The following is a 230,686-nucleotide window of genomic DNA, read 5'->3' as shown; positions in this document are numbered from 1 at the left end:
ATTTGGTGTATAGTGGCCGTTATGCCCTTGCAGATGCGGTGATCGCGCATTGACGGACGGCGTAAATCTGGTCGCGCAGCCGCCTCGAGCGTTGGGCATGTATTATCAATTGCGTGCAATTCGAGCCTCGGCGGCAGGGGATCCGTGCGGATTTCGTGACAATCTGGAAGGGCACTCGTCTGTTTTCGAGCAAGCGGGCGATCGTCGGAATAGTTGCGTGACGCGCCAAAATTTGGGATTCGGTTTGTCCGAGCTTGGCGATTACGAAGGAGCCGAGCAGAGGTTGCGGAGTGCTTTGGCGATTGGCGAGCGGATGGGATTGCAGAAGTCGTGGCGTACACGCTTCAGAATTTAGGGCATGTACTTGGGTATCGAGGAGTTTTCGAGGAGGGGCGAAGCATTCAGAAACGGGCCATCGACGCTTTTCGAAAGCAGGAGCAGCCTCGGGGAATGGGTTTGTCGCAGGTGTATCTGGCAGAGCTGGAACTGTCGGCTGGTGACTTGACGGCTGCTGAGCTGGAAGCGCGAGCGGCGATTGAATCGCTCGCGGGAGTGCCGCCATTGCGTGCGGGTGCGTTGGCGGTGCACGCGCGTGTTGTTGCTGCGCGAGGAAAATGCGGCGGAGGCGCTCGGGGTGGCGCGCGAGGCGTATGCGTTGCTCGAATCGCTGGGCACGATTGAAGAGGGCGAGGCGCTGGTGCGGCTCGTGTATGCGGAAGCGTTTCGAGGCGAATGGAGACGCAGAGGGTTTCGCGCGGGTCGTTGCGACGGCGCGTGATCAAGTGCTTGCAAAGGCGGAGCGGATTGGGAGGGCGGAGGGAACGGGAGCGGTTTTTGCAGGATATTGCGCGGACAATGCGCGGACGTTGGAGCTTGCGCGGGCGGTGGCGTGATTACGAAGCTCGTTTGCGGCGTCGGGCGAATGCGACGAAGCCGAGGGCGAGCCATGCAGGAAGTTGGACGGTTTGCTCGTGGTGCGGCAGGAGCAGCCGCCGGTCGGATAAGCTGGGCCGTTTGCCGATGCGCCGGAGCTGGAACTGCTACTGGTCGTCAATTCACTGCCGCCGACGCCATTGCTACTCGACGAACTGCTCGAGGTAGCGCCTGCCTGACCTCCTACGCCGCCGCTGCCCAGGCCTCCTACGCCGCCGCTGCCCGAGCCTCCAGCGCCGCCGCTGCCCGAGCCTCCTACGCCGCCGCTGCCCGAGCCTCCCTACGCCGCCGCTGCCCGAGCCTCCTACGCCGCCGCTACCCGAGGCCTCCTACGCCGCCGCTACCCGAGCCTCCAGCGCCTCCGCTGCCCGAGCCTCCTACGCCGCCGCTACCCGAGCCTCCAGCGCCTCCGCTGCCCGAGCCTCCAGCGCCTCCGCTGCCCGAGCCTCCAGCGCCACTGCTCGTAGCAGATGAACCACTCGAAGCACCAGCTGGTGTACGAATCCCATTTCACACGAGCCACCTGGGCAATCGGTGCCGTCGGGTTTGGCGGGATTCGAGCATTGTCCTGTCGATGGATTGCATACCCCAACGTCATGACAAGCGTCCGTAGCTGTGCACTTCACTGGGTTCGTCCCGACGCATATGCCATTTTGAAGAGTGTCACTTTGTGTGCAAGGGTTTCCATCGTCGCACTTTGCAGTCCGTGTCGCATTCCCACGCGGGAATGTCTGCGGATAGGACACAATTGAGGAATGGATCGCAAATCCATCGCCAATCTTGGGTGTGCAATCCGCGCAGTGTAAATTGATACTGTTGCGCTCATTGAGCGTGCAAACACCATCACCGCACCAGGGTACCTCGACCGGGTAGTAATAGTTGGTCAAGCCATTCCAGCCATTGTGATCCATTTCAGGTTGCCTCGCCCCAGCACCAGGTGCCGTCAACCTTGAGTGCACATGCATGGCCGTCACCGAAGCCACCTGCGCCACGCCGTTTCCGGAGTGTATTCTCGCCAATTTGCACAGGTGTTGTCTGACAACAACCACTAAACTGATCGTTTCCGTTGCCAAGTGCGCCGTGGTCCTGCGCTCCCCAACACCAGAGCGTGCCGTCGGTTTGATCCTTCAGCTGAAGTCGTTGCCCAGCGCGACGTGGGCGACATTGTTGCCAAGCGTGGTTGGTCAGCCTGTAGGGGTTATCCCACCCGTCGTATACCGGCTGACCATGGGAGTTGCTTCCCCAGCACCAGAGTGCCATCGCTTTACGTGCGCAGGCGTGGTCCCGGTACCAACGGCGATCTCGACCATGATGCGCCGAAGCCCCTGTCACTTGTTGTGGAATTGTAACCTTTCAGCCTCCCCAGCACCAGACCGTGCCATCCGTTTTTCGGGCGCAGGTCTGCTCGCCCTGCCTCGACCTGCGCGACGTCGCTTATCTGAGCAAACATGGGAGAGGTCCGATTGGTCGTCGTTGCGTCGCCGAGTTGGCCCGAAGTTGCGGCCCCAACAAAATAGGTATCCATCGATGTTGCTGGCGCAGGTGTGAAACCAGCCAAGCGCGAAATCGGCTAATGGATTGCTGGTGTTAAAGAAGTTAATCCAATCCGGATTACTCTTGCTCACGGTTGTTCCGTTGCCGAGCTGGCCGTAATCGTTGTTGCCCCAGCACCAGAGGCCCCAGCCCGTCTTGTTTGCGCACGAATGCTCTCGCTTTGGATCAAGGCCGATAAAAATCTGCTTCCCGCCGAGTGCAACGTCGACCACACCGGTATCAAAAATCAATTTCCCAGCCTGCACCGGTTGCGGTTGTATCCACCAGTTCGTGTTGATGCCCAGCTGACCGCTGTCGTTGCCACCCCAGCACCAGAGAGTACCATCGCTTTTACGTGCGCAAGTGTGACTACCGCCGACGGCAATCCGGACCGCCATCTTGCAATCGCTCGGGCAATTCTGCAGTTTCATTCCGCGCGCATTGCCATCGCCGCATGTCGATGTGCGACAATCGGCCGGACTGAGTACTTGCGACTCATTGGCACCGCAAATAGCGTCGTTCGTCTCGCACCGAACGGCGCCGGCGATACTTGGGACTGTTGTACCAGGGGTCCCGGCCCCTGAATCCCCAGCGCCAAAAGTGCCGTCCTTGCGCGCATAAGTGAGGTCATACGAAAGTTCGACTTCCATGACATCATTGCTTGGAATGCTGGGCCCAGCCTGTGGGTGTCGGCGAGATTCGTCGTGGTGCCATTGCCAGGCGACCCTGATTGTTTTGCCCCCAGCACCAGAGCGTGCCATCGTTTTTTGTGCACTAACATGCCGCCACCAAGCGCGACCTGTACCACGTCGGTGCCGGTGAACTCGCCCCGCTTGCACGGGCGCACTGCTCGAGGGAAATGGATCCGTTACCCCCTTGGCCGTACGCATTGTCTCCCAGCACCAGAGCGTACGATCGGTTTTGCGGGCACAGCTGTTATCGCCGCCCAGCACGATATCGATCACGTCGGTTCCAGGAAAGGTGATATCGCCGCTGACGGGATTGGGCACGAGTGGATTCTGGATTGGGGCACCGAGCTGCAAATTGAGTTGCTTCCCCAGCACCAGAGGGTGTTGTTACCGCTCAATCTAGCTGATGGCATTCCGCTCGAGCTGCTCGATGGCCATCGCGCCCATGCACGAGGTGCGTCGCGTGCGTGATGGCCATTGTGGTCGTGAGCGCATGGGGACATCGCGATGCCCATCGAGCGCGTGATCGTGCATCGTCACGCATTGTGATGGTCATCAGGCGGAATGACGTCGACGCGTCAGCTGCCCGATGGCAAGCTGGCGCATCAATGGGTCAAGGCACGTCAATGCTCGGCTTGATTCTCACCGACCACATTGGCCATGATGTCGCGCTCGACGCGCTTTTTCTTGTGACGAGCAGCCATTCGAAGGGCAGCCGTCGCAAGCCGATCGACATTGCGAAGGCTCGACCCTGAGGCCTCGTGCAATAACTGGAGCGCTTCGTCGGCAAAGATTTCTCGATCGCAGCCAGCACGCCGCAAGCGCATTCGCACATATTCATGCGTATCGTTTGCAGTCAGCGGCTTTATCGATATGCGTCGCTCGATGCGCGAATACAGCGAGCGGTTCTTGCGCAGTTCGAGCCTGTCGCGCAGTTCGGGCAGTCCGACGAGGATGAGCGACAAGAGCGCTCGGCTGTCCCATTCGTAATTCAAGAGAATGTGCAAATGGTCGAGCGTGTCCTGGTGCAGCATGTGCGCTTCGTCGAGGAGAAAAACCGGGTGAATCCGGTCGCGGCTCAAGCTTTCGATGTGCGTGCTCAGCGCATGGAAAAATGGCCGCGGCGGTCGCGCAAGGCGACAAACCCAATGCGATGCATAGCTGGCGATAGAAATCGCGCCTTCCAAGTGTCGCATTGGGCAGTACGTTAATCGGTAGCCTTCCTGCGGTAAACACGTCCGAATCGCGCGCAGAATGCAGGTCTTTCCTGCACCGGATTCCCCGTCCAAGAGCACTTGCATGGTCGTGGACGGCTTCGCGTATTTCGTCGACCACGATTTGCCTCGACGGCGGCATCCACAAATCGGGGCCAGAATCTCCTTCGTAAAGGCAGGACCGTGAGGCTGAAGAATCGGACCATCGGCTCGTTTTGCTCGTTCATGGGTTCACCTCCTCAAAATATCGCATCTCGTCTTCGGCTTCCAAAGCGCCATGACCGGGTCGAATTCAACGAATCGCGTCGGTTTGTCCTCGTGCGCGTCTGGACGTTGAGCACGCTTTCGGGCGCTGTTTTTGACCGCATCGAGCGGCCGAAGTGGATACCGCTTTCCTTCGTGCTCGACCCACGGCGGCTCGCCCGGCGTCGCGAAGCAATGCGCTACCGTGACGGTTTGGCCGGCCAAATAGCTTTGGTCGAGCTCCCACGAGGTGCCATCGAAAGAAAGCACGCTGTCGTTCGAGACGCGACGCCGATTGCGTATGGTCAAGGCATTGCGCAACGTCGATTCGTCAATCACCTTGGCGTCTCGCGACGCATACACCTTCGCCGGCGTTTTCCGAGTAAACCGCCGTGAGGCGATACACGGTACCGCTTGTCGACGAATGCTTTTAGTCGGGCATTGAGGTCTTCGAGTGACTCCACATTCGTGATGAAGTTCAGGCATCCTTCACGCAACGTCCGCCAGAATCGCTCCATTTGCCGCGCGCTTGCGGATCGTAAGGTTTGGCATGGAGCAACGTAATTTTGAGACGGGCGCACACCGTCTGCAAAATGTCACCGCGGTACGTCGACCCATTGTCGAAATACATCGCATCCGGTAGTCCATGGCGGCGAAATGCATCCACGAGGATGACGAGCATGTCCTCTTCTTTTTCCGTCTTGCGTGCTTCGAGCGCAATGCTATCGCGAGATGCGTCATCCAGCATTCCGTGGATACGGACCGGAGTCGTTTTGCGGCGATTTTGCATGCCATCCAATGGCATACATCGCCATGCCACAATGCACCCGGTTTTTCGGCCTGCCAACGCAATCGCGTCGTGGGCCCACCGTTTTCTTCGCTGCGCGCCGAGGCAAACCTGCAGCTTCATAAAGGCGTCGCAATGTGGGCTCCGAGATCTTTCCCGCTTCGAGGTCGACCTTCGTTGACGAGTGTGTCAATGATGAGCGACACCGAGGCGCCCGGATGTTCGCGTCGAATATCGAGCAACAGCTCGCGCTCTTCATTCGATAATTCTTGTGCGTAGCCAGAGTCGCTGCGCCGTGCAGGGCGCAATCCATCAATCCTTTGGCGCGATACGCGTAAAGCCAGCGTTCGAGCGTCGGCACGGAAAACGTGCGTGTACTCTTGCATCCGGTGGGCGAAACCGTTGTTCGCTCAATTCCGCAACTCGTGGACGAGCTGCCCGCGAGCGAGTTCTCGATGCATGACCGGGCCGATCACCGAGGCGCGGAAAATCGCCACGGCTTCGTTATGGTCCGTAGGTGCAATGCTCATTTGATCAGGTGCCTTTCTCCGCTGCGTAAGCGGTGGCACCCTCATAAGCGATCGTTTGACCTTGCGATATGGATCCTCTGAGGTGGGCCGCTGTTTTTCTCGGTTCGGTGGTTTGTCCCCATCATGCAACGTGCGCGGCACCGATGAATGCGCGGTGTTCGAGCGGTAAAACGCGCGTTTGCGCATCGGCGTTTGCGGCAAGGGCTGCGGCGGCCGTTGCTGCGACGTCTCGCAAACTCGAGCCTACTGGTGGGTGTGGTACATCGACAAACAGTTTGCCATGGGCGACATCCTTGGCCCAGCGGCGCAGCGTTGCCCAGCCGATGACGGAATCTCCCATGATTTTGGCTGGGTTGACACGTTCGCGTACGGCCTTTGCGGACAGTTTCACATGGCCCCACAGGGCCAGCGCCAAGGCCATTGCGGAGGCGATGTAAAGGCGTTTGGCGCGGACTTCGCGTGGCACGACGATGGGCACGGCCTTGCAGGCCGTACAGAGGTACCGTCGTACGGAGATGACGATCGTGGCGGGTGGCGCATGAGGCGTGCGCGGGCCGCGCACCTGCCGCTCGCGGAGGCCATGGCCGTGAATCACGATTGGCGCGCCAACCGGACAGCTTGGCGCGCCACACTTCGGGCAGCGTGCAGGCCGCGCTTCGTCGACGGTCGGTGTGCGTTCAATCCAGCTCTTGATATCGATGTGGCTTTGGATTATGGTTACGCCGCTTCGAGTCTTGTCGTTTGGACTCACGGGTTCGGAGCACGACGAGGAGGGCGTGTTTGGCTTGACAAGGCCTCCTCGTCGCCTTTTTGGCTAGCCCTACGCTGATGCCCCGTCCTCCATGTTCCAGGACGTACTCGAACCGTGATGTCAAGAAAACTTTTGATGTCCTTTGGGTTTCCCCAGCTCTCCACAGGCCCCACAAGTTTTCAGTCTCCCCCTGGACCCCCTCGATCCACCGGAAGCGTAGTGAGTTGCCGATCTTACTGGAGTCGCCGTTACGACGACGACATTTGAAGAGCTTCCACGGAGAGAAAAGAAGTCACGCTGCGCAATGGCCTCTTGCCAAGACTGATGGCGTCTCCATCAAGCTGCTTGATTGAAAATGAGGCGGGAGGCATTGCTGAAAGGGAGCGGTAACAGGTGTTATTGGTTTTTCGGGCACACGTATGATAAGAACCAAGGGCGACTTGAGCGACTTCGTTATCGAGTGTCCCGGCACCAATTTGCACTGGCAATAACACATTCCCGGTACCTCCGTTGCCAATCTGGCCGCTCTCGTTAGCTCCCCAGCACCAGAGTGTGCCATCTGTTTCACGAGCACAAGTGTGCCTGAAGCCAGCTTCCACTTCCTGCACATTTTGTAATCCGAGCAATACGGCATCCGAGCTGTGAATCGTGGTGCCGTCGCCAAGCTCTCCAAACTGATTGACTCCCCAGCAATAAACCGTTTGCGACGAGGTTCGTGCACACGCGTGAAACGCACCGGTGGCGATTTCCTAGCACCCCCGAAGTGGGTTTCCATCACTTGTCTTAATTTGTTTGGCATGGCCATACAGTGGATCGTAGTTGTTATCGTTCCAGCACCAGACGGTACCGTCAGTCTTCACCGTACACGTGGATTCAAATCCGGTGTCAAATCGTCCCACACAACAATTCTGTCCCGGTTGACGCGTAATGTACGTCGGGCAGCGTCGCGCCACCAGTGTCCCCCCAAATTCACGCCTACCTTCGCCGTCGTCCCCACATCGAACGTACTGCATTGATTCGGCGCCGATACCGGCGAAAGCTGCGGCAAACCCCAATCCGTTGCCCAATCGCAATTCGCCTCATACCACGGCGCCACCTGCATATCGATCAGTACGTCGTTCTGGAACGTGCCCGTCGAAGCCAAATCCGGCACGTTGTACCCGGGTTCGCATTGGTTCAGCTCATTCGCATCGAAGGATTTTCCGCCAGTTTGGTCCGCGTTGTTGTACACGCTGATGGCCACGCCCGATCGATCCGTCGACGTCTTGAGACCCACCGCGGCGATGTAATCCAGCTCCCTCAACGTCCCATCGGCATGGTAATCGGGCGGGTTCAGGTTCCACGCATTGTTCGACGTAAATCCCGTAGGCACGCCACCCGGTTCGGCCTTCTCGAGTAGCGCTCCGATGTGGTTGTGAACAAACTCCCAATGCGTCGACCACGAATTCGGCCCCCATACCAGTTGCCTGGCGAAGAACGATCGCCGCGACAAACTCGCAATGGTATCGCCCGTCGGATGCGCCGGATCCGGAATGCGCTTGACCGCGTATCCTACGACACCACCGGCCAAGCGACCCTTGCCGCAAAGCCACTTCGGGCCCACGGGGAGCGACGTCTCGTCATACGCCTTGATGCAAAATATCGGAAATACGTACTGAACAACGGCGGCGATCCATCCGGGTTTTCCGTGCGTACCTCGGGCCCCGTCACCGGATGGAGCAAAATCGGACGAATCACCTTGTCGCCGCAAGCGATCGAATAGCTCGCAAACAATTCATAATCGACATTTGTCTCGGCATTGCCATCACCATCGAAATCCTCCGGAATGACGACACTCGCCACCGGACATGTCGTCACATCCGCATTGCCACAATCTTGGTACAGCCGCTCGTGCACGCCGTTCATCGTGATCGAATTTCGGCGGCACCAAGTTTACATCGATCCCGCCCGTCAACGTATCTCGGATCGTCGTCGCGGGGCAAAGCACGTCCATCTGGTCGAGCGTGTATTGCGAAAAAATCCGTAATCGTCGTGCTCCGGGATCAGCTTGTTCTCTTCTTCGACGATCAGCGTGCCGCCCGAAGGACCGGTCCACAAGTTGTTGAATTGATTGTTGTAGCAGCCATTGAATGTGCCATTGAACGTGCCATTCATACTGCCGTTCATCGAGCTATTCATCGACCCGTTCATCGACCCATTCATGCTCCCGTTGAACGTGCCGTTCATCGACCCGTTGAACGTGCCATTCATGCTGCCGTTGAACGTCCCATTCACGGTGCCGTTGTAGGCGGGATCATTGACGATCACTCCATTGAGTACGCCATTCATGCTCCCATTGAACGTGCCGTTCATGCTCCCATTCATCGACCCGTTCATCGATCCGTTGAACGTGCCATTCATGCTACCGTTCATCGAGCCGTTCATCGACCCGTTCATGCTGCCATTCATCGAGGCCATTCATGCTGCCGTTCATCGAGGCCATTCATCGACCCGTTGAATGTGCCATTCATGCTACCGTTGTAGGCCGAGTTGTTGATGGGCACGCCGTTCATCGACCCGTTGAGGCTACCATTGAACGTGCCATTGACGGCACCATTGAGCCCGTTCATGCTCCCGTTCATCGAGCCATTGAACGTACCGTTCATGTTTGCCATTCATCGACCCATTCATCGACCCGTTCATCGACCCATTGAACGTGCCATTTACGCTGCCGTTGAACGTGCCATTCATGCTGCCATTGAACGTACCATTGACGGTCCCGTTGTACGCAGGGTCGTTGATGGGCACACCATTGAGCGTCCCGTTCATGCTGCCATTAAACGTGCCATTGAATGTGCCATTCATGGAGCCATTCATGCTGCCATTAAACGTGCCGTTCATGCTCCCGTTCATGGAGCCATTCATCGACCCATTCATGCTGCCGTTGAACGCCCCGTTCATGCTCCCGTTCATCGAGCCATTCATGCTCCCGTTGTAGCTGCCATTCATGCTGCCATTGTAGGCGGGATTGTTGATCGGCGCTCCATTGAATGTCCCGTTCATGCTCCCATTGAATGTCCCATTCATGCTCCCATTGAGCGCGCTGTTCATCGAGCCATTCAGCCCATTGAGCGCCCCATTGAACGTCCCGTTCATGGCATTCATCGAACCGTTCATGCTGCCATTGAGCGTCCCGTTCAACCCGTTGAGCGCCGCATTCAGGCTGCCATTCATCGAACCATTGAACGTGCCGTTGCAGGAACCGTTGTACGTCCCGTTGATGTTCGCGTTCGTGGTTTGCCGCCTGCCGAGTCTCGGCGGTTGCCGGCTCGGTTGGCGTTGGTCTCGGATTCGAGCTGGCGGGTTGCCAAAAGCAGTGCCAACGGTGCAAATGGCAGCAAGAGCGATATCGAAAGGCTGCATGATTTATCTCCAAAAATCGCCCTAGAATCGTTTTGTCTGCGTCGTACCACTGCCAGAAGTCCGAGCGCGAGCCATGCCGCAGCCCCGGACGACGATCCTCCCGTGGTTTTACAGGAGCAACCATTGCTATCATCGGGAGGTCCGCCGTTCGAGCTACTGCTCGTGATCGCGCCATTGCCACCGACGTCGTTTCCAGCAGTTCCGCCGGCTCCTCCTGCGCCACTGCTGCCCGAGCCGCGCGAGCTGCTGCTGGTGACCGTTGGACCACCCGACCCACCATTAGGCGTGCAGATTCCGACTTGACACGCGCCACCCGGGCATGGGGTTCCGTCAGGTTTAGGAGGATTTGAGCATTGTCCCGTTGCCGGATCACATCCCGCCGCATCGTGGCAAGCGTCTACTGGGCATTTCACTGGATTCAGTCCATGCAAATGCCATTGAACAATGTATCGGTTTGCGTGCACGTCGCCATCGTCACATGGGTTGCAATCCGTATCGCATTCCCAAGCGGGCAGTTCTGGGATTAAAATACAATTGAGGAATGGGTCGCATACCCCATCGCCGACCGTAGGCGTGCAGTCCGGGCAGTTTCCGCTGTCGCGCTCATAAAGGTGCAAACGCCATCGCCGCACCATGGTACCTCGACCGGGTATTTGTAGTTGAACATTCCATACTTGAACATGCCAGGTGCCTCGCCCCAGCACCAGATGGTTCCGTCAACCTTGAGTGCACACCCATGGCCGTCACCCAGAGCAACCTCCGCGACATCGTTTCCCAGTGTACTCTCCCCAATTTGCACGGGTGTCGTCTGACAGCAACCATCGGTCTCATCGCTTCCGTCGCCAATTGCGCCGTGGAGCCGCAGTCCCCAACACCAGAGCGTGCCGTCGGTTTTGACTGCACAGCCGTGGTCCGTGCCAAGCGCGACTTGGGCAACATTGTTATCGAGCGTGGTGGCCCCGTCTGCACGGCAGGGCTTATCGTACCTGTGCTTCCGGTGCCAAGCTGACCCGAGAAGTTGTGTCCCCAGCACCAGAGGTCCCATCGGTCTTGCGCGCACAGGCATGGTTGCCCCCAACCGCGATATCAACTGCCGTGTTGCCAAGCCCAGCCACTTGCTGGGGATCTCCCGTACTGATGACGCCACTTCTTCCCCAACACCATACTGTGCCATCGGTTTTCCGAGCGCAGGTCTGCTCGCCGCCCGCCTCAACCTGCGCGACGTCGCTGCCCAAGGTGCTCAGCCCTGCTTGCACTGGGAAGGCCACGTTGCTCGTCGTTCCAATGCCGAGTTGGCCCCAATCGTTGGCGCCCCAACACCATACTGTGCCGTCGGTTTTGCGTGCACACGTGTGAAGCCAACCAAGCGCGACCTCAGCAACGTCATTGCCAAGGATGGGGGCGTCGGCACTGGAGTGCTCTTGCTAATGGTGGTTCCGTTGCCGAGCTGGCCGTAGTCGTTGTTGCCCCAGCACCAGAGGGTCCCATCGGTCTTCCGTGCACACGAATGCTCTTGGTTTGGCTCTTGGAAGACAACAAACTGCTTGCCGCCGAGCGCAACTTCGGCCACGTCAGAACCAAGCGTGAATGCCCCAGCTTGCATCGGAAGGGGTTTCGCTGCGTATAGACCGCTGAACTGGTTGATGCCCAACTGACCGCAGTAGTTGCCACCCCAGCACCAAAGAGTACCATCGCTTTTGCGCGCACAACTGTGACCACCGCCGACGGCAACTTGACCGCCATCTTGCAATCGCTCGGACAATTCTGCGGAGTTTCATCCCGCGTGCACTTGCCATCGCCGCAGCTCGACGTGCGACAATCGGCCGCGCTGATTGCTTGCGTCTCGCTGACGCCGCAGATTGCGTCGTTGGTGTCGCATCGCACTGCGCTGGCGATGCTTGGGACTGTTACATAGAGTCCCCAGCTCCAGAACGTTCCGTCTCGCTTACGCGCATAGGAGATCGAATTCGCGAGTTCGACTTCCGTGACATCATTGCCCAGAATGCTGGGCCCAACCTGTATGGGTGTCGATGAATGCATCGTGGTGCCATTGCCGAGCTGGCCCATATCATTTCTCCCCCAGCACCAGAGCGTGCCATCTTTTCTCCGTGCACAGAGGTGATCGTCCCCAATCGCAACCTGTACCACGGCATTGCCGAGTGTGCTTGCCCCCGCTTGCACGGGTGAACTGGAAGAGGAAGTGGATCCGTTACCAACTTGGCCACGATCGTTTTCCCCCAGCACCAGAGAGTACCATCAGTCTTGCGAGCGCAGGTGTTATCACCACCAAGCGCGATATCGATCACGTCGGGGCCAGGAAGGTTGATACCGACATTGACGGGATTGGGCACTTGTTGGTTTTGGGGGAGGGACACCGAGTTGCAAAGATGAGTTATTTCCCCAGCACCAGAGGGTGTTATTGGTTTTACGTGCACACGTATGTTGAGAACCAAGGGCGACTTGAGCTACGTCATTATCGAGTGTCCCTACACCACTTTGCACTGGCCATTTCACATCCACCGTATTGCCGTTGCCAATCTGTCCGCTCTGGTTCTCTCCCCAGCACCAGAGCGTGCCATCGGTTTTGCGTGCGCAACTGTGGACATCGCCAGTCACCACGTCCTGCACATTCTGTATTCCGAGCAATACGGCGTGAGATCTGTGGATCGTGGTGCCGTCGCCAATCTGTCCAAAACGATTGTCTCCCCAGCAGTAAACCCTTTGCGACGAAGTTCGTGCACACGCGTGGAATTCGCCGGTGGAAACCGCTAGCACCCCGTAAGCGGACTTCCGTCACTTATTTTAATTTGCCTGGCGTTGCCGTACAGCAAATCGATAGGGCTGTCGTTCCAGCACCACACGGTACCGTCAGTTTCACCGCACCGTGAACCCCCGCATCAAATCGCCCAATACAACAATTCTGCCCCGGTTGACACGTAATGTACGTCGGACACCGACGAGCAACGTCATCCCCCAAATTCACGCCGACCTTTACCGTCGTCCCCACGTCAAACGTATTGCACGTCGGACCCGATACCGGCGACAGCGTCGGCAGATCCCAATCCGATGCCCAATCGCAATTCGCCCCATACCACGGCGCGGCCTGCACATCGATGAGCACGTCATTTTGAATGGTCCCCGCCGAAGCCAAATCCGGCACGTCATAGCCAGGTTCGCATTGGTTCAGCTCATTCGGGTCGAACGGTTTTCCCCCGGTATGATCCGCGTTGTTGTACACGCTGATCGCCACGCCCGAGCGATCCGTCGATGTTTTCAGACCCACCGCCGCGACGTAGTCCTGCTCCTTCAGTGTCCCATCTGCGTGAAAATCGAGCGGATTCAAGTTCCACGCATTGTTCGACGTAAACCCCGTCGGCACACCACCAGGCTCCGCCTTCTCGAGCAACGCGCCAATATGGTTGTGCGTGAATTCCCAATGCGTCGTCCACGAATTCGGTCCCCACACGAGTTGCCGCGCAAAAAACGATCGCCTTGACAAGCTCGCAATGGTATCCCCCGTCGGATGTGCCGGATCCGGAATACGCTTCACCGCATATCCCACGACGCCTCCTGCCAGACGCCCTTTGCCGCACAGCCATTTCGATCCCACCGGCAGCGACGTCTCATCATACGCCTTGATGCAAAAATAAGCGAAAATACGTGCTGAACAGTGGAGGCGTACCATCGGGGTTGGCCGTTCGTGCTTCGGGGCCATTCGTCGGATGCAGCAGGAATCGGCCGGATCACCTTGTCGCCACACGCGATCGAGTAACTCGCAAACAATTCATAATCGACATTTGTCTCGGTATTGCCATCACCATCGAAGTCCTCTGGAATGACGACACTCGCGACCGGACACGTCGTCGGATCCGCATTACCGCAACTTTGGTACAGCCGTTCGTGCACGCCGTTCATCGTGATCAGCTTCGGCAACACCAAGTTCACGTCGATGCCGCCTGTCAACGTATCGCGAATGGTCGTCGCCGGGCAGAGCACGTCCATCTGGTCAAGCGTATACTGCGAAAAATCCGTAATCGACGTGCTGGGAATGAGCTTGTTTTCCTCCTCGATGATGAGCGTTCCCCCCGCGGGACCCGTCCACAAGCTGTCGAGCATGTTGTTGTAGGAGCCATTGAATGTGCCATTGAACGTGCCATTCATACTGCCGTTCATCGAGCTATTCATCGACCCGTTCATCGACCCATTCATGCTCCCGTTGAACGTGCCGTTCATCGACCCGTTGAACGTGCCATTCATGCTGCCGTTGAACGTCCCATTCACGGTGCCGTTGTATGCGGAATCATTGACGATCACTCCATTGAGTACGCCATTCATGCTCCCGTTGAATGTCCCGTTCATCGAGCCATTCATCGACCCGTTCATCGATCCGTTGAACGTGCCATTCATACTCCCGTTCATCGAGCCGTTCATCGAGCCATTCATGCTGCCATTCATCGAGCCATTCATGCTCCCGTTCATCGAGCCATTCATCGACCCGTTGAATGTGCCATTCATGCTACCGTTGTAGGCCGAGTTGTTGATGGGCACGCCGTTCATCGACCCGTTGAGGCTACCATTGAACGTGCCATTGACGGCACCATTGAGCCCGTTCATGCTCCCGTTCATCGAGCCATTGAACGTACCGTTCATGTTGCCATTCATCGACCCATTCATCGACCCGTTCATCGACCCATTGAACGTGCCATTTACGCTGCCGTTGAACGTGCCATTCATGCTGCCATTGAACGTACCATTGACGGTCCCGTTGTACGCAGGGTCGTTGATGGGCACACCATTGAGCGTCCCGTTCATGCTGCCATTAAACGTACCGTTCATCGAGCCGTTCATGGAGCCATTCATGCTGCCATTGAACGTGCCGTTCATGCTCCCGTTCATCGAGCCATTCATCGAGCCATTCATGCTCCGTTGAATGCACCGTTCATGCTCCCGTTCATCGAGCCATTCATGCTGCCGTTGTAGCTGCCATTCATGCTGCCATTGTAGGCGGGATTGTTGATCGGCGCTCCATTGAATGTCCCGTTCATGCTCCCATTGAATGTCCCATTCATGCTCCCATTGAGCGCGCTGTTCATCGAGCCATTCAGCCCATTGAGCGCCCCATTGAACGTCCCGTTCATGGCATTCATCGAACCGTTCATGCTGCCATTGAGCGTCCCGTTCAACCCATTGAGCGCCGCATTCAGACTGCCATTCATCGAACCATTGAACGTGCCGTTGTAGGAACCGTTGTACGTCCCGTTGATGTTCGCGTTCGTGGTTGCCGCCTGCCGAGTCTCGGCGGTTGGCGGCTCGGTTGGATCCGTTGGCTCGGTTTCAGAGTCGAACTGGCAGGTTGCAAGTACCAGAGCAAGCGGCGCAAGCGGAGCAGTCGCAGAAGCACGGGTACGTGAGCAACGTTGCGCACCCATCGACGACCAATACGAATGTCTTGCAAACTTCGCATGTTAGATGCCTCAACAAACGACCCATCAAAAAAGGACTTCGGCTCTCGATGGTTCCATGGAACGCCAATCGTGAACGGATCACAAGCCCAAAGTCGATTTTCGTAGACGGCGCCATGCGAACCTGAATACTCCGCTCATGCGTGCTGGTCAGGTCATTGGAGGGCGCTTCGAGCTCGAGCAGCGTGTTGCGGCAGGAGGCATGGGGCAGATCTTTCGCGCAGAAGGATCTCACGACAGGTCAACTCGTCGCGCTGAAAGTCATGCTCGGCGATGAATTCTCGCATACGCAACGATTCATTCGCGAAGCCATGTTGCTCTCGCAACTTCATCATCCCAGCATCGTCAAGTATGTTGGGGATGGTAAGACCGAAGCCGGCGAGCCGTACTTGGCGATGGAATGGCTCGAGGGGGAAGATCTGGCCAAACGCCTCAAACGTGGCCCGCTGGAGCTCCGTGAAACGCTGGTCCTCGTTGAACACGCGGCGAATGCCGTGGCAGTCGCGCACGCGAGGAATTGTTCATCGCGACTTGAAACCGAGCAACCTGTTTCTCGTGGGTGGGGACCTTGCATTGGTCAAAGTGCTCGATTTTGGCATTGCTGCCATGGCAGGAGCAACGTCGCTAACTCGTTCCGGCGCCATGGTTGGAACGCCATCATATATGGCACCCGAGCAGATTCGCAGCCGCAAGGGCGAAAGCGTCGATTCGCGGACGGATGTGTTTGCCCTTGGTTGCGTGTTGATGGAATGCCTGACTGGCGAGCCGGTATTCAAAGGTGATCATCCCTTTGCAATCATGGCCAAAATCATCATGCAACAGCCGCCCCGCTTGCGTGAGGTTCGTCCAGGCATTCCACGCGAGCTCGATTCTTTCGTCCTGCAAATGCTGTCCAAGGATCCGAATGGTCGTCCGCGGGATGGAGCGGCGGTCGCGGCTGCATTGAGAAACATTCGCAACCAACATCTGCCTACTGGAGTGACCTGACCATTCCACCTCCAGCTCGCCTAACGGAAGAGGAGCAGCGAATCATTACGATTCTGCTGATCGCCCGAACAAGACCGACGGGTGACACTCCGACGCATCGGTCAGCCGATTGGACGAAAGAGGAGGAGGCGCTGCAATCGACGGTGAAGCGATTTAGCGGCACCTTGAATCTGTTCCCCGATGGTTCGGCCCTGGTGACCATTGCCGACAAACCAGGTCATTCCCGATCAAACATCACAGTTGGCCTATTGTGCACTGGCAATCAAAGCCCTTGCGCCGGATCGACCGATGGCCCTGACGACAGGACGCGGAGAGATCAAAGGAAAACTGCTGGTCGGTGCGGTCATCGATCGAGCAGCCAACCTGGTCATCGAATGTGACGTGGACGAATTCCGCGGTCGTCTCGTCATCGACGAAACCTCAGCCCATTTGCTCGATGGCCGTTTCGACATTGGTCGTGTCGGCACTGTATACACGCTGAAAGGCGCTCGTGATGCCGGTCTACGCACGCTCTTGGGCAAACCAACCGCATTCGTTGGTCGTGATGCGGAGCTTCGGGGCTTGGAAAACACTTGCGCAAATGCCTCGATGAACATGTGGCAACCGCGATTTTGGTGACGGCTGCACCTGGAATGGGGAAATCGCGACTGCTCCACGAATTCTTGCATTCAGTTCGTCGCAGTTCGATCGATGTCGACGTATGGCTGGGTCGTGGCGATTTGTTGGCCGCCGGATCAGCACTTGCACTGTTGGCCAATACGCTTCGCGGTATCTTCGGTATGCAAGAAGGTGCCGCGCTCGAGGTGCGACAGCAAAAATTCGTGAACGTGTCGCCCAACATGCTCCTGCTGCCGAGAGTGGATCGAATGGCCGCGTTCCTCGGTGAATTGATGGGCGTGCCATTTCCGGATGTGGCCAGTCCGCCGCTTCCAAGCTGCGCGCCAGGACGCCCGGCTGATGAGCGAACAACTTCGCCAGGCATTCGAGGATTTTTCTCGACGCGGAAACGGCGTCCCATCCGGTGCTGCTCGTGCTGGAGGATTTGCAATGGGGAGATCGCCCCACAGTTCGCTTCGTCGACGCTGTTTTGCGTAATTGGGCGGATCGTCCACTGCTTGTTCTGGCGCTTGCGCGTCCGGAAGTCGAAGACGTTTTTCCGACGCTTTGGAGTGATCGATCCGTGAACGTGATTCGTCTACGGCCTCTGTCGAGAAAAGCAAGTGAACGGCTGGTCGAGCAGGCATTCAACGAGCGCCTCGATCCAAATTTGCTTGCTCGTATCATCGCGCGTGCCGAGGGAAATGCGTTTTACTTGGAGGAACTCGTTCGGGCGCTGGCGGATGGCCCCAAAGCGACGATGAACGATGGTGCGGACTTGCCAGAAACGGTGCTGGCCATGGTGCAATCGCGGGTCGAGGCGTTGTCGGTGGAGAACCGGCGGTATTTGCGTGCGGCGAGCGTGTTTGGCGAAGTATTTCACCTTAGCGGGCTCGCAACGCTTTTGGGGATGAAAAGCCAAACTCCAGCATTCCAGAGCGCCGTTGACGACCTCGTGGAACGCGAATTGATTCAACGTCAAGAGCAGAGCCGTTTTGCAGGGGAGGTACAATTCGCTTTTCGACACGCGCTCATTCGGGAGAGCGCATATACGATGCTCACGGAGAACGATCGCAAGCTGGGGCATCGCCTCGGAGGCCGGTGGCTCGAGGAGCACGGTGAGCCAGACGCAATGGTGCTGGCACATCATTTCGAGCGCAGCGACGAACCGATGCGGGCGGTGGGAGCGTATCGACGTGCAGCGGAGCACGCGCTCGAGGCGGACGATCTCGAGGCGGCGATTGCAAGAGCGGAGCGAGGTATCATCCGTGGAGCAACGGGCGACGAGCTTGGGGCGCTGCGTTTGGCTCAAGCCGAGGCACACAACTGGCGAGGTGAGTTGGCGGTGTCGGAAGAGCGCGCGATGGAAGCCGCGAGGTTATTTGTCCCTGGCACAGTGTTGTGGTTTCGCGCCTTTCAACAGGCGTTTGATGTTGCGGGTAAGCAAGGCGAGATGGCCCCGAATTGAATCATGGGTCGAACAGGTGATGCCGACGAAGCCTGAGCCAGAGGCTCTCACTACGCGTACGACGTGCCTCAGCGTTTGCGCCAATCACTTGATTTACGGCGGACGCTATCGAGTGGCAGACAATGTGATTGCCGAGTTGCAAGTTTGTTCAGGAGCGGAGGTGTCCAATGCACATGTGGCCGGAATGTTGCACCAACTTCGGGCAATTCGAGCGTCGTCGTCGGGAGATCCATGCGCATGTCGCGACCATCTTCAGGCGTCACTCTTGGCGTTCGAGCAAGCGGGTGATCGTCGAAATGCGTGTTTGACCCGTCAAAACCTTGGATTCGTGCTGGCGGAGCTTGGGGATTATCGAGCAGCGGAGCAGGTCTTGCAGGCGTCTCTGGCTGTAGGCGAGCGAATGGGCCTCCACGAGGTCGTCGCATACACGCTCGTGAACCTAGGATTGGTCCTTGGCCATTTGGGTGCGTTCGAGGAAGGACGAAAAGTGCTTATGCGAGCACTAGAAGCTGGTCAGAAACACCACCACCCGCGCTTGGAGGGTTTTGCACACGTGTATCGTGCGAACCTCGAACGTTTGTCCGGGAATGCGATGGCCGCAGAGCATCACGCCAAGGCAGCTATCGCTGCGCTTTCCAGCGTGCCGCCATTATTGTCGCTTGCGTATGCAGTGCTGGCCCGCGTGTTGCTTACTCAGGGCCGTGCAGCCGAGGCGCTGGTTGCGGCACGTGAAGCCCATGCACTTCTCGAATCACTCGGGACCATCGAAGAGGGAGAAGTGACGGTGCGGCTCGTGTATGCGGAAGCGCACAAGGCGAATGGCAATGCTCTGGAGTCGGTGCATGTGCTCGAGCGCGCACGTCAGCATGTCAAGGCGAAAGCGAGCAAGATTTCCGATGCAAGTGAGCGCGAAAGGTTTCTGACGGGGATTGCTGATAATGCGCGCGCATTGGATTTGGCGATTTTGCGCATAGGGTGAACAAACCGGCATTTTCGACACCGCGTCCTCTGGCCAGCCTTGTGGCGAACGCGACGATTGGTATTCCATCGCACGGCATGATGCGAGCACGCCATCGCGACAGGCAAGACGCGCGGGTTATCGCCGAATTTCCTCGACTTGCAAGCAAACGCGTACATTGGCGCCGGCTAACGCGAGCGCAGCATCACGCAAGACGCAAGCGCATGCTTCACACGCGACGCATCTTCGGAAAGGGCAGCACGAGTTGCCCAATGGGCACGATCAAAGCCCGGTCGCTCCGCTCGTCGAAGCAGACAAACTCGACCGCGCCGCAGCGCGGACGAACCCACTGCGCCTGCGATCCACGGAATCACTAGGGCCGCGCGACTGGAGTTTGTCATCATCAACCCCGTGGTTGGTGACCGAATTCTCTTCTGTCCTTCGCGTGTATGGGATCCGATCGACGATGGTCCGTTGGCGACGATCCTGCGCAACGCAGGTTCTGCACAAGCGGCGTGTGTTGCTGTCTTTCGTGCGTCGGCGCATGCATCGGTCGATGGAGGTGCTGCCATCGCCGTCATGGACTTTCCCAAGGAGCTCGAGACGGTGAGCTCCGGACCGACAAACGGAGCGGGCCCTGACGCGTCACCTGCAAAACCCGAAGAAACGCTACTCGAACAGGTCGGACGCGACCTCACGGCGCTTACTCGCGAAGACAAACTCGACCCGATCATTGGTCGCGACGATGAGACTCGACGACTCGGACAAGTGCTCATCCAGCGGCGCAAGGGCGAATGCGTTGCTCGTCGGGGACGCGGGAGTCGGCAAGACGTGCCTCGTTGAAGGGCTTGCGCGCTGGATCGCAAGCGCAACGGCTCCGCGGGCACTGCGCGACAAACGCATCGTCGAGCTGTCGCTCGGGGCGCTCGTGGCAGGAACGAAGTTTCGCGGTGAATTCGAGGACCGTGTCCAGGCTGTCATTCGTGCAGCTTCGAGCGATCCGAATTTGATCCTCTTCATCGATGAGTTTCACACAATCATCGGCGCCGGAGGCTCGGGCAATGCACTCGATGAAGTCCAATAATTGGGGTGCCCACTTGCCTACCGGCAGCGGCAGTCGAAAAAGGGCCCTTTCGTTTGGCCATTTCTCCCACTGCTTGGTCAGTTTTCCACGCGCGGTTTCACCTTGAGCATGATTTTCCGCACGCAATCAGGCTGCTTGCGCATCAACTCGACGAGGTGTCCGATATCGTCGTTTTCGGTGTCGTGATTCAATAGGTCGACCGGAGCGACGCCGAGCGCCTTTGCGATGGCGCGAAGCGTTTTGGTGGTTGTTGCCAATTGCCCAAGCTCGATGGCCATGACGTGGAACGGGTGCACACCCGCATGCTTTCCGAAATCGCGAAGCGACATTCCTTGCTCCATGCGCAATTTGCGGATCCTCATGCCCACTCGAACGACCAGCGAATCTTCTGCATATTGTTGACGCAACATACTCCTCCGGTTCAGCGGACACACCGCTCCCAACGCGAAATGCTCGGCTTCCACGACAAACGTGCCTATCGTGTCAATTGACGCCGTTTTGACGCGCGTTCGCGAGAAGGACGCGGCGGTGCTTGCCCACGAGCGGAGATCCCGTTATGCCCAGACTTATCCCGATCGATTTCCGCCGCGCCCTTCCCGGAACGCATGAGCCCGCAAGAATGACCTACGCGTCGAGACGGCATCTGGACGCTGGGGCCATCTTTGGGGGTCACTTGGATGTTGTTGGGGGTCGGAACTTCCGGACAGCCTGGTGGACGATTTTTAGCGCCTAAGGCAAACAAAGGCAGAAATTCGCCATTAACGCGCGTACGTCGCCACGCGTCATCCGTGAGGAGTTGTGCACTCGCACGCATTTAGACACAGTCCTGGTTCGCTCGGGGAGCGTCGAGAGTGACTCGTGTCGAATTTTCTTGACCGGCAGACACACGTGTGCATTGGCGCCGGCAAAAGCGAGCGCAACGTCACGCAAGATGCGTCGCCATTCACGCCCGACGCATCTTCGCAAACGGGAGCGAGATCTGCCCGAGCGGCGCACTCTTCCGCTTCGGCGGCCCACGTGCGAAACCCGCCCTTGCCAAACCTTCGCGTATGGCGTCGGCCGTCAATGCAACCTCACGCCATTTCATTCGCCCACTGCATTTCGGACATACATTCACGTCGATAGCGAACACATGCCGAAGCAACCACGCCCAAGGTTTTCGACGCATGTGACTGACTTCGGCATCCGGCTGCTCGAAGAGCTTTCCAAACAACGGCAATTGCAATGGCGTTGGTCGCTCGACATTCGGTGGCACGTACGGCCGCGCCGATGCCACGACTCGTTCACGCAATCTCGAATTCGGTGCCAATACGCCATGGAATCGGACCATGTGAAATCGTGGAGGAGGCACCATCGCGCATATTCGCGCAATCAACTCATACGGACCCAGCGTCACGAAGCGCGTGCCATCTCGCCACGCTTTCTTCAACTCATAACGCAATTCCCCGTCATCCATTTCCGTCAATCGATCCATCGCTATCGGCGGCCTCGCCAAATACCGACACATCCGCTCGATTCGCCGACGATCCCGACCGTCGATGCTGTCGCCTGCATAGACGTTGAATCCGTCGACGACGACCGCACATTCTCCTTTGCCCAAGCGCGGACCATCCACGATCCTCGTCTTCGGTGCTCGGCCCGCAATGTCGTAACACGACAAGGGCCGGATCGAAGCCGGGCCCGAGCTTGTACGCTCGCGAAGCGCGCGTGAGACGCGCGCTTCGCGAGGCTGGTCTACGATGGGGGGCTACGCCGGCGGCGCCACAATTCTTTTTTGGCCTTCAGCCAAAAAAGAACTGCGCCGACGGCTCCGCCCCCCATACCCCCCGAGATCGAAATGCTGACCTCTACATGGTGCTTGACCGCAACGCCGAGTCGAATCGCTGAATCACCGTCACCATCCCCGTAAAGGCATCATCCACACTCGGTAAACCAAATTCACGTTTCGCTCGCCATCGATAACTTCGCTGCAATTCTCGAATGAATGTATCCAACACCAAAGCGCACAATTGACGGTCATACCCCGCTCGAACGTATCCCTCGCACGCGCAAACCAAAGACCACCCCGACGAGTGTGGGGCCCAAGTCCGAGAAAACCAAGACCCCGCACCGCATGCAACCAAGGGAGCAGAAAAACGCCGCTGGCTCTCGAAAAAACGACGTGCCAAGGTTGACACGCTCATAGGTAATCGATATCGTCGACGCGCAAGTCGCCCACGCCGAATCCCGTTTCCCAGTCGACTGTCTGGCCTTCGAGTCGATACGTGGTGACCGATGCGCTCGAATGATTGAATTGATCGTGCATGACGCCCTCCGCAGCCCTTCATGAATTGGCACCTCAATTGCAATGTCCGCAATTGCCCAAAGCGCATTGCATGCACACGACGGCCCATTCGCCGCGTATCGGCGCCAAGAATAGCAAGCCACCACCTTATGGAGTGTAACCCCCCCCCACGTCCAGGGCGAAATGGATGAGGCCATAACTTTTATCGAATAGGGGGATTTTGATACCCGCCGCTAATGCCTTTGGCGCGGCTGCCAAATATGCGCTTTTGCATTTGTCAAATTTGGTGACCTCGATCCCATTCGGTGCGCGTAAGTATCGCAATGGCAAACGATATGCGCCCATTGCAGGCAGAATTCCCAGCAACGCGAATGTCAATGCGATTATGCTGATACCGCTATGGCGGTACGGTTCCATTTTGAAACGCGTCAATGGGACCGAGAATGTGCGAGGGGAAAATGGTGCGCATACGCGTCACCGGTTGCGGCGACGCCGAGCAATTGCACCTACCGACGTTACCGGCAGAAGTTCATCTGGACGACTTGACAGCGTTCGCCTTGTATGCTGAGCGGCATGGTTCGTTCAAGCACACACGCCGGGACCTTGGACGCGACCGCATGTGACTGGAAAGTTGACGTACGTGGTTGGGAAAGCAGCGCGTGGACCTGACGCGGGAGCGCACGTGGTTGATGCAGATGACGTACGCGGTTGAGAAAGCAGCGCGTGGACCTGACGCGGGAGCGCACGTGGTTGATGAAGATGACGTACGCGGTCGAGAAAGCAGCGCGTGGACCTGACGCGGGAGCGCACGTGGTTGATGAAGATGACGTACGCGGTCGAGAAAGCAGCGCGTGGACCTGACGCGGGAGCGCACGTGGTTGATGAAGATGACGTACGCGGTTGAGAAAGCAGCGCGTGGACCTGACGCGGGAGCGCATGTGGTTGATGCAGATGACGTGCGCGGTTGAGAAAGCAGCGCGTGGACCTGACGCGGGAGCGCACGTGGTTGATGCAGATGACGTGCGCGGTTGAGAAAGCGGCGCGTGGACCTGACGCCGAAGCGCGTGGACACGTTGTCGCAAGATCTGGAGACGCGATCTGCTCGTCCTGGCCAACACTTTGACCACCAACGAATGCGCGTGATCGTTACAGCATGAGCACACGACGAACTCGTGCAACGCGGATCGCGAAGTTGCGGGCGCGCTGAGAAAAATCGCTACCCAACGCGCCCTCGCCGCGCTACCCCGTCGCCGTGGCGATCGCACTCAATCCTTCGCAAAAGCAGGTTGTCGAGCACGACGTGGGTCCGATGCTCGTGCTCGCGGGGGCAGGTTCCGGCAAAACGCGCGTCGTGACCGAACGCATCGCGCGACTGCTCGAACGGGGAGTGTCTCCGCAAAACATCCTCGCGATGACGTTCACGAACAAGGCCGCCGCCGAAATGCACGAACGTGTCGTGCGCATCGTGGGCGCCAAAGCAGGCAAGGACCTGCGCGTGTGTACGTTCCATCGTTTCGGCCTCGAAACGCTCGGAGCGGAAGTCCGTGCGCTCGGCTTGCGAGGTTCCTCGTTTGCCATCTTCGATCAAGCCGACGCGACGAGCGCCATTCGCGAAATTTTGCGTGAAATCCGCGCAGGGAAAAACTTCGACATCGGCGCCATTTTGGCGCGTATATCGGCCGCAAAAAACGATTTTCTGGAGCCCGAAGAGTGGCTCGAAAAACAGCGCAAAAGCCGCGGCGTCGATGATTACGACGAAATCAGCATGCTCGTCTACCCCAAGTACTTGGCGGCACTCCGCGCATTCCAAGCCTACGACTTCGACGACCTCATTTGTGAACTCGTAAAATTGTGGAAAAGGCGCACGGACGTCCTGGAAAAATATCGCATGAGATACCGGTATCTCATGATCGACGAATACCAGGACACGAACCACGCGCAGCTCGAGCTCGTTTTGCAGCTCGGCGGAAGCCATCGGAATGTCGTGGTCGTCGGCGACGACGATCAATCCATTTATTCGTGGCGTGGGGCCGATGTTCGCAACATCCTCGAATTCGAAGAACACTTTCCCGGCGCGAAAGTCGTCAAGCTCGAACACAATTACCGTTCACGCGCACCCATTTTGACATTGGCCAATGCGGTGCTCGCGCGTACGACGGGCAAACGTCATAAAAAGACGTTGCTGGCCACGCGTGGCGAAGGTCCGGGCGTGCTCGTCGTGGCCGCGGCAGATCCGGACGTCGAAGCGAGTTACGTCGCAGCGCAGGCGCAAGAGCTCATTGAAAAGCATGGCGTTCGTCCGAAAGACATCGCCGTTCTGTATCGATCGAACTTGCAGGCGCAACCCATCGAAAGCGCGCTCAAGGAACGCTCGATTCCCATGCGGATGATCGGTGGACAGCAATTCTTCGAACGCAAAGAAGTCAAAGACCTCATCGCGTATCTCAAATGCGTGCTCGTACCGAGTGATGAAATGTCGCTCCGGCGCATCATCAATTATCCGGCTCGGGGTATTGGCGAAGCGGCATTGACAAAATTGCTCAATCACGCAACGGCCCATGATTTGTCGCTGTGGACCGTGGTTCAACGAGCGCACGCCGTGCGCGATTTGCCCCCCGTGGCGCTCGATGGTTGTCGCAAGCTCGTACGAATCATCGAAGGCGGGCGTTTGGCATTCGAGCAGCGCGAACCGAGCGCGACGGTGGCGCAAAAGATATGCGATGCCGTGGGCCTGAAAGAAGACATCATGGTGGGTTCGGCCAATCCGCAGGTCGCTGCGCGGCGCTGGGGCAATGTCGAAGGGCTGTTCAAGCTATTTGCGCGTCGTGACGAACAAGGAAAAGGCGATCGCGAAAAATTCGCCGAATTTCTGCGGCTTCTCGCATTACGCACGGACGAAGACGAAGCGGAAGCCACGGACAAAGTCACGCTCACGACGATGCACGGTGCCAAGGGGTTGGAGTTTCCGTACGTATTCCTCATCGGCGTCGAAGAAGGGTTTTGTCCGCATGCGCGCACGACGAACGAACGCGCGACCGATTTTATCGCGGGCGATGGTGACGCGGCGGTGAGCCTCGAAGAGGAGCGGCGGCTCTTTTACGTCGGCGTGACGCGGGCGAAGGAAAAATTGGTCATTTCGCGGTGCAAAACGCGAGGTCAGCGGGGCAAAGTCGTTCCGCGAACGCCGAGCCGTTTTTTGCTCGAGCTGCCGAAGGAGCTTTACGAAGAACGGGAAGAAAATGCGCCCGTCGCCCCGGCGCTCGAAAAGACACGAGCAGGCGCGGCTGGAATTCTGGCGATGTTGCAGCAGCTTCCGCCGGCCGAGTTGCCGATGATTCCGCGCCGTCCTCGATACTGAGAGGGGCGGGTCAATCGTAGGAAAATCGTTTCGGGAACCGGACGCGCAGATCGAAAATCGTTTTTTCGAGGTCCGCGCTTCGCGGGAAGCAATCGCGTCCCAGGGTTTCGAGCACCTGGCGCGTGCGAGAATCGCCTTCTTTGGCGGCGCGCGGGAGCAATTTCAACTTTTCGTCGCACGCGCCGATACGCAGGGCAAACGCAATCTGCATGGCCGGCGTCCCTTTGGAACGAATTTTTTCGTCTTGCAAAAGCTTCATTGCAGCAACCGCAACGGGCGCGCGCCCCTGGCCTTCGACGAGCGCATACAAGATGTCGATCCCTTTGCTGCCGAGGTCATTGGCGAGCATCTCGAGCAGCTCGGTCTCCGCATTTTCTTTCGACAGAATGATGGCCAATCGCTCGGTGCGTTGCGCGAGGTCGACCTCGTCGAATGCTTGCGGAGCGCCCTTGGCGAGCGTAATGGCTTCGCGCGCGGCGCCGCGCCAATCTCGGCCGCGCCATGCAATCTGGTATTTCGATTTTAGCGTCGCAATTTCCGCATCGGACAACGTCGCGGTTGGAGGCGCGGCCGACGGCGCTGGTTCCGGAGGAGCGGCTGCACTTTGTGCAACCGAGGCGCTCGGCGGCAAAATCGGCAGCGCAGCCGTCGTGACCTCGGGGGGCGGAGTCGGCGCTGGGGCCGGCTTGTTCGCCTGTGGCGCAGCCTGCGTCGTCGTGGGCATTGGTTTGCCACTCGCGGCTGCAAAGTTTTTCTGGTAAAACTTTACACCCAGCACCACGGCGCAACCGAGCAGCACGCCAGCGACGACGGTGATGACGTTCTTTTCGAGCGAGCTGCGCTTCTTTTGGGGCACGGCCGGCTCGGCATCCGTTTGCTCGTGAACGGCCGCAGGCGTCGTAATCGTCGACGGCGCTTCTTTCGCGGGGGCCGCGGGTGCTCGGTGCGACGGAAGCGTTTTTTGCGAAAGGGGAGGCGCTTTTTGCGAAAGGGGAGGCGTTTTTTGCGAGGGTAGGGGCGTTTTTTGCGACGGTGTCGTCGCGCCCGACAACGTCGTCGATTTTTGCATCACCGTGGGCGGTGTCGGCGTGCTGTCGCGTTGATCCACGCCGCTCGGGCGTTCGCTGTTGACGACTTCATCGCCCTCGTCCACGCCGAGCGTTGCCAATGCCTCGTCGATGGCATCGCACACTTCTTGCCCATTCTGAAATCGGTTTTCGGGGCGTTTTTCGAGCAATTTTCGGGGAATCGCCTCGAATACGGGCGGAATCACGAGCCCTGGGGACCGCGTCGACATGGGCGGCACCGGAGCAATGCGGTGCTGCATGAACAGCTCGACGGGATTGATGGCCACGAAGGGGCGTTTGCCGCAGAGCATTTCGTACATGATGAGGCCGAGCGCGTACAAATCGCTGCGGCCGTCCACGGCGTCCATTCCCTCGGCCGCCTCGGGCGCAAGATACGCGAGCGTGCCGAAAATCGTCCCGGCCACTGTCAACGCCGTCGCATCGTCCTCGTCGGACATCGATCCACGGTCGTCTTTGGCAGGCGCCTCGTCGTTGAAATCTCCCACCTTGAGTTTGGCGAGGCCGAGGTCGATGATCTTGACGGTCTCGGGCCGTCCTTCGCTGACCATGATGTTCCGCGGCTTGATGTCGCGGTGGTAGATGCCTTTGGTGTGGATGGCGTGCAGCGCCGACGCGATTTGCTTGGCGAAGTTCGCGGCGCGTCGAGGCGAAAGCGGGCCTTTCTCGAGCACTTCGTGCAGCGTGATTCCCTTGACGTACTCGAGGATGAGGAAGTAGCTGCCGTCCGGAAGTTTGCCGAAGTCGGTGGCGGTTGCGACGTTCGGGTGCTGAATGTGCGCGCCGGCGATCGCTTCACGTTCGAAGCGTTTGACGAGCTCGGGGAGGTTCTCGGTCTCCGGGTGAAGGAGCTTGATGGCGATGCGCTTTTTCAGCAGGAGGTGATCGCCGCGGTAAACGGCGCCCATACCACCCATGGCGATGAGCTCGCGAATGCGATACCGGTCGGAGATCACTTGACCGATCATCGCTTTTGCACGCTCTTGTGCCGCGTTATCCCCTTGCGAACTCTTGTCTGCGGGCTTCGGTTGCATGTCGGGAACTGGGCTCGATCGTGCCGGAACGGCAGTGCGCGTCAAGGTTTATGATCCACGTTAGCTGTTCATGAAGCCGTCGCCTAGAGGGAACGAGTGCGCAGGTGTCGGATCGATGCTCTGGGCCACCGCGTGCTTGGAAACGTCGTCGACGGTTGCGCGTGGAGTGGCGTGAGCCGCGCAGCAAGCACGCAGAAAAGTTGGCGTTTGTTTTTTGAAACCCGGGCGCACCAGTGCGTGGCAGATCGTTTGAGGACATAATATTTGACGAGCCCTTTGGTACTGGCTGTGCGCTCGTGATCCGTCGCCGCCATTTGCCCTCGAGGCGATTGCACGAATTCGACGTCGCGTGCCCATTTCCACTGTCGCCCCTCCCGTTTGCCATGTACACTCCGCCGCCATGAAGCTCCACCGGTTCGCGTCTTTGCTCGGCGTCGGCTTGTTTGTCCTCGGCGGGTGTGGTGCATCGCCTGCGCCCGCGAAGAGCGAACCCGCATCGCCGGACAAACCAGCAACCATTGCCGAAGGCATGCAAGGCGGGCTTTCGGAAGAAGCGTTCAAGGCTTTGCACGACCTCAAGACGGATGCGCCCCCAAAGCTCCATGGCGAGCATATCACCATTGATGGAACGCGCGCCTACTTGAGCTTGCCCGAGGGCAAAAAGCCGGCGGCGACAGGCATTGTCGTCATTCATGAATGGTGGGGCCTCAACGACAACATTCGGCACTTCAGCGATAGGCTCGCCCAGGACGGTTACGCCGCGCTCGCCGTCGACCTCTATGGCGGCGTGGAAGCGAAAACGCGTGACGAAGCAATGGCCGCCATGAAAGCCGTGGACGAAAAGAAAGCCCTCGCCACGCTGCTTTCCGCACATGATTTCCTCGAAAAAGACCCGCGCGTCATGGCAACCAAGACCGGTTCGATTGGCTGGTGCTTCGGCGGCGCCTGGTCTTTGCGCCTCGCCATGAACGAACCCGACCTCGATGCCGCGGTCATTTATTACGGCCACTTGGTGACCGACCCCGAACAATTAAAACCCATCAAGGCAGAATTGCTCGGAATTTTTGGCAATCGCGACAAAGCCATCACTCCGGAAGACGTGAATGCCTTCGAAGCTGCTTTGGGGAAAGCCGGCGTCAAAAATACGATTTTTCGATATGACGCCGAGCATGCATTCGCCAATCCATCGAATCCAAACTACGACCAAAAGAGCGCTGCCGATGCGTGGACCCACGTGCAAGAATTCTTTGGACGAACGCTCGCCGGCAAGTAACCCCTCGCGACGAACCTCATGACGCCCGATGTCGTTCGTCGCATGCTCGTCCCTCACGCCATCGTCGCGTGGCTCGGCGCGCTGCTCTTGCTCGCGATTGCCGCGCTGCTCGTTCGAGGCCGCTCGCAGGACAAACCCTGGTTTCGCGCCCTTTCGATATCGGCTTCGTCGTGCGCCGCTGTTTCGTTCGTCTCGGGGCTGCTCCTCGAAACGCACTACCGCATTCACCTGAAGCAACGGCTCTTCTTGGCCTCGCGTTCGCTCGGATGGCTCTTCGAACGCAAGATGCATTTGTCGTTCGGCGTATTCTTGTTCGCCTCGATCGGCCTCTTGACGCTCCTTTTGACCCGCAATGACCCGCGGTTCTTTCGGTCGGCTCGAGCTGCGTACGTATTTGCCGCTTTTTTCGCGCTATCGGCGTGCGTGATTTCCTCGATCGTCGGCGTGTACGAGCCATTCGTCGAGTGATTACAATTTGATGAAGCTGAGAATGATTTCGAACACGATGAGCGCGACGATGGACGCTTCGAGAAATAGCATCCGGCGCGTTTGGCTGAATTCAATGAGCGTTTGAAGCGAATCCCGAATCGTCGAAAGCTTGATTTCGAGCGCTTTGTAACGTTCGGTAATTTCCAAATTGGATCGAAGTTTGTCGTGGAGCTTGTCCGCGACCTCGTTTTCCCACGTGAGATCGGGTTTGTCGAGCAGCGAAATGGCAGCAATCATTTCGACCTGCGACGCGATGGCCGCTCCGACGAACTTGACGAAGTCACGCGTTTTTCCGGGAGTCTGTCCCTTGCGCGCAACCTCGCGTGCAACATCACCAATGCGATCGAGGATGTCTTGCACGTCTTCGTCGTAGTAGTCGATGGCGGCTGATTGCGCGAGGACGGTGGCGATGACATCGAGCGTGCTCGCGGTGATTTCGGGCACGACGACGCGATCGAAACCGACCTCGACCGGTGCACCAGGACGAACCTCCACGAGGAAACTTTCACGCAGCGGCGGGTGCGGCTCGTGCGTGAGCTTCTCGTCGAACACGCGGGCGATGGGCTCGCGTTGCGCATCGGGCATGTTGATGAACACGAGCGCGCCGAAATCGAACGCGTAGAGGAGTTTGTCGTGGTTGAGCTCGACGGCGAACTGCGTCTTGGACCAGCGTATGGGGCGGTCTTGCGGGAGCCACGTCGCGACCTCGCGCAAATTGAAGCGCGACGCGTAGGAATATGCTTCGACGGAATATACGGTACCCATTGCACGACCCAAGAGCGCGACGAAGAGTGAGTAGCGAGTGTCCCCGCCTCGAGCGAATCGCGCAAAGACTTCCGCAGCAATGATCAGAAGGAGGCGTGAAAGAGCGGCACGTGCACTTCGCGCGTTTGAGCTACGCCGAATTTTGCCATTTCTTCCGTCGTGAATGCCGGACGAATTTGTACGGGAGGAAGCCCTACGGCGAGCGATCCTTCGTGAATGTCCACGAGCGATCGAGGCACGAATCCCGTGCGAAACGATTCTTGGACGCGCGCGCCTGCTCGAGGTGGCTCTTTCGCGGGCGTCCGCTTGGATGGATCGTTCGGGTACTCGTCAGGAACTTTGTACACGGTGGCGTTGAGCGAGACGATGATCGTCGGGATGATGAGCGCCATGCCCGCTCCAAGGATGTAGGTCGATACTTCTGGAGGCGCTGCGCTTTCCATGAAGTAGCCGCCAATGCCCGCACCAACGGCCACGAGCGGCGGAAACACCAAGTAGGCCCATCGCTGCTCGACGCCGACCAGGCCCATCGTCGTGGCCGTCACGGAACCGCCGATGATCGCAAGTCCCGCGATGCCTTTTCCCGTCCCCGTCACGGGTCCTTCGGCACGGGCCGGGCGTTCCGCCACGACAAACGACGCCATGCCGAGCGCGATCGCTGCTGCCGTTATCCGTGTTCGCTTTGCCTTGTTCCGACTCGACTCCATGCTCTCACCGCCTGCGTGCCCGACAAACCCGGACGAGCCAGGTCAGCGGGCAACGAGCGTAGCATGTTCGTCGAGCAGCGAGCGGTCGTCTAGTTCAGGAGCTTGCGCGACAAGTGCTTGACCGCTTCGATCGCAGCCTCTTGCATGGCTCTTTCGACGGGCTTGGACGACACGTCGCCGCGCACGAGAATCGCAAATGCGTTTCCCTCCGTTTCGAACTTGGCGAGCGGTTCGTTTGGGTTTCCCTGGCTTGCCGCTCGGATAGGAACTTCCACTTTCAGCGAGCCCACTTGGAGCTCGACATACCCCACGAGTTCTTTGTGCGAGAGCGTCTGCATGACGCGCGGAAGGTGTGTCCGCGGAAGACGTTTCGCAAGTGCAGGATCAACATCGTTGAAACGAACGGCAAGCAAGCAGCCAGCACGGAACTTGACGAACCAAGGGAACGCCTTCAAGGTCGCGACCAATGAAAGCCATCACGTTTTCCGGGACGTTCACTGCGCTCGTGACACCGTTTGTCGCGGGCGGCGATGCGGTCGATTTTGCGGCGCTCGAAGCGCTCGTGGAGGCGCAAATTGCGGGCGGCGTATCGGGGCTCGTTCCGTGCGGCACGACGGGCGAATCTCCGACGTTGACGGACGAAGAACAGACGCTCGTCATCAAGCGAGTGGTCGAAGTGACCAAGGGGCGCATACCGGTCATTGCGGGGACGGGGTCGTTTTCGACGAAAAAAACGATTGCAGCGTCGAAATCGGCGCTTGCCGCAGGAGCGGATGGCGTGATGGTCGTCATGCCCTACTACAACAAGCCCTCGCAGGACGGCATGCGCGAACATGTGCTCGCAATCGCGCGGGAAGTGTCGTGCCCGATCGTCCTGTACAACATTCCGGGGCGTTCGGTGGTGGATCTGTCGGCGGACACGACCGTGCAAATTTGCGAAAAAGCTCCGCACGTCGTGGCGCTCAAGGATGCGACGGGGAACGTGCTGCGATGCCAAGAATTGAAGCGGCGCCTGGGCGATCGATTGGCGATCCTGAGCGGCGATGATGCGTTGACGCTCGCGTTCGGATCGGTCGGAGCAAGCGGCGTCATCAGCGTGACGTCGAACGTGCGACCGCGGGAAACGTCGGCGGTGACGACGGCGCTACTCGCAAACGATTACGTGCGAGCACGGGCGTACCACTTTGCGCTGGTCGAGCTTCACGGCGTGATGTTTGCCGAGCCAAACCCGGCACCTGCGAAAGCGGCGCTTGCTTCGATGGGCCGCATGACGGACGCCGTGCGATTGCCGCTCGTTTCTGCAAGTGCGGCGACGAAGCAGCGCGTGGTGGAAGCGCTTGCGCGGGTCGATGAGGAATTTCCGCGCTTGATGGCGAGCGCATCATGAGAATTGCGATATCCGGGGCAACCGGGCGCATGGGGCAAAGCATCACCCGCATTGCAATGCAGGAAGGTGTGACGATTGTCGGAGCGATTGCCTCGTCGAGCTCGAAGCATATTGGCAAGGACGTCGGAGACGTGGCTGGGGCGGGTCACGTTGGTGTGGCGATTGGTGACGACGTTGGAGCGGCGCTGCTTGGTGCCGATGTCGTGATCGACTTTTCGCGGCCGGAAGGTTTGTCGCGGGTGCTTTCTGCGGCGCGACGCGCAGGCATTGCCGTGGTCAGTGGCACGACGCGTCTCGATGCGGCCGTGGACAAACAGCTTGGTGAGGCGGCAGCGGCGATTGCGGTGCTTTGGGCGCCGAATACGAGTTTGGGCGTGCAGGTGCTCGCCGAGCTGGTTGCGGAAGCGGTGAGGCGGCTTGGACCTGGGTTCGACATAGAGATTGTCGAGACGCACCATAAAGGGAAAGTGGATTCACCGAGCGGCACGGCGGTGCGGCTTGCGGATGCGGCGCGCGAGGCGCGGAAGGAATTGCGCGCGGTGCATGGGCGCGAGGGCAACGTGGGACCGCGGGCCGAAGACGAGATTGGCGTGTTCGCGGTGCGCGGCGGCGACGTGATTGGGGATCACTCGGTGCATTTATTGGGGCTGGGCGAGCGGATCGAATTGACGCATCGAGCGACGAATCGGGACTTGTTTGCTCGCGGGGCATTACGCGCGGCGCGATTTTTGGTGGGCAAACCGGCTGGGCGCTACACGATGGCGGACGTTCTGGGGTGAACGCTCCAGATCGGTATGAAACCCCGGCCGAAGCCCGATTTTTCCGGCGCCCGTGGTCCCCCCGAATTCGCCCGCTTCGCGGGCTCAAACAAGGCCCCACCACGAGCGCCGGAAAAATCGGGCTTCGGCCTCTGTCAGTTATTTGACTTTTCGTACTCGCAGCAGAATGGGTTTTTCCGGACGAAGCGCCGTACGAAGGTCGGGGCCGATGGGAGCCGTGTCCACAGGGTCGAATTCGAATCGCTGCGCGATTTGACCAAGCAGCAGCAATGCCTCGAGCTCGGCGAACGTGGCACCAATGCAGACGCGCGGACCAATGCCGAAAGGCATATAGGCTGCACGCGGGCGCTTCGCTTCGAGCTCGGGCGTGAAACGACTGGGATCGAAACGCTCCGGATCGGGCCAGAGCGATTCGTTGCGATGAATGGCGTGAATTGGAACGACGAAGGGCGTTCGCGCCGGCAACGAATATCCGCCGACTTGCATTTCCTCCATGGTGATACGATCGATGGCAAATGCGGGTGGGTACAAGCGAAGTGCTTCCCGAAAAACGCCGCGCGTCCACGGGAGCTTCGTCGTGTTGTCGGGGGATAGCGGCTCTCCTGAAAGCCCTGCGACCTCTTCTTTCCAGCGACGATAAACGTCGGGATGGCGCGAAAGAAAATACAACGACCAAGTGGTCGACGTGGCTGTGGTTTCGTGTCCGGCGACGAAAAGCGTCATGGCTTCGTCGCGCACTTGGCGATCGGACATGAACGTGCCGTCGTCTTCGTCGCGCGCCGCGAGCAATCGCGAAAGCAGGTCGTCGCGCGTTATCCCTGAATTGCGTCGTTCGTCCGTCATGCGCTGGATCCGATCGTCCAAGAGTCGAATGGCTCGGAAAAGTCGCAGGCGTTCTCGGGTGGGCACGGGAATCGGCTGATGCAATGCTTCGACCGCTTGATCACGCGCTCTTGCAACACCCGGCGGGAGATTGTTCAAATCGAGCAGCATGCCGGACAAAACGGCCCGCGAGGTGACCGATACGCTGCCCGTCTGGTCCGTGATGTAATTGAACATCGCCTCGATGGCGTCGCTGATGTCATCGGATTCATCGAGCGTATTGGCATCGAAAAGCGTCTTTGCTGCCACGCCCATCGTGATGCGCGTCATTTCGCGCCCCGCATCGATGACGTCCCCGTCTTTCCATTGGTCGAGGCACCGCGTGATGACGTCGTTCATCATGGCGGCATAACTGCGAATGGCGTTTGGATGAAAAAGCGGCGCGATGAGTCTGCGGTGCCTTCGCCACGGATCCCCGTCGCTCGTGAATAGCCCCCGGCCAGCCATGGGGTAAAACATGATTTTGAGTGCCAGGCTTTTGTTGAGGTGCTTTTGTTTTTCCACGAGCGCCTCGTGAATCAATTCTGGGCTGAAAATCATGACGCAAGTAAAATTGAACAGTTGAAATGTGCCCATGTCGCCAACTTCGCGCTGAGCACGAACGAAGATGTCCGTTGGCGCGCGCCGAAATTCGGCGGCATGACCCAAAAAGGTGCGTCCGGACAAAAGCGGAAGGTCGTCAATCGTTTTCATTGTGTTCTCACGGGCAAACCACGGGGTTGATGTAATGGACGTCGTAACAACAATCGTTCACGCCTGGAGGTTGGTCGCACACGACCTGGCGATAAGCGGGTTTGTCGCAGCACGCTCCGGGGGATGTCTCCGCACAAACCTTGTTTGTCTTGGCCAGTTCCACCAGAAGTCCCGGTGAGGTCTCCGCGGGCAAACAGTAATCGCCATCCATGGGCATGCATGCGGTGACGATCTGCCCAACTGTGGGCATGCCGCCGCACTCGAGCGGTCCGGAAGAACCGCCGCCGCTACCGCCTCCTCCACCGCCCGCCGTGCTGCTCGTGTGGTCGACGACGCTTCCTCTGCAAGCAACGTGAACCAGTGCGAAGAGCATGAAGCCGAACGGACGCAGCATTGCCGCGTTATGAGGGCGCTCGCCAAGCGCGACAAGAGATGGCCGCAAAATGGCGTTCCCCGCCCCCTCGGCTACGATGCACCCGCACATGCCGCTCGACCTCGGTGTCCTCATCTCTGGCCGTGGATCCAACCTCCAAGCCATCCTCGACGCCATCGCCACGGGGAAGCTCGACGCCCGCGTGCGTCTCGTCATTTCGAACCGACCCGGGGTCCAGGGGATCGCTCGTGCTGAAGCCGCAGGCGTGCCGACGCGCGTGGTGAACCACAAGGATTACGAGTCGCGTCAAGCTTTCGATGCCGCGATGGTCGATGCGCTGCGCACGCACGGCGCTTCATGGATCGTGCTCGCCGGATTCATGCGCATCGTCACCCCCGTGCTGCTCGACGCATTCCCGCACCGCGTCATCAACATTCATCCATCGCTTTTGCCAGCGTTTCCCGGCGTATCCGCACAAGCCGCAGCGCTCGCGCATGGCGTGCGGATTGCCGGCTGCACCGTGCACCTCGTCGATTCGGGCACCGATACCGGTCCCATTCTCGGGCAAGCCGCCGTGCCCGTGTTCGAAGACGATACCGAAGCAAGTTTGTCCGAACGGATTCTCCATCGTGAACACGAACTGCTCGTGCACGTGTTGTCGGCCATTGCGCAGGACAAACTCGTCGTCGAGACAAACCCTCGTGACGGAAATAGAATTCGCGCACGCCTTGGTGGTTTGCCCGCGGCGCTCGGGGTCGAACACGCTTTTCTTGGCCATCGCACCGAGGACTCGACGTGACGGCGAAATACTTTGACGTCATCGTGCTCGGTCGATCGATCGGTGCGCTCATGACCGCTGCTTTGCTTGCGCGGCGTGACTTTACGGTCCTGGTGCTCGGCCAAGGCGCGCGGCCTGCGAGTTACAAGATTGGCGAGCGCACGCTGCAGCGCCGCGCCTTCACGATGCTCGCCGCAAGCTCGCCCGCGTGGACGCGCATGCTCGCGGAGCTGGCGCAGACGCAGACGTGGAATCGTCTCGTGCAGCTCGCGTCACCCATGATGCAAGTGCTCGCGCCTCGAAGACGGCTCGACATTCCGCCCGACATGGCGCTGTTCGGACGCGAGATCGATCGCGAAATGCCCGAGGTGCGCCGGGTGATCGACGACCTCTATGCGGAGCTTGCCCGCGTCAATGGATCGGCGGACGACGCGTTCGATCGCGACGCCGTATGGCCGCCGGGGACGTTTTGGGAGAGGCGCGAAACCGGTCGTTATGCCGCGATGCTGCCGTACGTTCGCGCCGAACCCGATGCCGACTTGCTCGTCGAATTTCCTCGCGGACATTTCTTTCGCAATGTCGTCACGACATCGGTGCTCTTCGCGACAAACCTTGCCTCGCTCCCGCCTCCGTTTGCCGTGGCACGTTTGCATGGTGCCTTCACGCGCGGCCTTTACGCGTTGAACGGCGGCGAGGACGAGCTCGAAAGGTTCCTCGAAGGGCGCATCGCAGCCCATGGTGGGCGCTGCATGCTCGACCGCCGCGCTCGCGCTTTGCACATGCGTCGAGGGTCTTTGGCGGGCGTTGTCATCGATGGCGACGACGCACCGACGGGCGCGAATTTCATCATTACGGACCTCGATGGTGAGGGCGTCGCCGCGCTCTCGCAGGGCGAGGGGATACACAAGCGAGCGCAACGGGAATGGCCGCGGATCACGTCGTCCGTAGGGCGGTTCGTCATGTCCTTGTGCGTCCGGGACGCGGGTTTGCCCGCGCCGCTCGGCGTCGAATGTTTCGTCTTGCCTGCCGATCGTCAGCCTTCGCGTCCGGCGCGTGTGGGTATGCCCGTGTCGCGATCCAGCGCGTCGACGCTCGCCATGCGCCCCGTGATTCACCTTCAACGTCACGCCGGTGCGCCTGGAGAATCGCTGCTCGTGGCCGAAGTGCTCGTGCCCGATCGAAGTCCGGTGCCCATGGGTCAGATGCGTGAGGTCGTGCTTTCGACGCTTTGTTCGGAGCTGCCGTTTCTCGAGCGGCACCTGCGCGTGGTCGATTCTGTGCACGATGGTTTGCCGCCGTGGGTATGCGAAGACGGACGTCTGCACATGGCGGACAAATGGAGCCGCTCTGGAGCAGGAGCCGCATCCGAGCCGATGGTTCGGCAGCTCGACGTCGACCCGCCCGGGTATTTGGGCCTGGGAGGCGAACCGATTCGAGGTCCCATCGAGCGCACGCTTTTGGTGGGACGCAGTGTTTTGCCTGGCCTCGGGCAAGAGGGGCAACTGCTCGCCGCGTGGGGCGCCGCGCGCCTCGTGACGAGAACCGACCGGCGCAAAGAGCGCATGCGGCGTGACATGTGGAGCAAGGTCGAGTTCGGGTGAGGGCGTTTTGCGGCTGCTGCAAAACGCCCTCACGTATCCCTCGAATGAGCGTCAAAGCACTGACGCGGCGTTAGTTTTCGCGATCCTTTCACCGCGTAATTGCGAAACGAGTCCAATGGAGGCTAACGTTGTCTCGCCCATGAGTTTGAGCGAGAGAATGATCATGCGCGTACCCCAATACGGTTTTGCAACGGCCCTCGTGCTGTCTGCGTCGATGTTCACCGCGCCTGTGGAGGCGGCCGAGCCGGGTCCGGATACGCTGCCGATCCACGTCATCTCGGTCCAAACCATGGACGCGGACGACCAAGCCGAGGCGCTCACGAAAGCCCTCCGCCAAGCCGTTCGTGCGATGCCCGGCTGGTCTCAAGCCGAAGGCGACTACTCGCTCGAAGTGCTCACGCTATCGCTGAAGTGCCCCGAGCCTCCCGATGCAGGATGCCAATCTCGAATCGCCGATCAGATCCGTGCCGACAGGTACGTCTGGGGCGTGATCTCGAAGGGTAAGAGCAACAATGTCGTCGGAGAGCTGAGCTTTTGGGTGCGTGGAAAGGGCACGACTTCGTTCAAAGTCGACTACAGCGCGAACCTCACCGAAGCACAGGACGATGCGCTGAAAAAGGTGGCGATGGACGCCATCATGAAGCTCACGGATGGCCCGCCCAAGGGCGAGGTGAAAGTGAGCGCTGGCGGCATTGCTGGTCAGGTGTTCGTCGATGGACAACCCCTCGGCGCGCTCACCGGTGGCCAAGGAACGTTTTTCGTTCCCTCGGGCAAACATGAGCTCATCGTGAAAGCGCCCGGATATGCGGACATGATTTCGGAAATCACGGTAAAACCCAACGCACCAACGGACGTGACGGTCGTTCCCGTTGCCGTGGGCGATAAGACTCCGACAAACTGGAAGCGGATTGGCGGTTTCATTGCGATTGGTGCGGGCGTCGGTTTCGGCGCGCTCGGCGTCGTGGGGACGGCCAAGGTCGACGGGCTCAACAAGGACGCTGACTATTCGGCATTTCGCCAACGTTATGCAACGACGTCAAACGTCTGTGACATCGCGAATGGCACGGATACGGCGAGCAAGCCGGTCGGTGGAGCACCGGAATTCACGCCCGAGGAAAAAGAAACGATTTTGACCAACTACTGCGAACCGGGCAGCACAGCCGAGCTTTTGCAACTCGTCTTCTACCCGCTCGCCGCCGTTGCTGCGGGCGCCGGCATCTTCCTCGTCGCCACGAGCGGCACGCGTTCGAAGGAAAAACCCGCGATGGGGCTCATGGTTCTTCCGCGGGTGAGTCAAACTGCCGTCAAGGTGGATGTCGGTTTCCAGTTCTGATCATCCGGACAAGCCATGCGCGTGATCGCGGGCGCCTTACGCGGGCGCTCACTCGTTGCGCCCAAAGGCCACGGCACGCGCCCCACGAGCGATCGCGTACGCGAAGCGCTCTTCAATGTGCTCGGTGACGTGAGCGGCGCCGTGGTGCTCGACCTTTACGCCGGCACCGGTGCTCTCGGTATCGAAGCATTGTCTCGAGGAGCTGCCCGCGCCGTGTTTGTCGAAAATGCACGGCCTGCTCTCGCGCCGCTTCGTCGCAACCTGGAAACGCTCGGATTGAACGCATCGAGCACCGTCGTGGCGAGCCCCGTGCTTCGCGCCGTTCGAGGTTTGTCGTCGCAAGGTCCTTTCGATCTCGTGCTGGTCGATCCGCCGTACGCAGACCTTGCCGAAGCCGCCATTGCGCTCGAGCTTGCTGCCGCAGGAGGGCTCTGTGCAGACGACGCTCGCGTCGTGCTCGAACATGCGAGTCGGGATCCAGCGCCTGCTGTGAAGGCATTCGTCTGGCAAGCAACGCGTCGCTACGGCGATACGTCGCTTTCGTTCTATTTGGTCGGGGCGGCACGGCCCGATGACGCATCAGCGGCAGACGACTTGCACGAAGGCGTGCGCGAGGACGTTTCCTCCGGCGGTGCGGATGGGTAAGGTAGGGAAGCGCGACGAGCGGTAACCTCGACGCGCTCTTTTCCTCCCGCCCATGGACGAGACCTCGATGAAACCCGCTGCCCTTTCGTTCGGCTTTGGTAAGGCTTTGCTGCTGGTCTCCGCGTTCGCTCTGCTGCTTTGCGGCGCCGAAGCGTGTGCGGATCCCGAGGGCACGACGCCCGACTGCGTCCAGGATGTCGACGGGAAAAAGCACGACGCCGTCGACAACGGCTGCAACCCATTCGCGCTTTGCATCAAAGGCGGCCAGGTCGTCAATCCGACGCAGTGTTGCGAAGGCCTTACGAGCTTCGAGCTCGAAGCGTGCCTCTATGGCTACGGTGCAGGCCCCGCGCCGACCGGTGGAACGAGCAGCAGCGGCGGCGGCGGTGGTGGCGGCGGAAGCAACTAGTTGAGCTCGCTCGAAACGACCGCCGGCATACTTCTCACGGTCGCCTACGACGGTCGGCCCTTTGCAGGGTTTGTCCCTCAGCCTGGACAACGCACGGTTGCCGGCGAGCTGCTCGCAGCGCTCCGTGATGTCGACCCATCCATTCGTGAAGTGCGCGGCGCAAGCCGCACCGATTCGGGCGTCCATGCGTACGGCCAGCGTGTCGCTTTCGATCCCGAGCGCGACATTCCTCCTCGAGGCTGGGTGCTCGCCACGGCGCGCCGTTTGCCCCCGGAGATTGCCATCCGGCGTGCGGCGCTCGTTCCGCGAGGATTCGTCCCGCGCTTCGAGAGCAAGAAGAAGTGTTACCGCTACATTGTTTTGCGCGACAAACTGCGCGATCCATTCCTCGAAGGTCGCGCTTGGCGCGTCGAAGGGCTGGACGACGCCGCGGTGCAAAGAGCGGCCAGTGAAGCGAGTTTGGCGGTCGGGACGCATGACTTTGCCGCGTTTCGCTCGAGCGCCGATCAGCGGGTGAACACGGTTCGTACGATCGATCGGTTGTCCGTCGAGATCGATGCGGCCGATCCGCGCATCGTGCGAATCGACGTCGAGGGCAACGCGTTCATGCACAACATGGTGCGCATCCTGGTGGGCACGCTGATGGACGTTGCACGCAAGAGGCGAGTGCCTGGAGCGATATCGCGCGCGCTTGCGTCGCAAAGGCGCGATGACCTGGGCATCACGGCGCCACCCGAAGGGCTTTACTTGATGTCCATGGCGTTATCCGACGAGGGATCTTCACCCTGGCCGGATGGCGAACAACGCTGACGTCGCGGTTGCTAGCTGCGCCCGCGGCTCGATGGATTCATCATGGGAGCTCTCGTACCCCGACCGTCCGTTCGGGGATCACGACGTTCTCGATGCTCGAGGCCGTTTGATATCGGAGGAACGATGCGCCCCTACTTCATGCTCGCGTCGACGCTCGTGACGATCGGGCTCTGTTCGATGACGACATCCGTTCGAGCTCAAACGGCACCGCCGGCCCGCTCACCGGCGACGGTTGCGCCATCGACAGCGCAGATCCGAGCGCTCGGGGACGCATTCGTCGAAGTTGCTGAAAAAGTGAGCCCAGCGGTGGTGCAAATCGAGGTTTCGGTCGCCAAACCCGAAGCAACGGCCACGCGCTGGATCAAGCAAGACGCCGTCGCCCGGGGCATGGGCTCGGGTGTCATCTTCTCGTCCGACGGTGCCATTCTCACGAACAACCACGTCATCGAAGAAGCGCGCGCCATCACGGTGCGGTTCAAGGATGGTCGCGCGTTTGCCGCGCGTGTCGTCGGGCGCGATCCAGCGACGGATCTTGCCGTGCTTCGAGTGGACGCGAAAAACCTCGCCGCAGCGTCGTTTGCCGACAGCGATGCAGCACGCGTGGGCGAATGGGTCGTCGCCATCGGTTCACCCTTCGGGCTGGGTCACACGGTCACGACAGGCGTGCTCAGCGCAAAGGGCCGAGCTGGCGTGGGGATGAACGCGATCGAGGACTATTTGCAGACGGATGCGAGCATCAATCCTGGCAATTCCGGCGGTCCTCTCGTGAACCTCGACGGTCAAGTCCTCGGGATCAACACGATGATCGTGAGCAAAGGTCAAGGCATCGGCCTGGCGGTACCATCCAACATCGCTCGGCGCGTGGCGACGCAGATCCTGAAGACGGGCCACGTGACGCGCGCTTGGATCGGCATCGGGTTGCAAGATTTGACGCCGCAGCTCGCCGCAGAAATTCCGAACACGCCGTCGTCCGGCGCGCTCGTGAACATGGTCATCGCCGACGGACCTGCAGCACGAGCGCATCTCGAGCCTGGTGATGTGATCACGAAGATTGGCACGCGTGTCGTGGGCGATGCGCAGGACATCATTCGCGAGACGTTCTTGCACGACGTCGGCGAAGTTCTGCCGATGGAAGTGGTTCGTGGGGGCAAACGTTACCAAACCAAAGTAACGCTCGAAGCGCGCAAGGAAGCGGTTCCGAAGGCGCTCGAGGTGCAGAAACCGACCTCTCGGCCCGCGGGGCTTGGGCTCGCGCTTCGTGACGTCGATGCTGGCAACGGCAAATCGATTGCACAAGTCGCGGCGATCTCTCCCGATTCACCAGCGGCTCGGGCAGGGCTGAAGGCGGGTGACGTCATCCTCGAAGTCGACTTCACGCGTTTGCCCTCGGCGGCCGACATCAGGAAAGCTGCGGACGATGGCAGGCTTTTGCTGAGGGTTCGTCGGGACAAGGCCACGTTCTACACGGTCGTGCGGTAGAGACGAACGGCGATCGAGTCACATTGGCGTCGAGTCGCTGGCACTTTTTGCGCTGGGGAAAGGCGCGGCATCGGCCGAGTTTCCAGGGGCGGCGTCGGCCACATTTTTGGGTGCGGCGCTCGCAGCAGCCTGCGATGGCAAAGGTGGTGGTGCTGCGACGACGGCGGTCGGTTGGTCGAAGAAAAACGTGTACACGAGCAGCGCGCACACGGCGATGAACAGAGTTCCGAACAAAACGCCGAAGTCCAGAATCTTGACGAAGTCGTTCTGGGTTTTTGTCTTCACCAAGAAGACGTTGTGCTTCAGATCGCGATGGATGATGTGCGCATCGTGAGCAGAGGCGAGTCCTTCGAGCAGTGCGTGAAGGATCGGCGCCAGCTCATGCGGCGAAAGACGCTGGCGGCTCTTGATGCGGGCACCGAGGCTTTCGCCGTCCAAGTACTCCATCACCATGAAGCGTTCGCCCGCGACGAGACAGCCCAGATCGAGCACCTCGACGATATGCGGCGACCCGATACGACCGGCTGCTTGAGCTTCCCGCTCGAATCGCTGCACGAGGTCGGCTTGCTGAGACGCTTCCGAGTGCAGCACCTTGATGGCAACGCGGCGCCTTATGCGCTCGTTCTCGCCTTCGTAGACTTCGCCCATGCCGCCCTTGCCGAGCATCCGAATGATCCGGTACTTGCCGTCGATCGATGGTGCCGGGCTGGAGCGTCATCGTCGTAGATCGCACCGGTTTGGAAAGGGAAACCAGTCGAGCGGCTGTCGCGAGAGCGATGATTCTAACGTAGACGCAGCAATCGGGGCGAAATCTCGCGCTTCCACGAACGTTCTACTTGTCCTGGTTTCGTGAGGTATTCGAGCTGCTCGCCGCAGCGGGTTTCGATTGCGCTGCATTGGTTGGGCGGGGCGCATCATCGGCCGAGTCCCGAGCGAGCCTGATGAGGATCATGATGAGCGCGCCGAGCACGAACACGACCGTAAACGAGCCGAAGGCGACGAGAGCTGCGAGGCGTTTGTGCGTCGCCGACGATGCAGATCGAGCCGGTGGGACGCCAGCGATCGATGGAGGAAGCACGGGCAGCCCGGTGGGAGCCGCAGCAGGAGGCTGCGAGGCAGGCGTTGCTGGCAGGCCCGCTGCCGGCAGGATCGGCGGAGGCGACGGTCGCGATCGATTCGCGTTTGCCACGGAACGCGGAATGCCACTCGCCGCCTTGCGGTCCATGATGACCGTGCCGTGGTCCGCAATGTCGTGCTCGTCGTCCTCGGGGTGCGTCATGGAGGGCGATAACCAAGGTGGAACATGAAAGCGCTACGCGTTCCACGACACGGCGTATGCCGCCTCATGGCGGGCGCCTGGGTCAACTCGCAATCACGTTGATACCGGGTTTGCCCGCCGGCGGCCATGGCCTTGTGCACGATCGTTTCGAAGCTCGCTTCTGCGGCCATGCGGGTCTCGTGCTCATCCCTAGACGACCGCTTGGGGTCGCGGTACGGCCGCCTCGTGCTCGTAGGACTTGACCGACTTCCACGCCTGAACTCAGTCACCGGACGCCTACGCCGCTCGCGGCTTGGCGTTCTCGCCCATCCCGCTAGTGTCGATCGGAGCGTCGAGCACATCAGCGACGTTCTGGAGAGGATTGGCGTTCGCCCGGCCCTTTTCTTGGGCCCTGAACATGGCTACGGCGGCGAAGCCCAGGACATGATCGGTGTCGCCGATGCTCGCGACGCCCGCACCGGTGCCCCGATCGTCAGCCTCTATGGCGAGCGCTTCGAAGATCTGTCCCCCACGGCTGAACACCTGAGTGCCATTGATCTGCTGCTCATCGATTTGTCCGATGTAGGCACTCGCTTTTACACGTTCATCTGGACGGCGCTGCTTGCCGTGCGAGCGGCGGCCAAAGCAGGCGTGCCCGTCATCCTGCTCGATCGACCCAACCCAATCTCGGGTGCACGTCGCGTCATCGAAGGTCGATCTCAAAGCCCGGGCTTTACATCCTTCGTGGGTCTCGAGCCCGTGCCCGTTCGACATTCGCTCACCATTGGCGAAATCGTTGCTCTTTTTGCAAAACGTGACGGCATCGCACTCGGCGATGCGCTGTCGATCGTCACGGTCGAAGGCTGGGAACGCTACACGCTCGCCACCCAGTGGGACCGTCCGTTCGTGATGACGTCGCCCAACATGCCCACAGCCGAAACTGCTCTCGTGTACCCCGGTGGTTGTCTTTTGGAAGGGACCAACCTTTCGGAAGGTCGAGGGACCACGCGGCCGTTCGAGATCGTGGGAGCACCATGGATCGACGGACATCGTTTGGCGCAAGGGCTTCGCGCCACGGGCCTTTCCGGCTTCGTTGCCAGACCCATCACGTTCCGACCGACGTTCCACAAGCACGCAGGTCAGATCTGCGGAGGCGTGCAGATTCACCCGACCGACATCGCGTCATTCCGACCCGTGGCCACGTACGTTGCCCTCGTAGCTCTCGCTCGCAGGCAAAATATCGAACGATTCGGGTTTCGTACGGAACTGTATGAATACGTCGATACGATTCCAGCGTTCGACCTCCTCACCGGTTCGGACGAAGCTCGGCGAGCCATCGAAGCGGGAGAAGAAGCCCGATCGATTGCCGAGTTTGTCTCGGCACACGACCCGACGTGGCCCGATCAAATGGCCGAAGCGACGACGGCTCTGCACGACGCGGCGATTTGATCAAAACACCCGATCCAAATCTCCATCACCCCACGTGTAGTACCAGCGTGAAGCATCGAAGATGCTCGGCTCTTGGCTCGTGGCGGCGAGCACTTGGAAGGGTTTGCGTTCTCGAGGCAATAGGCCGGCCCAGCGAAGCTCGTTCGCAAACGGACCTTGTTCATTGAGCTGCACGACGACGGAGCGAGCCCCCGAAGCGGTCACCGCGGCATGAAGCGACCGCACGTAGTCGTCCGCGGGAGCGAGCAGATCCACGAGCGCGACGCGTATGTCTTTCCGTTCGAGCACGCAAACCCCGATCGCTCGGTGCTCGTGCATCACGACGAATGCGCGTTGTGCGGATGAAGGACTCTTGCCGTAACGCCAATGGAAGAACGTCGCATCACGAACAGCAACGACGTGAAACGCATTCACCGCACGTTCGAAGATTGCGTCGACGCGCCGATCCCGCTGAGTGACCGGATCGAGCCGCGTACCTCGGCCTGCGGCAAACCACGATACCGGGCGCAGAACGTCGTGCAGTAGCGCGGGACGCACGTAACGTCGCACGTGCGTGATCACGCGCGAGCCTGCGCGTTCGAGCGCCCGGAGATTGTGTGGTTCGGGCGGCCCGAACATGACGTCGACACCTTCGCTCTTCATCCGTTCGAGCAGCGCCTGGTGCATCGCCGTAGCAACGCCGCGCCGGCGCGCCGTCGGGCGCACGTACGCATCGCCGCCAATGGCGCCCAAAATGGATCGCCCTGCGGCCATCAAACGTCGCGGAAAGACGCTGGACACTCCGAGCGGAGCGTTCGTTTGCGCGTCATAGGCGATGACCGTCAGCGCGCGCCCGTGCGGGTTCTGCTCGTACAGCCAAGCAACGCGCGCGGCGACATCCGTTTCGGGCAGGTGCTCGGCGAGCAAACCGAGCATGTCGTGGTGACTCGAAGCGCCCGCACTGTCGATCCGAATAGGCAAAGCATTCACGGCACCAGCCCGTAGCAAGGGCCGCGCCGCACGCTCAGAGCACGTCGAACGGATATCCGCGGTCGATGTACGCGCGGCTCGCGATGACCTTGCGCAGCTCGTCGTCGTTGCGAGCGAAGTCGGACACGATCTGCCGCAGACGCTTGTGCGCCATCATCGTGTACAGCGAACAGAGGTCGATCTCGCGCCTCGCGCCGTCTTCGCCGCGTCGTTCGATGGCATGGGTCGTTCGAGACAAACACGCGGCGATGGCGAAGAGATCCATCGCCATGTCGGCGATGCGCTGCTGCGTAAATTGCATCTCCGCGATGTCCCGGCCGTGCTTGCGCAGAACGTTTTCCGTTTGAGCTGCAAGTTCCGAGACGTACTCCTCGAAGATCACCGTTTCCCGCGAAAGGAGCGGATGCGCGCGTGACGTGCGTTCTCGGCTGAACGCCGCGCGTGCTTTGCGAATGGCAAAGTCGCTGAGCAACCCGAATCCTTTGATGGGCTCGCGCATGGCTCGCGCAACTTCCGCGAGCGCCTTGCCAGGGCTTGCCATGCCCGACAGCGCGATGAAGCACCGCAAGATGTCGTTCGTGCCTTCGAAGATCAGGTTGATGCGGGAATCACGCAGGATCCGTTCGTACGGATAGTCCTGCATGTAGCCAATGCCTGCTGCGATCTGGAGCGTGTCGTTGACGATGCCCCAGAGGATCTCCGAACCCTTCACTTTGCAGATCGCGCTTTCGAGCGAGTAGTCGGCGACCTTCGAGTCGACGATACCGGCCGCCAAGTACGTCATCGATTCGAGCGCGTACGTCTCCGCGAGCATGCGGGCGATCTTGTCTTTGATGAGCCCAAACTCGCCGATGTTCCGGCCGAAGGCACGACGTTCGCCGACGCGTTCGAGTGCCAGGCGCAAGAGCGTCTTGCTCACACCGATGCAGCCCGATGCAAGGCCCAGCCGCCCGTTGTTCAGCACCTCCATCGCCACTTTGAAGCCCTTGCCCACGTCACCGATGACGTTTTCTCGGGGCACTCGAACGTCCTCCAAGAAGATCTCGGTCGTCGAGGAACCGCGGATGCCTAGCTTGTGTTCGTTCGGGCCACTTTTCACACCCATGGATCGCTCGACGAGAAACGCCGTGATCTTGGGTTTGGCGCCTTCTTCCATGGCGCTCGTCCGGGCAAACACCGTGAACACATCGGCAAATCCGCCGTTCGTGATCCAGATCTTCGACCCGTTCAGCACATAGGCCGAGCCGTCGGGCGTGGGTTCGGCGCGCGTCTTGATGGCCGCTGCGTCGGATCCTGCCGCGGGTTCGGTCAGGGCAAACGCAGCCACGGACTCGCCCGTTGCGAGGCGCGGGAGATAGCGCTGCTTTTGTTCGGGCGTGCCAAAGAGCAGCAGCGCCTTGTAGCCAATCGATTGGTGCGCCCCCAGCGTCACGCCGATCGACGCATCGAGCCCGGCGATCTCTTGCATGATGCGGGCATATGCGGCCGTGGACAAACCCGCGCCGCCGTATTGCGTGGGTACTTGGAGGCCAAACAATCCGAGATCGCGCAGCCCAGCAAGGACGCTCGCTGGAATTTCGCCTTCGCGATCGATCTTTGCCGAGTCGACGTTGGCGGTGAAGAAGCGCCGCACGTTCGACAGCAGCATCGACGTGCTCTCTCGCTCGTCCGGAGACATCTCCGGATACGGAAAGACCATGTCGTCGGCGATGACACCGTGAAAAAGCGCCTTGGTGAAGCTCTGCTCGATCAACGGAGACTCCTCCTCGTGTTTGGTAACGACGTCATCCTTTGGAGCACATACGTTTGCGGTCGGAAATGCCGACCGCACAGGTGTCGATCAGCTCGGTGGATTTTTCGTCTCGCGTGCCTCGGCGCCTCGCACCGCTTTCGGCGGTGGCTCGTTCGGCTGCGCTTCCGCCTCGGTAGTTTTCGGAGCAGGCGCGGCGTGAGCCACAGGCGTCTTCTCGGCTTCTTTGGTTCCATCTTTCGCGGCCGCATCCCGTTGCCACGGGTACTTGATCCGACCGTGATAAAGATTCACCAGCGTCGTCGCCATACGGGTCGTGATGATGCGTAGATCTTCGAGCGTGAGGCCTGATTCGTCGAGCTGTCCTGCGGAAAGTTTCGTGAAGACGACACGCTGGATCATCTCCTCGAACTTCTTTTGCTCCGGTGGCCAGATCGTTCGGCTGGCCGCTTCGATCGAATCGACGAGCATCAGGATGGCCGTCTCTTTCGTCTGCGGCTTCATGCCGGGATAGCGGAAGTATTCCTGCGTCAAACCGCGCGGATTGCCGGCCTCTTTGCACTTGTGCCAGAAAAACTCGACGACCTGCGTTCCGTGATGCGTGTAGGCGAACTCGACGACGGGTTCGGGAATGCGTCCGTCACGGAGGATCTTCGTGCCGAGCACCACGTGCGCCATGATCGCGTCAGCGGAGACTTCGGGCTCGAGTTCTTCATGGGGTGAACGTTCGCCGTGCGCGAGGTTTTCCACGAAGTATTTGGGCTGAACGGTTTTTCCGAGGTCGTGGTAGTAGGCGCCGACGCGCGTGAGCAGAGCGTCCGCTCCGATGGCGCTCGAAGCGGCTTCGGCAAGGTTTGCCATGGCACGCGCATGCTCCCAACTACCGGGCGCTTCCGCGGCCATCTTTTTCAGGAGCGGCTGTTCGAGGTCGGTCAGGTCGAGCAGTTTTTCTCGCGAAACGTGCCCCATGCTGCGCTCGGCTGGATCGCGCAGCGCTCGCGCGAGAAACCCGCCCAGCATTCCACCGCCGATGCACCCGAGCACGTTCGAGCTCGAGCCGCGAAGAATGTCGGCAAGCAGGTTGAACTTGCCCTCGAAGACCACGGTGAGCGCGACGAACGCGACGGCTCCGGCGATGCCCGCAAGTGTGCCTGCGACGAACATGTTTCGCGCTTGTTTGCGCTCCAAGAGAAACAAGGTCGCAGCGACCCCGCGAACGAGGAGCACGGACAAAAGAACGTGATCGAAGCGCAGAAGTGATGCCGCGACGAACGCGACGGCGAGGTCGACGAGGAACGCGGTTCGCCTGTCGAACGCATGCGCTACCCAAAGCGGCAGCGTCGCCATGGGCAGCCAGAATTCGGGTAGCGCCGTGAGCAGCAGAATGCCTTTGCCGAGCGCCAAGCTGGCCGTCATCAGCGCAAACAGGCCGATCTGTGCTCGAAGGAGTCGGACGCGATTCTGCCCGAACCGCCTGATGTACGACGTGAGCATCAGGCACACGATGAAGTGAATGACGAACACGGCGACGAGGCGGCCGGCTGCGGGTGGTCTGCGCGTCGACTCGTAGGCGAACGCGGCGCGGTGCTCGTCGTTCTCCTCGCGCAGCAGCGTGCCTCGCGGGACGACGACGCGAGCGTGCTCGTAGGCCAAACGCCCGGAACGAGCATCGCGCACGATGCGAGGTCCGTAAGGAATGCGCAGCGTGACGGGCGTTTCGTTTCCGAGCCGAGGCGCCAGCGCCGGAACGTAAAGGTCGAACGTGCCGATAATGGTGAACAGGGCGGCGAAGATGAGGCTCAGCACGAGGCCGGCCGTGCCCCCAGCTCGAACTCGCGTGGCTAACATCGAAACGCTCGAAACGTGGCCGTGATGATTGGCCGAACTGCATCCCTAGCAGTCATTTGGTTTCGAGTCAGCGTTCTCGATGGCATGCGCGTCGATCGCCGCGTGTTGAGGATGTCCAAAAACCCGACAATACGCACCGCGACGACCGAGTGAACATCGTCCCACGATCGCCCGCCTTCATTGATTGCCGCTCGGCTCGAAACTTGCTACCCACACCAAATGTCGTCCCTGCTCCGTTCGCTGCTTTCACGCCGACGGGGCGCGCTCGTCATGGGGGTTTGTAATCGCACTCCGGATTCTTTTTCCGATGGTGCACGCTTCCTCGACGACGTCGCGGCCGATGCCCATGTGCAGCGGCTCGTAACGGACGGCGCGCAGATCATCGACATCGGTGCCGAATCGACACGCCCAGGAGCAGCTCCTGTCGACCCTTCCGAGCAAATCGCGCGCATTGGAAACTCGATCCGCAAGGCCCGAGCACTCGGTGCACTCGTGTCGATCGATACCACATCACCCGACGTTGCTGCCTGGGCGCTTGGTGAAGGTGCCTGCATCGTGAACACCGTGTCGCTCGATCCCGCAGAAGAACTCGGCGCGCTTGCTGCACGCAAAGGTGCGTCACTCGTGCTCACGCACGCTCGCGGGTCGATGACGAGCATGCAGGGTTTTTCCGTTTATGCGGATGCGGCGTATGGCGACGTGGTCGACGATGTCGCTCGGGAATGGCAGCTCGCGGCCGATCGAGCGCTCGGTGCGGGTTTGCCGCGGGAGGACCTGCTGCTCGATCCGGGCTTGGGTTTTACCAAGAATGCCAGACATTCGATTGAATTGTGCCGTCGGCTTGGAGAGCTTTGCGCGCTAGGGTTTCCTGTTCTCGTGGGGCCGAGTCGAAAGTCATTTCTCGCGCGTGTTGCAGCGCCTGAAGGTGCGGAGCTTTTGCCTCCAACCGAGCGACTTGGGGGAACGATCGCCGCGGTCCTTGCTTGCGTACGTCGTGGCGCGGCTGTCGTTCGCGTGCATGACGTTGCCGCCGTCGTGCAGGCGCTTGCGGTTGCATCGGCCATCGAGGGGGAGGTGAACGCGTAATGCTCGAAGGCCTCATGCGCCTCATCGCGGCTCGACCGCTTGCGCAAATTGCGCGGGACCTCATCGATATCCTCATCGTCGCGTACGTCATCTACCGCGCGCTGCTCGTGCTTCGCGGTACGCGTGCGATGCAAATGGGCATCGGCCTCGGCATCGTGTTTCTGCTTTATCTAGCCGCGCGGACCTTCCAGCTCACGACGCTCAACACGATCCTGTCTTGGCTGCTCGGATCGATCATTCTCGTCATCGTCGTCGTTTTTCAGAACGACATCCGCCGCGCGCTCATTCGCATGGGCTCGAAGGCATGGCTTTCCGGTGGCCGAGAACAACAATCGCGCGTCATCGATGAAGTCGTTGCTGCTGCAACGGAGCTCGCGCGCCATCGCATGGGCGCGATCATCGCCTTCGAACAAGACGCCAACGTGCTCGAATTCTGCAAGAGCGAAGGGATCCCGATCGAATCCTTCGTGACGCGCGAATTGCTCGTCAGCATGTTCGTTCCGGAATCCGTCAACAAACTGCACGACGGCGCAGTGCTCATCCGCGACCTCAAGATCGCGCGCGCTGGCGTGTTCTTTCCGATGCCCGAAACCAAGGTGCTCGACGCCAGTCTCGGTTCACGTCATCGCGCTGCGCTCGGCATCACGGAAGAAACCGACGCCGTCGTCGTCGTCGTGAGTGAAGAGCGAGGGACGATCAGTTGTTGCTTCAGTGGCAACATCGTCTTGAACCTCGACGGCAATTCCTTGCGAACCATGCTGCTCGGACAGTTCGGTCGTGCATCGCGAAGGAAGCAACCCTCGTCCACACGTAGACCGAGTGGAGCTCGGGCGTCTTCTCCGCCGCCTCCGCCGCCGCGCGTCCCATCGCAGCCTGCGCGCCCTACGTCGTCGCCTTCGCTGATACCGCCGCCCACGACACCGCGCATCGCAGGGCCAGTGACCGCACGCATCGGCCCGGTGTCTTCGGCGATGCCGCGAGCCACGTTGTCTGGTGAGACGAGCTCGTCCGCGACGACGACACCGCGACCCGTGCCGCAGAGTTCGTTTGTGCCCCAAGAATCGATCCCACCGCCGCCACCATCGTCGGATCGAAGCGCCGGATCGACACCATCCGATCGCGCTCCTGCAACTTTGCCTGGGGGTGCTGCAACGACGGCGCGGGCGAGTGACGATGCTCAACGCCCGCCACCGGGGGAGGAGTCATGACGGCCAAGGGTGGATTTCGTGAAACGGTTCGCGGAGCGTTCCTCGACAACATCGGACTCAAGATCTTGTCGTTGCTCTGTGCGCTCGGGATCTACGCGTTCATTCACGGCGCCGAAAACGCCGAACGCACGGTATCGGTCAGCATCGTGACGATCATGCCGCCGGAGAGCGCGAATCGGCAGATCATGACGCAGATCCCCAACGAGGTGAAGGTCACGCTGCGTGGCTCGCGCACGCAACTGGACGGCTTGCGAAGCGATGATCTCGGCACGCTGAACCTCAACTTGAGGAGCGGCCGCGAGACGAACATCGAGCTCGAACCCGGCATGTTCCGAACGCCGGCAGGCGTCTCCGTCGTGGAAATCAGTCCGCCGTCGATCGAGATCCGTTGGGACGACGTCGTTACACATGCGATTCCTGTGCAGATCGCGCGCACGGGCGAACCCGCGCCATCCTTTGAAGTCAAAGGAGTGATTCGCTCCGAGCCGGAAAAGGTTCAGGCGCGAGGTCCACGATCGCTTGTCGACGGGCTGCAATACGCACGTTCTGCACCGTTCGACGTGACGGGTTTGACCGAGGGGGTATATCGGCGCCCGTTGCCTTTGGACAAACCTCCAAAGCTCGTCACCTACGACGTCGATACGGTGACCGCGACCGTTGAAATTGCGCGCGTGCTGGCCAAGAAAGAGTTCGCCAACCTTCGGGTCGAAGTCGTTGGACTCACGCGCGCAGCGACGACACCTCCGACGGTCAAAGTGCGACTCGTGGGGTCCGACGAAGACGTGAACGCGGTCTCACCCGAAGCACTCGTGCCACGCGTCGAACCGCAAAACGTGACAGGGGTCGACGTGAACAAGCCCGGCAGCGCGTATCTCGATGTCCTGCTCGACGTGAACAACTTGAAGGTCGAGATCAACCCGCCAAAAGTGCTCGTGAAGTGGTGACGCTTCACGACGGATTCATCACAACTGATCAGGCACCTTGATCTCGCCGCGAACGACTTTCTCGGCCAGCGCATCGACGCGCTTCTTCACGTCATCCGGAACGCCTCGCGCGTGAGGTCCCTCGTCGACGTATCCCACGCCATTGTCCGCCAATCCGAACGACCTGAGCCCGCCTTTGAATCGTTTTTCCGTCACGGCGCGGATCGTGTCGAAGACCGCGACATCGCCACGCTTGATCATGCTCGTCACGACCGTGCCAGGCATTTCGTCGTGTTGATCCGCATCGACACCGATGGCCTTCACGCCCATGTCTCGAGCTGCTTCGAACACGCCGTGCCCCGTCGTTCCGGACGCGTGATAGATGACGTCTGCACCGCCTGCGATTTGGCTGTTCGCGATCGCTTTGCCCTTCACGGGATCCCGAAATGCATCCGGTGTCGTTCCTGCGTAGCCCGCATACACGACGCAGGTTGGACAAACTTCGCGCACGCCCGCTCGATAACCCGCCTCGAATTTGCGAATGAGCGGGATGTCCATGCCTCCGACAAACCCCACGCGATTCGTCTTGGTGATGGAACCCGCGACGGCTCCGACGAGAAACGAGCCTTCTTCTTCGCGAAAACGCAGGCCTAAAACGTTGTCTGGCACGGGCGATCCATCGAACGGCGGCGCGTAATCGATGCACGCAAAGGGCGTGTTGGGGAACGCTTTGGCAACGACGTTCACGTCGGTTGAAAAGATGAACCCGACGCCGATCACCAGATCGAAACCGCGAGCTGCGAAGAGGCGCATGGCGGCTTCGCGATCTTCAGCGCCGCTCGGCTCGAGGACCTCGGTGGTCACGCCAAGCTCACGTGCCGCACGAGACAAACCCTCGTACGCTGCATCGTTGAAGCTTTTGTCCCCGCGCCCGCCGACGTCGAAGACGAGCCCAATACGAACGTCTTGGTGAGCTCCTCCCTTTGGCTCGTCGTCGACGCGTGCCGGCAAAAACGCCGACGCGGCTGCCGCGAGCGCAACGCAAAGCGTGACGATGGGTAGTCTCGATCGCGTGCTCACGGCGCTTTTGGCCATGTGTCTACGCTAGCGCAGTCGCGCTTCTGCAGGACAGCGCGAGCCGAGTATATTTCCAGCATCCATGCGTCTTGCGACTTGGCTCCTCGCCCTGGCGATCGCGGTCGGCGGTTCTTCCGTGCATGCGGAAGATGCGGCGCCGCGGGCCGTCTTGCTCGATCGAGTGGCCGTGCGTTGGTACGCGCCAGAGACGGGCGGGGTCGAACGGCCGCAGTTCATTTTCGAACGCGAGCTGGCGTTCGAGGCGCGCATTGCAGCGCTTGCCGATCCCGACATCGAAGCCGCTCCGTTCACAGACAGACACGTGCGCGCTGCGCTCGAACGTCGCATTGCGGAAACGCTCTTGTCGAATTTGCCAGTGCTTCCCGCGCCCACGGCAGCCGAGATCGCATCGCGTGCAGAGGTTGCCCGAGCGGTGCTCGAACAACGCGTGCGTGGCCGAGACAAACTCATCGCCGCTGCAAAGGCTGAAGGCATTGGGACGGACGAGATCGACGCACTGCTTCGTCGGCAAGCCCGGGCGAGTCTGTATCTGGACCGCATGGTTGCCCCGATGCTCGAACCGAGCGAATCGGAATTGCGTGCGCTTTTGGCAACGCCTGGAGCGACACCTTTTTCAGGACAGCCTTACGAAAAGGTTGCGTTGCCGCTCGGTCGGTGGGTCGTGGCGCAGCGGCTCGGGGATGCCATCGCGACGTACTACCAAACCGCTCGTTCGCGCGTCGTCGTTACGCTCGTGCGGGCGCGGTGAACGTTGGATTGTCCGGACGAGCTCAAGACGAAGCGGAGCGCACTTCGCCGCTTACGACTTCTTGCGATGATGCGGGGGCCGGTTCTTCGTCGGCATGAGGCAGCGGATGCTCGTAGTGATGCGTAAACGAGCGAGCTGCGCGGCGAGCCTTGAGGAACTCGGCGAACGCGGTGAGCGTATCGAGGTCGCGCGGTCCGAGCGCATCGGCGATGTCGCGCAGATTCTTGCGAAGCGTCTCGACACTCTTTCCGCGACGCATGTCCCGCTGCGGAGCGACCTCTTCGCGCGGTTCCCGCGTTGTGGTTGCACCTGCACCTGCGCTTGCACCTACACCTGCATCGGGTTGCGCCGCTGCCCCTTCGGTTTTCGGCGGGATCTCGGGGACCCACACCGGCCGAGCAACGGGATTCAGCGCATGCGCATTGAGCCACGCTTCCATGAAGATGCGTAGGCGTTCGCTGCGGAACGAGAACCACCGCTCACGTTCTGGACCGTACGCCATCAAAACATCTTTGAAGCGACGGAACGCACCCTTGCCGTCGATGGCTTGCGTCAGTTTCTCCGCAAGCTCCGGGTTTTCGACCATCGGGATGAATCGTTCCATCCATCGGTACTGCTCGCGTGAGCTCACCGGATCGATGCGCAGATACGTAGGATCGGCAGCGATGCGTGCATGCATCTGCGGATCGGCCACGCCATCGACGACGCGGAGCACGTCGCCCGCAACGAGATGAAGGTACGAATGAACCTCCGGCGCGTTGTTTTCGAAGGCATCTTCGAGCGCCTCCCAGTCGACCGGAATGTCGCGGTAGGGGCCTCCTGTGGTGGAGACATTTTCAGGCTTGGGCATGTCCTCCTCTTCCAGCGACACGACCCGACGCTGCGGTAGTCGACCGGGCCTCTGAAGGGGAACCAAATGAGATTGGGAACGAGAGTTCTCCGTCGTCATAGAATTTTACGCTTTTGTGCTGCTTTTTGGGGCCGAACTCTCCCAGCATAGTGCCTGTTCCCCTCGCCGGAAGCTTGCCCACGTTTGCTACCCGCGCTTTTTGTCGCCGCTCCAAGGATCGTCGTGGACACCTGATGTGCTCGCTTTCGAGCTCGGGAAACTCGGGATCTCGCAGGTAGCAGGTTCGGGTCGGAAATGCTCGTCGCTTGCGCGACATGACGAACCATTTCCCCGTTGGGTTCGTCCGACCATGTTTTTCTTTATGCACGAACCGAACGCGAACGGCCAACTGCATCACTCCATCGAGCAAGGTGGCTCTCCCGCTCATCGGCACTCATCGCCACCTCGAACGTTCGCTCGACCTTGGACATGCGGGCTGCATCCCGCACCCCGGCAAACAGCCCTGCACCCACGCCTGCAAGCATGGCCGCGCCGCGCGCGGTCGACTCGAGCTCGATGGGCCGCTCGATCGCCGTAGCGGCGACGTCCGCTTGGTACTGCATGAGCAGGTCGTTTTTCGCAGCGCCTCCGTCGACGCGCATGCGTGCCAAGGGTTTGCCCAGGTCGTCCCCCATGGCGCGGAGCAGGTCCGCCACTTGCAACGCGATGCCCTCGAGCGTCGCACGGGCGAGGTGAGCGGCCGTCGTCCCGCGCGTGATGCCACAGATGACGCCGCGCGCATCCGAGTCCCAATACGGCGCGCCGAGTCCCGAAAGAGCTGGGACGAACGTCACCCCTTCGCTCGAAGAAACCGACCGAGCGAGCGCTTCGATGTCTGCCGCATTCTTGATGATTCCAAGTCCGTCACGGAGCCACTGCACCGCAGCTCCCGCAATGAACGAGCTACCTTCGAGCGCAAAGACCACCTCGTTGCCCGCTTTCCAACCCACCGTGGTGAGCAGGCCGAAACGGCTCATGACCGCGCGGTTTCCGGTGTTGACCAAGACAAACGCCCCCGTACCATAGGTGCACTTGGCATCGCCTGTGCCGAAGCATGCTTGGCCAAACAGGGCGGCTTGCTGATCGCCTGCAATTCCCGTGATGGGCGTGCCGTCGGGCAGATGTGGAAACCCGTTTGTCTTGGCGATGCTCCCGGCGGAATCGACGATCTTGGGCAGAACGCTGCGAGGGACGCGGAACAGGTCGAGCATCGCTCCGTCCCAATCGAGCGTTTCGAGGCTCATGAGCAGCGTGCGCGAAGCGTTCGTCACATCCGTCGCGTGCACCGGAGCGCCGCGCTTTGCTCCGCCCGACAGGCGCCACACGAGGTAGCTGTCGATCGTACCGAACGCCAATTCTCCAGCGTTTGCCCGGCTGCGCGCGCCTTCGACGTTGTCGAGCAGCCAGGCGGCCTTCGTCCCGCTGAAGTACGGATCCAAGACGAGTCCCGTCGTCTTCTTCACGCTGGGCTCATGCCCCTCTTGCCGCAACTTCGCGCACACATCGCTCGTGCGTCTGTCTTGCCAAACGATGGCGCGGTGGATCGGTTTGTCCGTGGATCGATCCCACACGACGGTGGTTTCGCGTTGGTTCGTGATGCCGATCGCGGCGATGTCTCGGCCCGTGACCGATGCCGAGGCGAGCGCATCGGACACGGAATCGACGACGCTCTGCCAAATCTCCTCCGGCTCGTGCTCCACGAGACCCGGTCGGGGGAAGTGCTGCGGAAACTCGCGCGTCGCGCGTCCGCGCGTAACGCCAGAGGTGTCGAGCACGAGCGACGTCGTGCCGGTGGTTCCTTGATCGATGGCAAGAAGCAGATCGGCCATGGCTTCGGCCTACCTTGGCGCACGTGCAGAGGAAAGAGTGATCCTGCGGACGGAGCGTCGTGCATGCGCGCGGAGCCCATGTTTTTGCGAGCTAGGCCGGTGTTTCGATGTGCAGCTCGGGCACGTTGCCCGAGACCTGTCCGAACCTCTCGCTTAATCCGCCGAGACGGCATAGACTCCGCCCGTGCTGATTCAGCACCGATGTGGACCGAACATGCCGGCCATCGACATGCGTGAAACTCAAAACCTTCAACGTCGCGGTGCCGGGCACGAATTTCGGTTCACCGAGGCCCGGAGAGCGTAGAGATTCCGATGGCTCGACTGATCCTGCAGACCGCCGAAGGGCAGCAGGCCATCGAGCTGCGGCCCGTGAATTCGTTGGGGCGTCATCCCAACAACTCGATTCAGCTTCTCGATAAGATCGTTTCCAAAGAACACTGCATCATCGAGCTTCGAGGAACGCAGTTCGTCCTTCGCGATCTGGGCAGCCTGAACGGGACGTTCATCAACAACGAACGGGTACGCGGCGAGGCACCGCTGAAACATGGCGACGAAATCTCTCTCGGGTCCACCCGCGGGAGGTTCGACGACGGCCCTGTACCGGCATCGGGTCCCGCCATCGTGTCGCCTTCACCGATCGCCCCTGCGCCGATGGCAGCGCCTCCGCAACCGGCGCCTGCGCCGCAGTGGGGCCCTCCCGGAGGCCCGCCGCAAGGCCAATCGCCGCTCGCCGCGTCATCGCCGCAGCTTCCGCAAATCGGCAACGTTCCGCGTCCAGGCGGCCCGCCCGCCGCGCCGCCGCGCCCGGGACCGTCGGGCTTTGCGCCTCCTGCGCCCATGCAGCCGCCGCGACCGAGTACGCCTGCGACCGCCGTTCCTCCGACGCATCCGAGTCCCCATGCGCACGGGCTGCCGCCTCAAGCGACGACGACGGGTCGCGGCCACGATGCTCGAACGTTCGTCGGCGGCGTGCATTCGTTTCTGCCGCAAGGAACCCGCATCGATCTCAACGATCAAGCGCGGCAAATCGGCACGCAAATCGCCGCTGTCGAAAAGGGCTTCGTGCCTTTCGAACGCATCGCGACCGACATGAATCAGCTCCGTGCCGACTACGAACGCCTCCGTTTGTCGCACGAGCTCACGCGTGAAATTTCATCGGAGCGCGACACCAACAAGCTCCTCGACAAAATCCTCGCGAGCATCTTCAAGTTCATTCGCGCCGATCGCGGCGTCATCTTTCTCCGCGACGAGGCCGGCGAGTTCGTCCCGCGCGCGATGCAGCGTCGTGACGGCACCGTCGCTCCCATCAGCGTCTCGTCGACGATCCTCGATCACGTCGTCAAAGAGCGCGCTGCGGTGCTCACGCACGACGCAGCCATGGACTTCGCTGCGTCCAAAGGCAAGAGCATGATCCTGAATCGGATCAGCTCCGCCATCGTCGTGCCGCTCGTTGCTCCCAACAGCAGCCAAGACGTGCTCGGCGTCCTCTGGCTCGACTCGGAAACCCTCGCGCAGTTCCAGCCCAAAGACCTCGAGCTCGTCGTCGCCATCGCGCACCAAGCATCGATGTTCATCGAGATCAACATCCTCGGCGAACAGATCAAAGCCGAGACGATTGCGCGCGAGCGTTTTTCCCGGCTTCTCTCGCCGAACATCGCCGAACGCGTCATGAGCGGTCAGCTCGAAGTTCGTCTCGGTGGCCAACGCGTCGAAGAGTGCACGGTCTTCAACAGCGACATTCGTGGCTTCACCTCCATGAGCGAAAATGCGCGACCGGAAGAGCTCGTCGAGATGCTCAACGGCTACTTCGAGCTCATGGTGGACACGGTCTTCAAGTACGAAGGCACGCTCGACAAGTTCATGGGCGACGGGATCATGGCCCTTTGGGGCGCTCCCGTCGTTCATCCCGACGACGCCATTCGAAGCGTCTACTGCGCGCTCGAAATGGGCTCCGTGCTCGGCGACTTCAATCGCGCTCGTCTCGAACGCGATCAAGCGCCGCTCGCCATTGGCATCGGAATCCACACCGGCCCGCTCGTCGCAGGCTACATCGGCAGCTCCAAAGCCCTCTCGTACACCGTCATCGGTGACGTTGCGAATACGTCCGCGCGTCTTTGCTCAGTCGCTCTCGCAGGACAAATCGTCGTCAGCGAGACGACGCATGAACGGCTTGCAGGACGCTTCGAAACCGAAGAGCTTCCGCCCGCCAAGGTCAAAGGCAAAGAAAAGCCTCTGCGCCTCTTCAACGTCATCCGCGCACTACCGTCGGTTCCAGTCGGTGCCAACATCGTATCCGAACCGACGATTCTGGAATGACAAACCACCCATTTTCGCGTCCTTTTCCGCTGCGGTTGGCAAGAGCTCGCTGAAACATGTTCGTCCTGCCATTCGAAAAACCGATCATCGAGCTCGTCGAGAAGGTCAAAGCTCTGCGCGCTCTCGCGGCTTCCGATCACCGCTTCGAACCCGAGCTCGCGCGTCTCGAAGAAAAAACCTCACGCCTCGCACGTGAAATCTTCGCCGACCTCTCGCCCATCCAAAAAGTTCAGCTCTCCCGTCACGCCAGCCGCCCCTACACCCTCGACTACGTCAAACGACTCTTCACCGGCTGGATCGAGCTCAAGGGTGATCGCCGCTTCGCCGACGACCCGGCGATCGTCGCCGGTCTTGCCTCGTATCACGGCAGAAGCGTCGTGATCGTTGGACATCAAAAAGGTCGCGGGACGAAAGAAAACGTCAAACGCAACTTCGGCATGCCCAACCCCGAGGGATACCGCAAAGCGGTTCGTCTCTACGAACTTGCCGACAAGTTCGGTTTGCCCGTTCTCACGTTCATCGATACACCCGGCGCGTATCCCGGCATCGGCGCGGAAGAGCGTGGACAAAGCGAAGCCATCGGCGCAGCGCTCGCTGCCATGGCTCGAGTCCGCGTCCCAATCATCGCCACGATCATCGGTGAAGGTGGATCCGGCGGTGCCCTCGCGCTCGGCGTCGCCAACAGCGTCCTCGTCCTCGAGTTCGGCTGCTATTCCGTCATCTCGCCCGAAGGTTGCGCAGCCATCTTGTGGAACGATGGATCCCGATCCGACGAAGCTGCCCGCCAGCTCAAGATCACGGCGCCCGAATTGCTCCATCTCGGCGTCGTCGATGCGGTCGTCGAAGAGCCGACAGGTGGTGCTCATCAGGATCACGACAAGGCAGCGAGTTTGCTCGATGCAGCTCTCTGGCCAGCCCTCACGGCGCTCGATAGTTTGTCCCCGGATGATCTCGTCGAGAACCGATATCGTCGCTTCCGCGCGCTCGGTTCGTACCTCGCGTGACGTCTTCACGCGCGTGTGCTAGCGCGGCACACGGAATCGAAGGAAGGCGCGCATGACCAGTGATCCCAAGATCCAACCAACGGGCGTCAAAGCTCCTCATGGCACCAAGGTCATGGAGATCCAGTGGGCGGATGGGCACAAGAGCATCCTGCCGCATGAAATTCTGCGTGGGTATTGCCCGTGCGCGCATTGCCAGGGTCATGGGGGCGTCATCAAGTTCGTTCCCGGCGGCGATCTCGTGCTCCGAGACATCAAGCAAGTCGGCAACTACGCCCTGCAATTCACCTGGGGCGATCAGCACGACACGGGCATCTACACGTTTCGCCACTTGCGAGCGCTCTGTCAGTGTGACGAGTGCAAACCTACGTCGCAGTTCCCCCCAGGGTGAGGCATCGTGACTGACAAACCACGTTCGTCAGGTGCTTCGGCACCGAAAATCAAGAAGCTCGATCCACATCAAATCGTGGATGCGAGTTTTCTTGCCGGTGCTGCTACCGGCAGTTCGCTTCCCCCACCCACGATGGCCGAGATCGCGTTTGCGGGGCGATCGAACGTCGGCAAGTCGAGCCTCATCAATTCACTCGTCGAGCGTCGCGGCCTCGTGCGCACGGGCGCGACGCCTGGTGTGACGAAGCAAATCAACCTCTTCGAGGCGCGGGCGCGTGATGGCGCCGTCTTTCACCTCATCGACTTGCCTGGTTATGGCTACAGCCGCGTTTCGAAAGCCGAACGTGCTGCTTGGCAAAACCTCATCGAAAAGTATCTTCGTACGCGCGTGACGCTTGCCGCGCTCGTGCTGCTCGTCGACGTGCGTCGTGGCGTCGAGGAAGACGACGCCGAGCTTGTTCGCTTTGTCGATGAGGCTGGCACGGCACAACGACAACCCGTCGAAGTCGTCATCGTTGCCACCAAGGTCGACAAACTTGGTGTTGCTGCAAGGCGTACGGCGCTCGCCAGCATTTCCAAACAAGCTGGTCGCAAGGTGATCGGTTATTCCGCGGAAACGGGCGAGGGCCGAGCCGAGCTTTGGCGCCTTCTTCGCAAAGCGACGTTTCGCGGCATGCCGGCTCCCGAATCCGAATGACCTGCGATCGAACGCTCTGAGTTGGGAGCGGCGGTGAACGCGAGTAAACCTGTGGACGATGTCCGCTTACGCCGGTTCGCTCGTTCCCGTCACAGAGCCCTACCTATCGCTCGCTTGGATTCCGCTCGTCTTGCTGCTTGGTGCGCTGATCGTGACGTTTTCGGCTGGTCGGCTCGAGCCCCAGCGTCGCCGCGCCGTTGCGCTCGTTTCGATCGGCATGGCGCTTGGCCTGCTCGCGCTGCACGCGGTGCAGCTCGCGATGCTCGATTCGGCCCGTCGAGCGCTCCGTGACGTCACGACAAACCTCGTACGAATCGGCTCGCTGGACGCAAACCTTGGTTTCTTTCTGGATCCGGCGGCTGCATTTTTGCTGTTCGTTCCGCTCGTAGGCACGGCGTTCTTTTTGACTCGTACGAAGTTTGCGAAAAAAAACGATGGGGCGGGTCATCGTTTCCAGGCCGCCGTGTTGCTTCTTGCGGCGGGTGTTTCGACAGCGCTGCTTGCGGATGGGTTTGTCGTTCTTCTTTTCGGTTGGTCTCTGGCGGCGGTCGCGACGTACGTGTTGGTCGTACGAGACAAACGATTGTCCGTGCCGGTTGCCACTGCGACGCGTGTGTTCCTTCTGCAGTTTGCCGGCATCGCATCGCTTCTTGCAGCGTTTGTCCTGCTATTCTGGAGCCTTGGTGGCGCATGGCTCGGTGATGGATACCTTTCTGACTACCGCGCGAGGTTCGTCGCCGTTCACGCGCGTGACATGTCGTCCGGCCCTGAAGAAGTCGTCGTGCCCGACGATATTCCGCGAGGCGAGCGTGATGCCGCGGCCGTTGCCCAGCGTGCGAAGGAGCGCGGAACGCTCACGTTCACGAGCCATCCTGGTGCGCGCGTCTTCGTCGACACGGGCGACAAGTTGCTCGAGCGCGCCGAACCGTTCGGGGTCGCGCCGTTTGTCCGGAAAGACATCCCTGCGGGACCGCACGACATCGTGATCGTTCCTGGAGGCGGAGCGATCGTCACGGGTGATGGTCATGAAGTCGCGTGGATCGAGCGGCTCGTCGTAGGAAATGGCGAAGACGTCTCCGTCGTGCCGGTGGGTCAAGCGAGCACATTTTCCGAGGTTGCCGATCAGCTCGAGCTCGTCGACGACCAAGGCAAGCACTTCTTGCGCAACGCACTGTTCAACAAGAAGTTTTTTGGATTTTTGGGCGTCGTTCCGCTCGTGGTTTTTCTCATCGCGCTTGGAGCGCTTCTCACGAGTGTACCGGCGCTGCTCGTGCCGTGGCTCGTGCCCGGCGAAGCATCGCCTTCGTGGAACGTGCTTCGCATCTCCGCAGTGGTGTTGGGTCTTCATCCGCTGGTGCGTGCGGGCGATCTCGTTTCGTTCAACCACGACGTCGTGGTGATCGCGTGTGTCTTGGCGGCGGTGCTCGTGGGTGTCGTGCGTACGCGTCGCCCATCGTTGCTTCTCGGGTCCGCTCTCTTGCTCGTCGCGGCGATGTTTGTCCTTCCAACCGACGTTCATGCGTCCGAAGGAGGCGAGCCGCGGATGGTTCTTCGTCCCGAGCGAGGTGATGTCGTCGAGCTCGACTACGCGCCCGATGGCGAAACGATGGTCGGTGCGTTTGTCATACGAAACGACGGGACGGCTGCGCTGAAGGTTTCGGGCGCGAGGCTTCGCTTCGATGCGGATGCGCCGCGGTCGCCGCCTTTCGCGACGGTGGAGATCGAAGGCGCGAAGGGCGGTGCCGTGGTCGTCGATCCGGGCAAGGAGCGTCGCGTCGTGGTTCGGTGGCGGTTTGGAGATGCTCGTGCGCGTGAGTTTTTTGGGCATGCGTTTGTCGAAGCGAATGCTCCGAGCTCGCCGTCGCTCGTGCCGATTCACGCGTCGCGTTCGCGGGATCTTGGTCCGCTGGGTGATCGGGCGCTTTCGTTCATTGTTTGGTTTCCGCTCGTTGCGGCATTCCTGGCGCTCGTGCTCCGTGCAATTCGCCGCGATGGTGCGCGTACGCTCGCAGTCGCGTCGGCGCTCGTATTTGCAGCGAATCTGGCATTCGTCATTGCCATGGGTGCGCGTTTCGATCGTCAATTCGGCCGAGCTGACGGAAATGATGGATTGCAGCTCGTCGAGCGAGCGGTGCTGTTGCCGAACATTGGCGTCGAATACTTTCTGGGTTTGGACGGAGTATCGCTGACGCTCGTGGTCGTGATGTCTTTGGTTGCGCCATTGGCATCGCTGGCGTCGGCATCGCTTCGTGATCGACCCGTGTGGTTTCACGTATTCGGGCCGATATTCGTTACGTCGGTGCTCGGGGTATTCGTATCGCAGGACATCGTTCTGTTTTGCGGGTTTTGGTTTGTTGGAATCGTTGCGGCGTATTGGTTGATTCGAACGGGCACGGGGGAGGGTGCCCGCGTTTCTGCAATGCGATTTGGCATATCGTCGCTTGCCGGAATGGTCTTTCTTGGCGCGTCGGCATATTGGCTTCATCGTCATTCGGACCCCACGTATGCCGTGGATGGTCGCTTTTTGACGCATGCATTGGCCATTCCCGATCTCGCGCGGGTGAATTGGGTGAACGTCGATGCATCGCTATTCGGCGTGAACGCCATCAAAGTCATCTGGACGGCGCTATTTTTCGCGTTTGGTTTGCGGCTCGTGCTGCCATCGGTTGCATTTGCCGAATCGGATGCACCGAGGAACGTTCTTTTGCAGGCGGCGTTCGTCGGTACGGCTGTGATGGGTTTGCTGCGTTTCAACGTCGGGATAATGCCTCAGGGAACGAGGTGGGCGGCAAATACGTTGATGATGGTGGGCGCCCTGGTGCTCGTCGTTTTTGCGCTATGGGCGCGCGCTCAATCGGACATGAAGCGCTGGGTTGCGCATGGTTTGACGGCGTATGCCGGGCTCGTATTGGTGGGCATTGGTTCGTGCACGCCGCAGGGCATTGCGGCGTCGGTGTATGTTGCCGCTACATTGGCGCTGGTTGCGGGGCTTTTCGCGCTGCTCGTGCATGCGCTCGAAACGCGCGTGCGGACGACGTTGACGAGCCAATTCGGTGGTTTGTCCGAGCACATGCCGATGTTTGCGGGGCTTTTTGGGGTGGCGGTGTTCGTATCGATGGGAATGCCTGGGCTTGTGGGCTTTTGGGGACCGCTTTTGGCGGTGACGGGAGCATTTCCGCGGCAGCCGGGATTGGCTGTGGTGGCGATTGCCGGTATGGTGATTTTGGCAGCCGTTCAGATGCGGGCTACCGGAAAGATTCTGTTTGGCGCGGTACCCGCCGAGTGGCGTAAAAACAAATACCTCGAAGCATTTGGCGGCAAATTCCCCGATCTCTGGCGGGACGAACTGCTCGTCACCGTACCGCTCGCGGTGCTGCTCCTCGTATTGGGTTTGTCGCCACGAACGCTGTTTTCATTGATCGATGCGGCGATTTTGGATTTGCATCGACTGGTGGATGCGGCGGGCGTGACTCAGGTGGGGTAGGCTGTAAACGGCGACGAGCCCACGGCGGAACTCTCCCGCACGTCTATCCCCTGCTACGCTCCGCCCCTCGTCATGACCGCACAACAAGACCGACAAACCACGGACAGCATCGAGCGCCGCGTGAAGCTCGTACCGGGCGGCATCGACATCGGCGGCACCACGCTCCCGCTGCTCGCCGGCGCCGTTCACTACTGGCGCCTCGATCCAAACGATTGGCGATCGTGTCTCGTGGCCGTCAAAAAGCTCGGTCTTCACTTCGTCGACACGTACGTCCCCTGGGGCGTGCACGAAGTTTCTCCGGGCAAACTCGAGCTCGGCGAAACCGATCCGCAACGCGACGTCGCGCGGTTTTGTCGCCTCGCCCAAGAAGTCGGCCTCTGGGTCATCGTTCGCCCGGGCCCGCACATCAACGCCGAGCTCACGTACTTCGGTTTGCCCAAACGCATCGTCTGGGATGGCGCGTGTCAGGCGCGTTCGCCCGAGCAAAACCCCGTCATGCTCCCCATGCTTCCGGTTGCGTTTCCCGTGCCGAGTTACGCGAGCGATGCGTATCACGACGAGGTCGCGCGGTACTTCCAGCTCCTTGGACCCGTGCTCGCGCCGCTCTTGTATCCGAACGGTCCGATCGTGCTCTTGCAGGTCGACAACGAAGGGGCGTTTTACTTTCGCGAAGGAGCGTACGACCAGGATTACCACCCGGATGCGATTCGCGCGTACCGCGACTTCTTGCGCGCCAAGTACGGCACGATCGATGCGCTTTCCGTTGCGTACGGCATCACGGGCAAAGAGGGAGACGAGCCGTCGAGCGACCTCACGCGTTTCACGTCGGTCGAGGCGCCTCGAAGGTTCGACGCCGAAACACCTACGGATCTCGTAAGGCACATCGATTGGTGTGCGTTTCAAGAGCACCTTTTGACGACCGCTTTCACGCGGTTTGTCCGGGCGCTCGAAGCTGCGGGTTTGTCCGGTGTGCCCACCGTGCACAACCTGCCTCCGGGGCAAGACGCGACGCCGCTCCATCCGGACCGAGTTGCCGAAGTGGTCGATCTCGTGGGCCAAGACTACTACCATGCGGCGGGACAAACCGGTCGCCAAGTCGTTGCACGTGCCACGACAGACCTTGCGGCGCGCGCGGAAGCTTTGGGCGTACCCGCATTCGCCAGCGAGATGGGTGCGGGTTTCCCGCCATTTTTCCCGCCTCTTGCCGACCAAGACAGCGCGTTCACCGTGCTCGCGGCGCTCGCGTATGGGCTGCGCGGATTCAACGTGTACATGGCCGTCGAGCGGGATCGATGGCTTGGATCCCCTATCGATCGGCATGGTCGTGAAAGACCGCAGGCCAACTTTTGGCGCAAGCTCTGTGCAGCGTTCGAACGCACGTCGTTCGCGACGCTTCGACGACGCGTGCCGGTGCGCATACTGATCCCGCGTCTCGAGCGTCGAATCACTCGCGCCATGCATGCCTTCAGTCCCATGTCGGGCGCGATTCTTTCGACGTTTGGCGTGGGTGCTCGCGAGAGCGCGATCGAAGAAGAATTGGGTCTTGGTTATCCGCTTGCGGTGGAAGCGGGCGAGTTCGTGCATGCGTTCGAACGCGCGCTCGAGGCTCGAGGTGTCCCGTTTGCCCTCGTGGGCACGGATGATTACGCGTTCGCGGGCGATCCGCGCTGGCTTCTCTGCGTGTCGTCCGGAGCGCTCGAACCAGCGGTTTTCGAACGACTTGCGGCGGCACGAGCAAGCGGCGTGCAAATCACGCTGGGTCCACGCGAGCCCCAGTTCGACGACACCTATCGAGTTCCTTCGACGCCGTACGATTTGCGGCGACTTCTTGCCGATGGGCGTCTTGGGCCCGTCGTGCGGGATGCCGCATCGGCCGCATCGGCTGTCGGACAAGCCGTGGATCTGCTTGGATTGCCCACGCATGCGTGCGATCCGAACGATGTGCTGGCGACCGTGCACGAGGATTCGAGCGGCCGAGCGCGCGTGGTTTTCGTGATCAACCCGAACGAACGGCACGTGGTTGCGCGACTGCGATGTGGGTTCGACTGTTCCCGCGCGATCGACGCGATCGACGAAGCCGAGTTCGATGGGGCTTCCGGGGTCCTCGAAGTGGCGATGCGTCCGCGTAGCGTACGAATGCTCGAACCGGCGCGATGACGGGTCGGTGCCGGTTCTTTTTATCGCACACGGTTGCGTCCGCGCCGCATGTCCCATAGGAAGGGAGAGGTATTCGTGTTTCCAGTGGCGGGCTTGATGAGTTCTCGTTTCGCAGTGCGGAAGGCGGTCGCATGCTGAATGGAAATCGCAGTGGCAAATGGCTCGGTAATGTCTGGTCTCTAGCGATCGTGCCCGCGCGTGCGTTCTTTGTGGCAACGATCGTCGTCACGAGCGTGGGTTGCAGCGACGTTCTAGGCATCGAGGACATCGAGTCTTGCTGGGACGCCGCGGGGTTCGACGGACGCGGATGTTACCGGACCGGTGGCGGCTGCAAGCTCACGAAGGAACAATTGCCCAATGCGTGCACGGAATCGGCATGCATTCCATTCGACAATCTCGACCGGCTCGGTCTTTCATCGCCGGCGGATTTACCGGAAATACCCGTTGGATCACCTGGAAATATGGGCGGGCCAGGCATGGGTGGGCCCGACGATTGTCCCGCGACGGATCGAGTCGTCGTGACAGGATCGAATGCAATCGTGCCCATTCTGAGCTACCTCAGCGCTGAGCTTGCGGGCGCCGCGAATCCCGTGACGGTGCTTTATCAATCGCAGAGCTCTTGTAATGGTGCTGCTGCCATTATCGACGACGTGAAGGTTGCAGGTCAGTTTTCTTATTGGACACGCGAAGAAGGCAAGCTCATCGAAAACAAGTGCACCTTGCCGGAACAGCTCGCAGACATTGGCACGTGCGACGTATTTGCAACGACGTGTGGTCTCGAAGAGGATCCGAGCAAAACGCTCGATGCGCAAGCTCCCATTCAAGCGATGATTTTCATTGCACCGAAGACGTCGTCCGAGCGAGCCATCAGTGCCGAAGCGGCACGGCTCGTGTATGGGTATGGCGGCACGTACGATGACAAATTTTCCGCGGCCCCGTGGACGAACGTCGATCGAATGCAACGCCGCAATCCTTCGTCGGGCACGCAAAACATGATCGGGACGTTCATTGGCGTTCCGTCGGCGGATTGGGTAGGCGTCGAGAACACGGGCACATCGGCGATGATTGAATCCGTCAAAATGGCTTCGCCTGCCGACGCTGCGGCGACGATTGGAATTCTCGATGTCGTCAATGGGGACCCTACGGACGTTCGAGTATCTCTTCGGGTGCTCGCGTTTCAAGCGAAAGATCAAAATTGCGCGTTCCATCCAGATTCGGACGAGGGCAAGCTCGACAAGCGCAACGTTCGCGACGGACATTATGCGTTATGGGGCCCGATTCACGTTTTCAGTCGGCAGAATGCCGAAATGAACGTCAACAATGTCGTCAAATACTTGACCCTCGATCAAGCGCCCATCACGGCAGGCAAAGATGCCGATGAGAACATGAGCGAGCTCATCAAAATCGTTGCCGGCGGAAGCCTCGTGCCTTCCTGCGCCATGCGCGTGCAACGCATTTCGGACGGCGGCAGCTTGCTACCGCTCGTTCCCGCGCGGTCGTGCGCGTGTTATTTCGACCAGCTCACCACCGGCGAATCGACGTGCGCCCCCTGCACGGCGGACACCGATTGCGCGTCTCCCGACGCACCTCGATGTAACTTCGGATTTTGCGAGCAGCAATGAAAAGCCACTGAGTACTCGATCATGAATGCCCCTGCCTCTGTTCCGCCCGCTGCCGTCGGCATTGCCCCAGGTGATGAAATCGCCGGGAAGTACCGTGTCGAGCGCATTCTCGGGCAAGGCGGAATGGGCATCGTGGTCGCCGCCGTTCACATTCATTTGGACGAACGAGTGGCCATCAAGTTGTTGCGCCCCGAAGGAGTCGGACGGTCCGACGCGGCCGAACGATTCATGCGCGAGGCGAAAGCTGCGGTCAAAATAAAAAGCCAGCACGTGGCCAAGGTCCTGGACGTCGGCATCCTGTCCGACGGACGACCGTACATGGTCATGGAATACCTCGAGGGCCGCGACCTTGGCGAAGAGCTCGATCGAAATGGTCCCATGCCCGAAGCCGTGGCCGTCGAATATGTCCTCCAGGCTTGCGATGCGCTTGCCGAAGCGCACAAGCGCGGCATCGTGCACCGCGACCTCAAACCGTCCAACTTGTTTCTTTGCAAAAATCAAAAACCTCCCATCATCAAACTTCTCGATTTTGGAGTTTCCAAGTTCAAGGACAATTCGCTATTGCCGAATGCCTTGCCCTCGCTCACGGCCGAAGCCGCTCTGCTCGGCACACCGTATTACATGTCCCCCGAGCAAATTCGCAGCGCGAAAGACGTGGACGAACGGGCCGACGTCTGGGCACTCGGCGTCATTCTTTACGAGCTGATTTCGGGTCGAGTTCCATTCGACGGTACGAGTGCAACGGCCGTGCTCGCCGGCATTTGCGGGGACAAACCAAAACCGCTTCACGAAGTCTGCCAAGCGGTATCGTCCGACGTTTCTGAAATCGTTGGCGCGTGTCTTGCAAAAAACCTCGATGAACGCATGCCCAACGTGCGCGAGCTCGTCCGAGCGCTCGCGGCCGTGGCGCCAGACAAAGCTTCGACCATCGACGAGCGCCTTGCGGCCATTGAAACGACCAGAAACACGGCCGATACTTTGGCGTCTTCACAATCGCCCGCGTCCATTCGCGTCAGCGCGCCCATGTCCAAGGACGAAATGCTCGGCGCGACCGTGGGTGGCGTTGCCCAAACCGCCGAGGCGCCGCGGAATCGCTCGATGCTCGTTGCAATTGCTATTGCAAGCGCCCTCGTTACGCTTGGCGTCGGGTTTGTCCTGGTAAATCGCGAGCGCGTGCCGGTCGTCGATACGCGTCCAATTCCAAGCGCCGTGCAGGCGGCTCCGCCAGAAGCGACCCCATCCGTGGCGACGATCCCCGCTGTCGCCGTGTCGGTATTGCCGAGCGCCCCCGTTATCGTCGTCGAACCCGCACCCATGCAGTCGTCGATCGCGGATTTTCCGGCAGGCAAGCCCACGGCAAACACCAAATCCACGTCTTCACCCCCCACGCGTTCCTCGTCCACTTCGGGCCCCATTCAGCTTGGCAAGGAGGTGGAAACGCGGCGATGAGCTGTGGTTTTCCAGTTTGGCACATGAATCGATCAAAACCCATTATGCATTCTGTGATTCGCTCCGGCGCGCCGTTCGCCTTCGGCTTGTTATTCGCTTCTCGGTGGGCGTTTGCTGGTCCGACGCCCGAAGACGTGGCGCTTTCCGAGGCGCTTTTTCGCGAAGGCAAAACTCTCCTCCAAGAGGGCAAATTCGACGCTGCCTGCCCAAAACTCGCCGAAAGCAATCGTTTGGATCCGGCGGGCGGAACGCTCCTGACGTTGGGCTTGTGTTACGAAGGTGCCGGAAAAACGGCCACGGCGTGGGTGGTTTTCGGGGAAGGGCTCGCCGCTGCCGAGCGCGACAAACGGCCCGATCGAGTCAAGATGGCGAAAGAACACATTGCGTCGCTCGAAAAGCGGCTGTCGTATTTGACCATCGAGATTGCGCCGGAAGGTATTGGTTCTACCGATTTCGTCATTACGCGTGACGGGGCAAGTGTCGCGCGAGCTGCGCTTGGCACGGCATCGGCCGTCGATCCGGGCAAACATGTCATCAACGTGTCGGCGCCCGGCTTCGAGCCGCTCGTGCTCGAAGTGGACGTGGGAGCGAACGGTGATCGGCAGAAAGTGGTCATCCCACCGCTCGTGCGCGAACCGGAAAAACCCGTCGATCCGCCTCCCGTGGACAAACCCGCAGACAAACCGGTGGACAAACCGCTGCCCGATCCTGTACGACCCGTGCCGAAAGACCAGCCGAACGGAAAAATGCATCCGGGTCGAATCGGGGCGCTTGCGCTCGGCGCGATTTCCGTGGGAGCTCTGGGCGTTGGAGGCTACTTCGGATTGCGAGCGAAATCCGAGCACGACGAGGCCATTGAATTGTGCCCGCAATCGCCGTGTCCGGATGAGTTCGGAATTCAGCAAAACGAAAGTGCCAAGGACAGCGCCGCCTATGCTACGGGGCTCTTCGCAGGCGGTTTGGTGGGCCTTGCGGGAAGCATTGCATTGTGGTTCGTGATGCCCAAGAGCGCGTCCGGTACCAAGGCATCTCCGTCCACGGTGTCGTTATCGCCCGTCGTTGGTCCTGGCGGAGCTGGTGCATTCGTCGTTGGTTCATTTTGAAGTGGATCAGCGCGTGTTGAAGACGTGCTGTCACCCTGTGCTCGGCGCCCGGCTTCTTGACGTCGCGGGTGATTCGACGCATCAGAGTGGGACGATGACGAGGTAAGCGCTGGCATGGAACAGGATCGTCGTTTGTCCGTGGTGCTCAGGGTTGGACTGCTCATCCTGTTCTTTTGGATGGTGCATGAAATTCTGGTGCCCATTGCGCTGGGTGGTTTGTTTGCGCTGCTGCTCAGCCCCCTGCTCGGTCGCCTCGAACCTCGTCTCGGTCGAGCTCGAGCATTTGCGCCTCTCGTCTTGTCCGTCGGTACGCTCGTGCTGGTGGTCATTCCTTTCGTCTTCATTGCCATTGAGGCAGTTCGATCGATCAATCAATTTTTGGCCCGTGATTGGTCATCGACGATAACGCGTATTCAAACGTTTTTGACGGAAGGACTGTACATTCGAGGGCGCACGATTCACATTGGTGGGGCCGATCTTCAGGCGGCGATTCAAGATGTTGGCCAGCGTTTGGCGACGCTTGCTGCCAATCGTGCCGGTGGAGTTGCGGCGGCCGTGCCGTCCATCATGCTGGCGTTGTTCCTTTTCGGCGTGGCGCTTTATTACTTTTTGCGCGATGGCAGGCGGCTCGTCGATTGGCTCTATGATCAATCGCCCTTTCCGGATGTCCAGACGCGCGAGCTATTTGCATCCGTTCGAGAAACCGTCAATGGTGCCATTTTGGGGATCATCGCGACGGCAATCGTGCAGGGTGGGCTCACGTTCTTGGCGCTCACGATTTTCAAGGTACCGAACGCGTTCTTGCTCGCGGTGCTCGCGATGCTGCTGTCGGTGATTCCGCTGGTCGGCACGACGCCGGTCACCGTGGGTTCGACGATTTATCTCTTCGTGGTGGGGCGCTTTGCGGCAGGCGTAGGAATGGCGATTGCGGTCGTCTTGATTGGTTTGTCGGACAATATCGTGCGGCCCTGGGTCCAAAGCTCGCAATCGTCGCGCATGCATCCGCTCGTGGTGCTTTTGGGCATTTTTGGCGGGCTCGAATTTTTCGGTGCGGTGGGGGTCTTTTTGGGACCGGTCATTGCGGCGATGGCCGTATGGTCGGTGGAGACTTATGCAAAGTTTCACCCGCCTCGCCGCACGTCAACGGTCGTGGCCGTGCCGGCGGCCGTCGTGACGCCCGTGCCGGAGGCGCCGCCGCCACCACCGGAGGGGCAGTCTTGAAGCGATTCTGTGTCTATAGCCATCCCTGCTCTTGGTAAAACCTGACCGCATCCGCGAGCGATTCATTCAGCGGCCTCGATGCATACCCGAGCTCGTCGGCAGCGCGTCTCGACGACATGCGCACTCGAAACGTGCTTTGTAGAGCCATTTCGTACGATAGCTTCGGCGGCTTGCCCGATATCGTCGCGCTCGTTTCCATCAGCCGCGACAGCCCGAGCACCGCCCAATTGGGCAAGGTAAAACGAGGCGGTTTTCCTCCCACGGCCGCGGCAATACGCGAAAACAATTCTCGTACCGACAATTGCTCCCCGCCCAAAATGTAACGACTCCCTGCGGATGCTCGCGCCGCCGCCGTCAAATGAGCCGCGGCAACGTCCCGCACGTCGCACGTCGTTCGCATGCCGTTTGGCACGGCAATACCCGTCAGCGACCTCGTTGCCAGAAAGAGCGGCAATACGTTTGCTTTCCAATCTCCCGGCCCAAAGACCGCCGTCGGATGCGTAATGACCGTATGGAGTCCTTCGGCTGCTGCCCGCTGCACCTCTTGCTCCGCAAGCCATTTCGTATGTGGATAAACCATTTCGAGTGGTGCAAAGTTGTACGTCGACGTTTCATCGACCGTGACGATCTCATCGGTCGGCGGATACGGCTTTCCAATGGTCGATCCCGTCGATGTAAAGACAAACCGATCCACGCCCGCCTTTCGCGCCGCTTGCACCATGTTGCGCGTGCCGACCACGTTCGCGCGTCCGCTTTCCTCCCAGCGCTTCTTCCACATCTGCACGTTCGCTGCGACGTGATACGTAATGGCTGCGCCACGCATGGCATTTTCGAGCGCCGCGGCGTCGTCCAAATCGCCTCGCGCAATTTCCAAGTTCTCGCTTCGCAGATCCCCTGGCAATGTTCCATTTCGTGACAGCGCAATCACGCGATGCCCCGATGCAAGAAGTTGCCGGATCATTTCGTATCCGAGAAACCCCGTGCCACCCGTCACGAACGCCGTTTTGCTTCGCGGAATCATTTGCCTCGTTCACCACCGCTCGATCGGCCATCCACGACGCTTTGCAATGCGCAAAAGCCGCGGATCGGGATTCACCACGATGGGCTCCGCCACACGCTCGAGCAGCGGGATGTCGCTCACGCTGTCCGTGTAAAACGTCGCTTCTTGCAGCGCAAACCCAAGCTTGTTCGCGAACGCTTCGGCTCGTTTCAGCTTGCCTTCCCCAAGACACAATGGTTTGACCGCTCGCCCCGTGAATTGCCCCATTTCATCGATTTCGAGCTCGCTCGCAACCACATGTTCGATATCGAGGCGCCGGGCAAGCGGCCCCGCCGCATAACGCGTGGCTCCCGTCACGATCGCACACACGTCCCCGCGAGCCTTGTGCCGCGCGACCGCATGACGACCTGCATCCGTAATGTGATGCTCCACGTACTTGGTGAACCAATCATCGCATTGCGCCACGAATGTCGGCTCGGACAAACCTCGCATCGTGCCAAGCACCTTGTCGGCCACTTTGTCCGCATCGAGCACGCCGAGCGTGTATTGCCCCACCCAATACAATGCTTTGAGCAAATCGAGCGTCGTGGCTTGCCCGATGTCGCGCTGATATCGCACGTACAGGCTCGCCGTCTCCTTGCGCACGAGCGTCCGGTCCATGTCGAAAAGCGCAGCGCGAATTCTTGGTTTGTCGCCGCTCATGAGGGAAAACCGTATCCTCGGGCGAGCGTTGCCGAAAACATGTTGCAAAGCGCGTGAAACAACACGCCGGCGCCAATTCCGCCCGTGCGCGCTCGGAGCCACCCAAAAAGAAGCGCCGGGAAAAACACCGCCAGTCGAGCAGGCACGGGGGTCGTCAGCCAATGACCAATCGCGAAGATCACGGCGGAGACGATCCATCCCGCACCCAATTCGGCGCCCAGAAAACGCACGCGTCTTCCCCAAGCTGCGTCCAGCCGAGTTTGCAAATAGCCCCGGAAAAACGCTTCTTCGGGAAGCGCGACCACGAGCAATTGCCCAGCCACTTCATCGAGCGGCGATTTGGGTAGCCGAAAGACGAATGGCATTTTCGCATGCCAAAATAATTTGAATCCGTACCAAAAAGGCGGAAAAACGATGACGGCGAGCAAGAGCACCCAAAGCGTGGCCATTGCAGCGTCGCGAAGCAGCCTGCGCTTGTCGATCGCCAGCGGCTCCAAAAGGCCCCCCAACGATAGCCCATGCTCGCGGATCGTATGTTCGTCTCCGCGCAGCACGAGCCACCACGTCGCCGCGAGAAACGCAAGGCCCACGAGCGTCGCGGCGTGTTTCGCCGGCGCCAAGTACGACAGGGCCGTTACGATGATCGTCGTCAGGAGGGCTGCGATGAGCGGCTTCGTGGCGCCCGGACGCGGCGAAACGGGTGCGATCGTGGTTTCTGGTTGCGGGGCTTGAACTTCCGGGAGCACTCGGCGTCCAAGATACTCCGCTCCGGGCAAAGACGCGAGCCCATGCAGCGCGAGACCTTCCGGAGCTTCGTTTTTTGGCCTTCGACAAAAATCCGAGTACAACAAGACCCGTGCACAGCTCGCTTCTTCGCTCCTGCGCTTTGGCTGTTCTGGCGTTTGCCGCCGCTGCGCTTCGTCCTTCGTTGGCGGACGCGTCCTCGCCGTTTCTGGTCGTGCCCGACCCGGCTGTCGTCGAAACCACCGCGGCATATCGATATGCGAACATGACGAACGAAGAAGCGATTGCAGAGCTGAATCGTCGCAATCTGCCCTACGTGACCGTCGATCCCGTGCCCGGTGTGCGAGCTCCGATTCGACTGACGGGTCGTCTGCATGGCGTGCACATTCATTCAGCTCTTCCGCCCGAGCAGCGTGATGCCTCGCCGTTTGAAATTCTCGATGCGCGTCTCGCCTTGGCGCTCGACGACTTCACCGCCATTCTCGAACGGCACGATATCGATGAAATCGTGCATTTTACCATGTATCGCCCGAACGCTCCGCGCGAAATCGCTACGCCGAAGGCAGCACCACCGCAGGATCAACCACCAAAGGCCGCCGCTGCGCCGAAGGCTGGAGCGGCGGTAGCGAAAAAACCTGGAGCGGGCAAAGTAGCTTCTCGAACCAAGCCAACGAAATCACAGAGTTCGGAAAAACCGGCAGCCAAGTCCGACAAACGCGAAAAGGTTCGTCCTGGTGCCGCGGAAAAACCAAGCAAACCATCCGCGGTAAAACCTACAGCAAAACCCAAGAAGAGCTCGTCGCAAACGTCATTGGGCAAAGCCGGCCTTGGAGCCAAAGGCGCCGGAGCTTCGGTCGACAAAGGCGCAAAACAAAAGGCGCCGGGCGAAACCGGCGAAAAAGCCGAAGCGAGCAAGCCCGTCGAGGTCGTGACCGCGGCTGCACCGAAAAAAGCCGAAGCTCCCGCGCCGCGCGTCAATCCTGCGTGGGCTCCGCCGGGAACTCGACACCCTGCGGGCCTCGCTATCGATGTCGGCAAATTGCGCAAGAAAGACGGCACGTGGATCAGCGTAGCGTCGCATTTCCACGGCAAAATTGGCGACAAAGTGTGCGATGACGGGCCGCCCGTTCCCGATTCGGCCGAGGCTCGCGAGCTCCGCGCGATCGTTTGCGAAGCGCACGCATTGCACATCTTCACGTACGTGCTGACGCCCAATTACAATGCCGCCCACGCCGACCATTTTCACATGGAAATCAAACCCGGCGTGAAATGGTTTCTGGTGCATTGAGACGATGAGGGCTGAATGGGTGTTCAGTCCAAACCAGCGCCGTAGACCGTTCGAAAATTTTTTTGAAGTTTTACGCAACTGACGGGTTCGTCGAGACGATGTCCATTCATCGGGGCGCGAGTTGCCCCGGTCGGAGGACGACTCTCATGCTCATCGACGTTGCAACGCTCCCGTCCGACCCGCTTGCGGGCACCAAGTATCGCGTCGTGCGTTTCCTCGGCCACGGCACGAGCTCGGAAGTGTACGAAGCGAAAAGCCCCGGGGGCGACGTTTACGCCATCAAGGTGCTCAAGTCGACGTGTCGGGATATGCAAGAATACGCGACGCGCCTCTTGCAAGAAGGCCGCGTGCTCGCTTCGATCGACCACGAAAACCTCGTGCCGGTGCGCGAAATCGGCATGACACGTGATGGCCGGCCATTTCTTGCCATGCCGCGTATTGCTGGAGAAACGCTGCGCGACTACCTCGAACACCACGGTCCCATCGACCCGATGACGGCGTCGTTGCTCATTGCAGGAGCGCTCGATGGACTGCATGAAGCGCATCGTCGAGGCATCGTTCATCGCGACGTCAAACCGCACAACATTTTCATCGCTACGAAAAAGGACGGCTCTCCCGAGCGAGCCATGATGTTCGACTTCGGAATTGCAAAGATCGTCGGTGCGGCTGCGCATCGCACGACCGGTAATCGCGTATTGGGCACGCCGAGGTACATTTCGCCGGAGCAGATACTCGGCGGACGAATCGATGGTCGCGCAGACGTGTATGCGATGGGCATCGTTCTATTCGAATGCATCGCGGCTCGCGGTCCTTACGATGTGCTTCGCGGTTCCGAGTTCGAAGTTCACATGCGCGCGCATTTGGGACTTTCCCCGCGCCGTCTCGATGACTTGTCGCCCGCTTCCCCAGCGCTCGCGCGGGTCGTTGCCCGAGCGCTCGAAAAAGCGCCTGGAAGGCGTTATTCTTCGGCTGCCGTATTCGCGTCGGCGCTCCGCCACGTGATTGGCACTGCCGCGCGTCCCGAACTTCGAGCGATGTTGCAGGGAGGTGCGTCGTGACAACCGTATCAGATACACTTCCCGATCGCATGACCGATTGTGAATGGTCGGTCTTCGACAACGCGCAGTTTCTTTTCGATTCGGCGCCGGGCGAAGACGTCGTCACGTTTCGGCCTGGTCAGCAAATTCATGGGACTCCGTGGATCGTCGTAAAATCGCTTGGCAAAGGCGGGGTAGGGGAAGTTTTCGAGGTCGAGCACGCGCGTCTCGGGCGGCGCGCTGCATTCAAAGTGCTTCACCATGACAATCTCTTTCGGCGAGGTTTGGCAGAGCGCGCGGCAAACGAAGGCCGACTGCTCGCATCCGTTCGGCATGCGAACATCGTCGATGTATACGATATGGATGTCCTTCCCGATGGGCGTCCATTCGTGGTGCTCGAGCTTTTGGAAGGCAGCGACCTGCGAGCGGCATTGAAGCGAGTGGGGGTGCTATCGGTACCCGCGGCGCTCGACATCGTATCGCAGGTCTTGCAGGGTTTGTCGGCGCTCCACGATGCGGGGATCGTGCATCGCGACATCAAACTCGAAAACCTATTTCTTTGCGAAAGTGGGCACGTTGAAATCCTCGATCTCGGAGCGGCCGAACGCATTGGTGAGGAAGTGGGCGAGCGATCGCCTTCCTTGGGTACGCCGCGCACGATGGCTCCCGAGCAATACGAAGGCAAAAAGGTCGACGGTCGGGCTGATTTGTATGCCCTTGGAATCGTCTTGTACGAATTGCTTGCGGGCCGAGGTCCTTTCGATGATGTTTCGGGCCTCGAAGCGCTTCGATTCGCGCATTGCCACAGGCCCGCGCCGCCTCCGTCACGGTTTGCGCCGCAGCATGTTCCGCCGGACGTCGATGCGCTCGTTTTGCGTGCCCTCGCGAAATCACCGAATGAGCGCTTCGTTTCGGCGGATGCAATGCTGGCAGAAATGGCCGCCCTTCGTGCTGCGCCAAAGACCGCAACGCATTCGATGCAAGATGCGCACGTTCGAGAATTGCATCTGACGAGCGTGACCGTACCTTCGGTGTGGGCGATTGACGAAAGGTGGTCGATGTTTCGATTCACCTCGCTGCTCGAGCCTCTCATGTCGCCAGAAAGGTTGCTTTCGGTCGCCATGTTGGCGCTCGTCATCGCGTCGGTGACGCTGGGGATCGCTCTTGGGCAGCACCTTCCGCGGCTCGATGATGCAGTGCGGCTTTCGGTGCCATGACGGGAAGGACAAAACTCTTTCAACATGGTGGATCCCAAGAAGCGAGAAGCGGTGTAAGGTTCGGGTTCACGCTCCGTTTCCTCGGGCGAACGGCAGCAGAGGCCGTGGGAGGACGACGATGGACCTCATCCGACGCGGGTTTTTGGCAGTTTCTTGTGTAGCACTGTTTTCTTCCGCCATCGCTTGCAGCGGTGGTTCATCGTACTCGGGCGGCGGGGCAACGACGCCCGTGCTTTCGGACGGCGATGGATACGGAGCGGCCGAAGCCAAGGCAGCGCCGGCCCCTCCGGGAGAAGCGTTCCGCGGAGGTGATGCTCAGGCGGATTTTGGAGGAGCAGCGCAAGGGGCGACGATTCAGCCGCCGACGGGGTCAGCGGCCCAAAGCGCCGGCTGCGCGCACGGATACGAGTCGTCCGCATCGAGATGCCGAAGGTGAAGTGGGCGTCATTCAGCCCAAGCCGCAGGATCGGCCGGGTTTGGGAACGGAATGGGGCGAGACCCGGAGCTCGTCGATTACGACGGTCGCATTTCAACGAGCCGAGCCGACGAATCCGTTTGGCATGGCCAGCATGTTTTACAATGACGAAGAAGGCGCGCGCGCGATGGCGAGCCTTGCGGGATTTCGGCGCACGACGGGCGGTATGAATCCCGTGGCCGGTGGGGCATTGCTCGTTGGCCTGCGTGACGAAAGTGGAGCGTTCCTGAATGGGTTCGTCGCCGGCGAAAAGAATTACGTGGTGGGCGAAGCCGGACGTCGTTACAGCATCGTGATTCGTAATCGAACGCCGAACAGAATCGAATGCGTCGTGTCCGTGGACGGGCTGGATGTCATCGACGGTCGCGCTGGTGCATTCAACAAGCGCGGATATCTGGTGCAGCCGCATGGCGAGCTCGAAATCGATGGGTTCCGTCAAAGTGTCGATGCCGTTGCTGCTTTCCGATTCGGCTCGGTGCGCGGATCGTATGCTGGGCAAAAAACGGGTGATACGCGAAATGTCGGCGTGATTGGATTCGCCTTCTTCCACGAACGCGGCACGAATCCCTTCCCGTTCACGCAAGACGAAGCACGTCGTCGTCAAGACGCCAATCCGTTCCCCGGCCAATTTGCAACGCCTCCCTGATTGTTGCACCACGTCATACTCGTGGGTGCAATGCCCGATGCTGCGATTGCACGGCATACTGCAAAACAACTCATCAATGGTGTAGCGCTGCTCTCCGACTATTCGAAGTTCGCAAAGCCGTAGCGAGCGGGTAAGATGTCCGCCGGGAGGCACGCTACCACGTGACTGCATCGAGCTCGCCCGTCGATCGAGTTTCCTCGTTCCTTGGTCATTTTTACACGATTGCCCCGGTGGCTCGGCACATCGTGCGACCGCGTCCGGTATCGCCGTCGTCGGCATTTCGGGTCGTCGTGCATGATCCGGATGTCGGTCGAGTTCGGCTTTCGGGGCGATTGCATCATGCGCCGTCCGATACGCTGCTCGTCGTCGTGCATGGACTTGGAGGCGACGTCGGTAGCCATTACGTGCTCGATGCTGCGGCCGCGGGCGATGCTGCGGGTGTTGCGGTGTTGCGCGTGCATTTGCGCGGAGCCGATCGCACGGGCGAAGACATTTATCATGCGGGCGTGAGCCACGATGTGCACTTCATGCTGGCGAGTCCGCATTTGCAGCGATATTCGCGCATCGTGCTCATGGGGTATTCGCTCGGTGGCCATATCGTTTTGCGCGCGGCAACCGAACGTGACCTCGATCCACGCGTGGCAGCGGTCGCGGCCATTTGTCCGCCGCTCGATCTCGTGCGGGGCGCCGAAGCGATCGACGAGCCCGCGCGGTACGTGTACCGGCGTCATGTGCTCGAATCGATCAAGGAAGTGTACGCGGCGGTCGCGCGTCGTCGCGGCATGCATTTGCCCGTTTCGGAGGTACGTCGGATTGGAACGCTTCGAGAATGGGACGAGCGCGTCGTCGCGCCGCGTTTCGGATTTCGCGGGGCCGACCATTATTATACGGAAATGCGCGTATCGACACGCCTGCGGCTGCTCTCCGTGCCGTCGCTCTTGATCGCCGCTCGCCACGATCCGATGGTCCCTGCGCACACGCTCGCGCCGGTGCTCGAAGCGGACGTGCCCAACCTCCACGTTCGCTGGATGGATCGAGGTGGGCACGTGGGTTTTCCTTCGAATATCGATATTGGAGACGCCGCGCCGGGGCAATTCGAACCGCAAGTCGTGTCTTGGTTGCTGAGCCAAGACAAACGATCCGTCACTGCACCGTAAACGACCACAATACCGTGACGGGTTTTCCCTCGAATGGTTGCACCACGACTCTGCGGAAAGCTCGATCGACGCATGCACCGACGGTCGTTCCGACGAATCGCGCATCGAGGGCCACCGATGAAACAAGGCCCGATGGTTCCAGCACCAAGGCAACTTTTCCCGAACCTTTGGGTACATTGGGGCCTTCATTGCGAGCACACGCGGCGGCCGATGCTTTCGCATCGTTCAATTTTGCATACGCTTGGCCGCGAACCATGGCCGTCGCCGTAGGTCCATTGATGGGCGTCGGCGGGACGTTTATCGGGCCCGTCGTTTCGGGCGGCGCAAGCGCAGCGACCGCGCCCGAATCCGGTTTGTCCGCTTCACGAAGGATTTCTTCGAGCTGCGGAGGTACGGGGGCGCTTTCTCGTTCGCGTTGCAAGAGGTATTCGTCGATTTCGTGCACGACCGACGGATCGAGCGAATTCGGCTGCTTCGGTCCTTCTGCGACGGGGCCGTGCGATTCGAGCGCTCGTTTGACGAACTTCAACGCCGTCAGAGCAGCTTTCGTTTCGGCTTCGCGCGCTTCCGCAGCGCGTTGCAATGCTTTGGCCCGTTCCGCGTCTGCCTGAGCCTTCAATTCACGTGCGTGCACGAGCGCCAGGTTGGCGTCGGCATCGGCTCGTTCCGCTTCCGCCATGATTCGTTTTGCTTCCAAATCGACGTAAATCGTCCATGCAACGACGCCGGAAGCCACCACGAGCGCGAGCGCTGCGGTACGAATGAGCGTGTTTCTTCGCGCCGCCGAAAGGCTCGTGTGATAAAACTTCTTTGCAATACCATCGAGACGCATGCCGCGCTGCTTCAGAATATCTTCGAGCAGGAGCAGGCGTCTCCGGCGCCAAAGCATTTCGGGATCCGGATGTTCGCTCCACCGTCTCGCGGCGTCCTCGAAGTCTGCAAGAATGAGCCGTGCTTCGCGTTCGGCTGCGACCCAATTGCGTAGCCTTCCCCAATGCACCAAGAGCGCTTCGTGCGCCAGCGTCACGAGCTCCACTTCGCCATCTTTTCGGCGTTCAATTTCGCGCAAAATGAGCCGAGCTTCGGCGAATACACGAATGACGACATGGGCCGCGGCACCCACTTCCTGCACCAATTCTCGGGCAGGTCGCGTCATGCGCGCTCCGGCCGGGGTCGTCAGCGCCAAGAGAACCCGTTCGACCACGCGCTCGGTGCCCGCTGCTTTCACCGCGCGATCGAACGTATCGTTGGCGTGTTTCGACAGCGCCCCAGAAAAACCCTCGAGCGTGCGCAGTCCCGCCGCGGTGATTCGTTTCTGGTCCCGATCTCGAGCTTGCCACAATTCACGCAATGCAAACTCGACGAGCGGCATCGATCCGGCCGTCGTCTCCAGCGCTTCGAGCAGTTCGATGCGCAAGTTCTTCGACTCGAACGAATAGCCATAACTTTCGATCGCCGCATCGATGACCTCGCCCCACGCGGCCGGCCCCAACGGCGATACCAAAACGGCCCCGCGCGTGAGCACTCGACCCAGCGCCTCGTGCGCCAAAATGGGATCGAGCAAGTCGCGCCGCGCGGTCACGACGACGCGCAAACCTGGAAACGGGCGTTCTCCGAGGCGCGCCAGAAAATCGAGCGTCCAGGTTTGGCTCGTATTGTTCGACCCTTGCGCCAGTGTCGCGATTTCCTCGAGCTGATCGACGAGCAACACCAGTCCGCGGCGATTGTCCGATAACCACGCTTCGACCCGCGTCGCCGCTCGAGCCGGCGTCCAATCCGGTGCCACACCCACGTGAAAGAGCGCCGTCGTCAAGACTTGTCGCGGGTCCATCCCCGGAGAAACCACCACGGTGTCCCATTGTTTTGGCCCACCGAGCGCCCCGTCCGCAATGGCTGGCAGAATGCCTGCCCGCGCCAAACTCGATTTGCCGCTGCCGCTCGGACCGAGCAATGCGACCAGGCCCCGCACGCGCAGCACTTCGAGCGCGCCGGCAACTTCCACACGACGGCCGAAAAACACGTCGCGATGCACCATTTCGAATCGTTCGAGACCCCGGAAAGGCCCTTCGTCTTCGGGCGGCAATGCCCGTGCGCGTCCCGTGAGCGCGCTGCGTGCACGTTCGAGCTCGAGCGCCACCACTTCCGCAGACCGCGGTCGATTCTCGGGGTCCGGTTCGAGCAAGTCTGCAATCAAATCGACGAGCGCGGCGGGCACATCCGGGCCGATGGTCGAAATGCGCGAGGCTTTCTTGCGCCCGTGGAGAATGTCTGCGTCGAGCGTTCCGCTGCCGGCTGCAGGAATACGCCCGGACAAACAGACGTAAAGCATGGCCCCGAGCGAATACAAATCGCTGCGGCTCGTGGCCGGCGCCAAGTCTCGCCAACATACCGGATCCACATAACCTCGTTTTCCGCCGATCGCTTCGAGCGGCGAGCGAAATTGTGGATTGCTGTCTTTTGCGCGCTTCTTGTTCGCAAGCGTTGGAGAATCGCGATGAGGGTCTGCGGCCGAAATGCCGAAATCGATGATCTTGTATGCCGCAGGCGTTCCTATTTGCGCCACATCGACGACCACGTTTGCCGGGGACAAATCTCGATGCACGAGCCCTGCGCCGTGCACCGCCACGAGCGCCGAGGCCACGGCGATGCCGACGTCGAGGGTTTCTTTTATGGATAATGTGCCCTTGTCACGCAGCCGTTCGCTCAACGTTTCTCCCGCGACGTACTCCATCGCGAGCCCAATCACGCCGCGCGCTTCGTCGAACGGAAGCTGGTAAAACCTTACGACGTTTGGATGCTCGACCCGACATAACCTTGCCGCTTCGTCGATGATCGCCTGGCGCGCGGAATCCCCACCGGCATCGAGCGCAAAGAGTTTGACCGCGGACAGCCGCAACTTCGTGCTCCCGGCCATCTCTTCCGCGAGCCACACCGGCGCAAAACCTCCGCGACCGAGCTGCCTTTCGAGGCGAAACGTACCGATTCGACGCTCACCATCCGGCAGTGCGAGCAGCTTTCGAACTGCTTCGGGCAAGGCGCTCGTGGACATCGCGGCTGTAATCTTGCTGGTTTGGCGGGTCGGTGTCAAATAAATGGCACGGGCCCAATTCACACGTTGCCGAAAGATGACGCGACACCCATTGAATCGGTTTTGTTCCCGCCTCGTGACCGATAAGATGACGTCAATGCAAGACGCAGCACGTGCAGGACGCTACGCGCGCGACGGGAAGAGCCCGACCCGCACGTGACATAAAATACGCTCAATGGCTTAGAAAAATTTCTTGCAAGTCGATTTCCGGAATTGCAAATCGACTTGCTCGTACGATCTGCTTCACGCCCTCCGTCAAGGTCGCTTCGATTTTGCTGCGCGCCATGTCCGGCACGAACGTCGCCAATGCGTCACGCGAATTCACGGCCAGCGCCATTCCCGCATCCAGAGGAACGCCGCGCGCAGACCAATTCATTGCCGACGCAACCGCTCGAAATAGCGATTCGATTCCAGCGGCTTCACCCGCTGTCCCTTCGAGACGCATCCGTTCGAGCGTCACCGCAGCTCCACGATCGATGCGAATTTTATCGAGAAATGCGCAGGGCTTTTCGTTCACGATGACCAGGATCCCAGCGCTCGATATCGTCACCGATTCAATTTTTGCCGCGGTCACTTGCTCCGCCGTGCTTCGTGACGCCAAAATCTTCGCCAGGTTGCCGCGACCCGCAATGGATACGTCGATGATCGTCCCTTTGGGCACCGACAATCCAGCGTTTTCTTCGACGTGCCGGAAATGCGTGGTCGTGAACATTTTCATGTCGATGCGCGGATCACCAAAATCGTCGTACTCCACCCCAGGCGGACCGCTCGAAGGTTGCCTCCGAAAATTCGCCGCAATGGCTTCCAATGTCGACACGATATGGGGATCCGTCATGGGATTGTAACCCGCCGTCGCCATCGCCGTTCCAGCAATTGCCGATGTAATCAGAGCGCAAACTTCCTTTTTCGCATCCTCCGTAAAATCCACCAATCCTTCCGTCGCTCCATGAATGGCGCCGACCGTGGCCGTCGCGCACGACGTGGAAAAATCGAAAATCACGCCGCCGAGCTGCATGTTCATGGCCGGCCATTGAGCGTCGATCAAAAGAGGCGGACTGAAACAGACCTCGAGCCTCTCGCGCGTCACGCCCATGCGAATGCGACTCTCCGATTCCGTACGAAGCTCGCGTTGCCACGTGCGGGACAAGTTTTTGCCCGCCGCCAGCGAGAAAGACAAACCAATGCCGCAGAGCTCCACTTCCGCCGGCACACGCTCGTCAATCGAAACTCCGTCACGATTCGGGTTCGTCATGATGTAACCCTGGCGCAAGTGCCCCCACCGTATGACAAGAAACGGTATCGGACTGCGCGAGCCGAGGCAAGATGGTCGACGAGCCGCGAATCTGCGCATCCTGTGATGCAACGAAAGCCTCTCTCTGGTACGCTCGGTTTCACATGTCGGATCGTTTCTCCAGACGAACCCTGCGAGCCAAGCCGAGCGTCGCGCTGTGCGTCGTCGTGCTCGCGATCGCCACGGCGCTCGTGCCGCGTCACGCCGATGCGTTTCCGCACATCGTTCGTTCCGGTGAAACCCTCGCGCGGATTGCCGAGCGCGTCTATGGCCGCGTGGAAGCAGAACAGATCCTCGTCGCCGCCAACGGCCTCGATAACGGCCGAGGCATTGCCATTACGCCTGGCATGCGTCTCGAGATCCCCGCCGTTGGGCATCATCGCGTTGCAGCGGGAGAAACCTGGCCGTCCATCGCCGACTTGCTCCTCGGGTCTCCAGAACGCGGCGATGTGCTCGCTTTCGCCAACAAGGCCAAGCCGTGGATCGCGCCGACCGAAGGTCAGGAGATCGTCGTGCCGTACAATCTTCGCTACGTTGCCAGCGGGGGTGATTCGATTCTTACGATTGCGTACCGATTTCTGGGCGATCGAGACAAAGCGTGGATGCTCCATCGCTACAACCAACTCGGCAACCATTCGCTTCGCCGCGGTGAGCTCGTGCTCGTGCCGCTCGTCGATCTGGATCTCACGGCCGAAGGCAAACAAGAAGCGGCTGCGGCCGGTGCGCTCGTGCGATCCGAAGGCGCAGGTTACGCGCGTGATGCCCAAAAACGCGCCGACGCCGAGCTCCCCCAGCTTGCGGCGGACGTGTACAACGGTCGCTACGTCGATGCCGTCGCGCGCGGCAATCGGCTGCTCGGCAGCGGAGCCTTGAGCCGTCCGCAACTTGCGCTCATTCACCAAAAACTCGTCGAAGCCTACGTCGCGCTCGATGCGCAAGGTTTGGCGGAGACGTCGTGTCTTCAGTGGCGCGAGGCCGATCGTTCTGCCGTGCTCGATCCGGTCGAATTGTCCCCGAAGATCGTACGCGCATGCCTGAGCGCGCCGGCGTCGAGCGTTTCTCCGGACAAACCCGCGCGATCGCCGGTCCCCGCGGGCCCGTCCATACCCGCACGCCTTTCTCCCGACGGAGGCCGCTGAAACGTGGAGTCCGACTCGCCCGCCGAACGGCTCGCGCCAGGAACCGTCGTCGCCGAACGCTTCGTGATCGATTCGGCCATTGGTGAAGGCACGAGCGGCGTCGTGTATGCAGCTCGAAGGTCGCAAGACGGCGTGCGCGTGGCGCTCAAAGTCATCCACCGCAGCGTTTGTTACGACGAACAGTTCACACGCAGATTCGAGCGCGAAGCGGCGATCCTGAAGCAGCTCGAAGGCAACCACATCGTCCGGTTGCTCGACATCACGCTCTACGACGAGCTTCCCGTGCTCGTGCTCGAATACGTCGAAGGTCGATCGCTCGAGGCGGCGCTGCGTGAAAACACGCCGACGATCGACCAAGCCGTGGAGATCACGCTGCAGATATGCGCGGCGCTCGGAGCGGCGCATGCAGGCGGTTTCGTGCATCGAGATCTCAAGCCGGGCAACGTCATCGTGCAAGGTCCACTCGGCGGAAGTCGAGTTCCCGTGGTGTGGGTCGTCGACTTCGGTTTGGGCAAAGCGCTGCATCGCGATCCGTCCGGCGTTTCGCTCACCGAACGAGATCTCATTCTTGGAACACCCGAATACATGTCGCCCGAGCAAGTTCGAGGTGACGATGTCGATCATCGCGGGGACATCTACGCGGCAGGCGTGATCTTATTCGAAATGCTCACGGGGCGCGTGCCGTTCACGGCGCGTACGCCGATGGCGACCATGACGGCGCATCTCAGTGAAAGCATTCCGTCTGCGCGCAGCTTGCGTCCGGATCGAGGTATTTCGTCGGCGCTCGATGCCGTCTTGTTTCGTGCGCTCGCGAAGGATCCTGCGGACAGGTATCCAACGGCGCGAGCGTTTGCCGAGGCGCTTGCGGCGGCTCGTCGCGAGTCGCACGTCGTGGCGCCGCGACCGGTCACGGCGGAAGATGCGCGCGCGCTTGCGGAAAAGGACACCGAGCTCGAGCTGCGGGATGCAGCAGAAGAAGCGCGGCAGCTTGCGGCCATCGTCCAAGACAAACCGCGCGACGTGCCTGCGACGAGCGCGAGTGGCGCTGGGTCGGTGAAGCTTTGGGTCTGGATTGCGGTGGCGGCGGTCTTGGCGATCGCGGCGGTCGCTCTTGGTGTCGCCTTCGGTTCGCGTTAGCGATGTATGGCTTTTTGGAGCGATGGCGACGATAATGCGTCGTCATGAGCTTCCGCCTATTCTCTTCACCACGAGTATTCACTGCGGCACTTCTTGCACTCGCGGCGTTTGCTTTTCCTCGATCTGCCAGCGCAGAGAACGTAGCGATTGGCTGTGATGCCGATCCCGATTGGTGCAAGATCGCGCCCATCTCGTACAGTCGCAGCGATTCGCTGCCCATCGAGTGGGCCTTCGATACGGGCTGGGTTCCGGCAAACTCGCCCTTGCAGCTTCATTTGTGGGCGGGCGTTTATGCGACGACACGTGTGTCGCTCGAAGGATCACTCGAAACGACCTGGCCCGAAGCGCTCGTGCTGCGTACGCCGGGCAAACCCGAAGGAGGTTTGCTTGGTTATCACTACGGCGTCGAGCTTGGGGCGCAGGCGAAAATCAAAGTTACCGTCGCGGGCAAGGATTACGAATGGACCGGGGATGTGCCGTACGTTCCGCAGGTCGATTTTCAAATCGAAGGTCAGCAAGTATTCGATGCGTGGGGGTTCGATCCGGGCGTCACGTTGTCGAGCAAAACCGAGCCTGTCACGATCATTCAGGTGGGTGTCGGTGACATCGTCGGCGGATCGATTCCGGGCATCGATGGCGGCATCGAGGTCGACCTCGCCATGGAGCTTGCAGCGACGTACAGGACGCAGCGGCTGGTCATTGAAACGACCGACGGAAAAGCCGTATCGGGCGGAGACATCACGAAGCCGGACGGCGAATCGTCGACGAAATACCTCAATGGTCCCGCCATTGATTTGGACGTCCACCCGGAAGGCACGGTCGATTACGATGGCGTGATTCATCTCATTCCGGCGTTTTGGGTCGAGCTATTGGGGCAAAATTGGAACATTCCGATTGTCGACATACCCATTGCATTCCCCATTACGCAGACGAAATGGGTATTCGACAAGCAGCGGGTTCACGTGCCGCTTCCGGACGTGGTGCTCTCGGTCGATGAGATTGATTTTGGCGATGTCGAAGTGGGTCAAAAGAGCATGGTCGGGTTTGGCGTATGGAACGCGGGTGAGGCGCGCGCGAAGGTCACGTTCGTTTCGAGCAGTCCGGATTTGTTCCCTGCGTGGGACATGAGCGCCGACGTCGAGACGGGCATTACGTTCGATTCTGCGGTTCGTTTCATTCCGACCAAGAACGGGCCTTTCGAGGGGACGCTTTTTATTGCATCGAATGACCCGAGCGATCCCGTGCAAATGATCAAATTGAAAGGTGTGGGATTCGGCGGGCCCGACGATGCGTCGCTTCAGGACATTACACAAGAAGGCGGCTGTGCATGTCGCGTTGCCGACGAGGGGTCGACGCAATCGAGCGCTGGCGCAATGGCTCTTGCCGGGCTTGGACTCTTCCTGTCGATGTTCCGCCGCGCACAGAAAAAGTAACGCGCATCGCGTAAACCGGGCGCCAGCCACCCCAGGGGTCAAAATTGACCCGGATGGGTCAAAAAACACCCATCTGTTGAGCGCCAAATACCAGACGGTTGCTATTGTTCGTGATCCAGATCGCGTCTGCGTGGGTCATTCTTGACCCGCAGAATTTGCAGAATCCAAGGAATTCACGCACTTGGCGGATTGGTATGAACGTTGCGATGGGGAGCCTCCCGAGAGCATCATCAGGAGTTTCCTTATGTCAACGAACGTGACTGACACCTTGTCTGAAGAAAGCCAGCCCACCACGGCAGCACAGCAGGTCGCTGCTGCGGTAGCTTCCCGCATCATTGGGCAATGTCCGAGCATCGTACGGACGGGTTCCGCGGTTGCTGATGCCATTGCATCGCAAGCTCCGGTTCTTTTGGTTGGCGCTCCGGGAGCGGGCAAGCGGTTTTTTGCGCGAATGATTCACGAGCTCGGGCCGCTTTCTGCGAGGCCTTTTGTGGTGCTTGCGGGTGGCGACCCGACAATCGACGAGGAAAAACTTCGCCGCATCATCGAAAGCGCGGCGCATGCCACGTTGTTCGTCGATGGAATCGATCGCTCGAGTCTCGAATTGCAAGATTTGCTGTTGAAGTATGCATTCGTCGATACAGGGTCGGCGCCTGCACGCATATTGGCATGCAGTGAAAGGCTGCTCGATGGCGATGCTGTATCAGGGTATTGTCGTCGCGAGCTTGTCGATTTGTTCGCCGAGAACGTCGTTTGTATTCCTTCGCTCCAGAATCGCAAGGAGGACATGCCCGAGCTGATTCATTACTTCTTCGAGCTTTACGCCTCCCGTGCGCATCGAACGGATTTGCGCGGGTTGTCTCCCGAAGCTCGTACGGTGCTCGAGTCGCACGTCTTTTTCGACAACGTTCGCGGTTTGGAGCATGCGATGGAGCATGCGATTGCGATTGCGCAGGGTCCGTACGTGACCACCGCGGACTTGCCCGCCGAAATGCGCAAACCCGAGCCGGTGGATATGTCGGCGCTTTTGCGGGCTCTGCCGAAGACGGGTGTCGACCTGAAAAATGCAATCGATACGTTCGAGACGCGGATGATATTGCAGGCACTCGAGCGCACCGGTTGGAACAAAAACCGGGCCGCACAGCTTTTGGGCCTCAATCGTACGACGCTGGTCGAAATGATCAAACGCAAGCGTCTCGTTCCGCCGATGGGTATTCGTCGCACGTCCATTCGTGACGGTGCGGGGGCGAGCGACGATTTGGCAGCGGAATGAGTCGATTCTTGCGAGTAGACTAGGTCAGTCTGCCTTGTGGGAAGGCACGCGCGAGCCCCTCAGCGCATCACGTCACGCCAATTCATCGCTCGTGGTGGTGGTGTTTCACGCGCCAAACGAATGACGAGATCGGCCATTTTGTCCACGGTCCATCGAAAATGGTCCGGGCCGAGCGACGAAATGTCGAAATCCGGCGCGGAATTCATGAAATCGATGGCGTACGGGATTCCGTCGTGGATGGCCAATTCGACGGTGTTCATGTCGTAACCGAGCGCGCGACAAAGGGTACGAGCATCGTCGCAACACCGTGTCATAAGCTGCGGCGAAAGCTCGGGCATCGTCTCGTTTGCTCGAACATACCGATCGAAATGCCCGAGACGCGGGTCCCACAGGGCTGGTCGCACGTCTTCTTTGCCAACCACGATGCACCGCACGTATTGCGACCACTTGATGGCTTCCTGAGCGATCATCGTGAGCGTTCCCGACTTGTCGTATGCGCGCCATAATCCTTCGAGCGAATCGACTCGGTGCACGTCGCGAAATCCCCCGCCCCAATGCGGCTTGATGAACATCGGAAATTCGAGCGTTTTGACGGCACCTTCCCAATCGAGCGGAAAACGCAAATTGCGTAGCGTCTCGGACGATACGCCCTCGACGTACGACTTCGACGGAAGGACGACGGTTTTGGGGACGCGGACGCCGAGCCTCGAGGCCAGGGCGGTGCCGAAGAATTTGTCGTCGGCGATGCGCCAGAATGGGTTGTTCACGACGCGCGTGCCGGCGAGGACGGCGAGTTTCAGGATGGGCTGGTAACAGGTGACTTCGTGGGAGATGCGATCGACGATCACATCGTAGGGAGGTGGTTTGTCGATGGCCGTGATGTCGATCTCGGCGTAACTCGCGATGACGCCGGCTTCGCGCCGGGCGACTTCGGCAATGAGCGCATCGGGAAAGGATCGTTCACGGCCCACGAGGAGCCCAACACGGAGGACCATGGATCGGGTCCTAGCTCGAATTTCGGCCCGCGTCCATTTCTCTCAGCTCACGCTTCAGCACTTTGCCCGTCGGATTGCGCGGCAGCGCCTCCAAAAATACGAATTCACGCGGGACCTTGGGGCCCGAAAGCTGCCCCCGACAATAGTCAATCAATGCCGGCGTTTCCACGTGTGCGCCTTGCTTTACCACGACAAACGCTCGCACTCGTTCGCCCCATTCTGCATCCGGCATTCCAACGACCGCTGCTTCGGCAATCGCGGGGTGATCCTCGAGCACGCTCTCGATTTCGGCCGGATACACGTTCACCCCGCCCGAAATGATCATGTCGCGCTTGCGCCCCTCCAAGAAAAAATATCCTCGTTCGTCCTGACGAGCGAGGTCACCGACCGAGAAAAACCCATTACGCATGGCTTCACGCGTGCTCGATTCGTTCGCGTGATATCCCTCGATGAGCTGCCCGCTCCGCGCATAAAGCTCGCCCACGTGCCCCGGAGGACACGCGCGTCCTTCATCGTCCAAAAGTCGCACCTCTTGCCCCTCGAGGAGCCTTCCGATCGTGCCCGGTGCGCGCTTCAGATCTTCGGGCTTCGCAAGCGTCACGATGCCCGTCTCGGTCGCTCCGTAGAAGTTGTAGAGTTTGTCCCCGAACAGGCGCATCACTTCACGTGCCAATGGTGCCGTGAGCGCCGAGCCGCCTGAAAAGATCACTTTGAGCGACGATGTGTCGTATTGACGAATCGTTTCATCACCAAGCTCCACGATGCGATGAAGCATCGTCGGAACCATCGCGGTCGTCGTGATGCGATACTTCTCGACCGCTTCCAGAAACGCTTCGGGTCGAAAATCGCGCATGATGTACACGGTGCTGCCCACGAGGTACGACAGGCCGATGAAGCTGTTCGCCGTTGCGTGATAAAGAGGGCACACGGCGAGGTGCGTTTCGCCTACTTGCATCGGCGTTTCTCCGATGAGCGCCATCGCTCCGGCCATCACGCCCGTTTGGTACTTGCGCACCGCGCCCTTCGGCTTTCCCGTGGTGCCCGACGTGTACATGACGATCGCAGGGGCATCGTCACGCGTTGGCAAGTCGCCGGTTTGTCCTTCTAGAACTAGCTCGTCCAGCGTCCGAAACGGCGCCAAAGTTCCTCCAACGACGATACATCGCGCATCGCCCAAGCGCGTGCGCGCGCCCGGTGATTGCTCGATGACGCTTGCGACTTCCACGTCGAAGAACAGCACGCGGGCGCCGGAATCTTTCACGACGAACTCGAGCTCGCGCGGCGTCGATCGGTACGAACAGCTCACCGTGGCGCATCCGAGGCGCGCTGCGGCGGCCTGTACCAAGACAAACTCGGGCCGGTTCTTGAGCATCGCCACGATACGATCGCCGCAACGCGCACCAAGTTTGGCGAGCGCTTTCGCGATGCAGTCCACGCGCTCGTTCAGCTCGAAGAACGAGTACGCGCGTTCTTCCTGCACGAGTTTTCCCTTCGGGGCGCCGGCTGGCGTCAAGAGGCCCACGAGTCCGATGCGATGCGGGTCGTTCTGGGCGGCGATGCGAAACGCCAAGGACGGCTCGGGTTTTCCTCTGAGCACTTCGCGCAGAAAAACGCCCATGCCTGAGAGGCTCATCGCACGGTTCATGCCGGTCTGCCGTGCGACACGTCCGATGATTCGCGCGTGAAGCAGCTTTTCTTCACTGGCTCGTCGCAAGTCCGCCAGCTCGTCTTGGAATCGCATGCGCGGGATTGTAGTCACGGCGCGTTCGAGGGTACTGTCAATGTCGTGAGCTCTTCCGATCGGCGTACAGATAGTCGCGCAGCCATCGAGCTGAACGTCGAGTACAAGCGTCTCAACACGTTCTTCGCGGACTACACGCGCAACATTTCCAAAGGCGGCACGTTCATCCGCACGGATCGGCCGCTCGAGGTCAATACCGAGTTCGTATTTGCTTTGACCATCAAGAATGTCGCCGAACCGCTGCGCCTGCGCGGTCGAGTTCGGTGGATCGTTCGGCCTGCCGATGCGACGCCGGAGTCACCTGCAGGCATGGGCATCGAGTTTCAGTATCAGGATGATGCCGAACGGCGCGCCACCGAGGCTGTCGTTGAAAAGCTGATGGTCGAGGAGCTCGGCGAGGATCTTGCTGCGCGACTGCTGGGGCATGACGTCGAGACTTAGGAGGACGGTGCTCTACGGGCTGCAGCGCGATGTGTCGCGAGTAGAACACCCTGTAAGTCGATACGGACGCGAAGCGCTGTGACTACGCTGTGAGTCGTTCGTCCCGAACGAGCGCCATGTCTTCCGGCCTCGTGCACCCGCCTTGCGGCGTGTACACTTCGCGGAAAATGCCCTCGCGAATCTCGCCCTATGCGCGTGCTGCTTCTCGAACGCTCCTCGCCTTGTCGCTCGTCTCGCTAGGTTGCGGAGGTCCGAGCGCGCCGACGAAGCGCCCCCTTTTGGCATCGGGTGAAGCTGCGGTGCGGCCCGTCGATGTTGGAGACGACGACTTTTCCGCGTCGCTCGTTCGCGTCTTGCGTGATGGATCCAGGTCGTCGGAGCGTCTTGGTTTGCTCACGGGTGTCGTTCGCCGGCAACTCGCGCATGCGCAGAAGCGGTTTGTCTTGGGACATGCCGAAGAAGGAACGTCGAGCGTGCTCGGGGCGCTGTATCTGCTGCGTGCGGGTGAAGGCCAAGCTTCGATGATCGACGATCAAGGTGGTCGAGCGATCGATGGAGCCATTCGTTTTCTCGGCAGCCGAGGCGACGAAGGTCGTACGCACGCGCTGATGCGCATGCGTGCTGCGACGCTCGATGAAAAGGCTCCTGGACGCGCGCAGCTCGACGAGCACTTGGCGAACCTCGAACGCTGGCTCTCCGAAACGCATTCGGGGACTGCGGGTGAGCGGCTTGGTGCCGAGGCGCGTTACCTCGTCGCGAGGTCGATGGTCGATGCATCCGAAGACACGGTGGATGCAGCGGCGGAGGCGATTGCCGCGTGGGTTGGGCGAGGCATCGAGATTGATCGTGCGTTTCGCACGCTGGGTCGACGGCCCACGCGAGCCGAAGGCATGGAGGCTGCGCGTTCGATCGAGACTGGAGCGATGATGCTGGCAGCGCTCTACATCCGTCACGGCGACGCAGCGAAAGCGCTCTCGCGGCTCGAAGGTAGCGACATGCGACTCGTGATGGACGGACAGCTACGTCGAGCGCTCATCGTGGCGGCAGAAGATGGTGACGTGCGTGGCTGGGAGATGCTTGCCGCGACGTTTGCTCATGCGGGAGCGCCCAGCGATGACGAAGATGGCGGGAGCGAGCGGCTCCATCCGGACCTCGTCGAAGCGGCGATATGGGGAAGCTTGCTCGAGGCGTACCGCAAAGATCCTACGAACATGCGTATCGCGGCATTTCTTTCCGAGCGGCTCGTGAGGCTCGGGATGCCCGAGGGGGCGCCTGCGGTGCTGTCTGGTGCGCTTGGTGCCGCGCCAAACTCGGGGTTTGTCGGGGAAGCATGCAGCATCGTGCTGGAGGCCATGTCTGTCGACGCGGACGTGGGGGATTACGACGCCGTACGTCGCACGTTTCGAGGTGCGGCGCCGATCCTTGCAGCGGCGGACAGGCCCGAGATCGCGCAGGCGGGAGTGGAGATGGTGTCGGGTCGCGTGCGTCACTTCATGGCGGTGATCGAAGCGCGCTCGGGTAACCTCGTGGCCGCGCGTCCGCTGTTTCTTGCGGCCGCGAAGGGCAATCCATCCGTCGCTGCGTGGGTTCGTCTTGCGCGTGTCGATCGTCAACTGAGCGATTCTGCTGCGGCATTCGAGAGCATTCGCCAAGCTCGAACCGCACCGGATGCGCGTTTCTCGCTTGCAGACGTGTGCGAAGCGAACCTCATGGCGTTCGAGCTTCATCGGGATGCCGGTCAAGAGGCCGAGGCCAAGACGGCGCTGCAAGAGGCGCTTGGCGTCGCGATAGCGATGCAGAAGCAACGCGGAGACGCGGGGACGAGGGCGCGTGCTGAAACGCTGCTGGGTCGCGTTTACGATGCGTACGGCGACACGAAGGCGGCGAGGCAGGCGCACGACCGGGCGTTGTCCGCGTCCGCGGCCGATCGCGACGTGCTGGGTGCGACGGTGCTACAAACCGTCGCGCGAGCGCTCGTGCGGCGGGATCTCGATGGTGGACGGGCTGCGTTGAAGTTGGGGCTCGATGCGGAGATCAATCAGGAAGATCGCATCTATGCGGGTCTTTGGCTGCAACTTCTCCAGCGCCAAACGCGCGCACCCGCGGATGACATGATTACGCGAGCTCTCGCCATCACGGGCGATCGTGATTCGTGGGTTGTCAAGCTTGCGACCTGGGCAATGGGTAAAATGACCGATGACGCACTCATTGCCGCAGCGCAGAATACTGCGCAAAAGGTGGAAGCCGAGTTTTACACGGCAATGTCGCGTCGTGTCGGAGGCGATCCTGCGAGTGACGCAGTATTGCGTCGCGTCGCAAATAGCCCCGTGATCGACCTCATTGAAGTCCAGCTCGCCAAAGATTTACTGGCACCTCCATTTCGCACGCCTTTGCCTCCGAGCGCGAACGCAGGTTCACCTTAGTTTGTCGCTGGCCAGCGCTATGCTGCGAGCCTATGCTTTGCGGCATGGATTCGTCTTTCGCGCGCCGCGCTCGCTTACTCCTTGGTTTTGCCGGAGCGATTCTCGTGGCCGGTTGCAACTCCGATCCTGTCGTATGGCCGATCTCGGGGGATGCTGCGGGTGATTGGACGCTCCTTTCGTCCACGTATGGACCGCGTATTCGCGCAGAATCGGAAGACGAAACGTACGAATTTCACCGAGGAATCGACATCCTCGTCCCCGAACGAACGGATGTCCATTCGATTGCCGCGGGTACCGTTCAACTCATCGAACAAATCACCGATGTAGGCGGAATGCGCGTGCAAATTCAACATGATGGGTACGTTAGCAATTACATGCATTTGCTGAAGGTCGAGGTGGACGTAGGCGACGTCGTCGACCCTGGTGATTTCATTGCAACGAGCGGCACGCCGACCGAAGGGGAGCCGCATTTGCATTTCGAGATTCGGCAGCCGGGCATGGAACAAAGCGATTGCGTGCATCCTTTCCGAGTATTGCCATATTATGATCGAGGTGCTCCTGCATTGGAAATGGGTGCAATCGATATGACCGTTCCCATGGCGCCCAAGGTCACCGTGCGTGTCGTCGTTCGGAATCGCGAGCTCGATCTCGTGCGCATTTCCGCGGCCACCTTCGAGGCGCCGCTGGAAGCGCTGCTCGATGGTCTTTTGCCGCTTTCCGAGCAATCATGGGACATGGAGCAATGGAATCGGGAGAAAACGACCACAATTAGTACCGATTCGATGCTAATCAATGATCCGGCGCCAAATGGTATCGAACTGCATCCGGAAAAATACACGCACGTCAGTTCGGAGCAGTCGATCGAGTTTACATTCACGAAACTCGTGGGCCCATTGGATTCGTCGCTCCTGCGCGTGCGCGTGGAGGCCGAGGACATCAGCGGGAATGTGGCGGTCGTGACGGGGCCTTGACGAGAAGGGGATCGCCTTCAAAAGGTCGCAGGCCCGGTCGAAGGGCGAACTTTTTCGGCACTCGCGTTCCCCGAACTCGCCCGCTTCGCGGGCTCAAACAGCGGGGCCCCTCGCGAGCGCCGAAAAAATCCGCCCTTCAACCTCGATTCCAGTGCATTAACTCCTAAGGCAACGCCATGACCTCCACCGAAGCACCACGAGCTTTTGCTTTGGTCGCCGCCACGAGCCTTCCCGGCTCCACCGCATACTGCCCCTCCGCCGCCTCGATGACCTTCTTCGTTTTGGTCGTGTCCACGCCGCCTGCTGCCCCAGCAATCGATACGCGCACGACGCTTCGCTCGAACACCGCCGCCAGCAATCCAATCGTATTCACCAGCGCGTCTTCGTCCAGTTTTTCCTGGCGATACACCACGAGAGCATCCTTGCCCTCTTTGAATTCGCCCTTCACGGGACGGTTGTCCCGACCCATCGCTACGTCACTCGATCGCGCAAGCGCCGTAATGACTGCTGCCGATATCGGTGGAGCATCCGGGGGCGGCGTCGATACGAAAGAGACGCCTCGATAAAGCTGCCAGGTGCGTTGGAACATCACCGGCAGCGTGAGTGCACTTCGCCCCGAAAGCCCAAAAAAGCGCGCATTGTCGGAAAGCGTCGCCGTTTCCGTCTCACCCAGCTTGCGCAGCAATGGCAGCGGCTCCGGAGCTCCCTCGATTTCCGCAATTCGTCTCGCACCACCAGGCGGATCGATTCCAAGCTTCTTGATCCCCTCGAGCCACCCTTTTGCCAGCGCCGTCATCGCCCGTTCCTTTTCCGCAAGTAGCCCCCGCGGCGCCACTGCGACGATGGGCACCAAGCGCGGCGTATCGGCAGTCGTCAGCACGATTTTGCGTCCGGCAGCAGCATCCGTATTCGAATCGATTCGCTCGAATGCAAAATATCCCGCATCTTTTTCCTCGCGGTCACCCGGCACGACAATCTGAATGTCGGACGACGCGACACCCGCGACATCGAGCAAAAACAGACCCAAAAATGTGGCGGAAGCTCCGCGCGTCCCCACGAGCTTCACGCCGCCTTTGGTGGGACCCGTTGGAAGTCCGGCGTTTTTTGAGGCAAACGCTTCGCGTCCGCGGGAAAACCCCACCACGAAAAACACTTCCGGCGACAATGCCCGCAGTCGCTCGTACGCTTCGATGAACGACGGAAATGGCACAATCGCTACGTCCGCACCCGTCGCGTCCCCACCACCTCGAGCAAGCGCTTCTTCCACGTTGCTCATCGCATTCGAAACCGAAAAACGCACTTCGAGGTTGGATGCCGCAAACGCGCTCTTGGGATTCGGCTTCGTTCCATCGTTCGCCAATATGCCCGGCGCAACGACGTCCCAACCCAATGCCACCACGCTGAGTGGCCTGTCCATGGCCGGCGGCGGTCCTGCGTCCGCTGCTATGGCGCTCGCGCTCGAGCTTGGAGCAGCGCTTGCGCTTGCGTTTGGCGCGGCACTTGGACCGGGCACCGCACTGGCACCCGCCGAAGCACTTGCAACGGGCTCCGCGCTCGCGGCCGGTGATGTAGCCATTTGATTTGGAGCGGGCGTTTGATGTAGTGGGCGCGGGCGCGCGAGGAACAATGCGCCGAACCCTCCGAGCATACACACGAGCAGGACGAGGACGATTTTTTGGCGCACGGCGTTCACCACTGGCCCGAGAAAGAGTTCGGATCGCCGAGTTTGCGCTTCCCAGCATAACTCGGCTTCATGAGATGCTTCAATTCATTGACCGGCACGGCCAAGTTCAAGTTTTGCGCGCGGGCAAACGGTCCACCGAGCTGCGCCGTGATGATCCCAATCACCTCGCCACTCATATTGAAAAGAGGTCCGCCGGAATTGCCCGGAGAAATCGGCACGGAAATCTGAATCCAATTGCGCCCTTCGTACACACGTCGAGCCGAAATCAATCCATCGGTCAAGGTATGCTCGAGCCCCAACGGATTTCCAATGGCAATCGCTCGTTCACCCACCGTTATTTTTTCCGAATCTCCCAGGCGTATGGGTTTCGCGTCTGCGGGCGGCGCTCCTCCCTCGAGCGGCTTTTTCATGTCAATCGACAAGATGGCCAGGTCGACCGCGCGATCGTCCGCGAGCACATCGATGTCGTCGTAATACGCACCATTTTGAAACTTGATGCGCGCATGCTCGGCCCCTTCGATGACATGATGATTCGTGATGATCGTCCCGACGTCGTCGATCAAAAACCCCGTACCGCCGCCTTGGGCTCCGCCTTTTTTCACGAAAATCGTCACCACCGACGGCGACCATTCTCGAAATAGCTCCGCAGGTGTCTTTTCCCCCGCCGGACGAGCCCCCGCGTCCTTGGTCACCTCCGCTCCGATGGACGCATCTGCGCTTGCTGCATCTGCGGCGTCGGCCCCTGCATCGATCGCCGCGTCGACCTCCGCATCCGCCGAGTTTGTCCCGGCATCTGCGACCGCCGGCTCTGGACTTGTCTGCACGGCCGGTCGTTCGGGCCGCACGCTTCCAAGCAAGTATGCGACGGCAGCGAGCGGCTCGTAGCCTTCACGCGAAAGCCTATCGCCCTCGGCGACGTACAGCGGGCCCGTGTAACGCACCGCGCCCGTGAGCGCCAAGGGCAAACCCACCAAAAAAAGCGCGAGCACATCCGTCACGATCCCTTTGCCTCGCACAGGATCGTCTTTCGGCAGCAGCTTGTCGGCAATCGCAAGCGGCAGGCCGAGCGTCAGGACGACGGCCACGATGGCTCTGACGTAGAAGTTTGTCGTGACCGCCCCTATGCCCGCCATGAGCGACACCACGGTGGCCACGAGGCCCCATGGAATCGCGATGATTTTCAGGATCACCAGGACTGTGCCGAGTTTCGATGATGGCGCGGTGCTGGGCGATGTTGGCTTGGTCGGGGGCGTTTTGCTTGGCATGGAGGCCGTGATGATGGAGCCTCGTTTGCCCAGCTTAGTCAAGCTTGCTCTTTCGTGCTCCAAGGCGCTACAGATCGGCTCGTGTCCGACTCCGACCAAGACCTCCCCTCCGATCTCCCTTTCCTGGCGAAGCTCGACACGCTTCCGCCTCGGCCCGGCTGCTACATGTTCATCGACAAAGCAGGGGTGGTCATCTACGTCGGCAAGGCCAAAAGCTTGCGCTCACGCGTGCGCAGCTACTTCAGCGACGGCGGCAGCGACACGCGCTACTTCATTCCCATCCTGCGCCGCATCGTCCGGGACCTCGAAACCGTCGTCACGTCGACCGAAAAAGAGGCTGCGGTCCTCGAAAACGAGCTCATCAAGAAGCACCAGCCGCGCTTCAACGTCAAGCTTCGCGACGACAAGGACTTTTTGTGTCTGCGCCTCGATCCGAAAAGCGACTGGCCGCGTCTCGAGACCGTCCGGCGGCCATCGCCCGACGGCGCGCGTTATTTCGGGCCTTTTCATTCGGCCACGAGCGCTCGGCGTACATTGCACCTCGTCAACAAGCATTGGAAGCTCCGCACGTGCAGCGATATCGAAATGCAATCGCGCAGGCGGCCGTGTTTGCAATTTCAAATCAAACGTTGCCCAGCGCCGTGCGTCATGGAGGTCGACAAGGATCAATATGCCGAGCAAGTGCGATCGGTGTCGTTATTTCTCGAAGGCCGCCACGACGAGCTCACGCGGGAATTGAAGGACCGCATGAAGGCGGCGGCGCAAAACATGGAATTCGAGATTGCCGCCATTTACAGAGATCAGCTCGCGGCCGTCGAAAGTGCTCGGGAAGCGCAGCGCGTCGTCGCGGTCAAAGACGTCGATCAGGATGTCGTTGGGCTTTATCGCGAAGGCAGCATTGCCGAGGTCGAGCTCATCAAGGTGCGCAGTGGTCGCGTCGCGGATACGATTTCGTTTTCGTTGCGCAATGTCGAATTGCCCGATGAAGAAGTGCTCTCCGGGTTTTTGGCGCAGTATTACGACGACGACCATCTCGTCGACGTCATTCCCGACGAAATCCTCTTGCCGGTATTGCCGGACCTCGTGGAGGGCGTCGAGGAATGGCTCAGCGAGCGGCGTGGCAAGCGTGTGTCGCTCATTATGCCGCAGCGGGGCCCGCGCGTGGACTTGCTTGCCATGGCACGGGAAAACGCGCAGCACGCATTCCGAGAAAAACAGCGCAGCGCGGACGACATCGAAGCGCGCCTCGAAGACTTGCGCGAACGATTGCGTTTGCCATCTTTGCCGAGGCGCATCGAATGTTGTGATATTTCGCATCTTGGAGGAGGCGATACCGTCGGCTCGATCGTGGCGCTCTTGGATGGCCAGCCCGATCGAAAGCATTATCGAAGCTTTCGCGTGAGAACGAAGACCGACGGTGACGATTACGCGGCCATGTACGAAGTTTTGGCGCGGCGGTTTCGTCGAGGTCGCACGGCGCGCGAAACTCGTGATGCCGAGGCGCTCGTGGAGGCAACATCCGAAGTGCCGGTCGATGCGGAAAATGCGGCGCCGGCTGAAGCACCTGCCGAGGTCGATTGGGATTTGCCGGATTTGTTCGTCGTCGATGGTGGTCGCGGTCAGCTCAATGTGGCGCTCGCGGCGGCGCGGGATTTGGGCTTGCATGGATTGCCCATCGTGGGACTCGCGAAAGAGCGAGAAACGCAGGCGGGCGAGAAAATGGTCGACCGTGTTTACCTTCCTGGGCAAAAGAATGGCATTGCATTACGTCCTGGAAGCTCGTCGCTATTTTTCTTGGCACGCGCGCGTGACGAAGCGCATCGATCGGCGAACCACATTCGGGAAAAGCTGGGCAAGGCGCGGCGATTGCGTTCGGAAATCGAAGACATTCCGGGGCTCGGGGATGCGACGCGTAAAACGCTTTTGCGCGAGCTTGGTTCCATGGCGGCATTGCGCGCGGCGACCGATGCGCAGATCCTTGCGGTGACAGGCGTGACCAAGCGGCATTTGACGGCGATACGAAAAGTGATTGCCGCGCCGGTGGAGGTGCCGGCTGTGGCGGATGAAACGCCGGCTGCGGTGGATGAATCAGGCGCGGGTGGGGAAGATGGGACGTGAGTTGATGAATGTCCCGTGATCATTCTTGCTTTTGCTCACCGGGAGAGAATTGAAGGGGATATACGACCTTCACTTCGCAAGCGCTGCTACCCTGAAATGACCCGATGCTTGTGAGATCGGCCCGTCCCCAATGAGGTTTGACGAGCCGACCATTATATTGGTACGATGACCAAGCACGTGCTCTTGCGTTCCAGGACAATCTCACCGTACGCTAGGAAATCGCTCGGTTCGCAATGATCGCCGCGGAGAGGCAGATGTGACGGTGCACCTCGAGCTTGCGGTATTTGCGGCCGGTGGCACCACGCGGCACCTCCTGCCGGACAGCGGACGTGTGTCGCTCGGTCGAGCCGAAGGCAACGACATCCGCATCGACGACAGCTCCGTGTCGCGGCGTCATGCCGTCATCTACATCAGCCCCGGACCAACCCTGCGCATCGAAGATCTGGGCAGCGCAAACGGCACCAAGCTCAGGCGCGATAACAATGCATCCGGGACGGTGCGCCTCGTGGATCCCGCCTTCGAGATCGCCGCACCGGCCGAGTTCGCGATCGGTGACGTGATCTCGCTCGGCTCGGCCACGATCGTCGTGCGGCGCGTGAACGAAGCACCCGCAGCGACCGGGCGCGGTCCAAGCAGCTCGTACATCGTGCGCGATGAAGCGATGAAGCGGCTCTACGCCGTGATCGACCGCGTCGCGGAAGGTTCGATCAGCGTGCTCTTGCTGGGCGAAACCGGCGTGGGCAAAGAGGTCCTCGCCGAAACGATCCATCGTAAATCACCGCGCGCGGGGAAACCGTTTTTGCGTCTGAACTGCGGTGCGCTGTCGGAGTCGCTGCTGGAGAGCGAGCTGTTCGGGCATGAAAAAGGATCGTTCACGAGCGCGATTCGATCGAAGCCGGGTCTGTTCGAGACGGCGGAAAAAGGGACGGTGTTCCTCGACGAGATCGGCGAGTTGCCGCTGGGCATTCAAGTGAAGCTGTTGCGCGTGATCGAAGAGCGACAAGTGATGCGCGTGGGAGGTCTGTCGCCACGACCCATCGACGTGCGATTCATCTCGGCGACGAATCGTGATCTCGCGGCCGAAGTGCAGCGCGGGACGTTTCGTCAAGATCTTTATTTTCGGCTCAATGGGATCGCTCTGTCGATTCCCCCGTTGCGCGAACGTCGAGACGAGATCGAGCCTCTAGCGCGAGCGTTTGCGGCGAGCGCGGCGGCGAGCATCGGGCGCAGTCCGCCGGTCATCACGGCGCAAGCGATGTTGGCGCTTTTGCATCACGACTGGCCGGGCAACGTGCGCGAGCTGCGAAACGCGATCGAGCGGGCCGTCGTGCTTTCGGATGGCGTGATTCGTCCGGAGGATTTTGTCTTGGATACGCACGGCGATGCGGCGAGGCAGCCGGCCACGTTTGGGACGGTGCCCGCGATGCCGGCGGTGACGTATCGGCCGGTGGACGTGGTGGAAGAGACGTCGCCGCCGCCGGTTCGGGACAACGTGCAGACGCAGCCCGTTGGGAATCTGCGCGAGGAGCTGGGATCGCTCGAAAGGCAGCGTATGATCGATGCTCTCGAGAAATGTGCGGGGAATCAGACGGCAGCGGCGGCGCTCTTGGGGATCCCTCGGCGAACGTTTGTATCCAAACTTTCGGCGTACAACATCCCAAGACCACGCAAAAAAGGCTGAACTTGGGCCCAACCATGCTGGTGATTGCGTTGGATGGAAGCGACCTATCTACCGCGCAGTGAAAATCGATTTTTGCTGAAGCACGACAGCTTTCCGCTCTTGCTCAGGAGCGCGGCCATGAGCCATTCGCTTTGCGACGCTGTGGTGTGCGGATTGACGCAAGTCGCCCGCCCAATTCGTGTCCCTCGCCCTCGACGCACCCGAAATCACGGGTGTCGCGACGACATGTCGCCCTAGGTCCGGACGTAGGCCGAGGTGTCGCGCGTGCACGTGCCCCTCCATTTGCGACGGAGTGCCATGTGTCGCGACGACGCGTGCCCCTCCATTTGCGACGGAGTGCCAGGTGTCGCGACGACATGCCGCCCTAAGTCCGAACTTGGGCCGAGGTGTCGCGACGACGCGTGCCCCTCAATTTTCGGCGGAGTGCCATGTGTCGCGACGACATGCGGGCCTCAGCGCGGACTGAGGGGCACTGTCGTCGATTTGAGATGTGAAATTTGGAGACTGTGGGCGTACTGTGTTACCGTCGTTGCACGATCGAAGGAGGTCGAAGTGAGAAAGTATCGAGTCAAAGCGGCATCGGATATCCGCATTACGTATGGGGTCGAACTTTGCGAGGGGCTGCGGCATTTCCCGGAGACGGATGGGTATGCGGCGTCGTTCGAGGTGCTCAACAACGAGCTGGATGCGGCGCACAATGCGCGACGTGGATTGCGCAAGCCGATGTTGCAGAAGCGAGCGGCTTTTCGCTTTGCGCATTACAACACGGATCAGACGATTCGGATGATTCACGGGGCGGTGGGGATCGCGGATGGTGGACGCAAGAATGGTCCCATTGCGAAGTTTTTGTTCCCCGAGGGTCTCGGGCCGGTGGTGGCGCCGTACGGGATGCGGCAAATCCCGCCGACGGTGAAGCTCGTCGACGACATGAAGCGATGCAAGGTGCCTGGGAGCGAGGCATTCATAGCGGAGTGGCTACCGAAATTGGAGATAGCGCTCGACAAGCTGCAAACGACGGCGAATGCGTATAGCAGCGCGCGCAAAGCGTACCTCGAGGCATTCGCGGACGAGGTTGCATTGCGGGGCGAGCATTACCATGCGGTGGACAAATTGATGGGCCTCGTGCGCGCGGCATTTCCGAACGACCGCGTGCGACAGGATTTGGTGTTCCCGGTGATGGACGACGATAGCGAGAGCGACGAAGGCGAAGGCGAGGGGGAGGGCGAGGCGTAGAGGCGTGGCATCGATGGTCCTCGCGGCCCTGGCTGGAGTGAAACCAATCGCATGGTCGTGAGGATGCGGGGGGGACGACCCGCTCGGCGCTAGTTGGACGCATGGTCGAGGGATTCCCGGCGAAGAAAGACTTCGCGCCCGAGCAATCGAATCTCGTCAATGGGCCTGCTCGAGACCACGATTTCTGTCGTCACTGTTACGAGACGGCCTTGCATAGCTAAAAACTCGAACTCGATGTCCTCGATCTCTTCACGATCCTCCGCATTGTCTTTCTCGAGCAGGAAGTAAGGAATAGGGATGCATATAAATCAATCGGCGGCTAGGAAACGTCGCGCCCACGGAGTCAAAGCGAACGCATCTTCGAGTGGTTCACCTTGGACCGCCCAGTATTCTATCTGATCCCGATGCAATCCAAGGTGCGCCCGAACTGTTTCCACGAGCTTGGCCCACGCTCTCGAGCCGCGTTCTTCATCTTGCTGCACAAGATCATTCACGACATCTAGTGCCAGTTGTATCAGAACACGTCGCTCCGTGTTACCATAAGCGGGGTTTCCATATGCAGCCAGGTATCGATATAGGTGAGCTTCGCTGCGAAATTCCTCCGATAACTCATAAGCCCAGTCCTGCGTGTAGGAATCGCCCTGGGGCAACCCCAAGTCTTTGCAGATTCGCCGAATCGCGTTCGCTTCATGCTGTGCCATGACCTGCTCTCCTCTTGCTCAGTTTGGGTGGGCGGAACTAAAGGGGAATGCAGAGTCCCAAGTCAGTTCGGCAGGTATCGCCGGAGTTCGTCTACCGCACTCGATTCTAAACGATTTCTTTGACACGCCGAGGCAACTTGCCTTGCGACTCGTCGTAGTTGCTTACTGAAATCCTGGAGGCTGACCAGCTCCTCATGGACAACGCCGCCGCCGGTCCGATCTTCGATGCATCGTATCTGCACGTCATCTCCGTCTTGCCGTGTCAGCGTCAGCCAATAGGGGCCATCCATGAAGTAAAGATTGACCTCACGCTCGAAGCCCCGTTCGAGCTTCGCGAGCGCTTCGAGTCACCACGTAGTCACGACCACCGGGAAATCGCTCCATCCTTCTTCGGGAAATTGAGTGCCACCGAAATCGATGTACAAGATGCCCGTTATCGAGCCCATCCTACTTTGGTGGAGGGGGTTGCGTCGAAGATGATTTGCATGGGGTACTTGCGGAATCTTGACCCGGCGGCATCCATGATTTGCACGCGGGCAATCGGCGAGGGTGGTGAGGTTTATGGTGACAGATTGTAGCTACCAGAAAATTCAAGATGATGCGGACGAGTCGTCGAGGTCGTCGTCTGCCTCCTCTTCAGAATCGTTTTCGTCGTCGCCGACGATCTCAATTCCGACGAGAACACCATCTGTGTCGAAATCGAACACCACATAGGGTCCTTTGTAGGCCCCCATAAGATCCACCAACGTGACGTTCTTCGCGTTTCGTAGAACTCCTGGATGTGTCGGCAGTTTTAGATACGCCGTCGTTGGACCAGTGATTTGAAGCTCGAATTTCTTCGTAGTCACAGCAGCATCCTTTTTCATACCTAAGGCGTCGGAATGACAGGCGTTCCTTTTCCCTCAACCCAATTTAGAACGGTTTGGAGAGTTAGCTTTCGACCAGATTGCCGGTAGACGACTGCACCACCTTTGCCAAAACCTGGAACGATAAGATGCCCGGCAGCATCTTTGACTGTTCCTGCCGGGAGACCGTTTTTCTCGATAGCTTGGCCGAATACTTGCAATGCCTCCCGAGCTTCCTTGGCCGATTCAAACCCGGCACGTTCTATGGCACGAGGTGCTGCATGAGCCATCTTGGAATTTACAACCCGCAGGCCTGGCGCCCTAGCGACGGCCCCGACCGCCATATCATCCAACGGCCCAGGCGTCAAGATCGTCGCTGCCGTCAGGATCGCCTCAACGACCAGATTTTGCCGGGCGCGACTCCTGTCATTGCCCGCCTCCCCGCCAATCCGCGGCCGAAGCATAATCGTTTGGCGTTCTGGGCCAAACGCATGCCGCAAGTCACGTGCGAGGCCAGGGTCGTCCTCGATGATGAACGTCCTTCGGCCAGCGGCAGGATCGCCGGCCACGAGCTGATCGAATGTTGTAATGGGCGTGGAATAGCCAAGCTCGATATCCGGCGGATATACCCCAAATGGATCGTCCGTTCCCGGACCCGACGGATGTGGCGTTTCAATGACAGGTATTTCGATCACGTCACCATTGCCCGTCGTTCCGACATCGGTTGTCGGCGCTCCAGCACCCACGTCCGCCGCTTGTGACGGTGGCGCAGGTCGCGGTGTTGGTGCCGGCAATTGGTCGAATGTGATGTGAATGCCGAGCTGCCCTGTCTCTTCGACGCGCCACAATCGCCGCGCTTCTTCCTCGGTAAACCCGCTCGGATCGGTGAACGTCAACGGATTGTTGCGCACGTACGTATACGCCCCAAAGCTTTGCCCATTGTACACGTTCGCAATGATCGGATCCGTCGTCGTGAATCGCCCAATGCGTGGGTCGTATACTCTTCCCTTCATGTTCACGAGGCCAAATTCGTCGGCCTCCTCGTGCCCCGTAAATCCCTTTTTCGTTTTGCTCGTGAATGCTATCGCCGGGCCGCCCCAGTCCGGATTTCTGCGCGCTCCAAATGCATCGTAGCTGCGTCGCTCATCGATGGAGCCATTTTCTTTGGTGGTCGTCTCGATCGACCCGATGTGATCGACATGCAGGTAGCGCGTTCCCGGTTCTTGGCCGCCGCGCGTCACAATGGCAATTGTGCGCTCCGGCGAATGCACGTGGTAACGATGCTCGATGCCGCTGGCGGTTTTCACCTGCTCGTAAAGGTCGTCGAAGTAAATGGTCTCCGTCGTCGACGTCGTTTTGCGGATTCGTTGCTGATCGCCGTCGTATCCAAACGTCGTCACCTTCGCACCTTGCGTGATCGTCGTCGGCAAATCGAACGGTGTATACGTAATGGCAACGCCTCCTGGCCGCGTAATTTGATTGCCGACCGCATCATGGTAGAAGTTATCGCCTGCCGCATTCGTAACGGCATGCGGATGCGTGGGATCAGTATACGACAGAATGCCCACGTCGCTTTTTGATACGAGGTTCCCATTGGGCGCATAGCCGTACGACGTGTCACACGGTGCATTCGGGTTCTCGACGAGCCCGAAGTGCGCACACGTGAGCCGATTCAGCCCATCATACTGGAACCGCTCCGTCGTGTTTTGCGCTTGCAACGCATCCGTGCGGCTCTTCAAATTGAGCCGCTCATCCCAGGAGTAAGCCAATTGCTGAATGGTCGCTGCACCCTTCGTCGTGGTGATGCTCTTCAGGGCGCCTTTCTCATGGTCGTATCCACGCGCCGTCGTCACGCCATTGCCAAATAACTCGCCCTTGTACCGGCCTGCTTGGTCGACGTCCGTCAATTGCCAGTACGCATCGTTCGTATACGTGTCGCGCACGCCAATGCGATGACCGTGTTTGTCGTGCTCATACGTTACGCCGAACGGCTCTTCCCCAAGCGCCCACGGATACTCCAGCGCTTTCGGTCTTCCGAAGTCATCGTACGTCATTCGCGCCGTAAACGATTCTCCCGCAACGGAGAGCGTCATCCGTTCGAGCTGCCCTCGCTTCGAATATGCGTACGTCTTGATTCCGTCGGGACTTTCGAGCATGTGCAACCGGCCAATTCCATTCGGCGCTGTATCCCACGTCCACGTCGTCGTCAAGCTCTTTCCCGCGTGCGTATCCGTGCGCGTTTTCACGCGCCCAAGTGCGTCCACGCCAAACGCGATCGCGCGCCCGAGCGCATCCGTCGACGCGAGGACGTCACCGAATCCATCGTTGACGAACATCGTCGTGCCGCGGTCCGGTTCATTCAATTGCCGCACACGCCCGAATGCATCGCGTGTCCATTTCGTTATGGCACCGCCAGGATCGGTCACCGTGCGAAGCGTGTCGAATGGGCCGTACGTGTATTTGGTTTTGCTATTTGCTGCATCCGTGATCGTAACGGGTCGACCCAATGCATCGAGCTCGGTCAACGTGTGCTTCAACAGCGGATCGGTCGAATCAACAACGAAACCATCGTACGATGTCGTGGTCGTCGCGTTCCACGGTGTCGTATGTCGAGTCTCGCGCCCCAACGCATCGAATTCGTATTCATCGAAGAGCAATTGCGCATCCGGCGTACCTTCGGCGATCGGGACCGAACGCTTTGCAATCTGACCGCTCAGATGATCGTATTCGATGAGCTGCATCTGCCGAGGGGGCTTTTTTCCCTCGGGTGCAGGCCCATGCGCATACGTGCGCACGGCGCGCCCAAGGCTGTCGAAAACGGTTTCGTCGTCCGCGCCGCCCGCCGTCGTCGTGCGCTGCTTCATGCGCCACTCGCCGCCGATGTTTTCACGGCTCAACGCTATCGTCGTTTGCGATCCATCCGGGCGTTTCTCGACTTCCAACCTGCCAAAGCCGTCGAATTGCCATTCGGTGACCAATTCATTCGGATCGATCACTTTTTGCAGCGCACCGAATCGCGCATCATGCTCCACCGTCGTTTCATGCTCGAGCGCATTGATGTGCTTGATCGGGAATACGCCTTCGTCATCGTAAACGGTCATTGATTCGCGATGATGACCGAATGCATCGTCCGCAACCAGGCGCGTAACGTTGCCAAATTTGTCGCGCTCATACACAACGGTCAGCTTCGTATCATCGATGCCGTCGCTGCTCGACGTGGATTCCGTTTCCACTTCGCCGTATGCATTCGTCGTGCGCGTGATTGTTCTGCATTGCGTCGCGCCCGTAGCCGAGCTGCATGCCTCTTGCCATTGCGGTTGCCCCAGAATCCACCGGGAGACGTCATTCTTGACGGTGCGCGTGATATGCGTCGTCAGGTCGACGCCCACTGTGGATACGTCAACCTCGAGCACGTTGCCGAATTCGTCAAAGGCCGCTACATCCACCATCGTATCGCGCAGCATCGTCGCGTTTTCCGATTGCGCGATATCGGCTACCCACGATTCGAGCGACCCGACAACATGTTCGGCCTGCATGCGACGAGTATGGTGCTTCGTCGGCAGCGTGAAATACGTTTTGCCGCTATTCGTGGGCATATCTTCAAGCGTAATGTCGACAAATGAAAGCTCGACGCGGCTCGGATTCGGCTCGTTTGGCAATGCCGGAGCCCACCGCCATTGTGATTTCACCTGCCCCGCAAACGGATACACGTTGCGTTCGCCGATGCTGACAAGTGTCTCGTTGTCGTAAAACGTCGCCGTCGTCGCGCCGGTATCCAGGTCCGTCAGGATGCGCGCGCCGAATCCAAGGAAGCCGTGCCCTCGACGATCGTATCGTCCATCGCGATAACGCAGGCCAAAACGACGTTGCCCACCTTGTCCGTCGTTGAGTGCATATTCGCGCACGACACGCCTGGAGCCCACCGCGCAATGCCGCGGGTATGCGCAATCATTCGCCTGATCCCAATGCGACAAATAGAAATCCGTTTCCTTCGGGGGTTGTCCATTCGTTTTCGATGCGTCCGTCAAGTGCCCATACTTGATGGACACATTCGGAATGAAGCCCGGATCCTCGGGGTCATGCTCGTTCATGCCATCGGAAAACCCCACGAGCACATCCGGGTCGGCTGCACGGTTCTTGAAAAGGTGCAACTCATTCCCCAGAAAGATCGCTACATCAGGGGCACCATCACCATTTACATCGCCAATGCGTGGACCGCGCGGGTCCGCCAGCGTAATCGCATCGCCGAGCACGGGCTCGAATGGAATGCCCGCGTCGATGCGATCGAAGGTGAACCCATTCGATCCGCGCGTCGCACGGAGAATCACCCAGCGCGGGATGTCGGGGCTGATGGCATCGACGAGCGGCATCAAAAGATCGCTTTGCCCATTCTGATCGAAATCAGCAACAGCCGCCAAATGGAAATAGGTGGTCTGCGGAATGAGCCCATCCCATTCGAGAGTATTCGCCGCCGTGTCGGCAAAACCTTTGCCCGTGTTGATCCACGTCCACAATCGTCCCGTAGGATCGCCGGACGTTATGGCATCGGGCAACGCATCTCCATTGACGTCAACGAACAACGTGCGACCACCATTCGGAGGTACGCGCAAACTCGTATCGTGCGATTCCCACGTCCCGTCACTGTTGCGGCGAAATACGTAATAGTTCGGTGCTCGTTGAAATGGCACACCGCCTTGTTCAATCATTCCGGGCATGACCAAGTCCACGGTGCCGCTTCTGTCGATATCGACCGTGTGCATTTCGAGGTTGCACGGGTATCCATTCAGCTCGTCGATTGCCGTGCCGATTTGTGCAAACCCACCAGGGCGCCATGCGTGCACATTCCACACGGATTGAGGTAAGTTGTCGCCATGGTCCGTACATTGAATCAGATCCGATACGCCATCGCCGTCGACATCGGCCAAATGCACCGCGCCTGAAGCGCCACGCAGTTGCTTCGGTGCAGGACCCAATGGAAACGGTCTTTGAATGCCCGTGTCGACTTCTTCGAATGTGTCGGTCGATTTCGATAACAAGACGATGTGGTTGTTCCGATTGCCGTACACATCGTGCAAAAGGACATCCGCTCTCCCATCTTGGTCGTAATCGATCGCCGTGCCGAGCTCCGGTTGAAGAAGTCCCGGATCCGATGGTTCCGTGGGATCCTGTTGAAACGACCATTCTTGCAAGAACGCCACTTTTGACGCCGCAAAGCCACCGCCTTGATTGCGTGCAACTCGCCATTCCGTGATCGGATTCGTCGGCGTCGACAGCGTCGTTGTATCGGGCACGAGAAAATCGCCAATCCCATCGCCCGTGAAGTCAGCCAGCATATAACTCGCGCGCTGCGACAGCGGCGCCGCTATCGTCGTCGCAACCTCCACGAACCCCGTTTCAACCTTCGCATATTGAAATCGCGTCGGCGGCTTGCACGCTCCATTCGCACCGCATTCTTCGACCGACGTAAGCAGCGTCCGACCCGTCGTTTCGCTTTGCTCATACTCAAAAGCATATCGACGCACGAGATCGTCGTTCAGCAGCATCTGCGCTTCCTCGAGCTGTAGCGATTGCCGAAACTCCATTCCGCCGGAATACATCGTGCGTGTGTCTTCCTTGGCGGCATACACGAGCGCAACCGCACGCGTCGGCTCCATGCCGTCGAACGCCGTATACCTTATCTCGTCGAGCGCATACTGGGCCGTGAATCCTTCCGCTTCGGCAAAGCAATACCCGTACGTCATTGCATTGCCCCGAGCATCGCGCATTTCATTCGCGAGCCACGCACGCACGGCGCCCCCGAGCGCACGCGGCCGGCTTCCTTTGGTTTTGCCATACTCGACGACATGCCCCGATGGCAAAAACGCCTCGAAATAACGCGAGCCATCCTCCGTTTGATGGCCAATGATTTTCACGTGCGTATCAGGCCACGTGCGGTATTCAGTGGCGTTTGCACTTTGCGAAACGACGACGAGCCGCTTGCCATCCATGCACAGCGCATCATCTGCTTCATATTGCACCGTGCGAAGTTCGCCGTCGATGGCCATCGTCTTCGGACAGCGCGTAATGGCACTGGTGCCCGACAACGAAAAGCCAATTCCGAGCACGCCGTCACCACCAGCACTGCTATAAGATAACTGCAAATTTGGCTCGACGCCGGTTCGCCCAGGCACGGAAACGAGCGGCATGGATAACGTTGCGTCACCAGCATCGCTCACTCCGAATGATACCGACGTCGCCCCGGGGACGATCGTCTTCGATGCGATCGGCCGGGCTACCGGGAGCAATGGATGCTGGGGGATGCAAGCATGAATCGGAGTATTTGCGGGTCGACCCGGCGCGTCGCACGAGCACCCCGCTTGGGCAACAACACACGCAAGAAAAAGGCAAAATGGGATCCATACGTGCGAAATGCGCTGCATGATGGATGCGAAAAACCGATTGGCGAGTATCGATGACGCCATATGCCCGTCCCCTTTGGTAATGTACTTGTCAGACAACCCACGCAGGTATGCGCTGCTTGGAAAAAGCCGTCAAGTGCAGGCCGGACAGGTTTTGTCCGACCTGGTTGGTGCGCCGGGACCATGGCTCCCCTATCGGCGATAATTTTGTGATATGTTCGCAGGCCATTGCGCGCGTTTCCGACCCCTAAGGCGTGCTCTTGCGTTCCAGGACAATCTCACCGTACGCTAGGAAATTCGCTCGGTTCGCAATGATCGTCGGAGGAGGCAGATGTGACGGTGCACCTCGAGCTTGCGGTATTTGGCGGCCGGTGGCACCACGCGGCACCTCCTGCCGGACAGCGGACGTGTGTCGCTCGGTCGAGCCGAAGGCAACGACATCCGCATCGACGACAGCTCCGTGTCGCGGCGTCATGCCGTCATCCACATCGGTCCCGGACCAACCCTGCGCATCGAAGACCTGGGCAGCGCAAACGGCACCAAGCTCAGGCGCGATAACAATGCATCGGGGACGGTGCGCCTCGTGGATCCCGCCTTCGAGATCGCCGCACCGGCCGAGTTCGCGATCGGTGACGCGATCTCGCTCGGCTCGGCCACGATCGTCGTGCGGCGCGTGAACGAAGCACCCGCAGCGACGGGCCGAGCATCGAGCAGCTCGTACATCGTGCGCGATGAAGCGATGAAGCGGCTCTACGCCGTGATCGACCGCGTCGCGGAAGGTTCGATCAGCGTGCTCTTGCTGGGCGAAACCGGCGTGGGCAAAGAGGTCCTCGCCGAAACGATCCATCGTAAATCACCGCGCGCGGGGAAACCGTTTTTGCGTCTGAACTGCGGTGCGCTGTCGGAGTCGCTGCTGGAGAGCGAGCTGTTCGGGCATGAAAAAGGATCGTTCACGAGCGCGATTCGATCGAAGCCGGGTCTGTTCGAGACGGCGGAAAAAGGCACGGTGTTCCTCGACGAGATCGGCGAGTTGCCGCTGGGCATTCAAGTGAAGCTGTTGCGCGTGATCGAAGAGCGACAAGTGATGCGCGTGGGAGGCCTGTCGCCACGACCCATCGACGTGCGATTCATCTCGGCGACGAATCGTGATCTCGCGACCGAAGTGCAGCGCGGGACGTTTCGTCAAGATCTTTATTTTCGGCTCAATGGGATCGCGCTGTCGATTCCCCCGTTGCGCGAACGTCGAGACGAGATCGAGCCGCTTGCGCGAGCGTTTGCGGTGAGTGCGGCGGCGAGCATCGGGCGCAGTCCGCCGGTCATCACGGCGCAAGCGATGTTGGCGCTTTTGCATCACGACTGGCCGGGCAACGTGCGCGAGCTGCGAAACGCGATCGAGCGGGCCGTCGTGCTTTCGGATGGCGTGATTCGTCCGGAGGATTTTGTCTTGGATACGCACGGCGATGCGGCGAGGCAGCCGGCCGCGTTTGGGACGGTGCCCGCGATGCCGGCGGTGACGTATCGGCCGGTGGACGTGGTGGAAGAGACGTCGCCGCCGCCGGTTCGGGACAACGTGCAGACGCAGCCCGTTGGGAATCTGCGCGAAGAGCTGGGATCGCTCGAAAGGCAGCGTATGATCGACGCTCTCGAGAAATGTGCGGGGAATCAGACGGCAGCGGCGGCGCTCTTGGGGATCCCTCGGCGAACGTTTGTATCCAAACTTTCGGCGTACAACATCCCAAGACCACGCAAAAAAGGCTGAACTTCGGGCAGGCGTCGAGGTTTGACGCCGCGGCTGAACGATGCTCGTCGCATTCGTGGAATTTCTGTCATACTCGGCTTTGGCGAGGACACTGAATGGCGGTCCGAAGCGGGGTTTTCCTACCAACGAACTCGCTCTTTCACGAGCGGTATCGGATTGTTCGCGGCATCAAGGCAGGCGCGATGGGCGCCGTGCACGAAGCGCGGGACGAACGCACCAATTCCCCGTGCGCCCTGAAGACCATGCTTCCCGGTGTGCTCGACGATGAAACGGCGCGTAACCGGTTCGAGCAGGAAGCAAGGATCACGGGCGACATTCGCAGCGATCACATCGTGCGCGTGACCGATGCGGGCGTGGACGAAGAGACGGGCATGCCGTTTCTCGTGATGGAACTGCTGCAAGGCGAAGAGATCGGATCGCTCATCAAGAAGCGCGGTCACATCCCCATCGACGAAGCGCTTCTCTACTTGACGCAGGTCGCTCTGGCGCTCGACAAGGCGCACGCGGCGAGCATCGTGCATCGCGATCTGAAGCCCGGGAACTTGTTTCTCACGCAGCGCGACGATGGAAGCCCGTGCGTCAAAATCCTCGACTTCGGCATCGCGAAACTCATGAGCGAAGGGCAAACGCACGCGACGCAAACCGTCGGCACGCCGATGTACATGGCGCCCGAACAGATCATCGGCAAGAGCGCACTGATTGGTGCACCAACGGATATTTTGTCGCTCGCGCACATCACGTACACGATGCTCGTGGGCGAATCGTACTGGCACGAAGAAGCGAAGAAAGTCGGCGTTTACGCGCTCATTCAGCACGTCGTGACGGGACCGAGCGAGCTTCCGACGAAGCGTGCTGCGCGGCGTCGCGGGATGATCCTGCCCGACTGGTTCGATTCTTGGTTTGCCCGGGCAACGGCCAATCACCCGGACGATCGCTTTCAGCGCGCGACCGAAGCGATGGCGGAGTTCAAGGACCAGTTCCAGGAATCGGGACCGATGTCGTTCCGCCAAGGTCCAAAGCCGCGGCGTGAAGCAAGCTCGTCCGACATCACGTTGATCCCGGAGGAGCTGGACGAGGCCAAGGAATCGGTTTCGAGGGCATCGGGGGCGAGGACATCGGAGGCACGGGCATCGGAGGCGCGGGCGTCGGAGGCGCGGGCGTCAGAGGCGCGAGCGTCCGAGGTCAGTTCGACGACGCGCAAGCCTGTGGAGGTCGATGCGGCGCCGGTGTCGCTCAGGACCGCCAGGCGATCGCGATGGGTGCCGACGCTCGTGGCGGTCACGTGTCTCATGTCGACCGTGGCATTGGGGCTTGGGGTCAAGATGTTTCTTGCTCAGCCGTCGGGCCCGCCGCTCATTGCGGAGCGTGCGTTTCAAGGAGCGCTTCCTCCTGTGCCCGAGGTGAAGCCGCCGCCTGCGCCGACGGCGTCTGCGGCTCCGCCACCGCTTGACGAGCCGATGGAAGTTCACACCGAAGTGCCGAAGCCAGCGGCGACTCCGGCCGCGGTGGTGGTGCCTCAGGCAGGCACGTCGAATCCGGCTCCGACAGGCAAAACCTTGCCAACGACGCCAACGTCAACGAAATCTCCGCCCACCAAACCCACGTACGTGCCGCCGGGGAGCATCGATTAGGAGTATTCGGCGATGCAAAGTCTCCTCGAAAACAAGTTTGCCCCCATTTCGATTGCATTCGTCGTGGCGGGCGCATTGATGTCGGCAGCTCCGGCCCATGCGCAGCAGCCCATCGACGAGCAGAAGCTCAATGCGATTTTTGCCGAGGCGCGGTCGGCCTTCGTGGCTGGGGATTATGCGACGGCGTGTCCCAAGTACGAAGAGGTGGTGCGGATAAAGCCGGGATTTGGCGCGCGCATTGGGCTTGGGGATTGTTATCGAGCGCAGGGGCGTCGTGCGAAAGCATGGGAGACGTACAAGGGCGTCGTGGACGAGGCGCCCGAGGTAATCAAGCGAGCGAAGGGATTTACGGAGCAATCGACGGCTCGCAAGCGAAGGGACGAGGCGCAGGCACGTATCAATGAAATCGAGCCGAAGCTTGGTTGGGTGACGGTCGTGGTGCCGGAGGCGGTCCTTTCGTTGAAGGATGTCGTGGTCAAGCTCGATGGTGTGGCGCTCGACCGGGCGAAATTGGGAATTCGATTGCCTGTGGACAAGGGCGATCATTTGGTCGACGTGTCGGCGCCGGGGAAGAAGGCTTTTTCGAAGAGCATGGCGCTTGGGGAGGGGGCAGATTTGTCGGTGGCCATTTTGCCGCTCGAGGACGACGTGCCGCCTGTGAAGCCCGATCCGGTGGGCCAGGCGGATGTAAAATCGGCGCCCGATGCAGGGCAAGTGGGCGTGACCATTCCACCTTTGGGGGGCGAAAAGCCACCGCCGGACAAGGTGCAGCCGATCGATACGAAAGACGGTTTTTTCAGCACGCAACGAATCGTTGGCTTGAGTCTTGGTGGGGTGGGGGTTGGGGCGTTGATTGCGGGGGCGGCATTCGGGGTTCAGGCCATTGACAAGCGGGACGAGAGCGAAGCGGGTGGCCATTGTGTGGGAAATCGGTGTGACGATATCGGGCTGCCACTCCGGCAAGCGTCGTACGATGCGGGCAACGCGTCGACCGGTTTGTTCATTGGCGGTGGCGTCATGCTTGCGGCCGGTGCCGTGCTTTTCTTGACTGCGCCGAAGCGCGCACTTCCCGTGCAAGCGACAGTCGTGGTGGGCCCGTCGAGTCTTCATTGCGTTGGGCGGTTTTGACGCCCGAGAGGAACCGCGTCATGCGTCGTGTGCTCGTCAGCAGCCTTGTCTTGGTCGTTGCGGTGGCGTCCGTTGGTTGTAATGAAATTCTCGGCGTCGACGAACCTGTTTTCGATTCGTCGATTACGGGCGGCGGATCGGGCAATGAAGGCGGCCTGGGCGGCACTGCGGGGGCAGGCGGCACGGCTGGCAGCGCGAGCGGTGGCAATGGCGGTGCTGGAGGTATGGGGGGCGGCAATTGCATGCCGACCGAAATGGCTTGCGACGGCGTCGACGACGATTGCAATGGTCAGATCGACGATTTGCCACTGCTCACGTGTGGCGACGGCGTGTGTCAAGTTACCGTTCCTTCGTGTGTCAATGGGAAGCTTTCTGAATGCATTCCTGGGCCTCCGACGCCGGGCGAGTTATGCGACGGCGACAACGATGGCATCGACGACGACTGCGATGGTTTCGTCGACGAAGGTTGTCCGTGTGTCGAGGGGCAGGTCGAGGTTTGTTATACGGGTTCTCCCGAGACGAGAAACGTGGGAGCTTGTAAAGACGGCACCCAAATGTGCACGGGCGTCAACGAGTGGGGACCGTGCGCGGGTGACGTTTTGCCGACGCTCGAGGAATGCAATGCCATCGACGACGATTGTAATGGTCTGGTCGACGATGGATTTGGCGAAACCACTTGTGGCACGGGGGCATGTACGGTCAAAGTTCCGAATTGCAATCCGGGTGGTCCGCCGGTGGAATGCATTCCGAACGATCCGATGCCTGAAGCTTGCAATGGCGAAGACGACGATTGCGATGGAGTCGTCGACGAGGACAATCCGGGCAGTGGAATGGCGTGCATGACGGGCGATTTCGGCCCTTGTGCGACAGGCACGACCGAATGCGTTGCGGGCAATATCATGTGCAAGCCCGACGTGATGGCGATTCCCGAAGTGTGTAACAACGTCGACGATGATTGCGATGGAGCGGTCGACAATGGCAATCCCGGTGGGGGGAACATGTGCCCGACGGGGCAGCCGGGCGAATGTGCCAACGGAAGCACGACGTGTTTGGGTGGGGCCATCAGTTGCATTGCGCCGATGCCGACGGAAGACGTTTGCGATGGGCTCGACAACGATTGCGACGGCGAAGCGGACAATCACGGCGTGGGGCTTGGAATCCCGTGCATGACGGGCGTTCCGGGGGAATGCTCGACGGGTTTTACCACGTGTGAAAACGGCGCTTTGAAGTGCAATCCATCGAAGATTCCTGCGCCCGAGGTGTGCGACAACAAGGACAACGATTGCGACGGGATGACGGACGAAGGTAATCCCGGGGGCGGGGCCACGTGCACGGTCGTTGGGCAAAAGGGTGCGTGTGCCGTCGGTACGATCGTGTGCCAGGCGGGCGTATTCACGTGCACGCAGACGGTGACGTCCACGACCGAAGTGTGTGATGGTGTCGACAACGATTGCGATGGTGACGTCGACGAAGGTCCTGCGCTTGCTTGTGGGACGTGTGGTTCGGCCATCGTCGCGAGCGGCTTTTGCGCGAGCATGCAAACTCCCGCGACCGTGACGCTGACGGAGACATGTAAACAAGTATTCCCGGCGCCGGCGAATACGAGCATTCCGGTCACCATTGCAAATCCCGGGACGCAATACTACGTTTCGCCTTCGGGCAGCGACAACAACGACGGCACGAGCCCTGCCAAGGCGTGGGCGACGCTTTGCCGTGCCATTGCGATGGTTGGTCCTGGCAATACGATTTTGGTTGCACAAGGCACGTACTTGTCTTCGTCCGTGGTCATTGCCAAGGGTGTCACCGTCAAGGGCGGGTACAATCCCGGTTTCAGCATTTGGAACCCCGAAGCGTATCCGACCATTTTTCATGGCCGTTTGACGCTCGATCATGCGTCTGCCGTATGGGGCGGGTTCCGCATGATTGCCAATCCGATCAGCGCGGCGCAATCGCATCATTCGCTCAAGGCGGGCTCGTTCGTGCGTAATTATGTCGAAGCGGTGTTTGCGAGCGGCGTGACGACGCAATCGAGTGCCATCGATGCGACGGCGTGTCCCGGTGCGTCATTGACGCTCGTTGGCAACGACGTCTACTCGGGGGCTGCCAATGCAACGCCGCTGCGGGCCATTGGTTTTGGGTATCAAAAAGGCGCCGTGATCATGGATTCGAACCGCATGTGCGCGCAGGGCAAGACCAATGGCCAAGCGTTCGTCGTGAATGGATTCGGTCCGAATACGGCCGATGCTGGAAGTCTGTTGCTCAAGAACAACTTGCTCGAGACGGCGAACAGCGGTGGTTATGTCATTTTCCTGGCGGGCCAGAATGGCGGCGTCGATTTTACCACCATCCTGACGAACAATACGCTTCTCGGGGCAGAATCCGGTGTTGGAGGTACGGCCGCGTCCAACAATGGGAAGATGCGCTGGCGCATGACGAACAACATCTTGTTCAACCTGGTTGGTACGGGTACGGGCGTATCGCTTGGCGCGGGAAGTGGCGTTTCCTTCGATTCAGCCGAGAACAATCTCGTCTTTGGTTTCTCGAACAATGCGCTCGCTCAGCCGACGCCGTCGCCGATCAATCTGAACAACGATACGACCAACATGACGTCGGCCGCGGCGGTGTTTTTCAATGCTGCATCCGGGGATTTCCGCATCAACACGGGGGCGGCTGGCAAGGCCGACGAAACCGGGAAAAACGTGTACAACGTGGCTGCATACGGGTCCGTGACGACGGATATTTACCAGTCTTTACGACCCATGGCCGGCACTTGGGATCGCGGCGCGTTCAAGAATTGAATTGTTTGGGGCTAACGAATTTTGATTAGGCCGGGGGTATGGGGGGCAGAGCAGTCGGCTCGTCTTTTGGGTCGTAGACCCAAAAGACTTATAGAGCCGCCTGCGAGCCCCCCATCGTGACTAGCCTCGCGAAGCGCGTGTCTCACACGCGCGAAGCGAGCGTCCAGATCTAGACCTGCCTTCAAAATTTTTCGCAATGCAATAGCTCGATCCACGGAAGGGCTGCATCCGCGCCTTTTGTGTCCTCGATGGCCGAATACGTCGCATTTTTGGCATAACCCGACCCGCAGCATCCGGCGGCGAGGGCAATGCCGTGTGAGGTCGTTTCGAGCGCGATTTCGTTCCCGTGCGTGTGTTCGCGAGGTGCGGCGCTCGAAAGGGGTTCGCCACCGAAGGACACATCGGCCGGCGCTCCTTTCGGTAGCCCAACGATGAAACGTCCCTGTGTCGTTGGAGCTTGCTTCCAGCCATTGGGGCAGGCTGCCGCATCGAAAAAGAGCTGCATTCCTGTTGGCAATGGTTTTGCACCAGCTTCCGGCGACGCCGTTTTCTTGCACGCCAGAAGCTGCACGTAAGGAATTCCTGCGGAAGCGGTATCCGACGTCGTCGTGAACGTAATCGACCCGGCTTTGGCGACGCCTGTATTGCCGCCGCTGGCAATTCCCGCATAGGAGATATCGATCAAATCGAGCGAGCCATTGACTTCGTGCGAATGCAAGCGTTCTTCGCCGCTCGCGAGGGGCTCGCCGACGGTGGAGCCCCCGGGAGCTGCTCCAATCGTAGGCAAAATGGCGCGGCCCGCTGCTGCTTTGAAGGGCTGCCAGCCTGCGGGGCAAGCTGGCATTTGGAAAAAGCCGATGCCATTTTGCGGAATTGCGTCGCTTCGAGCATTTGCCGAGCCGCCGCTGCCGCCATTTCCGCCGCTGCCGCCATTTCCGCCGCTTCCAATCGTTGAATTGCCGATGGTGTCACCCGTGGCGCAAGATGAAAGGAATAGGCCCAAAACAAGCGGAGACAAGTATTTCATTGCTTGATGCATGCCGTCACCTGTACGAAAGGAAGCCCCGATGGCCCGGCGCTCGTCGTTCCGCTGATCGAATACGTTTGTGCTTTTGCTCCTTCGACGTTTGCTCCGTCGGCGGCCGCAATCGATTTCGCCGGGAGCACGACGTCGCCCTTGTAGGTATGACTATGGGTGCGATCTTCCTGGTCGCCCAGCGGCGTGTCCACTTGCACGCCCACGTCTTTCCCCTCGGCAGTGGCAACGACGATGCGTCCTTCGACGTTGCTTGCTGGCGCCCACCCAGCGGGGCAAACGCCGCCCGTGACGTGTGCAACCATGCCCGAGGGCACGCCGTCGTCGGTCGATTCGCCGGAAGCGTTTCGCATGCCGAGCAGGGCGATGCCGACGCTTGCGAAAAGCAGGACGCATTTTGCGGTGGATGAAGCGAAGATTCGTCTGCGCATGCACGCTCTGTATCGAGCTGCGCGTGGGGCGTCAATGGCGACGTAAGGAGCAAACTGTGATTAAATGCGCCCCAAAATGTAATCGGCCATTCGCATGGTGAGGGCGACTCCGGTGAGCGTCGGATTGCTGATGCCGCCGGTCGGGAACGCGCCAGAGCTCGCAAGAAAAAGGTTTTTTACGGAATGGCATTCGAGACGATCCGTGGTTACGGACGTTTCAGGGTCGTGTCCCATGCGATGTGTGCCCATGTAATGTCCGCCAATGGAGGGCTCCATGATGACGCGCACGTCGGTTGCACCGAGGGCGTCCATGATACGCTCGATTTCGCGCTTCATGGCAAGGTACCCTTTCGTCTCGTAGTCGCGCATCAAATTGAATTCGATTTTTGCCGCCGGACGCCCAAGCTCGTTCTTCATCGTATCCGAAAGCGTAACGCGATTGTCGTCGTAAGGAAGCTGTTCCAGAAACGCACCGAGCGTCACGTAATGGCCGAATACCTCACGGATTTCGTCAGCGAGCGCTTTACCCCACAAGCCGCTCGTTCGAGCAATTTCGGCGGGGCTCGGACCTGCCCCCTTCCCGCACCATCAACCGTCCGCCGGCATATTCGCCGCGTCTTGGGTGATCATGAAAAAGCAGTGTCGTTGCCGTTTCAGAATCCGTATCGATGAGCATCGAGAACCGGCGCGACTCGACCCATCACGTAAAACTTTGGGTGTTCCATGAGTCCGCGACCGAGTTGACCGTTTTCATTCGCCAAACCCGAATCGAGTAGTAGGCGCACCGTTTCCACGCCCTGGACAGCCAGAATGATGCGATCGGCCTCGATGGCGTGTTCGACGTGGTCCTCGTCCATCCACACCACTCGATGGGCTGCGCCGGATGAATCCTTTTCGATTCGGACGACACTTGCGCCGAGCTTCAATGTGAATCGGCTGTGTTTTTCGAGTGCGTTGACGGTCATGTCGGACGCGTACATCGCTCCAATGGGGCAAGCGCGGCACACGGCATAATGGGCACACTTGGGACGCCCGAGGTGATCGACGCTATTTCGCGCCACCGGTACGGGCACGAGCGGAATACCGAGTTTGTCGCAGCCGCTCTTGACGAATTTGTCGGTGTTCGACATGGGAAAATGCCGGCATTGGATAGGGAGCGCTCCGTCGCGGCCACCATGCAGTATCGTCGCTGCCTGCCACTCCCATCAAGCGCTCAGCCGCTAGATAATACGGCTCGAGGTCGTCGTAATCAATGGGCCAATCGCGCCCGATGCCATGACGCGATCGCAGACGAAAGTCGTTTTCGAGGAATCTCGGCGTGACGGCTCCCCAGGCCAAACTGCTTCCACCGAGCATTCGGATGGCAAACGTATTCATATCGAGGTCGTCGCCGACCGATTCATAGCGCCACGGTCTGAAATTCCACGGAATTTCTCGACGTACGGCGCGTTCGAGCAGGCTGAATCGATCCGAAGTCGGCCGCTTACCAGCCTCGAGCATGGTCACGCGTGTTCCCGCATCGATCAAGACTTTGGCTGCTGCTGCTCCCAAGGGACCCGAGCCGACGATTGCCACTTCGGTGCGTTCCATCATCCCACCCGCGCTTTCCCTGGAAATTCATTCCATCCTACGACGGCCCACCCACGCGCCGTCGTGTAATACCAGGACAATAGCTCCGGCATGACATGGTGGCGAAGTGAGCGAATTGCGCCCGTCTCCGCAAGCAGACTCAGTTTGTGTGGCGAGATGCGGACGCGACGCAGCCACACGGGTAAACGCTCATGGTGTGGATATGCAATGAGGAGCCAATGCAAGAGCCGATCACGATCTTTCATCGATAGCTTCGAATAATTTTTTCGATAATGCCTATGGCTCGATTCGTCCAAGAGATGTGCAGCGCGTCGATATGCATCGAGTACACCTGGCGTGGCGCGTGTTTTTTCATCGATCAATTGGCGGTACGGCGAGGCCTCCAGCGTCGAATCGTTCGTAATGACCTGAAGCAGGGCGAAAATAGTGCGGTGCTCGGCCTCCGACAGCTCGCCCATGGGCGTGTTTGGCTTCAGAATGGCAGAAGTGCGGCACCGGAGCCATTGTCGAAGTCTCTTGTGCATAGAGAAGGGACTCATCACGTCATCCTCGAATTTTCTTCGATTGGCTCTTTCGCTGCGAGTTGCGAAGCACATTCGTGCATTGCATACGAGTCAATGGTTGAAGCCGTGCGCATACGAGCGAGGAACGCATCATTGCTCCCTGGCCGTCCAAGCGGCAATTTCAAGACAACGCGACGGTTACGGAAAGCGTGGAATAAAAATAGAGACCGGCAAGAAAAATCAGCGTCGTTTTGCGGCGCATCGTTGCTCGGCCACGACGAATGCATGTGTTCGTCGCAAGCGACTGCCGCCCGCAGACGGAGCAAGCCGTCCATATCGCAAGTGAATCAATCGGTGAGGCGGACGTTTTCCTCGGCAAAGCAAGCCGAGCACGCATGGTTCCCTTGGTAAGCACCGTCCTTGCCACACTGACGATTCGTCAGAAATACCGATTGCAACGAACAAGAGGAGAAGTCAGGCTGGTGTCGTCGAGACGCGTTCGGGGGCAATTCAAGTTTCGAACGATCGAAACTCGTAGCCGGCGAAGCCGTGTCGTCGCGTGTGGCGCCCGAGGCTCGTCGCGTGGTCCCTGAAAGTGGTCGGCTTCTTGGTCGGGTGGAGCCCTTGTGAAACTTGTTCATATTGATTCTTGCGGCAAAGCTTCCGAGAAGGGATGGCGTGGCAGTGGCGGTGTCGAGCGCCGGGTGTGGAGCAATTCCGCGTCTGGATATGTGCGCAGTACGGTTCGTTTGATTCTTGGTGTGATTTCGTTCCGGCTCATTTGCACCGAATTTACCACCGAAGAGCTTGGTTTTTATGGTCTTGTATGGAGCTTTCTCGGGTACGGCGTTCTTCTCGATCTCGGAATGGGCGTCGCCGTCAAAAAACACACGGCCGAGCTCATTCAACGCAAAGATTGGAACTTACTCGGTCGCCTGCTATCGTCTGTGCTGTTTTGCAATTGTGTCTGTGCTGCCATCGTCGTTGCCGTTGGTTTCATGGCCACGGATCCGCTCCTGCGAGCCATTGATGTGTCCTCCGCCAATCAAGGCAGCTTTCGCCTCGCTTGGCGCGTATTCGTCGTCGGCATGGCCGCCATGTTCCCGCTCGAAATGTTTCGTGAAGTTCATTATGGCCAGCAGCGCATGGCATTTGCCGATCGCGCAAGCACCGTTGGAGGAATCGTATCTTTTGCATTGCTGATGGTCGCGCTGCACAGGCATTGGGGATTGTCTCTCATTATTGGCGTGCAGTTCGCGTGCATCGTGGTGGTCGGCGCCGTACTCGTCATCTCCGCATTACGCGCCATGCCCGAGGTTCGTATCGGCATACGACATGTGTCCTGGTCCGTCCTTCGCGGCATCGTAAGATTTTCGACGCTCGCCTACCTCGTGGTCATCACGGGAATTGTAGTGGCTCAAACGGATCGGCTTTTGGTGGGTGCGCTCCTGTCCGTCTCGTCTGTCGCCGCGTACCACGTGGGAGCAAAAATCCCCGAATTATTGTCAATATTTACGCGGCAACTGCCGGCCGCGCTAGCACCTGCAGCCGCTGCTCTTCACGGGGAAGGTCATCGTGCGAACTGGCAGCGGTTTTTCTTGCGGGGAATTCGATTGAATGCGCTGATCACGACCCCGCTCTTTTTTCTATGCATTTTATTTCTCGAAGGCTTGCTCGGGTTGCTCACGGGCGGTCGAGCTGCGGGGCCTGAAGTCGTTTTGTTGAGCAGGACTCTGCTCGTCTGGAGCTATTCAACCATTCTCACGCATGGCGTCTCGAAAGCCGTATTTTTGATGAGTGGCCAGGAAACGCGGCTCGCCCTATTGCTCGTCATCGAAGCGCTGGCCAACGTAGCAATGAGCTTCGTCTTGGTGCGATGGCTTCATGATCCCATAGGCGCAGCTCTCGGCTCGCTCGTGCCGGCGTTGATCGTTGGTTGGTGCTTTCTTTGGCCATGGGCTGCACGGGAAGTTGGAATGACTACAGCAGAGCTGGTGCGTGAAACGCTCGTTCCTGCATTTCGCGCGTCAGCGCCGCTCCTGGCTTTCGGCACCTTGTGTCAAGTGATTCCCACCCTCGGGTTTCAATCGAATGTGCTCGTATTTTTTGCCGAAGCCATCATTGCCTTCCTCCTTGCCGCTGCGGGTTCCTGGCACTTCGGCCTCACGGCCGACGATCGTGCGGCAGTTGTCGCCAAATTGGGCGGAGCTCTAGGGGGCGTGCGCATTTTGCGCGCACGGTTTTGGCAAGATCGACATTGGCACGATCAGCCGGAGCGATAGGATATGAGCCACACGCGATCTCGACTCAGGATAGGCCACGTAGATATCGACGTCATTACGTTCACGGAAGCACTCGACGAGATCGAGCGTCTCGTGATTGCTCGGCAAGGTGGAATGGTGTTTACTCCGAACGTCGATCACGTCGTCAATGCTGAAAGCAATCTGGCGTTTCGCAATGCATATCGAGCGGCGAGCTTGTCGCTGGTCGACGGCCAGCCTCTCGTATGGGCATCGAGGCTATTGGGAGCTCGGTTGCCGGAAAAGATTTCGGGCTCGGACCTCGTGATGCCTCTGCTATGCCGTGCCTCCCAACGCGGCTGGCGCGTGTACCTGCTTGGCGCAGGCCCAGGAATCGCCGAAAAGGCGGCTACGCTGCTACGTGAACAATATGGCGTCAACGTTGCGGGTACCGATGCCCCGATGGTTCAAATTGGTAATTGGGCGCAGAATGCTCGAGTCGCCTCGGCCATCAGGATAGCGCGTCCCGATCTGGTGCTGGTTGCTTTCGGTTCTCCCAAACAAGAACTATTCATTCACCAGGTTGCGAGCGAATTGAAGCCCGCTGTCTTTCTCGGGGTAGGCGCCTCGCTCGACTTCATGGTCGGTGCAACGAAGCGTGCACCATCGTGGATGTCCCGCGCGGGTTTGGAATGGCTTTATCGTCTCGTTCGAGAGCCGCGCCGCATGTGGCGCCGTTATCTCGTGAACGATCTGAAGTTCTTTGGTATTTTACTTCGTGGTGTTCGAAACGCGGGCTGAAGGCCAGCTCCGAGCGGCAAAATTGATTCAATGACGTGTTGACCGCTATGATGTGGCTTTGACACGTATTTGGCCGGCCTGTTGCTCGATGCTTCGCGCTGAGCTCGAGCGGCGTTCATTCCAAAATGCATGGGCATCCCCAACCACGTCGGGCAACATTGCAAGTTCCTCGCGTACATCCAGCAGGATGAAGCCAATGAGCGCAGCGGGAGCGATTCTCGTAACGAATGCCTGTATTGCAGGTGCGGAATGTTTCCCCGATGCGACAATCACGAGCACGCGGTCGGCCTCACGTACCGCTTGTCGCACGTTCGCCGCGGGCGCGCAGCGTGTGAGCACCTCGATGGTTCCCGAATGACGATCGCAAGATGCCGCACTGCGATGGTCGAGTTCCTCCTGAAGCGCGTTGACGAGTGCATGTGCGTGCGGAAGCTCGAGAGCACTTACCCCGAGCACCAATGTTTTGCCCGTTGACTCTCGCAAAGGTCCAAACAGTTCGGTGACGGTATCGGTCAATGCGCCCGGCACACGAGGCCAACGTGATGCAAAAAGGACGGGCCTCTTGCTCCAAAAAGCAAGCTCGGCTGCGGTATGTATACGAAGTCCTCGTAATTCACCCAGCAGAACGCATATTGCCGCAATCAAGGCTCCCATGAGTGGTCCAAGAAGCGCTACGATCCTACGCGTCGATTTCACAGGGCGCAACGGCGCGCGCGCCGCGGCGAGGATACGCAATCCTGTCGAAGGCATTCTGGCCGCGTCCTCGGCCAGTTTCAAATCTAGCTCGACCGTTGCCGCATGTCGTTCAGCATTTTGCAAATTCGATAGTAGCACCGACGCCCGACCCTCGATGCTCGACAATCGAGCCACGGCTTGCGCGGCGCTTTGCACGAGTTTTTCGTACGTCGCCTGGCGTGAGCTTGCGGCCTCTTGGCTTGCATTTGCTGTCAGAATGCCCTGCTGTGCCAATTCCCATTGCGGATTGCGCCCTACCTTTCGCTCCGTTGTAATTGCTGCCTCCGCAAGGGCCACCTTTTGCTCGAGCATCTTCACTTCAGAGACAAGAGCCTGGACGCGTGGATGATCCGCGGAAAGCCGAGCGCGTGCGGCAGTCAGTTGTGCCTTCGCTTCGCCCAAACGCTTCGCCTCGGGCAAGTCCTCGGTTTGCTGCAGTATCGCCGTTGAAGGTTCTTTGCTCGATGCCCGACGTAGCGCCAATGCTCGCGCTCGCTCGGCCTGCTCTTCGCCGTGCGCGATAGCCAATTCACTGCGTAGTCGCGCTGCTTCCTGAATGGCGGCTTGACGCTCGGCGGGCAGATCGGCAATGTTGTTTTCGCTTCGGAAATGATCATAATGAGTGCGGGCATCGGCGAGAGCCGTGCGTGCCTTTTCTGCATCGACCATGAGCGTGCGCAAATGAATATCGAGTTTGTCGCGTTCGATCTGATGGCGCGTTTCAATGAACGCCTCCACGACCACATTGGCCAGTCCCGCGGCCAATTCACCATTCTTTCCGCGTGCGGTCACGTGGATCAGTCTTGATTCGATGGAGGCGCTCACCTCCACATCTCGCCCGATTCGTTCGAGCGTCGCGTCGATGCTGAGTTTTTGCCGAGCCTTTTCAATGTGTTGCGGCAACTTCACGCTTTCTTGCAGCGTCGCAAGCTCTCGGTCGCCGAACCTTGGATCAGAGCAACGATCGCATTCGATAACGCTTCGTGCCTCGAATACCGCCGGAACGAGCGTCTTGGCGACGACCGCGCCGGCTACGGTGCCCATAACGGCAGCACCCGCAAGGACCCAACGCCGCTGCCATACCGCTATGGCAAGTCTCATCGGATCGATTGGCGCTCCCGCATCCTCGGGCCTCGACGTTTCCTCTACCATGGTCATCGTTCCCAACCGCTCATCGTTGACAAATCTGTGTCGACAGATCGAACGCGGCCGCTCGCGCGTCCTCATAAATGTCGAGAATCTCATGGAGGTGCACGAGCAATGCAGCTTCCTGCACCTCGGGTCGTAGCGCAGCCAATACAATGCGCGTGGTGGCCGTGACGTCGCGCGGCAGCAGGGCAAGTCCTGCAAGTCCCAATGGATCGAGCCTGTCGACGCGTTGGAGATCGATGACGACGCCGCGCGCGCCCGCCAAAATGGCCTTGCGCAAGGCATCACGTAATCGTTCGACCTGGGCGGCATCGAGGCACGGGCCCTCGACATTCAACCGCCAAACGTCGTCATTTTCGATGCTCGTCCAACATGCACGCATTTACTCCTCCCGCTGCCACACATGGAAATAACACCAGCACGTGGAATGGTTGCAGAGTATAATATTCATCCCAGCCAGGATCGACGAATCATGCAACGATTTTTGACTCTCTTCGCAATATCCAAGAGCGTCCCGTTCAAGTCGAAAGTCGACGAGCACTGCTTTCGGCCGGCTCGTATGGGAAGAGCATTGCTGATCTCGATGGTAGCTGCAGGGCTCGCCTGCGGGCCCGCATTGCCTCCTCCCCCCGCCTATCCGACGGCCGAGGATGGACTTGATGCGCCCGAGATAGAAACTCCTCCGGGATTATCAAAAGATTCACCTCCGCCTCAAGCCATACTTCCCGGTGACGTCGTTCGGCTCCGGATTATGTCCGCAGAGTCTTACGAACCCGTTGAATTGTGGGTCGATGACCTTGGTCGGATACACGTGCCGTTCGGCGGTGATGTCGAAGTTTTAGGCCTTGGACTCACCGACGCGGAGTCACGGATCGAGCAAGTCGTTCGTCAATATGATCGATATGCCCGGGTCAGTCTCGCCATGCATTCGTTTTCAGGTCATCGCGTAACGGTGACGGGCGCTGTGGACAAACCAGGCGTCTACGAGGCCCGACCGGGGCTACGCATCGCGGATATCGTTGCGTCTGCGGGCGGCACGCGTGTTCTCATTGCAGGCGCGGAAGCCACCGAAGCGGCCGATATGGAAGGCGCCCGCATCGTACGTGACGGAAAAACACTGCCCGTGAGCGTCAAGCATGCACTTTTCGGGGAATCCCAGCACAACGTATTCGTTCGTCCCGGCGACATCATTTACGTTCCATGGATGGCCAGCCGTCAGATTCCCGTGCTTGGTGACGTTCGCTCCGCGCGTAACGTCCCCTTTCACGAGGGCCTACGTTTGACTGAAGCGCTTGCCGCCGCGGGAGGCCCCTCGCGCACTGCGGATACTGCGGACATTCGCATCGTTCGCGGTCCGCTTTCACGTGCAAAGGTTTATCGTGCCAATCTCGACGATGTCATGAAAGGCGATACGACCGATGTCGTGCTCGCCCCCGGAGACGTCGTTTTCGTGACCGAACATTGGTTTGCAACGACCACGGACGTCATCAACCGGCTCACACCGATCTTGGCTACCGCGGCAGTGTTTTCGACACTGTCACGCTAACAGGACAAACCAGCCTCACTCGCGCCCATGAGGCGTTCGCGATCCAGCCTTGTTCACGCAATGTAATTGCGTGCTTGATCCATACGAATCACCCGTACGTCTTTCGCTTTTCCGAAATGCTCCGCAAGTGCATGCAGTACCGCGACAAACGGCTCGTTCATGGTTCCATCCGGATGGAAATATTCCCAATGGTGCGTGACGAGCACCGTGACGCAATTGGGGCGAATTGCGTCGAGTACGCGCTCGAGCATTCCTGCGGGCGGCTTGTTGTACGACAGAATGCAGCCTGGATGCGTGAGCGCGGCAGTGCGCCCAAGCCGTAAATGCGGTCTTCGTTGAATGAATTTCGCACCCAAGTACGCAGGCCAATGCTGGTGTGGTAGCTTCTTTAGGCTGAGAAACTGTAGCGAAAGCACGTCGAAGCGCTTGCTTACTTCACGAAAACTCGATCGAGAAAGTTGATCTTGTGGTGCGACGAATACAAGTGGTCTGCCGAGCCCCGCTGCCTGGAACATGGCCAGACCGCGATCCAATCGTCGCGCAATGTCCTCCGGCTCGTCACGATCGAATTCGAAACGGCCATTGATGATCTCGTGTGTGAATCCGTGTAACACCGGCACGTAGCCGCTTTCATGCCGCACGTAATCGAGCAGGGCTTGATTCTCTTCCATGGGCTTCGTGCCTGCAATTCCCTCGCTCTTACCATAAAGGAAACCTTCGAGCTCGCCATCGGTCCGGTGAATGTCGGTGCGCACGGAGGGAATCATCGCGAGGTGAATGGGCAAACCTCGATCGAGAAATGGCCTGTAGAGCGGCTCGAGTACCGAAATGGGGGTGGTGCCATTGGCATCGTCATCGCGCAATACGATGTACTTCATGAGTTGCCCCCATTCCACATGCGTACCGAACGGTCTGCGCGGCGTGTCTTTCCGATCAATTCTGCATAAAGATCGTGCATTCGGTGTCCGAGCACGACTGTGTCAAATTTGGTCATCACCATGCGTTTGCCGGCAGCGACGAGTGCCTTTCTGCGCTCTTCGTCATCGAGCGTGCGGCTGAGTGCATTGAAGAACGATGGTGTGTCGTCCAGTTGGAAGAGATGCCCATTCTCACCCTCGCGCACGACCTGTTTCGCTCCCGAAGTTGCGCTCGCGATCACTGCGCAGCCAGAAGCCCATGCTTCGAGAAGCACGAGGCCGAACGTTTCGCTCAGCGAAGGCAGCACGAAAACCCGTGCGCTTTGATAAAGGCCAATGAGCCGTGGATCGTCGGGTGCCAATGGCCCCGGCATGAGCACGCATGTTTCGAGACCGAGCTCGCGAATACGCGAGCGCACGTACCGATCGTGTTCGGCGTCCGTGACGGGCCCGACGAGCACGAGCAGCGCATTCGGTACGCGCCGCATGATCTCGGGCATGCAATTCACGAGAAAGCCTTGATTCTTGATGCCATCGATACGGCCAACGAGGAGCAGGACAGTTCGCCCACGAATTGCGGGTAAAAAGCGTTCGGCCGCGTCACGATGGTTTCGTGCGTAACGCGCCAGTGGCACGCCGTGCGGGACGAGCTCGATGCGAAGCGCGGGAAACTTCGCACGCAATAGCTCCGCTTCGCGTGGGTTCACCGTGATGACCGCGTCTGCATCCGCGAGTACGTGGCGCGAACGCAGAAGCAAGCCAAAAAACTTACCGTAGTCGATGCCGCCTCGCGTCGGTGCTGCAAGTTTCTCGGCCGCAGCTTCAGGCAGATCGAGAAAGCCGCCGTGAATGGTCGCCACGAATGGGATATTTCGCTGGCGCGCCACGAGCCGCGCGATACCCCCGAGCCGATTGAGCGTGTGCGTGTGAATCACATCGAGTGACGGCTCCCAAAGAAGATGTAATGGCGCGTCGAAAGACATGAGGTTTCCGCCGACGGCCACGAGGCTTTTTCGATCGGCTGCGCTGGCGCCGCATATTGGTACAAATGCGTGAAAGCGCCGCACGTCAAAGCCGTCATTGCGCAATACGTCATTTTCGATGGCGACGGGCACTTCGAGCTTCGGCGCGTAAACGACCGAGTTGGTGCCATTTGCACGGAGCCCCTTCAGCAATTCGCACACCGCGCTCTCGGTACCTCCCCACTCGCGTGCATCGTATTTGCGAAGGACGTGAGCGACACGTATTTCACGTTCGCCGGTGCGAAAGCTTGCGCGGCGAGCGTTGCCCGTAAAATTCATCACGACCGAGCTCCTCGCTTGATGACGTCGGCAAAAATGCCCATGAGTCGTTCGATGTGATGGTCGGGCAAGAAGCGCTCGAGATAACGCGCTCGGGCTGCTTCTCCCATGGATCGAGCGAGTTTCGGATTGCCGATCAATTGATCGATGGCCGCCGCCAACGCATTGTGGTCGTTCGGCGGGACCGCCAGGCCCGTTTGTCCCGGCACGAGCCATTCCAGGATGCCTCCGACCGCCGAGGCGATGACAGGCGTGCCATGGCTCATGGCTTCGACACCCACGAGACCAAATGGCTCGGGCCAGCGGCTTGGCACCACGAGACAGTTCGCTCGCCGATAATGTTCTCGCAATTCGTGTTGAGGTTTTCTACCTAGAAAAGAAACGCGGTCGTGGATACCCAATTCGTGGGCCAGCATATGTGCATTCGTCATCCACGCGCCATCGCCGATGATTTCGAGTCGCACCGGGAAGACGGTGTTTCGAAGCGCTCGGAGGAGTACGTCCAGCCCCTTGTTGCGTAGGACGCCGCCGACATAAAGCAACTTTGCGTTGTCACGATATGTTGAATGCTCGGGGCCGGGCTTTTCGGCATAAAGTGGTGCAACATGAATTCGCGCGGGATCGAACCCATGCGCAATGGCCTGCTCAGCCATATAGCGAGACGCAGTGACGAACGCGCAAAATTGCTTGTGGGCGTCTTGTGCAGCGATCACGTCAGAAACGGTCCTTAATCGAAATCTAGGAAATGTCGGTGCACGTAGAACGAACCCCAGACACGGATAACACGCAGAGGCGCTCACCGTTCGATTGCAGGTGCGTTTCCCAATTGCCGTATACTTGTGCTCGCGCAGGCAGAACAGGAAGTGATCGTGTAGAAAATTGATGACCGGCACCGGCGAGCGCGTCAAACTTTGTGTAATGTTGGGTCGTATTTGGTGCACGAATACGATGTCGGGTTTCACCTCCTTCAGTTGCGCATCGATGTTTACAATGGGAAACGCACTCTCAAACGTGTCGAGCATTGCTGACGACGTGGGCAGGTTTGGATCGTAAAGCAGTGTTGAACGTACGCCGCGACGCCCGAGCAGATTCGCCGTATTGCGCACATAATGCTCGGCCCCGCCGACGAGTGATCCGTGCGTGTTGACCCAAACGATGTGCATGAATGAACCCCACCTTCCAAAGCAACTCAAGCGCGCGCAATTTTTAGTTTCGATGATTTCCCGAGATGTACGGCCACCGTTGCGCCGAGCAATATGTGCAGTAGAAATGCCAAAGGCGTCAGCCGCACTTCCCATTCAGAGAAACTCTGGCCAAATGCGCCAACCAACGCTCCAAGGACCCCAATGCCAAACCGGGAGCGTAATGCTGATGAACGGGTGCGGAGAAAACTAGCGGCGATCGTGAACCAGCGCGCCCACACCAGCCCGAAGAGCACCACGCCAGGATACCCGGTTTCACCGAGCGTAATGGCGTAGAGACTATGCGCCGGAGCGGCGTGTGCATTATCTACGTGGTGGTGTCGCCGGAGCCGACGTCTTGGAACCGGCGCGTCCGCGCTCGTGTACGCTATATGATATTGCTGAACAATGGTGCTATAACGATTGGAGACACACCACGACCAATTGTTCAATCCACAGCCGAACGGTTCATGTTCTGCAATCCCCTTCGCTAGTATGAGGTAGGCCCGCGTCCTTCCCAAACCGGCCCCCCATATTCTTTGTCGAATCCCTCGGCCTCGAAGCGCGCATTGAAGTTATCATAATTCGCGGCGACGAGAACACCCAAGATGCTCGCGATCGAAACGCCAATGCATGCATGCCGGACGGTCATTTCACGCAGCGATCCGCATGCGAACAGGAGAAATATGCCCACCATCGTCAATGTCACGATGCCGCCGCGCGATACGGTCAGCAATAGCGTCGCCACCCCGAGAAGCGCAGCCACTGCGCACGTTCGCCGCAATGCGCGTGATGCATCCGACGCTGCGACCGTCGCCATCATTGGAATGGCCATGAGCTCGTACATCGACAAGACATTGCAATGCGCAAATGAGCCCTGTACGCGCGGCTGCTTCCAAAAAAACCGACAACGCAATGCATACAAGAACTCGTAAGCCACCGCCAATGAAAGCGCCCAAGCAATGATGGATAGCTCGCGATCACCCTTCACGTAGCGCGCCATGGTTACGAACACGAAAATGTGTCGCAACATGTTCGATAGCTCGAAAAGCCCGAAAATGGCGGGATCAGAATATGCCACGATGAGCGCATTGTATGCAAAGAAGACGAACATCGGCCCAAGCCCGGGAAGCCAGGCATTTTTTCGTTCGTTCCGTGGCAAACTCGCGAGCAACAAAATCCAGATGAGATCGACCCAACTGACCTCAATCCCACGCGTCGTGCCACGATACCATTCTCGGCTGAGGAAATTGATGTCCAGCATGTCCGTGCGCGTCGTTCCGAATACGAGCAAAAACGCGCACGCATCGCGTAATCGCGCACTTCGAGAACAGACGACGCGGCCCACGGTCAGCACGAGCGCAAAGGCCACGGAAAAGATCGCGTGTTTGGCTTCCATCCCCGCCTCAATCAGCGATCTTCCCGCGCTCCAGATCCACCGAATCGTTCGAGCACGACGCGTTGCCCAAGGCTCGCATCTCCACCCGCTCCAGCACGCCTTCGCTCCCCGTGCCGGTGCCCGCGATAATAACCAAAATGGAATGCCGCTCGCCGCACAGGCGATTCGCAAAGACCTTTCCAATCCCCTCGTGCCGCATGATAAGCAATATCGCGAGCAACTCCACCCACCGTGCGCCATGCAGCCTGCGCCAATGAATCGGTATCGCCGTTGATGAATGCGTCCGCCTCGCCCTCGATGAATCGGCGCCCAAATGCCTCGCGCAACGTGTAATTATGCGAATGCATTACGACGGAATTCGGCACGTAGCGCACGAGATGACCATTCTTTCGCGCCCACATGCCCCACTCGATGTCCTCCGAGCCGAAGGCGGCCGTATGAAATGGATGCTTTCTCCAGGCGGATCGCCGCATCGCTGCAAACGGCAAAGAAAGCGGCATCCAAGGCGGCGCGTCCCCTTCGGCTGGAAAACTAACCTCGTAATCGCGACGCACCCACGTCGCAGCCTCGGGCCGAGGAATCTGCCGAGCAAAAGACGCCACGACCCGCGGCTCGTCGAGTGCCCCCACGAGGCGCTCGAGTGCAAATGGATTGAGCGGCACGGTGTCCGAATTCTGAAAGACGAGAATATCACCTCGAGCCACTTCGATGGCTCGATTCAGCACCGCGCCTGGAATGTACGCCGACGGCGGAATACGCAGCAGCCTGGGGGTAAATTGATTGACGATGTCGAGTGTTCGATCGGTCGAACCCGAATCGATCACGACGAGTTCGAAATGACGCACCGTTTGCGAATGAAGTGCTCGCAGCGCTTGCTCCACGACCCAATCCGCATTTTTTGTGCGCATGATGACTGAAAGTTTCATGATGATTGCCTCGCCATTTCAAGAGATAAGCCCAATCGTTTCGCAGTCGTATGAAAATTGGGGTCCCCGTACCTGGCCCAATGCATGAGGTAAGCGTTGCGCAAATCGGACGAAGACTCACCTTTCGCTCGGAGGAGCGATTGGGCGAGCCGTGCATCATTGTCGTCGGTTGGTCCGTAAAGCACCGTTGGTAGCACGGCCGCCAGCAATTTGCGGGGATGACTCCGACGAACCACGGCTTCGATGGGCGACGGCAAACCCATTCTACGCGGATAAGTCATCCACGAGCGAACGAGCTGTTTCGACGCTGCGATGAAGGATGCCGCACTACGCGCCTCGGCAAAGAGGATTCGCTCGGCGTGATTGCGAAATGTGCAATGGGGATCTCCGCTGCGAAATCGTTCGAACGCAAGGTGCGCCTGCGGGAGGACGCTCCGCACGCGTCCGACGAAAGGCTGGAGATCATGTTCGAGATGCCGCGCGTATTGGGGTTCGAATCGGAACTCCGCTGCTTCATCGTATAACTGCGCCAAACCCGGAGCATTCGCCGATAATTCCCGCATGCGCCTCTGTTTTTCCGCATAACTTGCGTGATACCGACCACGCGCGAAAAGCAGTGCATCCCCATGCCCGATGATCGCTTTCATCATGTGTTTCAAGATGAATTCGGCATTTTGCTTCGAAGTGATCCCGCGTTCGAGAACCGCATCGTTGATGACGAGCAAAGAGGCGCGGTTGACGAGTAAATTGTGGACATCGTCGACTTCCACCGCGCTGGCCGCAATTGGGCGCAGGGACGGAATGAACGAGGCATCCCCCAAAATCGTGCGATGACCCCACCGCAGATCGATCCATATGACACGAGGAGGCGAATGCCGCAGCTCGATGTCGCTGATGACGCCCGTGTCGATACCGATTCCTTCTTCGCGTACGATGGGCGCGAGAACATCGTCGAGTCGCCGCTTGAGGGACGTCTTGTAGAGCGCACCAAGCGCCGTCGTTATCAATAGAAAATCGAGATTGTTGTGCGGCCGCTCTTCGCCGTTTTCGCAAACGACGCCCCCTTCGCCACGACCATAACCACCCAAAAGCACGAACGCCCGGCACTCGTTGTGATTGAAATGTTTCGCGACGAGCCCCGCGGCCCGAGCGACCACCATTCCAATATGTCGTTCTACCCGAGACGATCCACGCAAGGTGTATCTCAGAGCGGAATGCATCGTACTCATGCGCATACCGCTTCCGAATGAGCAAGACCCAAGTGCCCGCGAATCACGCCGGCAACGTCCGTGAGTTTCTGGCAAGCGGAAATCGATACATCGTCGGAGGAGAGCGATGCAAGCGATGATTGCGTGCCGATATCATAACCATGCATTCCTTGGGCTTTGCCTCCAACCCAACTCGGAGCGAAAATCGTTCCCTCCGGCAGGAGCCATAATGCTCGTCCATATGGCGCCCCGGACACCGGCACATCCCGCGCACGCATCGCATTCAGATCGAGCCACGAACCTGGGATACCGGAGCGCTCGAGCTCCCTGCGCGCTCGCGAAAGCGCTCCTGCATCGGCCCAAAATCGCAGCATCGTGCTATCGACGATGGCGCGTTCAATGCCCAAGCGGCTCGTGAGCGGTCGCGGATCGACGATACGCGCTACGTCCGCCATTCCGTGATCACCCACGACGATGGTCACGAGCGGCCGCGCGTCTTTGGCGAGCAATTCTCGAGCTCGTGAAATGCGCCGCGCGATTCGAGACAATACCGCATCCGTTTTCGCATCACCATTACCATACTGGTGCAAGTGCCCGTCGAGCTCCGCCGAATATAAGAATGTCAAATCGGGCCGCAGATGTTGGATCGATTCGAACGCTTTTTGCCAACGTATCGTTTCCGGCAGTTTCCAATTCGCCGTAAATACGCTCAGGCCCGAGGCTCTCGCGTCGGCAAGGAACGTGCGTGCCCGGCCGATCATATCTGCCTTGAAGAGATCTTCGCGTTCGGGGATTTCGAGCCACTGGAAGGCTTCGGGAGGCACCTTGTGCAATGCAACATATCCCGATAGTCCAGAATGGCGCGCAAGCCAGGCGGCTGCCGTACGGCGAACGAGATCTCGTTCGTGAAGAGCCCGCGGCAAAAGTCCCAAGAGCGACAGCGGAGAAAGCACGTCGTCCCCATTGGCATTGCGACGCGAAAAGAGACACATTCTCCCATGGACCGAAGGAGCGGCCCCTGTGAGAATCGTGGGCAGCGCTCCCGCTGAATATCCGAGTATTCCTCGCAATGCGCGATGGTGATGCAGAAATGCCATTCGATCGCCGAATCGCTCGAGTTGCGCCGGGCCGAGAGCGTCGACGAAAACCACGAGCACTCGGCAAGAAATGTCGCTCATGACAATGCTCTCATGTAGGGTGGTGCATCCGGTTGACAGGCTTTCCCTGGCTGGCGTGCCTGCCGCGTTATCAGTCGTCCCAGGCAACGCAACACCAGGACGAAGTCCAAAATGAAGTTCTTTTCGTGCATGTAATAGACCCGAGCTCGAAGCCTCGTGCTCGCGTCCGCGTCGTCGGGCACGAGGCCCGCGTCGATTGTAATGAGACCCAAAGGTGCCGCCAGCGACTTCCAGTACAATGCCGGAGAAACACCTGTCGGCAAATCGTCGGTCCACTCGGACAAACCAATGAAGGTACGGTGGCCACGAGCTGTTTGCAGGAGCATCGAAAGGAAGGGGAACGATGGACGTCGAATGCGTTTCGATTGGCCAAACCGCGCTTCGATCGCTGCTTTCAGGTAGATCGCGAGCAAAATGGGTGCGAGCAACATGAGCAGGATGAGCGTCAGGCTCCGCCATATCAAATTGCCTCGGTGTGGTTTGTCCCGGGGAGCAAGCAACAATGTTTCGTCGATGGTCGCATGTTCACCGGTGAACAAATCCTGTGTCCCTCGCGAATCGATCGCGATTTGGGATAAAACCAGTCCTTCCCCGACGATGGTTCCCGGCGCAACCATTGAATTTTCAATTCGCGTTCCGCGTTCGACGACGCTGCGATCACCCAGAAATACTCTCGGTCCAACGCACGCTCCGGCACGAACGATCGTGTCCACACCCAAGAGCACGGGAGGAATGATCTTCGCGGTTGGATCCACATATGCGCCACGACTTGCCCATACACCACGCTCACGCTCGGACGCGTGTAGCAGCACCCCACTTCCCGATTGTCGTGACAGTCGACCTTCGAGCACCGTAACGCCGACCGCAAACGCATCCGCTAGAGATCGAATACGAATGGCCCAAGTCTCGCCAGCGTCAGACGCCGGCTCTGTTGCCGGGCCCAGGATTCGCACCGCGCTGCCATCGAGCACCTCCTCGAGCGCTGGCGGGGCAGGCAGCGCCACCAGTGTGCCTTCGGGGCTCGCATGAGCACGAATGGCTTCGAGGTCGCCGCCGCAGAGCACGTCCGCTGGAATGGCCAATAGATGCGCAGCATCCGGAAAGCCAGCTCGGCGCGCAATCTCCCGCGGCGACAACGCCTTGCCGCTCATGACGAGGCGCACGTTGGTACCAATGGCGTCGCGGCGCGCGAGCCATTGCCCCAAGGCTACGCTTTCCGCGGACGACCCAATCTGAACTGCAATTCCCTTGCACCGCGCCGAACGCAGCCATTGAATTTGCCTTGCGACGAGAGGTCGACCTGCAATGGGCATGAGTCCGGGCGTCGACGTGGACTCGATTTCATGAATTACGGCGTACATGGACCCCTCTCCATCGCAATCAATGCGTAGATCGCTCGATCAGTAGGCGCCTTTTCCCGTGATGACCGCCGGAATCGTCCGCGCGAGCACGCGAAGATCATCCACCGCCGACGTCCGATCGATGTACTGAATGTCGAGTTGCACTTGCTGCTCGAAGGAAAGGTCGCTCCGACCGCTGACCTGCCATAGGCACGTCAATCCCTGTTGAACCTCGAGTCGCCGCAGAGCAATCGCATCGTATCGATCCACTTCCGTGCACAATGCGGGGCGCGGCCCAATGAGCGTCATGTCACCGACGAGCACGTTCCATAGCTGCGGAAGTTCGTCGATGCTGAATCTCCGAAGCCATCGCCCAATGGGCGTGATGCGCGGATCATTGCGCATTTTGAAGCGGATCTCATTCGTGTCCGATACGAGCGCTGCTCGTCGCGCTTCGGCGTCGACATACATCGTGCGTAACTTCAACATCCTGAAGTCGCGACCGTGCTGCCCAATACGCCGCTGCGCAAAAAGCACCGGACCCTTGCTCGTGACCTTGATGCCACACGCCGCCATGAAGAGAATGGGCAGCGCAATCATCAAACCGAGCGCTGCAGCCACGACGTCCACGGCTCGACGCATCCGCCGACCAATGTCGAGAACCCACAAGAGCCTGCGGAGGAAAAAACGTCGCGCTCGCCCCAATGACGTCGACGAATTCATTTGACGTCGAAACGTTCCGGTCGTTGTCGTCGCGCATCGTGCGTCCATGGTCAAATCACCTGCTTTTTCTCAACGTGGGGTGTTCCCCAAATCCACGGATTCCGAGGTAATCAAAGTTCGGGCCAATACGCGGAAGACCCGAATGCAGGAAGATCTCTGGCAATCCGTTGGCGCTCGGCACGAATTTTTCGGCCGGAACGTTAGAAATTCGCGTTGCAGCGGATGTCACCGCCGAACCGCGGCACGGTTGAGCACACTCGCGGGCGGCTTCGTGGGGTGCCTGTTACTCGCCGGTGCATCTGTCCGCACATGGCTCGGGCCCGGATCGTGCAAAAGAACGCAAAACAAACAAAGCACGCGATTCGGGAAAAGAGGCTTGACATGCTGCGACTTGCATTGCCCCTCGGCGGAACGGATTATGGCCGGTCGGGAATTGGAGTTTACACACGGGCCGTCGTTCCGCGCCTTGGCAGCGCGCTGGCAGCTTCGGGCGGGGAGCTCGTCGTGTTCGGCACACCCAGCGACCTGAAAGCATATGACGATATCTTGGGTGATGCCCGGCGCGTCGTTCTTCCGTCGCCATTGACACCGCCCGGTTTGAATGCACTCTTTCATCTCGTTGGTGGCGGTTTTCTCACCATGCGTACCAAAGCAGCCGTATTGCTTCTGCCCGCGGCAAATCGTCGTATGGTGGGGACGTCATCCATTCCCACCGTCGCAGTCGTTCATGACATTGCTCAGCTTCATGTTCCGGGCAAATACGACCGCCTCCGCATGGCCTACCTTCGCTATTCAGTCATGCCCGCACTTGCGCGAGCTTCGCGAATCGTTGCGGTCAGTCATTACACACAGAAAGACATTGCCGACGCATTCGACTGGCCCCTGTCGCGCATTTCAGTCGTTCCAAACGGTGTCGATGCCACACGATTCACGCCGCCATCAAATGAAGACGAACGTGTGCGCATGACAAGAATGAAATTAAAAATCGAAGCTCCCTATGTCTTGTACCTCGGACGCCTCGAACACCCGGGCAAGAACCATTTGCGTTTGATCGAAGCGTTTGCGACGAGCCCCGTTGCGTCGCACCATTCCCTCGTGCTCGCAGGCGGAGATTGGGGCGCGCTTCCACTCATTCGGGATGCTGTGGCGCGTTTTGGAATTGAAAATCGAGTGTGCATTACAGGGTTCGTTCCCGATGAGCTCGTCCCGGGTCTCGTCGCAGGTGCGGACGCCGTGGCCATGGTCGGTCTTCACGAGGGTTTTGGTTTACCGGCGCTCGAGGCGCTCGCTGCCGGTAGGCCTGTTTTCGTCTCGAATACCGGAGCATTGACCGAGGTGACCGGTGACCTCGCTGCGAGCTGCGATCCGTACGATTGCAAATCGATTCAATCGGCGCTCGAAAAGACCATTTCGGACACGAAATTCCGTCAGCGCGCGTTTGCCGATGGACCTGCACATGCGCAAAGGTACGGCTGGGACATTGCAGCCGACGCATTGCTTGCGATTTGCCGACAAACGGCGCTGTCGACAAACGAAATGCATGCAGTGGGCTAAATTACAGTGACGTGCGCAACGTGCGTCGCAGCCGTTCAATGCCTTCTTCGACGTCCGTGGCAGTGATGACTCGAAACCGTTGCGGTGACGGCCCCGTGGCATTGCTATCGTAAACAATGCCGCGCGGTCGTACATTCTTTTGGCGCAGCACGTCCGTGACAAACCGCACTTGCTCTTCTTGATCTGCTACCGCGAGCTCTTTTTCATATGTCTTCAGCACTTCGGCAATGTGCTCTTCGATGCGCTGTTTGTCGAGCTCCGTTTCTGCGACACCCGTGATGATCGGAATGAGCAAGCTGGCCTGAGTGAGCGGCAAATAGAGCCCTCGTGATGTCGATGCGACCGTTTTGAATACGTCCTCGGCGCCTCGATATTCGCGCAGCGCTGGCAAACAACCGACCGCGTGGATGACGATACCCATTTCGCGCGCATTCTCGGCCTGGGCGTACCAATGATGACCACACGGACATCCCGCGGGGAATGCGTCTCCCGATGGCTCGACTCCGTGCGGCGGTGCATCTCCTACCCATACGACGACCCGTGCTGCTCGCGGACGCCAATCGAGCCTCACGATATCGTAAAGGCCGTCCGTTACGGATTCCGGACCATCACCACCACCGGATGCCTGCATTCGTTCGACACCCTTTTTGATCGATGCAATGTCGTCCGTCAGCGGCACCACGCGACTCGCAAAAGATCGATCTTGCGGCGGATGATCGCGATAACTCACGAGACCGAGACGCAAACTGCGGCAAAGCGGTGCTCGGCGAATGGCTTCGATGATTTCGAGCAGCCGCCGTTTTACCTCTTCGATATACGCGCCCATGCTGCCCGTCTCATCGACCAAAAAAACGAGATCGATTTCGCCCGCACCTGCGCGCGTCACGAAGGAAAGCATTTCCGGCGAATATGTCTCCGTATGAACGGACTCGAGCGGCGGCCGTGGCGAAACGCCTGCCTGAGGCCCAGGCGAATGATATGCCGGCCGCGCCGGTGCAGGCGCAACCGGCGGACCTACCGGAGCCGACCTTCCTTCAGCTTCGAACGGCTCTGGATCACGCGATGTCGGCGGTTCGTCATCGTCTTCAGAAAAACCGCTCGGCGCGTGGCTCTCTGCTTTGGCGGTTTTTTCCTCGCCAAACCCAAATGCCTCTTTGAGTTTCGAGAAAAACCCACCCCGAGCCGCAGGAGCGCCTTCGACACGGAGTGTGCCCATTATCATTTTCGGTGGTCCCGCCATTGCTGCCGGTGCAGGTGGTGCCATCGGCGGAGGCGGCGCGCCAAATGCCGGTGGAGCACCCCGTGGCGACCCGCCCGGCGGCCCATATCCGCCGATCGAACCGGCTCGCGTCATTGCAATGCCTCCATCGCCGTCCATACAGTCGACGACATCGTCGTCCTCCACGACGCTCAATGCGGCTCGCGCACGAGGGGCCGCATAATAAGCAGGCGCGGGCGCCGCGGCCATTGGCGGTGGCATGCCGTAAACGGCTGAAGTCATCAGATCTTCGTCGCTATCGGGCTCAGGCGGAGCACCGGTCGTCATCGCACCTTCGTCATCGACCGTGCGTGCCATGAGCTCGAGATCGATATCTTCTTGCGTAGGCTCGTCGTCGATTTCCGCAACGGCCGCCATTTGCACTTTTTTCGCTGGTGCGGTCACTCGTTTTTCACTGTCCTCCGCGACGAGCGACGTGTAGGGACTCAGCAATTTATGCTTCAATGCGAGCGCCAAAACCTCCATACGCACTTCCGCGGCTTCCCCTGGCGCCTCGATTAGCCGTTCCATACGTGCGTCGATACGTAGCCGTGCCCAAAGCCTTTCGAGTCCCGGCATTTGATTCGATTCTTCGGGCAGGTCGACATCGATTTCTTGTCGGAACGATTCTCCCGTGGCACGCGTTCCCGTCAAAACCAATCGGCTTTTCCCGGAGCCTGCGAATCGGCCGTACAATTCGACCGTTTGTCCGCCAAACAATTCGGGAACCGGGCTCGGATACACGTCCACGGGCATTGCATCGTCCCAGGACAAACGAACATTCGTGAGCACCGGTCCTGCTTGCCGCACGCGTCGTGCGAATTTCGGCACCACCGTTTCCACGTCTTCCCCAGGCAAAAGCACATCGCTCGTCCCGCCCCCTGCCCGAGCAAGCCGCTCGACGAGATACCGATTGACCGACGGCCCGATGCCAAGGATGTACAAGCGCGTTTCTGTACCAAAAATGGTGGGCACTCGTCGGAAAAGCCTGCCCTCGTTCCCGACGGCTCCATCCGTGATCAAAACGACGACCCGAGTTCGACCTTTTTCCGTACCGAGTCTTGCGGCTCGTTCGAATGCTTCTTCGAGCTCCGTTCCTCCTCGAGCTTGAATGCCGCGGAGAAACTCGTCGATTTGCAAAATCCATTCTTTGGTGACGGGCACGAACGATTCGCCGCGGCCGTCTGCTGCAATTCGGTCGTGGTCGAAAGCGAATACTTGCGCTCGATCATCCGGACCGAGGTGATCCAGAATCATGCGCACGGCCCGCCTTGCTTGGGCCACGCTTGCACCGCGCATCGAACAGGATCGGTCCACGAGAAAAACGACATCACGCGGCAAACCAAACTTCGCCTGTTCGCGCGTCGCTGCGACGACGACTCCGCAATATTCACACTTCCAAGCGGGGCCAATGCCGGGCCATTCCTTGATGGCGGAAGCGTTGCGAAGTGCGCCGCCGCAATTGTTGCAACGGAACGTGCGATGGTCTCCGCCAGGTCCCGCATCGGCCAACGAAAGATCTTCGATGGGCGCAATCGGTGGCGTCACCACGAGCAAAAACGTGCCCATTTTGTCCGCTTTTCGTTCGAAATAGGCGCGTGGTCGAATACCAGCCTGGGCGGATCGAAAAGCAATGACCAAATCGCGATTGGGAATCGTTTCGGATTCGTGCAGTTTGACTCGATATGCGCCTTGGCCAAGGTTTTCGATATCGATGCGGTGCGACGGCGATCGGGGCGGCTCGATCAATTCGCCCGCGCGAATTTCGACCGCAGCACGCACGTTCGCCGGGCGTTGTCCCGTCGCCGCGGCAGGGGGCCGAATTTTGGCCGCATCCGGCACTTCCGTCGTCGCAATGGACCTTCCCGTTCGTCCCGGAACCTCGTTCGGACGGCCCGCATGATGTCGCTCCGTCGTCACCATGGGAAAGACGAACCGCCATTCACCGTCGTCGAAAGCGAGTTTTTCTTGATATACCAGCGTGACGTCGATGATGTCGCCCGGGGCGATGTTCGCCACGCTCAGCGTAAACAGATTCGGCCGGTCTTGCTCGAGCAGCGTTGCGCTACGCCCCTCCCGCCGAGCAGCCTCATAAGCTCGTTTGGCTTCCTCTTTTTCCTTGACGACCGCTTCGACCGTCCGATCCCCGATGCGAAACCGCATCGTGTGCACCGATGCCCCATGCGGCAGCGGAAACATGTATTCCGCTTCGATGGGCGACCCGCTCGAGTTGCGAAACCGCTGCTGCACCGTCACGGTCGCAATCGGACCGTTGATTGTGGCATCGACTTCGGTGTGTTCGAGCGGCAATGGCAGGCCGCTCGTCGTGCGCATCGTTCCTTGGGTGATCGTATCGGTCGAGGGGGCCGTCATGGTGATTCGACCATGGTACATGAATCGGTCGAAAGGGTGGAGAGAAATCGACGCGCTGACTGGAGCAGACCATTTGATGAGCTTGGTCGAGATTCGTACGAATGAACGGACCGACCGGGACGAATCGAAGTATTCGTGCTGAATTGGGAGACGTCGATTGACAGATGCTCAATTTCGGGCCTTGTTATGGCATGATGCAAGCACGCAAACACTTGATCTTGGCGGTTGCTTTCGGATTTTTGGCCTCGGCGGTCGGTTGCGAGCTCATTGCGGCTGTCGATCGCAATGAAATTCCGGCCCCACAACACAGCGTGACCGTTGCGGGCGAATCGAGCTCGTCCGGCGAAGTTGCATTGGGCGGTGGTGGATTCGGCGGAACCGGTGGAGCCGGCGGCGCTGGCGGAGCCGCTGGTGCTGGCGGAGGCGGGCAGATTGGTGGGATGGGCGGAGCGGGTGGGTCGGATGGTGGAACGTGAATCGTGATATCAGTTTGGTCGGCTGAGCGCGTCGAGCAATTCGACGAGCGCTGCAAATCCTGGCGCGCGCTCTTCCGAAGACCGTCCCGACAATGGCTCTTCGTCTGAAAGCAGCATTTCCCGAACCAAAGGCAGTCGATATCCTGAACCGAGCCCCACGGCGCGCAGCAATTCCGCCGCATCTGCGCGGCGTTCGTCATCCCATTCATGCTGCGCAATTCTTACGAGCAGCTCGACGATGAGCGGTACGTCTCCCACGAAAAGCGCCTCGGCCAATGCCGTCCAGTGAAATTCGATCGAAAGCGCTTCGGAGATCAATGCGTAAACCCGCGTCGCTCGTACCGCAATCCAAATCTCCTCCACGCACGCCGGATGCCCGCGCCACCGCTGCTCGAGCTCCTCGCATATCGATTCGAGCATTCTTCGAGCGCGGGGCAATTCGCCGAAACACGCGAGCACTTCCGCCCGTCGCAAATTGAACACCAATTTGTCTGCCTCACGCGCCTCGACCGTGTACCGTGCGGCGAGCGCCAGCGCTTCGTCCGGACATCCCAATCGACAAAGCGCCGACAGCGCCGCTTCTTTGCGAATGCTTTCGAGTGCCGGTGGATCGTTCGGGCCTTTTCGCGCAACGAGCGCCAGTGACACGACCTCCTCGAATTGCCCCGCAGCCAAAAGTGTCGAGAACAATTCGACCGCAGAATCGAACGCAATCCCTCGCGCCATTTCCGCTTCGAGCGCAATCACGCTGTCCCATTGCGCCCTCGTCACACGCAGCGGTCCCATGCCGATTTCCGCTCCAAAACCCAACGAACGCACGCGACCCAAATGGAGCAAAGCTTCGTCCATTCTCCCGGCCAAGCGCTCGGTGCGCCCGAGCCATATCAATGCCGACACACCAAACGCGACAGCATCCGCTCGACGTTCACGTGCTGCAAGGGTGGAAAAATACCGAATTGCATTTTCTGCAATGCCGCGGGCAGCGTCGTATTTTTCGAGCTGCTCGGCGACCAAAATGGTTTCTCGAAAACATGCAGCAATCGCACCAAGACGCCCTTCGTCGAGCGCCTGCGCGCGCGGAAGTGCCTGCGCAATCGCAGCACACCATGCGCCGAGCTCCCATCTGACGAAACGCCCCTGCAAACTCGAAAATTCATCGGAAATGAAGCGCAAATCCGTCGTACGAGACAATTCGTAGGGCGCGGGGCCAAGACCCGAGTCGACAAGGTGCATATCGAACCTCGCTGAATTCTGGGCACGCCGCGACCACAACGCGCAAAGCACTGACGATCCAGCCTTCACGCCGCATTGAGCGAACCGCGACGATGTCCTACTTCATAATCGATGAGACGCGCCCTTTCAATCCTCGAATTGCCGCGATCGGACATACAATGTCCGATGTTCGTGGGTGGCCCCTCACGACCCTTCGCGTGATCTTTCGACGCCGGCAACTTGACGCCCCGCAGCTCTCTTTCCAAGATGCCCACGATGCGGCTCGCGGGATCCTTTGAGGTCAAACGGTATGCGGCGATGACGATCATCGCCGTCGCCGCAGGCCTTTGCATCACGTGGCTGCTTCTGCCGCCCCCCGTCGAAACGCCAGCGGTTCGTCCCACGCCCGAGCTGCGTGTCGCAAGCATGCCCGTGCCCGCGCAAGGCGATCCCGTTGCCAACGCGCTCGATCTCGTCAGGCGCTACGCGACGGGCGAGATCACGATCAAACTCCCCGATGGCACCGGTCGAAAAATTCGTCGCGGTGCGCTCGGTGCCGAGATCGACCGCGTGCGTCTCGCCGGGTTCGTTCGCGAAGCCATCCGCCCGGAAAGCCCTCTGCGCCGCGCGCACGATGCAAACCCGCCCGGCACGCCGCTGGAAGTTCCTTTGCCGCTGATCCTCGATGCCGATGCGGCCCTCGACAAACTCCTCGCGCTGAAGGCCGAGCTCGATTCGGCCGCGACCGATGCGTACGTCGACCTAGCTCAGAAGAAGCTCGTGCCCGAAAAAGATGGGCACAGGCTTGATGTCTACGGGACGATCGCCAGGATCGAAGCAGCTTTTCGTCAAGGTCAGGACGAGGTCTTGGCGATGGTCGAGACCGTGCCGCCGAAACGTCGCGCCGCGGAGCTTGGCAACGTCGAATTCTCTCATGTTCTCGGGTACTTCGAGACGCGCTACACGCTGGGTGAACGCGCCAAGGATCGAACGTACAACTTGCGGCTTGCGGCTTCGCGCCTCGATGGCGCCGTCGTCATGCCCGGTGAAATCTTCGACTTCAACGAAGTCGTCGGCCCGCGTGACGAGGCGCATGGGTATCGCGTCGCGCCGGTCATTGCGCAAGGCGAGCTCGTCGACGGACTCGGCGGCGGCACGTGCCAAATCTCGGGAACGTTGCATGGTGCCGCCTTTTTTGCCGGCCTCGATATCGTCGAGCGGTATCCGCATTCACGTCCGAGCTATTACATCAAGCTTGGATTGGACGCGACGGTCGTCTATCCGACCATCAATTTCCGATTTCGTAATCCATTCAATTTCCCAATCGTTCTTCATGAAACAGTTTCCAATGGTATCGTGCGCGCCGAAATCCTCGGTCCCGCACGCCGCCATACCGTGACGTATTTCCGGCGCATCGACGAAGTCGTGCCATTCGAGGAGATCGAGCGCAAAACACCCAAATTGCCCGAAGGCACGCGCGTACTCGCGCAACGAGGCATTCCGGGATTCAAAACCACGAGCTCCCGCGTCGTGCGAGATGGCGCCCATGGCGTTCGTTACAGATGGACCGATTCTTACCCGCCGACCACGCAAATCTTCAATGTCGGGTCAGGGCCGAAGGAATTGGACGTTTCCGCGAAGGACGACGACCATCCCGAATACATCGTCGATGAATATCTCGTCGTCACGCAAGGCCCCGACATTCACACGCCTGGTGTATCCGGTCCCGAACCTGGTGGCGGTACGATCGAAAGCCGCGAACCAGGACGCACGGGCGAACGTGGATATTATGAAAAATTAGGTCTGACGCATTTTCGCGGCAATGAAAGCAGCGACGCCGATGCGGCTCCGACGGTTGCTGCTGCGACAGAAACCCCCGTCGACGACAAAGCAAAAAAGCCGGACGAGCCCAAAACCAAAAAGAAAAAGAAGAAAAAGAAAAGCAAGACGGCCGATTCAGGTTAGGCTAAGTTTGCCGCGTGTTTTCCCCGCACGTACGCTTCGAGGGGTTCACGACGACCGATTGGCTGCGCGTTTTGTCGCTCTTTCGGCCGCGTCCCGCATCGCGTGAGTCGCGCGATCCAAACCGCCCCCGAGGCGGCATCATCGCCGTTCATGATCGTGGTCGGCTCTTGAAACTGCTGCACACGTCTGCGGGGCGTTTGTCCCCGCGCAACATCGAGTGGCCGCAGTCCGCCGAGGAACTTGCGCGAAAGCATTCGGTCGCGTTTGCCATCGTGCTCGAGCGTCAAGCGACCGTGCGCATCATGGAAGGCTTTGGCGCGAAAACGCGGCCGAACGATGACCTCATGGCCCAGACGCTCACGCTGATTTCGCTCGCTCGAGCCGAGTTTGCCCAAGGAAACATCGTCGCGTGGCCGCTTCGTCTTCGAGGCGTCCCCGTGCCGACGTCGGGCATGGTGCGCGCGAGCCTCGATGCGGTTTGTCCTGTTGGAAAGTCGATGGTTCTCGGTCTGTTCGAACGTGGTGAGCTCTGGACGAGCATCGCGCTCAGGCGTTCCGGCGATGGCATCAGTCACATCATCGGTCCGGAAGAAATCCGTGATGACATCGGACTGCTCTCGGGCGATTGGCGACGTGATCACCGCCATCTCGCGCGCACGGTCGAAGAGCGCATCGGGCCCTTGGCCTTCGGCTGCTTTGCCGAACACGCGACGTTCCGTGCACTCGAAGTGGATCCGAGTCCCGGTGCGTGGGCGCGCGCGTCGTTCGTGCGTGACATCATTCTTTCGCCGTTGCCCGCGCCCATGGCGATCCCGCTCGGCATCGATGCGGGGCTGGCCGCATTCATCGCTGTGCGTAACATCGTCGAACGACTCGATTCGGGCGGTGTCGTGAGCGGCAAGATCGAAAGGCTTTGGGAACGCGCGGCGGAACGTCCCGAGCTTGCGCGTATCGAAGAAATGCTCGGGTTTCACCCGCTCGAGTTGCTGCGAAGGCTTTTGACGCGCGATCAGTGAACGGGTTTGTCCTTTGCGAATGCCATTGCGCCGCGCCAAACGTTGGTGTACCGCGACGCACCAATGCACAACGGTCCCGATCAGTTCGCGAAGAATCTATTGCGGGATACGCTGAGCCTCGCGTCGCTGTCGGATGGCGCTTTGTCCCATCACGCCTCGTCGTCGTCCTCGGCGCTCGCCTTTTCCTTTGAGCTCATACGGTCCGTCTCTCCAAACAGCGACGGCCCGTCCTCCGCTCCGTGTTCCGCGACGAACACCTCCGCAAGCTCCATGAGCGCCGCGATCTTCTCCTCGCGGATCGTCCCGTACACCGTCAGCGCCATCGCGCGACCCCGCACGCAGAGCCACACTTCGCCGTGTTCACGCAAGAGCGTACGCAGATCACGCGACAACCACTTGCCAACGGCCTTCGCTTGCGACGCGTCGGCTTCCACCAAGTACGTCGAGAAAAACTCGGGATCCTTGCGGAATTCGATGCCCGTGTTCGGCACGCGGCTCGTCTCGTCGAGCAGCGGCAAGGGCCTTGCGTTGAACGTCGGACCTGGTTCGGCGAGACAAACGAGCACCGTTTGAAGATCGCTGCTCCCTTCGACATCGCCCAGGACAAACCGCGCGTATGCAACCTTCGGCGCAAGCTCGAACTGCCCCGCCACGCGACCTTCGCCGACTTCTTCGATCACCTCGCTGAAGTTTCCCGGTAGCGCTCTGACGGGCTTCGGACGCATGTCCTTGGCCTTCTTCTTCTTGCCCTCGCCTGCGGCTTTTGCCTTCTTCTGGAGCTTCGAGCGACGTTCTGCCAAGTGGCCACGCCAAGCTTCGATCTCCTTCGACACGCGCTCATCGACCTTGCCAGTGAGCACGAAAATGAGCCCCACCGCGATAGGTCCAGCGATCCACAGCCACCACATGGTCCGGGAGCCTAGTCGTTTCGAGCCATGTTGCCCATGGTCTCTTGAAGCACCTTCCGTTACGCTCGGCAGCGGCCATCGATGCTCGGGTCGCACCTGTATTGGATCACCACCTTCGCGCTCGTGTTTTGCCTGCTCATGTCGATCTTGCGCAGGCAGACGGCCAAGCAGCTCGTCGAAGCGCGGAAAAAACTGCTCAGTGAGCGGCAACAGCGCGAAGAGATGCGGGTCGAGCTGGTGCATGTTCGCACCACTGCGGAGAAGGATCTCGCTGCGGCGAAGAAACAAGCAACTGACGCAGACGCGGCACGAACCGAGATCGAAGAGGAAAAGGCGCGACTCGAGGAAGAACGTGACGCGCTTCGTGCACAGCTCGAAGAAGCACGACGAACCGTCGCCGATCGTACGGCTGCGGAGGAATCTACAAAGAAGAAGATCGTCGAGCTCGAAGAGCGACTCGCTGCAGGGCGCGGCGGAGTTGCTGCTGCGGAAACGAGGCTCGCCGAGCTCGAGCGCGGGCTGCAAGCGGCGCACGGCGAGATCGACGCGCAAAGGAAGAAGCTCGAAGCGGAAGCGCGCCTGCGAAAAGCGGCTGAAGACGAACGCAACGCAGCCAAGGCAACTGCAGCGACGGTCGAGGGCAAACTGCGCGAAGCGGAGCGCGCCAAAGCAGCGCTCGTAGAGGCGCATGCGAAAGAAGTGAAGGCGCTTCGCGATGCGACGTCGGCGCTCGAGGCCGAGCTCGAACGCACCAAGGCGCTCGTCGCGAAGGCTGAAGAAGAGCTCGCGGCCGAGCGTTCGAAAGTCCAAACTCCTGTCGCAGGTGGCGATTTTCAGTCGGCGCTCGATGCGGATCCGCTCTTGAACCGCGGTCAGAAGGAGACGATTCGCATGACGTACAACCAGTTCACGGCCAAACGACGTTCGTCGTAATGGAACGATGGTGATGAGGAAATGACGAACGATCTACCTTCGCTACTGGGCGTCATTCATCTTGCGCCGCTCGCGGGAAGCCCTCGGTGGAACGGCCAAGCAGGGTTTGCCGAGGAACAGGCATTTCGCGAGACCCAGCTTCTTGCGGCATGCGGATATGATGGCGTGATCGTCGAGAACTTCGGTGATGCGCCGTTTTTTCCGAGCGCCGTGGAACCGATTACCATTGCGGCGATGACCATGTGTCTTCGTGCTGCGCGTGATGCAGCGAAAAACCTGTTTTTGGGCGTCAACGTATTGCGCAATGACGCCGATGCGGCGCTTGCCATTGCAGTGGCCACGAATGCCGACATGATTCGGATCAACGTGCATACGGGTGCGCGCGTGACCGATCAAGGTCTCGTCGAAGGCGCAGCTCATCGCACCCTGCGCGCACGCCGAGCATTGCAGGCCGAGCGGGTCAAACTCTTTTGCGATGTCGACGTCAAACACTCCGCGCCCTTGGCACCGCGGCCCATTGCAGAAGAAGCGCACGACACGGCGGATCGCGGGCTTGCCGATGCGCTTTTGGTGACCGGAAGCGGAACGGGTCGCCCCGCATCCGGTGACGACCTCGAAGCCGTATGTCGAGCGGCGAGCGTTCCGGTGTACGTCGCGAGCGGCGTCACGATCGATGCATTGCCGGCGCTTGCTTCGGCCCATGGATTCATCGTCGGCTCGGCGATTCGAGCGACCGGACGTGCGGGCGATCCCATCGATCGCGACACGGCGGCGCGTTTTGCGGACGCGTTCCGCGCGATTCGCCGCAAGTGACGGACCTGTGACGCTTTTTCGTCGCGTTCGGCAATGGGTTTTTCCGGGCAATGCGAGCTCATTCCTGCTCGTCGTGACGCTCGTAGCGCTCGTGCTGCGACTCGTGTGGAACCTGGCGATCCATCCGCCGGGGGAATTCATCACGTCCGACATGCGCTCGTACTGGGGCCAGTCGAGCTCGATGCTGAATTTTCCGTTTCGCAAGGAAGGGTCGGCGATATTTTTCCCTTATGGCACGGCCGCGCTCCTTACCGCTGTGCGATACGTGTTTGGAGCGGAAAATCACGTCGCGCTCGGCATCGCATACGCCTGTTTGGGCACGTTGCTCGTGCCGCTCGTGTATTATCTTGCCGAACGCTTGACGAAGGCCCCATTGCTGCCGCGGATCGCCGCGATCATTGCGTGCTTTTATTATCCTTGGATATCTCTCGGCGGGTATTACTTGAGCGAGCTGCCATTTGCTGTTTGCGTGACTGCGGCGGCGCTCTGTTCTCTCCGCTTGGTGGATCGAGGTCGCGGGTGGGATGCATTTTTGTTCGGCACGGCCGTCGCCATTGGTCTCACGATTCGCCCGCAGATTATTTTGTCGATACCGCTCATGCTGGTCGTCTGGGCATTTCGCCGGCGAGCGTGGCGAGGACTGACCGCTGGGAATTGGATTCGTTTGGCGCTGCCGATCGTGGTCGTTGCGGGCATTTCGATGGCGCGATTTCATCATCATACGGGCCGGTTGGGCTTCGTGTCTGGAAATTCGCCGCTCAATTATGCATTTGGCAGGTGCCACGCGCTCGTCATCGAAGCGCGTTTGCCGAATTATTATTCTGCGTTCACGCCTCCCCCGATGGGGTATCTCGAAAAACGGAACAAACGCTTGCCCGATTCGTTCGTGCGGCTCGATCCGGCGTTCGGGACGAAGGTTTCGGTGCGCGGTACGATGTGGAATCCGGCGCCATTCGAGCAATTGGCGCAAAAGTGTGTCGAGAAGACCGGACCTTGGCGGCAAATCCGATATGCGATCGTGCATGTCATCATGCTTTGGGGGTTCAACAATCTTTGGCCTGATTCCGCGACCGATACGCTTCGTTACGTCATGCTCGGTGCCCTCTCGCTTCACAATGTCTTTTTATTACCACCGCTCATCGTGATGCTTGCGGCGTCATTTCGTCGTCGGTTTGCCCGCCACGCATTGCTTTCCCTGCAGATTGCGGCGCTCGTTGCCGTTGCCGTCGTCTACTTTGGCGATGTACGGTATCGAGCGCCCTATGATGGTATCATCATCGCGCTTGGACTCGATGGGTGGCGACGCATCCATGGTTTCATCGCGAGCGGCGCGTGGCGTGCATGGGGGTGACGCGCGGTGCGTTCCGCAAAATCAGTCTTCACGCGCAGCGTCTCGATGGTGTAGGGTGCGCCCCGTGCGACGAACAGGTTTTCCCAAAGCCTTCGGCGAAACGCTTGTTTTTCTAGGCGTTTCTTTCACGTTTTCAGCGGCAGTGGTCGCGGTTTGTCCGCGGATGGCGATGGCGCAAACGGAGCCTTCGGATACGCCCGAGCCTTCGGATGCGTCCAAGCCCCGCGAAGAACCGCCGCAGACCAATGCGGACAAACCATCGACGCCCGAGCCGCCGACGCCGCCCGCTCGCCCGCAGGCCGGAGATGTCGCGCCGAAATCCGCGCCAGCGCCCGTCGAGGCAGCACCCAAAGCCGAAGCAGCACCCAAAGCTGAACCAGCGCCCGAAGAAAATATGCCGGAAACCGGCTTTTTCCTCGGTTCGTACGGTCGCGCGGTTTCGGCCACTGATTTTCGCAGGCGCCCTGGGCGCGACGCGGATATCGTTGCCCGTGGTTCGCGTTTGGATGAAAGCTCGTACGTCGAGCTCGACGTGCAACGTCAGGATTATTGGAAGGCCACGGGCGCCACGACGCGGGCGGTCGTGACGCTTGGTGCATCCGGGCCGCTCTTTCATTACAATGCCGATTTCACCATCCGTATGGCCGTGCGAAACCTGTTTTTGCAAGCCAACAACATCATGACCAAGGGTTTTTCCGCATGGGTCGGGTCGCGCATGTATCGCGGCGATGATTCATATTTGCTCGATTTCTGGCCGCTCGACAACTTGAATACCATGGGCGGCGGCTTGCGTTATGAACTTCCCTCCGGCCGCACCTATTTTGCGTGGCATGCGGGATTGAATCAACCCAATACGGGCCTTTTCAAACAGCTTGCGACGCGTACGCCGGCGCTGAATCAGATCGGAACATCCACGATCAGCGTGCTCGATAGACAGAAATTCATCACGAGCTTCAAGGCGAGCCACATCATTCCGCGCGGAAAAGGCGGTATCAAGACCATTCTTTATGGCGAGGTTCACGACATACCGGCCGGGCAGCGCGAAACCGAGGTGAAAGGCAAATTCGAAAACTTGCCGAACGATATGGGCGGCGTCATCGGTGCGCAAATTGGCGCGTTCACCGGAGTCGATGCATCCCACGTCAATTTGTTCATTCGTTATGCGGGTGGTGCGGCAGCGTATGGCGAATTTGGGACTCCGTTTCAGCTTGCGCCGGATCGCACATCGACGGGCGCTCGCGAGCTCTGGATTACGCTGAGCGGCAATTGGGAAACAGGACCGCTCGGGCTCATGGCGGCGGCCTATTTCCGTAGCTTTCGCAATGCCAGCCCGGCGCTCGACTTCAGCGATGTCGACGAAGGCATCGTCATGGCTCGGCCGCACTTTTTCCTTGCCAATTGGGGCGGCATTGCTGTCGAAGCTTCCTACCAAGCGCAGCAGCGAGGCATAAGATCACAAGCGCAACCCGCCGGAGGAGATGCGATTCCATTGCCGAGCAATCAGCCACACATGGCCGGCGTAACGCGATTCGGAATCATACCTTTCTTGAGTCCGGCAGGCAAAGGCAGCTACAGCCGCCCGCAACTCCGCATGATGTATGTCCTCACGCACCGAGACGACGGCGCCCGGGCGCTTTATCCCAAAGACGACGTGTTCAATCTCCGCACGTGGGAGCATTTTTTCGGTGTCGGAGTCGAGTGGTGGTTCAATGCGCAGACGACGTACGGTGGGTGATATGAAGACGAATCGAAGGACACTCGTGAATCGAATTCATTCGTCGGCCAAGGCCGTCGCCATTGCTCTGACGATCGTGGCGCCCGGATGCATGGAATTCTCCGAACCAGCGGAGATTCAATTGCAAAATCACGTCGAAGATTGGCGCGAAGAAGTCATCTACCAGGTGCTCGTCGACCGATTCGCCGACGGAGATTGGGGAAATAATTTTAGTATTTTCCCGTCGGCACCTGGAAAGTGGCACGGTGGCGACTGGAAAGGGCTCGAAGAAAAACTCGATTACTTGGAAGGGCTCGGCGTCACCACGATTTGGATTTCGCCCATCGTGAAGAACGTCTACACCGACGCCGGGTTCGATGCGTACCACGGTTATTGGGCGCAGGACCTCACGCAGCTCGCGCCGCAATTCGGCGACTTGGAATCGCTACGCAGCTTGGTCGATTCGGCGCACGAGCGCAAAATGAAGATCGTGCTCGACATCGTCACGAACCACTTGGGCCAGCTTTTTTATTACGACATCAACGGCAACGGCCAGGCCGATGATCCGCTGAGCATCTCCCGAGGAAAAGACATTTACAAGGAAAACGAATACGATCCCACCTACGACGTGCGTGGCGTACAAGCATTCACGTCGCTCGGGGAATCGGGCTTGGCGGACATCATCTTCGCGCACGATCCCGCCTCGAATCACATGCCGCCCTATCCAGAGATTTTTCAGAACAAACTTGCATACAATCGCAAGGGACGAACGTACAACTTCGACGACCCCGATCAATTGCGTCGAGGGGACTTTCCCGGCGGCTTGAAAGACGTCAACACCGAGCTTTGTCCCATTCGCGAGGCAATGGTCGATGCATACGCACGGTGGATCGAGCTGACCGACATCGACGGCTTTCGTATCGATACGGTCAAGCATGTCGAGCGCGGGTTCTGGCGCTACTTCGGGTACAAGGTTCGCGAGCGCCTACATGCAAAAGGAAAAACGAATTTCTTCATGTTCGGCGAGGCGTTCGACGGCCGCGACCCGCTCGTGGGATCGTACACGAAAAACGGAAGTGAATTGCCTCTGGATGACGAAGCGGGCGTGCAAGGACTCTGCGCCGATGACCTCAATGGCGACCAGCTCGACAGCGTGTTTTACTTTCCGCAACAGTTCCAGGTCGTTCGCGACGTGTTTCGTTATCGGGGCCCCACGGCGAACATCCAGCGCCTCTATGACGACCGCAAAGTCAATTATGGCAATACCCCCGCGCTTCGCGGCCCGGTCGATGCGGCTGGTACCGGTATTTCGCCGCAGAAAATGCTCGTCAACTTCCTCGATAACCACGACGTCCCGCGCTTCCTCTTCACGGGCGCGGGCAACTATCCGGAAGATCCCATTTTCGCCACGCCGCTGCCCATCGAAACTCGTCGCAGCATGCTCCACAATGCACTCCTTTACCTCATGACCTGGGACGGTATTCCGTGCATCTACTACGGCACCGAGCAGGATTTCGAAGGCGGCAACGACCCTGGCAATCGTGAAGATATGTGGATTCCGCAGAAGTTCGCCCCGTTTTCTCAGAGCGCTCCGACCTACCTACGGATCAAGCAATTGGCGAAAATCCGGCGTGAGCATCCCGCATTGAGCCGCGGTGAGCTGAACATTCTTTGGTCGAGTGATCGCACGAGCGACAGCGACGAAGACGCCAATGTATTTGCATTTGAGCGTACGGAGGTTGCCACGGGCGACTATGCCATCGTCGTCATCAATGCCAATCTAAATGGCAGCAAGTCACCATCGTTCGGCGGTCAAGCGATGCAGGTTGGTGCGGCACCCGGCACGATTCTCGTGGATGCGCTCGGTACGGTCGCCGATCCCCTGACGGTATCCGCGGATGGTCGCGTCGCCATTACGTTGCCGCCATCGAGCGGTGCGATTCTCGTTCCGCAATGAATTCATACCTTACGCGCCCATGCACGGAGGTTTTTGCTCATGGCTTCCGTTACGGTTACGGCTCTTAGAAAAAAATTCGGACAAACCGAAGTGCTCAAAGGCGTTTCGGTGAGCGTACCCGAGGGCGCGTTTGCGGTGCTCGTCGGTCCCAGCGGTTGCGGCAAATCGACGCTTTTGCGCTTGCTTGCGGGGCTGGAAGAGGCCGATGGTGGCACCATTTTGCTCGGCAATCGTGACGTCACGAAGCTCGAGCCGCGCGACCGCAACATCGCGATGGTATTTCAATCGTATGCGCTCTATCCTCACCTCGATGTGCGGGAAAACCTCGCATTCGGATTGAAGCTGCGGAGAACCCCGCAGTCGGAAATCGACAAGCGAGTCAAGGAAGCGTCCGACATGCTTGGCCTGGGCGCGCTGCTCGACCGTTTGCCGAAACAATTGTCCGGCGGTCAAAGACAACGCGTCGCCATGGGCCGCGCGATCGTCCGGCAGGCGGATTTGTTCCTTTTCGACGAACCATTGTCGAATTTGGACGCGGCGCTTCGCGCGCAGGTTCGGGTCGATATTCGCAAATTGCACGACAAACTCGACGCCACGAGCGTTTATGTCACGCACGATCAAGTGGAGGCCATGACGCTGGCCGACGTGATTTTCGTCTTGAACAAGGGCCAAGTCGAGCAATCCGGTGCGCCGCTCGAAATCTTCGACAAGCCCGCCACGAAATTCGTTGCGGGTTTTCTCGGCAGCCCCGCCATGAACTTCATCGATGGGCAAATCGTTCGCGAAGGACAATCCATTACGTTTCAAGCGAGCGGCGGCTTTTCGGTGCCCATCGATTCGACCATTTTTGGTCCGGAGCTCGAATCCGGGAGAAACGTCACGCTCGGTGTACGCCCGCATGAAGTGAATTTGGCGGAATCGGGAAGCGGGGTAGGTCATCTCGCGGTATCGGTCGTCGAAGCGCTCGGGGCTGAAACGTACGCGCACGGCGAGCTTGGCGCGAGCACGTTCGTTGCGCGGCTCGAAGCGACCACGTCCATCAAAAAAGGCGAAGCGATTCCCGTGGCATTCAGATCCATTCACCTTTTCGATGCGGCGACGGGTAAATCGTTGCGGACGAGGTAGCATCATGCAGCGAATTTTTCTTTCGTTTTGCGTGGCGCTTTTGGCCACTTTCCTTGCGCCGCTCACGTTCGCTTCGACAATCCGCTTATGGCATTCCCAACGCGGAGATGAAGAGAAGGCGCTCGAAGAGGTCGTTGCGCAATTCAAAGACGCCCGCGTGGAATTGCTCGCCGTCCCGTCGGATGCGTTCAAGTCCAAGGTCACTTCGGCGGTGCAATTCGGTGAAGGGCCGGATTTTTTCATCGATGCACACAATCGCATTGGCCACTACGTTCGTAGCAACGTGATATCGCCGGTGGGCGACGCGCTCGATACGCCTGCATTCGTAGGACCACCGCTCGATGCGGTGATGGTGGACGACAAAGCCTATGGCGTGCCGCTTTCGCAAAAAAGCGTTGCGCTCTACATCAATACGGACCTCGTGACCGATGTCCCGACCGATTTCGAGGGCATTGCCAATTTGCGTGGCAAGCTGCCGGCCGGTGTGTTTCCGCTTGCTTACGAGGCATCGGGACTTTACATGCATGCGGCCATTCTTCATGCATTCGGCGGCAAGGTCCTGCTTCCTGGTGATCAATTTGGTGTCGTCGGGGCCGAAGCGGAAAAGTCGCTCGAATTCGTGCTTGGTCTTCAATCGCAAAAAGTCATTCCGGAAGAAGCCGATGGCGCGCTCGTCTCGAATTTGTTTCGATCCGGGAAAGCCGCATGCGCCATCAGTGGTCCGTGGCTCGCCACGGATCTCGCGGGGGCCGCGTCGCTTCATTACCGCGTCGTTCCCATTCCGATGATTCGTCAAACGGGCAAGTATCCACAGCCGCTGCTCACCGTCGAATTGGTCATGCTGACGCCTCGAGGTGCCGAGCGCGCCGAAGTGCGAGCGCTCGCGCGGCTGCTCGGGAGCGTCGAGGCGTCGCGTATTCGTGCCGAGCGCGCGAAGACGTTGCCCGCTCGAAACGACGCGCCACTTCCGGCGGGTGACGCATTTCTCGCGGCATTCGCCGAGCAAGCAAAGCGAGCGGTTCCCATGTCGTCGTCGCTTGCCATGGATGTCGTTTGGGAGCCGGCAATCAAAGCCATTCGAAAAGTACTTCGTCGTGATGCGCTTGCGGAAACGGCGCTCTCCGAAGCAAAACGTCGATTCGACGATGTGCGGCGTCCATTGCCTCCGCGGGCTTCCAAAGCGCCGCTGATCGTGCTCGTGAGTTTGTTATGCTTGTTCGGCGCGCTCGCGCTCGTGCGACGCGCACGCGAGGCGGCTTTTCGCAGCGAATTGCGTCGATCGCTGCCGGCTTATGCGTATGTTCTGCATGCCGTCGCCGCCATTGGAATTCTCGTCCTGCTGCCGCTTTTTTTGGGGGCGCTCACGTCGCTTTTTGCTGGACGAATCGAAAACCTTCATTTCGTCGGATTGTCGAATTTCATAGATATCTTGACCGCGCGAGGCGGACCGCTTCTGGGAAGTGGCTCGTTCTACGTGGTGCTCCTCGTGACGGTGCTATGGACCGTGATCAACGTGTTTTTCCACGTCGCGATCGGGGTTGCACTGGCGCTCGTTTTGTCGCGTCCGGTCATGAAATTGAAAGCGGCTTATCGCGTGCTGCTCATCATTCCGTGGGCCGTGCCGAGTTACGTGACGGCGCTCGCGTGGAAGGGAATGTTTCATCGGCAATTCGGCGCGATGACCGGGCTCGTTCATGCATTGAATGATCTTTTTCGGCACGAACCTCGAGCCGATTGCATGGTTTTCCCGTTTCTCCACTGCTTTTGCGGCGAACGTTGCGACGAACGTTTGGCTGGGATTCCCATTCATGATGGTCGTGACGCTCGGAGCGCTCACGGCGGTGCCCGATGACGTGCTCGAAGCAGCGAAGGTCGACGGGGCGACGCGATGGCAAAGGCTACGGCTCGTGACGCTGCCGATGATCAAGCCGAGTCTCATGCCTGCTGTCACGATGGGCGCGGTGTGGACATTCAATATGTTCAACGTCGTGTTTTTGGTATCCGGGGGCGATCCGGATGGAACGACGGAGATATTGGTTTCCGAAGCGTATCGGTGGGCATTTACGCGCGATGCACAATATGGTTATGCCGCCGCGTATGCTGTGTTGATATTCCTATTGCTCTTTGGCACGACGCGGGTCACGGAAGTATGGAAGTCGTGGCGTGAGGGTCGAGAAAAACAGGCATTGGCGAATGCGGGAGGTGCGGCATGAATCGGCGCCCGTCGTTTTTGGAATCGGCTGCGTGTCACGTATTCGTCGTGATCGGCGTCGCATTTGCGCTTTATCCCGTGCTTTGGGTGATTGCGCTGGCATTCTCGGGGACGCAAACGCCCACGGCGCGGGTCGTGCCCATACCGGATGCTCCGACGCTCGCTCATGTCGAAGCCGTCGTGGGAGCCACGCGTAAAGTTGCGGATGGTGACATTTGGCTTTTCGGCAGGCAGCTTGGTAATTCGCTCATCGTATCGCTTGCGACGGCCTGCGTGGGGGTTCTCATTGCAATTCCCACGGCCTATGCGCTGGCCCGTTTTCGGTTTGTCGGGAAAGACGCCGGCGTCCGCACGCTTCTCGCGACGCAAATGTTTCCTGCTGTTGCGAGCGCGATACCGCTTTATCTCATTCTGAATTACCTCGGTCTCCTCAATTCGCGCACGGGGTTGGTCGTATGTTATGCGTCGACTAGCGTACCGTTTTCAATTTTTCAGCTCCGTGCGGCATTCGAGGCGATCCCCGTGGACCTCGAAGAAGCGGCCATGGTGGACGGAGCGACGCGATTTTCAGCATTCGTTCGGGTGGTGCTTCCTGCGGCTCGTCCAGCCATTGCGGTGACGGCGCTCTTCGCGTTCATGGGTGCGTACAACGAATTCATCTTGGCAGCCACGCTGCTCGACAAAGAAGAAATGTTCACGCTACCCGTGATGCTTCAGCGATTCATTGGTGAATACGACGCCCAATGGGAAAAGTTCGCCGCCGGTGCGCTCGTCGTTTCGGTGCCCGTGATGGCTCTATTTTATGTGGCGCAGCGGCATCTCGTGGCGGGTTTGACCGCGGGTGGCGTCAAAGGCTGACCATTACGAACGGGGCTTCGTGCATGTCGCCTCGACGCCGATACCGACGACACCTTCACCGATGAAACGAATCGTCGGCACGTAGTTGCATTTGCGTTCGGTCGTTTCGCTCGTCATCGTCGCGCTGCGCGAAATCAATGCTTCCACTTGTTCGCGCGTCAAGGGCTCGGTATTCGACACGTGTTCATCGACGTGCAAGGTGCTCATTTGCGGGCATGACAGATTTGCTGAAATATCGAGATTGGGCGTGACTTTTTTGCCGGCGTCGCGACCGAACAAGACGGGCGTCAACGTACCGGAAATATGCGCATCGTAATGGCAGCCGTCGTCGAGCGTGAAATCGAAAGATTCATCGAAGGATAGAAACGATGAAACCGTTGGGTTCCAGGGGAGGGGCTGCGCAAGAACGGCGAGGCTGAAGTGAGCGATAAACCGTTTCACCGTTCTCTCCTCGCCGCGCGCGCGCTGTGTCGGCATGACACATGCGAACACCGTCAATCACGTCGTAGCGAGAAGAGTGCCAATGATGGGGACGGTAAACCGCCCTCACATATCAAGTTTTTCGGGTACGCTTGCGCCCGAGCACGAGCATGGAGAAGCCGATGACCGCACAAGCGGCGGCAGCTCCTCGGCCGGAGGTCGAAGCGCCGATGTCACATCTGCAGCTTGGTGCCAGATCGGCACGAGCGGATTCGGGAAATGAGCCCATGGCGAGAAAGGTCACGAGGACGAGAGCAGCGGTACGCATGGAAGCATTGGAGACGACTGTATCTTCCGAGTCAAGACGAGAATCGAGCGAGGATTGTGCTGTCACGGATGATTGGATACCGCCGGGGTTGGTGGAACGTCGTTTGGTGCCGTACTGAAGAGCTTTAGAACGAGCAGCACGATTGCCAATGCAATGGCACCGGCCAGGAGCAGAATCAATTTCGTTCGTTTTGCCGCCGCAGGGGCAGTCGACGGAAACGCGTGCCACGGGGTCATCGTGGTGTCCGGCACTCGCGACGGCAAACGCTCGCGCACGGGTGGCGATGATGCCGTGAGAATGTCGCTCACGGTTGGAACACAAATCGTTCCGTGCACATCCGGAGCTCGTGGGACGACGGTTTGATCGGCGGAAGTGTTTGCGATACTGGGCAGCGGGCGCCGGGGCTCGGCTTCGTGCAGTGAAGAATCACGTTTGGCTGCTGCTTTGGTCACGATACGCGGCGTTGCATCGTCACCTGCTTCATCGAATGAGCTTGGCAGAATTGGCTGCGAAGGCGCCGGTGGGCGCGCAATGGTCCTGGGCGGCAAATAAGCGTGCAAGGCGGCCTGAAGCGATCTTGCATCGATGGGTTGCGTCCGGAATTGCAGCCCGCGATGTTCCTGTATGTTCCCCGATGCAGCATGACCCGCGCGAGCCGGCGCAATTTGTCGTGCGAGCGGTATCGTGCTGCCCAAATCCGGAAGTTTTGGCCGGCGCCCCAAGGGAAGGGTCGTCGCGGTATCGGCGTCGTCAATGGTTTTGGTTTCTCCGGGTACCGTGAACGGTGCGAGCGCTGCCATCAATTCACGAGCGCTGGCGTAACGATTGGCAATATTTTTATCGAGACAGCGGAGAATGATGCGTTCGAGCTCTACAGGCATGTCCGGGCGAAACAGCGCCGGCGACGGTACCGGTGTGGCATCGAGCAATGCTTGATATACGTCGAAGACCGTTTTTCTGGTAAAAGGGGCTCGGCCGGTGAGCAGCTTGTAAAGAACGGCTCCAAGCGACCAGATGTCACTTTGTGGAACGACATTTTTCGACGAGCGCGCTTGTTCAGGGGACATGTAACAAGCCGAGCCGAAAATGTCGCACGGCTGCGTCAAATCGATTTTGGACGAATCATCGGTAAGCGTGTGCTTGGATATGCCGAAATCGAGCACCTTGATGCACGGCGAGCCATCTTTGCGGTGCGTCAGGAAGAGGTTTTGCGGTTTGAGGTCGCGATGAATGATGCCGATGTCGTGGGCATCGACGAGCGCGCTACATGCTTGGACCACATACGAACATGCTTCGTGAAACGGAAAAACGCCGCGCTCTTTGAGGATCTTGTCGAGGTCCTGACCTTCGAGCAATTCCATCACCATGTACGGCAGCCCGTTTGGCAGGGTATCGACGTCGGTGACGCGAGCGACGTGCTCGTTGCTCTTCAGCTTGACGGCAGCTTTGGCTTCCCGGCGGAATCGTTCGACGGGCTCGACACGACCAAGGTCGTCGGCGAGCATGACCTTGATCGCGTAAGGCTCGTCGAGTTTGATGTGACGAACGGCCACGACGACGCCCATTCCACCTTTGCCGACGATACGCTCGACGCGGTATTTGTCGGCGATGATGGAGCCAAGGGGGACTATGCTGGAAGCGTCCGGGTTCGTCATGCAAAGACACTCTCGTGTCGTCTTGTACGACAAACGGCATCCGTGGGCAAACAAAAGATGGAAGAGACGAACCCCGCGGAAAAACCGCGCGTTTCACGTAGGATCCGCCGTCAAACGGTATCGCGTCGAGACAAACCCCAGTGGATCCACCAGCACAGGGCGCCGTGTCAATCCCACAAATGCGTGGCCTTTACGAGGGCTCCTGCCATACATAGCGACGGTTGGTGGTCAAAAGATCAAGACAGGCTTCTTCACCGTCAGCGGAGGCGCGCCGGCATTCCAACCAATGAGGCGATTGTCGGGGTCGAGCACGACGCTCGTGACGGGTTCCCCGAGCGCGACCTTTGCCGTCGCTACGGCGTTCGATGGCGAAAGACCAAAGTCCACGCTGACGCGCGCCGATTGCGTTGCCCCCTTGACTTCGACTTCGACCACACACCCAAAAAGTCTTCCCGATGCATTTTGCTGCGTTACGGTCACCGTGACTTCGCCCCCTGCTTCGTCCGCCGCCACGGCAAACGTGGGCCACTCGGGTTTGCCCTCGCCAAACACCCATGCATCGAAATACGCATCCAAATTCTTGTTCGACGCTGCAGCGAGCGCATCCTTCAATTCATTGACAGTTCGTCCACCCGGGGTCGACAAGAAATCCTTTATGCCTTGAAGCACGGCTGCCCTTCCAATGAGCGGTTCGAGCTGAAGGTACAAAACCATCGGCCCCGGCCCATAGACGTCGCCGTAGAACATCTGCACCGGCGGGGCAGGATCATCGGTCGGACGGGGCCAATACGTCGATTGTTGCCATATGCTGTCCCAATACTTGCGCGTCGCCGTCGCTTCTCCCGCAGGGCGCGCATCTTCCTCGAATACGTACGACAAATATTCCGCGGTCGCTTCTTTCCACACGAAATCGCTCGCCGAAGCCAGCGTCGTGCGATCTCCCGCCCATTGATGAATGATCTCGTGCATGAGCACGTGCATGGACGTATTCGGTAGCGGGTCGTGCAGCGTATCGATCACATCGAGCAAAATGATGTTGGCGGGATGCTCGAATCCGAGCCACGCCGTGGGCGCTCCAGCAATGCGCACTTCGTTGCCATAAGGATACGGTCCGAGCAGCGACGTGATCCAATCCATGAATGCTCCGACGCTCGTCTTGTCGAGCGATGAAGCAATTTTGCCTCCGGGTACCTCGTAAAACACGAAATCGACGCCGGCAAACGTGCCGAATGGCGCCCGCACCCAAGACGAATCCGATGCCACGGCAAATGCCGAATACGTGGGCGCGTTCTCCACATCGCACGTGGTGAGCGTCGAACCTGCCGAAAGCTTTCCTGGGCAAAGGGCAACCGTATTTTCAGGATGCGTGACCTCGAAATGAAACGCCGCCATGCGCGATGGATCGTCGTCGCACGGGCCAAATCTGTCGCAACCGCCCACCCAACTCAAAAGATACGTGAACGTGCCCCCCGCCATGTTCTTTCGCCGGGAAAAACCCACGTCCAAACCGAACCAAAGATCGAGTGATACGTCGACGTGAGAACCAAGCGTCAGGGTTGGTCCTTCTGTAACCCCCTTGCCGCACGCGCGAAGCTTGCCGCTCGATACGGCGGCGCTCGCAGACGCTTCGTCGTTCCACTTCACGTCGAAGACATTGTCGAGCTCGCACGAAACGTCCCAGCAGTCGCCTCCAGGCGCAGCAACGTCGACGTCGAGACGCGACGTCGCGCGTGCCGTCGTCACGTCGAAGGCGTAGTCGTACTTCGTTACTTGCGCCGAGATGTCTCCCGTGGGTGCTTCGCCGCCCGTGCCGCCGCTTCCCGCCGTGCTCGATGTCGACGACGCGGGTTTGTCATCGCCACATGCAAGCGAAAGAAGACAGCTCGACAGGACGATGGCGGAGAGACACTTGGAGGCAAGCGAGCGCATGGAAACATCGTACAAGAAAGCGTTCGATGCAGAAGATGCGTCATGCCTGTCGAAAGGAACTTCCGCTCCTCTGGTCACTTGACGTAGCCTTCCGGCGATGCCCTACAAGAGCCTTTCTGCTCCTCGTCGTGTCGAGTCGCTCGATGCCGAAGTGTGCGGCGCCGCGGCGTTCGATGGTGCTGGCCTCGTGGCCATGGTTTCGAGCTCGCCGGCTCGATGCGGTTTCGTGCCGGTTGCGAGTGGGACGAACAAAGTCATCAACTTGTCGCTCGAACGAGGCGACGAAGTGGTGTTCTTGTCGCGCGATGTAGCGCTCGTTCGTAGCGACAGCGATCTGTGGGCAGTGATCGACATTCATCATCGCGCGAAGTTCGAACGCGTAGCGACGAACGTGCGTGCTCTATTCGGTCGCTCGACGGGCGAGCGCGCGTTCGCTCTGACGTGGGAAGGTCAAGCGTACGAAGCGACGATGTCCGGTTACGAAGTTGCGGCGCGTCCGTTCGCCCTTCGTGGCGACGTGAAGCTCGCCGATCTCGGGCCCGCGGACACGTTTGTCGTGGTCGAAGTCGGCGGAGGACTCGAGCTGCGCATGCATCCTGGAGCGACGCCGGAGCCTGGAGCGAATGGCCGCGCGCAACTGCCGTCGGAGGCAAATAAGTTCGACCGTTTCAAGGGTGGAATGGCGCTCAGCGTGCTGTACAAGCGCGGTTCGAGCGAGGCGTGTTTGGTGTCGCAAATTGGCGGACGTCTGCAAGCGAAGATGATCGACTTGGGCGCTCCAATCGCTTGTGCAGCAACGAGTGAAACGAGCTTGGTGGTCGCGTTCGAAGATGGCCGAGCGTCGCTCTTCACGGGCGACTCGATCAAGAATGCGGGCGACGGATCACTCACGGCGACGCACTCGCTTTCGCTGGGTGCTCGTGGCGAACCGACGACGATGCTCATCACGTCGAAGGGTTCAGCGGCCGTGTGGGTCGGAACGTCGAGCGGTGAGATCATCCGCGTGTCGCTTCCGCGGAAATAAGCAATCGTTCGGGGCATCCTCGTACAGCCGAGATCGGTCGAGCGCACTTTGTCGTCGCTTGCGCATTCTCCAGAAGGGCGGCACATTACGAACCCGACGGGGACGACGCATTGCGCCTTCCCGTGAGGCCATCGACCGCGACGCGTTTCTTCGCGTTGCAGGTGCGGCCGTAAAACGGGGTTGTTGCTGATTGGACGGACAATCTGCGGGGCCATCTTTATCCGTGGATTGACGAATGCAATCGGCGTTCGGGGCGCTGCGGGGGCGATCGAGCGTCCGCGTCGCAAATGAGCGTCTTTCTTTCCTCATTCATCGGAAGGCACCATGTCGAAGCAGGAGGCATTCAAAGGGGTCTCGGTGGGCGAAATTCTCGCCGGGAAATACCGCGTGGAGAGGATCCTCGGAATGGGGGGCATGGGTGTCGTGGTCGCCGCGACGCACTTGGATTTGCGTGAAATGCGGGCGATCAAATTGATCCGTCCGGATGCGGAATGCGACCAATCCGTCGAGCGCTTTTTGCGTGAAGCTCGGGCGGTCGTGCGACTTCGAAGCGAACACGTGGCCGAGGTTTACGATGTGGGACGGCTCGAATCGGGAGCACCGTATATCGTGATGGAGCTGCTCGAGGGGCAAGATTTGTCGGCGATACTGAAAGCGCGCGGGCCGCTTCCCATCGAGGAGGCCGTGCTGTACGTGACGCAGGCTTGTCATGCGCTTGCCGAGGCGCATGCGGCGGGAATCGTGCATCGCGATTTGAAGCCGGGCAATTTGTTCGTCACGCGGCGCTCCGATGGCTCGCCGTGCATCAAAGTGCTCGATTTTGGAATTTCGAAAGACACGAATCCCGAGCGGCCCGATCCGGAAATGACCGGAGCCAAAGATCTCATTGGATCGCCCTTGTACATGTCCCCGGAGCAAATGCGATCGGCACGGAAAGTGGATCCGCGAGCCGACGTATGGGCGCTCGGAGCCATCCTTTATAAATTGCTCACGGGCAGAGCGCCATTTCATGCGCCGACGGTGCCCGAAATTTTTGCCCTCACGCTGGGAAAGCAGGTGAAACCTCCTTCGGCTCTGCGCCCGCAGATTTCGGGTGAGCTCGATGCGATCATATTGTGTTGCTTGGACAAACACTTGAAGAATCGGTACCGGACGGCTGCCGAGCTCGGAATTGCCTTGATGCACCACGGGCCGTGGCAATTGCCGGCGGGCGAATCCGCGAGCGCGCTGTTTCGCCCTTCGAATCGCCGTACGACCATTCCCCCGGAACCCGTGACGGTGAAGCCGTCTCCTGCAACGACCGATATGGCAGAGCATGTCATCGTGCCGCCGCCGCCCATGTTGCCAGCCGAGTTCGTCGTGCCACCGCCGCCCGATGCGCCGAACGAGAGCGTCGAAATGGGCGAGCCCATGACGGGTTTGGCGCGGAGCAACAAAATCAACAAGTCGGGGCGAATTTCGACGTGGGGTGGATCGCCTTCGCGATCATCGATACGTCCGGGATGGGTTGCATTCGCATTCATGTTGTCCATTTCGTCGGCGCTCATCGGCGCGACCATCGTCGCCATCATCGCGCGGACGCCCACCATACCCGTGGCTACCGCATCGCAAGACATCCCGAATGGTACGAGGGAAATTCGGCTGCCTCACGCAATCGTTTTGCCGCCGCCGCCATTGCCGGTCGTCGCGCCGAGCGCCAGCGTGCCGGGCGTCATTGCGAGCGCCACGACGAATGCGCTCCCCGCGTCTTCGACGTCCGCTCGACCCGTGGAAAAGGTGCCAGCGCCGAAGCCTCGCCATAAGGCGCCGGCGCCACGGCAATCAGCGCGGCCCCCGAGCGCCGCTGAAACGAAGGCACCCATGGATGTCCCTGCCAAACCGGAGAGCTCGAGCCGCCCACCGGGCGATCATTTCGTGGGCAGGGATTGACGGAATCGATGCGGAGGCACGATTTGGACGCTCGGCCGCGATTTTTCCCTCGTAGCAGACCGATCGCTGTTCTATGCTTCGTCCTTCGGATTGGGAGAAACTCGTCATGCGAAACCTCACGCTCGCCGACCTTCGACAAGGCCTTGCCGACATGCTCGACAACCGATCGAAAGCTCTCGATGCGACGCAAACGGGCAAGTTGTACGGGCCTATTCTGACGGCAAAACGCAAGGCCATCGAACATGCAATGAACGTGGCGCTCGAAACGAAAGCGGGTGACTTGAGCGAAACGGATGCCCAGCATGATGGCCTGGGCGGGGCGATTTGGTACTTCACGGAAGCCGTACTTTGTCAACCGTTTGTCTCGGTAGAACGACGCGACGCAGCTCGGCGCATCCGAGAAGCATTCATTCCGGACATCTCGCTGCTCAGCGACAGTTATGCCGACGAAGCTGCGGCGGCAAAGGCGAACCGGCCCAAACTCGTGGCGCTCGAACCCGAGCTGCGCATGCTGCCTACGCCAGATGGGCAGACGCTTTATGAATGGGCTGCGGCATTCGTGGACAAAGGGGACGAGCTTGCGCGAAAACTCGCAGCGCGAACGCAAGGATCGGCGCTCGATGCATTTCGTCAACAAACGGCGTTGCGCGTGACGACGATTGGACTCGTAGGGCGCTTTCGCGCAGCGCTTCGCGACGAGATCAAAGACAATCCAGCGCTGCCCGCGTCGATCGAAGAAGACATCTTCGCCGGCTTCGATGCGATCGCGGGGCGGTGAAGCGCGAACCTACTTCTTCAAAGGGCTGACGAGTTTGGCGTAGTCGAGTGCCTGCTTCGCCATTTCGGGCTGCTTCAGCTTTTCGTAACCTTTTGCCATCGCATCGTAGATTTCGGCTTTCTCCGCCGGTTCGGTGCTGGCCAAAAGGGCGCTGTTCAATTCGAATATCGCCGATACTTGCTTGCCCGTCCGCGCCAGCGCCTTGGCATAGAGCCGGTGCACTTTCGGATTCATGACGTCGACATAGATCGCGCTTTCGCCGACCTTGACGGCTTCGTCCCATTTCCCGCGCGAGACGAGCAGTTCCAAAAGACGAACCCATACGCGCCGGTCGTGTTGATCCACGAGTGACAGCCGCTGCAAAGCGTCGAGCTGCGCAGACGTGTCGCCGAGTTTTTTGGCGAAATCATACAGACCTTGCAGAGGTTCGGCCTGAGATGGATCGAAACGGTGAGCAGCTTCGAGGTGTTCGCGAGCGCGCACCTTGTCGTTTCTGAGTTCGGCAAGGTCTGCGGCCTTGATGCGTAGCGCGTAACCATCGTGCCCGTAGGAAATCATTTTATCGGCGATTTTGGCGGCATCGTCGAATTTCTTCCGATCCATGGCAATGCGCAACCGAATGTAGTTGGCGTCGGCGTGTTTGGGATCGAGCAGCAGGGCTTCATCGAGTATCGCGAGCGCCTCGGCGTTGTCGCCGATCGCGAAGAGCGAGAGCGCAAGCTCGACGAGCTTTTTGGGGTTTTTCGGGTCCGTACGCAGCGCCTTTCGTGCTTCCGGAAGGGGCGGCGCATGCAAATCGGGCACGTATTGTTTTTCGTAGCGTGTAAGGCGTTTTTTTAGCCAAACACGAAACTGCTTGTCGACTTCTTCATGCGAAATGCCCAAGGCGCCCTGGACGACATCCGAAGTGCGCAAGCCGCGTCCCCAGCGCGGAAGCATGTCCACGACTTTGGCAAACCCGTACGTCTCCGCCATGAAGACGACGAGCTGGCTGGCGGCATAATAGGCCATCGTCACATCGGAAACGGAGTCGACATGCGTGAACGCTCGATTGAAGCCTTCGAGCGGAGGGACGCGGCCACCTTTGAGCGCCGCGAAAAGTGCCGGCTCTTCTTCGCGACGCCATTCGGGGCGGGCGACGATCGTCTCGTATTCGGAGAGTCCTTCGGTGAACCAACGAGGGACATGATTTTTGGATTGTTGAATGGCAAAGACGTGTCCAAGCTCGTGCCAGAGAACGTTGCCCCAATTGAAGGGCCCGGCGCTGGGCGATAGCGCAGCCAGCGATTGACCAAAACACACGCCTTGAATGCCCACGTTGGGCAAGCCGCTCGTACGAATGCTGAAATGTTCCGAATCGGCGTAAAGCTCGATGGAAACGGGCATCTTGGGCGTGAACCCATACCGCTTGACCATCGAATCCCAGGCTTGATCGAGCATGCGGGGAACGTACCGCTCGAGGACTCGTTTTTCCGTTTTGTGATAACGAATCCGAAACCGCGTACCGTCCGTCGTCACGTAATCACGAGGAATGGTTTTTTCGAATAGTTCCAACGTATTGAACGCGCGGACGTTGAATGGGTCTTTCTTCCACGATTTCCGAAGCGCTTCGATACCACCCGCATCGTCACCCAGGCGAATCTTGTTCATGCCGAGCGTCGAAAACGCTTTCATGTCTTGACCATCGATCGTCGTGGCTTCTTCCATCATTCGCACGATGTCGTCATATCGATGTTCCCATTCGGCATATTCGGAGACGATTTGGAAAAACGTCGAATATTGAGGATTGAGGCCGAGCACTTGCTTTTTTGCGGCCTCGTAGCCGGGCAAATCGTCCGCGAGGTACCGCGTTGCAGCTTTCATCGAAAGTATTTCGAGATCCGTCGGATCGATGGCGAGTCCTTTTGCAATGGCAGCGTCGGCGGCGGCAATGTCCATCGTGCGCAGCGCAAGACCCGCTCGAACGGCATACGCCGAAACGAGGTTGGGATTGATTTCGAGCGCCTCCTTGATCTCGCTTTCGGCGGCCGAAAAGTCCATCGCGTTTTCGAGCTTGAGGTGAGCCATCGCGACGTGGACGTGCGGATTCTTCGGCGCAAGCTTGAGCGCTTCTTTGATGGCTTCGCCCGCGTCGCGAAGGTTGTATTTGTCGAGCAAGAGCTCGGCGTACCAAAGCAGCGCCTCGACGCGCTTGTTCGCCCCCGCCGCTTCGGCTTCCTTGAACGCCTCGTTCGCATCGCGCGGCACGCGCAGGAGATACGCCGCACGCGCTACGATCGACAAACCCTCGGCGTCGCCATCGGTGATCGTGTCGTCGTTGTACGCATCGGCGATCTTGTGCAGCGGGATCGACGCCTCGCCTCGTTTGCCGCTGCGAATGAGCAGCTCGCCGAGCACGAGCCGCGCTCGATGCGATCCGTCTTCGTCTGCAACGTCCTTCACGGCGTCGATCGCTTCTTTCAGCTTGCCCTGCGCGGCGAGAGCTTCAGCGACGACGGGCGCGGCCTTCAGCTTGGCGCTCTTGCCGAGCGTCAGCGCGCGTGATGCCGTTTTCGCGGCGTCCGCGTAACGTCCCGTGAGCAGTTGCAGGCGCGCTTTGGCCACGAGCGCATCGGCCAGCTCGGCGCCCGAAGTGACGGCATCGAGCTCCTTTTCCGCAGCAGCGTAGTCGCCCTTTTGCTCGAGGAGCGCGGCGCGACCGACCGCGTTGGCATCCGCGTCTGCATGCGGTGCTTGCGTGAGGATGGACAGGACAAACAGCGAAGCGGAAAGCAGTTTGAGCGTGCGCATGACGGTAACTCGACGAGCATTACCGGCATCCGGTCAGAACGCCAGTGCGTTGGTTCGAGACGGCGTTACGCGCGTCAGCGAGCGACATTCGTGGTGATCTTGTCAGGTAGGACGCTCGCGTTCGGCCAGGAGAGCACGTAGCCGCGCAAGTTCCGCTTCGGCGTCGAGCTCTTGGGGGCAGTTCGTCGACGTGCGGATTCAAGACGCTCAGTTCCTTGGTGCACAAAGCATCACGGCGGTCGGAGGTACCATGTCGATCGAGCGAGCTGTGGCGACGCCGTCGAGACCAGGTACCGCTCTGCGTCGACGACGTTCGTCCGAGTGTGCACGTGATCATTCGGCGCGGTGCGATGCACGCGCCTCGCCGAACGTGCTAGCTTCCGCGCCGCAACGGTACGCATCGAGCAGGAGTTGGCTGGTGGCGGCGAGGGTTTTGGAGTGCAAACGCGACGATGGAAAGAAGACCGTGCGTCGCGTGGACGAGCTCGTGGACAAAGGGCTCGTGGATCGCGCAGAGCTCGAAGTTCTGGAGCGCGTCGCAGATCGCTTCGACGTCGCGATCACCTCGGACCTCGTGGAGCTCATGTCGCACGCGGACGCGCACGACCCGATCGCGCGGCAGTTTGTCCCAACCAAACGCGAGCTGACGATTTTGCCTGAAGAGCGCGTCGATCCGATCGGCGACGACCCGCACACGCCGGTCAAAGGCATCACGCACAGGTACCCCGATCGGTTGCTGCTCAAACCAGTTCACGTCTGCCCCGCCTATTGTCGATTCTGCTTTCGTCGCGAAAAGGTAGGACCGGGAAGCGAATCGCTTTCGCGCGAAGAGCTCGGCCGAGCCATCGACTACATCCGCGGTCGTCGTGAAGTATGGGAAGTGATCCTGAGCGGCGGGGATCCTTTGATTTTGCCCCCGAAGAAGATCGCCGAAATCGTCGACATGCTGTCGTCGATCGAGCACGTACGCGTATTGCGCGTCCACACGCGCGTGCCCGTGATCGATTCATCGCGGATCGATGCGGCGATGATTCGAGCCTTACGCAGTTCGCGACTCACGACCTACGTCGTTTTGCACACGAACCACGTCCAGGAGCTCGGACCGGAAGCTCGAAGCGCGTGCGCGCGAATCGTGGATGCGGGGATTCCGATGCTGGCGCAGACCGTGCTGCTTCGCGGCGTGAACGACGATGCGGAGACGCTCGCCGCGCTTTTCCGCGAGCTTGTGGTGTTGCGCGTAAAACCATATTACTTGCACCACGGCGATTTGGCCGTGGGCACGGGGCATTTTCGGACGTCCATAACAGAAGGACAAACCATTGTACGCGAATTGCGTCGAAGTTTGTCCGGGATAGCGCAACCGACGTACGTGCTCGACATTCCGGGTGGGTTTGGCAAGGTACCGGCGGGGCCGAGTTACGTGGGGCCCGAGGGGGAAGGGGGCGTGCGCGAAGTCGAAGATCCGTGGGGAGGCCGGCACGTGTATCCGCCGACAAGGGAAGAGTGACCGGGGCGTGTTCGAGGTGCCTCGACGCCGCGTCTTTGCTTGACATCTCAACCGAAATCTTTTTTCATCGGCTTCATGCCGCCTGGTGGAACGAGGCTCGTCCTGCTCCACATCTCGGATCTGCACTTTTGTGATCCGACAGCGAAGGGGCATTACTGGAATACAGAGGCGACGGAGCTGGCGGTCGCGCCGCACAATCGTCGCGGATTGCTTGGAAGCCTGCTTTACGATCTGCGGCACGAAAAAATCAAGCCGGATTTGGTCGTCGTTTCGGGTGACTTGCTCGATCGCGGGAGCGCGAGCGGCGTGCCACTTGCCATCTCGTTTCTTCGAGGTCTCGCCGAGGGCCTGGGTTTGCCCACGGAGCGCATCGTCATTGCGCCCGGGAATCACGACGTTTTGCGCGACGGAGACCATCGATACAAGCATTACGACGAAATAAGGAATGCTCTGTACGGAAGCGCGAGAGCTGCATTTGCTCCGGACACGCCGGCGCACCAGCGTGTCGATCACCATGTTTTCGATTCCCAAATGTTCAACCAGGGGATCGAAGTCGTCGCGTTCAATTCCTGCGAAGAGCTCGATGCGGCGCAAAAACGCGATCACGGCTCCGTGGGAATCGGGCAACGCGATTTTACCGAGACGTTCCTGCAGCGAACGGAGGACGACAAGAAATTTCGCATTGCAGTGATGCACCATCACCTGGAGAGCCCCGAAGGCACTCGGCGCACCGATTACAGCGTCATGGAGGATGCCGCAGGGACGCGAAGGTGGCTCGCGAGGCATCATTTCTCGATTGCGCTGCATGGTCATCAACACGTCGATTGGCAAGTTTCCTTCGACGTCGATGGCTGGAGCCTTGCCGTCGCATCGGCAGCGAGCGCCGGCGTGGCCGAATATGGGCGTAAAGAATGGAGTTTGGCCATTGCGTATCAAGCCATCGTCGTCGAAAGCTCGACGCGAGGCAGGCGTATTCGCCGGGAATACAACCCGCAAACGATGGAATGGGCGGACGCGGGACGGGGCGAAGACGTGCAAGTATTGCGGTTTGGCCCGGTCGACGAAAACGCGTGTCACCATGAAGAGCATCACGCGCATGCTCACGTGGAACCATCGCCACCGAGCTTGACGCGTTTGGGACGCGTGCAAGTCAAAATCAAGCACATCGAACGAGCGATCGAATCGCATCGAATGTCATTTCGCGTGCAAGTCGCGAGTGTCATGGCTGCCGCATGCGCCGCCGTGGCGCTCGCCTTTTATTTGATTGGTCAGCTTTCTCCCGTTCTATCGGTATCGGGGGGGCTGGCATTGTTGTTCGCCGGATCCATTGCATTGCCGATGCGGCTCGCGTCGTACCGAGACGTGCACGACAAATTGCAATTCCTCGCCGATGGCTATCGTCGTTGTACCACGCACTGGGATGACAAACTCGTGCAAATGCTGGACGAGCGGTTTCATCGTATGGTCTGAGAGGCTTCATGATGGATGGGGACGACAAACAGAAGATCGACGAGCAGTTTTCGCTGCTCGATGCCCGAGCGCGCAAGCGGCGCCGGTCGAGTGTGGTCCTCACGCTGGCGCTCGTCGCGGTGACGGCGATGCTCGTTTTGCGGCTCGCTCGCGATATCGTGGACAAACAGGCGCAAGTAACGCGCGTGGAGCAATCTCGCGGGGAGCTCGATCAACAATTACGATCCGAACAGGAAAAACTCGATGCTGCCATCCGAGTTCGGGAAAAACTCGAGGCGGAAGTCAAAGAGCTCGAAGCAACGAAGAAAGGTTATCAGCAGCGTATTCTTTCGGAAAAAGAAGCGCACAACACGGGCGGCTCACAGGGGACGAGTTACGACAAACCGCTTCCGGCCAGCGCAGCGTCCGCCGAGGCACAAGTAGATCACGATGCGGTGGGCGCCGCGCCGCTGCTCATCGAGGAAGCGGGCAAGGCTCCGCAGGGGTTTGTCCTGACGCCGAACATCACGGTGACGCCGGGACGAGGAACTTCGGGTCGAGAAATTTTCAAGGTGCAGTTGTCGCTCGATTTGCCCGAAGCGCATCGAGGGAATGTCGAACGCGTCGTGTATCATTTGAGCCCCAAATATTATATGAGAAATGCCATCGAAGGTGGCTCGGCGCCGCCGTTCGAGGCAAACTTCAACGTATTTGCATGCGAATCGACGGTGCTCGCCCGCGTGAAATTGCATGACGGGACGACGCTTGCCGTGGATTTCGATTGGTGTCGGCACGAAGGATGGCCGGATCGCAAAAAGCAGCCGGTCATCGTTCCATCCGAGGACGAGAAGGCGCCAGCGCCAGCGCCTGCGCCTGTAACGAAGCCCCCGCGAACGGCGCCTTCCCCCTTTACCCAGCCTCGCTGACCATAAAATGACACGGAACGCGCCGGGAAATGAAAGTCCTTTCCGGCTCGCGCGTGCTGCTATTGTCGTCACGGTGCGGACGTCCGTGCTGTAGTTTCCTTCTTCCAAGCCGTTGCGGTCAAACCGAGCGCTTTTCGACGAGGCTTACATGCGCATCTTTCGATATCGGGAGGATCGATTGCCGGTCTTCTGTTTTACGCTTCTCTTCTGCATCGATCTTGTGATGTATGCGCTCGTCGACAACGTCTGGGCGCTCGTTGGGTGGACGCTCGTGGGCATCTTTCCCAAAGGCTGCGTTTGCGCGTTCAACCATCACCACCAGCATGTCGCGACGTTCAAGTCGAACGTGCTGAATCGGCTGCTCGAGCAGATGTATGCGCTGCAAACGGGCGTCGCGAGCAACGCGTGGGTGCTGCACCATTCGCTTGGGCATCACGTGAATTACCTTGATCAGAGCAAGGACGAATCGGGCTGGACCGATGACGACGGCAGCACGATGGGCTGGTTCAAGTACACGGTGTGGAACACGCTTCAGGCATATCCGCGCGCGTGGCGTGTGGGCGACCGTTATCCGGCGCATCAACGCGTGCTGCTTTTGTCGACGCTCTTCATCATCACGCTCGTCGCGGGTTTGACCTTCCTGCGGCCTCTTCCGGCGCTGTGCGTGTTCATCCTTCCGATGCTGATTTCGATCTTTGGAACGGTGTACGCGACGCACATCCATCACGCGGGCAAGAGCACCGATTCGCACTTTGTCGCGTGTAACAACACGATTCACGGCGTGTACAACATCGCGACGGGCAACCTCGGGTATCACACGGCGCATCATTATCGTCCGGGCGTGCATTGGTCGAAGCTTCCCGCGCTTCACGACGAGATCGCAGACAAGATTCCGGCCGACTGTTACGTGCCCGCCGAGCTGCCGTACACGGTCGGCGATCACGTCAAAGCGCTGGTCACGAGCATGCGCAGGCTCGTGGTGTCGTCGCGACCGGCGAATTGAAAGGCTGAACGAAGCCCTGATTCAGGGCACGGAGCCTCGGTAGGAGCCCGAGTTTTTCCGGCCCTCGCGGCTCCTCCGGCGGGTCGAGGTCTGGTGCTTGCGTTGTCAAGAACAATCACGCACCCCACCCCTCAGCCGGGTTAGGGGGTGAGGAGTGTCTTTTCGCCAAGCGCGCTTTCGAGCTCGGCGATGCGGGCTGCATAGTCGGCCGCTGCTTTTTTCGCCGCCGCAAGCTCTGCCAATCGTTGCGCTCGCTCCGCGTCGGCTTTGGCTCGCGCTGCCGCTTCTTCTTGCGCCGCCAGATCGTCGCGTTGTTTTTTCAAGTATTGCACTTCTGCCTCGGCGGCCGCGAGACGTTTGTCCAGTTCCCGCAGCGTCGGTTTCTCCGATCCACTACCTTGTCGGAAAAACGAATCTGCCCAGCCTTTGCCAAGCTCGGGGTGCTGATGTTGAAGCTCTCCGAGTTTGCCATGCAATGCCTTGCGCCTCGCATTGAATTCGTCGATGCAATTCTTCCGAGCGCCCACGGTGCGATAATCCGAGAGCTGCGCGTATGCTTTTTGTTGAAAGCTCGCGCAATCGTCCGCTTCGGCGATCTTCGTTTCCAATTTCGCGCCATGCCCGACGAGCAATTCGTTTGGCGACAATTTCAACGACGAAGGCCACGACCGCATGGAATCCAATTGTGCCCCTAGCGTTGGACGACGCAATTCACTGGGTCGTTGCGAACTGAAGTAAATCGAATACGGAGCCGCATCGCGATTACCTTTCGCGTCGATGAGCGTCACCGCGGCGATTGCGTCGGTCAACCCGTCGAGGTCCTCGTCGACGAAATCGACGCCCGCGTCTGCTTCGTGGCGATTTGCGATGAGCCCGAGCTCTTCGAGCAGCGTTGCTTGCAGCTTGGGCGCGAACGCTTCGAAGTCGGCCGCAAGAGCTTTGGTCAGCGGATGGCGGCGAACCCGTCCGCGCGTAAAGAAGAATTCTTCATACAGGGTCAGGATCCCCGTACGAAGGCTGATTGTGATGATCCCTGCCATACTTCGGCGATATACCCGTCGTAGAAGCGTTGCAAGTCTTTTCGAACGGCCGTACGGCCTACGTGAAGGCGTTACGTCGAGCGTTCCGTGGATTGGATGGGCGCGGTGAGGTTGACGCGCTGTTTCCAGGCGGCCGACTCGATTCGGTCGAGGCTTCGCGGCGCGTGAAAAGCGGCTGACTTGGTTGCGTCGAAGCTCGACCGAGGGAGAAGAGCGGCTGACTTGGTTTGGTCAACGGTCGACGGGGCGGGGTTTGCGATGGACTTGGTGGCGTCGAGGGCGGTCTGGAGGGATCACGCTGATGGGAAGCGTGGCGTCGAGGCACGACGTGGCGTGGATGGGCGGTGGCGGGGAGTGGAGAGGGTTGACGAGGAGGGGGAGGGGGGTGGAAGCCGTGCGTAGGCGTCGATGTTCAACGCGCTCACTTGCGCTTGTGTTGAGGATCTGGGTGGACAGCGTAGGCAGACGGATTGAACGTGTACGGATTTTCCGAGCCACTCTTGACGAAGAGCCTTCCGCCCTCCCACCAGCTTGTTCCCAAGACATCATCTGCCTGGAAGCGATCCACAATCACGCTTTGGTCGGCGTCGTAAATCGACACTGATAGCTCGCCGACCACGCAAAAGTTTGCATCGACAGCGTACACGGCGTGGACCTCGTCGTCGAAATCGGCGCGCACAGCGTGCTTGCCGCTAGCCAAGAAGAAGAGCCTCGTGGCTGCCCACACCGCGACCGTGTCCCCGAGCATGGCAACGGACGGGAGGAACCATATGGGAAGCACGATCTCCCAGCCGGGACCCGCTCCCGTTGCGACACGCACGGTCCGTTCGCTCTCGCTCGCTGCGATCTCGACGAGGCTAACGGAGCGCTTGTCCGCGATGAATCGGCAGGCGTACTGCGCGCTAAGCATTGTCAGCGTTTTCAAGCGACAGCGTGCTCAGCCGACAGATTTCTCTCCGACCCTCCGCATGACAGCGGCAAGCCAGACCATCGCATAGCCCAAAGGTTCGCGCTTGTGATGCGCGAGCGCCTGCATTTCTTCCAAGTCGTGCGAAAGCTGACCCAATGTAAGCTCTTTTGGCGATTGGTACGGGTTGTAAACCTCCTCTTGGGAGACAAACCAGTAGTAGTCCTCTTCAATCTCAAATTCTTTTTGCCCGGTTTTGTCCAGGTGCTCCAGCAAAGCGAGAGCGGCAGCACGAAGTTCCTCGGTTGTGACACGCATTAGCCTCCACCTCCAAGCTTTGCTTGATCGATCAGCTTTCGAAAATTCATGATCTCTGTTTCCAGATGATGGATGCGGCTTTCGATAATTCTCTGTCGGATCTCCGGCGTCGGGGCGTTCTTGAGAAAACCCTTGTTGTCGAAGGCATCTGGATTCACCTTGTAGGCTTCGAGCTTCTGCTGGTGCTTGGCCATCTCGGCCTCCCAAGATCGAATGCTTCGCTGCGCTTGTGTGCTTAGTTTACTGCGACTTTTCTTTCCCCCACCCGCCTTCAGCGTAATCGCCGTCATGACCACCACGGTCACGACATCCAACCCGGCTCGCCCGATGCCGACGTAATCTCCTTTCTCGTGTGCCTCGCCAAGCTGTATCACGCCAATGCTTGCGCCGTAAAGCGGATTTGCTTGGTTCAGGTCGTCAATGACGCGAACGCCCGCTCCATCGAAGCTCCCGCTTCCTGGTTTGGCCGTTGCACCCCCCGACGCGCCCGCCCCGACGAAATTGAACAAAAGTCCCACCGCCAATTCCGGACCAAGCTCGATAGCCCGTTCGCCCACGCCATAAAGCACCTGCTCGCCCGCGCTGAGATTGCCCGGGCCCACCTTTTCAGGCGACGATGGCGCCGGATCCGCACCCGCAGGCCCCCATTCCACGACCCATTGCTGAGGCGGTGCTGTCGCTGGCCGTTCGCGTGACCATTGCATGAGCCACGTCTTCTGATGGTCCTGCACCAATTGTGCCTGCTCGGGCGTGACATACCCCGGCGTGCCCGTGCCTTGCAACAATATGCTGTGCGCTTCCGCATCGTACCCGCTCGGATCCGTAAACACGAGCGGCCGGTTGAACACGTATGCATACGGATTCTGCGTTTGGGCGTCGAGCAAGTCCGCAATGACGGGATCCGTCTGCAAAAAGCGCGCGATGTGCGGATCGTAAATGCGCCCCTTTGCATTGACGAGCCCGACGTCGTCATCCCATTCGTGCCACGTAAAACCGCGACGCGTGGACACGTTCTGCGATGCTGCGCCATTGCCGCCCCATTTCGGATCCCTCGGCGCGCCCCATACATCAAAGCTGCGCCGGTCGATCTCCTGACCGGCCGCATCCGTAATGACGTCGACCGAGCCCAAATGCTCGTTTTGCCTCGGTCGGGATCGTCTTCGACAACCACGCGTCCGTAGTCGTCCTGCGTTGTTTCGCGTGCGGTGCCATCGGGCAATTCGACGCGGCGCAATTCATTGAAGGGACCGTGCACGTGTCGCGTGATGCCCTGATTCGCGTCAGTGACCTCGATGGGCCTGCCGAGCGGGTCATGCTCGACCGACCTCGCAATCGTCGGAATACCCGCGGGACCCGGCTCGATCGTGGTCACCTTGTCGTGGTCGTACACGCGCGTAATCGGCGCGCCCCAAGGTGTGACCGTTTTCGTCAAGCGCCCCGCGTTGTCATGCTCGAACGTCGACCCTTTCATCTCCGCAATGGTGTCGCCATCGATGCGCGGAATGCTTTGCCATTCGAGCCGCCCGAGAAAGTCGTATCGCTTGTCCTGAACAATCCACACGCTCTTACCGAATGCGGAGATACCCACGGTATCCACGTCCGGCCCGCGAACGCGCATTTCCACGGGCCGCTCGACCGAATCGAATACCGTTTCACGCGCACCGTGCCCCGGCATCGACGTTTTGATATGCGTCGTCCATACACCCTTCTTGACGCGCTCCGCTGAAAACGTCGTCACGAGTCCATCGGGCGTTTGCTCCTCGACCGTAATGCCAAAATGGTCGAGGCGCCATTTGGTGACGAGCCCATTGGCATCACGCATCGAAAACGGAGCACCAAGCCCGTGGTGATAATGCATGTACGACGTGTGCCCGGCGGCATTACGCACAGCCCAGGGAAATGTACCCGTTGGCTCGTAGGTGACGCATTCTTCACGATGGTTGCCAAGGTCGTCCTCGGCAATGGTGTTGGTCAGGTTGCCGTATTGATCGCGAATCAAATAAGTGACGAGGTGTGCGGTCGTGGCTGCTGCCGTCGAATCGGTTTCGCTACTTCACTCACAGCTTGATGGGCTTCGACGTCCACACGTTCGGCTGCGCTTCCGGGGGCAAATCCGAATCCCAGGCGAGGACGAAATCCAGGCCTTTTAGTTTGGCTTGCTTCCAGCGCTGAACGAAGCGATCGGAGAGGTAGATCGTACCTGCTCGTGGGCATGCCTGTTTGAAGATGTCCACACCTTCCACGACGGACGGGATGAAGACGTGGTTATTGGCCATTTCGATTCGCCCGTTTTCGTCCCGAGAACCCACGGTACACTCATGATCGAACGCGTCGAGTGCACGCGTATTGTGTAAAAATAGTTCCACGCCGCCCTCGTCTTCGAGAGGTAACAGCTCACCATGCGCATCCAGGATGTCTTGAAGCGCATCGATGGCAGAGCGTCGAAACATCAGGCATTCCGAACCATAATAGGGACTATCGGAAGCACGGAAAGCCTCGCGACGCGAAGGACGCACACGACGAACACGAACGGGATTCCACGTCTTGCTTCGCGATGAGCCGTCCAACTCGCGGAATATTTTCCAACCTTCGTCATCGACACAGTGAAGGATTTCGTAGCCCGTGCTCTCGATGTGTTTATGAAATCGCATGGAAGAAGGTTCCATCTTTTAGAGTTTCGCCGATTCGTCGGAGTCTTTGAAGCGCGTCAGCATGGGATGTGGATTTTCCAAGATAGTTTTCGACCTTTCTGTAGTACTCTTTATTGTTCCCCAAGATTTTGTGCACGATGGACCCGTTTGGATTAGGCGAGCCTTTGGTCGCTGGCAAGAAGACTCCATTCGCAGGATGGTCGATGTCAATGCCAAATTCTTCCAGCAACTTGCGCGCTTTCTTGGCCTTGTCGCTCCCCGTCGCCACGATGTGATGCGTCTCGTCGGTCGCCAATTTCACGAGCGGTTTTCCCGTCAATTTGGCCTCCGCGAACATGGCCCGTTCTAACTTCCGCGCGTGATACCTGTTCAAAGCCTTCAGCACGTGGCGCGCGCACGAGTCCACCGAGCCCATTCGTCGCACCGGGAATGAAAATGGGAATGTTTCCCACTCGGGTGAAGGCCGCTTTCATGGCCTTCGTCCCTTTGGTCGCCGCCGAAGCCAAAAGCTTCGCCCCGCCCAGCGGGCCTAACGCGATTTCGAGCGCCACCACTTCCAAAATCAGAATGCCCGCATCAATGGCAAAGAGCTTTGCTTCGACCTCGAATTTGCCATTCTCGAATCCAAGCTGATAACCGGCCATGGCCAAGCTATCCAGACCCGGATCGCTGTATTCGGGCAGCTCCTCGATTGAATTCAGCGCATCCGTGATCCGCTTCTGAATCTCTTCGAGCTTCCCCGGATCCGACGTGAATGCGCGCTTCAGCCAAGAAGCATCCTTGTTGAGCAGCTCCTCCATTTCGGCTGCAGCGTATGCGTACGCTTTGCCATTCTTGTTGGCTAGATCGTAAGCCGATTGATACGCCAAATTGCGAGCGCGCATGAGCATCAGCTCTTGCGGCGTAAACGCCATGCGCGGCTGCTTGTCGCATAAAAATGGACTCCGAATCGGAACCTCCGACGTTTGCCCGAGCAGGTGCTGTGCATCCGATCTGGGCACAATACATGGCTCGGGCTCTGGTTCGAACGCGGGCACCTCCAAAATGCTCGGCTGCGGAATGTGCGGGCACCACGCGTCCACGCGACTCAATGGAAGCAATCGCAAATGGCTTGCGGGCGCATCTGCGTCGTATTTGTAGACATATTTGATGTGCCGTGGGTCCTCCTCGCCCGACGTCGACGCAGCCACGCCGTCTTCCGTCCGGAAATCGAAATACACCCCGGGACCAAGCTCCGGCGGCTTCCAGCACACGTTGAATACGCGCTCAGGCGGAATCGATCGCGACACAGGGACCGCGGAAGCGCAACCCGTCGCCCAAAGCGCGCATAGAACGCTCGTCAGCCAGACCAGAAGATGCGGCAGTCGACGAAATAACGACAACAACGCAACGCTGAAAAGCTTGAGCAAATGCTGCATGACAGCCATGGTCGACGATCGAACACAGGCGTGTCAACACGAATGCGAACGGTGGTTCGCGCCGTCTTTGCTGGCATTTCCGCTCCGGTCGTACACGAAGCGAGGCACGTGTGCGCATTCGTCGACCTTTACGAGCAACGCTTCGTTCGTTGCCGTGTCGTCCTCGTACGTAAATCGGTTGGACCGGACGAGCTCGCCAGTTTTGCGCATGTCGATCCTGACGAGGCGCATCCTTCGAGAAACCTCTTCACCCTCGTAAAAGAGCTTTCCGTATCGATCGTCGTCATCGTAATGAAACTCGACGCTCGCATTGCCGAGCGTCTCCGTGCCGTTTGCATCGATGAACCCGGTGTAGCGGATTTCTTGAATGACTTGCTCGCGCGTCGTCGCATCCTTCGTAGCGCCGTTGTCCGCGAAATACGCATACCGAATCGTGTTGCCTCGCCGGTCGATTTCCAGCTCCTTGCTCCACGCGCGTGTGACGCCGCCACACCATCGAAGACGAGCGTTGGTGCTCTTGCCATAATGCACGATGTTTCCATTCGACAAATACGCAACGAAATACGTCGGGTCGAAGCCGGTAGCAGATGGTGCACCATAGCCGAGAATCTTGGTATGCGAATCAATGGCTGTTCGATATTCGGCAAACGTGCCAATGGAATCCTTGCCTTCGCTGATTTGAACGAGCCTTGCACCATTGATACAGAAGTGATCGTCTGCATTTAGCTGGACGCCTCGAATCGTGCCGTCCTGCGCAAGATTGGATCCGCAGCGATGAACGGAAGACAGCCCCGACAAGACAAATCCCTTGCCAAGAATGCCGCTCGACGCATGACTATCGTAAGCGATACCGAGCACTGGAGCCCAGCGAGACGGCGGGAGGGTCAATCGAATCGAAACCTGCGCGCTGCCCGTGGGCGTTACGGAAAATGCGCCATCGATCGCTCCAATGTTCGACGCATTCGCCATATCGAGCGCCGCCATTTCGGGGAATGCATGGTCACCCGCATACGATGGGCAAACGAGCGATGGGGTGGGCCCTTCATCATTGGGCAGCGGAATGCCTGCGCCGCCAATGCCAGGAGGTCCTTCGTCGCTACCACATGAAAAGGACGCAAGTGCCGCCAATACAACAAAGCCCGCACGTGAAACGGTGCTCATAACAAAACCCTCCGGCGGGCAGGATGAGCCCGGTTCGCCTCCATCGTCGAGGTAAAACTGCACGTAGATCGGGCATTGTTTGTCCTAGCAGCGGAGCGCATGAGATCACTGCTCGCCGCCCCACGCCGTATCAACGGTTCGAACAACAAGCTCGTGCGATGCGTTTCCTGATGTGTGCACTCGTCTTTCGACGGCGCAGCCCGGCGCGGAGTGTCGCAGGGGGCGCCTTCTGGAGAATGTCAAGGGGGTTCGCAAGATTTCGACTCCGCACAAAAGCTAGGCGAATCGCGGACGCCCAAGATGCGTTTGTCCGCTTTACGTGCGGTCGTGGTCCGTTTACCATCTCGAGCGAGAATTCCGAGGATGCCCTTCTTGCGTTCGTTCGACGCCGATCTTCGTGACCTTGCGCGAGGTACGCCTGCGCTGACGGATGCGAGCGGGAGCCTGACGGGAGCGCGTTTGACGCAGCTCCTCGGCGTGGGCGGGATGTCGACGGTGTTTCTGGCCGAAGTCGACGCAGCGCGCTGGTCGCAGGCTTTGTCGCCGCATTGTCCGGGCCGAATCGCGGTGAAGATGATGAAGCCGGCGATGGTGACGGATTTGGCGCAAGAGGGCATTTTGGCGGGGCAACTTGCGCAGCGCGAAGCAACGGCGCTCGGGCGGATCATGGGGCGGGTGCCGCCGACCGAGTTTGTCGTGGGGTTTTACGGGGCCGGGGAAGCGCCGGTCGACGTGCGCGGGCGTCAAGTAAAACTTCCCTGGCTGGCGCTCGAGTACGTGGATGGAGGGCTGGATGGCTCGTCGCTCGCGGATCGCGTGAATCGAGCGCCGGAAGGCACGGACCCCATTCGAGCATTGCGGCTTTGTCGCGGTATGGTCGAAGGGGTGATGGCGCTGCACGACGAAGGGATCATTCATCGCGACTTGAAACCCGACAACGTGCTCGTGGTGGGGCCCATTGGGGATGAAACGCCCAAGATCGCCGATTGCGGAATATCTCGGGTCGATGGCGCCACGTACACGATCGCGGCCTTGACACGTGAATATGCGGGAACGGAACAGTGGCTTTCGCGTCCCGGAGAGAAAAACCCGCTCGTCGGGCCGTGGACGGACGTGCATGCGCTGGCCGCAGTGATATGGTTTGTCCTGGGAGGGGAACATTGGTGTCGAGGTCCGTGGGACAATGGGTTTTTGGTTACGGGCGAGCGCCGATCGCTGCTCACGGCCGCTCGGCTTCATCCTGGATTTGCTGCCGACAAGATACTGCTCGAAGAAATCGATCGCGTGCTGATGCAAGGTGGTTCGCCGGCATTGCCCGAGGGACTACGCGACGATGCGGCAGCGATGGCACTTGCTCCGCGTGACGCTCCGTCTCGGTTCATGTCGGTCGGGGCATTTGCGAATCGGCTGTTTCCGCTGCTCGAAAAGGTGGCCATGCGCTGGAAGGCTCGGGCGGCGCGAGAGGATCGGGCGGCATATTGTTCGACGCGCTTGGCAAGCGAGCCGCTTTTGACGCTGGAGCCGCTGGCGCAAATCGTGGACGTTGCGCCGATTGAAATGCGCGGGGCGCTTTTGCCGCCGCTCAGGCCGGGAAATATTGCATTTCAACCGGATGGTCGGGGTTTGGCGCGACTCGGGGGGCATTTGTTTCATGTGTGGGAAGATCGCGTCGTGCCTGTGCCCGTGCCTGCCGAGGATGCCGCTGTGATTGCAGCGACCACGCATGTCGTCCGAGGGCCGTCATCGGGTTATGCGCTGGTGGGACCATCGCACGTGCGCCTGGTGCGTCCGGGGCAATTGATTGCGGTGCCCGTGCCCGACCGGCCCAATCACATTGAAGCAGCGATTGGTGATGGCCACATGTTCGGCGTCGTGACGGCGGCGACGCGAGGGGACGAAGATAGTCTTCCGGAATTGTGGACGTTATCGGGCGAAACGTGGGCGACACCGATTCCATTACCGCTTGGCGGGCGCGTGCTCGCCATGTCATCCGGGCCTTATGGCGTGCTCGTGGTGGGCGCGAATGCGAAAGGCACGCGAGCTCGGGCGCTTTTCATGAGTCACGACGGGCAAACGTCGGTCTTTGCGGCCGGAGTCACGGACAAAACGCCGCTTTACGCTGCATTGGCGGGCGTGGATAGGTCTTCGTGGGCGGCGGGCGACGGATTCGTTTTGCGGCTCGATCGGGGGCTCGTTGCCATTGAAGACGTGGAGGCCAAGGATCGCCCTGTGGCGATGGGATTCGATCCCGTAGGACTGCCGTGGCTGGTCACCGCGAGCCGAGTGTTGCGACGGCATGCAGGTGAATCCGGCCCGGTTTGGCGGAGCTATTTCGAGCAGGAAAGCAATGCGCCGCCGCTCGTTGGAATTGCGTTTTTTGGCGATGGCGTGCGCGTGGTGGATGCACGCGGAGGAGGCGTGAAAATCGCGCCACGCGACGTGGGTGGTTGGCGAAGCACATCGGTGGTGTTGGAATCGAGCTGAACGGGGTCGTCGAGGAACATGCATTTCGAGTTCGTATTCGTATTGCTTTTCAGCGTTGCTACCGCCGTCGCGATCGCGACACGTCATCTAAAAATTCCTTATACCGTCGCGCTCGTGATCGCAGGGCTCGTGCTCGGGGGCGCACACGCATTCGAGCCACCGCACCTGACGAAAGATTTTCTCTTTGCGGTCATTCTTCCGGGCCTCATTTTCGAGGCGGCGTTTCACCTGGACGTGCGCAAGTTTTGGAAGGAACGCTTCCCGATCATCGCAATGGCGATTCCCGGCGTCGCCATCGCCGTCGTGCTCATCGCGTTGATTCTGGTTCCCGTCGCGAATGCGCTCCACTTCGTCAATGATTTCACGGCAATCGATGGATTGATCTTCGGTGCGATCATCGTCTCCACCGATCCCATTGCCGTCGTCGGCATTTTCAAGTCGCTCGGCGCGCCCAAACGCCTCGCAGTGCTCATCGAAGGCGAAAGTTTGCTCAATGACGGCGCGGCGGTCGTGCTTTTTACCATCGTTCTCGGGGTTGCGAAGGGCGGCGAATTCACGGTATCGGCCGCGTCGCTCGAATTCGTACGCGTCGCCGGAGGTGGACTGCTCGTCGGGGCGCTCGTGGGGTTTGCAGCAAGTCAGGTGATTCGGCGCATCGACGAGGCGATGATCGAGCTCACGGTGACGATGATCGCGGCGTACGGATCGTTTGTCATAGCAGAACGATTCCACACGTCAGGCGTGATGGCGACGGTCGTTGCGGGCATGCTGTGCGGCAATTACGCCGCTCACGTGGGCATGACGCCGACGACGCGCATTGCCGTCGAGACGTTCTGGGAATACCTCGCATTCGCGTTGAATTCCATCGTATTTTTGCTGATTGGATTCGAGGTCGAGCTGACTTCGCTTTTGGCGACGTGGAAGCCCATCGTCACGGCATTCGTCGTGGTGATCCTCGCGCGAGCCTTCGTCGTTTACGGCGTGTCGCTCATCCTTCGGCCCACGCGAGGCCGAATTCCCTGGGCATGGTCGGCAGTCACAACGTGGTCGGGTTTGCGTGGCGCATTGTCCATGGTGCTCGTGCTCGGTATCGAAACGGGTTTCCATCATCGCGAATTGCTCGTGAACATGACGTTCGGGGTGGTCATCCTATCCATTTTGGCGCAAGGGCTGACCATGGGCCCGCTGCTCAAGTGGTTGAAGATAGCTGGTGTGCAAAGCGAAATCGAGCAGCAATATCAGACGGATCACGGCCGTTTGCTGAGCCTCAGCGCGGCGCTCGCGGAAATTGAGCAAATGCGCAAGGAGCGGGCATTTCCGGCTGGGGTATTGGACGATATCGAGAAAGAATACAATGCGCGTGCGCAAAACGCAGAATTGGCTCTCCGCGACTTGCATCTGAGCGCCGCGGAATTACGCGAGCAGCAGGATCGAGCGGCGAAGCGGCGTCTTCTCGCGGCTGAGCGTGCGGCGCTCACGCATGCGGCGCACACCGGAAACATCAGCAGCGACGTGGCAAGTCAGCTCATCGTCGCAGTCGATACGGAAATCGACCTGCTCGAGGAACACGCGGATACCGAAGGTGGGGAGGCGAAGCCGGCGGAAGCGACGGTCGAAACGAGTGAATCGGCTCCGCAATAGCAGGGGGACGGCGCCGAAGCGTATTTTCAAAGGTTGGTTTTTCGCTTCAAACCACCCTTGCCCTTGGGCTTGAATCCTGGCTGGAAGAACACGGTCTGGAGCTTCGACGAAAGCTGATCGAAGGCTCGAGCGGCCATGACGTCGTACACTCGACCTTCGGAAGGCCCGCCGTCATTGCCGGCACCGAGCAGCCCTCCATAGGACTGATAATTCACCGTGAACGTCTCCGGGGGCATGACTTCGAGCTCGAAATCAAAGACGTCTGTTTCGCCAGGAACGACCATGGCGACCTGGAAGTGCACCACGATCCCGACGAATTTTCGCGTGCCCTTCGATTCGCTATAAATGTCGCCTGCCCAGCCGACACGATATCGAATGTCGATCGTAGGAACCGTGAGGCCCGTCATGTCGACCTTGGGTTTTTCCGGTTCCTTTTTATCCGTAGGTTTTTTCGTTTTCGCGGCCGAACCCAAAAGGAGCGGCTCTTCCACGCCTTTTTCCGCAATGCGCACGCCATTGGACAAAGTCATGATGTCGGCGGGGAAGATGGCGGCAAAACCATCTCCAAGGCGATTGACGATGACGGATTCGCGAGCGATGCAATCGGCGTCGCTGAAATGCGGCGCGACGGGAATGACGTTGCCATCGCCGAAAGGATCACCGGCGCGTTTTTTGAGCAGCGAATCGACGGCTTCGAGCGACGCGGACGAAGGACTATGAAATCGCACTTCGACCTTGTTGGCTTCGTTCTTTTCGAGATGGTCGATGAGTTTGTCCATGAAGGGCAATAGGCGCGCATCGTTCGTGGACGCCTGCTCGTGGAAGTCTTTTCTCGTTTTCTCGAAGACGTTGTGGATTTCTTTGCGCGTATCCGCGTCGACGACACTGGCCGGATACTTTTTCAATACGTCGCGAAGTGCCGTGACCGTGCCCTTTTTCTTCGCTTCTTTGAATGCGGCCTTGGGCAATAGATCCGTACGAACTTCGTTTTCGTGGCGCTTGCCCGTATAGAGGTAACCCTCGTATCCGTAGACGCTGTCTTTCGTCTTGGCCTTGGAAAACATGACCTCGTCACTGACGATGTTCCATACGCCCCAAAGGGGCACGCCGATGAACGGGATGGCAGCGAATGCAATGCCCCAAACGGCCTTGCTCGACAAGAAACCCGGGAGCGATCGAGCAGACGGGGCGGGGACTTCATTGGATTGAGGCGCGAGCTGGTTCCACGCTTCATTCATTCGGATCTCGAAAAAAGGATCCAAACGCTGAAGGACGGTTGCGTCGCGCGCTTGCGCGGCCGCGCGAACCTCCGCTTGCGATTGCTGCAGCATGCCCATGGCTTGCTCGGCAATGTGTTTGCCCTGGACCGTGATGCTTTCGCTGATGTTGCCTTCGAACGTGAAGGTCAACGTCGTGCCGGTATACGCTCCGTTGGTATGCTGATGGACGCCCTGAAAATTGACGAGCGACGACATCGGAATGATTTTGAGCATTCGCTCGGTCGCAACGATGAAATCGAGCGGGAGCATGTATCTGCCGGGCGGAAACGGCAATGATCGGCGAAGGAGCACGCCGCGGACGATCATGAGGACGGAGACGATGACGAGGGCGGCACCCAATCCATGGGCGAGAATGGCGGCCGGACCTTGGCGGCGATCGCCAAAACCAGAAAGAAGCGCGCCCAAACTGGTGGTGATCCCCATGAGCGCCAGAAATCCCCAGCCAAAAGCGGCGCAACCAAAGGACGGGGTGTCCGAAAGGATGGGCTGCGGCCATCCGGTTTTCTTGAAAGACGCGACGAGTCTTTCGCGTATGTGTTGAGGTAATGCATTGAAATCGACGGTCCGCACACTGGACATGAGCTGCCCTCCCGAGAAATGCTCGAAGTGGGCGACCGTAGCCCGACACGGACATGCGTGTCCACGATTTTCGACAATTTCGCGGCCGAGCGCAGCTTATCGTCCTTGCCGGCTTCTACGCGGAGGACGCGGTCATCCCGTCAGAAGCTCGGTAACCGGGCTCGTCACGTGACCTTCTTCGTGCCCGAATGTGTTGAGCGGAAGGCCCGCGCCGCGCAATGCCGTGAAGGGCCCCATACTGACGTTGGCACCCACGAGCCGCGCATGGACGTTACCCTTTAATCGGCCGCCGCCTTTGCCGCAAACGAGCATGGGCATGTCGTCCTGCTCGTGGCTCCAACCTTCGGCGTGTTCGCTCGACACGAAGATGGAGCAATGGTCGAGCAAATTGCCCGCGCCTTCGGGCGTGTTCTTGAGCGTTTCCAAGAAGTAGGCCAATTGTTTCATCGTAAACCGCATGGCCTCCTGCTGCTTCGTGTACGGCGCAGGTTCGGTGTGATTCATGTAATGCTGCCCGTCGGTCGCTCCAACCATCCAAAACACGGCGCCCGAACCGCATGTCGAATACATGATCGAAAATGACCTCGTGAGGCCACATGTGAGCGCGAGCGTCATGAGGTCGCTCATGGCCTTGTTTTTCTCGGTGATCTGCTCGTTCGATGCAATGTCGGGGAATTCCCCCGGATCCGCAGGCTTGGTGCATTGCGCCGTCGGAATGGTCAACCTGGATTGAATTTCCGAAATGCTCGTCAAGTGTTGTTCGAGGCGCTGTTTGTCCTTGCTGCCGAGCTTGCCTTGCAATGTTTTGATTTGACCACCCACGGCATCGAGCACGCTGGAGCGGGCTTTGGCAACGAGCGGCCCGGCCGTTTCCGTATTAAAAATGCGCGCGAAAAATGCGTGCGGTGATTCCTCGGATGGGTTGACGTTGGTTTCTCCGGCCGAACTGCCATTGTGCGACAAATGCTGAAACGACGTTCCTTCGTCGGTGCCTCGAAAACGAGTCACCGCGGCTTCCAGCGATTTGTATGGGCTCGGCGCGAGCGATTGGTAATATTGCGCCGCGACCTGATCGATGCTCGGATACTTCATCGTCGAAACGATGGTATCGCGCACGTCGTCGATCTTCAAATGAGGTCCACCCGAACACACGGCGCTCATGCCGGAATGATGCGGATGACGCGGGGTTTTGACGGACAATCCACTGATGACGCTGACGTATTCCTTGAGCGGCAGAAGCGCAGCGAGCGCATAATCCGGCGGAACGTTCCAATCCGGGCCGACATTCGGCGGCGTCCACGTGGGGAGGTGCACGCCATTGCCAAAAAACCACAGGCCGAAACGCGTCGGGATTTCATCACCGCTGGCGAGCGCATCGCCATTGTCGTTCAACATGAAGTCGAATAAGGGCAACCCCACGGCGACGGCAGCGCCGCCGAGCACCCCGCGCAAAAACATGCGGCGCGAAGGACGAATACGACTTTTCACGGCTGCACCTCTTTCGTCGAAGCAGGGCTGGCGAGGCGATACCCCTCGTTCGTGACGAGCGCCAAGACGAGCTGCTTGAATGAATAATCACCCGCGACGAAATCATCCACGAGCGATTCGACGGCAGCTTCGTCGGTGCTGCCCGCCAAGTGCGCCCCAGCATGCTCGTAAAACCTTCGCGCAATGCATGCGCCCACGTTCGGCAGCGATGCAACGAGCGCCGCCATGTCATGGGCGCCATCGAGATGGGTTTCTTCCACGACGGTCTTGGTATCAATGGCGAGGCCATTTTCGTCGACTTCGCGATGAACACCAATCGCGTCGTACGATTCGAATGCGAAACCGATGGGATCCATTCGTTCGTGGCATCCAGCGCATTGCGGATTCGTGCGATGTTCGTCGAGCCTTACACGCAACGTCGTCGGTGCGCCCGGATCAGGCTCGGGTAGCGTCGTATTGATTCCAGGTGGAGGCGGAGGTATGTCCTGGCAAAACAGATTGACGCGGATGAATCGCCCGCGATGCGTGGGCGACGTTTGGCTCTTGTGGGCATTCAATGCCAAAAAGCCGGGCGTCGTCAAAATGCCGGGGCGACGTCCATCGTCGGGCAAAGTGACGGGGACCCATTCGAGGCCCGTGATGCCATCCATTCCGTAAATGCGCGCAAGGTCCTCGTTGACGTAGGTATCGCGCGTCGTAAAAAGCTCGCGGAAATCCCCCTGGCGCTCGAATACGTTCTGCTCGAACATCCGTTCCATCTGCATGCGCATGGAAGGACCGAGCGTGGCCGAAAGCTGCGGGAACTTGTCGGGCAGTTTGTCGAGGTGATCGAGCTTGGAGAGGCTCATGAAGTCGCGGAAAAACCGAACGAGCGTCGCGCGGGCCCTTGGATCGTCCAAAAGCCGCTGGGCATGCGCGCGAATGCCTTCGGGCGACGTCAATTCGCCATTCTGCGCTGCCGTTCGTAGCGCTTCATCGGGTGGGGCGTCATGCAAAAGAAAGGACAACCGGCTGGCCATCTCCCAGCTCGAATACCGGTACGTATCGGGGCCCATTTCGCCAATGTCGACGCGGAAAAGGAAATGCGGCGATTGCAATACCGCGGCGAGCATGTACTTGATGCCGTGCGAGCCGTCGCCGAGCTGCCCGGCAATGTCCTTGGCAAGCGCATGAAGCGTATCGACTTCGGCATTCGCGACGGGTCTTCGCCAGGCGCGCGAGGTAAATGCGGTAATGAATTGGCGCACGCAAGGATCATCGACGACGCCGGCGGGGCATCCGACGAGCGCATCGCGGCGCGCGGCGCTGGCAAACACCTGATCGAGCACCGCGTAGGTTGCATTCTCGTACTTCTCGGCGTCGACAGGCGAAATGGTGCTGCGCGCAGCCGAGATGGACGAAAAGTTGTAGAGCACATCGTCTGCGGGAAGATCGGCCGGAGCCACGAGGGGTTCGCCGAAAAGGTCGAGCCACGCGTTTTGCAGTTGCGGGCGCGTCAAGCGATGAAGCGTGGCTTCGGCAGGTACGAAGAGAGCTCCCGTGGAGCTGTATGTGTTCCCTTGTTCCTGATCGCCGATGACACCCACGCAGCTTGCAAGCGCCACGAAGGATAGAAGGATGGGCGCGAACCGATGTCGCATGAGCCGAGAATACATGGATCATACGCAATCTCAAGAGAGAATGTCATGGCACGAGCGTCGTGATAGATTGGGCATCATGACAGTGTTTTCCGCAGTGCTTACCGTGTCGATGATGGGTTTGGCGCTTTTGATTACCGGGTGCAGCGAATCGCCATCGAACCTGGGTGCGGGTGGTGATGGTGGTGATTCGAGCTCGTCGGGGCCAGGGTCGGGACCGTTCGTTCACGGGTGCTTGTCCGGGGAAGACTTGTGCGATGGCAAATGCGTGCGCGTCGAGGACAACGCGGCGCATTGCGGAGCATGCAACAATGCCTGTGCGGCGGGTCCTGACGGTCCAGGGTCGTGCTCGAACGGGAAATGTGTATATACGTGCAATGGGGCGTTGGTCGAGGATCCGACGAATTGCAAAAATTTCTTTGGGGCGCATGAATCGTATCCGGCGGAATGTGCGGGGTGCAGTACGCCCAATCCACTAACGGGGAGCTGTTCGTGTCCGAGTCCTTCGTCGGAGCTGTCGCTTGCAGTACAAAGTGATTGTCCGGGCGTACCGATGCGATCGGCGACGAAGTTGCGGCTTTGCGCGACGACGAGCTTGCCGTCGACGAGCGATTTTGGCGGGGCGTATCAAGTGGACGATGCGCCAGGATGGTGCGGAGCAAATGCGCAATGTCGCGTGGGCAATCCGCTGGCGGGTGGAGGATGCGCGCGCCCTTCGGGATTCGATCCGATTGCGGTTCGGTCGATCATTCGTTTGCCGTGCGATAATGGCGAAGTGGGCACGCAAATCATTTTCTGCGGGAACAAAAACGTGCCATTGAAAACGTTTGGCGGAGTGTTTCAAGTGGACGATTTGGAGCCGAAATGCCGCGTGGCCAATCCATGGACGGGCGGATGTTCGTGTCCGGCAAACACGACGGAGCAAGTGTTTCGTGTGATGGTGGATGGTCCGGGGGGACTTTACGGATCGACGCTGCGAATGTGTTTGCCTTAGGCGTGGTACAGCGTCGCCGTTGATTCTATTTGAAACCTCGGGCGAAGTCATCGATTTTTCTGCCCCTCGCGGTCCCCCCAAACTCGCCCGCTACGCGGGCTCGAACAGTGGGACCCACCACGAGGGGCAGAAAAATCGACGACTTCACCCTCTTGCGAGATTGTGTGTGGTCTTTCAATCGCCGATGTCGGATTGTGCCGTAGCGACAATGGCAAAAAGATCGGCCAGCGAAGCGAGAGCCGCATCATGAATGGTGCTGGCGGGTAAAACGTTGCCCGTTGGTCCGGGCAATGCACGGGTGGCGGTCGCCGCAGCAACGACGGTGGTGCCATAACCGCGATTGAAGGCTGCGCGAGCAGTGGAATTGACGCATACGTGGGTCATGAAGCCAGCGAGGACGAGGTTTTTCGCGCCAATCTTCTGGAGCTGCTCGTGCAAATTGGTTTGTTCGAACGAACTGGGGAAGTTCTTGACGATGACGGGCTCGCCTTCGCGCGGTGCAACAATATCGGCAATCTGTCCGATTTCTGCGCGGACGTCATACGGAGAGCCGGGGCCGGCGTCGTGCATGATGTGAAAAATGGGCGTGCCCTTGGCGCGCGCTCGAGCAAGCAAGCGCGCAGCTTCTTCGAGCGCAGGCTCGACTCCTTCGAGCTGCATGACGCCCTTGCGATAGGTGTTTTGGCAATCGATGAGAACGAGCGCAGATTCGCTCAAACGATGGGGCTGATTGGGAAGGCCAACGAGGTTGCGAAGCGTGGTCGGCGTGGACATGGAGGCTCCTTGGAACACGGGGTTTGTTGGAGTGTGCTGAGGCGCGACGATATCACGACGGGCGAGGGAAAGGTACAGCAACGATGCACCGCTTGACACGCTTGCAGTCGCGGGTTAAACAGAATCAGTCGACTGACTCTAGCGAGGACCACGTGCGAACGATCCCTCGAGAACAGGTACTTCAGCGCATCCGGACGGAAAATCCATGGTGGTCGGAGCCGCATCGGATCGACGAGTTCTACGGGGACATGTCGCGCCGGGAGTATTTTCATTTGTTCGCACGGCTGGTTCAAGAGACGACGGTACGACGCGCGATTTTGCTGATGGGTCCGCGACGCGTGGGCAAAACGGTGCTCGTGCACCACATGATCCAGAAGCTGATCGACGACGGAGTGGACCCGAAAAAAATTGGATACATCACGATCGAGCATCCAATTTACAATGGGTTGGGACTCGAGGAATTATTTGCCGCCATTCGGGAAGCCATCGGAGATGCGTCAACCAAAGGATTCTATATATTTTTCGACGAAATTCAATATTTGCCGGAATGGGAACGACATCTGAAGCTGCTCGTGGACTCATACCGCTCATCGCGGTTTGTCGTGACGGGATCGGCAGCAGCAGCGCTACGACTGAAGAGCTTGGAATCGGGTGCTGGGAGGTTTACGGATTTTTTGCTCCCGCCGCTCACGTTTCATGAATATTTGGCGCTTATTCGTGAAGAAAAGCTCGTTGAACGGCGGCCGTCGAGTGATGGTTTCGTGTCGGACTATTCTGTACGCGATATCGACGCGCTAAATCGTCGCTTCATCGATTATTTGAATTTCGGCGGCTATCCTGAGGTGGTTCTGTCCGACACCATTCGATCGGATCCAGGACGATACATACGCAGCGATATCATTGACAAAGTTCTGCTGCGGGATTTGCCGAGTCTGTACGGCATTCAGGACGTGCAAGAACTGAACTCGCTATTCACTTCGCTGGCGTATAACACGGCAAACGAAGTAACGCTCCGGGGCGGGCCACGCAAAGCGCCGGGGCGCGCCATCCCGGCCCCCTCGCCTGCGCTCTCCTGCGGCGGGGGGGGGCGCGGCGCGCCGGCCCGCGCCGGGGTCGCCGGGCGGTGTCGCCCGGGGTTCCCCCGCCCGGCCGCCCGGGCGCGGTCCCCCCCTCCCCGCGGGCGGGGCGCCCGCTCGCGGGGGCGCCCAGAAGCTTCCTTTTTTGCGGGGGTGTTTCCCCCGGCCGATACCCAACTCCACACGCACGACCCGACCACCAAATCGCACCAGACCCCCCGGTACTGAAATCACGCCAGCAAGGGGGGGGTTTTTTGCTCCGGGGGGGGGGGGGGCCCGGGGCCGAGAACGGGGGGGGGGGGGGGGGGGGGGGGGGGGGGGGGCCCCCCCCCCCCCCGGGGGCGGCGCGCGGCGGGGGGGGGGGGGGGGCGGGACGCGCGCAGGTGCGATAGCACCGAGCACGGACCGGGGGTGGGCATCACTCACAAAAAGTGAGCACCACGCGAACCCAAATTAGTTTGTCGTCAAACGATCAGGAGAGAAGCTGCTCGAGTAGTTCCAAACTCTCCGCCTCTTCCGGATCGATCTCTCCATCCGCCTTGATCATGCGCCGCGCAGCGTCGAGCACGAGCTGCCGATGCGCCTTCGGAATCGACGCCGGATCGACCTCCTCGGCGCGCGGCGGGACCTCGAGCCAGCCTTCGACGAGCTTCACTTCGTCAGGTTCGAGATGCAGTTCCTTGATCATCTTGCGAACGAGCGTGCGCTCCTTGGACTTGATCTCGAGATCCGCCCAAGCAAACGAACAGACGAACCGCATTACGCGCAGGCGGTCCTCGCGGCTCAAATGCTTCAACATGCCGCGCACTGTACCAGATTCACCGGCGCTCGAAAGAGCACGAATCACGCCTCGACAGGTCGTTCGTCCGAACGCCTGAGCGCACATGCAGCAAGGACACACAAAGCGGGCGTGATCACGAGGTGATAACGATCTTCGCCGAAAAAGATGGCGTGGGTGACGGCGACGGAAGCGACGGCAAAGACGAGATACCCGATGACTCCGCCTCGATAAGGCGCTCCAGGCATGGGCAAAACGCCGAAGAGCACGAGCACGACGGCAAGCGGCCAAAAGGGATGCGTGTCGGCATAGGCGCCATGAAGCGCAAGGAGCACGACGGTGAAAAGCGCCGCGAGCTGCACGAAAAACGCTGGGAAGCCTTTCTTGCGCGATGGTCTAGCGACGAGGCCGAGCGCCGCGAGCGAAAGAAGCGCGCAGTGCGTGGTGGTGAGAACCGCGCGGCCGAGGAATTTGCGCTCCTCGGGCCACGCCGATGGGTTTGCCTCGCCAAGGTACCCGATGGGAAATGATTCGTGGTCAAACGTATGCGAGAGCTTCTTCGGAACGAGACCAAGCCAACGGACGGGATCCTTGCGAATCCACGCGAGGCCCTCGTCCATCCAGCACCTGTCCTGCTGAACTTGACCGGTGACGACAGGACATCCGTCGGTCGCGCGTAAGGTCTCGAATCGCCCAGTTGCCCGCGGAAATGAACCGATGGCCAGGTTCCATCCGGCGTTCGTAGAGACAAACGCACAACCATCCATGACGCGGCAATTGCGGAGCGTCCACGGGAGGACCACGACAAACGCCGCGGGCAAGGCAATCGCAACGGCGACGATGGCGCGGCGCAAGCGGGCTCGGAGAGGAGCGCTGCCCGAAAATGCAACGAGGCCGAGCGCTGGAGCGCAAAGCAGGCTCTGAGGGCGAACGAGGGTGGTGAGACCAAGCGCGATGCCCGCGAGCAAGGCTCCGCGGATGGGTTTGGCTCGTACGTCACGCGCGAGGAGCCAAGCAGATAGAACGAGGCCGAATGCCGCGAGAGGCTCGGTCATGAGCAGCGCGGCGTAGATGATGAGGCCGGGGTTTGTCGCGACGAGCAGACCCGCGATGCGCGCTCGGTTTTGCGAGGTTGCGTAACGGGCAAGGCGATGGATCAAGACGGCAAGGAGAGCGCCGGTGACGGCGTTGACGATGGGCGCGACGGCGGGACCGGATCCGAAGATGCGATAGAAAAAGCCGAGAAAACCGCTGTATCCGACGGGGTAGTGACACCACGGATGCCAAACGGTGTTGCCTCCAATGATGATGTCGTCCGAATAGCCAAAACCTTCGGCGATGCGACGAGCTCCAAAGTCGTAATAATGGCCGTCCCATACGGGCTCGCGGGCCCACGCGATGGCGACGTAGAGGCGCGGCAAGAGCGCGATGACGAAGAGGATCGCGGAAAAAAGGCGATCGCGGGAATCTCGAAAGAAGCTATCCACCGCCCCTCGAGCGCAGGTCGGAGAGGTCGCGCAGGCGGCGGGTGTACGTCTTGCCAACCTGGGTGGGATCGAGCTTCAAGAACTTGGCAATTTGTTGGACGAATCCCTGGACGTACACGAGGGCGGGAAGATCGCCGAAGGCCTCGTTTTCGATGGCGACGAGATGCGCAACGCTGATCTTGGTGCGCTGGGCGATCTCGGGGATTTCGATGCCTTGCGATTCGCGCACTTTGCGGAGGAGCGCGCCGGTGAATTCGGTCTCGGCGTTGATCTCGCGCGCGAGCTCGGCCTGAAGCATGGCAAGCTCGGCGTCCCGCGCTGCGTCGCGATTGCGCTGCGGAGGCGCTGCGGCAGGGACGTCGTCGGGGAAGGTGGAGAGGTCGTACGCGCGGCGTCGAACGGGATCGAGGAGGGTGTCGTGGGCTTCTTCGATGCGCGTTTGAACTTGTTTGAGGACGTCGGGTGAAACGACGGAGCACAAAGGCAAGCTGCCTTCGCGGAAGATCTCGCGCTGACGTTTGACGGCGCGGCGTATTTCATCGTCGGCCGATGTGCGAGAAATGCCGAGCACTTCGTAGAGCGTGACGGGCAACGCTGCGCGCGTTTGCTGCGTGGGGCTGCGTGCGGGGATTTCCGAGCGGCGCGTGCTGCTCTGGGCCGCAAGAAGCGCGAGGATGCGGCGAGCGACGCGTTCGATGTTGCGTGCGCTCTTGGATGTGGGGCTGTCGATGAGCAGCGGCTGGCGCCTGCGAACGGTGACCCACACGGCATCGTCGTGTTCGATGTGGCCGAGGTAGTCGAGCGCGATGCCGAGGAATCGCTCGGCAATGATGGACATGGAGGGGCCCAGATCGAGGTCGGAGCGAAGTCGGGTTTGTCCGATGACCAAGTACGCAGCGACGCGGAGCATTTCTTGCGCAGCGACCTTGGCGACACCGTCGTCGTAGCGCTTGATCTCCGCGACGATCATGGGCGGAGTCGCAAGCGCGGGAAGGGCTTCGATGACGCGTTCGACGAGGCGAAGCTTGAAGCGTTCCTTGGTGAGCGCGCGACGCAACACGCGCAAGTAGAGCGCTCGACAGAAGCGATACGTGGTCTCGATGGCGAGCGGTTCGGGGGCGGTGACGCAGATGCCGACGTCGGCCTGGAGAAAGAGGTCGAGCGTGGATGCGGTGGTGGAAGCGCCGAGGTTGATGAGAACGTAGTCGACGTCGAGCTTGTCGATTTGGCGGGCCCAATGCGATCCGCGGCTCGGACGAATGGGCGTGGCCGTCATGGGATCGTACGCGGTCGGAAGAAGTCGCAAGCCGGGGACGATGGTGTTGACGGGCTTGGCTTTGCCTTCTTCGAGCGCTTCGCTGGTGACGAGCGGCGGCGTTTCGAGACCAAGGACGCCGTGGAGATTGCTCCCGAACGGGTCGGTGTCGCACACGACGACTTCGCGGCCGAGCTGGGCGAAGTAGACGCCAAGGTTGACCGTGAGGAGCGTCTTGCCAACGCCGCCTCGTCCGCCGCCGACGGCGATGACGCGCCTGGACCGAACGCCCGAGGTCGACTCGATCATGGGCGGCGGCGGTATGGTGGGCGTCAGCCGATCGGGCGACTCGTCGTTGTGCTGGGGCACGGGGGACGTCTACCACAGGACGGGCACGGTCGAGATGAAACCGGGTCAGATCTGGATTTGCCTCGTTCCAAACTCGACACACACCGCGAACGCGACTAACCCGCCAGGTATGGCCATCGTCCGCTCGTTTCGCGCATATCGTCCACCTCCGGCCCAGGCGCTGGACGTTGCAAGTCCCCCGTACGACGTGATCTCGACGGCGGAAGCTCGGGTCCTCGCACAGGACAAACCTTCGAGTTTCCTGCACGTTTCAAGGCCCGAGATCGACTTGCCCGAAGGCACCGACGAACACGACGACGCGGTCTACGCGATGGGCATGACAAACCTCGAAAAGCTCGTTTCCCAAGGCGCGCTGGTGCAAGACGCCGAGCCGCATCTGTACCTGTACGAACAAACGATGGGCGCGCACAAGCAGGTGGGCGTCGTGGGATGTGCTTCGGTTGCCGAATATCTGAACGATCGCATCAAGAAGCACGAGAAGACGCGGGCCGACAAAGAAGACGATCGCACGCGACACATTCAGGAGCTCGGTGCGCACGACGAGCCGGTTTTCCTGACGTACCGCAAAGACTCGGAAATCGATGCGCTGGTCGCATCGACGACACAGGGCGTGCCGATTTACGACTTCACGACACCGGATGGCGTGGGGCATCGGCTGTGGGTTCTAAGCCGACAAACCTCGCTGGAGCTCGAAGAACGTTTCGAGCAAGCGGTGCCGTGTTTGTACGTGGCCGACGGGCATCATCGAAGCGCAGCCGCGGCTCGGGTGCATCAGGCGTGTCGCGGAGACGGGCGCGAGCACGACGTGTTCTTGGCGGTGGTTTTTCCGGACGATCAGATGAAGATCATGCCGTACAACCGGGTGGTGCGCGATCTGCAAGGGCGCTCGGCCGAGGAGCTGCTCGCACGACTTGGAAAAGTGATGCAGGTGGAGCAAGTAAGTGATGGCGAGGCTGCGACGCCGAAGGAGCCGAGGACGTTTGGCGCGTACATCGCGGGGAAGTGGTACGTGTTGCGCGCTCCAAAGGATGGAGAGCGGGATGTGGATCCGGTGCGGTCGCTGGATTGTTCGATCGCGCAGGATTTGATTTTGGGGCCGATTTTCGGCGTGTCGGATCCACGCCGGGACAAACATGTCGACTTCGTGGGCGGTATTCGAGGTTATCGGGAGCTCGAAAAGCGGGTCGATGCGGGTGACATGACGCTGGGGTTGCACCTGTATCCGACGCAGATTTCGCAGCTATTCGCGGTGAGCGATGCGGGGTTGCTCATGCCGCCAAAGAGCACGTGGTTCGAGCCGAAGCTGCGAAGCGGGCTGTTCGTGCACGCGTTTTAGACGGCGCTTCAGCCAGGAAGAGAATTTAAAACCCTCACTTCCCCCGCTCGTAATCCTTCGCAGCCCGCTCGACGATGTCCCAATCCCGAGCCGCTCGTTCGGCCTCTGCCGTGAGGTCGGCGGTAAACAGCGTCAGACCCCACAAACCATTTTCTCGCCGGCGAAAGCCATATCGGGTTCCACGCGCCGTTTCGACGGTAGCGCGTTCGCCAGCCATTTCGACTTTTCCAATGCCCGATAGGTCGCGACGCAGCCTCGCGACAAACCCCTTTCGGTTGGCCATTTCCACCCAAACATCGGCGCCATCGGCGGCGCTTGCATGAGCGCGATACGCATCGAGCAGCCGCGTACGTTCGGGTTCGGGATACGCCTTCTCGATACGCTCGCTCGCTTTGCGCCGGTAATCACGAATGCTGAACGCGGCGTGCTGCGCGCGGTCTTCGAGATAGTGAAAACACATGCGTACGTCGCCATGCGCAAGGTTGTAGGCAATGCGCATGTAAGCACCCTCCGGCGTGCTGTCCGGCGGGAATTTCGCCATCCAATAAATCGCCCCGCCACCCGCGACGAGCGCGGTCAAACCGAGAGCCATGGCGCGACGGCGAGAGATCGGCATCAGCGGGAGGGATGTTCCACGGCGCCGCGCGACTCGCAAGCAGAACCCTCAGGCTCACGAGCGGAGGCCACGCGGGCGCGTGATAGCCCAGTCGCAATCTCCTGGCGCTTGCTGGCCTCGATGCCAATGTCGATGTTCATGATTTTCTCCGTCGCGTTTTTCACTTTTTGACATCACTCAGCGAAATACCGAGAGCCTTCGCGATGCCTTCACCATAGGAAGGATCCGCCTTCATGCAATTGCCAATGTGGCGCAGCTTGATATTGCTCCGGACGCATGAGCTGGAAAAGGGACTGCGGTTGCGGACGTCACCACACGCAAGGGCGTAGGCGATGCGCTCGTCCACTTCCTAAGCACGACGCATGATCAGTGTCATGGCGTGCCGTTGCCATCGGGCGGATTTCCCTCCGCTGCTTTGGCTTCGGCATTCTTTCGTCGCGTTTGCGCGGCTTTTTCAGCAATCTGTGAATTGTATCGAATGGTTTTTTCGAAGGGTGCGAGGATGCTCTTGTCGCCAGTGCGGTGCGCGGTCGATTTGGCCGCGTCGGCCATTTGGGCGATCGTATTTTCGCGATTGTGCACCTTTCTCGCTCGGCTTTCGCGTACGACTTCGAGGAGCTTTTCGAGCTCTCTCTCGCCCGCCTCGAACTTTTCGATGATCGCCGTATCGTCCACGAAGCTTTGATAGAGCTTGGACGTGATGCCGGCATCCTCGCCATGCAATGGGACGCTTTGTGCAAGCTCGGTGATGACGTCGTCAATGCCGTCTTGCGCTGAACGAAGACGTTGCATTGCGTTTTTGGGTAGGTCGATCAAGTGTCCATCGAGATCCTTCAATGAGATTTCCAGCGGTCCCCCGTAGGCTGCACCGGTGACTTTGCTCATAATTTACCTCCTCCAAGGTGGTTTGGACGTTTGCATGCCGGGAAACGGGCGTCAACATGTATCTGCCAACAGTGCGAAGCCTTGGTGGGTGGCGACGACGTCGTCGAGGGGCTTGGTGAAGTCGTCGAGGGTGGTCGACGATTGCGTCGCGTTGGTTGGTGAGATCGTCGAGTGGGTCGACGAAGTCGTCGAGGGTGGTCGACGATTTCGTCGCGTTGGTTGGTGAGATCGTCGATCGGGTCGACGATGTCACCGCGTTGGCTGACGAAGTCGTCGAGGGTGGTTGACGATTCCGTCGCGTTCGTTGGTGAAATCGTCGAGTGGCTTGGCGATGTCGTCGCGTTCGTTGGTGAAATCGTCGAGTGGCTTGGCGATGTCGTCGCGTTGGCTGACGAAATCGTCGAGGGTGGTCGACGATTTCGTCGCGCGTGGGGCTGACGGCCCCGGGCAAGCACCTGCTCCGAGCGGGTCGCGTGGGTTTGCTCGCGAAACGAGGAGTGGGCTTGCATAGGCTTTCCCTTGCAATGCCTACGCAGTTGTGCATGAGCGCGGGGCCGCGCCACAGGTCGCGCGTGAAGGTTGGTCATAGTGGACTCTTGGTGAGCAAACGAAAATGCGGCGGCTAGTCAGCCTCGCGGCTGATCTGCGTATCTTCGTACGCACAACCAGATGCCAGATGTTGTACCCGGAACGCATGCGCGTTTCACCTTGACCAAGGAGCACCGCATCGGGTGCCATCGCACCATGGTTCCCACCATCAATAAACTTGCATTGTCCTTAAGCTTTACCGTGTGCTTGGGTTTTGCGTTCGTGCCTCAGGGATGCGGGGGCGTTCAGCATCCTGTTGCGGACATTCCCGAGCACGTTGCAGCGCCGATCCAGGGTGCGCTTTCGAGCACACGCATCACGTCAGAGATGCGGACCAAATCGTCAAATATGACGTGACGCTCGATAGCAACGGCCAGGTCGAGACCATTACGCTGGTCGATTCCACCGTCGGCGATGAAGAGCTGGAGCAATGCATAGCTGCCTCGATCCGTTCGCTCACGCAGTACGATCTTCTGCGCCCTCGCTCGGAGAATTTCGATCGCGAGCTTGCACAGCCGGAATCGCGCATGCTGCTGGGTAATCCGGCAGTACCGCTTGCGGTTTGCGTTGCGTCGCCACCTTGTTTGCTCGCGCTGGGCATGGTCGTGGCTGGTTCCGTGTACACCGTGCAGCTCATGGTGCACACGGCGACCGCGACCACGGCCACCGCGATAACGACGGGCTGGCCGATGGCGACGGCCAAACCCACCGCAACGACGACGGCCCCGCCGATCCCGATCGCCCTACCGCGAAAGTATCCGAACCAGACGTGTGAGGACGACGAGATGGCTCGCTTGGAAAAGGAGATGCACAAGATTTGCGACAAGGGCTTCGCCGCGACCTGCGGGGGGAGTAGCAAGATCATACAGGATAACCTGCCGGTCATCCCCTGCTCCGCGATCAAGCTCAGCATCCAGCAAAGGCAGGCCTGCCTGGCAGCGCGGTGGGAGGTTCAGAACAAGTGCTTTGGCGGCAAACCAGACGACGTGCACAAGAAGGAGATTGACAACCGCCAGCGAGGGCTCGACCACTGCGAAGCCCTGAAACTGAAAAACTGCGCCAAGGGTCATCCCATGGCAGGAAAGTAAGGTTATCCATGTCAGACATTCTTCTTGAAGCCATTTATACGCGCGACGTCGATCGCTTGGCGGCGCTTCTTGCCGCCGGCGCAGATCCAAATGAGGATGGCAAACCGCGCTATCCCCTCTACGAGAGTGGCCGACAATTCCCATTGCAGGCTGCGATCGGCGCGCTCCAAGCGCGCGAAGCGATCGGCCCTTACGGACCGGAGCCTGCAGGATCGATCGATGCTGTCGTCCTCCTCCTGCGCCACGGCGCCAAGGTCAAAGGTTGGGACGTGAACACGGAGGGGGACCCGCTCTATATTGCCGTGGTGATGAATCACATCGAAACCGTACGGCTCATGTTGGCTGCGGGCGCTGATCCCAACATATGCGACGATGAGGGTGGGTCGCCGCTTTGTTTCTGCGCCGAGAACGGCTATCTGGAGATAGCTCGGCTCCTCCTTCAGTGCGGTGCGAACAAAACCATCCATGAGGGAGGGGGGCCTGCTGGCATGAATGCATTGGGGTTTGCGGCAACCAGGCTCAATGTCGAGATGGTGAAACTGCTGCTCGCTCATGGCGCAGATCCGCTTGTTGGAGACGCAGACGACATCACGGTGTTCGAGCGACTCCAGTTCACGGTTGAGCTAGGTCGTGTCCCCGAGGATCCTGCCGCCCAGGAGCGCCTTCGGGAGATTCGCGCGCTGCTCGGCGACCCGCCTGCGTAGTGCTAGCGCCACGGGCCACCCGATCGTGGATCCGAGCAATAACGTGCAGGTGATGCCGCCGGTGTGTCTCAACTGCCTGCAGGTCCTGGTGATCAACGTGCAGTCGCAGGGGTTTGTCCTCCCCGGTTTACCGTTTCGCCTCAAAAGTCAAGCCCCTCCTGGACGATGGCCTGGTCGGTGATCTGGGCGTCCCTGGGTGCACCAACCCCAACCCCTAAAGACACCATGGAGAACGATCCCCGCCTGCGACGCCTCTGGTGGTGCCCATTGTCCGCGTGCCGAGCGGGTCGCGTGGGTTTGCTCGCGAAACGAGGAGTGGGCTTGCATAGGCTTTCCCTTGCAATGCCTACGCAGTTGTGCATGAGGGCGGGGCCGCGCCACAGGTCGCGCGTGAAGGTTGGTCATAGTGGACTCTTGGTGAGCAAACGAAAATGCGGCGGCTAGTCAGCCTCGCGGCTGATCTGCGTATCTTCGTACGCACAACCAGATGCCAGATGTTGTACCCGGAACGCATGCGCGTTTCACCTTGACCAAGGAGCACCGCATCGGATGCCATCGCACCATGGTTCCCACCATCAATAAACTTGCATTGTCCTTAAGCTTTACCGTGTGCTTGGGTCTTGCGTTCGTGCCTCAGGGATGCGGGGGCGTTCAGCATCCTGTTGCGGACATTCCCGAGCACGTTGCAGCGCCGATCCGAGGGTGCGCTTTCGAGCACACGCATCACGTCAGAGATGCGGACCAAATCGTCAAATATGACGTGACGCTCGATAGCAACGGTCAAGTCGAGACCATTACGCTGGTCGATTCCACCATTGGCGATGAAGAGCTCGAGCAATGCATAGCTGCATCGATCCGCTCGCTCACCCAATACGATCTTCTGCGCCCTCGCTCGGAGAATTTCGATCGCGAGCTTGCACAGCCGGAATCGCGCATGCTGCTGGGCAATCCGGCAGTACCGCTTGCGGTTTGCGTTGCGTCGCCACCTTGTTTGCTCGCGCTGGGCATGGTCGTGGCTGGTTCCGTGTACACCGTGCAGGTCATGGTGCACATGGCGACGGCGACCACGGCCAAACCCACCGCGATCACGACGGGCTGGCCGATGGCGACGGCCAAACCCACCGCGACGACGACGGCCCCGCCGATCCCGATCGGCGTAACGCGGAAGCCCGGCCAGACCTGCGATGACAAGCGGCTCAATGAGCTGGAGAAGGCGAAGAAGGCGGTTTGTCCATCGGCTCGTCCTCTGCCTGGGCAGCCCTGCCGCCCACCCAAGGACGGCGTCACGCTTCAGCCGCAGTACCCTTGTTCGCTCATCCGCGCTCGGATCGCGGCGTCGAGGGTGTGCATCGGGGCTCGACAGAAGGTGATGGATGAATGCTTCAAGAACGCAACCGATGCAGCCGCTAAAGGGCATGCCGAACAAATCCAAAATCTCATCAACGGCAACACGTTGTGTGAGGCGCTCGAGGCGGTCAATTGCGCGCCCGGTCATCCAATGTCAGGACTGTAGCCATGAGCGCCAAAGTGCATCAAGCGGTCCTGGACCACGACCTCGACACCCTTGCCCGGCAGCTCGCTGCTGGAGAGGACCCGAACGAGCTTAGGGACTACGCACCCCTTCACAACGCCATTGGAGATCTTGAAGCCGTCGCGCTCCTTCTGCGGTTTGGGGCCGACCCGAATATCTGGGACGGAGCTCGGTATGTAACGCCGCTCCTGACGGCCATGTTGTGTAAAGAGCCAGAATCCGCGCTGATGCTCCTCGCCGCGGGAGCCGACCCGAACGTCAGGAGCTCCGAGGGCGATATGCCGCTTGCCTTGTGCGCAAAAGAAGGTGACCTGAAGATGGCGGCGATGCTCCTGCGTTCGGGGGCGGCGAAGACAATTGATGCATCCACCGGCTTCGAGTGGATGACCGCGCTTGGCCACGCCGCGTATCGCCTGGACATTGCGATGATCCGGCTGCTGCTGGCCTGGGGCGCTTCGATCAGCGCACTCGATGCAGATCACAACTATGCGTGGGAACGGCTCCCCGAGCGCACCGAGGAGAATGCCGAGAAGTATGACCTCGCCCTGGAGTTGCTTTCGCCAAAGTCGTGAGCGCCCACGGGCACCATGAAATACAAATACATGAGCGGAATCGAAGTGATGGAAGGAGATGTCGTAGCGATCCGACGCGGTAATCGATTCGTTGAGGGCGTCGTTCTCCAGGTGCTCCTTCCCAACACACCGGACGCGGACGCCTGGTCATCGCCCGACGGTGGCGTCCTGATTGAAGGAGCTGGCCTGGGCCTCTCAGTTACTGAATCCCTGGAGAACGATGAGGACGTCGTCCTTGTCCGTCGCGCGAGCAGGAAACCTTGATCGCGCCCCGACATCCGATGTCAGGTTTATAATCATGAGCGCCGAACTCCACCGCGCGATCGATAACCACGACGTCGACGCTCTCGCCCGGCTGCTCGCTGCTGGAGAGGACCCGAACGAGCTGATTCCCGTTCCGGGCCATCCGGGCTTGAAATTCAAAAAGGCGGATTGGGAATAGGGATGCCGAGCGACTCCAAAGCCGAGCATTGGTTTGTCAGCGCGGCAAGCGGCATGCGTTTTAATACCGGGCTTCCCACTCTTCCTTTGACATGCACTTGTTCCCGCGCGCTCGTTCCTGATTGCAATAGATTCGGTAGAGTATGTTGTGCCGGTGATCACGGTCAGGATCATCGTCGTCCGCGGGTTGCCGCGGGGGCGACGTTTGTTGTTCCGCACCCGCGCACGCGACTTGGGTGAGCGCCGGGGCGACCAGCAAAGCGAATGGGAGTGCGGTTGCTTGGAGATAACTTGCAATCTTGGCGGACTTCATGTCCACACCCGAGCACTGGTTTGTCACGGTGTCAAGGGCTTCCGGTTCTTCCGGCTCAACCTCGGGGACGAAAGATGGCTGCAAACTTGCCTCTTGCGTCGTGGTCGTTTGCGGGATGCTGTACGGCGTCAAACCCGCGGCCATGACTGGGGAAGTATTCGCCGACGAACTCGTGGGCAAAAGCGCGCCGCAAACGACGGTCACCGCCATAGCGCTGCTGAATTGCGTCGCCTGCAACGCCACGTGCGGGGCCTGTTGCGTCATGTGTGCGACAAACGCGCGCGCGCGCTTCGGCACCAGCACCAGCGCGGCTATCGTCGCGCGAATGGCCGCGCGTAGGAGCGCCAAGAGCCGCCTCCGACGCGAATCCACCGTAGACCAGGGTTCGTCTTGCTCTGTCGCAATGTCGTCAATGGTCTTTTCTTCAGCGTACAGCGCATGAAGAAACGCCCGATCCGCCGGCTTGAGTGCCGTTATGGCACAATCCAGCATCTTGCGCGCTTCCACGACCCCGGCGGCCGGTGGAACCCCAGGCAGTTCGGCGATATCCGTGCCAGCACCAATCTCCCGTTCCGCTCGGCGACGCTGGTCGGTGCGCATCGTCAGGGCCTCGTACTTCACGAGCTCGCACATTCTTGCGACAAACTTTTTGTCATTTTGGATTGACGGCAGTTCGTTGCTGGGCTTGAGTAGTGCCTTGACGAACGCCTGCTGCACGGCGTCTTCAGGAGAAGCACCGGAATCACGCGTCACCCGTCGCGCGACGCCCAACATTTCTCGCGTGAGCTTGGCAAATTGATCGGCCGACAAACCAAAAGGGAATTCCGTAGGTCGTTTGCCCATGCAGGTACAGGGCGCGAGCGTACCCGTATCACGCAACATTTTTTCAATTTTTGTCATGCCCTGGCGATGGCCGTGCTGGGCCTGGTTTTTTCCGCTCAACCCGCGTTCGGGCACGAGCCGCCCGTGATCCCTCCCACACGACTCGACTTCGACGCCTCACGCGCCCCCAAGAAGTGCAACGACGCCGATGCTTTTGATTCGATTCTGGGCGCATGGGTTCCCAACGGCGTGTTGCGGGAGGATGCCGAGCGTCGGTTGGTGGTGCGTATCCGCTGGACGCCGACGGGCGGCAAACGAGTGGAGGTGTCGCTCTTCGATGCCCAGGGCGCCGTCGTGGCGGAGCGCCTCACGGAACATCCAGCCACGGCCGAGTGCTACTTCGTGCTGCATGGTGCCGCCCAGGATGCAGCAGAGCTGCTGGGCGCCTTCGAACCACCTCCGCCGAAGGAACCGGTCATCTGTCCCGTGTGCCCACCATCCGCTCCGTCGCCGCCCACACGTCCCTTGCCAACGTCCCCACCGCCTGCGCCGCCCGTGCCAACCATCACGCATGCACCAACGCTTCATCGCTCCTCTATTGGCATTGGCGCATTCGTCGGGTCGGGCATTCATTCGGGGCTCGGCGGAGGACCGTATGTGCTCCTCAGCTACGCCCCATGGCGCCATTGGTCCCATGTGCGCATCGAATTCGAGGGGTCGTGGACATCGCAGACGTCGGAATCCATTCGCACACACGCCATCCCGCTCGTGGGTTCGTTGTGTTTGGTCCGCGGTGCCGTGCGATTCTGCGGCGGTTTGGCGACGACGGCATTGTATTCGAAACAATTACCTATTCATGACGAATTGCATTTGATGATCGGCGGTAATGTTCGTATTGGAACCGAATTGTTCGTACGCGGCCCGTTTGCCGTTCGTGTCGACGTTTTCGGACGCCTCGCATTCGTGGAACGAAGATTTGGCGGCGCCACATTGGCGCTCGACGTCCCAACTCCCTTTGCCGCAGGATTGGCGGTGCTGGGCGCGTGGTTGTGCGATTGACAACTCTTTGGCCGTTGTTTCGATCCTGGCAACGTATGATGCCAGCCTTCACCTCGCCACGACAAAGCCAGCGACGGCAAGCGCGAAATGATTGTCAACCGTTTCCAAGACGGATAGCATGGCCCCATGCCGCCTCGACTGAAACGCTGCCCTTCGTGCCGCATCCACATCCTCGAAGCCGCGACATCGTGCCCGTTTTGTTCGTTTCGCATCCCCGTCAAGAGCATCGTTGCAACGACCGCAGGCGTCGTCGCGCTCGTCGCTGGAATCGGCTGCGCGTACGGCTGTCCCGACGATCAATGCTCGGGTGGAGCCGGCGGCGCGGGTGGATCGGGCGGAGAAGCAGGCGCTGGTGGATCGGTGAATGACGCCGGCACCGACTGATGAACCTGCCGCGGGCCGCGTGGCAACGGCGTCACGTGGGCCGTCGGGTTTGGTCTACGTCGTTTGGGAGCTGACGCTTCGCTGCGATCACGCTTGCCATCATTGCGGCAGTCGCGCGGCGCGGGCGCGACCGGACGAATTGTCCACGGCCGAGGCGCTCGATGTGGTCACGCAGCTCGCGAGCATGGGTGCGCGTGAAGTGACGCTGATCGGCGGCGAGGCGTATCTGCGCAATGACTGGGATACGATCGCTCGGGCCATCGTGGAGCGTGGAATGCGCTGCACGATGACCACGGGCGGCCGCGGCATGACGCGCGAACGAGCTCAGCGGGCAAAGGCTGCGGGGCTTTCGAGCATCTCCGTGTCGATTGATGGGCTTCGCGAAGCGCACGACATGCAGCGCGGTTCGGGGAGCTTCGACGCGGCATTGGCAGCCATGCAGAACATACGCGACGCGGGCATCGAGCTATCGGCCAATACGCAAATCAACCACCTTTCGTTGCCGGACCTCGATGCATTGCTCGATATGTGGATCGCGCGAGGTGTTCGCGGCTGGCAAATGCAGCTCACCGTGCCCATGGGCCGGGCGGCCGAGCGGCCCGATTGGCTTTTTCAACCGTACGAGCTGACCTCGGTATACCCGAAGCTCGCGGCCATTGCCGAGCGCGGGGCGAAGCATGGCGTGCAATTCTGGCCTGCGAACAACATTGGATATTTTGGCCCGTACGAGACGCTTTTGCGTGGACGTGGCGTCGTGGAAGATCGCGTCTGGGGTGGATGTGTGGCCGGCGAACATGCGCTCGGGCTCGAATCCAACGGCACCGTGAAGGGATGTCCTTCGTTGCCGACCGATGCGTATGCTGGCGGCAACGTGCGCGAGCGAGCGATTGTGGACATTTGGGAGCATACGCGCGAGCTTCGTTTCGTGCGTGATCGGACGGTCGACGATTTGTGGGGATATTGCCGGACTTGTTATTACGCGGATGTTTGTCGTGCGGGTTGTACGTGGACGAGCCACGTGTTTTTTGGTCGAGCGGGCAACAATCCATATTGTCACCACCGCGCGCTCGATTTCGAGCGCCGAGGGCTGCGCGAGCGGCTCGTACCGAACGAGCCCGCGCCGGGTCGGCCATTTGATCACGGGCGTTTCGATTTGATTGTGGAGCCGCTCGATGCGCCAATGAAAGACGCCAAGCGACGTTTGCCATTCGTGCGCGCGGCAGATTGACACGTCGAAACCCGATGCGCGTCTTGACAGCGCTGCGCATCGGGTATTCCATACGTTACATGGATACCAAATCTTCGCGTTCAATGTGCCGAGCCGCGTGCATGTTCGTGCTCGCGGCGCTCGGTTGCATAAGCTGCAATCTAAATGACATCATCGACAACGCGTCGCTGGCGAAAATCGAGCCGCGTTATGAAAAGCTCGACCTTGCCTCGCCCTCGAAACTCGAAAAGCTCACGCCGTCGAAGGTCGTGCGTAGCGGCCCGATCCATCGGCGCATCGGTTCAACGGTGTACCGCATTGGCGGCCTGGATGAATTGGCTGGCGTGGTGGATGCCGCCGAGTCGCTCGATCTGACCACGGGCGCATTCAAAACCCTGCGGGCCTGGCCCACGCCTCGATTTACGGAAATCGTGGACGTGGCGGGTGATCGCATTTGTATCGGTTATGGCACATTGAACCTCGATGTCGTCAACCTGATCGAGGTCATTGATTGTTACGACACCGTGGCGGACACTTGGTCGACGATTCCGTCCTTTCCGGTGAAGCTTGTCGCGGTGCAGAGGCCACTCGCCACCCATGGGCGTGATATTTACGTCTTCGGGGCCGAAGACGCCATGAAGAACCCCAAAGCTGCATATGTGTACGAGGATGCCAAAGGAGCATGGACGGAGCTGCCCTCGATGCCCGAGCAGTGCTGGCTGAATCATCCGATGATCATCGGCGACAAGATTTATCTTTTCGATTGCGGTAGCAACAACAAGCAATATCTCTTGCTGGCGTACGATATCGTCGGCGCAACATGGTCCACGCTTACAGCGCCGCCTCCCGGTGACATCAAGCTCCCATTGCGGGACAAACCACATGTCCATGGGAACGGATTCGTATTCTACAATTCGTTCACGAACGAGGTTTGGCATTACGACATCACGATGGATCAATGGTCCAAAGGCCCGGCACTTTCGGCCGACGTGGACGGTGCGGCGACGGCGATCGTCGACAACCAATTGTACGTGCGTATCGTGCACGTCCGATCGGGGACGACGACGGGCGCGATCCATGCTTACGACATCGAAAAGCAAACGTGGTCGCTGATTTTGGATGTGCCGTACCAAACGGGTCTCACCTTCGACGCGGAAGCGGTTGGCTCGGAAATTCATTATGTCGGCGACCACTCCGCACTTGCCCCGTCGATAGGAAATTGAGCGGCGGGGGCTGTCGTTTGGGTAGACATGAGCTCATGTGCTCACAAATCGTTGAATGTGCCGAGGATTCGCGCTAGGCTCCGTTCGTCGGTCTGGTGTAAGCTACTCGGCGTCATTCCATGGAAGAATTGCTGCCCAAAATCGGAATCGTTTTTCTCGTCGTCACGGCGACGGTCGGCCTATTTCATAGACTCCGCATTCCAGGGATCATTGCCCTCGTCTTTGCCGGCGTCGTCATTGGGCCGCATGGGTTCGGCATTCTCGAGGATCACACGCAAATTGCGCTCCTATCCGAATTCGGAATCATCCTCTTGATGTTTTCGATCGGGCTCGACTTCGACCGGGATCGCCTCTTGGAGCTGCGGCGGTCAGCGGGTATTGGCTTTTTCCAGATGGCCATCTGCATCGTCACGGTGCTATTGGCGTACCCACTTTTTTTCAAGAGCGATTGGCGCGTAGCGCTGGTTTTCGGTTTTCTCGTCTCGCATACCAGCTCCACGTTGATGCTCAAGATCTACGGGGAGCGAGGCGAAATTTCGACCGCCCCCGCAAGGCTTGGCGTCGGCGTCAGCATCACGCAGGATTTGGCATCCGTTCCGATGCTGATCGTACTGCCCATGCTCGCGTATGGAGGAAACCTTGGCAACGTCGTCTTCACGCCAAAAATACTCCAGAGCGCTGCCATTCTCGTCGGAATGGCAATCGTGGCCAGGTGGGGTGTTTCGCCTCTCTTGCGGCTGGTCGTCCAAACCCGCAGTCGCGAGCTGATCCTGTTCTTCCTCATCCTCGTTTGTCTCGGCGCGAGCTGGGCGACCTATGCCGCGGGTCTGTCGGCTGCGCTCGGGGCATTCATTGCGGGTTTGGCTTTGGCTGGTTCGCATTATAGCCACCAAATTCATGCCGAGGTGTCGCCACTGCGCCGATCTTTTGGTCAGCCTCTTTTTCATTTCGGTCGGCATGCTCGTGAATACCGGGTCGCTCTTGACCTATGCTCACGTGTACGTGCCCGCTTTGCTGATCATTTTGATCATCAAGTTCGTGAGCGGCTTTGCCCCAGTTCTGGCCTGGGGGTATCCCCGCATTGCCACCGAGGCTGGTGCTGCCATTGCCCAGGTCGGCGAATTCTCGCTCGTATTGCTCCTGGTGAGCCGTTCGCTGGGGCTCATCGACGACGTCGCATATCAGGTGTTCACCATCATTGCGGTGCTCAGCATGCTCGTGAACCCATTTCTGATCGGCGCGGCCCCGCGATTTTTTGGCCTCCTGCATCGGCTACCCATGCCTCGTTCGGTGAGAGAGGGGCGGCTGGCGACGAAAGAGGTCAGCGATGACCTGGCGAATCTTCGCGACCATGTGCTCATCGCAGGTTACGGCCTCAATGGGCGCAACCTCGCGCGTGCGCTCGAGTCGCTCGACATTCCCTATGCGGCGGCGGAGCTCGGGCCCGAAGCCGTCGCCGCAGCCTATGCTGCTGGTGAAAAGGTTTATTATGGCGACTGTACCCGCCCAGATGTTCTCAGGCGGCTTGGGATCGAACGTGCGCGAGTCTTCGTGGTGGCGATCTCCGACCCGCAGGCCACTCGTCGGGCTGTGCAAGTCGCTCGTCAGGAGAGCGCGACCGTTCACATCATCGTGCGAACTCGGTATGTGTTCGAAATCGAGCATCTATTGGCGATCGGGGCAAACGAGGTCATTCCCGAGGAGTTCGAGACGTCGTTGGAGATTTTGGCGCGAACGCTGCACGAATATCAGGTTCCGACAAGGACGGTGGATCAAGCCATTCTACGATTCCGCAGCGACGCCTACCAGGCGCTTCGCCAAAGCGCCCCGCTATCCGAGAACCGCTCGATTCTGGAAGGGCTGTCGCTCGCGCTCGAAATCGAGACCGTGCGAATACGAGCCACCGATTTCGCCACCGGCAAAACACTTCGAGATTTGGCGCTGCCATCCAAGACCCGCGTCGTCATTTTGGCGATACGAAAAGGCGACGAGGTCATCACGACACCAGCGGCGGATTATGCCGTGGCCGACGGCGATATGCTCATTCTCGTCGGCACCCACGAACAGCTCGTGAATGCATTGGACTTGCTCGAAAAGGGGCAAGCGAACGGCGAGGGCTTGGCAGCGACGCAAGAAGGAACGAGCGATCCGTCCGACGAGCCCATGGCCGAGCGCGAAGGCGACGAGGGCGACCAGAAGGACGCGTGAGCCGGTGCTCGAAGAACGGGGCTAGCGACGTCCTCGTTCATCCAGGGACGCCAGCGGGACCCATGGCAATACCACTTTCGAGTGTAACACAGCATTCCATAACCGAGAAATTCGCAGCGAGTGATGGGTTTGTCATGTGCGCTAGGCTGCTTTTTCGCGGCAAGAAAGTACATGAAAATGCGACGATTGTGGTCGCGCAACGGTGCTGAGCACGAGCATGAATTTTGTTACGTCGGTGGACAAGTGGAGAAAAATGGGTTTATCTTGACGCATGATTGCGACAGATGCCGAGCTCATCTCCCAATGGCGCAATGGCGACCGTCGTGCGGGTGCGGCCCTTTTCGAGCGGCACTACCCCGCCATTGCTCGCTTCTTTCACAACAAGGTCGACGATGGCGTTCGCGACGAGCTGGTTCAAAACGTGTTCTTGGCGTGCCTCGAAAACCCCGCCGGTTTTCGCGGCGAGGCGAGTTTCAAGACATACCTCTTCGGTATCGCGCACCACATTCTCAACGATTTCCTGCGTGCTCGCATACGTAAGAGTCGGCGCGAAGATGTCGCTTTCGATGTCCAGTCCGTCATTGATTTAGGGCAATCGCCCGAGCAGCCGATGGTCGAGCATCAGGAGCAGCGTGCGTTGCTCGAAGCGCTGCGCCGGATTCCTCTTGATTATCAGGTCGTACTGGAGCTGCATTATTGGGAGCGGCTCACGGCGGCCGAAATCGGACTCGCCATCGGCATACCGCTTGGTACGGCAAAGACTCGGCTGCTCGAAGGCCGAAAAGCGCTCGAATCAGCGCTCACGAAAATCGACGTATCGCGAGAAATCCTTCAAAGCACGCTCGATGATCTGGACGGGTGGGCTTTGCGGGTGCGGCCCCAGATACCGCTCATCCAACGCGACCGCGGCTCAGGGTGATGGAGACACCGGAACTGTTGGAAAACGTCGAGGAGCGCCTGCGCAAGGCGGTGCTTGCGGCAGCGCTTTTCGGGGCGGCGGATGACGCACCACGTATCGGTCGATTCGCGCTTTTGCAACGTATCGGTGCTGGCGCGATGGGTGTCGTGTACGAAGCGTTTGACGCGCAGCTCGATCGGCGGGTGGCCATCAAGCTCGTGCGTAATGAAAACAAGGTCGAGGCGCATACGAATCGGTTGCTCCGCGAAGCGCGGGCCATGGCGAAGCTTGCGCACCCCAATGTCGTGACGGTCTACGATGTGGGGCAATGGGAAGGTGGGCTGTTCGTCGCGATGGAGCTGGTGCGTGGCGGAACCCTCCAGGGATGGCTCGCCGCGCAGACTCGCGGCGTTCGTGAGACGCTGGACATGTTCTTGGCGGCGGGCCGGGGCCTCGTGGCTGCGCATGGTGCGGGGTTGATTCATCGCGATTTCAAGCCAGCCAATGTGCTCGTCGGGGAGGACGACCGACCGCGGGTGGCGGATTTCGGTTTGGTGCGGCTTGCTGGCGAGGTCCTGCTGGGCGCGGAGCCGAGCTCCGCCTTCGTGGACGGTTTTTCCACGGCAACGGGCGCAGTTCTGGGCACACCGGCCTACATGGCGCCGGAGCAGCTTCAAGGGGCGCGCGTGGGCGCTGGTGCTGACCAATTCAGCTTTTGCGTGGCCCTGTACGAGGCTCTTTGCGGGGTTTTGCCTTTTGGCGGCGGCACGTGCGAGGACCGGCTTCGCGCAATACAGGCAGGCGAGCTCACGCCGCCTGCGCCTGGTCGCCGCCCAGTGCGCCGAGTGCTCGATGTGCTGCGGCGAGGTTTGTCGGCGGAACCGCACGCGCGTTTCCCGTCGATGCAGACGCTGCTCGACGCGCTCATCGTGGCCGAGCGGCGTGGAAAGGGCCGATGGGTTTCAATGGCGGGTGGCGCGCTTCTATGCGCATTGGGGGCTTTCGGCAAAGCGGCCAACAACCAGCAGCCCCCTGCCGCGTCTTCCATGCAGCTCGATGCTGCCGAACAGCAGCACGATGCAACGTTGCTTTCGGCCGCGCGTCGCCTTTCGCCGACGGATCCAACCCTGGCAGCCGTTCTGCTGGCGGAAGTCGAGGCACCGCAGCGCCATCGAGAATGGTCTACCTTGGCGCAGGAGGTTCTCGCGCAGCCAATCGCTCGATTCGTCTGGAACGACGTGAGGCTTTCGCCTTCGCAACACGCTGATCACGTCGTCCTTTTGCAAGATTTGGAGGGCTCTCTGATTGCGCGATCCCTGGACGATGGGCGCGAATTAGCTCGACGAAATGGTGCGGAATGGGGCGCGGTCTATCCGCAAGGTGACGAGTTGCTCGTTCATACGACGCGAGGTTTGGAGATCTGGCCCCTTGGTCGAACAACCACGACCCCGTCATGGCAAAGCGATCGCTCCGGGATTGCTCGGGTCGCTTTGGGAGCAACGGGCCGCGACATTTTTGCGTTATCGAACGATGGCTCGGTGCTTCATTGGGACGAGACACGCCCTACGACGCCGGCTGTGTTGCGCGTGATCGGGGATTCGCAGGACAATACGCGGGCAATCGTCCTTGCCGACGCGGGTGTGGTTTGGAAGAGCACCGCGAGAGACGGAATCGAGATTTGGCCTTTACGGGGGCAGGGTTCTCCGCAGCGATTGGATTTTGGTGGCAACGATTTTACCGCAGCGCATATCTCGCGTACGGCACGCCGAATAGCGGTCGGCTTCGACGACGGCACGATCCAGCTCTGGTCCAAGGGGGGCCGCACGCCCATCGAGGTTCGGGGGCATTCGAGCGAAATCCGTCACCTTTTGCTGAGCGACGAGCGCGAGCGTCTGGTCGCATGGGCGGTAGATGGGAGCACGCGTATATGGAATTTGCAGTCATTGCCGATGAAGCAATCACGCGAAACGCCGCTGATGCTGCCTCGTCACGAAGCGACGACCATGACCATGAATGCGGATGGGCGAATGCTGATGACGACATCGCCGGGCGTGCCTGGGATGACGCGGGCCTGGGATCTGTCGACTCAAGATGTTTCGGTGCTTCGAACGAAGGATGGTAGCGATGCTTGCGGCCACTCGAGCCCCGATGGAAAGTGGGCTTTTACCTGCTCGATACACGGCTCGGCGCGAGCTTGGCCATTGGATTCGCCCTCCACGACGCTTGCATTTGGGCATTCCGCGCCGATTTGGGCAGGTAAACGGCAAGGAAATCGTTTGGCCACGGCGTCGCAGGATGGGACGGCACGTATCTGGCAAATCGGCGAACGTGGAGAATTGCGCGAGACGGCGGTGTATTCCTCAGCGCCTGCGACGCGAGTGTGGACCGCCGTTTTCAGTCCCGGTGGGGAGTGGCTGGCGACGGGATCGAATGATGGTAAAGCGCGAGTTTGGAATACGAATGGAAGCCAAGCGCCCGTTGTGTTTTCCGGACATGAAGAATGGGTGTATTCGTTGGCCTTTTCGCCGGATGACCAATCGCTTTTCACCGGTTCGAAACGGGGTTGCATTCGGCGGTTTCGCATCGATGGCGGTGCGCCCGCGGTCATTCTTTGCCAGGCGAGCGTGCGAGGGCAGGTGAATGAAATCGTGCTGAGCGCCGACGGGACCAAGGGCGCAGCGGCACTCGCTTCTGGCCATCTGGTGGTCTGGGACAATGCGGGTGCCGTCGTTTCCCACGCGCCGCGCGTGATTCCAACCGCGCACGGGGAGCAGGTGCAAGCGATGGTATTTCGCCCCGATGGGCGGCAATTGGTGAGCGTCGGCCGAGACCGCAAGGTGCGCCTTTGGGATACGGCGAGCGGCGCATGGATCCGGGACATTGGCGCTCATGATGGCGCGGTTTATCACGTATCCATGAGCCCAGATGGACGCCAGATTGTCACGAGCTCAGCGGACGGCACGGCGCGAGTATGGCCGATGGAAGGCGACGGAGCACCGGTCATCTTGAAAGGCCACGAAGGGTGGGTGGTGTGGGCCGAGTTTGACCGGGCGGGACGGCGCATCGTTACGGCAGGGTACGCCGCGACCGCGCGGATATGGGACTTGGAACAGCCCATGGTGCCGCGGGTTTTACGAGGTCATTGGAACGGCATTCGGTATGCGACATTCGATGAGCGAGGTCAGCGTGTGATTACCGCGGCAATGGATGGGACGGTGCGTAGCTGGGACATTGCCGACGAAAAGGTGGAACGATTGCAACGCCGGCTCCGAGAGGCCACGCGGGCGTGTTTGACGACGGCGCAACGCGTGGAGCTCATCGGGGAGGACGCGACGACGGCAGCAGAGAGGGCAGCAGCGTGTAGTCGCTAGGGTAGATTACAAAATACAAAAAAACAAGAGACGTGTCGATTTCCAAATCCCTGATGGGGGGTTCGACGACTACCCGGATACGACGTGCAAGGGGCACGGTACGGTTGAAAGGTTTCCGAACATGAAATGCCACGCGTTGTTGGTTGGTATTGGTTTTTCTCTCCTTGCCGCGGTTTCGCTCAGTACGGCCGCCTGCGTAGATGCCGACGAGCTAGGCAATGACGAATTGGACGGGGAAGGGCTCACCGCAGAAGCCGTCAATGCACTCACGCACGGCTGCACGCTCGGCGTCGATTGCCACCTCGATGGAAGCGGCACGGTAACGAATATCGTGACGGGTACGGCTGCGACGTACCGAGTCAAAATGACTGGCTATCGACGAATGGATGTATTTGCAGACGTTTGCAATCCGACTGGTTGGTGGCTTCATGTGGGCGATTCGCCGACGAACGATGGTTGGGGCGGCGATAGCGCGAAGACCGACCACGATGCCGAGGTCCACATGAACGGAAACGGCCTCTCGTCATATAGCTCGTACGACATGGTGCGTGGGGAAGCTGGCGCGGCTACTCGGGCCTGGAACGTGTATCCCGGTGGTTGCAAAACCGTGAAGATGACGGTGTATCACGCGTCGGGCAGTACCAACAGCATGTTCCGCTTTTTCAGCGACAAAGCCAATACGACGCCGTCGTTCGAGATTGAATCCTTGCATGGATTCAAGATTGGTTACAGCGCCTGTAGTTCCTCCACGTCGACCTCGCGCTCCATTGAATGCGATTGGGAAGACAAGGTTTTGGCGGACAAGGATTACTGGTACGTTGGCGTGAACCGATCCATAGGATCCGCCTCGCGTACGGGCAGTGGCGTGTCGCGCGCGTGCATCGTGCTCAATTCGGACATCAATACCAACCCCACGAGTTGTTTGCCAAGCCCGCCGAGCCCGCCCAGTGGCTATTGCGGCGACGGCGTCTGCAACAATGGCGAAACATCTGCGAGCTGTCCTGGGGATTGCCCACCGCCCACGTGCCTCCCCCTCACCGGAGACCCGAAGCTCGACTCGCTCATCGAAAATCCCTGCTTGGAATGAGCACCAAGCGCCCGAAGGTTTTCACACCGCCAGACGGCCTGCGGACCAGGTGCGCGAGGCCGTCCGGTCCATCCAGGCGGCCTGCGGACGAGGTCCGCGAGGCATCTGGTCTACTACTGCGGGACATTGATGACGTCTGCATCGTCATCCGGCACCTTACCTCCTAGCCCAACTTCCGCAGTTGGGCCAGGGCAGATCAATAATTTCAAGCACTTACGGCCCAAAGTTGGCACTACAAATCTACGCGACGCGTGGGGTCCGGATGCGCTCGGGTAGGCGTAGCCCGAGGCGGTCGAGCAGGGCTGCCTGTTCAGGCTCGGGACGGACGATGCAACGAATCCGCAGTTCGCGCCCGGCTTCTCCTGCGATGGGGATGATGACGTCCGCGCATTGAATGCGATGAAGCTCCTCGAGAATCGTGCGCGGACTGTTGCCCAATCCTGCACGTTTCTGCCACTGTTCCAGCGTTTTCCATAATGCATACGCCAGAAAGCACACGAGAATGTGCGCCTGTACTCGCTCGGCTTTCTGATGCCATATCGGTCGAATCGAGAGGTCGTTTTTATGAATGCGAAATGCGGCTTCCGCTTGCGGCAATTGAATGTACGTGTGCCATATTTCTTGCGCCGACCAATTGTTTACGTTGGTGCGCAGCACATAACATCCTCGCTTTCGCGGGCCCATTCATTCCAGTCAAATTGCAGCGCTTTCTGAAGTTTCAATCCTCCGGCCCTGGTTGGATCGTAAACGATTTGTATTCGATAGCGGCCGGCCGCGCGTTCATTGCCGCCGAGAAGCCGCCCAATTTGGCGTTCGAGCGTGCTTCGATCCACGGGCTTTTTGGCTCGCTTCGAGCCGCCGCTCGATCGTTCGAGACCATCTTCGATCCGTTTCGCAAATCGGTCGTGCATCGCCGATTCCTTCTTCGCCTGATCTGCGGACCGGCACAATACAAATGTCTCGGATCCCTTCGAGCACAGCTTAACTTCCAATCCGTCACGAATTGCCGTCCAGCCCGCCGAATCCAAAATCGCCTCACGCCAAGATTTCATCGCTGCTTTGGGCGTGCCAATCAAATACCGTCTGCCCGTTGATTCAAGCCATTTTCACATTCGCTTCGCTGCCCATCCCGCGATCCATGACCCATACGCGTTGCGCGATGCCAAATCTTCGTTCCATGCTCGACGATTTCTTTGACCGTCGTCATGTCGCTACGGTTTCCCGGGAAAACTCGTAGCCAAGCGGAAGTCCTTCACGCGTGACGACGAGCGCGATGCAAACCTGCTTGCAATCCGAGCGGTGATCGCGACTGTGTCCGCGCTTGGCGAGCTCGTTTTTCTCCGCAAGCCCCTCGAAATATGTGCTCGTCACATCGTACAACAGCAGATCATATTCAATCGAGAACAATTGCCGAGTCGCTTGCGCAAATGTTTCTCGATGGCTTCTGTGCGGCAAAAGCTCGTCGAGCGCGCGATACAGCCGGTCATCGTTGACCCGCTCCACTGGTAAATCGAGAATGTCTTCGAGCGCCGTTTTGCGATACCAATCCTCGGCGATGTGCAATTCGCTGGATGGCTCGCACAGTCGTGCAATGACCAAAACCGCCGCCATCGTGGACCATGCGACGGACTCTTTCCCTTCGGGCATGCACGACGCGCACAACATATCCAGTTGCAATGCCTTCCAGAGCGTCCATCCGAGCCACACATCGCCGAAATCACGACTGCGTTCGAGGCGAACAAGATCCGCTCGAATCTTCAAGGTTTGCGGAAGGGGATTATCTTCCCATAACTCCATTTGATTCGCGCCGCCCGTCATTCGAGCGCCCAACTCCTTCTGCGGCCGCTCGCTCCTGCGCATCGAGATTCCCGAGCTGCGCGACCGTCTGTTGAACGACTCTGCCATTGCGACGAACGGACCGAACCAATCGCCAATAGGTGTGGGTGGTTCCGTTTTTCTTGACCAGCGAGCGACGTAGATACATCGGGATCTCTTGCTGCAATCATGGTCCTTCCGGTAAAACCGCGCAAATCCATCGGTTGGCACTACACGCATGGTTTGGAAGGGCCGAGTGACGGGTCTTCCCAAATCGGCGACGCATCACTCGCGCACAACAACTCAGGCCACATGCCTGGCCCACATTGTTCCGTGGAATCAGCGTTCGGTGAGCACGATTCTGACGACGGGCTTGGCCAACTGCGGAAGTTGGGCTAGCCCATCGCATCATCTCGCCAAGCGCCCAACCCGTCTCCCCCTCGCCCCGCAGCCTCCTTGACCCCGCCCGCGACGCCTGACAAACTCGCCGCCGCATGACCTTGCGCACCATCCCCATCGGCCTCAGCGATTTTCGCAGGTTACGCGAAGAGGGCTTCGAATACGTCGACAAAACCCACTTCATCACCGAGCTCATCGACGAAGGTGTCTCGATCGCCTTGCTCCCGCGTCCGCGCAGGTTCGGCAAGACCGTGAACATGAGCATGCTCCGGTGGTTCTTCGAAAAGCGCGACGAAGACCTGTGGCACCTCTTCGATGGGCTCCACGTCGCGCAGGCCGGCGAAAAATACCGCGCCCACTTTCAAAAATACCCCGTCATTTTCCTCAGCTTCCGCGGCACCAAAGCAAACCATTTCGAGGACTGTCAGCGGCAAGTTCGCGATCTGCTTCAGCAAATGTGCGCCGACCACCGCAACGCGCTCCAGGGAAAGCTCGAACGTTGGGAGCAATCTGATCTCGACGCAATTTTGGACGGCACCGCCGACGAAAGCCTTTACCGCCGTTCGCTCCGGGACTTGACGGCATGGCTGCACAAAGTGCACGGCGTGCGTCCCATCGTGCTCATCGACGAATACGACGCGCCCATTCACGCCGGCTACGCCGGTGGCTATTACCGGGATATCATCGATTTCTTCCGCCAGTTTCTCGAATTGGCCATGAAGGACAACGATCACCTCGAACGCGCCGTGCTCACGGGTATCTTGCGCGTCTCCAAAGAGAGCATTTTTTCGGGGCTCAACAACATCGGCGTGTATACCCTGCTGGCACCGGAGTTCAATACGTGTTTCGGATTCACGGATGCAGAGGTGACCGCGCTGATGGAGCGAGCCGAATTGCATGGCCTGATCGATGGCGTACGGGCGTATTACAATGGATACGACTTTGGCGGGGAGCCCATCTACAATCCTTGGTCCATTCTGTATTTTTCTCGCCAGCAAGTCCAAGATGCTCATGCCGCATTGGCTCAACACAAGCTCGAACGAGCTCATCAAGGAGCTGCTCATCAAGCACGCGTTTTCGGTGCAGCGCGAGGTGCACACGTTGCTCGAGGGCGGCAGCATCGAAAAGAAGCTCGACGAAAACGTGGTGTTTTCCGAGCTGGAGAAGAGCGAGGATGCGCTCTGGAGTCTGCTGGTCTTTTCGGGGTATCTCAAGGCTACCCCGGGCCCCCACGTTCTTGGTGGTCCTCCGCCTTCGCATTGGTTGTCCATTCCAAACCGCGAAGTCGACGCCGTGTACCGAACGACATTTCGTTCGTGGATGAACGAAGCACTACGGCCGCGTGGCGCCACGACCGATACCCTGATCCGTGCGCTGCTCGAAGGAAACGTTGAAGGGGTGGAGACTCAGCTCCGGGCTCCTCGTCGCCCACTTGACGTCGTATCATGACGTGAATGCTGACGAGGCAGAGCGGTTTTACCATGGATTGATGATCGGGTTGCTCGCGGCGCTGGAACCCGATTACGAAGTGCGTTCGAATCGGGAGTCGGGCGAAGGTCGGCCGGACGTGCTGATCAAGCCGCGGTTTCCAGGAAAGCCGGGGGCGGTGTTGGAGCTCAAAGCGGCCCGCAAAGGTCAACGGACGATCAAGCAAGCGTTGAACGAAGGATTGCGGCAGTTTCGCGACAACGACTACGCCGCAGAATTGCGCAATGCAGGCGTGCAAACGGTGCAATCGATGGTCATCGCGTTCGACGGAAAAAGCGTCTTGGTGCGATCGGGCGACGTAGCGAAGAAGAAGGCAGGCACGTTGCGGAAGATTGGCGCGGCCGTACGCAAGGTTGCGAAAAAGGTGGCGCCTGCCAAAGCAAAAAAGACCGCCGCGAAGAAGCGATGAGCGGTCACGTGGCGCGAGCTGCACTGCCGTGCCGATGGATGGCGGATATCGACAAGAGCGTCCGAATCGATTGACGCTCGAACCGGCATCCAAGCAATTCGTGCTGGTAACGGAACGCCGAATCGCGCACGAACACGAGGATTCGTCGGCGACGGACATTTCGGCCTCTTTGCGCCAAGCTCCCGGACCGAAATGATTCAATGCGAGGCCGCCTTCGGTTGCGGCGCGTCCTTGCTCCCTTCTTCTTTCTCTTTGCCGTCGATCAAATCCGTGACCGACGATAGCCTGGCAAGAAGCACTCGTTCGCTGAAACCAAAGAGAGGTGGGCTCCTTGATGTGCCAGTGGCAGAGGCTTTCGATGAGTGTGTGGCGACGCCAGACGACCCAGAGGTTGAGCCTTTGGTTTCGAATCCCGCGGAACTCCAGAAGTGCTTGACGGCGTGTAAGGGTGGAGGGGCCGCGATGTTGCGCTATTGCGCTGTATTCTTGGACCCGCGAATAAGAGCGCTCTGTATCGTTGCAGCAGGTGGCAGCTTCGTGGCATGCTCCGGCTTCTGTTACGCGAGATTCGTGGATTGAATCTGAAAATGACGAAATGGTTGGCCGAGCGCACGTTACAGGATGAGGCGGATCCCAAGGCTATTGTGGAAATACAGATTGGTTTCCCCGAGCAACGCACTCCAGACGAATGGGCATGTGCCTTTCGCATCGTAGGACTTGGCGACGAAATAGCCGAGTATGGCATCGGCGTGGATGCCCTTCAGGCGCTCATCATGGCGCATGAGGGAGTCGCTACAGCCCTTCGAGCATCGAAACGAAAGCTCTCCTGGATGGGCATCCCAGGTGAAACTTGCATTCGTCGACAAATACCCGTGTACATCACTGCTGATTTCGCAAATGAGATCGAAGCTCATATCGACGCGAAACTCGAAGCCTTCATTGAGGCCAAGCAAAAGCAACTGGAAGGCCAATAGGCATACATCACTCTTTCCAAAAACCCCGCTCGTGAAACATCAGGGCAGGGCTCGTTCGTTCCCCGCCCGAAGCTGCACCGCCGGCTCAGACGGCCTGGGAAATGACGTTGTGATCGCGTTCGTTCATTCAGGGGGCAGCACCCAGATTCGACGGCACCCGCGGCGTATGTGTTGCATGTACGCCATCAAATTCTTCTCACTTTGAGTGTCGTGCTCGATTAATGACTCGTATATGCGTGCCGATTCACTCTTCGTCAGCTCGTCCTCATCCACATGCGCTGGAAATTCATCGAATTCGGTGCACGTGTCGAGGCTGCTGAGAAGGTACTCCCCAATCCCTGGCGGGTCCGCGCATGACATGCCGTGCGCCAATGTGTGATACAAGTTGATGGTCTTGCCAATCGTCCCGCAAACATAACCATTCTGCAGCGTTTCTCGCACCCTGCATTCGTGCACTTCCTTTTGCAGCGCCTCGACTTTCGCGGCTACCTCCACACCCGCGTCGTCCAATTCCCCCGGCGTCACCATTACCTTGGGCATCGCTCGAGCTTTCTTGATGGCCTTCAATTCGCGCCGGCACGCAGCAAGCTCGCTCTTCACCTCCGCGTCGGGTATCGCCTCTGCGCTTTTCTCCGGCGGCGCCGGTGTGCGCTTGCGTGTCGACCAGCCGAATAGCGCGCCACCACCAAAGCCGAGACCAAGCACGGTCACCGCAATGAGCAAATGCACGACGACGCTAGCGCTCTTGGGGCGTTCGCTCATCGATCCACCTCCTCCCGCATCGGTGCCTTCTTCACTCCCGGAGGAAGCTTTGGAGGTGTCTCCGTGCACGTGTACACGAAATCCTTCAATCGACGAAGCAGCTCTTCTTCCGTGAGCGTTTGATGAACCTTGATCGCCTCCGCTATCAAGCTCGCTTGTTCCTTCGTGAGGTCATCCGTGCGAACGTTGGTCGGCATGTCCGCGAATGCCGCGCAACGTTCAAAATTCTCCTCGATGAGATCCGCAGCTCTGGATTTGGGCCCGCACCTCAGACCATCCTTGGGCAACGCCATCAGCGCATCGAATTGACGACCCGCTGCGCTGCACACCTCCGCGCTGACCAATAGCTCGTTTTTCGTGCACCTGCGTAGCTCCGCTTCGAGCTCCTCGACGGTCGCTGGCGTTCGTCCCGCATCTTCGCTCACCGCGTCTGCCGAAAGGGTCGCTCCTGCCTCTGGAAAAGCGGCCAATGTTTCGAGTGCGGCCAAGGTTTCCTGGCACGAAGCGAGCTCTTGCCGTTCCTTCTTCACCCAAGGAGCCGACCGAGCTTCCGCGTTCTGCTCCGTCGCCTTCGGTCGTCGCTCCGGAATCGACCTGCCCACCCAAACCCCCGCGCCCACGGCAGGAGCGAACAGAATCGCCGCTGCAATGAGTGAAACACGAAAGCGGGCTCGGCTGGCACCTTCCATCTGCGTCGACGTCATAAGCCGGTGCAGGATTTCGTGCAACTGATTGCATCACATACTTGGGCTCGCTTACTCGTTGGCATACCGTCATGTATGACGGCGTGAACGGCGTGAAGACCGAGATCGAGGTGAACAAAACCGCATAGCCCTTGATCGGTTCGTCGGCGTCGAGTCACCAAGACGAACCAGCCGACGGCGCTCGCCGAAGCGGACGAAGACGACGACGCCGATACCGAGAGCGAAGAAGACAGCGGCGAAAACAAGAAAGGTTGACGCAAATCCGCGCCGACCTCGTGCGAGGTGGCGCTCGCACCCGCGCAAAAGGCATCGGCGCCGCTAGGCGCATTCCCTTGCGTCGGCGCAAATCACCGTGCACACACATGGCAAGCTGATTTGCACGCGTGCAAATGGGTCGCCGCAATCTGAAGGGCGGTCTTTTGCACCGACGCAACACCATCGCGCACCCGTGGCGCCACCGTGTCGCGCGCGTGCAAATCAGGCTGCGCGACGTGTGCGAGGTCCTTTGCGCCGGTGCAAATGTGTTGCCGCAAGCGGTCGAGGTCGATTTGCGTCGACGCGAGCATGATGTCGCAAAGGGTCCACTCGAGTGTCCACGATTGCCCGACGCGGAGGGAGGCTGGGCCATGGCGAGCGAATTGGGGACATCCTCTCAGACTTCGCTTGCGAGATTGAGGAAGTCGTGGAAATCCGCCTGGTAAAACGTTGTCAGTTACGAGTCCGTGGCTCATCACGCGTCCACCAGGACGGAGAATGCGCAGCACTTCGGTCAAAAGTCGGCGTACACGGATGTTGTTCTGGACCATCAATTCTACCGTATGCAGGCAGCCCGCGTCTACAGAATGAACCAGACGGCCTGCGGACCTGGTCCGCCAATTCCCTTGACGCCCGCCTGTTCGTCTTGGCCCATGCCGAACGCTTGCAGCCTCGAGTGAGCGAACCGTGGACCCATTGTTCGCAGATGCAGTACAACCAACTTCCACACCAATGACCTATCGCGGCCGATTCGCACCTTCACCCACGGGCGACCTGCATCTCGGCAGTGCCGTCGCCGCCGTGTTTTGTGCAGCCGCCGCGCTCGCCGCGCGCGGAACGCTCGTCCTGCGCGTGGAAGACATCGACACGCCACGCGTCATCCCAGGGCAAGCTGCGCGCATCAACGAAGACCTCGATTGGCTCGGCATTCGTTTTCAAGAAGGCCCGGACATCGGCGGCGCCGCGGGACCGTACGTGCAGTCGCAACGACAAGCGCTGTACGAAGCGGCCATCGACGAGCTTGCAAAACAAGGCTTCGTATACCTGTGCGATTGCTCGAGGGCCGAAATCGCCCGCGTCGCGAGCGCTCCGCACGCCGGCGACGAAGGACCGCGATATCCCGGAACGTGCAGACCATTCGGCATGCGTCCGCGCGCATTCAAGCGGCCGCCCGCGGTGCGCATCGCGGTGCCGCACGACGCGCGCTCGATCGTCACGACAAACGATCTCGTGCTTGGCTCGCGTACGGACGATGTCGCTGATGTAACGGGCGACTTCGTCTTGCGGCGCGGTGATGGCATCTTCGCGTACCAGCTCGCCGTGGTCGTCGACGACTTGGCCATGGGCATCACGGACGTCGTGCGAGGCGCAGACTTGGCCGGCTCGTCGGCGCCAAGTGCTCCTTGCGCGGCTGCTCGGGGGCGAGCCGCCGGCGTTTGCGCATGTGCCGCTGCTCGTTGCGGACGACGGCCGCAGGCTTGCCAAGCGCGATGGCGGCATGACGATTCGCGAGCAACGCGCGTTTGGGCGTGATCCACGCGAGCTGGTGCGCACCATCGCGCGCGCGTACGGGCATGACATCGCGGGCAGCGCCGAGCCGCTCGAAGCGCTGGCCGAAGCGCTCGAGTGGTCGAAGTTGCCGATGCAGAACTCCACACGAGCAGCGTCTGCGAGTCATCAAGGCGCCGACTGTCTGCGCGCGGCGCGCACCGGACAAACCTTGACGATGGTCCGTTCGAACGGGCTCGACAGCCGGTGTGAGCACGACGAATCGAGATGCGCCAACGGCACTCGCTCGCTGCCGAGA

201 protein-coding genes and 4 pseudogenes (2 of these 205 running past the window's edge) are annotated in these 230,686 nt (G+C 59.7%); 106 read left to right on the top strand and 99 right to left on the bottom strand.

Annotated elements, in window-relative coordinates; all coding sequences use genetic code 11:
* The 3 genes from IPM54_21200 to IPM54_21190 all read left to right on the top strand — a co-directional run.
* Positions 1-53: the final stretch of a hypothetical protein gene (locus tag IPM54_21200; GenBank protein MBK9262309.1), read on the top strand. Its footprint begins 421 nt before the window's first position; only the last 53 of its 474 coding nucleotides appear in the window; the start codon falls outside the window, past its left edge; it ends in the stop codon at positions 51-53.
* 160 nt (positions 54-213) lie between these two features.
* Positions 214-681 (top strand): hypothetical protein, encoded by a 468-nt coding sequence (locus IPM54_21195; protein ID MBK9262308.1) that lies wholly within the window; start codon positions 214-216, stop codon positions 679-681.
* A gap of 29 nt (positions 682-710) precedes the next feature.
* On the top strand, positions 711-893 hold the full coding sequence (locus tag IPM54_21190) for a hypothetical protein (GenBank protein MBK9262307.1): 183 nt from the start codon (positions 711-713) through the stop codon (positions 891-893).
* 417 nt (positions 894-1,310) lie between these two features.
* On the opposite strand, the gene IPM54_21185 is transcribed toward IPM54_21190, so the two are convergent.
* The 17 genes and pseudogenes from IPM54_21185 to IPM54_21105 form a co-directional block, all read right to left on the bottom strand.
* Positions 1,311-1,559, bottom strand: coding sequence for a hypothetical protein (locus IPM54_21185; protein MBK9262306.1), 249 nt, complete (start codon positions 1,557-1,559; stop codon positions 1,311-1,313).
* 286 nt (positions 1,560-1,845) lie between these two features.
* A complete protein-coding gene (locus tag IPM54_21180; GenBank protein ID MBK9262305.1) occupies positions 1,846-2,193 on the bottom strand; it encodes a hypothetical protein in 348 nt (115 codons plus the stop codon).
* A 68-nt stretch (positions 2,194-2,261) separates the two neighbouring features.
* Positions 2,262-2,897, bottom strand: coding sequence for a hypothetical protein (locus tag IPM54_21175; GenBank protein ID MBK9262304.1), 636 nt, complete (start codon positions 2,895-2,897; stop codon positions 2,262-2,264).
* An 881-nt stretch (positions 2,898-3,778) separates the two neighbouring features.
* Positions 3,779-4,456, bottom strand: coding sequence for an AAA family ATPase (locus tag IPM54_21170; GenBank protein ID MBK9262303.1), 678 nt, complete (start codon positions 4,454-4,456; stop codon positions 3,779-3,781).
* A gap of 144 nt (positions 4,457-4,600) precedes the next feature.
* Positions 4,601-4,951, bottom strand: a complete 351-nt coding sequence (locus tag IPM54_21165) for a hypothetical protein (protein MBK9262302.1) — start codon at positions 4,949-4,951, stop codon at positions 4,601-4,603.
* 139 nt (positions 4,952-5,090) lie between these two features.
* Complete coding sequence (locus tag IPM54_21160; protein MBK9262301.1) at positions 5,091-5,402, bottom strand: transposase family protein; 312 nt, start codon at positions 5,400-5,402, stop codon at positions 5,091-5,093.
* 648 nt (positions 5,403-6,050) lie between these two features.
* Positions 6,051-6,680 (bottom strand): transposase family protein, encoded by a 630-nt coding sequence (locus tag IPM54_21155; GenBank protein ID MBK9262300.1) that lies wholly within the window; start codon positions 6,678-6,680, stop codon positions 6,051-6,053.
* 248 nt (positions 6,681-6,928) lie between these two features.
* Entirely contained in the window at positions 6,929-7,306 is a 378-nt protein-coding gene (locus IPM54_21150; protein MBK9262299.1) for a hypothetical protein, read from the bottom strand.
* Positions 7,307-7,348: 42 nt separating this feature from the next.
* Positions 7,349-7,426 (bottom strand): annotated as a pseudogene (locus tag IPM54_21145) (hypothetical protein).
* 110 nt (positions 7,427-7,536) lie between these two features.
* Positions 7,537-8,283 (bottom strand): hypothetical protein, encoded by a 747-nt coding sequence (locus IPM54_21140; protein MBK9262298.1) that lies wholly within the window; start codon positions 8,281-8,283, stop codon positions 7,537-7,539.
* Positions 8,232-8,585: a hypothetical protein gene (locus tag IPM54_21135; GenBank protein MBK9262297.1), complete on the bottom strand. Its 354-nt coding sequence runs from the start codon at positions 8,583-8,585 to the stop codon at positions 8,232-8,234. Before IPM54_21135 ends, IPM54_21140 begins: the two co-directional genes overlap by 52 nt.
* A gap of 45 nt (positions 8,586-8,630) precedes the next feature.
* Complete coding sequence (locus IPM54_21130; protein ID MBK9262296.1) at positions 8,631-9,116, bottom strand: hypothetical protein; 486 nt, start codon at positions 9,114-9,116, stop codon at positions 8,631-8,633.
* Positions 9,117-9,124: 8 nt separating this feature from the next.
* On the bottom strand, positions 9,125-9,289 hold the full coding sequence (locus IPM54_21125; protein MBK9262295.1) for a hypothetical protein: 165 nt from the start codon (positions 9,287-9,289) through the stop codon (positions 9,125-9,127).
* On the bottom strand, positions 9,246-9,893 hold the full coding sequence (locus tag IPM54_21120) for a hypothetical protein (GenBank protein MBK9262294.1): 648 nt from the start codon (positions 9,891-9,893) through the stop codon (positions 9,246-9,248). The genes IPM54_21125 and IPM54_21120 overlap by 44 nt, the downstream gene beginning before the upstream one ends.
* Complete coding sequence (locus IPM54_21115; GenBank protein ID MBK9262293.1) at positions 9,890-10,495, bottom strand: MYXO-CTERM sorting domain-containing protein; 606 nt, start codon at positions 10,493-10,495, stop codon at positions 9,890-9,892. Before IPM54_21115 ends, IPM54_21120 begins: the two co-directional genes overlap by 4 nt.
* 110 nt (positions 10,496-10,605) lie before the next feature.
* A complete protein-coding gene (locus IPM54_21110) occupies positions 10,606-11,256 on the bottom strand; it encodes a hypothetical protein (GenBank protein ID MBK9262292.1) in 651 nt (216 codons plus the stop codon).
* Between the two features lie 66 nt (positions 11,257-11,322).
* On the bottom strand, positions 11,323-11,844 hold the full coding sequence (locus tag IPM54_21105) for a hypothetical protein (protein MBK9262291.1): 522 nt from the start codon (positions 11,842-11,844) through the stop codon (positions 11,323-11,325).
* Here IPM54_21105 and IPM54_21100 point away from each other — a divergent pair.
* Positions 11,794-11,997 (top strand): hypothetical protein, encoded by a 204-nt coding sequence (locus IPM54_21100; protein ID MBK9262290.1) that lies wholly within the window; start codon positions 11,794-11,796, stop codon positions 11,995-11,997. The two genes, IPM54_21105 and IPM54_21100, sit on opposite strands and share 51 nt — an antisense overlap.
* On the opposite strand, the gene IPM54_21095 is transcribed toward IPM54_21100, so the two are convergent.
* From IPM54_21095 to IPM54_21075, 5 genes are all read right to left on the bottom strand, one after another.
* The gene (locus tag IPM54_21095; GenBank protein ID MBK9262289.1) at positions 11,990-12,388 is read right to left on the bottom strand and encodes a hypothetical protein; all 399 of its coding nucleotides are present in this window, start codon (positions 12,386-12,388) and stop codon (positions 11,990-11,992) included. The genes IPM54_21100 and IPM54_21095 overlap by 8 nt on opposite strands.
* A complete protein-coding gene (locus IPM54_21090) occupies positions 12,363-12,701 on the bottom strand; it encodes a hypothetical protein (protein MBK9262288.1) in 339 nt (112 codons plus the stop codon). Before IPM54_21090 ends, IPM54_21095 begins: the two co-directional genes overlap by 26 nt.
* 178 nt (positions 12,702-12,879) lie before the next feature.
* Positions 12,880-13,644 carry a hypothetical protein gene (locus IPM54_21085; protein ID MBK9262287.1) on the bottom strand — a complete coding sequence of 255 codons (765 nt, stop codon included), beginning with the start codon at positions 13,642-13,644 and terminating at the stop codon, positions 12,880-12,882.
* Positions 13,629-15,002 carry a hypothetical protein gene (locus tag IPM54_21080; protein ID MBK9262286.1) on the bottom strand — a complete coding sequence of 458 codons (1,374 nt, stop codon included), beginning with the start codon at positions 15,000-15,002 and terminating at the stop codon, positions 13,629-13,631. Before IPM54_21080 ends, IPM54_21085 begins: the two co-directional genes overlap by 16 nt.
* Positions 14,999-15,511, bottom strand: coding sequence for a hypothetical protein (locus IPM54_21075; GenBank protein ID MBK9262285.1), 513 nt, complete (start codon positions 15,509-15,511; stop codon positions 14,999-15,001). The genes IPM54_21080 and IPM54_21075 overlap by 4 nt, the downstream gene beginning before the upstream one ends.
* A 564-nt stretch (positions 15,512-16,075) precedes the next feature.
* Between IPM54_21075 and IPM54_21070 the strand changes: the two genes are divergently transcribed.
* From IPM54_21070 to IPM54_21045, 6 genes are all read left to right on the top strand, one after another.
* Entirely contained in the window at positions 16,076-16,531 is a 456-nt protein-coding gene (locus tag IPM54_21070) for a serine/threonine protein kinase (GenBank protein ID MBK9262284.1), read from the top strand.
* A 201-nt stretch (positions 16,532-16,732) separates the two neighbouring features.
* On the top strand, positions 16,733-17,149 hold the full coding sequence (locus tag IPM54_21065; GenBank protein MBK9262283.1) for a hypothetical protein: 417 nt from the start codon (positions 16,733-16,735) through the stop codon (positions 17,147-17,149).
* Between the two features lie 403 nt (positions 17,150-17,552).
* Positions 17,553-18,596: a hypothetical protein gene (locus IPM54_21060; GenBank protein MBK9262282.1), complete on the top strand. Its 1,044-nt coding sequence runs from the start codon at positions 17,553-17,555 to the stop codon at positions 18,594-18,596.
* Positions 18,597-18,615: 19 nt separating this feature from the next.
* Positions 18,616-19,575 carry a tetratricopeptide repeat protein gene (locus IPM54_21055; GenBank protein MBK9262281.1) on the top strand — a complete coding sequence of 320 codons (960 nt, stop codon included), beginning with the start codon at positions 18,616-18,618 and terminating at the stop codon, positions 19,573-19,575.
* Positions 19,576-19,965: 390 nt separating this feature from the next.
* A complete protein-coding gene (locus tag IPM54_21050) occupies positions 19,966-20,397 on the top strand; it encodes a hypothetical protein (protein MBK9262280.1) in 432 nt (143 codons plus the stop codon).
* Entirely contained in the window at positions 20,354-20,638 is a 285-nt protein-coding gene (locus tag IPM54_21045; protein ID MBK9262279.1) for an ATP-dependent Clp protease ATP-binding subunit, read from the top strand. The genes IPM54_21050 and IPM54_21045 overlap by 44 nt, the downstream gene beginning before the upstream one ends.
* Before the next feature lie 77 nt (positions 20,639-20,715).
* Here the strand turns inward: IPM54_21045 and IPM54_21040 are convergent, their stop codons facing one another.
* Together IPM54_21040 and IPM54_21035 are read right to left on the bottom strand one after the other, a co-directional pair.
* On the bottom strand, positions 20,716-21,000 hold the full coding sequence (locus IPM54_21040) for a helix-turn-helix transcriptional regulator (GenBank protein ID MBK9262278.1): 285 nt from the start codon (positions 20,998-21,000) through the stop codon (positions 20,716-20,718).
* 581 nt (positions 21,001-21,581) lie between these two features.
* Positions 21,582-22,253, bottom strand: coding sequence for a transposase (locus tag IPM54_21035; protein ID MBK9262277.1), 672 nt, complete (start codon positions 22,251-22,253; stop codon positions 21,582-21,584).
* A gap of 1,978 nt (positions 22,254-24,231) precedes the next feature.
* On the opposite strand from IPM54_21035, the gene IPM54_21030 reads away from it, so the two are divergent.
* Positions 24,232-26,280, top strand: a complete 2,049-nt coding sequence (locus IPM54_21030; protein MBK9262276.1) for a UvrD-helicase domain-containing protein — start codon at positions 24,232-24,234, stop codon at positions 26,278-26,280.
* A 10-nt stretch (positions 26,281-26,290) separates the two neighbouring features.
* Here IPM54_21030 and IPM54_21025 read toward each other — a convergent pair whose 3' ends face one another.
* Positions 26,291-28,444 carry a serine/threonine protein kinase gene (locus IPM54_21025; protein ID MBK9262275.1) on the bottom strand — a complete coding sequence of 718 codons (2,154 nt, stop codon included), beginning with the start codon at positions 28,442-28,444 and terminating at the stop codon, positions 26,291-26,293.
* A 355-nt stretch (positions 28,445-28,799) separates the two neighbouring features.
* Between IPM54_21025 and IPM54_21020 the strand changes: the two genes are divergently transcribed.
* A complete protein-coding gene (locus tag IPM54_21020; protein MBK9262274.1) occupies positions 28,800-29,672 on the top strand; it encodes a dienelactone hydrolase family protein in 873 nt (290 codons plus the stop codon).
* Between the two features lie 18 nt (positions 29,673-29,690).
* Positions 29,691-30,140: a hypothetical protein gene (locus IPM54_21015; GenBank protein ID MBK9262273.1), complete on the top strand. Its 450-nt coding sequence runs from the start codon at positions 29,691-29,693 to the stop codon at positions 30,138-30,140.
* Here IPM54_21015 and IPM54_21010 read toward each other — a convergent pair whose 3' ends face one another.
* From IPM54_21010 to IPM54_21000, 3 genes are all read right to left on the bottom strand, one after another.
* Entirely contained in the window at positions 30,141-30,926 is a 786-nt protein-coding gene (locus IPM54_21010; GenBank protein MBK9262272.1) for an RMD1 family protein, read from the bottom strand.
* Positions 30,927-31,009: 83 nt separating this feature from the next.
* Complete coding sequence (locus tag IPM54_21005) at positions 31,010-31,633, bottom strand: hypothetical protein (protein MBK9262271.1); 624 nt, start codon at positions 31,631-31,633, stop codon at positions 31,010-31,012.
* Between the two features lie 89 nt (positions 31,634-31,722).
* Positions 31,723-31,971, bottom strand: coding sequence for a hypothetical protein (locus IPM54_21000; GenBank protein ID MBK9262270.1), 249 nt, complete (start codon positions 31,969-31,971; stop codon positions 31,723-31,725).
* A 128-nt stretch (positions 31,972-32,099) separates the two neighbouring features.
* Between IPM54_21000 and IPM54_20995 the strand changes: the two genes are divergently transcribed.
* Both IPM54_20995 and IPM54_20990 read left to right on the top strand, forming a co-directional pair.
* On the top strand, positions 32,100-33,020 hold the full coding sequence (locus IPM54_20995) for a 4-hydroxy-tetrahydrodipicolinate synthase (protein ID MBK9262269.1): 921 nt from the start codon (positions 32,100-32,102) through the stop codon (positions 33,018-33,020).
* Entirely contained in the window at positions 33,017-33,799 is a 783-nt protein-coding gene (locus IPM54_20990; protein ID MBK9262268.1) for a 4-hydroxy-tetrahydrodipicolinate reductase, read from the top strand. Before IPM54_20995 ends, IPM54_20990 begins: the two co-directional genes overlap by 4 nt.
* Before the next feature lie 138 nt (positions 33,800-33,937).
* Here IPM54_20990 and IPM54_20985 read toward each other — a convergent pair whose 3' ends face one another.
* Both IPM54_20985 and IPM54_20980 read right to left on the bottom strand, forming a co-directional pair.
* A complete protein-coding gene (locus IPM54_20985) occupies positions 33,938-35,374 on the bottom strand; it encodes a cytochrome P450 (GenBank protein MBK9262267.1) in 1,437 nt (478 codons plus the stop codon).
* Positions 35,375-35,381: 7 nt separating this feature from the next.
* Positions 35,382-35,768 carry a hypothetical protein gene (locus tag IPM54_20980; protein MBK9262266.1) on the bottom strand — a complete coding sequence of 129 codons (387 nt, stop codon included), beginning with the start codon at positions 35,766-35,768 and terminating at the stop codon, positions 35,382-35,384.
* An 88-nt stretch (positions 35,769-35,856) separates the two neighbouring features.
* Between IPM54_20980 and IPM54_20975 the strand changes: the two genes are divergently transcribed.
* The 7 genes from IPM54_20975 (at position 35,857) to IPM54_20945 (ending at position 42,802) form a co-directional block, all read left to right on the top strand.
* Positions 35,857-36,546, top strand: a complete 690-nt coding sequence (locus IPM54_20975) for a phosphoribosylglycinamide formyltransferase (GenBank protein MBK9262265.1) — start codon at positions 35,857-35,859, stop codon at positions 36,544-36,546.
* A complete protein-coding gene (locus tag IPM54_20970; protein MBK9262264.1) occupies positions 36,543-38,126 on the top strand; it encodes a phytoene dehydrogenase in 1,584 nt (527 codons plus the stop codon). The genes IPM54_20975 and IPM54_20970 overlap by 4 nt, the downstream gene beginning before the upstream one ends.
* A 163-nt stretch (positions 38,127-38,289) precedes the next feature.
* A complete protein-coding gene (locus tag IPM54_20965; protein MBK9262263.1) occupies positions 38,290-39,459 on the top strand; it encodes a PEGA domain-containing protein in 1,170 nt (389 codons plus the stop codon).
* Positions 39,460-39,474: 15 nt separating this feature from the next.
* Positions 39,475-40,104, top strand: a complete 630-nt coding sequence (rsmD, locus tag IPM54_20960; protein ID MBK9262262.1) for a 16S rRNA (guanine(966)-N(2))-methyltransferase RsmD — start codon at positions 39,475-39,477, stop codon at positions 40,102-40,104.
* 67 nt (positions 40,105-40,171) lie between these two features.
* The gene (locus IPM54_20955; protein ID MBK9262261.1) at positions 40,172-40,513 is read left to right on the top strand and encodes a hypothetical protein; all 342 of its coding nucleotides are present in this window, start codon (positions 40,172-40,174) and stop codon (positions 40,511-40,513) included.
* Complete coding sequence (truA, locus tag IPM54_20950) at positions 40,514-41,323, top strand: tRNA pseudouridine(38-40) synthase TruA (protein ID MBK9262260.1); 810 nt, start codon at positions 40,514-40,516, stop codon at positions 41,321-41,323.
* Positions 41,324-41,446: 123 nt separating this feature from the next.
* On the top strand, positions 41,447-42,802 hold the full coding sequence (locus IPM54_20945) for a trypsin-like peptidase domain-containing protein (protein MBK9262259.1): 1,356 nt from the start codon (positions 41,447-41,449) through the stop codon (positions 42,800-42,802).
* A gap of 18 nt (positions 42,803-42,820) precedes the next feature.
* Here IPM54_20945 and IPM54_20940 read toward each other — a convergent pair whose 3' ends face one another.
* Both IPM54_20940 and IPM54_20935 read right to left on the bottom strand, forming a co-directional pair.
* Positions 42,821-43,468: a serine/threonine protein kinase gene (locus IPM54_20940; GenBank protein ID MBK9262258.1), complete on the bottom strand. Its 648-nt coding sequence runs from the start codon at positions 43,466-43,468 to the stop codon at positions 42,821-42,823.
* Positions 43,469-43,634: 166 nt separating this feature from the next.
* Positions 43,635-44,081, bottom strand: a complete 447-nt coding sequence (locus tag IPM54_20935) for a hypothetical protein (protein MBK9262257.1) — start codon at positions 44,079-44,081, stop codon at positions 43,635-43,637.
* Between the two features lie 225 nt (positions 44,082-44,306).
* On the opposite strand from IPM54_20935, the gene IPM54_20930 reads away from it, so the two are divergent.
* Positions 44,307-45,509 (top strand): DUF1343 domain-containing protein, encoded by a 1,203-nt coding sequence (locus tag IPM54_20930; protein ID MBK9262256.1) that lies wholly within the window; start codon positions 44,307-44,309, stop codon positions 45,507-45,509.
* On the opposite strand, the gene IPM54_20925 is transcribed toward IPM54_20930, so the two are convergent.
* The 3 genes from IPM54_20925 to IPM54_20915 form a co-directional block, all read right to left on the bottom strand.
* A complete protein-coding gene (locus IPM54_20925; GenBank protein MBK9262255.1) occupies positions 45,510-46,478 on the bottom strand; it encodes a GNAT family N-acetyltransferase in 969 nt (322 codons plus the stop codon).
* A gap of 34 nt (positions 46,479-46,512) precedes the next feature.
* Positions 46,513-48,177: an acyl-CoA dehydrogenase family protein gene (locus IPM54_20920; GenBank protein MBK9262254.1), complete on the bottom strand. Its 1,665-nt coding sequence runs from the start codon at positions 48,175-48,177 to the stop codon at positions 46,513-46,515.
* A gap of 141 nt (positions 48,178-48,318) precedes the next feature.
* Positions 48,319-50,076 carry an HDIG domain-containing protein gene (locus tag IPM54_20915; GenBank protein MBK9262253.1) on the bottom strand — a complete coding sequence of 586 codons (1,758 nt, stop codon included), beginning with the start codon at positions 50,074-50,076 and terminating at the stop codon, positions 48,319-48,321.
* Between the two features lie 270 nt (positions 50,077-50,346).
* On the opposite strand from IPM54_20915, the gene folP reads away from it, so the two are divergent.
* The 3 genes from folP to IPM54_20900 are packed head-to-tail and all read left to right on the top strand — an operon-like array spanning position 50,347 to position 53,314.
* On the top strand, positions 50,347-51,162 hold the full coding sequence (folP, locus tag IPM54_20910; protein ID MBK9262252.1) for a dihydropteroate synthase: 816 nt from the start codon (positions 50,347-50,349) through the stop codon (positions 51,160-51,162).
* A complete protein-coding gene (locus tag IPM54_20905) occupies positions 51,162-52,370 on the top strand; it encodes a TIGR00159 family protein (protein MBK9262251.1) in 1,209 nt (402 codons plus the stop codon). Before folP ends, IPM54_20905 begins: the two co-directional genes overlap by 1 nt.
* A complete protein-coding gene (locus tag IPM54_20900) occupies positions 52,367-53,314 on the top strand; it encodes a YbbR-like domain-containing protein (GenBank protein ID MBK9262250.1) in 948 nt (315 codons plus the stop codon). Before IPM54_20905 ends, IPM54_20900 begins: the two co-directional genes overlap by 4 nt.
* Before the next feature lie 18 nt (positions 53,315-53,332).
* On the opposite strand, the gene IPM54_20895 is transcribed toward IPM54_20900, so the two are convergent.
* Positions 53,333-54,388 (bottom strand): BMP family ABC transporter substrate-binding protein, encoded by a 1,056-nt coding sequence (locus IPM54_20895; GenBank protein MBK9262249.1) that lies wholly within the window; start codon positions 54,386-54,388, stop codon positions 53,333-53,335.
* Positions 54,389-54,452: 64 nt separating this feature from the next.
* On the opposite strand from IPM54_20895, the gene IPM54_20890 reads away from it, so the two are divergent.
* A complete protein-coding gene (locus tag IPM54_20890; protein ID MBK9262248.1) occupies positions 54,453-55,139 on the top strand; it encodes a hypothetical protein in 687 nt (228 codons plus the stop codon).
* A gap of 22 nt (positions 55,140-55,161) precedes the next feature.
* Here IPM54_20890 and IPM54_20885 read toward each other — a convergent pair whose 3' ends face one another.
* Together IPM54_20885 and glpK are read right to left on the bottom strand one after the other, a co-directional pair.
* Complete coding sequence (locus IPM54_20885) at positions 55,162-55,989, bottom strand: hypothetical protein (GenBank protein ID MBK9262247.1); 828 nt, start codon at positions 55,987-55,989, stop codon at positions 55,162-55,164.
* Between the two features lie 359 nt (positions 55,990-56,348).
* On the bottom strand, positions 56,349-57,857 hold the full coding sequence (glpK, locus tag IPM54_20880) for a glycerol kinase GlpK (GenBank protein MBK9262246.1): 1,509 nt from the start codon (positions 57,855-57,857) through the stop codon (positions 56,349-56,351).
* A 312-nt stretch (positions 57,858-58,169) separates the two neighbouring features.
* Between glpK and IPM54_20875 the strand changes: the two genes are divergently transcribed.
* From IPM54_20875 to IPM54_20830, 10 genes are all read left to right on the top strand, one after another.
* Positions 58,170-60,173, top strand: coding sequence for an FHA domain-containing protein (locus IPM54_20875; GenBank protein ID MBK9262245.1), 2,004 nt, complete (start codon positions 58,170-58,172; stop codon positions 60,171-60,173).
* A 56-nt stretch (positions 60,174-60,229) separates the two neighbouring features.
* The gene (locus tag IPM54_20870) at positions 60,230-61,177 is read left to right on the top strand and encodes an acetyl-CoA carboxylase carboxyltransferase subunit alpha (protein MBK9262244.1); all 948 of its coding nucleotides are present in this window, start codon (positions 60,230-60,232) and stop codon (positions 61,175-61,177) included.
* 52 nt (positions 61,178-61,229) lie between these two features.
* Positions 61,230-61,565, top strand: a complete 336-nt coding sequence (locus IPM54_20865; protein ID MBK9262243.1) for a DUF971 domain-containing protein — start codon at positions 61,230-61,232, stop codon at positions 61,563-61,565.
* A gap of 3 nt (positions 61,566-61,568) precedes the next feature.
* On the top strand, positions 61,569-62,261 hold the full coding sequence (locus IPM54_20860) for a YihA family ribosome biogenesis GTP-binding protein (GenBank protein MBK9262242.1): 693 nt from the start codon (positions 61,569-61,571) through the stop codon (positions 62,259-62,261).
* A 58-nt stretch (positions 62,262-62,319) separates the two neighbouring features.
* The gene (locus tag IPM54_20855) at positions 62,320-65,745 is read left to right on the top strand and encodes a hypothetical protein (protein ID MBK9262241.1); all 3,426 of its coding nucleotides are present in this window, start codon (positions 62,320-62,322) and stop codon (positions 65,743-65,745) included.
* Positions 65,746-65,817: 72 nt separating this feature from the next.
* Entirely contained in the window at positions 65,818-67,902 is a 2,085-nt protein-coding gene (locus IPM54_20850) for a beta-galactosidase (GenBank protein MBK9262240.1), read from the top strand.
* Positions 67,903-68,033: 131 nt separating this feature from the next.
* Entirely contained in the window at positions 68,034-69,524 is a 1,491-nt protein-coding gene (locus tag IPM54_20845) for a hypothetical protein (protein ID MBK9262239.1), read from the top strand.
* Positions 69,525-69,545: 21 nt separating this feature from the next.
* Positions 69,546-70,973, top strand: coding sequence for a serine/threonine protein kinase (locus IPM54_20840; protein ID MBK9262238.1), 1,428 nt, complete (start codon positions 69,546-69,548; stop codon positions 70,971-70,973).
* A gap of 44 nt (positions 70,974-71,017) precedes the next feature.
* On the top strand, positions 71,018-72,076 hold the full coding sequence (locus IPM54_20835; protein ID MBK9262237.1) for a hypothetical protein: 1,059 nt from the start codon (positions 71,018-71,020) through the stop codon (positions 72,074-72,076).
* Positions 72,077-72,190: 114 nt separating this feature from the next.
* Complete coding sequence (locus IPM54_20830; GenBank protein ID MBK9262236.1) at positions 72,191-73,297, top strand: AI-2E family transporter; 1,107 nt, start codon at positions 72,191-72,193, stop codon at positions 73,295-73,297.
* A gap of 13 nt (positions 73,298-73,310) precedes the next feature.
* Here IPM54_20830 and IPM54_20825 read toward each other — a convergent pair whose 3' ends face one another.
* Genes IPM54_20825 through IPM54_20815 form a run of 3 tightly spaced genes read right to left on the bottom strand, consistent with a single transcriptional unit; the run spans position 73,311 to position 75,850 of the window.
* Positions 73,311-74,318 carry an NAD-dependent epimerase/dehydratase family protein gene (locus IPM54_20825; protein MBK9262235.1) on the bottom strand — a complete coding sequence of 336 codons (1,008 nt, stop codon included), beginning with the start codon at positions 74,316-74,318 and terminating at the stop codon, positions 73,311-73,313.
* A 9-nt stretch (positions 74,319-74,327) separates the two neighbouring features.
* A complete protein-coding gene (locus IPM54_20820; GenBank protein ID MBK9262234.1) occupies positions 74,328-74,999 on the bottom strand; it encodes an HAD-IB family hydrolase in 672 nt (223 codons plus the stop codon).
* On the bottom strand, positions 74,996-75,850 hold the full coding sequence (locus IPM54_20815) for a CPBP family intramembrane metalloprotease (GenBank protein MBK9262233.1): 855 nt from the start codon (positions 75,848-75,850) through the stop codon (positions 74,996-74,998). The genes IPM54_20820 and IPM54_20815 overlap by 4 nt, the downstream gene beginning before the upstream one ends.
* Before the next feature lie 5 nt (positions 75,851-75,855).
* On the opposite strand from IPM54_20815, the gene IPM54_20810 reads away from it, so the two are divergent.
* The 6 genes from IPM54_20810 to IPM54_20785 all read left to right on the top strand — a co-directional run bounded on the left by IPM54_20810 (position 75,856) and on the right by IPM54_20785 (position 81,563).
* Positions 75,856-77,031 carry an extensin family protein gene (locus IPM54_20810; GenBank protein ID MBK9262232.1) on the top strand — a complete coding sequence of 392 codons (1,176 nt, stop codon included), beginning with the start codon at positions 75,856-75,858 and terminating at the stop codon, positions 77,029-77,031.
* Positions 77,032-77,177: 146 nt separating this feature from the next.
* Positions 77,178-78,089: a serine/threonine protein kinase gene (locus tag IPM54_20805; protein MBK9262231.1), complete on the top strand. Its 912-nt coding sequence runs from the start codon at positions 77,178-77,180 to the stop codon at positions 78,087-78,089.
* Positions 78,086-79,285, top strand: a complete 1,200-nt coding sequence (locus tag IPM54_20800; GenBank protein ID MBK9262230.1) for a serine/threonine protein kinase — start codon at positions 78,086-78,088, stop codon at positions 79,283-79,285. Before IPM54_20805 ends, IPM54_20800 begins: the two co-directional genes overlap by 4 nt.
* A gap of 118 nt (positions 79,286-79,403) precedes the next feature.
* Positions 79,404-79,721, top strand: coding sequence for a hypothetical protein (locus IPM54_20795; GenBank protein MBK9262229.1), 318 nt, complete (start codon positions 79,404-79,406; stop codon positions 79,719-79,721).
* Position 79,722: 1 nt separating this feature from the next.
* The gene (locus tag IPM54_20790) at positions 79,723-80,406 is read left to right on the top strand and encodes a hypothetical protein (GenBank protein MBK9262228.1); all 684 of its coding nucleotides are present in this window, start codon (positions 79,723-79,725) and stop codon (positions 80,404-80,406) included.
* Between the two features lie 161 nt (positions 80,407-80,567).
* Positions 80,568-81,563 carry an alpha/beta fold hydrolase gene (locus tag IPM54_20785; GenBank protein ID MBK9262227.1) on the top strand — a complete coding sequence of 332 codons (996 nt, stop codon included), beginning with the start codon at positions 80,568-80,570 and terminating at the stop codon, positions 81,561-81,563.
* Here IPM54_20785 and IPM54_20780 read toward each other — a convergent pair.
* Positions 81,550-84,612, bottom strand: a complete 3,063-nt coding sequence (locus tag IPM54_20780) for a protein kinase (GenBank protein MBK9262226.1) — start codon at positions 84,610-84,612, stop codon at positions 81,550-81,552. The two genes, IPM54_20785 and IPM54_20780, sit on opposite strands and share 14 nt — an antisense overlap.
* Positions 84,613-84,823: 211 nt before the next feature.
* Entirely contained in the window at positions 84,824-85,903 is a 1,080-nt protein-coding gene (locus IPM54_20775) for a hypothetical protein (GenBank protein ID MBK9262225.1), read from the bottom strand.
* A gap of 143 nt (positions 85,904-86,046) precedes the next feature.
* Between IPM54_20775 and IPM54_20770 the strand changes: the two genes are divergently transcribed.
* From IPM54_20770 to IPM54_20755, 4 genes are all read left to right on the top strand, one after another.
* Positions 86,047-87,081: a LysM peptidoglycan-binding domain-containing protein gene (locus IPM54_20770; GenBank protein ID MBK9262224.1), complete on the top strand. Its 1,035-nt coding sequence runs from the start codon at positions 86,047-86,049 to the stop codon at positions 87,079-87,081.
* 3 nt (positions 87,082-87,084) lie between these two features.
* Positions 87,085-88,218 carry a serine/threonine protein kinase gene (locus IPM54_20765; GenBank protein MBK9262223.1) on the top strand — a complete coding sequence of 378 codons (1,134 nt, stop codon included), beginning with the start codon at positions 87,085-87,087 and terminating at the stop codon, positions 88,216-88,218.
* Between the two features lie 44 nt (positions 88,219-88,262).
* Complete coding sequence (locus IPM54_20760; protein ID MBK9262222.1) at positions 88,263-89,651, top strand: hypothetical protein; 1,389 nt, start codon at positions 88,263-88,265, stop codon at positions 89,649-89,651.
* A gap of 256 nt (positions 89,652-89,907) precedes the next feature.
* Entirely contained in the window at positions 89,908-90,924 is a 1,017-nt protein-coding gene (locus IPM54_20755; GenBank protein MBK9262221.1) for a sigma-54-dependent Fis family transcriptional regulator, read from the top strand.
* A 59-nt stretch (positions 90,925-90,983) separates the two neighbouring features.
* Here the strand turns inward: IPM54_20755 and IPM54_20750 are convergent, their stop codons facing one another.
* Together IPM54_20750 and IPM54_20745 are read right to left on the bottom strand one after the other, a co-directional pair.
* Positions 90,984-91,919 carry a hypothetical protein gene (locus IPM54_20750; GenBank protein ID MBK9262220.1) on the bottom strand — a complete coding sequence of 312 codons (936 nt, stop codon included), beginning with the start codon at positions 91,917-91,919 and terminating at the stop codon, positions 90,984-90,986.
* Positions 91,920-91,929: 10 nt separating this feature from the next.
* A complete protein-coding gene (locus IPM54_20745) occupies positions 91,930-93,660 on the bottom strand; it encodes an AMP-binding protein (protein MBK9262219.1) in 1,731 nt (576 codons plus the stop codon).
* Between the two features lie 45 nt (positions 93,661-93,705).
* On the opposite strand from IPM54_20745, the gene IPM54_20740 reads away from it, so the two are divergent.
* The 3 genes from IPM54_20740 (at position 93,706) to IPM54_20730 (ending at position 97,495) form a co-directional block, all read left to right on the top strand.
* On the top strand, positions 93,706-94,101 hold the full coding sequence (locus tag IPM54_20740; protein ID MBK9262218.1) for a TIGR02266 family protein: 396 nt from the start codon (positions 93,706-93,708) through the stop codon (positions 94,099-94,101).
* Positions 94,102-94,217: 116 nt separating this feature from the next.
* Entirely contained in the window at positions 94,218-96,524 is a 2,307-nt protein-coding gene (locus IPM54_20735) for a tetratricopeptide repeat protein (protein MBK9262217.1), read from the top strand.
* Between the two features lie 44 nt (positions 96,525-96,568).
* Entirely contained in the window at positions 96,569-97,495 is a 927-nt protein-coding gene (locus IPM54_20730; protein MBK9262216.1) for a M23 family metallopeptidase, read from the top strand.
* 163 nt (positions 97,496-97,658) lie between these two features.
* On the opposite strand, the gene IPM54_20725 is transcribed toward IPM54_20730, so the two are convergent.
* Positions 97,659-98,912 (bottom strand): hypothetical protein, encoded by a 1,254-nt coding sequence (locus IPM54_20725; protein MBK9262215.1) that lies wholly within the window; start codon positions 98,910-98,912, stop codon positions 97,659-97,661.
* On the opposite strand from IPM54_20725, the gene IPM54_20720 reads away from it, so the two are divergent.
* Positions 98,911-99,075: a hypothetical protein gene (locus IPM54_20720; GenBank protein ID MBK9262214.1), complete on the top strand. Its 165-nt coding sequence runs from the start codon at positions 98,911-98,913 to the stop codon at positions 99,073-99,075. The two genes, IPM54_20725 and IPM54_20720, sit on opposite strands and share 2 nt — an antisense overlap.
* 109 nt (positions 99,076-99,184) lie before the next feature.
* Here IPM54_20720 and IPM54_20715 read toward each other — a convergent pair whose 3' ends face one another.
* A complete protein-coding gene (locus tag IPM54_20715; protein MBK9262213.1) occupies positions 99,185-100,369 on the bottom strand; it encodes a trypsin-like peptidase domain-containing protein in 1,185 nt (394 codons plus the stop codon).
* Between the two features lie 240 nt (positions 100,370-100,609).
* On the opposite strand from IPM54_20715, the gene uvrC reads away from it, so the two are divergent.
* The 3 genes from uvrC to IPM54_20700 all read left to right on the top strand — a co-directional run bounded on the left by uvrC (position 100,610) and on the right by IPM54_20700 (position 105,476).
* A complete protein-coding gene (uvrC, locus tag IPM54_20710; GenBank protein MBK9262212.1) occupies positions 100,610-102,562 on the top strand; it encodes an excinuclease ABC subunit UvrC in 1,953 nt (650 codons plus the stop codon).
* 256 nt (positions 102,563-102,818) lie between these two features.
* Positions 102,819-104,243 (top strand): sigma 54-interacting transcriptional regulator, encoded by a 1,425-nt coding sequence (locus IPM54_20705; GenBank protein ID MBK9262211.1) that lies wholly within the window; start codon positions 102,819-102,821, stop codon positions 104,241-104,243.
* A gap of 552 nt (positions 104,244-104,795) precedes the next feature.
* Positions 104,796-105,476: a hypothetical protein gene (locus IPM54_20700; GenBank protein MBK9262210.1), complete on the top strand. Its 681-nt coding sequence runs from the start codon at positions 104,796-104,798 to the stop codon at positions 105,474-105,476.
* 308 nt (positions 105,477-105,784) lie between these two features.
* Here the strand turns inward: IPM54_20700 and IPM54_20695 are convergent, their stop codons facing one another.
* Complete coding sequence (locus tag IPM54_20695) at positions 105,785-106,177, bottom strand: hypothetical protein (protein MBK9262209.1); 393 nt, start codon at positions 106,175-106,177, stop codon at positions 105,785-105,787.
* 194 nt (positions 106,178-106,371) lie between these two features.
* Between IPM54_20695 and IPM54_20690 the strand changes: the two genes are divergently transcribed.
* The gene (locus IPM54_20690) at positions 106,372-106,755 is read left to right on the top strand and encodes a hypothetical protein (protein MBK9262208.1); all 384 of its coding nucleotides are present in this window, start codon (positions 106,372-106,374) and stop codon (positions 106,753-106,755) included.
* Positions 106,756-106,767: 12 nt separating this feature from the next.
* Here IPM54_20690 and IPM54_20685 read toward each other — a convergent pair whose 3' ends face one another.
* Together IPM54_20685 and IPM54_20680 are read right to left on the bottom strand one after the other, a co-directional pair.
* Positions 106,768-107,043, bottom strand: a complete 276-nt coding sequence (locus IPM54_20685) for a DUF2283 domain-containing protein (protein ID MBK9262207.1) — start codon at positions 107,041-107,043, stop codon at positions 106,768-106,770.
* 2 nt (positions 107,044-107,045) lie between these two features.
* On the bottom strand, positions 107,046-113,483 hold the full coding sequence (locus IPM54_20680) for a VCBS repeat-containing protein (protein ID MBK9262206.1): 6,438 nt from the start codon (positions 113,481-113,483) through the stop codon (positions 107,046-107,048).
* Between the two features lie 298 nt (positions 113,484-113,781).
* Here IPM54_20680 and IPM54_20675 point away from each other — a divergent pair, with 298 nt between their 5' ends.
* The 4 genes from IPM54_20675 (at position 113,782) to IPM54_20660 (ending at position 120,736) form a co-directional block, all read left to right on the top strand.
* Complete coding sequence (locus tag IPM54_20675) at positions 113,782-115,179, top strand: sigma 54-interacting transcriptional regulator (GenBank protein ID MBK9262205.1); 1,398 nt, start codon at positions 113,782-113,784, stop codon at positions 115,177-115,179.
* 95 nt (positions 115,180-115,274) lie between these two features.
* Positions 115,275-116,810 (top strand): serine/threonine protein kinase, encoded by a 1,536-nt coding sequence (locus IPM54_20670; protein MBK9262204.1) that lies wholly within the window; start codon positions 115,275-115,277, stop codon positions 116,808-116,810.
* Positions 116,811-116,822: 12 nt separating this feature from the next.
* Entirely contained in the window at positions 116,823-117,938 is a 1,116-nt protein-coding gene (locus tag IPM54_20665; GenBank protein MBK9262203.1) for a tetratricopeptide repeat protein, read from the top strand.
* Positions 117,939-117,958: 20 nt separating this feature from the next.
* Positions 117,959-120,736: a hypothetical protein gene (locus IPM54_20660; GenBank protein ID MBK9262202.1), complete on the top strand. Its 2,778-nt coding sequence runs from the start codon at positions 117,959-117,961 to the stop codon at positions 120,734-120,736.
* 181 nt (positions 120,737-120,917) lie between these two features.
* Here the strand turns inward: IPM54_20660 and IPM54_20655 are convergent, their stop codons facing one another.
* The 6 genes from IPM54_20655 to IPM54_20630 form a co-directional block, all read right to left on the bottom strand.
* Positions 120,918-121,775 carry a hypothetical protein gene (locus IPM54_20655; GenBank protein ID MBK9262201.1) on the bottom strand — a complete coding sequence of 286 codons (858 nt, stop codon included), beginning with the start codon at positions 121,773-121,775 and terminating at the stop codon, positions 120,918-120,920.
* Entirely contained in the window at positions 121,760-122,125 is a 366-nt protein-coding gene (locus tag IPM54_20650; protein MBK9262200.1) for a hypothetical protein, read from the bottom strand. The genes IPM54_20655 and IPM54_20650 overlap by 16 nt, the downstream gene beginning before the upstream one ends.
* Positions 122,126-122,263: 138 nt before the next feature.
* Positions 122,264-122,737, bottom strand: a complete 474-nt coding sequence (locus IPM54_20645) for a GMC family oxidoreductase (protein ID MBK9262199.1) — start codon at positions 122,735-122,737, stop codon at positions 122,264-122,266.
* A 119-nt stretch (positions 122,738-122,856) separates the two neighbouring features.
* Positions 122,857-123,333 (bottom strand): GMC family oxidoreductase, encoded by a 477-nt coding sequence (locus IPM54_20640; protein MBK9262198.1) that lies wholly within the window; start codon positions 123,331-123,333, stop codon positions 122,857-122,859.
* Positions 123,251-123,796, bottom strand: a complete 546-nt coding sequence (locus IPM54_20635; protein ID MBK9262197.1) for a GMC family oxidoreductase — start codon at positions 123,794-123,796, stop codon at positions 123,251-123,253. Before IPM54_20635 ends, IPM54_20640 begins: the two co-directional genes overlap by 83 nt.
* The gene (locus tag IPM54_20630) at positions 123,793-124,332 is read right to left on the bottom strand and encodes a hypothetical protein (protein ID MBK9262196.1); all 540 of its coding nucleotides are present in this window, start codon (positions 124,330-124,332) and stop codon (positions 123,793-123,795) included. Before IPM54_20630 ends, IPM54_20635 begins: the two co-directional genes overlap by 4 nt.
* A 590-nt stretch (positions 124,333-124,922) precedes the next feature.
* On the opposite strand from IPM54_20630, the gene IPM54_20625 reads away from it, so the two are divergent.
* Both IPM54_20625 and IPM54_20620 read left to right on the top strand, forming a co-directional pair.
* Positions 124,923-126,578: an oligosaccharide flippase family protein gene (locus IPM54_20625; GenBank protein MBK9262195.1), complete on the top strand. Its 1,656-nt coding sequence runs from the start codon at positions 124,923-124,925 to the stop codon at positions 126,576-126,578.
* A gap of 3 nt (positions 126,579-126,581) precedes the next feature.
* Positions 126,582-127,337, top strand: coding sequence for a WecB/TagA/CpsF family glycosyltransferase (locus IPM54_20620; protein MBK9262194.1), 756 nt, complete (start codon positions 126,582-126,584; stop codon positions 127,335-127,337).
* 45 nt (positions 127,338-127,382) lie between these two features.
* Here the strand turns inward: IPM54_20620 and IPM54_20615 are convergent, their stop codons facing one another.
* Positions 127,383-129,224 (bottom strand): hypothetical protein, encoded by a 1,842-nt coding sequence (locus IPM54_20615; GenBank protein ID MBK9262193.1) that lies wholly within the window; start codon positions 129,222-129,224, stop codon positions 127,383-127,385.
* A gap of 19 nt (positions 129,225-129,243) precedes the next feature.
* A complete protein-coding gene (locus IPM54_20610) occupies positions 129,244-129,603 on the bottom strand; it encodes an STAS domain-containing protein (GenBank protein ID MBK9262192.1) in 360 nt (119 codons plus the stop codon).
* A 189-nt stretch (positions 129,604-129,792) separates the two neighbouring features.
* Here IPM54_20610 and IPM54_20605 point away from each other — a divergent pair, with 189 nt between their 5' ends.
* Positions 129,793-130,767, top strand: a complete 975-nt coding sequence (locus IPM54_20605) for an SLBB domain-containing protein (GenBank protein ID MBK9262191.1) — start codon at positions 129,793-129,795, stop codon at positions 130,765-130,767.
* A 53-nt stretch (positions 130,768-130,820) separates the two neighbouring features.
* Here IPM54_20605 and IPM54_20600 read toward each other — a convergent pair whose 3' ends face one another.
* The 9 genes from IPM54_20600 to IPM54_20560 form a co-directional block, all read right to left on the bottom strand.
* A complete protein-coding gene (locus IPM54_20600; protein MBK9262190.1) occupies positions 130,821-131,645 on the bottom strand; it encodes a DUF2334 domain-containing protein in 825 nt (274 codons plus the stop codon).
* On the bottom strand, positions 131,642-132,988 hold the full coding sequence (locus tag IPM54_20595; protein ID MBK9262189.1) for a glycosyltransferase family 4 protein: 1,347 nt from the start codon (positions 132,986-132,988) through the stop codon (positions 131,642-131,644). Before IPM54_20595 ends, IPM54_20600 begins: the two co-directional genes overlap by 4 nt.
* Positions 132,985-134,148 (bottom strand): glycosyltransferase family 4 protein, encoded by a 1,164-nt coding sequence (locus IPM54_20590; protein ID MBK9262188.1) that lies wholly within the window; start codon positions 134,146-134,148, stop codon positions 132,985-132,987. Before IPM54_20590 ends, IPM54_20595 begins: the two co-directional genes overlap by 4 nt.
* Before the next feature lie 508 nt (positions 134,149-134,656).
* On the bottom strand, positions 134,657-135,565 hold the full coding sequence (locus IPM54_20585; protein ID MBK9262187.1) for a hypothetical protein: 909 nt from the start codon (positions 135,563-135,565) through the stop codon (positions 134,657-134,659).
* Between the two features lie 11 nt (positions 135,566-135,576).
* Positions 135,577-136,491 (bottom strand): glycosyltransferase, encoded by a 915-nt coding sequence (locus IPM54_20580; protein ID MBK9262186.1) that lies wholly within the window; start codon positions 136,489-136,491, stop codon positions 135,577-135,579.
* Entirely contained in the window at positions 136,488-137,687 is a 1,200-nt protein-coding gene (locus tag IPM54_20575; GenBank protein ID MBK9262185.1) for a hypothetical protein, read from the bottom strand. Before IPM54_20575 ends, IPM54_20580 begins: the two co-directional genes overlap by 4 nt.
* A 29-nt stretch (positions 137,688-137,716) precedes the next feature.
* A complete protein-coding gene (locus tag IPM54_20570; protein MBK9262184.1) occupies positions 137,717-138,877 on the bottom strand; it encodes an alkaline phosphatase family protein in 1,161 nt (386 codons plus the stop codon).
* Complete coding sequence (locus tag IPM54_20565) at positions 138,874-140,238, bottom strand: hypothetical protein (GenBank protein ID MBK9262183.1); 1,365 nt, start codon at positions 140,236-140,238, stop codon at positions 138,874-138,876. Before IPM54_20565 ends, IPM54_20570 begins: the two co-directional genes overlap by 4 nt.
* A 39-nt stretch (positions 140,239-140,277) precedes the next feature.
* Positions 140,278-140,940, bottom strand: coding sequence for a sugar transferase (locus IPM54_20560; GenBank protein MBK9262182.1), 663 nt, complete (start codon positions 140,938-140,940; stop codon positions 140,278-140,280).
* Positions 140,941-141,321: 381 nt separating this feature from the next.
* Between IPM54_20560 and IPM54_20555 the strand changes: the two genes are divergently transcribed.
* The gene (locus IPM54_20555; protein ID MBK9262181.1) at positions 141,322-142,494 is read left to right on the top strand and encodes a glycosyltransferase family 4 protein; all 1,173 of its coding nucleotides are present in this window, start codon (positions 141,322-141,324) and stop codon (positions 142,492-142,494) included.
* 1 nt (position 142,495) lies between these two features.
* Here the strand turns inward: IPM54_20555 and IPM54_20550 are convergent, their stop codons facing one another.
* Positions 142,496-146,125 (bottom strand): VWA domain-containing protein, encoded by a 3,630-nt coding sequence (locus tag IPM54_20550; GenBank protein MBK9262180.1) that lies wholly within the window; start codon positions 146,123-146,125, stop codon positions 142,496-142,498.
* Between the two features lie 164 nt (positions 146,126-146,289).
* Between IPM54_20550 and IPM54_20545 the strand changes: the two genes are divergently transcribed.
* Positions 146,290-146,601, top strand: coding sequence for a hypothetical protein (locus tag IPM54_20545; GenBank protein MBK9262179.1), 312 nt, complete (start codon positions 146,290-146,292; stop codon positions 146,599-146,601).
* Between the two features lie 9 nt (positions 146,602-146,610).
* Here the strand turns inward: IPM54_20545 and IPM54_20540 are convergent, their stop codons facing one another.
* On the bottom strand, positions 146,611-147,834 hold the full coding sequence (locus tag IPM54_20540; GenBank protein ID MBK9262178.1) for a hypothetical protein: 1,224 nt from the start codon (positions 147,832-147,834) through the stop codon (positions 146,611-146,613).
* A 65-nt stretch (positions 147,835-147,899) separates the two neighbouring features.
* Positions 147,900-148,142, bottom strand: a complete 243-nt coding sequence (locus IPM54_20535; GenBank protein MBK9262177.1) for a hypothetical protein — start codon at positions 148,140-148,142, stop codon at positions 147,900-147,902.
* On the opposite strand from IPM54_20535, the gene IPM54_20530 reads away from it, so the two are divergent.
* Entirely contained in the window at positions 148,090-149,778 is a 1,689-nt protein-coding gene (locus tag IPM54_20530) for a VanW family protein (protein ID MBK9262176.1), read from the top strand. The genes IPM54_20535 and IPM54_20530 overlap by 53 nt on opposite strands.
* A 14-nt stretch (positions 149,779-149,792) precedes the next feature.
* The gene (locus IPM54_20525; protein MBK9262175.1) at positions 149,793-150,794 is read left to right on the top strand and encodes a hypothetical protein; all 1,002 of its coding nucleotides are present in this window, start codon (positions 149,793-149,795) and stop codon (positions 150,792-150,794) included.
* 149 nt (positions 150,795-150,943) lie between these two features.
* Here IPM54_20525 and IPM54_20520 read toward each other — a convergent pair whose 3' ends face one another.
* Positions 150,944-151,702 (bottom strand): hypothetical protein, encoded by a 759-nt coding sequence (locus IPM54_20520; protein MBK9262174.1) that lies wholly within the window; start codon positions 151,700-151,702, stop codon positions 150,944-150,946.
* An 81-nt stretch (positions 151,703-151,783) separates the two neighbouring features.
* Between IPM54_20520 and IPM54_20515 the strand changes: the two genes are divergently transcribed.
* The 8 genes and pseudogenes from IPM54_20515 to IPM54_20480 all read left to right on the top strand — a co-directional run bounded on the left by IPM54_20515 (position 151,784) and on the right by IPM54_20480 (position 162,665).
* On the top strand, positions 151,784-152,635 hold the full coding sequence (locus IPM54_20515; protein ID MBK9262173.1) for a hypothetical protein: 852 nt from the start codon (positions 151,784-151,786) through the stop codon (positions 152,633-152,635).
* Positions 152,636-152,656: 21 nt separating this feature from the next.
* Positions 152,657-153,448 carry a BtpA/SgcQ family protein gene (locus tag IPM54_20510; GenBank protein ID MBK9262172.1) on the top strand — a complete coding sequence of 264 codons (792 nt, stop codon included), beginning with the start codon at positions 152,657-152,659 and terminating at the stop codon, positions 153,446-153,448.
* A gap of 7 nt (positions 153,449-153,455) precedes the next feature.
* Positions 153,456-154,799 carry a glycosyltransferase family 39 protein gene (locus IPM54_20505; GenBank protein MBK9262171.1) on the top strand — a complete coding sequence of 448 codons (1,344 nt, stop codon included), beginning with the start codon at positions 153,456-153,458 and terminating at the stop codon, positions 154,797-154,799.
* Between the two features lie 64 nt (positions 154,800-154,863).
* Complete coding sequence (locus tag IPM54_20500) at positions 154,864-156,534, top strand: carbohydrate porin (protein ID MBK9262170.1); 1,671 nt, start codon at positions 154,864-154,866, stop codon at positions 156,532-156,534.
* Between the two features lies 1 nt (position 156,535).
* Positions 156,536-158,470, top strand: a complete 1,935-nt coding sequence (locus tag IPM54_20495) for an alpha-amylase (protein MBK9262169.1) — start codon at positions 156,536-156,538, stop codon at positions 158,468-158,470.
* Positions 158,471-158,509: 39 nt separating this feature from the next.
* Entirely contained in the window at positions 158,510-159,595 is a 1,086-nt protein-coding gene (ugpC, locus tag IPM54_20490) for a sn-glycerol-3-phosphate ABC transporter ATP-binding protein UgpC (protein ID MBK9262168.1), read from the top strand.
* A gap of 4 nt (positions 159,596-159,599) precedes the next feature.
* Positions 159,600-161,808 (top strand): annotated as a pseudogene (locus IPM54_20485) (extracellular solute-binding protein).
* Positions 161,805-162,665 (top strand): sugar ABC transporter permease, encoded by an 861-nt coding sequence (locus IPM54_20480; protein ID MBK9262167.1) that lies wholly within the window; start codon positions 161,805-161,807, stop codon positions 162,663-162,665. The pseudogene IPM54_20485 and the gene IPM54_20480 overlap by 4 nt, the downstream one beginning before the upstream one ends.
* A gap of 3 nt (positions 162,666-162,668) precedes the next feature.
* On the opposite strand, the gene IPM54_20475 is transcribed toward IPM54_20480, so the two are convergent.
* The 3 genes from IPM54_20475 to IPM54_20465 form a co-directional block, all read right to left on the bottom strand.
* Positions 162,669-163,106 carry a hypothetical protein gene (locus tag IPM54_20475; GenBank protein ID MBK9262166.1) on the bottom strand — a complete coding sequence of 146 codons (438 nt, stop codon included), beginning with the start codon at positions 163,104-163,106 and terminating at the stop codon, positions 162,669-162,671.
* A 369-nt stretch (positions 163,107-163,475) separates the two neighbouring features.
* Positions 163,476-165,068 carry a serine/threonine protein kinase gene (locus IPM54_20470; protein ID MBK9262165.1) on the bottom strand — a complete coding sequence of 531 codons (1,593 nt, stop codon included), beginning with the start codon at positions 165,066-165,068 and terminating at the stop codon, positions 163,476-163,478.
* 228 nt (positions 165,069-165,296) lie between these two features.
* Complete coding sequence (locus tag IPM54_20465) at positions 165,297-166,997, bottom strand: hypothetical protein (protein ID MBK9262164.1); 1,701 nt, start codon at positions 166,995-166,997, stop codon at positions 165,297-165,299.
* Between the two features lie 97 nt (positions 166,998-167,094).
* On the opposite strand from IPM54_20465, the gene IPM54_20460 reads away from it, so the two are divergent.
* From IPM54_20460 to IPM54_20450, 3 genes are all read left to right on the top strand, one after another.
* Complete coding sequence (locus IPM54_20460) at positions 167,095-168,021, top strand: hypothetical protein (protein ID MBK9262163.1); 927 nt, start codon at positions 167,095-167,097, stop codon at positions 168,019-168,021.
* Between the two features lie 324 nt (positions 168,022-168,345).
* Positions 168,346-169,950, top strand: a complete 1,605-nt coding sequence (locus IPM54_20455; protein MBK9262162.1) for a protein kinase — start codon at positions 168,346-168,348, stop codon at positions 169,948-169,950.
* A gap of 106 nt (positions 169,951-170,056) precedes the next feature.
* Complete coding sequence (locus IPM54_20450; GenBank protein MBK9262161.1) at positions 170,057-170,728, top strand: hypothetical protein; 672 nt, start codon at positions 170,057-170,059, stop codon at positions 170,726-170,728.
* 9 nt (positions 170,729-170,737) lie between these two features.
* Here the strand turns inward: IPM54_20450 and IPM54_20445 are convergent, their stop codons facing one another.
* Complete coding sequence (locus IPM54_20445; protein ID MBK9262160.1) at positions 170,738-173,518, bottom strand: tetratricopeptide repeat protein; 2,781 nt, start codon at positions 173,516-173,518, stop codon at positions 170,738-170,740.
* A 250-nt stretch (positions 173,519-173,768) separates the two neighbouring features.
* On the opposite strand from IPM54_20445, the gene IPM54_20440 reads away from it, so the two are divergent.
* From IPM54_20440 to IPM54_20425, 4 genes are all read left to right on the top strand, one after another.
* Positions 173,769-175,025, top strand: a complete 1,257-nt coding sequence (locus tag IPM54_20440; GenBank protein ID MBK9262159.1) for a lysine-2,3-aminomutase-like protein — start codon at positions 173,769-173,771, stop codon at positions 175,023-175,025.
* Positions 175,026-175,100: 75 nt separating this feature from the next.
* Positions 175,101-176,495: a metallophosphoesterase gene (locus IPM54_20435; GenBank protein ID MBK9262158.1), complete on the top strand. Its 1,395-nt coding sequence runs from the start codon at positions 175,101-175,103 to the stop codon at positions 176,493-176,495.
* An 8-nt stretch (positions 176,496-176,503) separates the two neighbouring features.
* A complete protein-coding gene (locus IPM54_20430) occupies positions 176,504-177,400 on the top strand; it encodes a hypothetical protein (GenBank protein ID MBK9262157.1) in 897 nt (298 codons plus the stop codon).
* Between the two features lie 148 nt (positions 177,401-177,548).
* A complete protein-coding gene (locus tag IPM54_20425) occupies positions 177,549-178,403 on the top strand; it encodes a fatty acid desaturase (protein MBK9262156.1) in 855 nt (284 codons plus the stop codon).
* A gap of 140 nt (positions 178,404-178,543) precedes the next feature.
* Here the strand turns inward: IPM54_20425 and IPM54_20420 are convergent, their stop codons facing one another.
* The 8 genes from IPM54_20420 to IPM54_20385 all read right to left on the bottom strand — a co-directional run bounded on the left by IPM54_20420 (position 178,544) and on the right by IPM54_20385 (position 185,898).
* Entirely contained in the window at positions 178,544-179,443 is a 900-nt protein-coding gene (locus tag IPM54_20420; protein MBK9262155.1) for a hypothetical protein, read from the bottom strand.
* Between the two features lie 421 nt (positions 179,444-179,864).
* Positions 179,865-180,263, bottom strand: a complete 399-nt coding sequence (locus IPM54_20415) for a hypothetical protein (protein ID MBK9262154.1) — start codon at positions 180,261-180,263, stop codon at positions 179,865-179,867.
* 117 nt (positions 180,264-180,380) lie between these two features.
* Positions 180,381-180,668, bottom strand: a complete 288-nt coding sequence (locus tag IPM54_20410) for a hypothetical protein (protein MBK9262153.1) — start codon at positions 180,666-180,668, stop codon at positions 180,381-180,383.
* Complete coding sequence (locus tag IPM54_20405) at positions 180,668-181,798, bottom strand: RHS repeat-associated core domain-containing protein (GenBank protein MBK9262152.1); 1,131 nt, start codon at positions 181,796-181,798, stop codon at positions 180,668-180,670. Before IPM54_20405 ends, IPM54_20410 begins: the two co-directional genes overlap by 1 nt.
* Positions 181,799-182,725: 927 nt before the next feature.
* Entirely contained in the window at positions 182,726-183,319 is a 594-nt protein-coding gene (locus IPM54_20400) for a hypothetical protein (GenBank protein MBK9262151.1), read from the bottom strand.
* Entirely contained in the window at positions 183,306-183,587 is a 282-nt protein-coding gene (locus tag IPM54_20395) for an AHH domain-containing protein (protein ID MBK9262150.1), read from the bottom strand. Before IPM54_20395 ends, IPM54_20400 begins: the two co-directional genes overlap by 14 nt.
* Positions 183,526-184,746, bottom strand: a complete 1,221-nt coding sequence (locus IPM54_20390) for a hypothetical protein (protein ID MBK9262149.1) — start codon at positions 184,744-184,746, stop codon at positions 183,526-183,528. Before IPM54_20390 ends, IPM54_20395 begins: the two co-directional genes overlap by 62 nt.
* Before the next feature lie 24 nt (positions 184,747-184,770).
* Positions 184,771-185,898 carry a hypothetical protein gene (locus IPM54_20385; protein MBK9262148.1) on the bottom strand — a complete coding sequence of 376 codons (1,128 nt, stop codon included), beginning with the start codon at positions 185,896-185,898 and terminating at the stop codon, positions 184,771-184,773.
* 372 nt (positions 185,899-186,270) lie between these two features.
* Between IPM54_20385 and IPM54_20380 the strand changes: the two genes are divergently transcribed.
* Together IPM54_20380 and IPM54_20375 are read left to right on the top strand one after the other, a co-directional pair.
* Complete coding sequence (locus IPM54_20380) at positions 186,271-188,382, top strand: protein kinase (GenBank protein MBK9262147.1); 2,112 nt, start codon at positions 186,271-186,273, stop codon at positions 188,380-188,382.
* Positions 188,383-188,400: 18 nt separating this feature from the next.
* Positions 188,401-190,023 carry a Na+/H+ antiporter gene (locus tag IPM54_20375; protein ID MBK9262146.1) on the top strand — a complete coding sequence of 541 codons (1,623 nt, stop codon included), beginning with the start codon at positions 188,401-188,403 and terminating at the stop codon, positions 190,021-190,023.
* Positions 190,024-190,049: 26 nt separating this feature from the next.
* Here the strand turns inward: IPM54_20375 and IPM54_20370 are convergent, their stop codons facing one another.
* The 3 genes from IPM54_20370 to IPM54_20360 all read right to left on the bottom strand — a co-directional run bounded on the left by IPM54_20370 (position 190,050) and on the right by IPM54_20360 (position 195,010).
* Complete coding sequence (locus IPM54_20370; protein MBK9262145.1) at positions 190,050-191,882, bottom strand: hypothetical protein; 1,833 nt, start codon at positions 191,880-191,882, stop codon at positions 190,050-190,052.
* Positions 191,883-192,014: 132 nt separating this feature from the next.
* Complete coding sequence (locus tag IPM54_20365; protein MBK9262144.1) at positions 192,015-193,370, bottom strand: DUF1552 domain-containing protein; 1,356 nt, start codon at positions 193,368-193,370, stop codon at positions 192,015-192,017.
* Positions 193,367-195,010 (bottom strand): DUF1592 domain-containing protein, encoded by a 1,644-nt coding sequence (locus IPM54_20360; protein MBK9262143.1) that lies wholly within the window; start codon positions 195,008-195,010, stop codon positions 193,367-193,369. Before IPM54_20360 ends, IPM54_20365 begins: the two co-directional genes overlap by 4 nt.
* Before the next feature lie 76 nt (positions 195,011-195,086).
* Here IPM54_20360 and IPM54_20355 point away from each other — a divergent pair, with 76 nt between their 5' ends.
* Positions 195,087-196,001: a hypothetical protein gene (locus IPM54_20355; GenBank protein ID MBK9262142.1), complete on the top strand. Its 915-nt coding sequence runs from the start codon at positions 195,087-195,089 to the stop codon at positions 195,999-196,001.
* Positions 196,002-196,175: 174 nt separating this feature from the next.
* Here IPM54_20355 and IPM54_20350 read toward each other — a convergent pair whose 3' ends face one another.
* Positions 196,176-196,775 (bottom strand): isochorismatase family protein, encoded by a 600-nt coding sequence (locus IPM54_20350; protein ID MBK9262141.1) that lies wholly within the window; start codon positions 196,773-196,775, stop codon positions 196,176-196,178.
* Positions 196,776-196,858: 83 nt separating this feature from the next.
* On the opposite strand from IPM54_20350, the pseudogene IPM54_20345 reads away from it, so the two are divergent.
* Positions 196,859-197,770, top strand: a pseudogene (locus tag IPM54_20345) (AAA family ATPase).
* A 553-nt stretch (positions 197,771-198,323) separates the two neighbouring features.
* Here IPM54_20345 and IPM54_20340 read toward each other — a convergent pair.
* The 3 genes from IPM54_20340 to IPM54_20330 are packed head-to-tail and all read right to left on the bottom strand — an operon-like array spanning position 198,324 to position 201,680.
* A complete protein-coding gene (locus IPM54_20340; GenBank protein ID MBK9262140.1) occupies positions 198,324-198,650 on the bottom strand; it encodes a TerB family tellurite resistance protein in 327 nt (108 codons plus the stop codon).
* Between the two features lie 44 nt (positions 198,651-198,694).
* Positions 198,695-200,185: a glycosyltransferase family 39 protein gene (locus IPM54_20335; protein ID MBK9262139.1), complete on the bottom strand. Its 1,491-nt coding sequence runs from the start codon at positions 200,183-200,185 to the stop codon at positions 198,695-198,697.
* A complete protein-coding gene (locus IPM54_20330; GenBank protein ID MBK9262138.1) occupies positions 200,109-201,680 on the bottom strand; it encodes a helix-turn-helix domain-containing protein in 1,572 nt (523 codons plus the stop codon). Before IPM54_20330 ends, IPM54_20335 begins: the two co-directional genes overlap by 77 nt.
* Positions 201,681-201,849: 169 nt before the next feature.
* On the opposite strand from IPM54_20330, the gene IPM54_20325 reads away from it, so the two are divergent.
* A complete protein-coding gene (locus IPM54_20325) occupies positions 201,850-203,076 on the top strand; it encodes a DUF1015 domain-containing protein (GenBank protein ID MBK9262137.1) in 1,227 nt (408 codons plus the stop codon).
* 34 nt (positions 203,077-203,110) lie between these two features.
* Here the strand turns inward: IPM54_20325 and IPM54_20320 are convergent, their stop codons facing one another.
* Positions 203,111-203,686: a hypothetical protein gene (locus IPM54_20320; GenBank protein ID MBK9262136.1), complete on the bottom strand. Its 576-nt coding sequence runs from the start codon at positions 203,684-203,686 to the stop codon at positions 203,111-203,113.
* Positions 203,687-204,064: 378 nt separating this feature from the next.
* Positions 204,065-204,577: a hypothetical protein gene (locus IPM54_20315; protein ID MBK9262135.1), complete on the bottom strand. Its 513-nt coding sequence runs from the start codon at positions 204,575-204,577 to the stop codon at positions 204,065-204,067.
* Positions 204,578-204,856: 279 nt separating this feature from the next.
* Between IPM54_20315 and IPM54_20310 the strand changes: the two genes are divergently transcribed.
* From IPM54_20310 to IPM54_20280, 7 genes are all read left to right on the top strand, one after another.
* Complete coding sequence (locus IPM54_20310; GenBank protein ID MBK9262134.1) at positions 204,857-205,015, top strand: hypothetical protein; 159 nt, start codon at positions 204,857-204,859, stop codon at positions 205,013-205,015.
* A 503-nt stretch (positions 205,016-205,518) separates the two neighbouring features.
* On the top strand, positions 205,519-206,253 hold the full coding sequence (locus IPM54_20305) for a hypothetical protein (protein MBK9262133.1): 735 nt from the start codon (positions 205,519-205,521) through the stop codon (positions 206,251-206,253).
* An 8-nt stretch (positions 206,254-206,261) separates the two neighbouring features.
* On the top strand, positions 206,262-206,957 hold the full coding sequence (locus tag IPM54_20300; GenBank protein MBK9262132.1) for an ankyrin repeat domain-containing protein: 696 nt from the start codon (positions 206,262-206,264) through the stop codon (positions 206,955-206,957).
* A 562-nt stretch (positions 206,958-207,519) separates the two neighbouring features.
* A complete protein-coding gene (locus IPM54_20295) occupies positions 207,520-208,470 on the top strand; it encodes a hypothetical protein (GenBank protein MBK9262131.1) in 951 nt (316 codons plus the stop codon).
* Between the two features lie 2 nt (positions 208,471-208,472).
* A complete protein-coding gene (locus IPM54_20290) occupies positions 208,473-209,060 on the top strand; it encodes an ankyrin repeat domain-containing protein (GenBank protein MBK9262130.1) in 588 nt (195 codons plus the stop codon).
* 15 nt (positions 209,061-209,075) lie between these two features.
* The gene (locus tag IPM54_20285) at positions 209,076-209,324 is read left to right on the top strand and encodes a hypothetical protein (protein ID MBK9262129.1); all 249 of its coding nucleotides are present in this window, start codon (positions 209,076-209,078) and stop codon (positions 209,322-209,324) included.
* 34 nt (positions 209,325-209,358) lie between these two features.
* Entirely contained in the window at positions 209,359-209,502 is a 144-nt protein-coding gene (locus IPM54_20280; GenBank protein MBK9262128.1) for a hypothetical protein, read from the top strand.
* 60 nt (positions 209,503-209,562) lie between these two features.
* On the opposite strand, the gene IPM54_20275 is transcribed toward IPM54_20280, so the two are convergent.
* Positions 209,563-210,714, bottom strand: coding sequence for a hypothetical protein (locus IPM54_20275; GenBank protein MBK9262127.1), 1,152 nt, complete (start codon positions 210,712-210,714; stop codon positions 209,563-209,565).
* A gap of 66 nt (positions 210,715-210,780) precedes the next feature.
* On the opposite strand from IPM54_20275, the gene IPM54_20270 reads away from it, so the two are divergent.
* The 4 genes from IPM54_20270 to IPM54_20255 all read left to right on the top strand — a co-directional run bounded on the left by IPM54_20270 (position 210,781) and on the right by IPM54_20255 (position 214,509).
* The gene (locus IPM54_20270; protein MBK9262126.1) at positions 210,781-211,695 is read left to right on the top strand and encodes a hypothetical protein; all 915 of its coding nucleotides are present in this window, start codon (positions 210,781-210,783) and stop codon (positions 211,693-211,695) included.
* A gap of 126 nt (positions 211,696-211,821) precedes the next feature.
* Positions 211,822-212,079: a hypothetical protein gene (locus IPM54_20265; protein ID MBK9262125.1), complete on the top strand. Its 258-nt coding sequence runs from the start codon at positions 211,822-211,824 to the stop codon at positions 212,077-212,079.
* Positions 212,060-213,307 carry a radical SAM protein gene (locus tag IPM54_20260; protein MBK9262124.1) on the top strand — a complete coding sequence of 416 codons (1,248 nt, stop codon included), beginning with the start codon at positions 212,060-212,062 and terminating at the stop codon, positions 213,305-213,307. The genes IPM54_20265 and IPM54_20260 overlap by 20 nt, the downstream gene beginning before the upstream one ends.
* 14 nt (positions 213,308-213,321) lie before the next feature.
* Positions 213,322-214,509 (top strand): hypothetical protein, encoded by a 1,188-nt coding sequence (locus tag IPM54_20255; protein MBK9262123.1) that lies wholly within the window; start codon positions 213,322-213,324, stop codon positions 214,507-214,509.
* Between the two features lie 416 nt (positions 214,510-214,925).
* Here the strand turns inward: IPM54_20255 and IPM54_20250 are convergent, their stop codons facing one another.
* Positions 214,926-215,456, bottom strand: a complete 531-nt coding sequence (locus IPM54_20250) for a hypothetical protein (protein ID MBK9262122.1) — start codon at positions 215,454-215,456, stop codon at positions 214,926-214,928.
* Positions 215,457-215,466: 10 nt separating this feature from the next.
* Between IPM54_20250 and IPM54_20245 the strand changes: the two genes are divergently transcribed.
* The 4 genes from IPM54_20245 to IPM54_20230 all read left to right on the top strand — a co-directional run bounded on the left by IPM54_20245 (position 215,467) and on the right by IPM54_20230 (position 222,073).
* A complete protein-coding gene (locus IPM54_20245; protein ID MBK9262121.1) occupies positions 215,467-216,717 on the top strand; it encodes an NAD-binding protein in 1,251 nt (416 codons plus the stop codon).
* A 271-nt stretch (positions 216,718-216,988) separates the two neighbouring features.
* Positions 216,989-217,636 carry a sigma-70 family RNA polymerase sigma factor gene (locus IPM54_20240; protein ID MBK9262120.1) on the top strand — a complete coding sequence of 216 codons (648 nt, stop codon included), beginning with the start codon at positions 216,989-216,991 and terminating at the stop codon, positions 217,634-217,636.
* On the top strand, positions 217,636-220,986 hold the full coding sequence (locus IPM54_20235; protein ID MBK9262119.1) for a protein kinase: 3,351 nt from the start codon (positions 217,636-217,638) through the stop codon (positions 220,984-220,986). The genes IPM54_20240 and IPM54_20235 overlap by 1 nt, the downstream gene beginning before the upstream one ends.
* 121 nt (positions 220,987-221,107) lie before the next feature.
* Entirely contained in the window at positions 221,108-222,073 is a 966-nt protein-coding gene (locus IPM54_20230; protein ID MBK9262118.1) for a hypothetical protein, read from the top strand.
* Positions 222,074-222,313: 240 nt separating this feature from the next.
* Here IPM54_20230 and IPM54_20225 read toward each other — a convergent pair whose 3' ends face one another.
* From IPM54_20225 to IPM54_20215, 3 genes are all read right to left on the bottom strand, one after another.
* On the bottom strand, positions 222,314-222,730 hold the full coding sequence (locus IPM54_20225; protein MBK9262117.1) for a hypothetical protein: 417 nt from the start codon (positions 222,728-222,730) through the stop codon (positions 222,314-222,316).
* Positions 222,712-222,984 carry a hypothetical protein gene (locus IPM54_20220; protein ID MBK9262116.1) on the bottom strand — a complete coding sequence of 91 codons (273 nt, stop codon included), beginning with the start codon at positions 222,982-222,984 and terminating at the stop codon, positions 222,712-222,714. Before IPM54_20220 ends, IPM54_20225 begins: the two co-directional genes overlap by 19 nt.
* 292 nt (positions 222,985-223,276) lie before the next feature.
* Positions 223,277-223,933 (bottom strand): IS1634 family transposase, encoded by a 657-nt coding sequence (locus tag IPM54_20215; GenBank protein ID MBK9262115.1) that lies wholly within the window; start codon positions 223,931-223,933, stop codon positions 223,277-223,279.
* 449 nt (positions 223,934-224,382) lie between these two features.
* Here IPM54_20215 and IPM54_20210 point away from each other — a divergent pair.
* From IPM54_20210 to IPM54_20200, 3 genes and pseudogenes are all read left to right on the top strand, one after another.
* Positions 224,383-226,184: pseudogene (locus IPM54_20210) on the top strand (AAA family ATPase).
* 28 nt (positions 226,185-226,212) lie between these two features.
* Positions 226,213-226,380, top strand: coding sequence for a hypothetical protein (locus IPM54_20205; GenBank protein MBK9262114.1), 168 nt, complete (start codon positions 226,213-226,215; stop codon positions 226,378-226,380).
* A gap of 346 nt (positions 226,381-226,726) precedes the next feature.
* Positions 226,727-227,158 carry a hypothetical protein gene (locus IPM54_20200; protein ID MBK9262113.1) on the top strand — a complete coding sequence of 144 codons (432 nt, stop codon included), beginning with the start codon at positions 226,727-226,729 and terminating at the stop codon, positions 227,156-227,158.
* Positions 227,159-227,281: 123 nt separating this feature from the next.
* Here IPM54_20200 and IPM54_20195 read toward each other — a convergent pair whose 3' ends face one another.
* Both IPM54_20195 and IPM54_20190 read right to left on the bottom strand, forming a co-directional pair.
* On the bottom strand, positions 227,282-227,920 hold the full coding sequence (locus tag IPM54_20195; GenBank protein MBK9262112.1) for a hypothetical protein: 639 nt from the start codon (positions 227,918-227,920) through the stop codon (positions 227,282-227,284).
* Positions 227,917-228,624 carry a hypothetical protein gene (locus IPM54_20190; GenBank protein MBK9262111.1) on the bottom strand — a complete coding sequence of 236 codons (708 nt, stop codon included), beginning with the start codon at positions 228,622-228,624 and terminating at the stop codon, positions 227,917-227,919. Before IPM54_20190 ends, IPM54_20195 begins: the two co-directional genes overlap by 4 nt.
* Positions 228,625-229,611: 987 nt before the next feature.
* Between IPM54_20190 and IPM54_20185 the strand changes: the two genes are divergently transcribed.
* Together IPM54_20185 and IPM54_20180 are read left to right on the top strand one after the other, a co-directional pair.
* Positions 229,612-230,412, top strand: coding sequence for a hypothetical protein (locus IPM54_20185; GenBank protein ID MBK9262110.1), 801 nt, complete (start codon positions 229,612-229,614; stop codon positions 230,410-230,412).
* Positions 230,378-230,686: the 5' portion of a hypothetical protein gene (locus tag IPM54_20180; protein ID MBK9262109.1), read on the top strand. It continues 174 nt past the right edge of the window; the window shows 309 of its 483 coding nt (coding positions 1-309); its start codon is at positions 230,378-230,380; the stop codon falls past the right edge of the window. Before IPM54_20185 ends, IPM54_20180 begins: the two co-directional genes overlap by 35 nt.

The organism is Polyangiaceae bacterium, from assembly GCA_016715885.1.
Taxonomy (GTDB): Bacteria; Myxococcota_A; Polyangia; order Polyangiales; family Polyangiaceae; genus Polyangium.
Note: the sequence above shows the minus strand (reverse complement) of the source record. Positions and strands in the feature narration are given on the sequence as shown.

Coding starts and splice junctions, on each gene's coding strand:
- IPM54_21125 (MBK9262295.1), bottom strand. CDS start 9,289: ATGAACGGGCTCAATGGTGCCGTCAATGGCACGTTCAATGGTAGCCTC.
- IPM54_20545 (MBK9262179.1), top strand. CDS start 146,290: ATGCTCAATTTCGGGCCTTGTTATGGCATGATGCAAGCACGCAAACAC.
- IPM54_20440 (MBK9262159.1), top strand. CDS start 173,769: ATGTCGATCGAGCGAGCTGTGGCGACGCCGTCGAGACCAGGTACCGCT.
- IPM54_20730 (MBK9262216.1), top strand. CDS start 96,569: ATGGATTCGTCTTTCGCGCGCCGCGCTCGCTTACTCCTTGGTTTTGCC.
- IPM54_20280 (MBK9262128.1), top strand. CDS start 209,359: ATGAGCGCCGAACTCCACCGCGCGATCGATAACCACGACGTCGACGCT.
- IPM54_20360 (MBK9262143.1), bottom strand. CDS start 195,010: ATGCGACATCGGTTCGCGCCCATCCTTCTATCCTTCGTGGCGCTTGCA.
- IPM54_20385 (MBK9262148.1), bottom strand. CDS start 185,898: ATGAGCACCGTTTCACGTGCGGGCTTTGTTGTATTGGCGGCACTTGCG.
- IPM54_20185 (MBK9262110.1), top strand. CDS start 229,612: ATGACCTATCGCGGCCGATTCGCACCTTCACCCACGGGCGACCTGCAT.
- IPM54_20805 (MBK9262231.1), top strand. CDS start 77,178: ATGCTCATCGACGTTGCAACGCTCCCGTCCGACCCGCTTGCGGGCACC.
- IPM54_20620 (MBK9262194.1), top strand. CDS start 126,582: ATGAGCCACACGCGATCTCGACTCAGGATAGGCCACGTAGATATCGAC.
- ugpC (MBK9262168.1), top strand. CDS start 158,510: ATGGCTTCCGTTACGGTTACGGCTCTTAGAAAAAAATTCGGACAAACC.
- IPM54_20875 (MBK9262245.1), top strand. CDS start 58,170: ATGGCTCGACTGATCCTGCAGACCGCCGAAGGGCAGCAGGCCATCGAG.
- IPM54_20900 (MBK9262250.1), top strand. CDS start 52,367: ATGACGGCCAAGGGTGGATTTCGTGAAACGGTTCGCGGAGCGTTCCTC.
- IPM54_20825 (MBK9262235.1), bottom strand. CDS start 74,318: ATGATTCCGCGAAGCAAAACGGCGTTCGTGACGGGTGGCACGGGGTTT.
- IPM54_20735 (MBK9262217.1), top strand. CDS start 94,218: ATGTCTTCCGGCCTCGTGCACCCGCCTTGCGGCGTGTACACTTCGCGG.
- IPM54_20945 (MBK9262259.1), top strand. CDS start 41,447: ATGCGCCCCTACTTCATGCTCGCGTCGACGCTCGTGACGATCGGGCTC.
- IPM54_20435 (MBK9262158.1), top strand. CDS start 175,101: ATGCCGCCTGGTGGAACGAGGCTCGTCCTGCTCCACATCTCGGATCTG.
- IPM54_20745 (MBK9262219.1), bottom strand. CDS start 93,660: ATGCGATTCCAAGACGAGCTGGCGGACTTGCGACGAGCCAGTGAAGAA.
- IPM54_21130 (MBK9262296.1), bottom strand. CDS start 9,116: ATGAACGGGTCGATGAACGGCTCGATGAACGGTAGCATGAATGGCACG.
- IPM54_21055 (MBK9262281.1), top strand. CDS start 18,616: ATGCCGACGAAGCCTGAGCCAGAGGCTCTCACTACGCGTACGACGTGC.
- IPM54_20245 (MBK9262121.1), top strand. CDS start 215,467: ATGCTCGTGAATACCGGGTCGCTCTTGACCTATGCTCACGTGTACGTG.
- IPM54_20235 (MBK9262119.1), top strand. CDS start 217,636: ATGGAGACACCGGAACTGTTGGAAAACGTCGAGGAGCGCCTGCGCAAG.
- IPM54_21135 (MBK9262297.1), bottom strand. CDS start 8,585: ATGAACGGCGTGCACGAGCGGCTGTACCAAGATTGTGGCAATGCGGAT.
- IPM54_20835 (MBK9262237.1), top strand. CDS start 71,018: ATGCATTCTGTGATTCGCTCCGGCGCGCCGTTCGCCTTCGGCTTGTTA.
- IPM54_20220 (MBK9262116.1), bottom strand. CDS start 222,984: ATGCACGACCGATTTGCGAAACGGATCGAAGATGGTCTCGAACGATCG.
- IPM54_20580 (MBK9262186.1), bottom strand. CDS start 136,491: ATGAAACTTTCAGTCATCATGCGCACAAAAAATGCGGATTGGGTCGTG.
- IPM54_20920 (MBK9262254.1), bottom strand. CDS start 48,177: ATGGTCTTTCCGTATCCGGAGATGTCTCCGGACGAGCGAGAGAGCACG.
- IPM54_20980 (MBK9262266.1), bottom strand. CDS start 35,768: ATGCTGCGTCCGTTCGGCTTCATGCTCTTCGCACTGGTTCACGTTGCT.
- IPM54_20760 (MBK9262222.1), top strand. CDS start 88,263: ATGAGCTTCCGCCTATTCTCTTCACCACGAGTATTCACTGCGGCACTT.
- IPM54_20665 (MBK9262203.1), top strand. CDS start 116,823: ATGCAAAGTCTCCTCGAAAACAAGTTTGCCCCCATTTCGATTGCATTC.
- IPM54_20550 (MBK9262180.1), bottom strand. CDS start 146,125: ATGACGGCCCCCTCGACCGATACGATCACCCAAGGAACGATGCGCACG.
- IPM54_20610 (MBK9262192.1), bottom strand. CDS start 129,603: ATGCGTGCATGTTGGACGAGCATCGAAAATGACGACGTTTGGCGGTTG.
- IPM54_20985 (MBK9262267.1), bottom strand. CDS start 35,374: ATGAAAACGATTGACGACCTTCCGCTTTTGTCCGGACGCACCTTTTTG.
- IPM54_20780 (MBK9262226.1), bottom strand. CDS start 84,612: ATGTCCACGAGCGCCTTGCCCGAAGCAGTTCGAAAGCTGCTCGCACTG.
- IPM54_20430 (MBK9262157.1), top strand. CDS start 176,504: ATGATGGATGGGGACGACAAACAGAAGATCGACGAGCAGTTTTCGCTG.
- IPM54_20460 (MBK9262163.1), top strand. CDS start 167,095: ATGCCCTACAAGAGCCTTTCTGCTCCTCGTCGTGTCGAGTCGCTCGAT.
- IPM54_20375 (MBK9262146.1), top strand. CDS start 188,401: ATGCATTTCGAGTTCGTATTCGTATTGCTTTTCAGCGTTGCTACCGCC.
- IPM54_20495 (MBK9262169.1), top strand. CDS start 156,536: ATGAAGACGAATCGAAGGACACTCGTGAATCGAATTCATTCGTCGGCC.
- IPM54_20265 (MBK9262125.1), top strand. CDS start 211,822: ATGCCGCCTCGACTGAAACGCTGCCCTTCGTGCCGCATCCACATCCTC.
- IPM54_20295 (MBK9262131.1), top strand. CDS start 207,520: ATGGTTCCCACCATCAATAAACTTGCATTGTCCTTAAGCTTTACCGTG.
- IPM54_21120 (MBK9262294.1), bottom strand. CDS start 9,893: ATGAATGGCAGCCTGAATGCGGCGCTCAACGGGTTGAACGGGACGCTC.
- IPM54_20995 (MBK9262269.1), top strand. CDS start 32,100: ATGAAAGCCATCACGTTTTCCGGGACGTTCACTGCGCTCGTGACACCG.
- IPM54_20890 (MBK9262248.1), top strand. CDS start 54,453: ATGCGTCTTGCGACTTGGCTCCTCGCCCTGGCGATCGCGGTCGGCGGT.
- IPM54_20400 (MBK9262151.1), bottom strand. CDS start 183,319: ATGCGATTTCATAAACACATCGAGAGCACGGGCTACGAAATCCTTCAC.
- IPM54_20965 (MBK9262263.1), top strand. CDS start 38,290: ATGCGCGTACCCCAATACGGTTTTGCAACGGCCCTCGTGCTGTCTGCG.
- IPM54_20250 (MBK9262122.1), bottom strand. CDS start 215,456: ATGAAAAAGAGGCTGACCAAAAGATCGGCGCAGTGGCGACACCTCGGC.
- IPM54_20370 (MBK9262145.1), bottom strand. CDS start 191,882: ATGTCCAGTGTGCGGACCGTCGATTTCAATGCATTACCTCAACACATA.
- IPM54_21020 (MBK9262274.1), top strand. CDS start 28,800: ATGAAGCTCCACCGGTTCGCGTCTTTGCTCGGCGTCGGCTTGTTTGTC.
- IPM54_20540 (MBK9262178.1), bottom strand. CDS start 147,834: ATGCACCTTGTCGACTCGGGTCTTGGCCCCGCGCCCTACGAATTGTCT.
- IPM54_20230 (MBK9262118.1), top strand. CDS start 221,108: ATGAAATGCCACGCGTTGTTGGTTGGTATTGGTTTTTCTCTCCTTGCC.
- IPM54_20905 (MBK9262251.1), top strand. CDS start 51,162: ATGCTCGAAGGCCTCATGCGCCTCATCGCGGCTCGACCGCTTGCGCAA.
- IPM54_20685 (MBK9262207.1), bottom strand. CDS start 107,043: ATGAAAAAGGATGCTGCTGTGACTACGAAGAAATTCGAGCTTCAAATC.
- IPM54_20565 (MBK9262183.1), bottom strand. CDS start 140,238: ATGTACGCCGTAATTCATGAAATCGAGTCCACGTCGACGCCCGGACTC.
- IPM54_20770 (MBK9262224.1), top strand. CDS start 86,047: ATGTCGGATCGTTTCTCCAGACGAACCCTGCGAGCCAAGCCGAGCGTC.
- IPM54_20940 (MBK9262258.1), bottom strand. CDS start 43,468: ATGCTCGGCAAGGGCGGCATGGGCGAAGTCTACGAAGGCGAGAACGAG.
- IPM54_20470 (MBK9262165.1), bottom strand. CDS start 165,068: ATGACGAACCCGGACGCTTCCAGCATAGTCCCCCTTGGCTCCATCATC.
- IPM54_20865 (MBK9262243.1), top strand. CDS start 61,230: ATGACCAGTGATCCCAAGATCCAACCAACGGGCGTCAAAGCTCCTCAT.
- IPM54_21190 (MBK9262307.1), top strand. CDS start 711: ATGCGGAAGCGTTTCGAGGCGAATGGAGACGCAGAGGGTTTCGCGCGG.
- IPM54_20635 (MBK9262197.1), bottom strand. CDS start 123,796: ATGATGGAACGCACCGAAGTGGCAATCGTCGGCTCGGGTCCCTTGGGA.
- IPM54_21005 (MBK9262271.1), bottom strand. CDS start 31,633: ATGGAGTCGAGTCGGAACAAGGCAAAGCGAACACGGATAACGGCAGCA.
- IPM54_20585 (MBK9262187.1), bottom strand. CDS start 135,565: ATGGAAGCCAAACACGCGATCTTTTCCGTGGCCTTTGCGCTCGTGCTG.
- IPM54_20285 (MBK9262129.1), top strand. CDS start 209,076: ATGAAATACAAATACATGAGCGGAATCGAAGTGATGGAAGGAGATGTC.
- IPM54_20750 (MBK9262220.1), bottom strand. CDS start 91,919: ATGGTCCTCCGTGTTGGGCTCCTCGTGGGCCGTGAACGATCCTTTCCC.
- IPM54_20590 (MBK9262188.1), bottom strand. CDS start 134,148: ATGCACATCGTTTGGGTCAACACGCACGGATCACTCGTCGGCGGGGCC.
- IPM54_20655 (MBK9262201.1), bottom strand. CDS start 121,775: ATGCATCAAGCAATGAAATACTTGTCTCCGCTTGTTTTGGGCCTATTC.
- IPM54_21080 (MBK9262286.1), bottom strand. CDS start 15,002: ATGAATGGCTCGATGAATGGCTCGATGAACGGGAGCATGAACGGCACG.
- folP (MBK9262252.1), top strand. CDS start 50,347: ATGGGGGTTTGTAATCGCACTCCGGATTCTTTTTCCGATGGTGCACGC.
- IPM54_20325 (MBK9262137.1), top strand. CDS start 201,850: ATGGCCATCGTCCGCTCGTTTCGCGCATATCGTCCACCTCCGGCCCAG.
- IPM54_20450 (MBK9262161.1), top strand. CDS start 170,057: ATGCGAAACCTCACGCTCGCCGACCTTCGACAAGGCCTTGCCGACATG.
- IPM54_20670 (MBK9262204.1), top strand. CDS start 115,275: ATGGCGGTCCGAAGCGGGGTTTTCCTACCAACGAACTCGCTCTTTCAC.
- IPM54_20870 (MBK9262244.1), top strand. CDS start 60,230: ATGTTCGTCCTGCCATTCGAAAAACCGATCATCGAGCTCGTCGAGAAG.
- IPM54_20725 (MBK9262215.1), bottom strand. CDS start 98,912: ATGGACAGGCCACTCAGCGTGGTGGCATTGGGTTGGGACGTCGTTGCG.
- rsmD (MBK9262262.1), top strand. CDS start 39,475: ATGCGCGTGATCGCGGGCGCCTTACGCGGGCGCTCACTCGTTGCGCCC.
- IPM54_20445 (MBK9262160.1), bottom strand. CDS start 173,518: ATGCGCACGCTCAAACTGCTTTCCGCTTCGCTGTTTGTCCTGTCCATC.
- IPM54_20615 (MBK9262193.1), bottom strand. CDS start 129,224: ATGGTAGAGGAAACGTCGAGGCCCGAGGATGCGGGAGCGCCAATCGAT.
- IPM54_21170 (MBK9262303.1), bottom strand. CDS start 4,456: ATGCAAGTGCTCTTGGACGGGGAATCCGGTGCAGGAAAGACCTGCATT.
- IPM54_20340 (MBK9262140.1), bottom strand. CDS start 198,650: ATGTTGAAGCATTTGAGCCGCGAGGACCGCCTGCGCGTAATGCGGTTC.
- IPM54_20410 (MBK9262153.1), bottom strand. CDS start 180,668: ATGCGTGTCACAACCGAGGAACTTCGTGCTGCCGCTCTCGCTTTGCTG.
- IPM54_20535 (MBK9262177.1), bottom strand. CDS start 148,142: ATGATCGTCATCGCCGCATACCGTTTGACCTCAAAGGATCCCGCGAGC.
- IPM54_20520 (MBK9262174.1), bottom strand. CDS start 151,702: ATGTGGTGGCTGTGGATCGCTGGACCTATCGCGGTGGGGCTCATTTTC.
- IPM54_20915 (MBK9262253.1), bottom strand. CDS start 50,076: ATGTTAGCCACGCGAGTTCGAGCTGGGGGCACGGCCGGCCTCGTGCTG.
- IPM54_21175 (MBK9262304.1), bottom strand. CDS start 2,897: ATGAAACTGCAGAATTGCCCGAGCGATTGCAAGATGGCGGTCCGGATT.
- IPM54_20465 (MBK9262164.1), bottom strand. CDS start 166,997: ATGCGCTCGCTTGCCTCCAAGTGTCTCTCCGCCATCGTCCTGTCGAGC.
- IPM54_20840 (MBK9262238.1), top strand. CDS start 69,546: ATGAATGCCCCTGCCTCTGTTCCGCCCGCTGCCGTCGGCATTGCCCCA.
- IPM54_20315 (MBK9262135.1), bottom strand. CDS start 204,577: ATGAGCAAAGTCACCGGTGCAGCCTACGGGGGACCGCTGGAAATCTCA.
- IPM54_21160 (MBK9262301.1), bottom strand. CDS start 5,402: ATGCAAAATCGCCGCAAAACGACTCCGGTCCGTATCCACGGAATGCTG.
- IPM54_21110 (MBK9262292.1), bottom strand. CDS start 11,256: ATGGCACAGTATGGTGTTGGGGAAGAAGTGGCGTCATCAGTACGGGAG.
- IPM54_20855 (MBK9262241.1), top strand. CDS start 62,320: ATGTCCGCTTACGCCGGTTCGCTCGTTCCCGTCACAGAGCCCTACCTA.
- IPM54_20355 (MBK9262142.1), top strand. CDS start 195,087: ATGACAGTGTTTTCCGCAGTGCTTACCGTGTCGATGATGGGTTTGGCG.
- IPM54_20420 (MBK9262155.1), bottom strand. CDS start 179,443: ATGGCAGGGATCATCACAATCAGCCTTCGTACGGGGATCCTGACCCTG.
- IPM54_21040 (MBK9262278.1), bottom strand. CDS start 21,000: ATGAGGATCCGCAAATTGCGCATGGAGCAAGGAATGTCGCTTCGCGAT.
- IPM54_20200 (MBK9262113.1), top strand. CDS start 226,727: ATGCTCCGGCTTCTGTTACGCGAGATTCGTGGATTGAATCTGAAAATG.
- IPM54_20330 (MBK9262138.1), bottom strand. CDS start 201,680: ATGATCGAGTCGACCTCGGGCGTTCGGTCCAGGCGCGTCATCGCCGTC.
- IPM54_21180 (MBK9262305.1), bottom strand. CDS start 2,193: ATGGCACTCTGGTGCTGGGGAAGCAACTCCCATGGTCAGCCGGTATAC.
- IPM54_20990 (MBK9262268.1), top strand. CDS start 33,017: ATGAGAATTGCGATATCCGGGGCAACCGGGCGCATGGGGCAAAGCATC.
- IPM54_20455 (MBK9262162.1), top strand. CDS start 168,346: ATGTCGAAGCAGGAGGCATTCAAAGGGGTCTCGGTGGGCGAAATTCTC.
- IPM54_20240 (MBK9262120.1), top strand. CDS start 216,989: ATGATTGCGACAGATGCCGAGCTCATCTCCCAATGGCGCAATGGCGAC.
- IPM54_20630 (MBK9262196.1), bottom strand. CDS start 124,332: ATGAGTCCCTTCTCTATGCACAAGAGACTTCGACAATGGCTCCGGTGC.
- IPM54_20640 (MBK9262198.1), bottom strand. CDS start 123,333: ATGTCGAACACCGACAAATTCGTCAAGAGCGGCTGCGACAAACTCGGT.
- IPM54_20555 (MBK9262181.1), top strand. CDS start 141,322: ATGCTGCGACTTGCATTGCCCCTCGGCGGAACGGATTATGGCCGGTCG.
- IPM54_21000 (MBK9262270.1), bottom strand. CDS start 31,971: ATGCAGACGCTCTCGCACAAAGAACTCGTGGGGTATGTCGAGCTCCAA.
- IPM54_20650 (MBK9262200.1), bottom strand. CDS start 122,125: ATGCGAAACGCTTCCGGCGAATCGACCGACGACGGCGTGCCCTCGGGC.
- IPM54_20480 (MBK9262167.1), top strand. CDS start 161,805: ATGAATCGGCGCCCGTCGTTTTTGGAATCGGCTGCGTGTCACGTATTC.
- IPM54_20695 (MBK9262209.1), bottom strand. CDS start 106,177: ATGGCACAGCATGAAGCGAACGCGATTCGGCGAATCTGCAAAGACTTG.
- IPM54_20895 (MBK9262249.1), bottom strand. CDS start 54,388: ATGGCCAAAAGCGCCGTGAGCACGCGATCGAGACTACCCATCGTCACG.
- IPM54_20680 (MBK9262206.1), bottom strand. CDS start 113,483: ATGGCGTCATCGATACTCGCCAATCGGTTTTTCGCATCCATCATGCAG.
- IPM54_20275 (MBK9262127.1), bottom strand. CDS start 210,714: ATGACAAAAATTGAAAAAATGTTGCGTGATACGGGTACGCTCGCGCCC.
- IPM54_21010 (MBK9262272.1), bottom strand. CDS start 30,926: ATGGGTACCGTATATTCCGTCGAAGCATATTCCTACGCGTCGCGCTTC.
- IPM54_20255 (MBK9262123.1), top strand. CDS start 213,322: ATGCGCGTCTTGACAGCGCTGCGCATCGGGTATTCCATACGTTACATG.
- IPM54_20215 (MBK9262115.1), bottom strand. CDS start 223,933: ATGCGCAGGAGCGAGCGGCCGCAGAAGGAGTTGGGCGCTCGAATGACG.
- IPM54_20350 (MBK9262141.1), bottom strand. CDS start 196,775: ATGTCCACGCCGACCACGCTTCGCAACCTCGTTGGCCTTCCCAATCAG.
- IPM54_20560 (MBK9262182.1), bottom strand. CDS start 140,940: ATGAATTCGTCGACGTCATTGGGGCGAGCGCGACGTTTTTTCCTCCGC.
- IPM54_20885 (MBK9262247.1), bottom strand. CDS start 55,989: ATGCCCAAGCCTGAAAATGTCTCCACCACAGGAGGCCCCTACCGCGAC.
- IPM54_20195 (MBK9262112.1), bottom strand. CDS start 227,920: ATGAGCGAACGCCCCAAGAGCGCTAGCGTCGTCGTGCATTTGCTCATT.
- IPM54_20390 (MBK9262149.1), bottom strand. CDS start 184,746: ATGGCTGTCATGCAGCATTTGCTCAAGCTTTTCAGCGTTGCGTTGTTG.
- IPM54_20530 (MBK9262176.1), top strand. CDS start 148,090: ATGCGGCTCGCGGGATCCTTTGAGGTCAAACGGTATGCGGCGATGACG.
- IPM54_20260 (MBK9262124.1), top strand. CDS start 212,060: ATGACGCCGGCACCGACTGATGAACCTGCCGCGGGCCGCGTGGCAACG.
- IPM54_20775 (MBK9262225.1), bottom strand. CDS start 85,903: ATGACGAACCCGAATCGTGACGGAGTTTCGATTGACGAGCGTGTGCCG.
- glpK (MBK9262246.1), bottom strand. CDS start 57,857: ATGGCCGATCTGCTTCTTGCCATCGATCAAGGAACCACCGGCACGACG.
- IPM54_20720 (MBK9262214.1), top strand. CDS start 98,911: ATGGCCGGCGGCGGTCCTGCGTCCGCTGCTATGGCGCTCGCGCTCGAG.
- IPM54_20570 (MBK9262184.1), bottom strand. CDS start 138,877: ATGAGCGACATTTCTTGCCGAGTGCTCGTGGTTTTCGTCGACGCTCTC.
- IPM54_21015 (MBK9262273.1), top strand. CDS start 29,691: ATGACGCCCGATGTCGTTCGTCGCATGCTCGTCCCTCACGCCATCGTC.
- IPM54_20830 (MBK9262236.1), top strand. CDS start 72,191: ATGGAACAGGATCGTCGTTTGTCCGTGGTGCTCAGGGTTGGACTGCTC.
- IPM54_20510 (MBK9262172.1), top strand. CDS start 152,657: ATGACGAACGATCTACCTTCGCTACTGGGCGTCATTCATCTTGCGCCG.
- IPM54_20795 (MBK9262229.1), top strand. CDS start 79,404: ATGGACCTCATCCGACGCGGGTTTTTGGCAGTTTCTTGTGTAGCACTG.
- IPM54_20300 (MBK9262132.1), top strand. CDS start 206,262: ATGTCAGACATTCTTCTTGAAGCCATTTATACGCGCGACGTCGATCGC.
- IPM54_20660 (MBK9262202.1), top strand. CDS start 117,959: ATGCGTCGTGTGCTCGTCAGCAGCCTTGTCTTGGTCGTTGCGGTGGCG.
- IPM54_20190 (MBK9262111.1), bottom strand. CDS start 228,624: ATGACGTCGACGCAGATGGAAGGTGCCAGCCGAGCCCGCTTTCGTGTT.
- IPM54_20600 (MBK9262190.1), bottom strand. CDS start 131,645: ATGAAGTACATCGTATTGCGCGATGACGATGCCAATGGCACCACCCCC.
- IPM54_20975 (MBK9262265.1), top strand. CDS start 35,857: ATGCCGCTCGACCTCGGTGTCCTCATCTCTGGCCGTGGATCCAACCTC.
- IPM54_21030 (MBK9262276.1), top strand. CDS start 24,232: ATGCTCGTGCTCGCGGGGGCAGGTTCCGGCAAAACGCGCGTCGTGACC.
- IPM54_20515 (MBK9262173.1), top strand. CDS start 151,784: ATGCTCGGGTCGCACCTGTATTGGATCACCACCTTCGCGCTCGTGTTT.
- IPM54_20425 (MBK9262156.1), top strand. CDS start 177,549: ATGCGCATCTTTCGATATCGGGAGGATCGATTGCCGGTCTTCTGTTTT.
- IPM54_20690 (MBK9262208.1), top strand. CDS start 106,372: ATGGACAACGCCGCCGCCGGTCCGATCTTCGATGCATCGTATCTGCAC.
- IPM54_21075 (MBK9262285.1), bottom strand. CDS start 15,511: ATGGGTGCGCAACGTTGCTCACGTACCCGTGCTTCTGCGACTGCTCCG.
- IPM54_20850 (MBK9262240.1), top strand. CDS start 65,818: ATGACCGCACAACAAGACCGACAAACCACGGACAGCATCGAGCGCCGC.
- IPM54_20290 (MBK9262130.1), top strand. CDS start 208,473: ATGAGCGCCAAAGTGCATCAAGCGGTCCTGGACCACGACCTCGACACC.
- uvrC (MBK9262212.1), top strand. CDS start 100,610: ATGTTCATCGACAAAGCAGGGGTGGTCATCTACGTCGGCAAGGCCAAA.
- IPM54_20935 (MBK9262257.1), bottom strand. CDS start 44,081: ATGACGCACCCCGAGGACGACGAGCACGACATTGCGGACCACGGCACG.
- IPM54_20820 (MBK9262234.1), bottom strand. CDS start 74,999: ATGAGCGGCGACAAACCAAGAATTCGCGCTGCGCTTTTCGACATGGAC.
- IPM54_20955 (MBK9262261.1), top strand. CDS start 40,172: ATGAAACCCGCTGCCCTTTCGTTCGGCTTTGGTAAGGCTTTGCTGCTG.
- IPM54_20845 (MBK9262239.1), top strand. CDS start 68,034: ATGCTGAATGGAAATCGCAGTGGCAAATGGCTCGGTAATGTCTGGTCT.